The 222,192-nt window shown below is 72.0% G+C and carries 205 protein-coding genes, 1 tRNA gene, 3 rRNA genes and 1 riboswitch (2 of these 210 cut by a window edge); of the genes, 99 read left to right on the plus strand and 110 right to left on the minus strand.

Annotated features, from left to right (window positions below; genetic code table 11):
• Window positions 1-1,432, plus strand: the 3' portion of a protein-coding gene (locus ACSU6M_RS15065) for a CHAT domain-containing protein (protein WP_437070225.1). It extends 2,966 nt beyond the left edge of the window; 1,432 of the gene's 4,398 nt are visible here — the last part of the coding sequence; its start codon lies beyond the left edge, outside the window; it ends in the stop codon at window positions 1,430-1,432.
• Window positions 1,433-1,434: 2 nt separating this feature from the next.
• On the opposite strand, the gene ACSU6M_RS15070 is transcribed toward ACSU6M_RS15065, so the two are convergent.
• Window positions 1,435-2,310, minus strand: coding sequence for an alpha/beta fold hydrolase (locus tag ACSU6M_RS15070; RefSeq protein WP_437070226.1), 876 nt, complete (start codon window positions 2,308-2,310; stop codon window positions 1,435-1,437).
• A 552-nt stretch (window positions 2,311-2,862) separates the two neighbouring features.
• On the minus strand, window positions 2,863-3,555 hold the full coding sequence (locus ACSU6M_RS15075) for a metal-dependent transcriptional regulator (RefSeq protein WP_437070227.1): 693 nt from the start codon (window positions 3,553-3,555) through the stop codon (window positions 2,863-2,865).
• A gap of 268 nt (window positions 3,556-3,823) precedes the next feature.
• On the opposite strand from ACSU6M_RS15075, the gene ACSU6M_RS15080 reads away from it, so the two are divergent.
• A complete protein-coding gene (locus tag ACSU6M_RS15080) occupies window positions 3,824-4,579 on the plus strand; it encodes an SIS domain-containing protein (RefSeq protein WP_437070228.1) in 756 nt (251 codons plus the stop codon).
• A gap of 16 nt (window positions 4,580-4,595) precedes the next feature.
• Here the strand turns inward: ACSU6M_RS15080 and ACSU6M_RS15085 are convergent, their stop codons facing one another.
• Window positions 4,596-5,495: a LysR family transcriptional regulator gene (locus tag ACSU6M_RS15085; protein ID WP_437070229.1), complete on the minus strand. Its 900-nt coding sequence runs from the start codon at window positions 5,493-5,495 to the stop codon at window positions 4,596-4,598.
• Between the two features lie 97 nt (window positions 5,496-5,592).
• Between ACSU6M_RS15085 and ACSU6M_RS15090 the strand changes: the two genes are divergently transcribed.
• The 4 genes from ACSU6M_RS15090 to ACSU6M_RS15105 all read left to right on the plus strand — a co-directional run bounded on the left by ACSU6M_RS15090 (window position 5,593) and on the right by ACSU6M_RS15105 (window position 9,685).
• On the plus strand, window positions 5,593-5,985 hold the full coding sequence (locus ACSU6M_RS15090) for a RidA family protein (RefSeq protein WP_437070230.1): 393 nt from the start codon (window positions 5,593-5,595) through the stop codon (window positions 5,983-5,985).
• A 33-nt stretch (window positions 5,986-6,018) separates the two neighbouring features.
• Window positions 6,019-6,471: a GNAT family N-acetyltransferase gene (locus ACSU6M_RS15095; protein WP_437070231.1), complete on the plus strand. Its 453-nt coding sequence runs from the start codon at window positions 6,019-6,021 to the stop codon at window positions 6,469-6,471.
• 155 nt (window positions 6,472-6,626) lie between these two features.
• A complete protein-coding gene (locus tag ACSU6M_RS15100) occupies window positions 6,627-8,024 on the plus strand; it encodes a PAS domain-containing protein (protein WP_437070232.1) in 1,398 nt (465 codons plus the stop codon).
• Window positions 8,025-8,653: 629 nt separating this feature from the next.
• Window positions 8,654-9,685 (plus strand): isopenicillin N synthase family dioxygenase, encoded by a 1,032-nt coding sequence (locus ACSU6M_RS15105; protein ID WP_437070233.1) that lies wholly within the window; start codon window positions 8,654-8,656, stop codon window positions 9,683-9,685.
• Window positions 9,686-9,765: 80 nt separating this feature from the next.
• Here ACSU6M_RS15105 and ACSU6M_RS15110 read toward each other — a convergent pair whose 3' ends face one another.
• A complete protein-coding gene (locus tag ACSU6M_RS15110) occupies window positions 9,766-10,866 on the minus strand; it encodes a citrate synthase 2 (RefSeq protein ID WP_437070234.1) in 1,101 nt (366 codons plus the stop codon).
• Window positions 10,867-11,088: 222 nt separating this feature from the next.
• On the opposite strand from ACSU6M_RS15110, the gene pdxH reads away from it, so the two are divergent.
• Window positions 11,089-11,793: a pyridoxamine 5'-phosphate oxidase gene (pdxH, locus tag ACSU6M_RS15115; RefSeq protein WP_437070235.1), complete on the plus strand. Its 705-nt coding sequence runs from the start codon at window positions 11,089-11,091 to the stop codon at window positions 11,791-11,793.
• A gap of 130 nt (window positions 11,794-11,923) precedes the next feature.
• Here the strand turns inward: pdxH and ACSU6M_RS15120 are convergent, their stop codons facing one another.
• The 10 genes from ACSU6M_RS15120 to ACSU6M_RS15165 form a co-directional block, all read right to left on the minus strand.
• On the minus strand, window positions 11,924-12,553 hold the full coding sequence (locus ACSU6M_RS15120; protein ID WP_437070236.1) for a TetR/AcrR family transcriptional regulator: 630 nt from the start codon (window positions 12,551-12,553) through the stop codon (window positions 11,924-11,926).
• Window positions 12,541-13,275, minus strand: a complete 735-nt coding sequence (locus ACSU6M_RS15125; RefSeq protein ID WP_437070237.1) for an enoyl-CoA hydratase family protein — start codon at window positions 13,273-13,275, stop codon at window positions 12,541-12,543. Before ACSU6M_RS15125 ends, ACSU6M_RS15120 begins: the two co-directional genes overlap by 13 nt.
• Window positions 13,272-14,849 (minus strand): 4-coumarate--CoA ligase family protein, encoded by a 1,578-nt coding sequence (locus tag ACSU6M_RS15130; protein WP_437070238.1) that lies wholly within the window; start codon window positions 14,847-14,849, stop codon window positions 13,272-13,274. Before ACSU6M_RS15130 ends, ACSU6M_RS15125 begins: the two co-directional genes overlap by 4 nt.
• Window positions 14,850-14,866: 17 nt before the next feature.
• Window positions 14,867-16,006 (minus strand): acyl-CoA dehydrogenase family protein, encoded by a 1,140-nt coding sequence (locus ACSU6M_RS15135; RefSeq protein WP_437070239.1) that lies wholly within the window; start codon window positions 16,004-16,006, stop codon window positions 14,867-14,869.
• Between the two features lie 54 nt (window positions 16,007-16,060).
• Window positions 16,061-17,914 carry an acetyl/propionyl/methylcrotonyl-CoA carboxylase subunit alpha gene (locus ACSU6M_RS15140; RefSeq protein WP_437070240.1) on the minus strand — a complete coding sequence of 618 codons (1,854 nt, stop codon included), beginning with the start codon at window positions 17,912-17,914 and terminating at the stop codon, window positions 16,061-16,063.
• Window positions 17,915-17,925: 11 nt separating this feature from the next.
• A complete protein-coding gene (locus ACSU6M_RS15145) occupies window positions 17,926-19,524 on the minus strand; it encodes an acyl-CoA carboxylase subunit beta (protein WP_437070241.1) in 1,599 nt (532 codons plus the stop codon).
• A 66-nt stretch (window positions 19,525-19,590) separates the two neighbouring features.
• A complete protein-coding gene (locus tag ACSU6M_RS15150) occupies window positions 19,591-21,255 on the minus strand; it encodes an acyclic terpene utilization AtuA family protein (RefSeq protein ID WP_437070242.1) in 1,665 nt (554 codons plus the stop codon).
• Entirely contained in the window at window positions 21,255-22,043 is a 789-nt protein-coding gene (locus tag ACSU6M_RS15155) for a TIGR03084 family metal-binding protein (RefSeq protein ID WP_437070243.1), read from the minus strand. Before ACSU6M_RS15155 ends, ACSU6M_RS15150 begins: the two co-directional genes overlap by 1 nt.
• A gap of 73 nt (window positions 22,044-22,116) precedes the next feature.
• Entirely contained in the window at window positions 22,117-23,058 is a 942-nt protein-coding gene (locus ACSU6M_RS15160; protein WP_437070244.1) for an EamA family transporter, read from the minus strand.
• Window positions 23,059-23,214: 156 nt separating this feature from the next.
• Window positions 23,215-26,088, minus strand: coding sequence for an FAD-binding and (Fe-S)-binding domain-containing protein (locus ACSU6M_RS15165; RefSeq protein ID WP_437070245.1), 2,874 nt, complete (start codon window positions 26,086-26,088; stop codon window positions 23,215-23,217).
• Between the two features lie 81 nt (window positions 26,089-26,169).
• Here ACSU6M_RS15165 and serC point away from each other — a divergent pair, with 81 nt between their 5' ends.
• The gene (gene serC / locus ACSU6M_RS15170; RefSeq protein WP_437070246.1) at window positions 26,170-27,288 is read left to right on the plus strand and encodes a phosphoserine transaminase; all 1,119 of its coding nucleotides are present in this window, start codon (window positions 26,170-26,172) and stop codon (window positions 27,286-27,288) included.
• An 89-nt stretch (window positions 27,289-27,377) separates the two neighbouring features.
• Here serC and ACSU6M_RS15175 read toward each other — a convergent pair whose 3' ends face one another.
• Window positions 27,378-27,740, minus strand: coding sequence for a hypothetical protein (locus ACSU6M_RS15175; protein WP_437070247.1), 363 nt, complete (start codon window positions 27,738-27,740; stop codon window positions 27,378-27,380).
• Window positions 27,741-27,886: 146 nt separating this feature from the next.
• Between ACSU6M_RS15175 and ACSU6M_RS15180 the strand changes: the two genes are divergently transcribed.
• Window positions 27,887-28,639, plus strand: a complete 753-nt coding sequence (locus ACSU6M_RS15180) for a sporulation protein (RefSeq protein ID WP_437070248.1) — start codon at window positions 27,887-27,889, stop codon at window positions 28,637-28,639.
• Between the two features lie 39 nt (window positions 28,640-28,678).
• Here ACSU6M_RS15180 and ACSU6M_RS15185 read toward each other — a convergent pair whose 3' ends face one another.
• Window positions 28,679-29,650 carry a WD40 repeat domain-containing protein gene (locus tag ACSU6M_RS15185; RefSeq protein WP_437070249.1) on the minus strand — a complete coding sequence of 324 codons (972 nt, stop codon included), beginning with the start codon at window positions 29,648-29,650 and terminating at the stop codon, window positions 28,679-28,681.
• Window positions 29,651-29,769: 119 nt separating this feature from the next.
• On the opposite strand from ACSU6M_RS15185, the gene ACSU6M_RS15190 reads away from it, so the two are divergent.
• Both ACSU6M_RS15190 and ACSU6M_RS15195 read left to right on the plus strand, forming a co-directional pair.
• The gene (locus ACSU6M_RS15190) at window positions 29,770-30,447 is read left to right on the plus strand and encodes a GDSL-type esterase/lipase family protein (protein WP_437070250.1); all 678 of its coding nucleotides are present in this window, start codon (window positions 29,770-29,772) and stop codon (window positions 30,445-30,447) included.
• A 101-nt stretch (window positions 30,448-30,548) separates the two neighbouring features.
• A complete protein-coding gene (locus ACSU6M_RS15195) occupies window positions 30,549-31,538 on the plus strand; it encodes an aldo/keto reductase (RefSeq protein WP_437070251.1) in 990 nt (329 codons plus the stop codon).
• A gap of 129 nt (window positions 31,539-31,667) precedes the next feature.
• On the opposite strand, the gene thpR is transcribed toward ACSU6M_RS15195, so the two are convergent.
• From thpR to ACSU6M_RS15210, 3 genes are all read right to left on the minus strand, one after another.
• Window positions 31,668-32,240, minus strand: a complete 573-nt coding sequence (gene thpR, locus ACSU6M_RS15200; RefSeq protein WP_437070252.1) for an RNA 2',3'-cyclic phosphodiesterase — start codon at window positions 32,238-32,240, stop codon at window positions 31,668-31,670.
• 76 nt (window positions 32,241-32,316) lie between these two features.
• Window positions 32,317-33,672, minus strand: coding sequence for an MFS transporter (locus ACSU6M_RS15205; protein WP_437070253.1), 1,356 nt, complete (start codon window positions 33,670-33,672; stop codon window positions 32,317-32,319).
• 26 nt (window positions 33,673-33,698) lie between these two features.
• Window positions 33,699-34,136, minus strand: coding sequence for a MarR family winged helix-turn-helix transcriptional regulator (locus tag ACSU6M_RS15210; RefSeq protein WP_437070254.1), 438 nt, complete (start codon window positions 34,134-34,136; stop codon window positions 33,699-33,701).
• A gap of 154 nt (window positions 34,137-34,290) precedes the next feature.
• Between ACSU6M_RS15210 and ACSU6M_RS15215 the strand changes: the two genes are divergently transcribed.
• A complete protein-coding gene (locus ACSU6M_RS15215) occupies window positions 34,291-34,473 on the plus strand; it encodes a ribbon-helix-helix protein, CopG family (RefSeq protein ID WP_437070255.1) in 183 nt (60 codons plus the stop codon).
• A gap of 10 nt (window positions 34,474-34,483) precedes the next feature.
• On the opposite strand, the gene ACSU6M_RS15220 is transcribed toward ACSU6M_RS15215, so the two are convergent.
• The gene (locus tag ACSU6M_RS15220) at window positions 34,484-35,935 is read right to left on the minus strand and encodes an NCS2 family permease (protein WP_437070256.1); all 1,452 of its coding nucleotides are present in this window, start codon (window positions 35,933-35,935) and stop codon (window positions 34,484-34,486) included.
• Between the two features lie 114 nt (window positions 35,936-36,049).
• Between ACSU6M_RS15220 and ACSU6M_RS15225 the strand changes: the two genes are divergently transcribed.
• Together ACSU6M_RS15225 and ACSU6M_RS15230 are read left to right on the plus strand one after the other, a co-directional pair.
• Complete coding sequence (locus ACSU6M_RS15225; RefSeq protein WP_437070257.1) at window positions 36,050-36,319, plus strand: DUF2530 domain-containing protein; 270 nt, start codon at window positions 36,050-36,052, stop codon at window positions 36,317-36,319.
• Window positions 36,320-36,454: 135 nt separating this feature from the next.
• Window positions 36,455-38,851, plus strand: coding sequence for an HAD-IC family P-type ATPase (locus ACSU6M_RS15230; RefSeq protein ID WP_437070258.1), 2,397 nt, complete (start codon window positions 36,455-36,457; stop codon window positions 38,849-38,851).
• 3 nt (window positions 38,852-38,854) lie between these two features.
• Here the strand turns inward: ACSU6M_RS15230 and ACSU6M_RS15235 are convergent, their stop codons facing one another.
• The 11 genes from ACSU6M_RS15235 to ACSU6M_RS15285 form a co-directional block, all read right to left on the minus strand.
• Window positions 38,855-40,498, minus strand: a complete 1,644-nt coding sequence (locus ACSU6M_RS15235) for a DUF5707 domain-containing protein (RefSeq protein WP_437070259.1) — start codon at window positions 40,496-40,498, stop codon at window positions 38,855-38,857.
• Between the two features lie 17 nt (window positions 40,499-40,515).
• Complete coding sequence (locus ACSU6M_RS15240) at window positions 40,516-41,358, minus strand: hypothetical protein (RefSeq protein WP_437070260.1); 843 nt, start codon at window positions 41,356-41,358, stop codon at window positions 40,516-40,518.
• A gap of 135 nt (window positions 41,359-41,493) precedes the next feature.
• Window positions 41,494-42,360, minus strand: coding sequence for a DUF5707 domain-containing protein (locus ACSU6M_RS15245; RefSeq protein WP_437070261.1), 867 nt, complete (start codon window positions 42,358-42,360; stop codon window positions 41,494-41,496).
• A gap of 107 nt (window positions 42,361-42,467) precedes the next feature.
• Entirely contained in the window at window positions 42,468-43,346 is an 879-nt protein-coding gene (locus tag ACSU6M_RS15250) for a calcium-binding protein (protein WP_437070262.1), read from the minus strand.
• 31 nt (window positions 43,347-43,377) lie between these two features.
• Entirely contained in the window at window positions 43,378-44,157 is a 780-nt protein-coding gene (locus ACSU6M_RS15255) for a calcium-binding protein (RefSeq protein WP_437070263.1), read from the minus strand.
• 108 nt (window positions 44,158-44,265) lie between these two features.
• Entirely contained in the window at window positions 44,266-45,021 is a 756-nt protein-coding gene (locus ACSU6M_RS15260; protein WP_437070264.1) for a calcium-binding protein, read from the minus strand.
• 196 nt (window positions 45,022-45,217) lie between these two features.
• Entirely contained in the window at window positions 45,218-46,015 is a 798-nt protein-coding gene (locus ACSU6M_RS15265) for a calcium-binding protein (RefSeq protein ID WP_437070265.1), read from the minus strand.
• A 45-nt stretch (window positions 46,016-46,060) separates the two neighbouring features.
• Window positions 46,061-46,831, minus strand: a complete 771-nt coding sequence (locus tag ACSU6M_RS15270) for a calcium-binding protein (RefSeq protein WP_437070266.1) — start codon at window positions 46,829-46,831, stop codon at window positions 46,061-46,063.
• A 185-nt stretch (window positions 46,832-47,016) separates the two neighbouring features.
• Window positions 47,017-50,124 (minus strand): sacsin N-terminal ATP-binding-like domain-containing protein, encoded by a 3,108-nt coding sequence (locus tag ACSU6M_RS15275; RefSeq protein WP_437070267.1) that lies wholly within the window; start codon window positions 50,122-50,124, stop codon window positions 47,017-47,019.
• A gap of 60 nt (window positions 50,125-50,184) precedes the next feature.
• On the minus strand, window positions 50,185-50,373 hold the full coding sequence (locus ACSU6M_RS15280; RefSeq protein WP_437070268.1) for a DUF397 domain-containing protein: 189 nt from the start codon (window positions 50,371-50,373) through the stop codon (window positions 50,185-50,187).
• Window positions 50,370-51,245: a helix-turn-helix domain-containing protein gene (locus ACSU6M_RS15285; protein WP_437070269.1), complete on the minus strand. Its 876-nt coding sequence runs from the start codon at window positions 51,243-51,245 to the stop codon at window positions 50,370-50,372. The genes ACSU6M_RS15280 and ACSU6M_RS15285 overlap by 4 nt, the downstream gene beginning before the upstream one ends.
• 145 nt (window positions 51,246-51,390) lie before the next feature.
• Between ACSU6M_RS15285 and ACSU6M_RS15290 the strand changes: the two genes are divergently transcribed.
• The 3 genes from ACSU6M_RS15290 (at window position 51,391) to ACSU6M_RS15300 (ending at window position 53,568) form a co-directional block, all read left to right on the plus strand.
• Entirely contained in the window at window positions 51,391-51,867 is a 477-nt protein-coding gene (locus ACSU6M_RS15290) for an ATP-binding protein (protein WP_437075158.1), read from the plus strand.
• A gap of 200 nt (window positions 51,868-52,067) precedes the next feature.
• Window positions 52,068-52,925 (plus strand): helix-turn-helix domain-containing protein, encoded by an 858-nt coding sequence (locus tag ACSU6M_RS15295; protein ID WP_437070270.1) that lies wholly within the window; start codon window positions 52,068-52,070, stop codon window positions 52,923-52,925.
• Between the two features lie 52 nt (window positions 52,926-52,977).
• On the plus strand, window positions 52,978-53,568 hold the full coding sequence (locus tag ACSU6M_RS15300) for a Uma2 family endonuclease (protein ID WP_437070271.1): 591 nt from the start codon (window positions 52,978-52,980) through the stop codon (window positions 53,566-53,568).
• Here ACSU6M_RS15300 and ACSU6M_RS15305 read toward each other — a convergent pair.
• Window positions 53,559-54,485 carry a DUF3027 domain-containing protein gene (locus ACSU6M_RS15305; protein ID WP_437070272.1) on the minus strand — a complete coding sequence of 309 codons (927 nt, stop codon included), beginning with the start codon at window positions 54,483-54,485 and terminating at the stop codon, window positions 53,559-53,561. The genes ACSU6M_RS15300 and ACSU6M_RS15305 overlap by 10 nt on opposite strands.
• 321 nt (window positions 54,486-54,806) lie before the next feature.
• Here ACSU6M_RS15305 and ACSU6M_RS15310 point away from each other — a divergent pair, with 321 nt between their 5' ends.
• From ACSU6M_RS15310 to ACSU6M_RS15325, 4 genes are all read left to right on the plus strand, one after another.
• Entirely contained in the window at window positions 54,807-56,231 is a 1,425-nt protein-coding gene (locus tag ACSU6M_RS15310) for an MFS transporter (protein WP_437070273.1), read from the plus strand.
• Between the two features lie 62 nt (window positions 56,232-56,293).
• A complete protein-coding gene (locus tag ACSU6M_RS15315; RefSeq protein ID WP_437070274.1) occupies window positions 56,294-56,803 on the plus strand; it encodes a DUF2771 domain-containing protein in 510 nt (169 codons plus the stop codon).
• A gap of 14 nt (window positions 56,804-56,817) precedes the next feature.
• The gene (locus tag ACSU6M_RS15320) at window positions 56,818-57,513 is read left to right on the plus strand and encodes a futalosine hydrolase (RefSeq protein WP_437075160.1); all 696 of its coding nucleotides are present in this window, start codon (window positions 56,818-56,820) and stop codon (window positions 57,511-57,513) included.
• Complete coding sequence (locus tag ACSU6M_RS15325; RefSeq protein WP_437070275.1) at window positions 57,510-58,349, plus strand: 1,4-dihydroxy-6-naphthoate synthase; 840 nt, start codon at window positions 57,510-57,512, stop codon at window positions 58,347-58,349. Before ACSU6M_RS15320 ends, ACSU6M_RS15325 begins: the two co-directional genes overlap by 4 nt.
• A 6-nt stretch (window positions 58,350-58,355) precedes the next feature.
• On the opposite strand, the gene ACSU6M_RS15330 is transcribed toward ACSU6M_RS15325, so the two are convergent.
• On the minus strand, window positions 58,356-58,739 hold the full coding sequence (locus ACSU6M_RS15330; protein WP_437070276.1) for a cold-shock protein: 384 nt from the start codon (window positions 58,737-58,739) through the stop codon (window positions 58,356-58,358).
• 173 nt (window positions 58,740-58,912) lie between these two features.
• Here ACSU6M_RS15330 and ACSU6M_RS15335 point away from each other — a divergent pair, with 173 nt between their 5' ends.
• Window positions 58,913-59,167 (plus strand): hypothetical protein, encoded by a 255-nt coding sequence (locus ACSU6M_RS15335; RefSeq protein ID WP_437070277.1) that lies wholly within the window; start codon window positions 58,913-58,915, stop codon window positions 59,165-59,167.
• Between the two features lie 9 nt (window positions 59,168-59,176).
• On the opposite strand, the gene ACSU6M_RS15340 is transcribed toward ACSU6M_RS15335, so the two are convergent.
• Complete coding sequence (locus ACSU6M_RS15340) at window positions 59,177-59,812, minus strand: HAD family hydrolase (protein ID WP_437070278.1); 636 nt, start codon at window positions 59,810-59,812, stop codon at window positions 59,177-59,179.
• A gap of 794 nt (window positions 59,813-60,606) precedes the next feature.
• Entirely contained in the window at window positions 60,607-61,539 is a 933-nt protein-coding gene (locus tag ACSU6M_RS15345) for a hypothetical protein (RefSeq protein ID WP_437070279.1), read from the minus strand.
• Window positions 61,540-61,696: 157 nt separating this feature from the next.
• On the opposite strand from ACSU6M_RS15345, the gene ACSU6M_RS15350 reads away from it, so the two are divergent.
• Both ACSU6M_RS15350 and ACSU6M_RS15355 read left to right on the plus strand, forming a co-directional pair.
• A complete protein-coding gene (locus ACSU6M_RS15350) occupies window positions 61,697-64,216 on the plus strand; it encodes a helicase-associated domain-containing protein (protein ID WP_437070280.1) in 2,520 nt (839 codons plus the stop codon).
• Between the two features lie 165 nt (window positions 64,217-64,381).
• Window positions 64,382-66,025, plus strand: a complete 1,644-nt coding sequence (locus tag ACSU6M_RS15355) for a DNA repair helicase XPB (RefSeq protein ID WP_437070281.1) — start codon at window positions 64,382-64,384, stop codon at window positions 66,023-66,025.
• A gap of 36 nt (window positions 66,026-66,061) precedes the next feature.
• Here the strand turns inward: ACSU6M_RS15355 and ACSU6M_RS15360 are convergent, their stop codons facing one another.
• The gene (locus ACSU6M_RS15360; protein ID WP_437070282.1) at window positions 66,062-66,241 is read right to left on the minus strand and encodes a hypothetical protein; all 180 of its coding nucleotides are present in this window, start codon (window positions 66,239-66,241) and stop codon (window positions 66,062-66,064) included.
• A 270-nt stretch (window positions 66,242-66,511) separates the two neighbouring features.
• Here ACSU6M_RS15360 and ACSU6M_RS15365 point away from each other — a divergent pair, with 270 nt between their 5' ends.
• Window positions 66,512-68,551, plus strand: a complete 2,040-nt coding sequence (locus ACSU6M_RS15365; protein ID WP_437070283.1) for a HelD family protein — start codon at window positions 66,512-66,514, stop codon at window positions 68,549-68,551.
• Between the two features lie 166 nt (window positions 68,552-68,717).
• On the opposite strand, the gene ACSU6M_RS15370 is transcribed toward ACSU6M_RS15365, so the two are convergent.
• Together ACSU6M_RS15370 and ACSU6M_RS15375 are read right to left on the minus strand one after the other, a co-directional pair.
• A complete protein-coding gene (locus ACSU6M_RS15370; RefSeq protein ID WP_437070284.1) occupies window positions 68,718-69,410 on the minus strand; it encodes a copper homeostasis protein CutC in 693 nt (230 codons plus the stop codon).
• A 150-nt stretch (window positions 69,411-69,560) separates the two neighbouring features.
• A complete protein-coding gene (locus ACSU6M_RS15375) occupies window positions 69,561-70,226 on the minus strand; it encodes a maleylpyruvate isomerase family mycothiol-dependent enzyme (protein WP_437070285.1) in 666 nt (221 codons plus the stop codon).
• Window positions 70,227-70,274: 48 nt separating this feature from the next.
• Here ACSU6M_RS15375 and ACSU6M_RS15380 point away from each other — a divergent pair, with 48 nt between their 5' ends.
• Window positions 70,275-70,919: an HD domain-containing protein gene (locus ACSU6M_RS15380; RefSeq protein WP_437070286.1), complete on the plus strand. Its 645-nt coding sequence runs from the start codon at window positions 70,275-70,277 to the stop codon at window positions 70,917-70,919.
• 26 nt (window positions 70,920-70,945) lie between these two features.
• Entirely contained in the window at window positions 70,946-72,040 is a 1,095-nt protein-coding gene (locus tag ACSU6M_RS15385) for a GNAT family N-acetyltransferase (protein ID WP_437070287.1), read from the plus strand.
• On the opposite strand, the gene ACSU6M_RS15390 is transcribed toward ACSU6M_RS15385, so the two are convergent.
• On the minus strand, window positions 72,022-72,300 hold the full coding sequence (locus tag ACSU6M_RS15390) for a DUF4031 domain-containing protein (RefSeq protein ID WP_437070288.1): 279 nt from the start codon (window positions 72,298-72,300) through the stop codon (window positions 72,022-72,024). The genes ACSU6M_RS15385 and ACSU6M_RS15390 overlap by 19 nt on opposite strands.
• Window positions 72,297-72,677 carry a hypothetical protein gene (locus ACSU6M_RS15395; RefSeq protein WP_437070289.1) on the minus strand — a complete coding sequence of 127 codons (381 nt, stop codon included), beginning with the start codon at window positions 72,675-72,677 and terminating at the stop codon, window positions 72,297-72,299. Before ACSU6M_RS15395 ends, ACSU6M_RS15390 begins: the two co-directional genes overlap by 4 nt.
• 56 nt (window positions 72,678-72,733) lie before the next feature.
• Here ACSU6M_RS15395 and ACSU6M_RS15400 point away from each other — a divergent pair, with 56 nt between their 5' ends.
• The 4 genes from ACSU6M_RS15400 to ACSU6M_RS15415 all read left to right on the plus strand — a co-directional run bounded on the left by ACSU6M_RS15400 (window position 72,734) and on the right by ACSU6M_RS15415 (window position 76,765).
• Window positions 72,734-73,693 carry a MurR/RpiR family transcriptional regulator gene (locus ACSU6M_RS15400; RefSeq protein ID WP_437070290.1) on the plus strand — a complete coding sequence of 320 codons (960 nt, stop codon included), beginning with the start codon at window positions 72,734-72,736 and terminating at the stop codon, window positions 73,691-73,693.
• 112 nt (window positions 73,694-73,805) lie between these two features.
• Complete coding sequence (murQ, locus tag ACSU6M_RS15405) at window positions 73,806-74,717, plus strand: N-acetylmuramic acid 6-phosphate etherase (protein ID WP_437070291.1); 912 nt, start codon at window positions 73,806-73,808, stop codon at window positions 74,715-74,717.
• Between the two features lie 15 nt (window positions 74,718-74,732).
• A complete protein-coding gene (locus tag ACSU6M_RS15410) occupies window positions 74,733-76,199 on the plus strand; it encodes a PTS transporter subunit EIIC (RefSeq protein WP_437070292.1) in 1,467 nt (488 codons plus the stop codon).
• On the plus strand, window positions 76,196-76,765 hold the full coding sequence (locus ACSU6M_RS15415; protein WP_437070293.1) for a hypothetical protein: 570 nt from the start codon (window positions 76,196-76,198) through the stop codon (window positions 76,763-76,765). The genes ACSU6M_RS15410 and ACSU6M_RS15415 overlap by 4 nt, the downstream gene beginning before the upstream one ends.
• A 3-nt stretch (window positions 76,766-76,768) precedes the next feature.
• On the opposite strand, the gene ACSU6M_RS15420 is transcribed toward ACSU6M_RS15415, so the two are convergent.
• From ACSU6M_RS15420 to thrC, 5 genes are all read right to left on the minus strand, one after another.
• Window positions 76,769-77,896, minus strand: a complete 1,128-nt coding sequence (locus ACSU6M_RS15420; RefSeq protein WP_437070294.1) for an NADH:flavin oxidoreductase — start codon at window positions 77,894-77,896, stop codon at window positions 76,769-76,771.
• A 184-nt stretch (window positions 77,897-78,080) separates the two neighbouring features.
• Window positions 78,081-79,703, minus strand: a complete 1,623-nt coding sequence (groL, locus tag ACSU6M_RS15425) for a chaperonin GroEL (protein WP_437070295.1) — start codon at window positions 79,701-79,703, stop codon at window positions 78,081-78,083.
• A gap of 320 nt (window positions 79,704-80,023) precedes the next feature.
• Entirely contained in the window at window positions 80,024-80,227 is a 204-nt protein-coding gene (locus ACSU6M_RS15430; protein WP_004986573.1) for a cold-shock protein, read from the minus strand.
• Between the two features lie 453 nt (window positions 80,228-80,680).
• Window positions 80,681-80,956, minus strand: coding sequence for a MoaD/ThiS family protein (locus tag ACSU6M_RS15435; RefSeq protein WP_437070296.1), 276 nt, complete (start codon window positions 80,954-80,956; stop codon window positions 80,681-80,683).
• Window positions 80,953-82,239, minus strand: a complete 1,287-nt coding sequence (gene thrC, locus ACSU6M_RS15440) for a threonine synthase (protein WP_437070297.1) — start codon at window positions 82,237-82,239, stop codon at window positions 80,953-80,955. The genes ACSU6M_RS15435 and thrC overlap by 4 nt, the downstream gene beginning before the upstream one ends.
• Window positions 82,240-82,257: 18 nt before the next feature.
• Window positions 82,258-82,405: riboswitch (SAM riboswitch) on the minus strand.
• A gap of 169 nt (window positions 82,406-82,574) precedes the next feature.
• Here thrC and ACSU6M_RS15445 point away from each other — a divergent pair.
• A complete protein-coding gene (locus ACSU6M_RS15445) occupies window positions 82,575-83,519 on the plus strand; it encodes a glucosyl-3-phosphoglycerate synthase (RefSeq protein ID WP_437070298.1) in 945 nt (314 codons plus the stop codon).
• Between the two features lie 70 nt (window positions 83,520-83,589).
• Window positions 83,590-84,975, plus strand: coding sequence for an alpha,alpha-trehalose-phosphate synthase (UDP-forming) (locus ACSU6M_RS15450; protein WP_437070299.1), 1,386 nt, complete (start codon window positions 83,590-83,592; stop codon window positions 84,973-84,975).
• Window positions 84,976-85,078: 103 nt separating this feature from the next.
• Here ACSU6M_RS15450 and otsB read toward each other — a convergent pair whose 3' ends face one another.
• The 3 genes from otsB to ACSU6M_RS15465 form a co-directional block, all read right to left on the minus strand.
• Window positions 85,079-85,963, minus strand: coding sequence for a trehalose-phosphatase (gene otsB, locus ACSU6M_RS15455; protein WP_437070300.1), 885 nt, complete (start codon window positions 85,961-85,963; stop codon window positions 85,079-85,081).
• Window positions 85,964-86,052: 89 nt separating this feature from the next.
• Window positions 86,053-86,286, minus strand: a complete 234-nt coding sequence (locus ACSU6M_RS15460; protein ID WP_437070301.1) for a DUF3263 domain-containing protein — start codon at window positions 86,284-86,286, stop codon at window positions 86,053-86,055.
• Between the two features lie 52 nt (window positions 86,287-86,338).
• Window positions 86,339-87,589 carry an extracellular solute-binding protein gene (locus tag ACSU6M_RS15465; RefSeq protein ID WP_437070302.1) on the minus strand — a complete coding sequence of 417 codons (1,251 nt, stop codon included), beginning with the start codon at window positions 87,587-87,589 and terminating at the stop codon, window positions 86,339-86,341.
• 141 nt (window positions 87,590-87,730) lie between these two features.
• Here ACSU6M_RS15465 and ACSU6M_RS15470 point away from each other — a divergent pair, with 141 nt between their 5' ends.
• From ACSU6M_RS15470 to ACSU6M_RS15480, 3 genes are all read left to right on the plus strand, one after another.
• Complete coding sequence (locus ACSU6M_RS15470) at window positions 87,731-88,675, plus strand: ROK family protein (protein ID WP_437070303.1); 945 nt, start codon at window positions 87,731-87,733, stop codon at window positions 88,673-88,675.
• On the plus strand, window positions 88,675-89,913 hold the full coding sequence (gene nagA / locus ACSU6M_RS15475) for an N-acetylglucosamine-6-phosphate deacetylase (protein WP_437070304.1): 1,239 nt from the start codon (window positions 88,675-88,677) through the stop codon (window positions 89,911-89,913). The genes ACSU6M_RS15470 and nagA overlap by 1 nt, the downstream gene beginning before the upstream one ends.
• Window positions 89,914-90,032: 119 nt before the next feature.
• Window positions 90,033-90,962, plus strand: coding sequence for a 1-phosphofructokinase family hexose kinase (locus ACSU6M_RS15480; RefSeq protein ID WP_437070305.1), 930 nt, complete (start codon window positions 90,033-90,035; stop codon window positions 90,960-90,962).
• 7 nt (window positions 90,963-90,969) lie between these two features.
• Here ACSU6M_RS15480 and ACSU6M_RS15485 read toward each other — a convergent pair whose 3' ends face one another.
• Both ACSU6M_RS15485 and cdgB read right to left on the minus strand, forming a co-directional pair.
• The gene (locus ACSU6M_RS15485; RefSeq protein WP_437070306.1) at window positions 90,970-91,932 is read right to left on the minus strand and encodes a carbohydrate-binding protein; all 963 of its coding nucleotides are present in this window, start codon (window positions 91,930-91,932) and stop codon (window positions 90,970-90,972) included.
• Between the two features lie 119 nt (window positions 91,933-92,051).
• Complete coding sequence (cdgB, locus tag ACSU6M_RS15490) at window positions 92,052-93,710, minus strand: diguanylate cyclase CdgB (protein WP_437070307.1); 1,659 nt, start codon at window positions 93,708-93,710, stop codon at window positions 92,052-92,054.
• A 418-nt stretch (window positions 93,711-94,128) separates the two neighbouring features.
• Here cdgB and ACSU6M_RS15495 point away from each other — a divergent pair, with 418 nt between their 5' ends.
• Window positions 94,129-94,620 (plus strand): flavin reductase family protein, encoded by a 492-nt coding sequence (locus tag ACSU6M_RS15495; protein WP_437075162.1) that lies wholly within the window; start codon window positions 94,129-94,131, stop codon window positions 94,618-94,620.
• A gap of 739 nt (window positions 94,621-95,359) precedes the next feature.
• Here the strand turns inward: ACSU6M_RS15495 and arfB are convergent.
• Window positions 95,360-95,797 carry an alternative ribosome rescue aminoacyl-tRNA hydrolase ArfB gene (arfB, locus tag ACSU6M_RS15500; RefSeq protein ID WP_437070308.1) on the minus strand — a complete coding sequence of 146 codons (438 nt, stop codon included), beginning with the start codon at window positions 95,795-95,797 and terminating at the stop codon, window positions 95,360-95,362.
• Window positions 95,798-95,952: 155 nt separating this feature from the next.
• Between arfB and ACSU6M_RS15505 the strand changes: the two genes are divergently transcribed.
• From ACSU6M_RS15505 to ACSU6M_RS15515, 3 genes are all read left to right on the plus strand, one after another.
• Complete coding sequence (locus tag ACSU6M_RS15505; protein WP_437070309.1) at window positions 95,953-96,528, plus strand: TerD family protein; 576 nt, start codon at window positions 95,953-95,955, stop codon at window positions 96,526-96,528.
• A 111-nt stretch (window positions 96,529-96,639) separates the two neighbouring features.
• Complete coding sequence (locus tag ACSU6M_RS15510; RefSeq protein WP_437070310.1) at window positions 96,640-97,593, plus strand: GNAT family N-acetyltransferase; 954 nt, start codon at window positions 96,640-96,642, stop codon at window positions 97,591-97,593.
• 244 nt (window positions 97,594-97,837) lie between these two features.
• The gene (locus ACSU6M_RS15515) at window positions 97,838-99,493 is read left to right on the plus strand and encodes a M4 family metallopeptidase (RefSeq protein ID WP_437070311.1); all 1,656 of its coding nucleotides are present in this window, start codon (window positions 97,838-97,840) and stop codon (window positions 99,491-99,493) included.
• Window positions 99,494-99,532: 39 nt separating this feature from the next.
• On the opposite strand, the gene ACSU6M_RS15520 is transcribed toward ACSU6M_RS15515, so the two are convergent.
• Window positions 99,533-100,981 (minus strand): M1 family metallopeptidase, encoded by a 1,449-nt coding sequence (locus ACSU6M_RS15520; RefSeq protein WP_437070312.1) that lies wholly within the window; start codon window positions 100,979-100,981, stop codon window positions 99,533-99,535.
• Window positions 100,982-101,164: 183 nt separating this feature from the next.
• Here ACSU6M_RS15520 and ACSU6M_RS15525 point away from each other — a divergent pair, with 183 nt between their 5' ends.
• Window positions 101,165-101,665, plus strand: a complete 501-nt coding sequence (locus ACSU6M_RS15525) for a hypothetical protein (RefSeq protein WP_437070313.1) — start codon at window positions 101,165-101,167, stop codon at window positions 101,663-101,665.
• 15 nt (window positions 101,666-101,680) lie between these two features.
• Here the strand turns inward: ACSU6M_RS15525 and ACSU6M_RS15530 are convergent, their stop codons facing one another.
• Window positions 101,681-102,346, minus strand: coding sequence for a pentapeptide repeat-containing protein (locus ACSU6M_RS15530; protein ID WP_437070314.1), 666 nt, complete (start codon window positions 102,344-102,346; stop codon window positions 101,681-101,683).
• 221 nt (window positions 102,347-102,567) lie between these two features.
• Here ACSU6M_RS15530 and ACSU6M_RS15535 point away from each other — a divergent pair, with 221 nt between their 5' ends.
• Both ACSU6M_RS15535 and ACSU6M_RS15540 read left to right on the plus strand, forming a co-directional pair.
• Entirely contained in the window at window positions 102,568-103,728 is a 1,161-nt protein-coding gene (locus ACSU6M_RS15535) for an FAD-dependent oxidoreductase (protein WP_437070315.1), read from the plus strand.
• Window positions 103,729-103,775: 47 nt separating this feature from the next.
• Entirely contained in the window at window positions 103,776-104,756 is a 981-nt protein-coding gene (locus ACSU6M_RS15540) for a zinc-binding dehydrogenase (protein ID WP_437070316.1), read from the plus strand.
• Window positions 104,757-104,840: 84 nt separating this feature from the next.
• Here the strand turns inward: ACSU6M_RS15540 and ACSU6M_RS15545 are convergent, their stop codons facing one another.
• Both ACSU6M_RS15545 and ACSU6M_RS15550 read right to left on the minus strand, forming a co-directional pair.
• A complete protein-coding gene (locus ACSU6M_RS15545; protein ID WP_437070317.1) occupies window positions 104,841-108,077 on the minus strand; it encodes a Tat pathway signal protein in 3,237 nt (1,078 codons plus the stop codon).
• Window positions 108,078-108,474: 397 nt separating this feature from the next.
• Entirely contained in the window at window positions 108,475-109,872 is a 1,398-nt protein-coding gene (locus tag ACSU6M_RS15550; RefSeq protein WP_437070318.1) for an NAD(P)/FAD-dependent oxidoreductase, read from the minus strand.
• 92 nt (window positions 109,873-109,964) lie between these two features.
• Here ACSU6M_RS15550 and ACSU6M_RS15555 point away from each other — a divergent pair, with 92 nt between their 5' ends.
• The gene (locus ACSU6M_RS15555) at window positions 109,965-110,855 is read left to right on the plus strand and encodes an aminoglycoside phosphotransferase family protein (RefSeq protein WP_437070319.1); all 891 of its coding nucleotides are present in this window, start codon (window positions 109,965-109,967) and stop codon (window positions 110,853-110,855) included.
• Window positions 110,852-111,328 carry an N-acetyltransferase family protein gene (locus ACSU6M_RS15560; protein WP_437070320.1) on the plus strand — a complete coding sequence of 159 codons (477 nt, stop codon included), beginning with the start codon at window positions 110,852-110,854 and terminating at the stop codon, window positions 111,326-111,328. Before ACSU6M_RS15555 ends, ACSU6M_RS15560 begins: the two co-directional genes overlap by 4 nt.
• Before the next feature lie 564 nt (window positions 111,329-111,892).
• Here the strand turns inward: ACSU6M_RS15560 and ACSU6M_RS15565 are convergent.
• A complete protein-coding gene (locus tag ACSU6M_RS15565; protein WP_437070321.1) occupies window positions 111,893-112,186 on the minus strand; it encodes a hypothetical protein in 294 nt (97 codons plus the stop codon).
• 1,043 nt (window positions 112,187-113,229) lie between these two features.
• Window positions 113,230-113,303, minus strand: a tRNA-Thr gene (locus ACSU6M_RS15570).
• A 213-nt stretch (window positions 113,304-113,516) separates the two neighbouring features.
• On the opposite strand from ACSU6M_RS15570, the gene ACSU6M_RS15575 reads away from it, so the two are divergent.
• The 3 genes from ACSU6M_RS15575 (at window position 113,517) to ACSU6M_RS15585 (ending at window position 116,170) form a co-directional block, all read left to right on the plus strand.
• Window positions 113,517-114,605, plus strand: coding sequence for an ABC transporter ATP-binding protein (locus tag ACSU6M_RS15575; RefSeq protein ID WP_437070322.1), 1,089 nt, complete (start codon window positions 113,517-113,519; stop codon window positions 114,603-114,605).
• A gap of 209 nt (window positions 114,606-114,814) precedes the next feature.
• The gene (locus ACSU6M_RS15580) at window positions 114,815-115,270 is read left to right on the plus strand and encodes a hypothetical protein (protein WP_437070323.1); all 456 of its coding nucleotides are present in this window, start codon (window positions 114,815-114,817) and stop codon (window positions 115,268-115,270) included.
• Window positions 115,271-115,438: 168 nt separating this feature from the next.
• The gene (locus ACSU6M_RS15585; protein WP_437070324.1) at window positions 115,439-116,170 is read left to right on the plus strand and encodes a nucleotidyltransferase family protein; all 732 of its coding nucleotides are present in this window, start codon (window positions 115,439-115,441) and stop codon (window positions 116,168-116,170) included.
• Between the two features lie 76 nt (window positions 116,171-116,246).
• Here the strand turns inward: ACSU6M_RS15585 and ACSU6M_RS15590 are convergent, their stop codons facing one another.
• From ACSU6M_RS15590 to ACSU6M_RS15615, 6 genes are all read right to left on the minus strand, one after another.
• A complete protein-coding gene (locus ACSU6M_RS15590; protein ID WP_437070325.1) occupies window positions 116,247-117,929 on the minus strand; it encodes a DoxX family protein in 1,683 nt (560 codons plus the stop codon).
• Between the two features lie 117 nt (window positions 117,930-118,046).
• Window positions 118,047-118,988 (minus strand): 23S rRNA (guanosine(2251)-2'-O)-methyltransferase RlmB, encoded by a 942-nt coding sequence (gene rlmB, locus ACSU6M_RS15595; RefSeq protein ID WP_437070326.1) that lies wholly within the window; start codon window positions 118,986-118,988, stop codon window positions 118,047-118,049.
• A gap of 100 nt (window positions 118,989-119,088) precedes the next feature.
• A complete protein-coding gene (gene cysS / locus ACSU6M_RS15600; RefSeq protein ID WP_437070327.1) occupies window positions 119,089-120,489 on the minus strand; it encodes a cysteine--tRNA ligase in 1,401 nt (466 codons plus the stop codon).
• A gap of 136 nt (window positions 120,490-120,625) precedes the next feature.
• Window positions 120,626-121,120, minus strand: a complete 495-nt coding sequence (ispF, locus tag ACSU6M_RS15605) for a 2-C-methyl-D-erythritol 2,4-cyclodiphosphate synthase (protein ID WP_437070328.1) — start codon at window positions 121,118-121,120, stop codon at window positions 120,626-120,628.
• Entirely contained in the window at window positions 121,110-121,883 is a 774-nt protein-coding gene (gene ispD, locus ACSU6M_RS15610) for a 2-C-methyl-D-erythritol 4-phosphate cytidylyltransferase (RefSeq protein WP_437070329.1), read from the minus strand. Before ispD ends, ispF begins: the two co-directional genes overlap by 11 nt.
• A 266-nt stretch (window positions 121,884-122,149) precedes the next feature.
• Window positions 122,150-122,632, minus strand: a complete 483-nt coding sequence (locus tag ACSU6M_RS15615; protein ID WP_003953493.1) for a CarD family transcriptional regulator — start codon at window positions 122,630-122,632, stop codon at window positions 122,150-122,152.
• Window positions 122,633-123,261: 629 nt separating this feature from the next.
• On the opposite strand from ACSU6M_RS15615, the gene ACSU6M_RS15620 reads away from it, so the two are divergent.
• Complete coding sequence (locus ACSU6M_RS15620; RefSeq protein WP_437070330.1) at window positions 123,262-123,975, plus strand: DUF461 domain-containing protein; 714 nt, start codon at window positions 123,262-123,264, stop codon at window positions 123,973-123,975.
• A 123-nt stretch (window positions 123,976-124,098) separates the two neighbouring features.
• Here the strand turns inward: ACSU6M_RS15620 and ACSU6M_RS15625 are convergent, their stop codons facing one another.
• Window positions 124,099-124,779 carry a response regulator transcription factor gene (locus ACSU6M_RS15625; RefSeq protein WP_076087010.1) on the minus strand — a complete coding sequence of 227 codons (681 nt, stop codon included), beginning with the start codon at window positions 124,777-124,779 and terminating at the stop codon, window positions 124,099-124,101.
• Window positions 124,776-126,074, minus strand: a complete 1,299-nt coding sequence (locus ACSU6M_RS15630; RefSeq protein ID WP_437070331.1) for a sensor histidine kinase — start codon at window positions 126,072-126,074, stop codon at window positions 124,776-124,778. Before ACSU6M_RS15630 ends, ACSU6M_RS15625 begins: the two co-directional genes overlap by 4 nt.
• A 237-nt stretch (window positions 126,075-126,311) precedes the next feature.
• Between ACSU6M_RS15630 and phoU the strand changes: the two genes are divergently transcribed.
• The 3 genes from phoU (at window position 126,312) to ACSU6M_RS15645 (ending at window position 127,644) form a co-directional block, all read left to right on the plus strand.
• Window positions 126,312-126,998 carry a phosphate signaling complex protein PhoU gene (gene phoU, locus ACSU6M_RS15635; protein ID WP_437070332.1) on the plus strand — a complete coding sequence of 229 codons (687 nt, stop codon included), beginning with the start codon at window positions 126,312-126,314 and terminating at the stop codon, window positions 126,996-126,998.
• 116 nt (window positions 126,999-127,114) lie between these two features.
• Window positions 127,115-127,279 carry a hypothetical protein gene (locus ACSU6M_RS15640; protein ID WP_437070333.1) on the plus strand — a complete coding sequence of 55 codons (165 nt, stop codon included), beginning with the start codon at window positions 127,115-127,117 and terminating at the stop codon, window positions 127,277-127,279.
• Window positions 127,280-127,395: 116 nt separating this feature from the next.
• Window positions 127,396-127,644, plus strand: coding sequence for an SCO4226 family nickel-binding protein (locus ACSU6M_RS15645; RefSeq protein ID WP_437070334.1), 249 nt, complete (start codon window positions 127,396-127,398; stop codon window positions 127,642-127,644).
• A gap of 81 nt (window positions 127,645-127,725) precedes the next feature.
• Here the strand turns inward: ACSU6M_RS15645 and ACSU6M_RS15650 are convergent, their stop codons facing one another.
• On the minus strand, window positions 127,726-128,274 hold the full coding sequence (locus tag ACSU6M_RS15650) for a GIY-YIG nuclease family protein (RefSeq protein ID WP_437070335.1): 549 nt from the start codon (window positions 128,272-128,274) through the stop codon (window positions 127,726-127,728).
• A 116-nt stretch (window positions 128,275-128,390) separates the two neighbouring features.
• On the opposite strand from ACSU6M_RS15650, the gene ACSU6M_RS15655 reads away from it, so the two are divergent.
• Both ACSU6M_RS15655 and ACSU6M_RS15660 read left to right on the plus strand, forming a co-directional pair.
• Window positions 128,391-128,600, plus strand: a complete 210-nt coding sequence (locus ACSU6M_RS15655) for a hypothetical protein (protein WP_437070336.1) — start codon at window positions 128,391-128,393, stop codon at window positions 128,598-128,600.
• 99 nt (window positions 128,601-128,699) lie between these two features.
• Window positions 128,700-128,861, plus strand: a complete 162-nt coding sequence (locus tag ACSU6M_RS15660; RefSeq protein WP_437070337.1) for a hypothetical protein — start codon at window positions 128,700-128,702, stop codon at window positions 128,859-128,861.
• Window positions 128,862-129,291: 430 nt separating this feature from the next.
• Here the strand turns inward: ACSU6M_RS15660 and ACSU6M_RS15665 are convergent, their stop codons facing one another.
• Complete coding sequence (locus ACSU6M_RS15665; protein ID WP_437070338.1) at window positions 129,292-130,053, minus strand: phosphoglyceromutase; 762 nt, start codon at window positions 130,051-130,053, stop codon at window positions 129,292-129,294.
• A 237-nt stretch (window positions 130,054-130,290) separates the two neighbouring features.
• Here ACSU6M_RS15665 and ACSU6M_RS15670 point away from each other — a divergent pair, with 237 nt between their 5' ends.
• From ACSU6M_RS15670 to ACSU6M_RS15680, 3 genes are all read left to right on the plus strand, one after another.
• A complete protein-coding gene (locus tag ACSU6M_RS15670; RefSeq protein WP_437070339.1) occupies window positions 130,291-131,961 on the plus strand; it encodes a stealth family protein in 1,671 nt (556 codons plus the stop codon).
• A 12-nt stretch (window positions 131,962-131,973) separates the two neighbouring features.
• A complete protein-coding gene (locus tag ACSU6M_RS15675; protein WP_437070340.1) occupies window positions 131,974-133,755 on the plus strand; it encodes a stealth conserved region 3 domain-containing protein in 1,782 nt (593 codons plus the stop codon).
• Window positions 133,756-133,965: 210 nt separating this feature from the next.
• Window positions 133,966-135,243, plus strand: coding sequence for an MDR family MFS transporter (locus ACSU6M_RS15680; protein WP_437070341.1), 1,278 nt, complete (start codon window positions 133,966-133,968; stop codon window positions 135,241-135,243).
• Here ACSU6M_RS15680 and ACSU6M_RS15685 read toward each other — a convergent pair.
• Complete coding sequence (locus ACSU6M_RS15685) at window positions 135,229-135,645, minus strand: hypothetical protein (protein WP_437070342.1); 417 nt, start codon at window positions 135,643-135,645, stop codon at window positions 135,229-135,231. The two genes, ACSU6M_RS15680 and ACSU6M_RS15685, sit on opposite strands and share 15 nt — an antisense overlap.
• A gap of 213 nt (window positions 135,646-135,858) precedes the next feature.
• On the opposite strand from ACSU6M_RS15685, the gene ACSU6M_RS15690 reads away from it, so the two are divergent.
• From ACSU6M_RS15690 to ACSU6M_RS15700, 3 genes are all read left to right on the plus strand, one after another.
• Window positions 135,859-136,293 (plus strand): helix-turn-helix domain-containing protein, encoded by a 435-nt coding sequence (locus tag ACSU6M_RS15690; RefSeq protein WP_437070343.1) that lies wholly within the window; start codon window positions 135,859-135,861, stop codon window positions 136,291-136,293.
• A gap of 77 nt (window positions 136,294-136,370) precedes the next feature.
• The gene (locus ACSU6M_RS15695) at window positions 136,371-137,078 is read left to right on the plus strand and encodes a hypothetical protein (RefSeq protein ID WP_437070344.1); all 708 of its coding nucleotides are present in this window, start codon (window positions 136,371-136,373) and stop codon (window positions 137,076-137,078) included.
• 131 nt (window positions 137,079-137,209) lie between these two features.
• Complete coding sequence (locus ACSU6M_RS15700; protein ID WP_437070345.1) at window positions 137,210-137,536, plus strand: DUF2516 family protein; 327 nt, start codon at window positions 137,210-137,212, stop codon at window positions 137,534-137,536.
• Window positions 137,537-137,570: 34 nt separating this feature from the next.
• On the opposite strand, the gene ACSU6M_RS15705 is transcribed toward ACSU6M_RS15700, so the two are convergent.
• The 3 genes from ACSU6M_RS15705 to ACSU6M_RS15715 all read right to left on the minus strand — a co-directional run bounded on the left by ACSU6M_RS15705 (window position 137,571) and on the right by ACSU6M_RS15715 (window position 141,550).
• Window positions 137,571-138,839, minus strand: a complete 1,269-nt coding sequence (locus ACSU6M_RS15705) for a PP2C family protein-serine/threonine phosphatase (RefSeq protein ID WP_437070346.1) — start codon at window positions 138,837-138,839, stop codon at window positions 137,571-137,573.
• Between the two features lie 370 nt (window positions 138,840-139,209).
• Window positions 139,210-140,304, minus strand: coding sequence for an NlpC/P60 family protein (locus ACSU6M_RS15710; protein WP_437070347.1), 1,095 nt, complete (start codon window positions 140,302-140,304; stop codon window positions 139,210-139,212).
• Between the two features lie 409 nt (window positions 140,305-140,713).
• Complete coding sequence (locus ACSU6M_RS15715; protein ID WP_437070348.1) at window positions 140,714-141,550, minus strand: class I SAM-dependent methyltransferase; 837 nt, start codon at window positions 141,548-141,550, stop codon at window positions 140,714-140,716.
• Between the two features lie 213 nt (window positions 141,551-141,763).
• On the opposite strand from ACSU6M_RS15715, the gene mshA reads away from it, so the two are divergent.
• On the plus strand, window positions 141,764-143,104 hold the full coding sequence (gene mshA / locus ACSU6M_RS15720; protein ID WP_437070349.1) for a D-inositol-3-phosphate glycosyltransferase: 1,341 nt from the start codon (window positions 141,764-141,766) through the stop codon (window positions 143,102-143,104).
• The gene (locus ACSU6M_RS15725) at window positions 143,097-143,597 is read left to right on the plus strand and encodes a YbjN domain-containing protein (RefSeq protein ID WP_437070350.1); all 501 of its coding nucleotides are present in this window, start codon (window positions 143,097-143,099) and stop codon (window positions 143,595-143,597) included. The genes mshA and ACSU6M_RS15725 overlap by 8 nt, the downstream gene beginning before the upstream one ends.
• Before the next feature lie 70 nt (window positions 143,598-143,667).
• Here ACSU6M_RS15725 and ACSU6M_RS15730 read toward each other — a convergent pair whose 3' ends face one another.
• Both ACSU6M_RS15730 and ACSU6M_RS15735 read right to left on the minus strand, forming a co-directional pair.
• Window positions 143,668-144,288, minus strand: coding sequence for a DinB family protein (locus ACSU6M_RS15730; RefSeq protein ID WP_437070351.1), 621 nt, complete (start codon window positions 144,286-144,288; stop codon window positions 143,668-143,670).
• A 94-nt stretch (window positions 144,289-144,382) separates the two neighbouring features.
• Entirely contained in the window at window positions 144,383-144,724 is a 342-nt protein-coding gene (locus tag ACSU6M_RS15735) for a winged helix-turn-helix transcriptional regulator (protein ID WP_437070352.1), read from the minus strand.
• Window positions 144,725-144,794: 70 nt separating this feature from the next.
• On the opposite strand from ACSU6M_RS15735, the gene ACSU6M_RS15740 reads away from it, so the two are divergent.
• Together ACSU6M_RS15740 and ACSU6M_RS15745 are read left to right on the plus strand one after the other, a co-directional pair.
• A complete protein-coding gene (locus ACSU6M_RS15740) occupies window positions 144,795-145,685 on the plus strand; it encodes an NAD(P)-dependent oxidoreductase (protein WP_437070353.1) in 891 nt (296 codons plus the stop codon).
• A gap of 196 nt (window positions 145,686-145,881) precedes the next feature.
• On the plus strand, window positions 145,882-146,709 hold the full coding sequence (locus tag ACSU6M_RS15745) for a nitroreductase/quinone reductase family protein (protein ID WP_437070354.1): 828 nt from the start codon (window positions 145,882-145,884) through the stop codon (window positions 146,707-146,709).
• Between the two features lie 10 nt (window positions 146,710-146,719).
• Here ACSU6M_RS15745 and ACSU6M_RS15750 read toward each other — a convergent pair whose 3' ends face one another.
• On the minus strand, window positions 146,720-148,750 hold the full coding sequence (locus tag ACSU6M_RS15750) for a HelD family protein (protein WP_437070355.1): 2,031 nt from the start codon (window positions 148,748-148,750) through the stop codon (window positions 146,720-146,722).
• Between the two features lie 170 nt (window positions 148,751-148,920).
• Window positions 148,921-149,538 carry a TetR family transcriptional regulator gene (locus ACSU6M_RS15755; RefSeq protein ID WP_437070356.1) on the minus strand — a complete coding sequence of 206 codons (618 nt, stop codon included), beginning with the start codon at window positions 149,536-149,538 and terminating at the stop codon, window positions 148,921-148,923.
• A 90-nt stretch (window positions 149,539-149,628) separates the two neighbouring features.
• Here ACSU6M_RS15755 and ACSU6M_RS15760 point away from each other — a divergent pair, with 90 nt between their 5' ends.
• Window positions 149,629-150,591 carry a zinc-binding dehydrogenase gene (locus tag ACSU6M_RS15760; RefSeq protein ID WP_437070357.1) on the plus strand — a complete coding sequence of 321 codons (963 nt, stop codon included), beginning with the start codon at window positions 149,629-149,631 and terminating at the stop codon, window positions 150,589-150,591.
• Window positions 150,592-150,625: 34 nt separating this feature from the next.
• Here the strand turns inward: ACSU6M_RS15760 and ACSU6M_RS15765 are convergent, their stop codons facing one another.
• The 4 genes from ACSU6M_RS15765 to ACSU6M_RS15780 form a co-directional block, all read right to left on the minus strand.
• Window positions 150,626-152,821, minus strand: a complete 2,196-nt coding sequence (locus ACSU6M_RS15765) for an aminoglycoside phosphotransferase family protein (protein WP_437070358.1) — start codon at window positions 152,819-152,821, stop codon at window positions 150,626-150,628.
• A 147-nt stretch (window positions 152,822-152,968) separates the two neighbouring features.
• Window positions 152,969-153,871 carry a GntR family transcriptional regulator gene (locus ACSU6M_RS15770; protein ID WP_437070359.1) on the minus strand — a complete coding sequence of 301 codons (903 nt, stop codon included), beginning with the start codon at window positions 153,869-153,871 and terminating at the stop codon, window positions 152,969-152,971.
• A gap of 247 nt (window positions 153,872-154,118) precedes the next feature.
• Window positions 154,119-154,838 carry an HAD family hydrolase gene (locus ACSU6M_RS15775; RefSeq protein ID WP_437070360.1) on the minus strand — a complete coding sequence of 240 codons (720 nt, stop codon included), beginning with the start codon at window positions 154,836-154,838 and terminating at the stop codon, window positions 154,119-154,121.
• An 8-nt stretch (window positions 154,839-154,846) separates the two neighbouring features.
• Window positions 154,847-155,731, minus strand: a complete 885-nt coding sequence (locus ACSU6M_RS15780) for a GntR family transcriptional regulator (RefSeq protein WP_437070361.1) — start codon at window positions 155,729-155,731, stop codon at window positions 154,847-154,849.
• Between the two features lie 144 nt (window positions 155,732-155,875).
• On the opposite strand from ACSU6M_RS15780, the gene ACSU6M_RS15785 reads away from it, so the two are divergent.
• Window positions 155,876-156,064: a hypothetical protein gene (locus ACSU6M_RS15785; protein ID WP_437070362.1), complete on the plus strand. Its 189-nt coding sequence runs from the start codon at window positions 155,876-155,878 to the stop codon at window positions 156,062-156,064.
• A 367-nt stretch (window positions 156,065-156,431) separates the two neighbouring features.
• Here ACSU6M_RS15785 and ACSU6M_RS15790 read toward each other — a convergent pair whose 3' ends face one another.
• Together ACSU6M_RS15790 and ACSU6M_RS15795 are read right to left on the minus strand one after the other, a co-directional pair.
• On the minus strand, window positions 156,432-157,685 hold the full coding sequence (locus tag ACSU6M_RS15790) for a GNAT family N-acetyltransferase (protein ID WP_437070363.1): 1,254 nt from the start codon (window positions 157,683-157,685) through the stop codon (window positions 156,432-156,434).
• A gap of 58 nt (window positions 157,686-157,743) precedes the next feature.
• Complete coding sequence (locus tag ACSU6M_RS15795) at window positions 157,744-158,358, minus strand: RsiG family protein (RefSeq protein ID WP_437070364.1); 615 nt, start codon at window positions 158,356-158,358, stop codon at window positions 157,744-157,746.
• A gap of 159 nt (window positions 158,359-158,517) precedes the next feature.
• On the opposite strand from ACSU6M_RS15795, the gene dtd reads away from it, so the two are divergent.
• Window positions 158,518-158,943 (plus strand): D-aminoacyl-tRNA deacylase, encoded by a 426-nt coding sequence (gene dtd, locus ACSU6M_RS15800; protein WP_437070365.1) that lies wholly within the window; start codon window positions 158,518-158,520, stop codon window positions 158,941-158,943.
• 37 nt (window positions 158,944-158,980) lie between these two features.
• Here the strand turns inward: dtd and ygfZ are convergent, their stop codons facing one another.
• The 3 genes from ygfZ to ACSU6M_RS15815 are packed head-to-tail and all read right to left on the minus strand — an operon-like array spanning window position 158,981 to window position 160,985.
• A complete protein-coding gene (gene ygfZ, locus ACSU6M_RS15805; RefSeq protein ID WP_437070366.1) occupies window positions 158,981-159,946 on the minus strand; it encodes a CAF17-like 4Fe-4S cluster assembly/insertion protein YgfZ in 966 nt (321 codons plus the stop codon).
• 10 nt (window positions 159,947-159,956) lie between these two features.
• Window positions 159,957-160,394 (minus strand): Fur family transcriptional regulator, encoded by a 438-nt coding sequence (locus ACSU6M_RS15810; RefSeq protein WP_437070367.1) that lies wholly within the window; start codon window positions 160,392-160,394, stop codon window positions 159,957-159,959.
• A 15-nt stretch (window positions 160,395-160,409) separates the two neighbouring features.
• A complete protein-coding gene (locus ACSU6M_RS15815; protein ID WP_437070368.1) occupies window positions 160,410-160,985 on the minus strand; it encodes an FABP family protein in 576 nt (191 codons plus the stop codon).
• Between the two features lie 340 nt (window positions 160,986-161,325).
• On the opposite strand from ACSU6M_RS15815, the gene ACSU6M_RS15820 reads away from it, so the two are divergent.
• Window positions 161,326-161,688, plus strand: coding sequence for a DsrE family protein (locus tag ACSU6M_RS15820; protein ID WP_437070369.1), 363 nt, complete (start codon window positions 161,326-161,328; stop codon window positions 161,686-161,688).
• A gap of 12 nt (window positions 161,689-161,700) precedes the next feature.
• Here ACSU6M_RS15820 and ACSU6M_RS15825 read toward each other — a convergent pair whose 3' ends face one another.
• The 9 genes from ACSU6M_RS15825 to ACSU6M_RS15865 form a co-directional block, all read right to left on the minus strand.
• Window positions 161,701-162,081, minus strand: coding sequence for a VOC family protein (locus ACSU6M_RS15825; protein WP_437070370.1), 381 nt, complete (start codon window positions 162,079-162,081; stop codon window positions 161,701-161,703).
• A 10-nt stretch (window positions 162,082-162,091) separates the two neighbouring features.
• The gene (locus tag ACSU6M_RS15830; RefSeq protein ID WP_437070371.1) at window positions 162,092-162,352 is read right to left on the minus strand and encodes a DUF3099 domain-containing protein; all 261 of its coding nucleotides are present in this window, start codon (window positions 162,350-162,352) and stop codon (window positions 162,092-162,094) included.
• Between the two features lie 88 nt (window positions 162,353-162,440).
• Window positions 162,441-162,728, minus strand: coding sequence for a DUF1416 domain-containing protein (locus tag ACSU6M_RS15835; protein ID WP_110628959.1), 288 nt, complete (start codon window positions 162,726-162,728; stop codon window positions 162,441-162,443).
• 35 nt (window positions 162,729-162,763) lie between these two features.
• The gene (locus ACSU6M_RS15840) at window positions 162,764-163,609 is read right to left on the minus strand and encodes a sulfurtransferase (protein ID WP_437070372.1); all 846 of its coding nucleotides are present in this window, start codon (window positions 163,607-163,609) and stop codon (window positions 162,764-162,766) included.
• A gap of 139 nt (window positions 163,610-163,748) precedes the next feature.
• Window positions 163,749-163,829, minus strand: a complete 81-nt coding sequence (locus ACSU6M_RS15845; RefSeq protein ID WP_350203226.1) for a putative leader peptide — start codon at window positions 163,827-163,829, stop codon at window positions 163,749-163,751.
• Window positions 163,830-164,282: 453 nt separating this feature from the next.
• Window positions 164,283-165,020 carry an LmeA family phospholipid-binding protein gene (locus ACSU6M_RS15850; RefSeq protein WP_437070373.1) on the minus strand — a complete coding sequence of 246 codons (738 nt, stop codon included), beginning with the start codon at window positions 165,018-165,020 and terminating at the stop codon, window positions 164,283-164,285.
• Between the two features lie 102 nt (window positions 165,021-165,122).
• Window positions 165,123-166,346 carry a hypothetical protein gene (locus tag ACSU6M_RS15855; protein ID WP_437070374.1) on the minus strand — a complete coding sequence of 408 codons (1,224 nt, stop codon included), beginning with the start codon at window positions 166,344-166,346 and terminating at the stop codon, window positions 165,123-165,125.
• Between the two features lie 6 nt (window positions 166,347-166,352).
• Window positions 166,353-166,607 carry a MoaD/ThiS family protein gene (locus ACSU6M_RS15860; protein ID WP_437070375.1) on the minus strand — a complete coding sequence of 85 codons (255 nt, stop codon included), beginning with the start codon at window positions 166,605-166,607 and terminating at the stop codon, window positions 166,353-166,355.
• 40 nt (window positions 166,608-166,647) lie between these two features.
• Window positions 166,648-167,490: an alpha/beta hydrolase gene (locus ACSU6M_RS15865; protein WP_437070376.1), complete on the minus strand. Its 843-nt coding sequence runs from the start codon at window positions 167,488-167,490 to the stop codon at window positions 166,648-166,650.
• A 180-nt stretch (window positions 167,491-167,670) separates the two neighbouring features.
• Between ACSU6M_RS15865 and ACSU6M_RS15870 the strand changes: the two genes are divergently transcribed.
• The 5 genes from ACSU6M_RS15870 to ACSU6M_RS15890 all read left to right on the plus strand — a co-directional run bounded on the left by ACSU6M_RS15870 (window position 167,671) and on the right by ACSU6M_RS15890 (window position 172,817).
• Window positions 167,671-168,450 carry a response regulator transcription factor gene (locus tag ACSU6M_RS15870; RefSeq protein ID WP_437070377.1) on the plus strand — a complete coding sequence of 260 codons (780 nt, stop codon included), beginning with the start codon at window positions 167,671-167,673 and terminating at the stop codon, window positions 168,448-168,450.
• 84 nt (window positions 168,451-168,534) lie between these two features.
• Complete coding sequence (locus tag ACSU6M_RS15875) at window positions 168,535-169,557, plus strand: LacI family DNA-binding transcriptional regulator (RefSeq protein ID WP_437070378.1); 1,023 nt, start codon at window positions 168,535-168,537, stop codon at window positions 169,555-169,557.
• A gap of 99 nt (window positions 169,558-169,656) precedes the next feature.
• Window positions 169,657-170,610: a S1C family serine protease gene (locus tag ACSU6M_RS15880; protein WP_437070379.1), complete on the plus strand. Its 954-nt coding sequence runs from the start codon at window positions 169,657-169,659 to the stop codon at window positions 170,608-170,610.
• Window positions 170,611-170,670: 60 nt separating this feature from the next.
• Window positions 170,671-171,402, plus strand: a complete 732-nt coding sequence (locus ACSU6M_RS15885; RefSeq protein ID WP_437070380.1) for a response regulator transcription factor — start codon at window positions 170,671-170,673, stop codon at window positions 171,400-171,402.
• Window positions 171,399-172,817 (plus strand): sensor histidine kinase, encoded by a 1,419-nt coding sequence (locus ACSU6M_RS15890; RefSeq protein WP_437070381.1) that lies wholly within the window; start codon window positions 171,399-171,401, stop codon window positions 172,815-172,817. Before ACSU6M_RS15885 ends, ACSU6M_RS15890 begins: the two co-directional genes overlap by 4 nt.
• A 141-nt stretch (window positions 172,818-172,958) precedes the next feature.
• Here ACSU6M_RS15890 and ACSU6M_RS15895 read toward each other — a convergent pair whose 3' ends face one another.
• The gene (locus tag ACSU6M_RS15895) at window positions 172,959-174,770 is read right to left on the minus strand and encodes a bifunctional metallophosphatase/5'-nucleotidase (protein ID WP_437070382.1); all 1,812 of its coding nucleotides are present in this window, start codon (window positions 174,768-174,770) and stop codon (window positions 172,959-172,961) included.
• A 145-nt stretch (window positions 174,771-174,915) separates the two neighbouring features.
• Between ACSU6M_RS15895 and mshD the strand changes: the two genes are divergently transcribed.
• The 7 genes from mshD to ACSU6M_RS15930 all read left to right on the plus strand — a co-directional run bounded on the left by mshD (window position 174,916) and on the right by ACSU6M_RS15930 (window position 182,330).
• Complete coding sequence (gene mshD / locus ACSU6M_RS15900; RefSeq protein ID WP_437070383.1) at window positions 174,916-175,842, plus strand: mycothiol synthase; 927 nt, start codon at window positions 174,916-174,918, stop codon at window positions 175,840-175,842.
• Window positions 175,843-175,966: 124 nt separating this feature from the next.
• Window positions 175,967-176,383, plus strand: a complete 417-nt coding sequence (locus tag ACSU6M_RS15905) for a GntR family transcriptional regulator (RefSeq protein WP_437070384.1) — start codon at window positions 175,967-175,969, stop codon at window positions 176,381-176,383.
• On the plus strand, window positions 176,380-177,267 hold the full coding sequence (locus ACSU6M_RS15910; RefSeq protein WP_437070385.1) for an ABC transporter ATP-binding protein: 888 nt from the start codon (window positions 176,380-176,382) through the stop codon (window positions 177,265-177,267). Before ACSU6M_RS15905 ends, ACSU6M_RS15910 begins: the two co-directional genes overlap by 4 nt.
• Window positions 177,264-178,283, plus strand: a complete 1,020-nt coding sequence (locus ACSU6M_RS15915) for an ABC transporter permease (RefSeq protein WP_437070386.1) — start codon at window positions 177,264-177,266, stop codon at window positions 178,281-178,283. Before ACSU6M_RS15910 ends, ACSU6M_RS15915 begins: the two co-directional genes overlap by 4 nt.
• A 281-nt stretch (window positions 178,284-178,564) precedes the next feature.
• Window positions 178,565-180,856 carry an RNA degradosome polyphosphate kinase gene (locus ACSU6M_RS15920; RefSeq protein ID WP_437075164.1) on the plus strand — a complete coding sequence of 764 codons (2,292 nt, stop codon included), beginning with the start codon at window positions 178,565-178,567 and terminating at the stop codon, window positions 180,854-180,856.
• Window positions 180,837-181,889, plus strand: coding sequence for a CHAD domain-containing protein (locus tag ACSU6M_RS15925; protein WP_437070387.1), 1,053 nt, complete (start codon window positions 180,837-180,839; stop codon window positions 181,887-181,889). The genes ACSU6M_RS15920 and ACSU6M_RS15925 overlap by 20 nt, the downstream gene beginning before the upstream one ends.
• An 18-nt stretch (window positions 181,890-181,907) precedes the next feature.
• Window positions 181,908-182,330, plus strand: coding sequence for an NUDIX hydrolase (locus ACSU6M_RS15930; protein ID WP_437070388.1), 423 nt, complete (start codon window positions 181,908-181,910; stop codon window positions 182,328-182,330).
• Here ACSU6M_RS15930 and ACSU6M_RS15935 read toward each other — a convergent pair.
• Window positions 182,324-182,497: a hypothetical protein gene (locus tag ACSU6M_RS15935; RefSeq protein ID WP_437070389.1), complete on the minus strand. Its 174-nt coding sequence runs from the start codon at window positions 182,495-182,497 to the stop codon at window positions 182,324-182,326. The genes ACSU6M_RS15930 and ACSU6M_RS15935 overlap by 7 nt on opposite strands.
• 146 nt (window positions 182,498-182,643) lie before the next feature.
• Here ACSU6M_RS15935 and ACSU6M_RS15940 point away from each other — a divergent pair, with 146 nt between their 5' ends.
• Entirely contained in the window at window positions 182,644-183,468 is an 825-nt protein-coding gene (locus ACSU6M_RS15940; RefSeq protein ID WP_437070390.1) for a hypothetical protein, read from the plus strand.
• 110 nt (window positions 183,469-183,578) lie between these two features.
• Window positions 183,579-183,758 (plus strand): hypothetical protein, encoded by a 180-nt coding sequence (locus ACSU6M_RS15945; RefSeq protein WP_437070391.1) that lies wholly within the window; start codon window positions 183,579-183,581, stop codon window positions 183,756-183,758.
• 31 nt (window positions 183,759-183,789) lie between these two features.
• Here ACSU6M_RS15945 and ACSU6M_RS15950 read toward each other — a convergent pair whose 3' ends face one another.
• The gene (locus tag ACSU6M_RS15950; RefSeq protein WP_437070392.1) at window positions 183,790-184,125 is read right to left on the minus strand and encodes a metal-sensitive transcriptional regulator; all 336 of its coding nucleotides are present in this window, start codon (window positions 184,123-184,125) and stop codon (window positions 183,790-183,792) included.
• 233 nt (window positions 184,126-184,358) lie between these two features.
• Here ACSU6M_RS15950 and ACSU6M_RS15955 point away from each other — a divergent pair, with 233 nt between their 5' ends.
• Both ACSU6M_RS15955 and ACSU6M_RS15960 read left to right on the plus strand, forming a co-directional pair.
• Window positions 184,359-184,979, plus strand: coding sequence for a DUF47 domain-containing protein (locus tag ACSU6M_RS15955; protein WP_399648038.1), 621 nt, complete (start codon window positions 184,359-184,361; stop codon window positions 184,977-184,979).
• Between the two features lie 7 nt (window positions 184,980-184,986).
• Window positions 184,987-185,985 carry an anion permease gene (locus ACSU6M_RS15960; protein WP_437070393.1) on the plus strand — a complete coding sequence of 333 codons (999 nt, stop codon included), beginning with the start codon at window positions 184,987-184,989 and terminating at the stop codon, window positions 185,983-185,985.
• A gap of 630 nt (window positions 185,986-186,615) precedes the next feature.
• Here the strand turns inward: ACSU6M_RS15960 and pstB are convergent.
• The 4 genes from pstB to pstS form a co-directional block, all read right to left on the minus strand.
• Window positions 186,616-187,392: a phosphate ABC transporter ATP-binding protein PstB gene (gene pstB, locus ACSU6M_RS15965; protein ID WP_437070394.1), complete on the minus strand. Its 777-nt coding sequence runs from the start codon at window positions 187,390-187,392 to the stop codon at window positions 186,616-186,618.
• 46 nt (window positions 187,393-187,438) lie between these two features.
• Window positions 187,439-188,497 carry a phosphate ABC transporter permease PstA gene (pstA, locus tag ACSU6M_RS15970; RefSeq protein WP_437070395.1) on the minus strand — a complete coding sequence of 353 codons (1,059 nt, stop codon included), beginning with the start codon at window positions 188,495-188,497 and terminating at the stop codon, window positions 187,439-187,441.
• Entirely contained in the window at window positions 188,494-189,501 is a 1,008-nt protein-coding gene (gene pstC, locus ACSU6M_RS15975) for a phosphate ABC transporter permease subunit PstC (RefSeq protein WP_437070396.1), read from the minus strand. Before pstC ends, pstA begins: the two co-directional genes overlap by 4 nt.
• A gap of 128 nt (window positions 189,502-189,629) precedes the next feature.
• The gene (gene pstS, locus ACSU6M_RS15980; protein WP_437070397.1) at window positions 189,630-190,751 is read right to left on the minus strand and encodes a phosphate ABC transporter substrate-binding protein PstS; all 1,122 of its coding nucleotides are present in this window, start codon (window positions 190,749-190,751) and stop codon (window positions 189,630-189,632) included.
• 402 nt (window positions 190,752-191,153) lie between these two features.
• On the opposite strand from pstS, the gene ACSU6M_RS15985 reads away from it, so the two are divergent.
• On the plus strand, window positions 191,154-192,701 hold the full coding sequence (locus tag ACSU6M_RS15985) for an FAD-binding oxidoreductase (protein WP_437070398.1): 1,548 nt from the start codon (window positions 191,154-191,156) through the stop codon (window positions 192,699-192,701).
• Window positions 192,702-192,745: 44 nt separating this feature from the next.
• On the opposite strand, the gene ACSU6M_RS15990 is transcribed toward ACSU6M_RS15985, so the two are convergent.
• The 3 genes from ACSU6M_RS15990 to ACSU6M_RS16000 all read right to left on the minus strand — a co-directional run bounded on the left by ACSU6M_RS15990 (window position 192,746) and on the right by ACSU6M_RS16000 (window position 195,689).
• On the minus strand, window positions 192,746-193,453 hold the full coding sequence (locus ACSU6M_RS15990; protein WP_437070399.1) for a phosphatase PAP2 family protein: 708 nt from the start codon (window positions 193,451-193,453) through the stop codon (window positions 192,746-192,748).
• A gap of 173 nt (window positions 193,454-193,626) precedes the next feature.
• A complete protein-coding gene (locus ACSU6M_RS15995) occupies window positions 193,627-194,589 on the minus strand; it encodes an NlpC/P60 family protein (RefSeq protein ID WP_437075166.1) in 963 nt (320 codons plus the stop codon).
• Window positions 194,590-194,753: 164 nt separating this feature from the next.
• Window positions 194,754-195,689 carry an oxidoreductase gene (locus ACSU6M_RS16000; protein WP_437070400.1) on the minus strand — a complete coding sequence of 312 codons (936 nt, stop codon included), beginning with the start codon at window positions 195,687-195,689 and terminating at the stop codon, window positions 194,754-194,756.
• Between the two features lie 89 nt (window positions 195,690-195,778).
• Between ACSU6M_RS16000 and ACSU6M_RS16005 the strand changes: the two genes are divergently transcribed.
• The 7 genes from ACSU6M_RS16005 to ACSU6M_RS16035 all read left to right on the plus strand — a co-directional run bounded on the left by ACSU6M_RS16005 (window position 195,779) and on the right by ACSU6M_RS16035 (window position 204,008).
• The gene (locus tag ACSU6M_RS16005; RefSeq protein ID WP_437070401.1) at window positions 195,779-196,387 is read left to right on the plus strand and encodes a TetR/AcrR family transcriptional regulator; all 609 of its coding nucleotides are present in this window, start codon (window positions 195,779-195,781) and stop codon (window positions 196,385-196,387) included.
• Window positions 196,388-196,656: 269 nt separating this feature from the next.
• Entirely contained in the window at window positions 196,657-196,965 is a 309-nt protein-coding gene (locus ACSU6M_RS16010; RefSeq protein ID WP_004000049.1) for a hypothetical protein, read from the plus strand.
• Between the two features lie 185 nt (window positions 196,966-197,150).
• Entirely contained in the window at window positions 197,151-197,978 is an 828-nt protein-coding gene (locus tag ACSU6M_RS16015; protein WP_437070402.1) for a hypothetical protein, read from the plus strand.
• Complete coding sequence (locus ACSU6M_RS16020) at window positions 197,968-199,299, plus strand: hypothetical protein (protein WP_437070403.1); 1,332 nt, start codon at window positions 197,968-197,970, stop codon at window positions 199,297-199,299. The genes ACSU6M_RS16015 and ACSU6M_RS16020 overlap by 11 nt, the downstream gene beginning before the upstream one ends.
• Window positions 199,296-200,852 carry an SCO6880 family protein gene (locus ACSU6M_RS16025; RefSeq protein WP_437070404.1) on the plus strand — a complete coding sequence of 519 codons (1,557 nt, stop codon included), beginning with the start codon at window positions 199,296-199,298 and terminating at the stop codon, window positions 200,850-200,852. The genes ACSU6M_RS16020 and ACSU6M_RS16025 overlap by 4 nt, the downstream gene beginning before the upstream one ends.
• 6 nt (window positions 200,853-200,858) lie before the next feature.
• Window positions 200,859-202,268: an ATP-binding protein gene (locus ACSU6M_RS16030; protein ID WP_437070405.1), complete on the plus strand. Its 1,410-nt coding sequence runs from the start codon at window positions 200,859-200,861 to the stop codon at window positions 202,266-202,268.
• A 219-nt stretch (window positions 202,269-202,487) separates the two neighbouring features.
• A complete protein-coding gene (locus ACSU6M_RS16035) occupies window positions 202,488-204,008 on the plus strand; it encodes a TraM recognition domain-containing protein (RefSeq protein WP_437075168.1) in 1,521 nt (506 codons plus the stop codon).
• A gap of 155 nt (window positions 204,009-204,163) precedes the next feature.
• Here the strand turns inward: ACSU6M_RS16035 and ACSU6M_RS16040 are convergent, their stop codons facing one another.
• Complete coding sequence (locus ACSU6M_RS16040; RefSeq protein WP_437070406.1) at window positions 204,164-204,730, minus strand: GNAT family N-acetyltransferase; 567 nt, start codon at window positions 204,728-204,730, stop codon at window positions 204,164-204,166.
• A gap of 92 nt (window positions 204,731-204,822) precedes the next feature.
• Here ACSU6M_RS16040 and ACSU6M_RS16045 point away from each other — a divergent pair, with 92 nt between their 5' ends.
• The 4 genes from ACSU6M_RS16045 to ACSU6M_RS16060 are packed head-to-tail and all read left to right on the plus strand — an operon-like array spanning window position 204,823 to window position 208,455.
• The gene (locus ACSU6M_RS16045) at window positions 204,823-205,752 is read left to right on the plus strand and encodes an ABC transporter ATP-binding protein (RefSeq protein ID WP_437070407.1); all 930 of its coding nucleotides are present in this window, start codon (window positions 204,823-204,825) and stop codon (window positions 205,750-205,752) included.
• A complete protein-coding gene (locus tag ACSU6M_RS16050) occupies window positions 205,749-206,525 on the plus strand; it encodes an ABC transporter permease (protein WP_437070408.1) in 777 nt (258 codons plus the stop codon). The genes ACSU6M_RS16045 and ACSU6M_RS16050 overlap by 4 nt, the downstream gene beginning before the upstream one ends.
• A gap of 32 nt (window positions 206,526-206,557) precedes the next feature.
• Complete coding sequence (locus ACSU6M_RS16055) at window positions 206,558-207,796, plus strand: sensor histidine kinase (RefSeq protein ID WP_437075170.1); 1,239 nt, start codon at window positions 206,558-206,560, stop codon at window positions 207,794-207,796.
• Entirely contained in the window at window positions 207,793-208,455 is a 663-nt protein-coding gene (locus ACSU6M_RS16060; protein WP_437070409.1) for a response regulator, read from the plus strand. Before ACSU6M_RS16055 ends, ACSU6M_RS16060 begins: the two co-directional genes overlap by 4 nt.
• Before the next feature lie 60 nt (window positions 208,456-208,515).
• On the opposite strand, the gene rrf is transcribed toward ACSU6M_RS16060, so the two are convergent.
• The 4 genes from rrf to ACSU6M_RS16080 form a co-directional block, all read right to left on the minus strand.
• Window positions 208,516-208,632, minus strand: a 5S ribosomal RNA gene (rrf, locus tag ACSU6M_RS16065).
• An 87-nt stretch (window positions 208,633-208,719) separates the two neighbouring features.
• Window positions 208,720-211,842: ribosomal RNA gene (locus ACSU6M_RS16070) — 23S ribosomal RNA — on the minus strand.
• Between the two features lie 308 nt (window positions 211,843-212,150).
• A 16S ribosomal RNA gene (locus ACSU6M_RS16075) occupies window positions 212,151-213,677 on the minus strand.
• The 16S, 23S and 5S rRNA genes sit together here, the layout of an rRNA operon.
• Window positions 213,678-214,327: 650 nt before the next feature.
• Complete coding sequence (locus ACSU6M_RS16080; protein WP_437070410.1) at window positions 214,328-214,876, minus strand: MarR family winged helix-turn-helix transcriptional regulator; 549 nt, start codon at window positions 214,874-214,876, stop codon at window positions 214,328-214,330.
• A 122-nt stretch (window positions 214,877-214,998) separates the two neighbouring features.
• On the opposite strand from ACSU6M_RS16080, the gene ACSU6M_RS16085 reads away from it, so the two are divergent.
• Entirely contained in the window at window positions 214,999-216,279 is a 1,281-nt protein-coding gene (locus ACSU6M_RS16085; RefSeq protein ID WP_437075172.1) for an MFS transporter, read from the plus strand.
• A 108-nt stretch (window positions 216,280-216,387) separates the two neighbouring features.
• Here the strand turns inward: ACSU6M_RS16085 and ACSU6M_RS16090 are convergent, their stop codons facing one another.
• Together ACSU6M_RS16090 and ACSU6M_RS16095 are read right to left on the minus strand one after the other, a co-directional pair.
• Complete coding sequence (locus ACSU6M_RS16090) at window positions 216,388-218,052, minus strand: ATP-binding SpoIIE family protein phosphatase (RefSeq protein ID WP_437070411.1); 1,665 nt, start codon at window positions 218,050-218,052, stop codon at window positions 216,388-216,390.
• A gap of 225 nt (window positions 218,053-218,277) precedes the next feature.
• Window positions 218,278-219,639 carry an NAD(P)/FAD-dependent oxidoreductase gene (locus tag ACSU6M_RS16095; RefSeq protein WP_437070412.1) on the minus strand — a complete coding sequence of 454 codons (1,362 nt, stop codon included), beginning with the start codon at window positions 219,637-219,639 and terminating at the stop codon, window positions 218,278-218,280.
• 373 nt (window positions 219,640-220,012) lie between these two features.
• On the opposite strand from ACSU6M_RS16095, the gene ACSU6M_RS16100 reads away from it, so the two are divergent.
• Both ACSU6M_RS16100 and ACSU6M_RS16105 read left to right on the plus strand, forming a co-directional pair.
• Window positions 220,013-220,750: a TetR/AcrR family transcriptional regulator gene (locus ACSU6M_RS16100; RefSeq protein WP_437070413.1), complete on the plus strand. Its 738-nt coding sequence runs from the start codon at window positions 220,013-220,015 to the stop codon at window positions 220,748-220,750.
• Window positions 220,751-220,993: 243 nt separating this feature from the next.
• Window positions 220,994-222,192, plus strand: the 5' portion of a protein-coding gene (locus ACSU6M_RS16105) for a sigma-70 family RNA polymerase sigma factor (RefSeq protein ID WP_437070414.1). The gene runs 727 nt beyond the window's last position; 1,199 of the gene's 1,926 nt are visible here — the first part of the coding sequence; the start codon lies at window positions 220,994-220,996; its stop codon lies off the right edge, out of view.

A 222,192-nucleotide genomic window follows, 5' to 3' on the forward strand; every position in this document is an offset into this window, starting at 1 on the left:
GCGGCGGGGGCGGGCCGCCCAGGTGCTGGAGGAGGCCGCCGTGCTGCGCCGCCGGATGGACGCGCTGCCGCGCGCGGCGGAGCCGGACTCGGCGGGCGGGACGGTGTGGTGGCAGGTCTGGGAGGAGTTCTGCGACATCGTGCAGCGGGCGGCGATCCAGGCCGAACGCTGGGAGACGGCACTGGAGTCCAACGGCGAGCTGTGCGCCGTGAAGGCCGGCCGGGGCGCGCCGCGGACCGATGTGGCCGAGGCGCGGTTCCCGGCGTACATGCCGCTGCTGCGGCTGGGGCGGACGGGTGAGGCGATCGCGGTGCTGGAGGAGTGCCGGGAGGTGTTCGAGGCCGCCGACGCCACGGCCCTGCTGGGCGAGGTGTTCGGCGCGCTCGCCACCGTCGAGCACGCGCGCGGCCGCGGTCCGCTCGCCCTGGCGCGGGGCCGGGACTGTCTGCGCTACGCCTACCGGGGCGGGCTGCCCTCCTTGATCGCGGTCGCTCACGCCAACTACGGCACGTATCTGCACACCCATGCCCGGGATGCGGCCGGTGCCCTGGCCCACCATCTCGCCGGTGCCCTGCTGGGCCTCCTCACGGGCGGCCGCACCGCCGACGCGCTCTCGGCGGCCGTGGACGACGTGCTGGTCTTCGGTACGGCGGCGGCACGGCTGCCCGCCGGTCCGCAGGAGCTGTGCGCGCGGGCCGGCGAGGTGCCGGGGGTGGCACTGGACCGGCTCCTGGAGCGGCTGGCACCCGAACCGGGCCGGTTGGCGGAGGTGTTCACGGCGGCGCTACGGCAGGTGCGCGGCACGTCGGGGGCGGCGGCGGGCCGGGCGGCGGTCACCGGGCGGGCGGTGTGGCTGCTGATCTGGGAGCCGGTGCTCGGGGCCCTGGTCGCGGCGGAGCGGGGCAACACGGTGGCCGGGGTGAAGCTGCGTCAGCATCTGGACCGCTGGGCCGCGCTGGACGAGCGGTTCGTGCCGTTGACCGGGGTGCTGCGGCGGGTCCTCGACGGGGAGCGCGATCCGGCGGCGGCCGCCGCCCTGGGCCCACTGGACGCCGAGGTCGCGCGGCGCGCGCTGGCCGCTCTGCGCGGCGAGGCGGACGTACGGCCGGAGCTGTGGCCGGTGATGCATCTGGGACCGGCCCTGGGCCATGTCGTGACCGCGGCCACGGGGGGCGGGCCGACCGCCGAGGGCGGGCCCGCCGGAAAAGGGACCGACGGAAAAGGGGCCGACGGGAAAGGGACCGGCGTCGGGGCTCGCGAGGTCCTCGACGGTTTTCGCGCCGACCCCGCGCTCGCCCCGGTCGCCTCCGCCCTGGAGCAGATCGTGGCCGGCTCCCGGCTCCCCGCCCACGCGGTCGGGCTCGAACTGCCCGCGCACCAGGCGATGGTGCTCACGGTGCTGCGGTACGTCGGTGAGATCGAGGGGGCGTGAGGTCAGGTGGCCAGGACGCCGTCCAGGAACGGCTCGATGGCCTCGCGCCATGCCTCGGGCTGGTCGTAGTGGACGAGATGGCCGGCGTCGGCGACCTCCGCGTACTGGCCGTGCGGCAGGACGCGGACCATCTCCTGCGCCTCCGCGCGGCCGAGTTCACCGTCGAGGCCGCGGACCACGAGGGCGGGGCAGCGCACCTGGGCCAGCTCCTCCCAGTGCGCGTCGTACACCCAGGTCTCGCGGGTCCTGAGCATCTGCTCGGGTTCGAAGACGGGCCGCCAGCCGTCGGCGGACTCCTGCATGACCTCGGCGTAGAACGCGCCGCGGGAGGGGTTGGGGCGCTCCACCCAGGGGTCGTCCTCGCCGAACCACTTGCGGACGTCGGCGAGGGTGGCGAAGGGGACGGGCCAGGACCTGAACCAGTCGGCCCACTCGCGCTGCGAGGCCGCGCCGAGGGCGGAGGCCCGCATGTCACAGATGATCAGGGCGCGGACGAGGTCGGGGCGTTTGGCGGCGAGCTGCCAGGCGGTCAGCGCGCCCATGGCGTGGCCGATGAGGACGGCGGGGGCGAGGCCGAGCTGTTCGAGGGCGGCCTCGGCGTCGTCGACGTATGCCTCGCGGGTGTAGGCGGCCTGTGGGGGCTTGTCGCTCTGGCCGTGGCCGCGCTGGTCGAGGGCGACCGCGCGGTGCCGTGCGGAGAGCCAGCGGGCGGTGGACGCCCAGTGCGAGGCGCGGCCCATCAGGCCGTGCAGTAACAGCACGCCCGGTGTGGAGCCGCCCTCCGCGTCGAAGTCGCCGCCCGGCTTGGGCGGGTCGCCGAACTCCCAGGCGGCGAGGCGTACGCCGCCCGCTCCGGTCACATCGATGCGCCGCGCCATTGGTTCCGGCACCCCCCAAGCTCCGCTCGGACCGCCCGCTCAACTCCGCCACTGTGCGGCTGCGGCCGTACCCGTGGCGTACCTGCCTCATCGGTGTGCCGCGGTGTCCCGGAGGGACGGCCGCCGCTTCGCAGACTATCGAACCCCTATTCGAAGATGCGGTCTTCGCGGGCAACACCCCTCATTCGAGTGACACCGCTCAAGGAATGATCGCGGCCGCCGAGGGGAGACCTTCAGCGGGAGGCGGACCGCTCGGGGAAACCGGTCCGAGGGGAACGACCCTGAGAGCTCGGGGCTCCGGGTCGACACAGGGGAGGACAGGCCCCGGCGCCGCACGGCGCCGGGGCCCTCCGCTCGCTCTCGGCACATCCGCCCGCCCCTCCCGGTCATATGCCTTACGCGACAGCCTGGCACGAGCCGGGCCGCGCCGCTGCGATTCGGCGCAGCCGGGCCGGGAATCGACGCGGCGCCGCACCCCGGCACCCGCCTCCGCGGTCCCGGGAGTCACCTCCTGACACCGGGGCACCTGCCGGACCCGCCTGCGGGACGGCGTCAGCGCTTGGCGACGAACACATGGGAGGCCACGTCCGCCTCCAGCTCCGCGGCCTCGCCGCCGCTGCCCACCAGCACACCGCCCGGCGACTCGGTCACGCTCACCACCGAACCCGGCTGCACACCCGCCCGGCGCAGCGTGTACATCAGCTGGGCGTCCGTCTGGATGGGCTCGCCGATCCGGCGCACCACCACCGTCTTGCCGTCCGTGCCCGGGTCGAGCTCGGCCAGCGAGACCATGCTCTCGTCCAGGAACGGGTCGGCGCCGTCCTTCTCCCCCAGCTCCTCAAGGCCCGGGATCGGGTTGCCGTACGGCGACTCGGTGGGGTGGCGCAGCAGCTCCAGCACCCGCCGCTCCACCGCCTCGCTCATCACGTGCTCCCAGCGGCACGCCTCGGCGTGCACCTGCTCCCACTCCAGGCCGATCACGTCGACCAGCAGACACTCGGCGAGCCGGTGCTTGCGCATCACGCGCGTGGCCAGCCGGCGGCCCTCGTCGGTCAGCTCCAGGTGGCGGTCGCTGGCCACGGACACCAGACCGTCGCGCTCCATGCGCGCCACCGTCTGGCTGACCGTCGGCCCGCTCTGGTCGAGCCGCTCGGCGATGCGGGCACGCATGGGGACAACACCTTCCTCCTCCAGCTCAAGGATGGTGCGGAGATACATCTCCGTGGTGTCGATCAGTCCGGACATACGTGCCCCTCGATAGAGATCTGCCGGAGCTCGACGGTCTCCGGCCCGTGCGCTGGCCCTGGCCTTCAATTCTGCCGGATGCCACTGACAACCGTGCCGCGCCGCCGGAATGCGGACCGCGGCGCCCCTCCCGCCCGAGCGGGACCCGACCGTCCCTCCAGCGGGCACGGCCCCGCCCGCGGCCCCGGACCGCCGTATTGACATCCCACTGGTCCAGACCGCACGGTGATCCGCGACACAGGCACCCCGAGGAGCGAAGGGGCTCTGCATGGGCGACAGGAAGCTGGCCGACCAGTACTTCGACGCCGCGATCGGTCTGCTGCGCCGGGTCCGCGACGAAGAGGGGGAGGCCGTCGCGGCCGCGGGCACGCTCCTCGCCGACACCGTCGCCGCGGGCGGCCGCCTGTTCGCCTTCGGCGCCGGGCACTCCTCGCTGGCCGCCCAGGACGTCGTGTACCGGGCGGGCGGGCTCGCGCTGATGAACCTGCTCGCGGTGCCCGGTGTCGTCGGCGTCGACGTCATGCCCGCGCCGCTCGGCTCCGCCCTGGAGCGTGTCGACGGGCTGGCGGGCGCCGTCCTGGACTCCTCCCCCGTCCGCGCGGGCGACGCCCTGGTGATCATCTCCCTGTCCGGGCGCAACGCCCTGCCGGTGGAGATGGCGATGAACGCCCGCGCCCTCGGTGTGAAGGTCATCGGCGTGACCTCGGTCGCCTACGCCACGGAGACGAGATCCCGGCACGCCTCCGGCACCTTCCTCAAGGACCACTGCGACCTCGTCCTCGACTCCAAGATCGCCGTCGGGGACGCCGAGCTCACCCTCGACACCGTCCCCGCCCCCTTCGCCCCCGCCTCCACGGTCGTCACCACCGCCCTCCTCCAGGCCGTCATGGCCACGGCCGCCGGCTCCCTCGCCGAGCGCGGCATCGAGCCCCCGCTGCTGCGCTCGGGCAACGTCGACGGGGGGCACGAGTGGAACGGGCGGGTGATGGAGCAGTACCAGGACCGGATCTTCTACCGGCACTGAGCCCGCACGGCCCCCGTCACGGGCACGTCATCGTCGCCAGCAGGTTGGTCACCAGGGGGTTGGTCCCGTCGCTGCGCCAGGCCGCGGCGACCGTCGTCTGCGGGGCGGGAGGCTGGAGCCGGCGGAAGGCCACGCCCTTGAGGCGGATACGGCGGATGGCGGCGGGGGCGAGGGAGACGCCGAGGCCCGCCTCGACCAGGGCGCAGACGGTCTGCCACTCGACGGCGTGCTGGGCGACGCGGGGGGTGAAGCCGGCGCCGGCGCACGCGGAGGTGATGCGGTCGTGGAGGCCGGGCCCCGCCTCGCGGGGCAGCAGGACGAAGGGCTGGTCGGCCAGGTCCCCGAGGGAGACGACCGTGCGCCGGCGGGTGGCCAGGGGGTGGCCGGACGGCAGGACCGCCACCAGGGGCTCGCCGAGCAGCGTGCGGAAGGCCAGGCCCTCGGCGGCGGCCGGGGGCTCGCGCAGCAGGCCCACGTCGATCGTGCCGTCCCGCAGGGCCGCGAGCTGCGGGGCCGTCGTCATCTCGCGGATGTCCAGCTCGACGCCGGGGAAGCGGTGGCGGTGGGCGCCGAGGAGTCCCGGCAGGACGGTGAGGGCCAGGGACGCGGCGAAGCCGACGCGCAGACGGCCCGTCCTGCCGCTGCCCACCGCGCGCGCCGCCGCGAGGCCCTGGGCGAGGCCGGTGAGGGCCTGGCGGGCGGCGGGGAGGAGTTCGCGGCCCGCGGGGGTCAGGCTCACCCGGCCCGGCGGGCGGGTGAACAGGGTGTGCCCGACCTTCTCCTCCAGGCGCCGGATCTGCTGGCTGAGGGGTGGCTGGGCGATGCCCAGGCGGGTCGCCGCGTGGCCGAAGTGGAGTTCCTCGGCGAGGACGACGAAGGCGTGCAGCTGCGGGAGGGGAAGTTCCGGGCGCTCCATCCGACGGATCATAGGGCCGGGGCATACCGCCCGGCGTATGGAATGTGTCCTCCACGCGTATTCGACGTATGGGATCCGCTCGCCTAGCGTGCCGCCCATGACCGAGCGACGCGCCATTCTCAGCGGTTCCGTGTTCGAGGAGCGGATCGGGTACGCCCGCGCCGTCGTCGACGGGGACTGGGTGCATGTGTCCGGGACGACCGGCTACGACTACGCCACCATGACCATCTCCGACGACGTCGTCGAGCAGGCCGAGCAGTGCCTGCGCAACATCGGGGACGCGCTGGCGGAGGCGGGGTGCGGCTTCGAGGACGTCGTCCGCGTGCGCTATCTGCTGCCCGCGCGGGAGGACTTCGAGCCGTGCTGGCCGGTGCTGCGGGCCCGCTTCGGGCAGGTGCGTCCGGCCGCCACGATGATGGTGTGCGGGCTGGCCGACCCGCGGATGCGGATCGAGATCGAGGTGTACGCGCGGCGGCCGCAAACCCGTTGACGGCCGGACGGGACCGGCTGTTCGCTGCTGTCCGTGACTGATCTTCGTATCGAGGCCGTGGACGGCGAGACCATGCTCCGGCAGTGGCGGCACGTCCACAACGTGATCGTGCCGCCCGCCGCGCTGTCCCTGGACGAGGTCCGCGAGCGGGCCGCACGCCACCGGCTGTGCAACGCCTACGCCGGTGAGGAGCTGGTCGGCTGCTCGACCGTGCGCGCGCCGGAGGGCGAGGAGCGGGTGGTGACCGTCATCGCGCGCGTGCTGCCGGAGTTCCGCGGACGCGGCTTCGGTACGGCGCTGTACGCGGACGGCCTCGCCCACGCGCGCGGGATCGGCGCGGGCGCCGTGGAGACGTGCGTGCTGGCGGCGAACGAGGACGGGCTGCGGTTCGCCCGCGCGCGCGGGTTCGCCGAGACCGAGCGCTACACGCTGGACGGCGAGACGGATGTGTGGGTCGACCTGCGGCTGGCCCCGCGCGAGCCGTAGTGGCCGGATCGTGCCGTGGCCGGATCTCCGCCGCGCAACGATTCGTCGGCAATCTTGCGGGAACCGTATGTGGGCTGCGTCACGTTCCAGTTGAATGAACGCAGTTGAGCGAACCGACGCGCCGTTCGTGCGGACGCAGCCTGCAGGGGGTCCAGGTGAGTGCTTCACGGCGTAGTGGGACGACGGACGAACTGGGGCCGGACGAGCCCGAGCAGCCCGACCGGGACGGCTCGGACCTGCTCGCCGCGCTCCTGGACGGCATGGACGCGGCCCTGTGCGCCTTCGACGCCGACGGGACGGTCACCCACTGGAACCGCGAGGCCGAGCGCATCCTCGGCTGGACGGCGGCCGAGGCGGTCGGCCGGTCCGGGTTCGCCGGCTGGGCCGTGCGCAGCGCGGACGCCGAGGAGGTCCAGGGACGGCTGTTGTCGGCCATGCACGCGCCCGGCCGGCAGGTGCACGAGTTCGCGCTGCTGACCAAGGACGGCGGCCGGGTCCTGGTGCGCACCCAGTCCGCGGCCGTGCGCGGCCCCGACGGCAAGCCCGCCGGCGTGTACTGCGCGTTCAGCGAGGTGCACGCGCAGATCGACCTGGAGCGGTCCATCGCGCTGAGCGAGGCCCTGTTCGAGGACGCGTCCTGGGGCGTGGTCCTCGTCGACGCCGATCTGCGGCCCGCCGTGGTCAACGCGCACGCCGCCCGCGCGCTGGGCACCGGGCGCACCTCCGCGCTCGGCCGCCCGCTGGGCGAGCTGCTGGCCCAGGGCGTGGAGGAGCTGGAGAGCGCGCTCACCCATGTGCTGGCCGAGGGCGCGCCGCCCGCGCCCGCCGAGATCTGGGTGAGCGTGCGCACCCCCGACGGCGAGCGGCGGCGCTGCTGGCGCTGCGGCTTCGTCCGCCTCGCCTCCCCACTGGCGGAGGAACCGGTTCCGCTGGGCGTGGGCTGGCTGTTCCAGGACGTCACCGAGGCCAAGCAGGGCGAGCAGGAGGCATCCCTGCTGCGCTTCCGCACCAACCAGCTGCACCGCGCCGCCCGCGCCGCCGCCGAGTGCGAGGACCCCGCCGAGGCCGCCACCGTCCACCTCGACTTCGCCCTCGCCGGCTTCGCCGACCACGCCTTCGTCGACCGCGTCGCGGGCGGTACGGCGGCGGAGGGCCCCGACGGCACACCGGTACGGCTGGTACGGCTGGCCGCCACCCCCTCCGGCGCCCCCGGCCCCAGCCTGCTCGGGGGTGACGCGGGCCTGCCGGTCCGCTATCCCGAGCAGCACCCGGCGCTCAGCTGCGTCGAGCGCGCCGGCACCGTCCGCGCGAGCGCCGGTGCCGTCCCCGCCGAGCGCGCCCGCGAGTGGGCCCTGTCCCGCCAGTGGCCCGCCGACACCGTCCACGCCCTGTGCGCCGTCCTGCGCAGCCGCGGCCGCACCCTCGGCGTGCTCACCTTCCTGCGCGCCGCCGGCCGCAGCCCCTTCGAGCGCTCGGACGCCGCGTACGCGGAGGACGTGGCGCTGCGGATCGCGTCGGCGCTGGATCTGGCGGGGGTCGTGGGGCGAGAGTGACGCGCCGGGGCGGCACGGCCGCCGGCGCGGGTGAAAAACCCGTTGAAGCCGGGCCGACCGGTTCTTAGGGTGTGCCGTACACGAGAAGGGAGGTGATCGGGTACATGAAGGAAACCCGGACGCGTGAGGTGGCTGCGGGCTAGCGGCTCGCCACCACACCTTGTGCGGTGCCGGACCAGCGCGTGACAGCGACGCGCAGCCGGCCCGAAACCAGAGCAGTCACCCGATCCGCGGGCCGCCGGTACGTCCGACCGGCTCCTCTCCCGAGAGGACGTGGCCCGCGGATCGTCTGCGTTCCCAGCCGGACGATCCAGGGCCGGACGAACCACGGCCGGACCATCCACGGCCGGACCATCCACGGCCGGACGAACCACGGCCGGATGATCTACGGCCGGTGACCTGCGTCACGTACGAATCTGCCGCCGCGCAGTACCCTTGCCGCATGCTTTCGCTCGTTCGACGCCGCCACGTGGACTACGTCCGCGTCACGAGCATGGGCTGTCGACGCTCCCTCTGAGCATTCCGGCCCCGTTCTTCCGCCTCGCCTCCGGCATCCCCCTTTCTCCTGGCACCCGTGCGCCGCCCCACCCTCGGCGGCGCCCGGGACCCCGTACACCCGCGGACGCACCATGACGAACGTCTCGACGAATCCGTCGTCGTACCAGCAACTGCCGATCATCGACCTCTCCGCCGCCGACCGCGGCCCCGAGGCGCGGGCCCTGCTGCATGCGCAGCTGCACAGTGCCGCGCATGACGTGGGGTTCTTCCAGCTCGTCGGGCACGGGATCACCGACGAGGAGACCCGGCGCCTGCTCACCGCCATGCGCCGCTTCTTCGCGCTCCCCGAGGAGCAGCGCCTCGCGATCGACAATGTCCACTCGCCGCACTTCCGCGGCTACACCCGTACCGGCGACGAGCGCACCGGCGGCCGCCAGGACTGGCGCGACCAGCTGGACATCGGCGCCGAGCGCCCGGCCCGTGTCCCGGCGCCCGGCGAGCCCCCGTACTGGTGGCTCCAGGGCCCCAACCAGTGGCCCGCCGCCCTGCCCGAGCTGCGGACGGCCGCCCTCTCCTGGATCGAGCGGCTCAGCGGCGTCGCCGAGCGGCTGCTGCACGAACTGCTCGCCTCCATCGGCGCCGACCCGTCCTTCTACGACCCGGTCTTCGGCGACCACGCCCACCCGCACCTCAAGCTGGTCCGCTACCCGGGCAGCCCCGGAAACGGCGCCGACCAGGGCGTGGGCGCCCACAAGGACTACGGGTTCCTCACCCTGCTCCTCCAGGACCAGGTGGGCGGCCTCCAGGTGCAGCGCGAGGACGGCCTCTTCCACGACGTCCCGCCGATCCCCGGCGCCTTCGTGGTCAACCTGGGCGAGCTGCTGGAGGTGGCCACCAACGGCTACCTCCTCGCCACCAACCACCGGGTCGTCTCCCCGCCCGGCGCCACCGAGCGCTACTCCGTGCCGTTCTTCTACAACCCGCGGCTGGATGCGCGGGTGCAGCCGCTGGTCTTCCCGTACGCCTCCACGGCTCCGGGCATCACCGACGACCCGGCCAACCCGCTCTTCGCCGAGTACGGCTACAACGAGCTCAAGGGCAAGCTCCGAGCCCATCCGCTGGTCGCGGAACGACACCACGCGGCACTCCTGACCCCGGCCTGATCAGACGCCGCCAGGGGCGCGGGAACTGCGCGGCCGGCACCGTCCGGCCCGCAGTCGCCCGCGCTCCTCGGACACCCCCGTCAGCGGGCGATGTCCTCGAACCCCGGAATCTCCCGCGGGCTCCGCGGACCGGGACCCACATACCGCGCGGACGGCCGCACCAGCCGCCCCGTCCGCTTCTGCTCCAGGATGTGCGCCGACCATCCGGCGGTCCGCGCACAGCTGAACATCGACGTGAACATGCTGGCCGGCACCTCGGCGAAGTCGAGGATGATCGCCGCCCAGAACTCCACGTTGGTGGCGAGCACCCGGTCGGGCCGCCGGTTGTGCAGTTCCTCCAGCGCCGCCTTCTCCAGCGCCTCGGCGACCTCGAAGCGCGGGGCGCCCAGCTCACGGGCCGTACGCCGCAGCACGCGCGCGCGGGGGTCCTCGGCGCGGTACACGCGGTGGCCGAAGCCCATCAGCCGCTCGCCTCGGTCCAGGGCGTTCCTGACGTACGCCTCGGCGTCCCCGGTGCGCTCGATCTCCTCGATCATGTGCAGCACACGGGAGGGGGCGCCACCGTGCAGCGGCCCGGACATCGCACCGACCGCACCGGACAGCGCCGCGGCGACATCCGCGCCCGTGGACGCGATGACCCGCGCGGTGAAGGTGGACGCGTTCATGCCGTGCTCGGCGGCGGACGTCCAGTACGCGTCGACGGCCTTGACGTGCTTGGGGTCGGGCTCGCCGCGCCAGCGGATCATGAAGCGTTCGACGACGGACTGCGCCTTGTCGATCTCCCGCTGCGGGACCATCGGCAGGCTCTGGCCGCGGGCGGACTGGGCGACGTAGGACAGGGCCATGACGGCGGCGCGGGCCAGGTCCTCGCGGGCCTGCTCGACGTCGATGTCGAGCAGCGGTTTCAGGCCCCAGACGGGGGCGAGCATGGCGAGCGCGGACTGGACGTCGACGCGGATGTCGCCGGAGTGCACCGGGATGGGGAAGGGCTCGGCGGGCGGCAGGCCGGGGTTGAAGGCGCCGTCGACGAGCAGGCCCCAGACGTTGCCGAAGGAGACGTGACCGACGAGATCCTCGATGTCGACGCCCCGGTACCGGAGTGCGCCGCCCTCCTTGTCCGGTTCGGCGATCTCCGTCTCGAACGCGACGACTCCTTCGAGTCCGGGTACGAAGTCGGACATCATGCGGCTCCTCATGATCAGTGCGAGAGATGACGCCGATGGATCCACGGTCCGTGCGGAGACTGGCGGTCCTGGGCTGTCTCCCCAGTGATGCCCCGTACGGTCGGCGGTCACCCAACCTGGATGGCACCAGCACCATATCCCTGAGTGTCAACTTCGGGGAGTCTTCGCGGCACTGAGTGCCATCCGGGGGGCTCCACGGGGACGGGGGCGTACGGCAAGATGGCCCGCGTGACCGACGCAGACGCCGTGCCGACCCCAGGCCCCGACCCCGTTCCCGTCCCCGACCCCGCCCGGATGCGCAAGCAGTACCGCACCGAGGGGCTCTCCGAGGGAGATCTGGCGCCGACGCCCGTCGAGCAGTTCGCGCGCTGGTTCAAGCAGGCCGCCGTCGAGGGACACCTGTTCGAGCCGAACGCGATGATCGTGTCCACGGCGGACGCGGAGGGCCGGCCGAGCTCGCGCACGGTGCTGCTGAAGCACTTCGACGAGCAGGGCTTCGTCTTCTACACCAACTACGGCTCGCGCAAGGCCCGTGACCTCGGCGAGAACCCGTACGTCTCGCTGCTCTTCCCCTGGCATCCGATGGCCCGGCAGGTCATCGTCACCGGCATCGCCCGGCGCACCGGCCGCGACGAGACCGCCGCGTACTTCCGCAGCCGGCCGCACGGCTCGCAGCTCGGTGCCTGGGCCAGCGAGCAGTCCTCGCCGATCGCCACCCGCGCCGAGCTGGAGGCCGCCTACGCCGAGCTCGCGGCCCGCTATCCGGAGGGCGAGCAGGTGCCCGTACCGCCGCACTGGGGCGGTTTCCGGGTGGCGCCGCAGAGCGTGGAGTTCTGGCAGGGCCGGGAGAACCGGCTCCACGACCGGCTGCGGTACGTGGAGCAGGCGGACGGCAGCTGGCGGGTGGAGCGGCTGAGCCCGTGAGGCCCGGCCTCCCGTGGCCCGGCTGAGCCCGTGAGGCCCGGCCTCCCGAGGCCCGGCTGAGCCCATGACGGCCCGCCCCGGCCTCCCGAGGCCGGCTGAGCCCATGACGGCCCGGCCCCGCCTCCCGAGGCTAGGCCGGGTCCCCGGCGGCTCGGCCCAGCGTCTCCTCCAGCAGTGCCGCCCACTGGGCCACGACCCGTTCCCTGCGGGCCCGGTCGTCGGTGAGGAGGTTGGCGAGGCCGAGTCCGCGGGCCATGTCCAGCAGGCCCTGCACGGTCTCGCGCACGCCCGGCCGGGACTCGTCGGCGGCGAGCAGTTCGACGGCGATGCGATGGGTCTCGCGGCCGACCCGCGCCTCCAGTTCGGTCACCCGTTCCCGCAGCTGCTCCTCGTTGGACGCGGCCACCCACAGCTGGAGGGCGGCGCGGAACAGCGGGCCGGTGTAGAGGTCGACGAGGGCGGCGACGACGGCCCGCCGGTCCCCGGCCGCGCCCTGCGGGAACAGGGCGCGCAGGGCGGTGGAGCGTTCCTCGGCGACGTACTCGACGGCCGCGGTGAACAGGTCCTCGCGGGTGGGGAAGTGGTGCTGGGCCGCGCCGCGGGAGACGCCCGCGCGTTCGGCGACGACGGACACCGTGGAGCCCGCCCAGCCGTGCTCGGCGAGGCAGGCCACGGCGGCTTCCAGGAGCCGCTGCCGGGTGGCCCGGCTGCGGTCCTGCTTGGGGACGCGGTCGTGGGGGACCGTGGTCACAGCGCCCATGGTGGATCCCGTCGTTCGAGGAAGGCCGTCATCCCCTCGCGGGCCGGCGGGGAGGCGAACAGCCGTGCCGAGAGCGCGGTGAGGCGGTCCGCGTCCCGGTCGAATGCCTCCAGCACCCTAGCCGTGAGCAGCCGTTTCGTCTCGGCCAGGGCCTCGGGCGCGGACCGGCGCAGACCGTCGAGGACCGGTTCCAGTACGGCGTCCACGTCCTCGCCCGCGGCCGTGACCAGCCCGATCCGCGCGGCCTCGGCGGCGTCGAACCGCTCCCCGGTGAGGTAGTACCGGGCGAGGGCGCGCGGATCGGCCCGCGGGATCACCGGCATCGAGATGACGGCGGGAGCCACGCCGATCCGCACCTCCGTGAAGGCGAAGCTCGAGGTGTGCGAGGCCGCCGCGATGTCGCACGCGGCCAGCAGACCGAGGCCGCCCGCGCGGACGTGCCCGGTGACGCGGGCGACGACCGGTCTGGGCAGCTCGACGATCTGCCGCAGCAGGGCGACCAGCGCGTCCGGGCGCGGTGGGTCGCGCAGGTCGGCCCCGGCGCAGAAGGTGGTGCCGGTGTGGGTGAGGACGACCGCGCGCACATCGGTGTCCTTGCCGCAGTCGCTGAGCGCGTCGGCGAGTTCGCCGACGAGGGCGGCCGAGAGCGCGTTGCGGGTGTCCGGGGAGTCGAGGGTGAGGGTCTCGATGCCCTGGACGCGCGTACGGCTGATCGAGGTCACGCCGGCTCCCCCGCTTCCCTCAGCTGCCGCCGCAGGATCTTCCCGGAGGCCGCTCGCGGCACGCTGTCTCTGAAGGTGACGCGGCGGACCCGTTTGTACGGGGCGACGCGTTCGGCGACGTACGCCATGACCTCCTCCTCGGTCAGCTCGGCCGCGTGCGGCTGGCGGACGACGTGCGCGTGCGGCACTTCGTTGCCGTCGGCGTCGTACTCGCCGATGACGGCGGCGTCCGCGATGCCGGGGTGGGTGAGCAGCAGCGCCTCCAGTTCGGCGGGGGCCACCTGGAAGCCCTTGTACTTGATGAGTTCCTTGACCCGGTCGACGACGAACAGCCAGCCGTCCTCGTCGACCCGGCCGACGTCCCCGGTGTGCAGCCAGCCGTCGGCGTCGATCATCGCGGCGGTGGCGTCGGGCCGGCCGAGGTAGCCCTTCATCACCTGCGGGCCGCGGATCAGGATCTCGCCGCTCTCGCCGGTGCCGAGGTCCCTGCCGGGGTCGTCGAGGGACACGATCCGCATCTCGGTGCCGGGGATCAGCTTGCCGACCGTGCCGGGCGGGGCGTGCTCCATCGCCTCGAGCGGGACGACATGGGTGCCCGGTGACAGCTCGGTCATGCCGTACGCCTGGCCGACGGGCGGCAGCCCCAGGCGCTTCGAGCAGGCGGCGGCGAGTTCGGCGTCCAGCGGGGCGGCGGCGCTGATCAGGTACTTCAGCGACGACAGGTCGTAGGCGGTGACCGCGGGGTGCTTGGCCAGGGCGAGGACGATGGGCGGGGCGACGTACAGGCCCGTGATGCGGTGGTTCTGGATGGCGGCGAGGAAGGTGTCCAGGTCGAAGCGGGGCAGGACGACGACCGTGGCGCCGCGCCGCAGGGGGGCGTTCATCAGGGCGGTGAGGCCGTAGATGTGGAAGAACGGCAGGACCGCCAGGATGCGGTCGCCGGGCCCGCCGGACATCACCGGCTCCAGCTGGGCGAGGTTGGTGGCGATCTGCCGGTGGGTGAGCATGACGCCCTTGGGGACGCCGGTGGTGCCCGAGGAGTACGGCAGCGCGGCCACGTCCTCGGCCGGGTCGATCGCGACGTCCGGTTCGGGCGCGGTGGAGGCGAGCATGTCGGTCAGGGAGCGGTGCCCCGGCGCGCTGTCGCACACGATGATCTCGCGTACGCCGCCCGCGAGTTCGGCGGCCCTGCGGGCGGTGGGCAGCAGCGGCGCGACGGTGACGATCCAGCGGGCCGCGCAGTCGGCGAGCTGTCTGGCGAACTCCTCCGCCGTCGCGAGCGGGTGCACGGTGGTCACCGAGGCACCCGCGCGCGTGGCGGCGTAGAACGCGGTCGGGAAGGCGATCGTGTTGGGGCTGTGCAGGGCGAGCACATCGCCCTTGCGCACCCCGGCGTCGGCGAGCGCGGCGGCCAGACGCCGGTGGAACCGGTCCAGCTGGTCGTACGTGAGGGTGGTGCCGTCGGTGCCGTCGATCAGCGCGGGAGTGTCGCCGAAGGCGGCGGCCCGGCCCAGGACGGCCTCGTGGATGGGCAGTTCGACGGGCGGGACGTCTGCGTACTCGCTGCGGAACACGGTTCCTCCAGGGCGGGCTAGTACGACTTGGGCAGACCGAGGGTCTGGTGGGAGACGTAGTTGAGGATCATCTCCCGGCTCACCGGCGCGATACGTGCCACGCGCGCGGCCGTGATCAGCTTCGCCAGTCCGAACTCGCGGGTGAGGCCGTTGCCGCCGAGGGTGTGCACGGCCTGGTCGACCGCCTTCACACACGCCTCCCCGGCCGCGTATTTCGCCATGTTCGCGGCCTCTCCGGCGCCCATGTCGTCCCCGGCGTCGTACAGCTGCGCCGCCTTCTGCATCATCAGCCGGGCCAGCTCCAGCTCGATGTGCGCCTGGGCGAGGGGGTGCGCGATGGCCTGGTGGGCGCCGATCGGGGCCTTCCAGACGGTGCGGTCGCGGGCGTACTCGACCGCCTTGCCGAGCGCGTGGCGGCCCATGCCGATCGCGAACGCGGCCGTCATGATCCGCTCGGGATTGAGCCCGGCGAACAGCTGGAGCAGCCCGGCGTCCTCGTCGCCGACCAGGGCGTCCGCGGGCAGCCGCACGTCGTCCAGGGTGAGCTCGAACTGCTTCTCCGCGGCCTGGAGTTCCATGTCGATCTGCCGCCGCTGGAAGCCTTCCGCGTCCCTGGGGACGATGAACAGGCAGGGCTTGAGGTTGCCCGTGCGGGCGTCCTCCGTGCGGCCGACGACGAGGGTCGCGTCGGCGATGTCCACGCCGGAGACGAAGACCTTGCGGCCGGTGAGCAGCCAGTCGCCCGACGCCGGGTCCCTGCGGGCCGTGGTGGTGATGCGGTGGCTGTTGGAGCCGGCGTCGGGTTCGGTGATGCCGAAGGCCATGGTCCTGGTGCCGTCGGCTATGCCGGGCAGCCAGTCGCGCTTCTGTTCTTCCGTGCCGAAGCGGGCGATGACGGTTCCGCAGATCGCCGGGGAGACGATCAGCATGAGGAGGGGGGCGCCTGTTGCGCCCAGTTCTTCGAGGACGATGGAGAGTTCGGTGACGCCACCACCTCCGCCTCCGTACTGCTCGGGGAGGTTGACGCCGAGGTAGCCGAGTTTGCCGGCCTCTCGCCAGAGTTCTTCACGGTTGTAGGTGGGGCCGTGGCGTTTGCCGAGGGCGGAGACTGCGGTGCGGAGGGCTGTGTGCTCTTCCGGTTCGATGTGGGTGGTCACTGGGCTCCTCGGGCTTTCCGTTGTCGGTGGCTGATCGCGCATTTCCCCGCGCCCCTACAGGGCGTCTGCGTCCACTACGGCCAAGAGCGCACCCACCTCCACCTGCTGTCCGGGGGCGGCGTGCAGGGCTGTGAGCGTTCCCGTTGCCGGGGCTGTGATCCGGTGTTGCATCTTCATCGCCTCCAGCCAGATCAAGGGGTCGCCCGCCTTCACCGTGGTCCCCGCCTTCAAGCCGTCCGCGACCCGCACGACCGTTCCCGGCATGGGGGCCAGCAGCGAACCCGGAGCGTGCTGCGACTCGGGCTCCGGGAACCTCGGCAGGGCGCGCAGAGTGGTGTTGTCGACGTGGATCTCGTCGCCGTACCTCGCCACCTCGAACTTCCGGCGTACGCCGTCCACTTCGAGTACGACGAGACGGGCGCCCACGTGCACCACGCGCACGCCGTCCGCCTGGTGGCCCGCGCGGGTGTACGTGTAGCGGGCCTCGTGCTCCTCCCCCGCGACCTCGTAGCGCTTGACCTGCGGCTGTGAGGGCACGTTGCGCCAGGCGCCGCCGAAGCGGGAGCGGCCGTGGGCGTCGGCGAGGGCGGCGGCCAGGGGGGCGTGCGGGTCGGGCGGGGTGTGCAGCGCGGCGAGGTGGCGGTCGTAGAAGCCGGTGTCCATGCGGGCCTCGGTGAACTCCTCGTGCCGCAGGGAGGCGAGGAGGAGGTCGCGGTTGGTGGTGGGGCCGTGCAGGACCGTGCGCTCCAGGGCGCCCGCGAGCTTGCGGACGGCTTCCGCGCGGGTGGGGGCGTGGGCGACGAGCTTGGCGAGCATCGGGTCGTAGTGGACGCCGATGGCGTCGCCGTCGGTGTAGCCGGTGTCCAGGCGGATGCCGTCGGGGACGGCGAGGCGGTGCAGGGTGCCGGTCTGCGGGGCCCAGTCGCGGGCGGGGTCCTCGGCGTAGAGGCGGACCTCGACGGCGTGGCCGCGCGGGCTCGGGGGGTCGGCGGCGAGGGCGGCGCCCTCCGCGATCCTGATCTGCTCGGCGACCAGGTCGAGGCCGAAGATCTCCTCCGTGACCGGGTGTTCGACCTGGAGGCGGGTGTTCATCTCCAGGAAGTGCGCTGTGCCGTCCGCGACGAGGAACTCGACCGTGCCGGCGCCGGCGTAGTCCACGGCCCGCGCGGCGCGTACGGCCAGCGTGCGCAGCTCCTGCGCGAGCTCCTCGGTCAGGCCGGGCGCCGGGGCCTCCTCGATCACCTTCTGGTGCCGGCGCTGGAGGGAGCAGTCGCGGGTGCCGAGCGCCCACACCGTGCCGTGGGTGTCGGCGAGGATCTGCACCTCGACATGGCGGCCGTTCTCGATGTACGGCTCGACGAACACCTCGCCGTCCCCGAAGGCGCTCGCGGCCTCGGCGCGGGCGCCCTCCAGTGCGGCGCTCAGCTCCTCCAGGCGGCGCACGATCCGCATCCCGCGCCCCCCGCCGCCCGCGGCCGCCTTCACCAGCACCGGCAGATCGGCCTCGCCGACCTCGGCCGGGGACAGGGGCGCGAGGCCCAGCAGTTCCTTCGCCCGCGTCTTGGACGCCATGGCCTCGATCGCCTCGGGCGGCGGCCCGATCCACACCAGCCCGGCGTCCCGGACGGCCCGTGCGAAGGCGGCGTTCTCGGAGAGGAAGCCGTAGCCGGGGTGCACGGCGTCCGCGCCGGCGGCGAGCGCGGCCTTCACGATGAGGTCGCCGCGCAGATAGGTGTCGGCGGGGGCGGCCCCCGGCAGCCGTACGGCCGTGTCGGCCACGCGCGTGTGCAGGGCGTTCTCGTCGGGGTCCGAGTGCACGGCGACCGTCCGGATTCCCAACTCACCGCAGGTGCGGAAGACACGGCAGGCGATCTCGCCCCGGTTGGCGACGAGCAGAGTCTTGATCACGTGGGGGTCCCTCACATCCGGAAGACACCGAAGCCGCCGCGCACGCCCTCGAAGGGCGCGGTGTGGACGGCGGACAGGCACAGGCCGAGGACGGTGCGGGTGTCGCGCGGGTCGATGACGCCGTCGTCGTACAGCCGCCCGGACAGGAACATCGGCAGCGACTCGGACTCGATCTGCTGCTCCACCATCGCCCGCAGGGCGGCGTCCGCGTCCTCGTCGTACGGCTGCCCCTTCGCGGCCGCCGACTGCCGGGCCACGATCGACAGGACGCCCGCGAGCTGCTGCGGGCCCATCACGGCCGACTTGGCGCTGGGCCAGGCGAACAGGAACCGCGGGTCGTACGCCCGCCCGCACATGCCGTAGTGCCCGGCGCCGTAGGAGGCGCCCATGAGGACCGACAGATGCGGCACCTTCGAGTTCGCGACCGCGTTGATCATCATCGAGCCGTGCTTGACGATGCCGCCCTGCTCGTACTCCCGGCCCACCATGTAGCCGGTGGTGTTGTGCAGGAACAGCAGCGGGATGTCCCGCTGGTTGGCGAGCTGGATGAACTGCGCGGCCTTCTGCGACTCCTCGCTGAACAGCACACCCTGGGCATTGGCCAGGATGCCCACCGGGTAGCCGTGCAGACGCGCCCACCCGGTCGCCAGGCTGCTGCCGTACAGCGGCTTGAACTCGTCGAAGTCGGAGCCGTCGACGATCCTCGCGATCACCTCGCGCGGGTCGAAGGGGACCTTCAGATCGCCGGGGACGATGCCCAGCAGCTCCTCCGGGTCGTACTCGGGCGGCTCCGCGGGCCCCGGATCGCCGTACGCCTTGCGGTGGTTGAGCCGGGCGACCACGCGCCGGGCCTGCCGCAGCGCGTCGTGCTCGTCGACGGCGAAGTAGTCGGCGAGACCCGACACGCGCGCGTGCATGTCGGCGCCGCCCAGCGACTCGTCGTCGCTCTCCTCGCCGGTGGCCATCTTCACCAGCGGCGGGCCGCCGAGGAACACCTTGGCCCGCTCCTTGACCATGATCACGTGGTCGGACATGCCGGGGATGTAGGCCCCGCCGGCGGTGGAGTTGCCGAAGACGACCGCCACGGTCGGGATCCCGGCGGCGGACAGCCGCGTGATGTCCCGGAAGATGGCACCGCCGGGGATGAAGATCTCCTTCTGCGAGGGCAGATCGGCCCCGCCGGACTCCACCAGGCTGATGCAGGGCAGCCGGTTGGCGAGCGCGATGTCGTTGGCGCGCAGGGCCTTCTTCAGCGACCACGGGTTGGACGCCCCGCCCCGCACGGTCGGGTCGTTGGCGGTGATCAGGCACTCCACGCCCTCGACGACCCCGATCCCGGTGACGAGCGAGCCGCCCACGGCGTACTCGCTGCCCCACGCGGCCAGCGGCGACAGCTCCAGGAACGGCGTGTCGGGGTCGAGCAGCAGCTCGATGCGCTCGCGCGCCAGCAGCTTGCCCCTCTTGCGGTGCCGGGCGAGGTACTTCTCGCCGCCGCCCGCCAGCGCCTTCGCGTGCTCGGCGTCCAGTTCGGCGAGCTTGGCGAGCATGGCCTCACGGTTGGCCCGGTAGTCGGGGCTCGCGGTGTCGAGAGCCGTGGGCAGAACGGTCACAGCGGGGCCTCCGGCGGTTCGGGGACGGCGGTCACAGCAGGGCCTCGGGTGGATCCGGGACGGCGGTCACAGCAGGGCCTGCGGGATGTCCAGGTGGCGGGAGCGCAGCCATTCGCCGAGCGCCTTGGCCTGCGGGTCGAAGCGGTGCCGGGCGGCGACGCCCTGGCCGAGGATGCCTTCGACGACGAAGTTCAGGGCGCGGAGGTTGGGCAGGACGTGCCGGGTGACCTTCAGCGGGGCGCTCTCGGGGATCAGCTCCTGGAACCGCCGGACGGTCAGCTCATGGGCCAGCCACCGCCACGCGGACTCCGAGCGCGCCCACACCCCGACGTTCGCGTCGCCGCCCTTGTCCCCGCTGCGGGCCCCGGCGACCAGCCCCAGCGGCGCACGCCGCACCGGCCCGGCGGGCAGCGGCTCGGGCAGCGGAGGCTCCGGCAGCTCCTGGAGTACGAGGGTGTCGGCGGGCAGCGCGACGGGGATGCACCGTCCGTCGTCCAGTACGGCGGTGTGGGCGACGGCGTCCTGCGGGACGTACACCGCGTCGAACACACCGTAGGGCGTGCCCCTGCCGGGCAGGTCGGCGACATGGAAGCCGGGGTAGCCGGCGAGGGCCAGCTCCACGGCGGCCCCGCTGAGCGCCTTGCCGACGGCGGCCTGGTCGGGGTCGCGCACGACGAGCCGCAGCAGTGCGCCGGCCGCCTCCTGCGTCCCGGCGTCCGTGTGCTCGGTGCGGGCCAGCTCCCAGCGGGCCTCGGCGACCTTGGCGAGCGCGGGTTCCAGCTGCCGCCGCACCAGCTCGGCCTTGGCCTCGATGTCGAGGCCGGTGAGCACGAAGACGACCTCGTTGCGCCAGCCGCCGAGGGTGTTGCGGCCGACCTTGAGGGTGGGCGGAGGGGCCTCGCCGCGCACGCCCTCGACCCGCACCCGGTCGGGGCCCTCCTGGGTGAGCCGTACGGTGTCCAGCCGCGCGGTGACATCGGGGCCGGCGTAGCGGGCGCCCTGTGTCTCGTACAGCAGCTGGGCGGTGACCGTGCCGACGTCGACGAAGCCGCCGGTGCCGGGGTGCTTGGTGATGACGGCGCTGCCGTCCTCGTGCAGTTCGGCGAGCGGGAAGCCGGGCCGGGTGACGTCCCCGTCGGTGAAGAAGGCGTAGTTCCCGCCGGTCACCTGGGGCCCGCACTCCAGCAGATGCCCGGTGACGACCGCTCCCGCGAGCCGGTCCAGATCGCCGGGCCCCCAGCCGAAGTGGGCGGCGGCGGGCCCGGTGACGAGCGCGGCGTCGGTGACCCGCCCGGTGACGACGACCTGCGCACCGGCCGTCAGACACGCGGCGATCCCGAACCCCCCGAGATAGGCGTGCGCGGCGAGGCTGCCGGGGTGGGAGGCGGTGAGGTCGTCCCCCTCGACATGCGCGACCCGCACGGACAGCCCGAGCCGGCCGGCCAGCTCCCGGACCTTGTCGGCGAGTCCCCGTGGGTTGAGCCCCCCGGCGTTGGCGACGATCCGCACCCCGCGCTCCTGCGCGAGCCCCAGGCACTCCTCCAGCTGGGCCAGAAAGGTGCGGGCGTACCCGGCGCCGGGGTCCTTCAGCCGGTCCCGGCCGAGGATGAGCATGGTGAGTTCGGCGAGGTAGTCGCCGGTGAGGACGTCGAGTTCGCCGCCGGTGAGCATCTCGCGCATGGCGTCGAAGCGGTCGCCGTAGAAGCCGGAGGCGTTGCCGATGCGCAGCATCAGGCCCCCTTGGGCGTACGACCGGCTCCGGGCGGCCCGGCGAATGCCTGGGCGATGTCCAGCCAGCGGTCGGCGTCCGGCCCCTCGGCCCGCACGGCGAGGTCGGCGCGGTGGGCGCGCCGGGTGACGAGGAGGCAGAAGTCGAGGGCGGGCCCGGTGACGCGCTGGGCGGCGTCTTCGGGTCCGTAGCCCCACAGGTCCCCGCCGGGGCCGACGAGTTCGACACGGAACTCCTCGGCCGGAGGGGTGAGCCCGTGCGCCCCGAAGGCGAAGTCCCGCGCCCGCACGCCGATCCGGGCGACATGCCGGAGCCGGTCCGTGGCCGGCCGTGTCACCCCCAACGCGTCGGCCACGTCCTGCCCGTGCGCCCAGGTCTCCATGAGCCGTCCGGTGGCCATGGAGGCGGCCGACATCGGCGGCCCGTACCAGGGGAACCGCGCCCCGGCCGGAGCGGCGCGCAGGGCCCGGTCGAGGGCCCGCCGGCCCTCGCGCCAGCGCGCGAGCAGTTCGCCGGGTGGGAGCAGCGCGCCTTCGTCGGCACCGTCGTCCACGAAGGACTCCGGCGTCTTGAGGGCCTGCTCCACCAGCTCCCGGAAGGCCCCGGCATCGGTCACGGCCAGCAGGGCCGAGCGGTCGGTCCAGGCGAGGTGTGCGATCTGATGCGCGATGCTCCAGCGCGGCGAAGGCGTGGGCAGCCTCCACCGCTCGGGTTCCAACTCGGCCACCAACCGGTCGAGTTCGTCACTTTCGGCACGCAGGTCGTCGAAGACGGGCGTCGGGTCGGCCATGGGGCGAGGATGGCAGCGGCCCCAGAAACAATCAAGCGTGCTTGCATGAATTTTAGGGCGTCGGGGCCGGCGCTCAGGCCGCCTTCGTCCGCCCCACCTGGGTGCGCACCGCGCCGATGCTGGCCGCGATCACCAGGGCGATGGCGGCGGACTGGGCGGGGGTGAGGGCCTGGTCGAGGATGAGGTAGCCGGCGGTGGCGGCGATCGCGGGTTCGAGGCTCATGAGGACGGCGAAGGTGGAGGCGGGGAGGCGGCGCAGGGCCAGCAGTTCCAGGGTGTAGGGCAGGACCGAGGAGAGCAGGGCGACGGCCGCGCCCAGGGCGATCGTCACCGGGTCGAGCAGCCTGGTGCCCGCCTCCGCGACGCCGAGGGGCAGGAACAGCAGGGCCGCGACCGCCATCGCCAGGGCGAGGCCGTCGGCCTGGGGGAAGCGGCGGCCGGTGCGGGCGCTGAAGACGATGTACGCCGCCCACATCGCGCCCGCCCCCAGGGCGAGGGCCGCACCCACCGGATCGAGGTCGCCGAAGCCTCCGCCGCCGAGCAGGAAGACACCGGCGAGGGCGAGTCCGGCCCACAGCAGGTTGACCAGGCGGCGGGAGGCGATGACGGAGAGGGCCAGCGGGCCCAGGACCTCCAGGGTGACGGCGGGACCGAGCGGGATGCGGTCGACGGCCGCGTAGAACAGGCCGTTCATCGCGCCCATGGTGATGCCGAAGACGACGACCGTGCCCCAGTCGGCCCGCGAGTGCCCGCGCAGCCGGGGCCGGCAGACCAGCAGCAGCACGATCGCGGCGGCCAGCAGCCGCAGGGTCACCACGCCCAGCGCCCCGGCTCGGGGCATCAGCGTGACGGCGAGCGCCCCGCCGAACTGCACCGAGATCCCGCCGGCCAGGACGAGGCCGACGGGCCCGAGCGCACCGCCTCGGCGTCGGCCCGCGCCGGTCCCGGTCGGGGGCGCGGAGGCCGCGGCCGTCGACGGGGCGGAGGCGGGCGGGGTGGTGCTCGGAGTGCTCACGGGGCTTCCTGGGGGCTGAGAGGCCGGGGCGTCCGCCCATCACGTCTCCCCTGCGCCGTGGCACAGGGGGCGTTCATCGTGATGGACTACGCAGTCCACAGTAATGGACCCGGTCAGGTGTGTACACCTCTTACGTCCCTGACTCCGCTTCCGCTCCTACGTCCCTGACTCCGCACCCGCGTCCAGCGCCTCCGCCAGGACCTCCGCCAGATGCCGCCCCCGCACCCCGCCCAGCTGCTCCAGCTGGGTCCGGCAGGAGAAGCCGTCCGCCAGGACCACCGCCCCCTCCGGGGCCGAGCGCACCGCCGGGAGCAGCTGCTCCTCCGCGCAGGCGGCCGAGACCTCGTAGTGGCCGCGCTCGAAGCCGAAGTTGCCCGCGAGCCCGCAGCAGCCTCCCGAGAGGTCGCCCGCGAGGCCCGCGGCCGCCCGCAGCCGGCGGTCGGCCGTGTCGCCGAGGACCGCGTGCTGGTGGCAGTGGGTCTGGCCGGTCACCGGGCGGTCCAGCCGCGGGGGCCGCCAGTGCGGGGCGTGGCGTTCCAGCGCCTCGGCGAAGGTCAGCACCCGGCCCGCCAGCCGGGCCGCCCTCGGGTCCTCCGGCAGCAGGTCCGGCAGGTCGGCGCGCAGGGCCGCCGCGCAGCTCGGTTCCAGGACCACGACCGGCGCGCCGGACTCCAGCACCGGCTCCATCAGGTCCAGCGTGCGGCGCAGCACCGTACGGGCCCGGTCCAGCTGGCCGGTGGAGACGTACGTCAGACCGCAGCAGACCCGGCCCCGGCGGGCCGTCAGCAGGCCGGCCGCCGTCCGTGAGCGTCCGTCGGCCAGCCGCGCGCGGCCCGTGCGCAGGACCGGCGGCAGGGCCACCCGCAGCCCGGCCGCCTCCAGGACGCGTACGGCCGCCCGGCCCACGGACGGGGACAGATGCTCGGTGAAGGTGTCCGGCCACAGCACCACCAGCCGCCCCGGACCGCCCTTCGCAGGCCGACGGCGGAACCAGCGGCTGAACGGCTCCCGCGCGAGCCGGGGCAGCTCCCGTTCGGCCGCGATGCCGCCCAGGCGCTTGCCGAGGCCCGCCAGCGGCCGTACCGCCGCCAGCGCGTTGACCGGCGCCGCCGCCCGGAGCAGGGACACCGCCCGCAGCCACAGCGGCAGCCGGCCCATCGAGTAGTGCGCGGCGGGCCTGCGCCGCCCGGCGTAGTGGTGGTGCAGGAACTCCGCCTTGTAGGTCGCCATGTCCACCCCGACCGGGCAGTCCGAGCGGCAGCCCTTGCAGGCCAGGCACAGGTCCAGCGCGTCCCGGACCTCCTCGGACCGCCAGCCGTCGGTCACCACCTCGCCCGCGAGCATCTCGTGCAGCAGCCGGGCGCGGCCGCGCGTGGAGTGCTTCTCCTCGCCGGTGACGCGGAAGGACGGGCACATCACGGAGGGGCCGGCCGCCGTCGTCGTACGGCATTTCGCCACTCCCACGCAGCGGCGCACGGCGGCCGAGAAGTCGCCGCCGTCGGACGGGTAGCCGAAGGCCACGTCGACCGGCTCGCGGGGCAGGGCCGCGAAACGCAGGTTCGCGTCCAGGGGGGCGGGGCGGACCAGGATGCCCGGATTGAGGAGGTCGTCCGGGTCCCACAGCGCCTTGGCGCGCTCGAACAGGGCCACCGTCTCCTGCCCGTACATCACCGGCAGCAGCTCCGCCCGTGCCTGTCCGTCCCCGTGCTCGCCGGAGAGGGAGCCGCCGTGGGCGACGACCAGAGCCGCCAGCTCCTGCGAGAAGCGGCGGAAGCGGGCCACGCCCTGTGCGGTCACCAGGTCGAAGTCGATCCGGACGTGGATGCAGCCGTCGCCGAAGTGGCCGTACGGCGTGCCGCGCAGGCCGTGGGCGGTGAGCAGGGCGCGGAAGTCGCGGAGGTAGGCACCGAGCCGGGCGGGCGGCACCGCGCAGTCCTCCCAGCCGGGCCATGCCTCGGTCCCGTCCTTCATCCGGGTCGCCGTGCCGGCCGCGTCCTCGCGGATGCGCCACAGGGCCCGCCGGCCGGACGGGTCCGTGACCACCAGGGTGTCCAGGGCGTCGGCGGCGCGGGCGATCGTCTCGGCACGCGCGCGTGCCTCGGCCGGGGTCCGTCCGCCCGTCTCCACGAACAGCCATGCCGTGCCGCGCGGCAGCCCGGCCGTCGCCGGCACCAGGTCGGCGGCCATGCCCTCCACCGTCAGGGGCGCGTACGGCAGCATCGCCGGTGCCGCCTCGGCCGCCGCGCTCTCGTCGGCGTAGCCCAGGACCACCAGGGCCAGCGCGCGGGGCGCCTCCACCAGGCCCACGACCGCTTCCGTCAGCACGCCCAGCGTGCCCTCCGAGCCGCAGAAGGAGCGGGCGACGTCGGCGCCCCGCTCGGGGAGCAGGGCGTCCAGCGCGTAGCCGGAGATGCGGCGGGGCAGGTCGGGGAAGCCGGTGCGCAGGCGGGCGAGGTCGCCGAGGACCAGGTCGCGCAGCCCCTCGGGCGCCCCGGCCCAGTCCCGCCCGAGGCGCAGGCGCTCGCCGCGCGCGGTGCGCACGTCCAGCTCGCGCACCTGGTCGGCGGTCGTGCCCCAGGCCACCGAGTGGGAGCCGCAGGAGTTGTTGCCGATCATCCCGCCGAGGGTGCAGCGGCTGTGGGTGGAGGGGTCGGGGCCGAAGCGCAGGCCGTGCGGGGCGGCAGCCTCCTGGAGCCGGTCGAGGACGAGGCCGGGCTGCACGGTGGCGGTGCGGGCCTCGGGGTCGAGGGCGAGCAGCCGGTTCATATGGCGGGTGAAGTCCAGGACGACGCCCGCGCCGGTGGCCTGCCCGGCGATGGAGGTGCCGCCGCCGCGCGGCACGACCGGTACGCCGTGCGTGCGGCACACCTCCAGGACGGCCGCCACGTCGTCGGCGTCGCGCGGGGCGACCACGCCGAGCGGTACCCGCCGGTAGTTGGAGGCGTCCATGGTGGTCAGCGCGCGGGAGGTGACGTCGAACCCCACCTCGCCCCGTACGGCCCGGCGCAGCTCGGCCTCGATATCCGTCATGGGTCCAGGAAATCAAAGGCGCCGTCTCACGCGACGGACGATGTTTCACCGAGCCGACCCCCACCGGATACCCTCGCCCTCGTGGCTGAGATCCGGATTCCTGCTGACATCAAGCCCGCCGACGGTCGTTTCGGCGCTGGCCCCTCCAAGGTGCGGGTGGAGGCGCTCGACGCGCTGGCCGCCACCGGTACGTCCCTGCTCGGTACCTCTCACCGCCAGGCCCCGGTCAAGAACCTGGTGGGCAAGGTCCGCGAGGGCATCTCCGAGCTGTTCCAGCTTCCCGAGGGCTACGAGGTCGTCCTCGGCAACGGCGGGTCCACCGCGTTCTGGGACATCGCGACGCACGGTCTGATCGAGAACAAGTCGCAGCACCTGAACTTCGGCGAGTTCAGCTCCAAGTTCGCCAAGGCCGCCAAGCTCGCCCCGTGGCTCGCCGAGCCGACGGTCATCGCGAGCGAGCCGGGCACGCACCCGGAGCCGCAGGCCGAGGCGGGCGTGGACGTGTACGCGTTCACCCACAACGAGACCTCCACCGGTGTCGCCATGCCGATCCGGCGCGTGGCCGGTGCCGACGAGGGCTCCCTGGTCCTCGTGGACGCCACCTCCGGCGCCGGCGGCCTGCCCGTCGACATCGCCGAGACGGACGTCTACTACTTCGCGCCGCAGAAGTCCTTCGCCGCCGACGGCGGCCTGTGGATCGCCGTGTTCTCCCCGGCCGCGATCGAGCGCGCCGAGCGGATCCACGCCTCCGGCCGCCACGTCCCGGAGTTCTTCAGCCTGCCGACGGCGATCGACAACTCCCGCAAGAACCAGACGTACAACACCCCGGCGCTCGCCACCCTCTTCCTGCTGAACCAGCAACTGGAGTGGATCAACGGCCAGGGCGGTCTGGACTGGGCGGTCCGCCGCACCCACACCTCCGCGCGCACCCTGTACGGCTGGGCGGAGGACGTGAAGTACGCCAACCCGTTCGTCGCCGACCCGGCCAAGCGCTCCGCGGTCATCGGCACGATCGACTTCACCGACGACGTGGACGCCGCCGCCGTCGCCAAGGTGCTGCGCGCCAACGGCATCGTGGACACCGAGCCCTACCGCAAGCTCGGCCGCAACCAGCTGCGCATCGCGATGTTCCCGGCGGTCGACCCGGCGGACATCGAGGCGCTGACCAAGTGCGTGGACTACGTGATCGAGCAGCTCTGAGGCACAGCTCGCAGGTACGGCCCCGGGGGGCGGCTTGTCACCCCCGGGGCCGTACGTGTGCCGGCCCCCGGCAAACCGGGCGCCGCGGGTCAGCCCGCCGCCTGCGCCAGGTGCGCGATGACCTCGCGGAACTCCGCCGTCGGCGAGAACTCGACCAGCTCGCTGTCCTCCAGCGGCTCGGGGACGTGGCCGGGCGCCCAGTAGTATGCCTGGCCGGCCCGGAAGGTCTGCTCGCCGTCCTTGCTGCGCATCCTGATGCTGCCGCGCAGCACATAGCCGTAGTGCGGGCACGGGCACATGTCGTCCGGCATGCCCTTGAGCGCCGACGCCAGGTCCGCGCCCTTGGGGAGGCGGAGGAAGCCGACGGTCATGTCGCCCACCTCCGTCATCCGTACCTCCAGGCCGTCGCCCTCCATGGCGACGGGGACGTCGTCGCGGGTGAGTCCGATCATGATTCCTCCCGGCCGGTCCGGCCCCCGTCTCCAGTGTCCGGCCGGGGCGGGCCGGGCGCGAGGCCGGGCGCACGTGATCGTCTGCGCGTAGGGTTCCTCCCGGCGGCCGGGGACCGGCCCGCCGTCCCAGGGAGGGGAACCCGCACATGGCACTTCGTACGTTCCTGAGCACGCTCGGCTCCAAGGCGCCGTCCGTCGACACGGTCGTCGACACCGCCCGCATCCTGCCCGGCGCTCCGCTCGACCTCACCGTCCGGCTGCGCGGCGGCGGTGCCGACCTCGACGTGGAGCGGCTGCGCGTCGAGCTAGTCGTCCGCGCCGAGGACCGCGAGGCGGACGGCTCCACCGCCTGGAACAACCCCTATGTCGTCACCGCCGTCACCACGCAGCCCTTCCGCCTTCCCGAAGGCGCCGACCTGACCCGCCAGGTCTCCATCGACGTGCCGTGGACCATGCCGTTCACCCACGCCCGCGGCACCCGGCTGAAGGGCAGCCGGGTCGCCGTGCGCACCGAGCTCGCCGTCGCCGGGGCCGTGGACCGGGGCGACTTCGACGAGATCGAGGTGCACGCGCTGCCCGCGCAGGACCTGCTCTTCGACATCTACGAGGACCTGGGGTTCCGGTTCCACGAGTCGGAGGTGAAGGTGTTCGCCCAGGCGTGGCCGGAGCGGTACAAGTCCCGTCGCTCCACCGAGTACTGGCAGGAGCTGGACTTCCACTTCCCCGAGTCCTGGGACTACCGGGGCTGGGAGCTGGAGACGGTCCTCATCACCTTCCCGGACGAGATGGACGTCCACCCCGGCGGCAACCCGCCCGTCACGCTCGCCTTCAAGGACATGGACCGCGAGACCTGGACCCGCGCCGTGGAGCGGCACGTGCGGCAGCACTGGAACAGGTGAGGCCGCACCGGGACAGGTGAGGCCGCACCGGGACGCCCCCTAGGAGCGGCGCCTGCGTCGGGCCAGGGCGAACAGGCCCGCGCAGACAGCGGCGACGACGACGTACTCGACCTTCAGCCCCGGACCGCCGTCGTCGCCGGAGGCGCCCGAACCTCCGTTGCGGGACGGGGAGGTGGAGCCGCCCCCGGTGGAGCCGCCGGGGGCGTCCTGGGCCTCCACGGGGCTGCCGGCGCCCTCCATGCCCAGCATCAGCCTGGTCCCGTCGGCGGAGTAGGACACCGACTCCCCCTGCCCGAGCGGCACATCGATGCGGCCCAGCCGCTCGGGCTCGCCGCCGTTCCAGTCGTAGGCGATCCCGCCCAGGTACCCGCGGACGACGAACTGCCCGCCGTCCGGGGAGAATGCGGCGTCGGTGGCCCACAGGTCGATGGCGGGGCCGGGCTCGAAGACGTTGGTGCCGGAGGCGGACAGGGGGTGGGGGCCGGTGTAGAGGTGTCCGCCGTCCTCGTTCTTGTCGATGATGTAGACGCGGCCGGTCTTCGGGTGGACCAGCAGCGACTCGGCGTCGCGGGAGCCGTCGGCGTACTTCACGACGTACTGGGTGGCGCGCACCGACTGGTCCTTGAGCTGGGCGGGTTCGGGCAGCCGGTAGATCCAGACGTGGTCCCAGGCGACGCCGTCGTTGTCGCCGATGTCGCCGACGTAGAGCTGGTCGTCCGGTCCCATCGAGATGGCCTCGATGTCCCGCGGGGTGCCGACGCCGGTGAGGGTGACGGTCGCGACCGTCTCGCCGGTGCGGCTGTCGACGGCGTACAGATAGGCACCCTCGTCCTGGTCGTTGTGCGTCCAGTAGATGCCCGGGTGCTGCCGGGAGGCGGTGAGGCCGCTGGACTCGGTGATGCGCGGGTCCTTGATCGTGAAGCTCTCGTCGCCGTCGGCGGCGGCTGCGGGGAGGGCGAGGCCGGCCGTGAGGAGGGCGGCTCCGGTGAGGAGAGCGAAGGTTCGGCGCATGGTGCCAAGACTGCCATCCCCGGCGGTGCCGGCCGGAAGGCCGCCCCCGGCGGAACGGGTGGCGGTCCTCACAGGCCCCTGCGATCCCAGGGACCCCACGCATCGGCCATGATGAGCGGATGCTCAGGTTCATGCCCGTAGGCGACTCCATGACGATAGGCAGCGCGGGCGAACACACATGGCGTTACCGGCTGTGGCAGCACCTGCGCGACACCTACGACGGGCCGTTCGCCCTCGTGGGCCCCCGCGAGACGCTCTACGACAAGGCGGCCGACGCCCCCACGTCCCTCGACTACGCCGACCCCGGCTTCCCGCGCGCCCATCTCGCCGGCTGGGGCGAGGGCTGGCTGCACATGGCCCCGCTGATCGCCGACGCGGTACGCGGCTGCCGTGCCGACGTCCTCCTGGTCTCCCTCGGCCTGATCGACCTCGGCTTCTACACCAACGCCGAGCAGACCGCGCAGAACGTGCGGGCCTTCGTCGCGCGGGCGCGGTCGGCCAACCCGCAGGTGCGGATGGTGCTGCTGCCGGTCATCCCCAACGTGCGCGCGCAGGCGGACCCGGACTTCGCCGCGCAGGTCTCGGCGTTCAACGAGCTGCTGGGCAAGGCGGTGGCCGACCTCGACGACCCGGCCTCGCCGCTGCTGCTCGCCTCGGTGCCGGACTCCTACGCCCTCCACCACGACACCTACGACGGCACCCACCCCAACGCCGCCGGCGAGCACAAGCTGGCGGCGGCCTTCGCGGAGGCGATGTGGCAGGCGTGGGGGCTGGGGGCGCCGTACCGGGGCGCGTGAGACACAGGTCCGCGGGCCACTGCACGACGCCGGTCCGGCCCAACTGCCCCGTGCGGGCAACCCGCTTGCCTGGAGCGCACTCCAAGCCGTTGGCTTGGGCCATGGAGTACACGCAGCTCGGACGCACCGGACTCAAGGTCAGCCGACTGGTCCTCGGCACGATGAACTTCGGACCGCAGACCGACGAGGCGGACAGCCACGCGATCATGGACGCGGCGCTGGACGCGGGGATCAACTTCTTCGACACCGCCAATGTGTACGGCTGGGGCGAGAACAAGGGCCGTACCGAGACGATCATCGGCAACTGGTTCGCCAAGAGCGCCGGCAACCGGGACAAGGTCGTCATCGCCACCAAGGTCTACGGGAACATGGGCGTGGACGGGCAGCCCTGGCCCAACCACGACAAGCTGTCGGCGGTGAACATCCGGCGGGCCGTGGACGCCTCGCTCAAGCGGCTGCGGACCGACCACATCGACCTCTACCAGTTCCACCACATCGACCGGGACACGCCGTTCGAGGAGATCTGGCAGGCGATCGACACCCTCGTCGCCCAGGGCAAGATCCTCTACGCCGGGTCCAGCAACTTCCCCGGCTACAAGATCGCCCAGGCCAACGAGACGGCCGCCAGGCGCGGCTCGTACGGCCTGGTCAGCGAGCAGTGCCTGTACAACCTCTACGAGCGGCGGGCCGAGATGGAGGTCATCCCGGCCGCCCAGGAGTACGGCCTCGGCGTCATCCCGTGGTCGCCGCTGCACGGCGGGCTGCTCGGCGGGGTGGTGAAGAAGGAGGTCGAGGGGAGGCGCCGGACCAGCGGGCGCACCGCCGACGCGCTCGCCGATCCGGCGGTGCGGCAGAAGGTGGGGGCCTACGAGGAGCTGCTCGACAAGCACGGGCTGGAGCCCGGCGAGGTCGCGCTGGCATGGCTGCTGACGCGGCCGGGGGTGACCGGGCCGATCGTCGGGCCGCGCACGGCCGAGCAGCTGGCGTCGGCGCTGCGGGCCGTGGAGCTGGAGCTGTCGCCGGAGCTGCTGGAGCGGCTGGACGAGATCTTCCCCGGTCCTGGGCCCTCCCCCGAGGCGTTCGCCTGGTAGCGGGAGGGCACTGCCTGTGCGGCGGTCCGGCTACTTGCCCATGGCCGCCGCCACCGCCACGACGACGAACATCAGCACGAGCGCACCGGCCATGATCCGGTTCCGGGTCTTCGGGTCCACCCCATGAGCCTAACCGGCCGCGCCGAGTGGCCAGCGGGCGACCGCCTCGTAGCGGGGCTGCTCCCCCGGTACGCCGGAGGTGGGCAGGTGGCTGCGCAGCAGCACCAGTTCCTCGACCGTCCAGGTGCGGCTGGTGAAGGCGCCGAGCGCGTCGAGGTGGGCGCGCACGTCGACCGCCTCCCGGCTGCGGGCCAGGGTCAGGTGGGCCGTGTAGCGGCGGTGGTCGCCCAGGTCGAGGCCCGCCTTGCGGGCGGCGGCCTCGCTGCGGCTCGCCAGCAAACGCAGGGTGGCCAGATCGCCGTCGGCGCCGGTCCACAGGGCGCGGCCGTGGCCGAAGTGGCCGCCGCCGCGCAGGGCCAGCGGGAAGGGCGCGGTGCGCCGGGCGGCGCGTTCCAGCCGGTCGGTGAGGCCGGGTACGAGGGTGTCGTCGACCTCGCCGTAGAAGGCGAGGGTGAAGTGCCAGCCGGGGCGGTGGGTCCAGCGCAGCCGGTCCGCGCCGGGCAGCGCGCGCAGGGCGGCGACCTCGGCGGCGAGTTCGCTGACGATCTCGGCCGGTGGCAGGACCGCGGCGAAGAGTCTCATGCCCCTCAGCCTGCCACCGGCGTCATGGGGGCGTCTCGCCGGTCGGGCCGGCCTTCTCGGCGGGACGCCCCTGGGCTCATGCCGCCGCGGTGAGTTCCTTCTGCCGCTGCCGGGGCACGAACCGCACGATCGGGTGGCCGTGGTTCCAGCCGACGGACAGGCGCAGTCCGCCGGTGCGGGCGAGGATCAGGGCGATCACGCCGGCCGCGAGGGCCGCGACCGCGCCGCCCGCGGCGAGGCCGACGCGGGGGCCGTAGGTGTCGGTGATCCAGCCGACGACGGGCGCGCCGACCGGGGAGCCGCCGAGGAAGACCATCATGTACAGGGACATCACCCGGCCGCGCATGGCCGGGTCGGTGGCCATCTGGATGCCGGTGTTGGCGGTGACGTTGATGGTCATGCCGAACAGGCCCAGCGGGATCATCAGCAGGGCGAACATCCACAGGGTGGGGGCGGTCGCCGCGACGATCTCGATCAGGCCGAAGGCCAGCGCGGCCGCGCTCATCACCCGCAGCCGGGCCGTGCCGCGGCGGGCGGCGAGCAGGGCGCCGGCGACGGAGCCGACGGCCATGAAGGTGTTGAAGAGGCTGTAGGAGCCGGCCCCGGCGTGGAAGACGTCGTCGGTGAACGCGGAGAGGTAGACGGGGAAGTTGAAGGCGAACGTGCCGACGAACCCGACCAGGACGATCGGCCAGATCAGTTCGGGGCGGCCGGAGACATAGCGCAGGCCCTCACGGAGCTGGCCCTTGCCGCGGGGGGCGCGTTCGACCACGTGCAGTTCGCGCGAGCGCATGAGCAGCAGTCCGGCGATGGGCGCGACGAAGGACAGGCCGTTGAGGAGGAACGCCCAGCCGGTGCCCACGCCGGTGATCAGCAGACCGGCCACGGCCGGGCCGACGAGGCGTGCGGACTGGAAGTTCGCGGAGTTCAGGCTGACCGCGTTGTGCAGCTGGGCGGGGCCGACCATCTCGGTGACGAAGGACTGGCGGGCCGGGTTGTCGACGACCGTGGCGAGGCCGACGGCGAGGGCGGCGACGTAGACGTGCCAGACCTGGACGTGTCCGGTGAGGGTGAGCAGGGCCAGCGCGATGCCGGTGAGGGCCATGGCGGCCTGGGTGACCAGCAGGGTGGGGCGCTTGGGCAGGCGGTCGACGAGGACGCCGCCGTAGAGGCCGAGCAGCAGCATCGGCAGGAACTGCAGGGCGGTGGTGACGCCGACGGCGGTGGCCGAGCCGGTGAGGCTGAGGACCAGCCAGTCCTGCGCGATGCGCTGCATCCAGGTGCCGACGTTCGAGACGGCCTGGCCGACGAAGAACAGACGGTAGTTGCGGATCTTCAGCGAGCTGAACATCGAGGACCGGCGGCGGTCCTGCGGGTCGGTCGGATGGGTGGTCGGTGCGGGTGCGGAGTCTGCTCCGTTTCCCGTACTCAACGGCGTCGCCTCCTCAGGCGGTGCGGTCACAGATGTGCGAGCTTCTCCAGTACGGGGGCGGCGGCGCGGAGTTTCGCCCACTCGTCCTCGTCGAGGTCCTCGACCAGCGCGGCCAGGAACGCGTTGCGCTTGCGGCGGCTCTCCTCGAGCATCGCCTCGGCCTGTTCGGTCTGGGTGACGACCTTCTGGCGCCGGTCCTCGGGGTGCGGCTCCAGCCGCACCAGGCCCTTGGCCTCCAGCAGCGCGACGATGCGGGTCATCGACGGCGGCTGGACGTGCTCCTTGCGGGCGAGCTCGCCCGGAGTGGCCCGGCCGCACCGGGCGAGGGTGCCCAGCACCGACATCTCGGTGGGGCTCAGCGACTCGTCGACCCGCTGGTGCTTGAGTCGGCGGGAGAGCCGCATCACGGCGGATCGCAGGGAGTTCACGGCGGCAGCGTCGTCGCCATGGGTGAGGTCCGGCATGTCTTTAGCGTAACTCATTACTCTCGCTAAGGACCACTCGGAACACGCCTGATTCCCGTGACCCTGGCCACTGAAACACCGAGGTCACCCATATGAGTGAGGCGATTCCGGAAAGTGACGCGTCGGCCACCCCTGTGCGGCGACCCTCGTGTCCATGGGGACCAGCGTGCTCAGCCTGCGGATAGACGGGGAGCTGCTCGAACGGCTCCGGCACCATGCGGCGAGAAGAGGAATGAGCGTCCAGGACTATGTCGTCCGGACGCTCATCCGTGATGACTTCGACGAGCGGTTCCAGGCCGCCGTCGAGGAGACCGAGAAGTTCTACGGCCTCACCTGAGGGCCGCCGGTCAGGTCAGACCCAGGGCCGGCATCAGGTAGTAGAAGGCGAAGACCGCCGAGACGACGTACATCGCCACCGGGATCTCCCTGGCCCGGCCGGCCGCGAGGCGCATCGCCACGAAGGTGATGAAGCCCATGCCGATGCCGTTGGTGATCGAGTAGGTGAACGGCATCATCACCATCGTCACGAAGGCCGGGATCGCGATCGTGTGGTCGGCCCAGTCGATCTCCCTGACCGAGCCGGCCAGGATCAGGAAGCCCACCGCGAGCAGGGCCGGGGTGGCCGCCTGGGACGGGACCATGGTGGCGACCGGAGTGAGGAACAGCGCGACGGCGAAGAGGCCGCCCGTGACGACGTTCGCGAAGCCGGTGCGGGCGCCCTCGCCGACCCCGGCCGTGGACTCCACGAAGGCGGTGGTGGCCGAGGCGGAGCTGGCACCGCCCGCGGCGACCGCGACACCGTCGACGAACAGCACCTTGTTGATGCCCGGCATCTGCCCCTGGGCGTCGGTCAGCTTCGCCTCGTCGCTGACGCCCATGATCGTGCCCATGGCGTCGAAGAAGCAGGACAGCAGGACCGTGAAGACGAACAGCACGCCGGTCAGCACGCCGACCTTCTCGAAGCCGCCGAACAGGCTGAACTCGCCGATCAGCCCGAGGTCGGGCGTGGCGACCGGGTTGCCCGGCCACTTCGGCGCCGTCAGACCCCAGGACGGGACCTTCGCGACGGCCTCGATGATCACCGCCAGGACCGTCATGGCGACGATCGAGATCAGGATCGCGCCCGGCACCTTGCGCACGATCAGGGCGAGGGTCAGCAGCGCGCCCAGGATGAACACCAGCACCGGCCAGCCGTTGAGGTGACCGTCACCGCCCAGCTGGAGCGGAACGGTGGTGTGCGCGGCGTCCGGGATGCGGGAGACGAACCCGGCGTCCACCAGGCCGATCAGCATGATGAACAGGCCGATGCCGATGGAGATGGCCTTGCGCAGCCCGAAGGGCACCGCGTTCATCACGCGCTCGCGCAGACCCGTGGCGACCAGCAGCATCACCACGAAGCCGGCCAGCACCACCATGCCCATGGCGTCCGGCCACGACATGCGCGGGGCGAGCTGGAGGGCGACGACGGAGTTCACGCCGAGACCGGCGGCCAGCGCGATCGGGACGTTGCCGATGACACCCATGAGCAGGGTGGTGAACGCCGCCGTCAGCGCGGTGGCGGTGACCAGCTGGCCGTTGTCGAGCTGATGGCCGTACATGTCCTTCGCGCTGCCCAGGATGATCGGGTTCAGCACGATGATGTAGGCCATCGCGAAGAAGGTGGCGAAACCACCGCGGACCTCGCGCGAGAGGGTGCTGCCGCGCTCGGAGATCTTGAAGAAGCGGTCGAGGGCGCCGTAGGCGGGCGTGCCGCCCGGCTGCTCCGGGGCGGGGACCTTGGCGGGGGCCGAGGTGGACATTTGTTGGTTCCTACGAACAGAAGTGGACAGGCATAAACGGTTTCAGTATGAACATATGAGGTCGGGGATGGCCATCTCCGCGCGTAGACCCCGCCACCTCGTAGACTCCCGTGCATGGCGAAGTGGACCCCCAAGCACGAGGCGCCGGAGCCCCTGGAGGGCCCGGTCGTTCCGACGATCGTCGGCGGCACGATCCTCTGGTTCGTCCTCTTCCTGGCCCAGCTGCCCTTCTACGGCTGGTTCGACGACCGCGGGCACGCCTGGTGGGTGTGGACCTGCCTGGCCGGCGGCGGCCTCGGACTGATCGGCGTCTGGTACGTCCGCAGGCGCGACGCCGCCATCAAGCGGGCCGCCGCCGCCCGCGACGAGGTCCCGGCGCCGTAACCGCCGCCGCCGTAACCCCTGGGGACCGCGGCCCCTGTACTCCGTACGACCACGGCATGACGGCCGTCCTCCCGTGGTCGGAACTTGACGGTACTCGGCGGGTGAACCCCCAGATCCGCACGTAACGTCGAAGGCATGACGCACATCGACGCGAGCACCGAACTCGATCCTGTGCATCCCCCCTCCCCGCCGTCCGCGCCGGCCGGCGGCCTGACCGCCGCCGAGGTCGCCGAGCGGGTCGCCGCCGGCCAGGTCAACGACGTGCCGGTGCGCAGCAGCCGGTCCCTGCTCGACATCGTCCGGGCCAATGTCTTCACCCGGTTCAACGCGATCATCGGCGTGCTGTGGCTGATCATGCTGGTCGTGGCGCCGATCCAGGACAGCCTGTTCGGCTTCGTGATCCTCGCCAACACCGGCATCGGCATCGTCCAGGAGTGGCGGGCGAAGAAGACCCTCGACTCGCTCGCGCTGATCGGCGAGGTCCGCCCCACCGTGCGCCGGGACGGGACCGCCGTCGAGGTCGGCACGTCGGAGATCGTGCTGGACGACGTCATCGAGATCGGGCCCGGCGACAAGATCGTCGTCGACGGGGTGTGCGTCGAGACCGACGGCCTGGAGGTCGACGAGTCGCTGCTGACCGGCGAGGCCGACCCGGTCGTCAAACAGCCCGGCGACCCCGTGATGTCCGGCAGCTTCGTCGTCGCGGGCGGCGGCGCCTTCCGTGCCACCAAGGTCGGCCGCGAGGCGTACGCCGCGCAGCTCGCCGAGGAGGCGTCCCGCTTCACCCTGGTCCACTCCGAGCTGCGCTCGGGCATCTCCACGATCCTGAAGTACGTGACGTGGATGATGGTCCCGGCCGCGATCGGCCTGATCATCACCCAGCTGGTCGTGGAGCGGCGCGACCTGGACGACTCCCTCGCCCGCACCGTCGGCGGCATCGTGCCGATGGTCCCCGAGGGCCTGGTCCTGCTCACCTCGGTCGCCTTCGCGATCGGCGTCATCCGCCTCGGCCGCAAGCAGTGCCTGGTGCAGGAGCTCCCGGCGATCGAGGGCCTGGCCCGCGTCGACACCGTCTGCCTGGACAAGACCGGCACCCTCACCGAGGGCGGCATGGACGTCACCGGCCTGCACCTCCTCGACGGCCACGACGAGGACTACGTCCGCCAGGTGCTCGGCGCGCTCGGCGAGTCCGACCCGCGGCCCAACGCCTCCCTGAAGGCGATCATCGACGCCTACCCCGACAACGAGGAGTGGCGCTGCACCGAGTCCCTGCCCTTCTCCTCCGCCCGCAAGTACAGCGGCGCCTCCTTCAGCGAGGGCAACGGCGAGTCCAGCACCTGGCTGCTGGGCGCCCCCGATGTGCTGCTCGCCGACGACGACCCGGCCCTCGCCGAGACCGAGCGGCTCAACGAGGAGGGGCTGCGGGTGCTGCTGCTGGCCCGTGTCTCGCGCGAGCTGGACGACCCACGGGTCGCCGAGGGGGCGAAGCCGGCCGCGCTGGTGGTGCTGGAGCAGCGGCTGCGGCCCGACGCCGCCGACACCCTGCGCTACTTCGCCGAGCAGAACGTCCGCGCCAAGGTCATCTCCGGCGACAACGCGGTCTCGGTGGGCGCGGTCGCGACCAAGCTGGGCCTCGCGGGCACGGTGGTCGACGCCCGCCGGATACCGGCCGAGCGGGAGGGCATGGCCGACGCCCTGGACGAGGGCACGGTGTTCGGGCGGGTCACCCCGCAGCAGAAGCGGGACATGGTCGGCGCCCTCCAGTCCCGCGGCCACACGGTCGCCATGACCGGCGACGGCGTCAACGACGTGCTGGCGCTGAAGGACGCCGACATCGGCGTCGCGATGGGCTCGGGCTCCGAGGCGACGCGGGCGGTCGCCCAGATCGTGCTCCTGAACAACAGCTTCGCCACCCTGCCGTCCGTGGTCGCCGAGGGCCGCCGGGTCATCGGCAACATCACGCGCGTGGCGACCCTGTTCCTGGTCAAGACGGTCTACTCGGTGCTGCTCGCGGTCCTGGTGGTGTGCACGCAGGTGGAGTACCCGTTCCTGCCCCGCCATCTGACCCTGCTGTCGACGCTCACCATCGGCGTCCCCGCCTTCTTCCTCGCCCTCGCGCCCAACAAGGAGCGCGCGAAACCGCACTTCGTACGGCGGGTCATGCGGTACGCCGTGCCGGGCGGGGCGGTGGCGGCGGCGGCCACCTTCACCACGTACCTGCTCGCCGGACGCCACTACTCCGGCGAGGGCGCCCTGGACGCCGAGACCAGCGCCGCGACCCTGACGCTGTTCCTGGTGTCGATGTGGGTGCTGGCGATCATCGCCCGCCCCTACACCTGGTGGCGCCTGCTGCTGGTCGCGGCGATGGGCGGCGCGTTCCTGGTGGTCCTGGTCGTGCCCTGGCTGCAGGAGTTCTTCGCGCTGCGGCTGGTCGGCGTGACGATGCCGTGGATCGCGGTCGGCATCGCGGCGGGGGCGGCGGCCGCCCTGGAGTTCATGTGGAGGTGGGTGGACCGCCGGTTCCCCGCCTGACCGTCACTGCACGTCGACGGCGTCCTCACGGGAGACGGACGGGCCGTTGGTGTTGATGTTGTAGCCGCCGCCCTCGTAGACGAAGCGGTAGGAGCCGTCCACCGTGGCGGTCGTGGTCTCGCGCAGCACGCCCGTGGAGCTGGACCTGGTCTGCGCGACCAGCGTCCACTCGGTCGCGCCCTTCTTGCGGAACTCCAGGTTCACCCACTGGCCCGCGAGGGTGCCGTAGGTGCCCGTCTCCCAGTCGGCGCGGGTCAGCTTGCCCGTGACGGTGAGGGTGCGGCCCTTGCGGACCGGCTCCGGCGAGGCGTTGACCGTCAGCGCGGTGTTGCGCTGGATCTTGACGCCCTTGTACGACGTGTCCGAGGTGACGCTGCTGTCCTTGGCCTTGACCTGGACGGCCACCCGCCAGCTGCCGGCGAGGTAGTTGGCGAACAGGTCGCCCACGCCCTCGGGGTCGTTCAGACCGGGACGGGCGGTGACGGTCAGCTTGCACGTCGAGGTGGTGTCGGACGTGGCCGTGCAGGTGGCCGCCTTCTCGTTCTGCGGCAGCAGACCCTCGACGTCGGTCACGGAGTTCGAGCCGCGCCACAGGTACACGCTCGCGTCGGCGATGCCGCTCGGGTGACTGGCCGTCACGGACACGGAGAACGTCTTGGCGCTCCCGCTGCCGACCAGGACGCTCTTGCCGCCGTGGACCGTGACGTCGGAGACGACCGGTCCGTTCTCGGGCGCGGCGTCGCCGAACCGCGGCCCGGCGACGACCGGCGCGACCGAACCGCCCGGGACGGCCTGCGTGGTCACATCGACGTGGTCGGCGGGGGAGACGGCACCGGTGGTGGTCGTGGCACCGGCGTAGGAGTAGCGGTAGTAGCCGTCGTACGTGGCGGTGGTGGTCGCCTTCAGGGCGCCCGTGGCGCTGGACCTGACGGTCTTCAGCGTCGTCCAGCCGGTCGTGCCCTGCTTCTTGTACTGGAGCTTGACGTACTGGCCGGCGACACCGCCGTAGTAGTGGGTGTCCCAGTTGGCGCGGGTCAGCTTGCCGATGACCGTGATGGTCCGGCCCTTGGTGACCGGCTCGGGGGTGGCGTTGGCGGCCAGCTTCGCCAGGCGCTGGTACTTGACGGTGCCCAGGCCGTCCTGCCGGGACATGCCGACCTTGTCCCAGTCGATGGGCTGGGGCTCCTCCAGGTCGTCGTTGGCCGGGTCGTTCTGTCCGTTCCAGTCGTAGGACACGGCACTGATGTCGTAGGTCGTGGCGGCCGCGTTCTGCAGCTCCTGGCCCGGACGGTAGTGGATGGTGCCCCCGCAGGTGGCGGAGGTGGCCGTGACCGGCTCGCAGTTGGCCCAGAAGTTCCTGACGCCCCGGTCGTCGGGGGCCGCGCCGACGGGCGTGAACGTGAGGAAGTGGTCCTTGTCCTGCAGACCGACGCCGGCGGGGTGCGTGAGCGTGTAGCTGAACGACGCGCTCACCGAGCCGGCGGTGCCCGCGACGATGGGCTTGCCGTTGTTGACCTTGACGTTGGAGTACCTGAAGTTCAGCGGGTACGGCTTGCCGTCGTCGTCGTTCGCCTGCGCGGCCGGGACGGCCAACGCGGTCAGGGCGAGGGCGCCGGAGACGGCGGCCCCCAGGGTGCGGATGCGCATGGGAGTCCTTCCTGCGGTCACTGCACGTCGACGAAGTCGGCGTTGGAGAGGGCGGCCGACGTGGTCGTGGCGCCCGCGTAGGAGAAGCGGTAGTAACCGTCGTACGTGGCGGTGGTGGTGGTGCTCAGGGCGCCCGTGGACGAGGACTTGGTCGTCTTCAGCGTCACCCAGCTCGTGGCGCCCGCCTTCTTGTACAGGAGCTTCACGTACTGGTTCGCGACGCCGGTGGAGGAGTCGGTGTCCCAGTTGACGCGGGTCAGCTTGCCCGTGACGGTGATCGTCCTGCCCTTGCGGACCGGCTCCGGGGCGGCGTTGGCCGTCAGCCTCGCCACGCGCTGGATCTTGGCCGTGCCCAGGCCGGGCTGCTCGGCGACCCCGACCTTCTCCCACGGGACGGGCAGCTCCGGGTCCGAGTGGCCGTTGTAGTCGATGGCGTAGCCGCTGACGCTCCAGGTGGTGGCGTCGGCGTTGGAGAGCTGGGCCGTCGGGACGATGGGGATGACGCCCGTGCAGTCGGCGGTGGTGGCCGAGGTCTCCGTGCACGTCGACACGGTCATGTCGCCCGGCAGCCAGTCGGCCGTGCCGTCGGAGGTCGTGGCGGTGCGCCGCAGATCGATCCGGTGATACAGATCCGGGTCGTCCAGGTCGACGTCCGCGCCGTGGGTGAGCGTGTAGCTGACCCTCACATGCCTGGTGACGTTGTGGTCGACGGCGATCGGCAGACCGCTGTTGACCGTGACGCGGGAGAAGGAGATGTCGAGCGGGTACGGCTTGCCCTCGCCGGCCTGGGCGGCCGGGACGGCGAGCGCGGACAGGGCGAGGGCGCCGGAGACGGCGGCCACGGTGACACGAGTACGCATGGAAACCTTCCTGTGCGTGGAGAGGTCAGGGCAGGTCGGCGCGACCGGCGGCCCGGCAGGGCGTCGGTGGGGCTCGACTCGGGGTGCGCCCGCCCCCACGGCGCGGGGACGGGGGTTGCGCGGGACGCGGAGTGCCTACTGCACGTCGACGACGTCCTCGCGGGAGACGATCGGCGCGGTGGTGGTGGCGCCCGCGTAGGAGTAGCGGTACGAGCCGTCGTAGGTGGCGGTCGTGGTGGTGCTCAGGGTGCCGGTGGACGAGGACTTGATCGTCTTCAGCGTCGTCCAGCTCGTGGCGCCCGCCTTCTTGTACTGGAGCTTGACGTACTGGCCGGCGAGGTTGACGTAGGTGCCGCCGGCCCAGTCCGCGCGGGTCAGCTTGCCGGTGACGGTGAGGGTGCGGCCCTTGCGGATCGGCTCCGGGGAGGCGTTCACGGTCAGCTTGGAGGTGCGCAGGATCTTGTGCGTGGAGAAGTAGTCGTCCCAGGCGACGCTGTCGTCCGCGGCCTTGGCGCCGGCGGCCACGTGCCAGGTGCCGGCCAGCCTGTTGGCGTACAGGTCGTTGAGGCTGTCGTCGCCGTGCAGACCCGGGCGCGCGGTGATCGTCAGCGTGCAGGTCGAGGTGGTCGCGGAGACGGCCGTGCAGGACGCCGCGTCCTCGTTGGGGACCAGGATCCCGTCGACGTCCGACTCGGCATGCGTGCCGTGCCACAGCCAGACCATCGCGTCCACGACACCGCTCGGGTGCGAGGCGGTCAGCGACACGGTGAACGTCCTGGCGGTCTGGCTGCCCACGACGACCGGCAGACCGTCGTTGATGCGGACCTCGGAGATGACCGGGGCCTGCGCCACGGCGTCCGACGCGGAGACCTCGAAGCGCTCGGCGGCGCTCGGGCGGTCGACGCCCGCCTCGTCGCCGGAGACGGCCTGCGCGGCGGGGACGGCGAGCGCGGACAGGACGAGGGCGCCGGAGACGGCGGCCACGGTGACACGAGTACGCATGGGGATTCCTCAGAAGTGACGCAGGTTTTCTCCGCCGACGGCCGGCCGGGACCCCGGCCCCGGCAGTTGCCGGGGCCGGGCGGAGCGAGGTGTGGCGATCAGTGCGCTCAGCGCACGTCGACGTAGTCGCCCGGGGACACGGTCAGCGGGGACGTCGTGGTGGAGGCGCCGGAGAAGTAGAAGCGCCAGGTGCCGTCGTAGGTGGCGCGGTGGCTGGTGCTGATCGCGCCGTAGCTGTTCGACTTGGCCGTCTTCACCTTGGTCCAGGTGCTGCTGCCGGCCTTCTTGAACTGGAGCTGCAGGTACTGGTTGGTGTACTTGCTGTAGGTGCCCGTCTCCCAGTTGGCGCGGGTGAACGTGCCCTTGATGGAGAGGGTGCGGCCCTTGACGATCGGCTCCGGGGAGGCGTTGATCGTCAGGACGGCCTTCCGCTGGACCCGGTGGGTCTTGTAGTAGTCGTTGGCGTACTCGCTGCCGTCGTTGGCGAGCGCCCCGACGCCGACCTTCCAGGTGCCGGCCAGGGCGTTGGCGTACAGGTCGCCGACCCCCTGCTCGTCGTTCAGACCCGGGCGGGCCGTGATCGTCATCTTGCAGGTGGCCGACGTGGCGGTCAGCTCCGTGCAGGTGACGCCCTCGTTCGGCGGCAGCCAGCCGTCGGCGTCGGTGGGGTCGGTGCCGTGCCAGAGGTCGATGTACACACCCTGGATGCCGCTCGGGTGCGAGGCCGTCAGGGACACGGTGAAGGTCTTGGCGGTGCCGCTGCCGACGACCACGGCCCGACCGTTGTTGATCTTCACGTTGGAGACCGTCGGGGCCTCCGCCGCGGTGACGGACCGCGACGTGGCCGCCGAGCCGCCGAGCTGCTCGGCGACGCTCGGGCGGTCGATGCCCGCCTCGTCGCCGGAGACGGCCTGCGCGGCCGGGACGGCGAGCGCGGACAGGGCGAGGGCGCCGGAGACGGCGGCCACGGTGAGACGCGTGCGCATGCGACTCCTTCAGGAGGTGGGTGCGAGGTGCTTACTGCACGTCGACGAAGTCGGCCGTGGAGTTGACCGCCGCGGAGGACGAGATGCCGGCGTAGACGAAGCGGTAGTAGCCGTCGTACGTGGCGGTCGTGGTGGTGCTCAGGGCGCCCGTGGACGACGACTTGATCGTCTTCAGCGTGGTGTAGCTGGTCGCGCCCTTCTTCTTGTACTGGAGCTTGACGTACTGGCTGCCGAACGCGCCGTAGTTGCCGTAGTTCCAGTTGGCGCGGGTCAGCTTGCCGGTGACGGTGATCGTCTTGCCCTTGCGGACCGGCTCCGGGGAGGCGTTGACGGTCAGCGCGGTGGCGCGCTTGACGTAGAACGCCTTGACGTTGTCCTTCTGGACGTAGTCGTAGTCCTTGCCGGCGGCGATCGCCCAGGTCTTCCAGGTGCCGGCGACCGCGTTGATCGCGTTGTAGCCGGGCTTGAAGTCGTACGTCGCCTTGCAGGTGGACGTCGTGGCGCTCACGGCGGTGCAGACGGAGTAGCCGTCGCTGGTGTTGGCCGTCGCGCCGCTGTCGAGGTGGTCGAAGTCCGTGCCGTGCCACAGGACGCCCATGGCCCGGTCGACGCCCGAGTCGTCGCGGACGGTGAAGGAGACGGTGATCCGCTTGGTGGTGCCCGCGCCCACGACGACCGGCTTGCCGCCGTTGACGACGACGTTCGAGATCGTCGTGTCACCCTGGACCTCGTCCGCCTGGGCGGCCGGGACGGCGAGAGCGGACAGGGCGAGGGCGCCGGAGACGGTGGCGACGATGGTGCGGGTACGCATGGGGGTGTCCTTGAAAGTCGGTTCGTGAGATGGCCGGTGGGCCTGGTGGGATGCCCGCCCCGGCCGGCTGCCGGGGCGGACGGGCGGGTCGGGGTGACCCTGGGGCGCCTACTGGACGTCGATGTAGTCCGCGGCGGAGTTGACGGGCGCGCTGGCGCCGTTGCCGACGTAGCTGAAGCGGTAGTAGCCGTCGTACGTGGCGGTGGTGTACGCCTTCAGGGCGCCGGTGGAGGCGGCCTTGACCGTCTTCAGCGTGGTGTAGCTGGTCGCGCCCTTCTTCTTGTACTGGAGCTTCACGTACTGGTAGCCGTAGCCGTTGTAGACGTAGGTCTCCCAGTTGGCGCGGGTCAGCTTGCCGGTGACGGTGACCGTCTTGCCCTTGCGGACCGGCTCCGGGGCCGCGTTGGTGCTCAGCGCGGTCTTGCGCAGCAGCTTGAAGGAGCCGGCGTTCTCCTTGTAGATGTAGTCCTCGTCCTTGGCGTTGATCCACACGTCGACGGTCCAGGTGCCGGCGTTGTTGTTGAACACGTCGGCGGCACGCGGGTCGGCGGTGACCCAGCCGACGCACGTGGAGGTCGTGGCGCTGACCGCCGTGCAGGTCGGCTTGCTGGTGGTGAGGAGACCGTAGTTCGGGCCGTACAGGTCGAACTCCTCGGCGTCGAGGATGCCCGAGTCGTCGGTGGCGGTGACGGCGACCTTGAACTTCACCGCGGAGGTACCGACGTACACCTTGTTCACCGTGTTCACGGCGACCTTGGTGATCGTGGTGTCGCCCTCCGACACGTCCGCCTGAGCCGCCGGCACGGCGACGGCGGACAGGGCCAGGGCACCGGTGACGACACCGAGGGTGGCACGCATGCGCATGTCTGTTCCCCACGTGGAGACGGGACCTCGTTGCCCTTCGTGGCGCACGGCTCGTGAGCGCGGCGAGGCCCAAGTGATCGAGGAGTCTGTTGACTCGCATGATCAGATCCGCGAGCCACGGGAATGGTTGTACGGCGGGTGGAGAATTTGTGCGAGGTTTTTCGGGGCCCGGCGCTCTCGCCGGGGCTGGGGCCGCCTACCGCACGTCGACGTGGTCGGCGACGGAGACGGCCGGCGCGTTGCGGTGGTCACCGGGGTAGCTGAAGCGGTAGTACCCGTCGTAGGTGGCGGTCGTGGTGGTGCGCAGAGCGCCGTCCCGGTTGGACTTGACGGTCTTCAGCGTGGCCCAGGTGGACGTGCCCGCCTTCTTGAACTGCAGCGTGACGTTCTGGGCGGCCACCGGGACATAGCCGTAGCTGTAGGGGTAGCCGGCGGTGGTGAGCTTGCCCCTGACGGTGATGGTCCCGCCCTTGCGGACCGGCTCCGGGGAGGCGTCGAGCCGCACGATGCTGTGGCGCTTGTACGTGAAGGACTTGACGTTCACGTTCTGGTACGTGCCGCCGTTCTTGTCGGTGACGGTCACGAAGGTGTCGAAGCCGCCGCCCTCCCAGCGCTGCGGGCGCAGGACGAACGTCGCCCCGCAGGTGGCAGTGGTGGCGTTCACCTCGGTGCAGTCGAGCAGCCCGTCGGGGGTCCGGGCCTCGGCCATGTCGGGCCAGTTCAGGCCGTCGAGGTCGTCGGGCGAGGGGGGCATGACGCCGCCGGTCCACAGCGTGGCGTCGGCTTCCTCGACGCCCGCGGCCGCGGTGACGGTCATGGTGACGGTGACCCGCTTGTAGCCGGTCCCGTTCATGACGATCGGCTTGCCGTCGTTGGCGACGACGTTCGTGACCGTGATGTCGGCCGGCTCCTCGTCGGCCTGGGCGGCCGGCAGGGCGAGGGCGGAGAGGGCCAGCGCGCCGGAGACCGCGGCGAGGGTGACACGAGTACGCATGAGTTCCTTCTCGGGGTTCGCGGAGATGTCGGGGACCGGGCGCGCTCAGCGCACGTCTACGGCGTCGGCCGCGGAGGTGGCGGCGGCACCGGCGGGGCTGCCGGCGTAGACGAAGCGGTACTCGCCGTCGTAGCCGGCCGTGGTGGTGGCGCTCACGGAGCCCGAGGACGTCGACTTGACGGTCTTCAGCGTCCTGAAGGCGGTCGTGCCCTTCTTGCGGTACTGGAGCTTCACGTACTGGCCGCCGTAGCCGCCGTAGGTGAGCGTCTCCCAGCTGACGCGGGTCAGCCGGCCCGTGACCGTGATGGTGCGGCCCTTGCGGACCGGCTCCGGGGAGGCGTTGACGGTCAGCCGGGTGTGGCGCTGGAGCTCGAAGGTCCCGGCGGACTCCTTCCAGACCCAGTCCTTGTCCGAGGCGTTGATCCACGCGTCGACCCGGTAGGTGCCGGCGTTGTCGTCGTTGAGGCGGTCCGGGTAGTCGGTCCTGGGGTTGACCACGAACCCGCCGGCGCAGGTCGCGGTGGTGTCGTCGACGCGCCGGCAGCTCGTGTGGTCCGCGTGGAACCAGCCGGAGTCCGGGCCGTACAGGTCGAGCGCCTCCATGTCCCCGGAGTCGAACCCGGAGTCGTCGGTCACCGTGACGCTGACCGTGAACCTCTTCTCGCCGGTGCCGACGACGACCTTGTTGTCGCCGTCGACGACGACCTTGGTGATCCTGGTGTCGCCGTAGCCGCCGTCGGCCTGCGCGGCCGGGACGGCGAGCGTGGACAGTGCCAGGGCGCCGGTGAGGACGCCGAGGGTGGCACGCTTGCGCATATCTGGTTTCCCCCCACGGGAAGTGGCCTCGCCGCTCTGCGACGCACGCACGGCTCGTGAGCGTGGTGAGGCCGACTGATCGAATCCTGGAGTCGTCCGACTCGGTTGATCAGATCCGTGAGGGGCGAAAAGGGTTGTACGGCCGATGAACGGACGCTGTCCACCGGCCGCACACCCCGTGGCACTCAGTCGAACCAGCGGTCCCGCGCCAGCTCGGCCGTCCGCGACGGGTCCTCCAGCAGCGCGGCCACCTCGAACCGCCGCGGCCACTGCCCCGCCGCCCAGGCGAGCCCTGCGGCGACCCCCTCCAGGGTGGCGGCGTGCAGCACCCCGTCGTCGGTGAGCCGCCAGTCGATCTCCACGCCGTCGACCACCAGCTCCTCGTGCTCGACGTACGACGCGGGCGTCCGCGGGCCCAGCAGCACCCGCACCGACTCCGGTACGTCGTGCTCGGCGCCCTCGGAGTCGACCGTCCCGGACACCGACTCGCTCAGCCGCCGCACCTGGAACAGCTCCGCCAGCTCGGCCGCCCGCACCGGCCGCACCGGCAGCAGCGGCACGCCCTCGGTGAAGGGCAGCAGATCCGGTGAGTCCACGACCACCGCGTCGGCGGCGTCCACCACGACCGTGCGCCCGTCCACCACCGCCCGCAGCTCGTCCGGCAGCGTGACCTGCTCGGGGTCCAGGTCGGCCAGCGCCCCGTAGAGCCCGTGCAGTTGGGCGGGCGTCACCTCGCGGTCCGGGTCGGCGAGCCGGTCCAGCAGCTCGGCCGCGCCGCCCGGCTCGTCGAGCAGCGCGGCGACCGAGGTGCGCACCCCGAGCGCCCGCAGCACCTGCTCGTCGTCGAACCCGGTCGCGTCGGCCTCCTCGTACAGCCCGCGCAGCAGCGGGTCCCCGCCGGCCGCCAGCAGCCCGGCGGGCCTGCGGCCGTCGAGCACGGGGTGCCCGCGCAGCCACCACGCCGTGTACGGCCGTACGGTCTCATGGGTGCCGTCGGGCAGCAGGATCCGCACCGGCTGGGTGAGGGCGTCCCTGAGCGGCGGCTGGGCGAGCAGGGCGAGGGCCTGCGGCCAGCGGTCGTCGTCGACGAGGTCCAGGTCGCGCACGGCGATCAGCTCGGTGGCGACCGGCGGGACGGGCGAGTCGGGGAAGCGGTCGAGGATGTCCTCGCACCACACGTCCACCGCGTCCAGCAGCCCCGCGTCGTCCGGTTCGGCGAAGTCCCCCTCGCGGGGCTCCAGTTCGTCGGGGTCCAGGACGACGTCGGTGGCGCGCACGAGGGCGAAGTTCGCCAGCACACCGCAGGCGGCCAGCGGACCCTCGCCCCACTTCCCGGCCAACTCGGCGTCGACGAGCGCCAGTTCGCCCTCCCTCATGACCCGGTGGAAGGCACTGCCGGGAAACACCAGCTCACCGGCGGGCGCGAGTTCCCCGTCCTCGTCGGGCAGCGCGAGCGCGCCCAGCCAGGGTTCCTCACCGGGCTCAAGACCGGCGTCCCGCACCAGCGCGAGGACGGTGTCGGCCAGCTCCTCCGCGTCCGGGGCGTCCGCCTCCCAGTCCAGCGCTCCCCCGTCGTCCAGGGACGCGGCGACGGCGGCCCGTACCTGCGGAGTGGTGAGCACGGCCCGCGGCGTCGCGGGCAGCGCGCCCAGCTTCTCCAGCAGCGGGTGCGCGGCGTCCGCGTGCGCGACCTTCAGCCCCAGCCGGGTCAGCACCTCCGGGTCGACGGGGGCGGCGTCCGGGGTGGGCAGCAGCACCTGCCGGGGCCCGATGGTCGTCCGCCCGTCGGCGAGCGGCACGGGCAGCCCGGTCAGCCGGTCCGGATCCACCCCGGCCAGGCTCTCGTACAGCCGCCACCACCAGCCGGGGTCCTTCTCCAGCCCTGCCAGCCGGTCGATCGCGTCGGTCAGCGGCACCCGCGCCACGCCCAGCGTGCGCAGCTCGACCCGGCGCTCCAGCCCGGCGGGCAGCAGGGTGGGCAGCACCTCGGCGAGCACCCGCACGGTCTCCGCCCCGGCGCCCTCGACGACCTCCGCCTCGCGCGGGCGCAGCGACTCGGGCAGATCCTCGCCGGGCCCGGCGGCGGGCGGCAGGAAGGAGGTGCGCGGCAGCCGCTCCAGGATGGCCTGCCGCAGCGCCCCGTCCAGCTCCCCCTTGCCGAGCGGTCCGGGCACGAGGTCGATGATCCCGGCGGTCACCGGGCGCCAGCCGGCGAGCAGGTCGGCGTAGGCGTCGGCGGCGCGCTGCACCAGGAAGTCGGTCAGCGGTCCGGGCGCGGCGTGCCGCCGGGTGGTGTCCAGCGGGAAGGACGCGATGAGCAGCGCGGGCACGCCGAGGGGTTCGTCGCTGGGGGTGGGGGCGTGCACCACGGGGCTGGTCCGCGGCCGCTCGGGGGCGCCCTCGGCGTCGACGGGCACCGCCCAGGTGACCGACCAGTACGGCCGCAGCCGCTCCTCGACCGGCCGGTCGGCCAGCAGCTCGGCGGCCAGCGGCCCGTGCGCGGCGACGGTACGCCAGCGGGTGGCCCCGTCCCGCGAGTCCTCCACGACGGTCAGGTCGCCGTCGCTGCGGCGGCGCAGCGTGCGCGTCTCGTCCTGCGCCTCGATGACGACCTCGTCGAGGCCGGGCAGCGCGAGCAGCAGGGCGTCGTCGACGGCGGTGAGCAGCCGTTCCGCCAGGTCGGTGGCGGCGGCGTCGCGCAGCGGCAGGATGACGGCGGTGTCGTAGGGCGCGGGCGGGCTGCCCTCGGCGGCGAACGGCAGCCGCAGCAGGGGTACGTGTCCGTCGCGCCGCCGGATCTCGTCCCCGAGGCCGGGGCTGTGCCGGGCGGTGTCGGCGGCGAGGTCCCGCGCCTCGGGGAGCGACCACCGGACACCCCCGTGCCGCCCGACGACGGCGGGCTCGTCGGTGACGGCGAGCACGGCCGCGAAGCCGACGCCGAACCGTCCGACGGCGGCGCTGTCCCGCTTGGCCGACGCCCGCAGGGTCGCCAGCGACTCGACCCCGGCCGCGTCGAGCGGCGCCCCGGTGTTGGCGGCGACGAGCACCCCGTCCCGCAGGGTGAGCCGCAGCCGCCCCGGCACGCCGGCGCGGGCGGCGGCGTCGGCGGCGTTCTGCGCGAGCTCGACGACGAGCCGGTCCCGGTACCCGCCGAGAACAAGGTCTTCCTCGGCGTTGGCGTCCTCCCGGAACCTGGCCGGGCTGGTCGCCCAGGCGTCCAGGACACCTCGCCTGAGACGAGCGGTCCCGAAGGGATCGGCACCTTCGGCTGCGGGCCGCACGAACTTGCTCACGTCGACACTCTCCTCATCGGGGTGACCACGAAGGTACCCGCCCCTGAGTCGAGTGTGCGCTCAGCCCTGCGCCGCGTGCCTGACGAAGTCGGACCAGGCGGAGGGGGTGAGGGTGAGCAGGGGGCCGTCGGTGTGCTTGGAGTCGCGGATGTGGATGGTGGCGGGGGTGGCGGCGACGGCGACTTCGACGCAGGACTCGATGTCGCTGCTGCTGCTGTAGCTGCTCTTGAACCAGTTCAGGTCGGTCACGTGTCCCCCAGGAGTTGCTCGATGAAGGCCAGCGACTCTCTGGGTGGGAGAGCCTGGGCCCGGATGATGCCATACCGCAGTTCGAGGACGTGGAGCTGCCTCGGTTCGGAAACCGGACGGCCATTGGCGATGCCCGGGGAGCGCCCGACCGCCGACCCGTCCGCGAACTTCAACACCTCGATACCGCCCTCTGTTCCAGCATGCTCCTCGCGGTACATCGGCATCACCTGGATTTCGACATGCCGCAGCTGCCCGACCTCCAGGATGTGCTGGAGCTGTTGCCGTAGCAACGCTCTCCCACCGAGCGGGCGTCGAAGCACCCACTCCTCCTGCACAAAGCTGAGTTCGGGCAGTGGCTCTCGCTCGAACACAGATTTACGAGCCATCCGCGCCGCCACGCCACGCTCCACGTCATCCTCCGAGAAGGCAGGGCGCCACATCCTGAACAACGCCCGTGCGTACTCCGGCGTCTGCAACAGCCCATGGACGTTGAGCGGGTCGTACAGCTGAAGCTCGACCGCCTTGGCCTCCAACTTGGCCAGGTCCCGCACCTTCTTGGGATACCGGACCTTGGCCACGTCCTCCTTCATCGCCGCGAGGAGCCCGCCCGCGTCCAGCACCTCGTCGGCTCTGTCCAGATACTCGGGTCGGGGAATCCGCTTCCCGCCCTCGATCTTGTAGACGAGGTCCTCCCCGTACCCCACGGCCTTCCCGAAGTCGGCCGCCCGCATCCCCACCGCCTCCCGCCGCAGCTTCAACTGCCGCCCCACGGTGGCGATGACCGCGACGCCCCACTCGTCGTCGGGATCGACCTCCCACCCCGGCTCGTCCGCCTCGGTCCGGAGCCGTCCCGCGTCCGCTTCCGCCGTCATCCCGCACCCCTCCGTCGCACGAAACCTCCAGCGACGCCGTACCCGTACGCCCCACCCCGACAGCCCGGACACCACCGGACAGCCTCCGGACAGTCACCCTACGCAACGGCATCGTCACTGTTCACGGTAGGCGCACGCGGCCACGCTGAGTGACGTGATTCGAGAAACCGCCACCCCCGTCCGCAACTTGAGCCTGCGCCTGTCCCCCACGCCCCGCGGAGCCCGCCTCGCGCGGCTGCTCGCCGTGGAGCAACTCCGCGCCTGGGACCTCCCGTCGGACCACGCGGCGCAGATCGTGGCGGAGCTGGCCGCGAACGCCGTCACCCACGGACGGGTCACGGGCCGCGACTTTCAGCTCACCCTCTACGTCGTCGGCCGGACGCTCCGCATCGAGGTGACGGACACGCGCGGTGACTGTCTGCCCCGCCCCCAAAGCCCCGCCGTGGAGGCCGAGTCGGGCAGGGGACTGCTCCTCGTCGCCGCCCTGTCCGACCGCTGGGGAGTCGCCGAGGGACCGCCCCCGCGCAAGACCGTCTGGGCCGAAGTCACCATGCCCGCACCGGAACACAGGGCGTCGTGCTGCGGCGGCACGGGCGGTCTCCCCCAAGGAACAGATGGGTGAAAGAACCCGACCGAGCCCCACCCCTCCCGCCCACGCCCGCGCGCTCCCTCGGGAGGGTGAACATCGCCAACCGGGCTGGATTTCAGGTGGGTTGTCTGCCTTACGCTCAGCGCGACACAACCCCAGACATGCGACGGCCCTCGCAGGGACTGCCATCCCATTGCGAGGGCCTGACCACCGAGGAAGGTAAGAGCTTCCCGATGGACACCCAGAACCCTAGCGCGCCCGCGTGCGCCCAGTCCGGAACTGTCCGGAACAACCACCCGATCCGGCGGTCCTCCTCCCCCCACGGCGGCCTGGTCCACGACAACACCCGCCACACGAGCCGCTTCACGGTCGTCGGCAACCACCTGGCCCAGCACCAGGAGCTGTCGCTGCTGGCGATCGGACTCGCGGTCCACATCCAGTCGCTGCCGAAGCACGCCCAGGTGGACATCAAGAGCCTGGCGGCCCGCTTCCCGGAGGGAACGACGCGGATCGCCTCGGCCCTGCGCGAGCTGGAGACCCACGGCTACCTGCGCCGGGAGCGCAAGCGGATCGCCGGGGGCCGGATCGTCACCCGTACGGTGTCCTGCAACCAGCCGGGCAGTCGGCAGACGGAACGGCAGCAGAGGCCGGCGCCCCCGAAGAAGCGGACGCCCCGCAAGGCGCTCCCGGCGGTCCCGAAGCCCGCGTACCCGGCCCCGGCGCTCCTCCGCCAGGCCACAGACCTGTTGGCGGACCTGCGCCGCCACGACCCCCGTCTGCTCCTGTCCGCCCTGGACACGGCCCACCTGGCCCCCGGCGTCGCCGCCTGGCTGGAACGGGACGTCACCCCCACAGCCGTACGCCACGCGTTGACGGCGAGCCTCCCCGAGGACGGCGTACGCCGCCCGGCCGCCCTCCTGGCCCACCGCCTGACAGCCCAACTGCCCCCGGCACCCCCCTTCCGCGCCCCCGCCCCGCCCCGCAGGGCCCCGCACCCCTGGCAGGACTGCGAAGGCTGCGACCGCCCTTTCCGCTCACCCGCACCAGGCCGCTGCCGCGACTGCCGATCCGATGCCTCGGAGGCCGCCTAGCATGAAAGCGACGATCCTTTCCCCTGGGCACAGACGACGAGGAGCGAGCGCCATGACCATCGCCCCGGACGACGCGCGGCAGGGCGCCTCCCACCTCTACCGGACCATGCGGGACTTCGTGCATTCCACGGACGACAGCCTTCCCGGCAAGTTCGAGATCACCAAGGAGGGGATCGTCCTCGACCTGATGTCGCCCGTCCGGCCGCACGAACTCACGGCGCTCCGTCTCCGAAAGCGTCTGGAGAAGGTCATGCCGGAAGAGATCGTGGCCCACACGGGCGAGCCGGATGTCGAGTTCGAGCCGGAAGGCATCATGCGCCGGCCCGACATCATGGTGATCGCCGAGGCCGACATGGAGGGGGACGGAGCCTTCGACCCGCGTACCGTCGTCGCGGCGGTCGAGATCGTCTCGCGGTCCAACCCGGACAACGACTGGGTCACCAAGATGCGGGACTACCCGCTGATCGGCGTCCCCGTCTACGCCGTCTTCGACCCCCGCACCGGAACCGGCGCCGTCCTCACCGACATCCACGCCACCCCTGACGGGCCGCGCTATGCGACCCGTAAGGATTTCGTCTACGGCGAGGACGTCACCATCGGTGAGTGGACGATCCCGACGGACGGGCTGCCCCGCTACGAGTGACCCAGCTCCGCCGACTCCTCGTCCGTGACCTCCGGGACCGAGCCGGAGTCGCGGGACGGGCGGAGCGGGAAGGCGTCGACGCGGGTCTCGTCGAGGACCGGTGGGGCCGGCCGGGGCGGCTTGGGCATGACCGCCGCCTCGGAGTGGCCGCCGCAGCCGTACGCGAGGGACACCACGCGGCCGTCCGCCGGGGAGAACTCGTTGGCGCAGACACCGAACGCCTGCCCCAGGGAGCCGCCGATCGGCTGGAGGAAGCCGCAGCTGACGCAGGTGGCGGGGGCCGCCTGAGCCATGGGGGTCTTCGCGCCGAACGCCTCCTCCCAGCGGTCGGCGGCGATGTGAAGCCCGTAGCGGGACAGGACACGGGCGCGGCGCAGGCCCAGTTCCTCGGCGACGGCCGCGATCGAGCCGCGCCTCGGGGCCACCGGGAGGCTCGCCGGGGCACCCGCCGTCACCTCGGCGTCCTCGGCCTCGACCAGCTCGGCCATGTCCTCGGAGACGATGGAGTTGGGGGCCGGCTCGTCCTCGCCGGTCCAGCCGGGCTCCAGGCGGAGATCCTCCGCGTCCGTGGGGAGAAGATCGCCGGGGCCCATGTCGCCGGGGCGCAGCCGCTCGCTCCAGGGCACCCATTCGGGGGCCAGCAGGGCGTCGGGGCCGGGGAGGAGGACCACCTCGTCGAGGGTGACGACCTTCGCCCGCGAGGCACGGGCCACCGTGACGGCCCAGCGCCAGCCGCGGTAGCCGAGCTCCTTGCACTCGAAGAAGTGCGTGACGACCCGGTCCCCCTCGGAGACCAGCCCGGAGTGCTCGCCGACGACACCGGGCGCGGCCGCCTCCTCGGCTGCGGCGCGGGCGAGGTCGACCGCCTCGGCGCACAGGCGGTCGGGGGTGCGGCTTCGCGTGCTCGCTGCGCTCACAGGTATCGCTTCTCTCCTACGCCGTCTCTCAGGAGGTGCCTCCTGGGCGGCGGAACGGACGGAGCGGACCTGGGGGCCGCGTCGACGTCCGCGTCCGATCGCGCTCGGGCGCACCTGTGCCATCCATTGTGCGGGATGGCTGAGATACGCACGCTACCTGTTCGCGGGCGCTCGGCCTACACCGACGTGGTTTATCGGGCGATCGGAGTGATCTTCCCAGCCCTCCGGCAGGGCGCCGGACGCCGTGTCCCACCACGAAAGTGCGGGGCCATACGCGCGGTAACCGCACTACAAGGCCCCGGATCGGGGCACTATGGCGTCGTGGCAGCCGCGAGGTCGCCCCAGGGGACCGCCGGGATCGGCGGGACCAGGGGAAGCAGCCGGGGTGGCGGTTCGGGCCGGGTCCGCGGCTCCGTCCGCCGGCTGGGCCGTGCGCTGCACCTGCCGGTGACGGGCCCGGCGCGCGGCATCCGCAAGGCCACGCACGCCCAGGGCGCGGGCGAGTCGGGGCTCGGCAAGCTGATCGAGCTGCACGGCGTGAACGGCGCCGGCGACATGATGATCACGGTCGCGCTGGCCTCCACCGTCTTCTTCTCCGTACCGACCGACGAGGCCCGCGGCCGGGTCGCGCTCTACCTCGCCATCACCATGGCCCCCTTCACGCTGCTCGCCCCGGTGATCGGCCCGCTCCTGGACCGTGTCCCGCACGGCCGCCGCGCCGCGATGGCGACGGCGATGCTGGCGCGGGCCCTGCTCGCGCTGGTGCTCTCCGGCGCGGTGGTCAGCGGCAGCCTCCAGCTGTATCCGGCCGCGCTCGGCGTGCTGGTGGCGTCCAAGGCGTACGGCGTGGTGCGCAGCGCGGTGGTGCCCCGGCTGCTGCCGCCGATGTTCTCGCTGGTGAAGGCGAACTCACGGGTCACCCTCGGCGGCCTGCTGGCCACCGGCATCGCCGCGCCGGTCGGGGCCGGGCTCCAGGCGATCGGCCCGCGCTGGCCGCTGTACGGGGCGTTCGTGCTGTTCATGGCGGGCACGTTCCTGTCGTTCACGCTGCCGCACAAGGTGGACTCGGCGCGCGGGGAGGACCGGGCGCTGCTCGCGGCGGACGCCGAGCATCTGCACGGCCCGCACCGCAAACCGGTCAAGCGGCCCGGCCTGCGCACGGTCGGCATCGCGGTGACCCACGCCCTGGGCGCGAACTGCGCGCTGCGCTGTCTGTCCGGGTTCCTGATCTTCTTCCTGGCGTTCCTGCTGCGCGAGCACCCGCTCGCCGGGCAGAGCGCGGCCGTCTCGCTGGGCATGGTGGCCGTGTCGGCGGGCGTCGGCAACGCCTGCGGTACGGCGGTCGGGGCGTGGCTGCGCTCGCGGGCGCCGGAGATCATCATCGTGACGGTGGTGGCGCTGGTGGCGACGGCGGCGATCTCCGCGGCCCTGTTCTTCGGGGCGCCCCTGGTGGCCTGCCTGGGCGCGGTCGCGGGTTTCGCGCAGGCGCTGGCCAAGCTGTCCCTGGACGCGCTGATCCAGCGGGACGTGCCCGAGCACGTGCGCACGTCGGCGTTCGCGCGCTCCGAGACGCTGCTGCAGATGTCGTGGGTGTTCGGCGGCGCGGTCGGCATCGCGATGCCGCTGAACGGGACGCTGGGGCTGTCGGTGGGCGCGGCGATCGTGGCGCTGGGCTGGCTGACCACCGTACGGGGGCTGCTGAGCTCGGCCCGGCACGGCGGGGTGCACCGGACGCGAGTGGCGTAACCCACGCCGTGCCCGTGCCCCCAGGTGGGAGCGCGGACCGGGAGGCCCGATAGCCTTCGGCCATGACCACGCTGCAATCCGTTGTGCGACGCCGCCGCGCCGTCGCCGCCGCCGGCGCCGTTTCCGCCGGACTGCTCGTCCTCACGGCCTGCGACAAGCCGACGCCCGTCGCGACGATCACCGTCGGTTCGGACTCGATCAGTGACGAGGCCCTCTGCTACAACGACGGCGACAAGCTCGACGAGAAGTCGCTGGCGAAGTGCGCCAAGAACACCGACGACGTCGAGTCCATCGAGGTGGACCAGGACCAGTACGTCCGCTTCGGCGTCGACCCGGAGATCGCGGAGCACGGCTGGGTGGTGCTGGTGAACGGCCGCCCGTTCACCGAGGCCACCAAGAAGACGTACACCACCCTGCCCTTCAACGCGTTCTTCAACGCCCAGTACGGCAGTGAGGGCGACACCAACACGGTCTCCATCCAGGAGGGCACGAAGGGTGTCCGAGGCGTGTGGACGTTCAAGGTGAAGCAGTCCGAGGACTGGAAGGACGCGCGCAAGGACAGCCTCTCCTGACGCCTGTGCCGCGTGTGCTGATCGCCACCGCCGTCCCGGCCGAACGGGACGCGGTGGCGCGGGCGTTCCCCGGCCCGGTGCAGGAGGTGCACCGTCCCGGCGTGAGCCTGCTGCGGACGAGCGCCGGAGTCGATCTGGTGGCGGCCGGTGTCGGCCCCGCCGCGGCCGCCGCGTCCACCGCCTGCGCGCTCGCCGCGGCCGCCCTCGACGACGCCCCGTACGGGCTCGTCGTGTGCGCTGGCATCGGCGGGGGCTTCCAGCCCGAGGCGCCGGTCGGCTCGCTCGTCGTCGCCCGGACGATCACCGTGGCGGACCTGGGCGCCGAGACCGCCGACGGCTTCCTGCCGGTCACCGAGCTCGGCTTCGGCGTCGTCTCGCACCTGCCGCCGAGATCGCTCGTACGGCAGGCCGCGGCCGCCACCGGCGCGGCCACGGGCACCGTCCTCACCGTCTCGACCGTCACCGGCACCGCCGCCCGCGCGGCCGGACTGCGCGCCCGGCACCCGGACGCCCTCGCCGAGGGCATGGAGGGCTTCGGCGTGGCCGAGGCGGCCGACGCGCAGGGGCGGCCCGTCCTGGAGATCCGCGCGATCTCCAACCCCGTGGGCCCGCGCGACCGCGCCGCCTGGCGCATCGGCGAGGCGCTGGACGCGCTCACCGAGGGCTTCGGGAAGCTCGCACCCGTTCTGGACGGTTGGATGACGGCATGAGCCTGCAGATCGCCTACTCCCCCTGCCCCAACGACACGTTCGTCTTCGACGCGCTCGCCCACGGCCGCGTCCCCGGCGCACCCGCACTGGACGTCACCTTCGCGGACATCGACCTCACCAACGGCATGGCCGAGCGCGGCGAGTTCGACGTGCTGAAGGTGTCCTACGCGGTGCTGCCGTACGTCCTCGACCAGTACGCCCTGCTGCCCTGCGGCGGCGCGCTGGGCCGCGGGTGCGGGCCGCTGGTGCTGACGCGGGAGGCGGGGGCCGACCTGACGGGCCGCACGGTGGCCGTGCCGAGCCGGACGTCGACGGCGTATCTCCTCTTCCGCCTGTGGGCGGCGGACACGGTCCCCGACGGGGTCGGCGAGATCGTGGTGATGCCGTTCCACGAGATCATGCCGGCGGTACGGGACGGGAAGGTCGACGCGGGCCTGGTGATCCACGAGGCGCGCTTCACGTACCGGACCTACGGGCTGCACCAGCTCGCCGACATGGGCGAGCACTGGGAGAACACCACCGGGCTGCCCATCCCGTTGGGCGCGATCATCGCCAAGCGCTCCCTGGGCGAGGTGACGCTGCGGCTGCTCGCCGACTCCATCCGCGCCTCCGTGCGGGCCGCCTGGGACGACCCCGAGGTCTCCCGCCCGTACGTCATGGCGCACGCCCAGGAGATGGACCCGGCCGTCGCCGACCAGCACATCGGGCTCTACGTCAACGAGTTCACCGCCGACCTCGGCGAGGACGGCTACGCGGCCGTGCGCGGGCTGCTCACGCGCGCCGCGGCCGAGGGGCTGCTGCCGCCCCTCGGACCGGACGCGCTGGACTTCCCCTGACGGGTGCTACACGTCGAGCTGGTCGGCGACCGCGCGCAGCAGGCCGGCGACCTTCTTGCCGGCGACCTTGTCGGGGTAGCGGCCGCGCTCCAGGGTCTGGGTGACGTTCTCCAGGAGCGTCGTCAGGTCCTGCACGATGGAGGCCAGCTCGTCCGGCTTCTTGCGCTGGGCGGCCGCGACCGACGGGGTGGGCTCCAGGAGCGTCACCGACAGGGCCTGGTCGCCGCGCTGACCGGCGACCACGCCGAACTCCACGCGCTGCCCCGGCTTGAGCGTCTCGACTCCGGCGGGGAGAACGGAGGAATGGACGAAGACGTCACCGCCGTCGTCGCGGGAGAGAAAGCCGAAGCCCTTCTCGCTGTTGAACCACTTGACCTTGCCGGTAGGCACGTCCGTCCTCGTCCTCGTACTCGTCGGAAAATTGCTTGTGACTGCGCGGGTTACTGCTTATAACGCCATGCGGCGGGTCGTCCCTGACCCGCCGGTACCAAGGCTAATGGTCCCGGGGCGGCTGACAAGACGTCGCCCGGTTGTTCCTTCGCGCTGGGAACTACCCTGGTCGGGTGCGTGACAAAACCCAAACGAATTCCGCCGCGCCCGGCGACCGACTGATCCGGGCCGGAGCCGTCGTGTTCTTCGTCGGTGCGGTGGCCACTCTCGTCACCGTGGCCCCGATGCTGCTGGGCACGACGCCCTTTCCGACGTACATGTTCGGGCTGAGCATGCTGATGGGCGTCGGCTTCCTCATCGCGGGCGCGGGTGTGATGCGCTCGGTCGCCGCGGGGCGGCGCCAGGCGCGGGAGTCCGCCTCCCGGTGACGGGCGCCGTCAGCCGCCGGCCGGTGCCAGGTGGCCGCTCAGCCATGCCGGGAACTCGGTGAGGTCGGCGAGGACCACGTCCGCGCCCGCCGCGCGCAGTTCCTCGGCGCCGAAGGGGCCCGTCGCCACGGTCACCGACAACGCGTCCGCCGCGCGGGCGCCGCGTATGTCGCCCTCGTGGTCGCCGACGTACACGCCCGCGCCGTGCTCGCGCAGCGCCAGCGCCTTGCCCTCGGCCCACAGGTCCCCGACCACGGCGTCCGGTTCGATGCCCAGGTGCTCCAGGTGCAGCTTGGCGTGCGGCTCGTTCTTCGCGGTGACGACGATCGCCCGTCCGCCCGCCCGCTGCACGGCCGCGATCGCCTCACGGGCGCCGGGCAGCGCGTGCGAGGCGTGGATGGCGTACCGCGGGTACAGCTCCCGGTAGCGGCCGACCATCACGTCTATCTCCTCGGCCGGGAACCAGTACGCCAACTCGTGCGCCAGCGGCGGCCCCAGCCGGCTCACCGCGAGATCGGCGTCGATGAACGTCCCCGTCCGCTCGGCCAGCGCCGTGTAGCAGGCGTGGATGCCCGGCCGGGAGTCGATCAGGGTCATGTCCAGGTCGAACCCGACGGTGAGCGGGGGCGCGGTGGTGTAGGCCATGGGGGCCATTGTGCCGGGGCCGGCCCGGCGGGACCGGGGCGTCTCACATCGCGCGCATCCACCAGGGGCGGATGCGCCGGGGGCGGATGCGCTGCGCCGGATTCGCCGCGGGCGGATCCACCGCGGCGGGTCCGCGTCCGGCCAGTCGCGTCAGGCGGGTCCGCGTCGGGCGGGTCCGCGTCCGACGAGCTCGCTGCCGCCCGGTCCGCTGCCGGCCGGTCCGCTGCCGCCCGGTCCGCTGCCAGCCGGACCGCTGCCGGCCGGTCCGCTGCCGCCCGGTCCGCTACTGGCCGGTTCGCTGCCAGCCGGACCGCTGCCGGCCGGACCGCTGCCGCCCGGTCCGCTACTGGCCGGTTCGCTGCCAGCCGGACCGCTGCCGGCCGGACCGCTGCCGCCCGGTCCGCTACTGGCCGGTTCGCTGCCAGCCGGACCGCTGCCGGCCGGACCGCTGCCGCCCGGTCCGCTACTGGCCGGACCGCTGCCAGCCGGACCGCTGCCGCCCGGACCGCTGCCGCCCGGACCGCTGCCAGCCGGACCGCTGCCGCCCGGACCGCTGCCGCCCGGACCGCTGCCGCCCGGACCGCTGCCAGCCGGACCGCTGCCGCCCGGACCGCTGCCGCCCGGACCGCTGCCGCCCGGACCGCTGCCAGCCGGACCGCTGCCGCCCGGACCGCTGCCAGCCGGACCGCTGCCGCCCGGACCGCTGCCGCCCGGACCGCTGCCAGCCGGACCGCTGCCGGCCGGTTCGCTGCGGGGGGTTCCTCGCGGCCGGTTCGCTTCGTGTGGCGGTCGGCTCATTTCTGGCGCTGGGAGCGCCACACCAGGAACAGGGCGGAGGCGACGGCCGCGCCGCGCAGGACCCAGGGCCAGGTCTCGGCGATGGCGTCGCTGGTCCGGCCCTGGACGATGGGGTCGCCCCAGCGGCCGGTGCCCCGGCCCCACAGCCACAGCACACCGGCGGCGACGGCGAGGCCCGGCAGCACGATCACCGCGGCCTTGATCTCGGCCTTGGACAGCCGCCGGGAGGCCCAGGCGATCAGCCAGCCGGCGGCGAGCGCGACCAGGTTGCCGAGCACCGCGCCGGCGACCAGCAGCGCGGCGGCGCACAGCAGCAGGGGGTTGTTCCAGCGGCGTACCGCGGACAGCCGGAGGCGGCGTGGGCGGGCCTCCGTCTCCTCCTGCGCCTCCTCGGCGTCCTCCGCCTCGCCCTCGGCGTCCTCGGCGGTCTCGGCGGCCTTCTTCTTCGGCGGGCGCTTGAGGAGATCCGGGATCAGTACGCCGCCGACGAAGCCCGGCACCTCGTCGCCGCCGGTGCCGCCGGTGTCCGACCGCCACCAGTCGGGCTGCTCCGCGCTGTCGCCGAGTTCGTCCGCGCCGGCCCGGTGCGGGGGCGCGGCGCCCTCGGAGCGGGGGCGCGGTACGGCCGGTCTCGGCCCGCTCTCGCGCTGCACGGGCACGGCGGCGCCCGGTGCCGCCTCCGCGGTGCGCGCGGTACCGGTGCCGGTGCCGGCCGCCTCGACGACCTCGTCCGGGGTGCCGATCCGCTCCAGGATGCGGCGGACGGCGGTCGGGGAGTCCACGACCGCCTTCGCCCGTCGGCGGTCGATCTCGTCCCTCAGCGCCGCGACGAGGCGCATGCGGTCCGCCGAGGGCAGCTGGCGCTGGTGCGCCACGTCCCCGACTCGGCTCAGGTATTCGTAGACCACCTGGTCGCTCTCGATCCCCACGCGGATGAAGGTACCGCGCGGATTGTCCGGTGTGGTCGAGGTCCGGTGCGGGACTGCGGGTCGCCCCGGCCGCGGGCAGCCGCAGGCCGTCCCCGCCGCCGCGCAACCCGCCCCGGTCCGCACCCCGCCGTCGTACCCACCCGCTACCGTGAGTCAGATGAGCACCGAGGCCAACGCCCCCCGGTCCCTCGCGGAGGCGCTTCGCGGCAGGGACGACTCCTCATTGGCCGCGCTCCTGCGCAGCCGTCCGGATCTCATCACGCCCGTTCCCACGGATCTGACGCAGCTGGCGACGCGGGCGGGCACGCGGGCGTCGGTGGTGCGGGCGCTGGAGCGGCTGGACCGGTTCGCGCTGCAGACGGCGGAGGCGCTGGCGGTGGCGGGCGATCCGGCGACGTACGAGGAACTGCTCGGGCTGATGGGCGGGGACGAGGGCGATCCGCCGGTGACGGCGGCGCTGCCGCGGGCGCTCGGGGTCCTGCGGGAGCAGGCGCTGGTGTGGGGCGGCGACGACCGGCTGCGGCTGGTGCGCACGGCACGGGAACTGCTCGCGCCCTCGCCGCAGCATCCGTCGCCGACGGGGCTCGGGCCGACCGTGCGGGAGGCGACGGCCGGGATGTCGCCGGGGCGGATCCAGGAGATCGTGACGGCGGCCGGGCTGCCGTCCACCCATGACCCGGTGTCCGCCGCCGACGCGCTGACGGAGCTGTTCCGGGACCGGCGGCGGCTGTCGGCGCTGCTCGACGAGGCGCCCAGCGACTCCGTGGAGGTGCTGGAGCGCCTGGTGTGGGGGCCGCCGTACGGGCAGGTCACCGCCGATCCGGCGCCCCGGCTGCGCTGGCTGCTGGACCGGGGTCTGCTGCTGCCGACCGCGCCGGGCACGGTGGTGCTGCCGCGCGAGGTCGCCCTGCATCTGCGCGCCGGGCGCGCGCACCGCGCGCCGGAGCCGGTGCCGCCCGCCGTGGTGGCCGCCGCCGCGCACGGGACGAAGGTGGTGGACGCCACCGCGGCCGGGCAGGCGTTCACCGCGCTGGCGACGGTCGAGGAACTGCTGAAGGAGTGGGACGAGGGCGGCCCGGCGGTGCTGCGGGCCGGCGGGCTGAGCGTGCGCGATCTGAAGCGGACGGCCGTCGCGCTGGACGTGTCCGAGCCGGTCGCCGCGTTCTGGGTGGAACTGGCGTACACGGCCGGGCTGATCGCCTCCGACGGGGAGGCCGACGAGCGGTACGCGGCCACGCCCGCCTACGACGAGTGGCTGGAGCGTCCGCCCGCCGAGCGCTGGGCCCACCTCGCCGAGACCTGGCTGCACGCGACGCGGACACCGGGAGTCGTCGGCGGACGGGACGCCAAGGAGCGCACCCTGTCGGCGCTCGGCCCCGGCCTGGACCGGTCGGCCGCGCCCGAGGTGCGGCACCGGGTGCTGACCCTGCTGGCCGCGCTGCCGGAGGGCGCCGCGCCCGACGCCGAGTCCCTGCTGGCCCGGCTCCACTGGGAGCGGCCGCTGCGCGGCGGCCGGCGCGGCGAGGACGACCTGCGCACCCGGCTGGCCCGCTGGACGCTGTCGGAGGCGGAGCTGCTCGGCGTGACGGGTCGCGGCGCCCTGTCCTCGCACGGACGCGCGCTGCTCGCCCTCCCGGCGGCCGCGGAGCACAAGGACGAGGGGCCCGGCGACAGGCTGCCCGCCCCGCACCGCCCGGTGCCCGCCGCCGAGCCGCTGTCCCCCGCCGAGCAGGCCGTCGCCTCCGCGGCCGCCGCCCGGCTGCTCGCCCCGCTGCTGCCCGAGCCCCTCGACCATGTGCTGCTCCAGGCGGACCTGACGGCGGTGGCGCCCGGCCCGCTGCGGCGGCCGCTGGCCGAGACGCTGGACGTGCTGGCGGACGTGGAGTCCAAGGGCGGCGCGACCGTGTACCGGTTCACGCCCGCCTCGGTACGCCGGGCCCTGGACGCCGGTCGTACGGCCGCCGACCTGCACGCGTTCCTGGCCGCGCACTCGCGCACGCCGGTGCCGCAGCCGCTGGCGTATCTCATCGACGACGTGGCCCGCAGGCACGGGCATCTGCGGGTGGGCGCGGCCTCGTCGTACGTGCGCTGCGACGACGAGGGCGTGCTGAACGAGATCCTGGCCGACAAGCGGGCCGAGGGTCTGCGGCTGCGGCGCCTGGCGCCGACCGTGCTGGCCGCGCAGGCGGATCCGGCGGGCCTGCTGGAGGGGCTGCGCGCGATGGGGTTCGCGCCGGCCGCGGAGTCGGCGGAGGGCGATGTGCTGATCACCCGCGCCCACGCCCACCGCACCCCGCCGCGCACGGCCCCCGAGCCGGTCCCGGAGGGCCCGCCGACGCCGGACGCCACCCTCCTCGCCGCGGCGATCCGCGCCATCCGGGCGGGCGACGTGGCCTCCACCGCCCCGCGCAAGCCGGTCGACGACGCCCCGCTCGCCCCGGGCGAGCTGCCCCGCACCTCCGCCGCCGAGACCCTGGCCACCATGCAGGCCGCCGTCCTGACCGGGCAGGCCCTGTGGATCGGCTACGTCAACGCCGAGGGCGCCGCCAGCCAGCGCGTCATCGCCCCGGTCCGCGTCGAGGGCGGCTTCGTCACGGCGTACGACCACACGGCCGACGAGGTCCGCACCTACCCACTGCACCGCGTCACGGGCGTGGCAGAGCTGGCGGACGAGTAGGCCCAGCCGCGGTTCCCCGCCGGAGGCGCCGGACCTGCCAGTCCGAGGTGACCGCCAGGATGTGCGTGGCCATCGCCCGCGCAGGCACCACCGCGGGCACGCCCGCCGAGTTCGCCGGCCGATGGGGCACACTGGACGTTTGGCCCGTGCGGAAGGATGGCGTACGTGAACGGTCCTCTCATCGTCCAGTCCGACAAGACCCTGCTGCTGGAAGTCGACCACGAGCAGGCGGACGCCTGCCGCCGGGCCATCGCGCCGTTCGCGGAGCTGGAGCGGGCCCCCGAGCACATCCACACCTACCGGCTCACCCCGCTGGGCCTGTGGAACGCGCGCGCCGCCGGGCACGACGCCGAGCAGGTCGTGGACGCGCTGGTGCAGTACAGCCGCTACCCCGTGCCGCACGCGCTGCTGGTCGACATCGCCGAGACGATGGACCGCTACGGCCGCCTCACCCTCTCCAAGCACCCCGCGCACGGGCTGGTGCTGACCACCACCGACCGCCCGGTGCTGGAGGAGGTGCTGCGCTCCAAGCGGATCGCCCCGCTGGTCGGCGCCCGGATCGACCCCGACACCGTCGCCGTGCACCCCTCCGAGCGCGGCCAGATCAAGCAGACCCTGCTCAAGCTGGGCTGGCCCGCCGAGGACCTCGCCGGATACGTCGACGGCGAGGCGCACCCGATCGACCTCGCCGAGGACGGCTGGGCGCTGCGGCCCTACCAGAAGCAGGCCGTGGAGAACTTCTGGCACGGCGGCTCCGGTGTCGTCGTCCTGCCCTGCGGCGCCGGAAAGACGCTGGTCGGAGCGGGGGCGATGGCGCGGGCCAGGTCGACGACCCTGATCCTCGTCACCAACACCGTCTCCGCCCGGCAGTGGAAGCACGAGCTGGTGAAGCGGACGAGCCTGACCGAGGACGAGATCGGCGAGTACAGCGGGACGAAGAAGGAGATCCGCCCGGTCACCATCGCCACGTACCAGGTGCTGACGACCCGGCGCAAGGGCGTCTACCCGCACCTGGAGCTGTTCGACTCCCGCGACTGGGGCCTGATCGTCTACGACGAGGTGCACCTGCTGCCCGCGCCCGTCTTCAAGTTCACCGCCGACCTCCAGGCCCGCCGCCGTCTCGGCCTGACCGCGACCCTGGTGCGGGAGGACGGCCGCGAGTCCGACGTCTTCTCCCTCATCGGCCCGAAGCGGTTCGACGCGCCGTGGAAGGAGATCGAGGCGCAGGGCTACATCGCGCCCGCGGACTGCGTGGAGGTCCGAGTCAACCTCACCGACTCCGAGCGGCTGGCGTACGCGACGGCCGAGGCGGAGGAGAAGTACCGGTTCTGCGCGACGACGGACACCAAGCGGAAGGTCACCGAGGCGATCGTCCGGCGCTTCGCGGGCCAGCAGATCCTCGTCATCGGCCAGTACATCGACCAGCTCGACGAACTGGGCGAGCACCTCGGCGCGCCGGTGATCAAGGGCGAGACGTCGAACGCCCAGCGCGAGAAGCTGTTCGACGCCTTCCGGGAGGGCGAGATCAGCGTCCTGGTCGTCTCGAAGGTGGCGAACTTCTCCATCGACCTGCCGGAGGCCACCGTCGCCATCCAGGTGTCCGGCACCTTCGGCTCCCGCCAGGAGGAGGCCCAGCGCCTCGGCCGGGTCCTGCGCCCCAAGGCCGACGGCCACCAGGCCCACTTCTACTCGGTCGTCGCCCGCGACACCCTCGACCAGGACTTCGCCGCGCACCGCCAGCGCTTCCTGGCCGAGCAGGGCTACGCGTACCGGATCATGGACGCGGACGAGCTGCTGGCGGAGAGCTGACCGATCGGCTCCCGCCGCGGGTGACCGGCGCCCCGCTCATCTGCGGCGGACGCCCGCCTCCTCGCCGTACTCGCCGAGGATGACCACGTCGAAGGCGGCGCCCGCGTAGACCTTGATCGCGCGCAGGACGTCGCCGAGGCGGTGGCGGTGCCCGGCGACCAGGGCGCTGGCGCCGGAGGGGCGGATCGGGGCCGGGTTGATGGTTGCTGCGCTCATGTCTCCATAGTGCGATTACGGACATAAGTACGACATCGGTCCGGGGGCTGAACCCGGCTTCGGCCCCGTCCGACCTCCGGGGGAGCCGCCCCTGCGGGGGTGCGGCCGGCGTCCCCTAGGGGTCGAGAAAACCGTTGGCCCCCGTCCCGGCCGCTCCCCTAGAATCTCCGCTCTTGCCCGCCTCCCCTCGACGGAGCGCCGCCGCCCGGACGGAAACCGGTCGGCATCCGCAGCCACCACCAGCCCAGCAGGTCCTCCGGAGGCACCCCCTTGTCCACGCCCGCCGTCGACCCCCTCTCCCGAGAGCGCTCCCACCTGGCCGCGTCCCGCGCCGCCCTGCGCGCGATGCGCGAGGACGTGGAGTCGCTGGACATCAGCGACGTCACCGCGAACTGGGTCAACGCCCAGATCCTGGAGCGCCAGATCGAGGAGCGCATCAAGGCCCTGGCCGACCTCAGCGACACCCCGCTGTTCTTCGGCCGCCTCGACTACCTGCACGCGCCGGGCGCCGAGAAGGCCGAGGGAGCCGAGGGGGAACGCTTCTACGTCGGGCGGCGCCACGTCCACGACGCCGACGGCGACCCCATGGTCATCGACTGGCGCGCCCCGGTGTCCCAGGCGTTCTACCGGGCGTCCAAGAAGGACCCCATGGACATCGCGCTGCGCCGCCGCTTCGGCTACACCGGCGGCGAGCTCACCGCGTACGAGGACGAGCACCTGTCCGACCCGGAGGAGACCGCCAAGGCCAGCAAGCTGCTCCAGCAGGAGATCGAGCGTCCGCGCGTCGGCCCCATGCGGGACATCGTGGCGACGATCCAGCCGGAGCAGGACGAGATCGTCCGGTCCGGACTGGGCGGGACCGTGTGTGTGCAGGGCGGGCCGGGGACCGGGAAGACGGCGGTCGGTCTGCACCGGGTCGCGTATCTGCTGTACGCCCACCGTGAGCGGCTGGCCCGCACCGGCACGCTCGTCATCGGGCCGAACCGGTCCTTCCTGCACTACATCGAGCAAGTCCTCCCCGCTCTGGGCGAGTTGACGGTCCGGCAGGCCACGGTGGACGACCTCGTGGCGCATGTCGAGGTGCGCGGCACGGACGACGCGGCCGCCGCGGTCGTCAAGGGTGACGCGCGGATGGCGGAGGTGCTGCGCCGGGCGGTGTACGCGCACGTGACGATGCCGACCGAGCCGGTCGTCGTGGTGCGCGGATCACGGCGGTGGCGTGTCCCGGCGTACGAACTGGAGGAGACGGTCCGGGAGCTGCTGGACCGGGGCCTGCGCTACGGCGCCGGCCGCGAGGCCCTGCCGCAGCGGATCGCGCACGCCGTGCTGGTGCAGATGGAACGGTCCGGCGAGGCGCCCGACGACCGGGTGCAGGACGCGGTCGCCCGCAGCAGCGCGGTGAAGGCCGCCGTCAAGGCGATCTGGCCGGCCGTCGACCCGGCGAAACTCGTGCTGCGCCTGCTCACGGACGCCGAGTTCCTCGCCGTGCACGCCGACGGTGTGCTGTCGCGGGAGGAGCAGAAGACGATCCTGTGGGCCCGGCCGGTGCGGTCGGTGAAGTCGGCGAAGTGGTCGGCGGCCGACGCGGTGCTGATCGACGAGGCCGCGGATCTCGTCGAGCGCACGCCGTCCCTCGGGCATGTGGTCCTGGACGAGGCGCAGGACCTGTCGCCGATGCAGTACCGGGCGGTGGGGCGCCGCTGCACGACCGGTTCCGCGACCGTGCTGGGCGACCTGGCGCAGGGCACGACTCCGTGGGCCACCCGCAGCTGGGAGGAGGCGCTCGCGCATCTCGGGAAGTCCGACGCGGTGATCGAGGAGCTGACGGCCGGTTTCCGTGTCCCGACGGATGTCATCGCCTACGCGTCCCGGCTGCTGCCGCACATCGCGCCCGGACTGACCCCTGTGGCGTCGGTCCGGGAGAACCCCGGATCCTTCGAGGTGCGGGCGGTCGACGGGGACGACGACGTGGTGGCGGCGGTGCGGGATTCCCTCCTGCGGGAGGGGTCCATCGGGCTCATCGCCGCGGATGCGCGGGTCGCCGGCCTGGCGGGGGCGTTGGCCGAGGCGGGGATCGGGTTTCTGGACCCCGGTCAGGAGACCACTCCCGACACACGGCTCACGCTCGTCCCGGCTTCCCTCGCCAAGGGTCTGGAGTACGACCACGTGGTGCTGGACGAGCCGCAGGCGGTGGTGGACGGGGAGCCGGACGAGCGGACGGGGTTGCGGCGGTTGTATGTCGCGCTGACCCGTGCGGTGTCGGGGCTGATCGTGACGCATCGGGCGCCGCTGCCGGTTCAGTTGGGTTGAGTACCGGGTTCGTTCGGGGTGGTGACCTGTCGTCGCCGGGCTGCGGGTGGTGTGTGGCTGGTCGCGCAGTTCCCCGCGCCCCTTGGGGTACGTCCGGTGGACGTAGGCCAGGGGCGCGAGCCACCCACGACCACCCGCAGCCGCAGACGAACCGCAGCGCGCCCCCTCAGACCGCGTCCACAGCCCTCCGCCACTCGGCCACGGCCTCCACCGAAACCGGGCCTTCCCAGCCCGCAGGGCGTGCCGCGCCGCCGATGTGGAAGGCGTCGATGCCCGCCTCCAGCAGCCCCGGCACATGATCGAGCCGCAGCCCGCCCCCCACCAGGATCTGCGGCTCGTACCCCGGCTCGCCCCTGCGCGCCGCCTCGGCGGCCAGCGTCGGCAGGCCCTCGTCGACACCGGACGCCGCCCCTGCCGTCAGGTAGGTGTCCAGCCCCGGCAGACCGTCCAGCTGCTTGCGCAGGGCGTCCCGGTCGGCGGCGCGGTCGATCGCGCGGTGGAAGGTCCAGGGACAGCCGCCCAGCTCGGCGACGACCCGCTCGACGGCGTACAGGTCGACGCCGCCGTGGACGTCGAGGAAGCCGAGGACGAACTCGCTCGCCCCGGCCCCCCGCATCGTGTGGACCGCGTCGACCAGCCGGTCCACGGATCCCGCGGCGAAACCGTCCGCGAGCCGCAGCATCACGCGCAGCGGGATGTCGACGGCGGCGCGGATCGCGGCGACGGTGGCGGGCCGCGGTGTCAGCCCGTCCGCCGCCATGTCGGTGACCAGCTCCAGCCGGTCCGCGCCTCCGGCCTGGGCGGCGACCGCGTCCTCGGCGTCGAGGGCGATCACCTCCAGGACTGCACGCGTGCTCATAGGACCCCTTCCGTCGGTGTTCCCTGGAGCGAGTACAGGTCTAGTCCAATCTCAGGGTACGTCGGGAAGGGACCGGCCCGCGAGATCGCGAACACGACAAGCCCGCGGGCCTCGGCCGAGAGGCTGCCGCGGGCCTCGGCCGGGGGACGGTCAGCCGAAGATGTTCAGCTCCCTCGCCTCCACCCCGGCCAGTTCGTACGACGCGCCCGTGAGCGGGCGTCCGGAGTACAGCCGGATGAGCGTGGGCCCGTCGCCGATGTAGCGCGCGGGCGGACGCTCCCCGCTCATCTCGCCGAGCCTCAGCTGCTCGTCGAAGCCGTCGACGTCGGCGAGCAGCGGGACATGCGCCTGCCGGCCGGTCACCCAGGCCAGCAGCGACAGGGCGATCGGCAGACTCTCCCCGCCGTAGGCGCCCGGCTCCCCCAGCGCCTCACGGACGTCACCGGCGTGCACCCACTCGCCCAGCGGAAGGACGTCCAGCCGTCCGCGCGTCTTGGCGATGATGGGCCCCACCTCGGTCATCCCGCGCTCCAGCTCGTCGACGACCTGCGCGTTCGTCCAGTCGGCCCGCTCGGCGATGTCCCGGTCGTTCATCTCGGGGGAGAACACGCCCTCCTCGTAGCGCCGCTCGACCACCCGCATCAGCGCCGAGGAGCAGTGCGCCAGCACATCGCGCACGGTCCATCCAGGACAGGCGGCCGTGGGGATCGCGAAGTCCTCGTCGGGGCGCGCCCGCAGCAGGGGGATCAGCGCGTCCCGCTCGGCGGTGAGCAGTCGTCCGGGCAGTTCGGGGTCACGTACCTGTGCATCCGTCATGCGGCCACGCTAGGTCGGCCTGCCTGCCTCGCGCGGGAGAATGGCCGCATGGCCGATCTCGACGTCCTGCGCGCCCGTTTCGCCCGTGCCCTGGAGGGCGCCCGCGGTGCCGGCGGCGGCCCCGACCCGGTGCCGTACGCCGACAACCTGCTCGCCCGCTGGCAGGAGCCGCAGCGGCACTACCACACGCTCGCCCATCTGGTGGCGGTGCTGGATCACGTCGACACGCTGGAGCGGTACGCGGCGGACCCGGACCTCGTACGGCTGGCGGCCTGGTTCCACGACGCCGTGTATCTGCCGGAGCGGTCGGAGAACGAGGAGCGCTCGGCGCGGCTCGCCGAGCGGGCGCTGCCCGAGGCGGGGGTGCCGGAGCACAGGAGCGCCGAGGTGGCGCGGCTGGTGCGGCTGACCGTCACCCACGATCCCGGCGAGGACGACTTCGACGGGCAGGTGCTGTGCGACGCCGATCTCGCGGTGCTGGCCTCGCCGCCGCACGCGTACGCCGCGTACACCGCCGCCGTGCGCGAGGAGTACCACTTCGTGCCGAACGACGCCTTCCGCGCCGGGCGTTGCGATGTCCTGCGCCAACTCCTCGCCCTGCCACGGCTGTTCCACACACCCTTCGGACACAGGCACTGGGAGGCCACCGCCCGCTACAACCTGCGCGGCGAGCTGGAAATGCTGTCGACCTGAGGGCGGGGGCCGCCTAGCCTGCCCGCATGCGATTCATGGGTGCGGAACGGGTGGAAGAGGCCGCGGCGAGCTGCGCGGAGCTGCTGCGGCAGGTGGTCGACGAGGACTGGGAGAACACGAAGGCCGGCGGTCTGGAGTGGAGCGTCCGCTTCACGGTCACCCACATCGCGAGCGACTTCATCGGGTACGCGAGCAATCTGGCCTCGCGGGCGCAGTCGTCGTACGTGCCCTTCGACATCACCGTCGACGGCGACGAGAACGGGAACTACCGGGCCGACAACGCGGGCCAGATCGACGTCGTCACCGCCATGGGCGCCCTGTTCGCCGCGACCCTGCGCACCGCGCCGCGCGAGGCGCGCGCCTTCCACCCGTACCCCTTCCGCAGCGCCGACCGCGACGGGTTCGCCGCGATGGGCGTCGCCGAGGCGCTGCTGCACACCCATGACATCGCCGGCGCCTTCGGTCTGCCCTACGAGCCGCCCGCCGAGCTCGCCGAGTACGTGCTGACCACGATCTTCCCGGAGGTCCGGCCCGGCCCCGCCCCCTGGCCGACCCTGCTGTGGGCCACCGGCCGCGGCGAGCTGCCGGGCCGCGCCCGGCTCACCGCGTGGAAGTGGACGAACAACCACGTCATCGACGCCGGGCGCATCACCCTGCAGGGCGTCACCCCGGCGGCCGCGGCCGACCTGAGCTCGGGCGGCGACGGCGGTTTCGCCTGGGTCGAGGACGGTCCCTACGACGGCACCCGCGACGCGGCCGGGATGCTGCTGAAGGCGTACGAAGCGGGCGTGCACCGACCCGAGTTCGGGGTGTACGTGCTGGTCCGCCGCGAGGACGGACGCGCGGTCGGCGGCATGGGCTTCCACGGCTCGCCCGACGACGCCGGCCGCGTGGAGGTCGGCTACGACCTCGCCGCGTCCGCCCGCGGCCACGGCTACGCTGCCGAGGCCCTAAAGGCGCTGGCCTCCTGGGCGCTGGCGCGGGAGGACGTGTCGGTGCTGGTCGCCACGGTCGAGCGGGACAACCTGCCCTCCCGGGCCGTGCTCACCCGCAGCGGGTTCGTCCAGGTGGGTGAGAAGGGGGACGCCGGGGAACTGCTGGCCTACGAGCGGGGTCGGTGAACCGAGCCCTTGCGGCGGCGCAGGCCGGCCTCGTGCAGCAGCCGTACCACCTCGCGGCTGCTGACCTCCACGGCGCCGGCGCGCACCGCGTCCGGGTAGCGGTGGGCGGGGAGGTCGTAGTGGTCGCGTTCGAAGGCGCGGCGCGGCACGCCCAACGCCTCGGCGAAGGCGTGCAGTTCGTCGTAGGAGACATCGCTGACCAGGTGGGACCACATACGGCCGTGGCCCGGCCAGCGCGGCGGGTCGATGTAGACGGTCACGAGGACGAGGTCCCGCCGGCGGCGCCCAGCGCTCCGACGGCCGCCACCTTCACGCCCGCCTTGTGGCACACCCAGTGCGGATCGGGCCCCAGCTCGGGCTCGACGTCCAGCGCATGCGGGTCACCGGTGCCGCACACCGGGCACAACGGCCAGCGCCCGTACCGCTCCAGGAGCGCGTCCTGCACGTCCTGGGCCACCAGCCCCGCCACATAGGTGACGCCGTCCGGCCACTGCTCCACCCACCAGCGCCGCTGCGTGACGGACTCCTCGACCAGCGAGACCACGTCCGCCTCGGCGACCCGGCCCGCCACGAGGTCGGCGAGCACCAGGGCGCGCGCGGCGTGCAGAGCCTGTTCCAGCGGACCGATGCCTTCCATGGGTCCCATTGTGCGCACTCTTGACCAGGACACCGAGCCGAAAATATCTTTCACATGTGACCCGGAACGTGAAGGAAACTTTCGCAGCCTCTGGTGCGGCGCCCGGCGGCGCCCCCGGTGCGCACCCGGCCGTCGCCGGCGAGTCACCGCCCGCCCCGGCCGCCCTCGCCGCCAAGGTCCGTACCCTCGCCCCCTCGATGACCCGCTCCATGCAGCGCGTCGCCGAGGCCGTCGCGGGCGACCCGGCCGGCTGCGCCGCCCTCACCGTCACCGGCCTCGCCGAACTCACCGGCACCAGCGAGGCCACCGTCGTGCGCACCGCCCGCCTCCTCGGCTACCCCGGCTACCGCGACCTGCGCCTCGCCCTGGCCGGCCTCGCCGCCCAGCAGCAGTCCGGCCGCGCCCCCTCCATCACCACCGACATCGCGGTGGACGACCCCATCGCGGACGTGGTGGCCAAACTGGCCTACGACGAGCAGCAGACCCTCGCCGACACCGCCGCCGCCCTCGACACCGTCCAGCTCGGCGCCGCGGTCACGGCCGCCGCCTCCGCCCGCCGCATCGACGTCTACGGCATAGGCGCCTCGGGGCTGGTCGCCCAGGACCTCACCCAGAAGCTGCTGCGCATAGGGCTCATAGCCCACGCCCACAGCGACCCCCACCTCGCCGTCACCAACGCCGTGCAGCTGCGGTCCGGGGACGTGGCGATCGCGATCACCCACTCGGGCTCCACCGGAGACGTCATCGAACCGCTCCGGGTCGCCTTCGACCACGGCGCGACCACGGTCGCCATCACCGGCCGCCCGGACTCCCCGGTCACGCAGTACGCGGACCACGTCCTGACCACGTCCACGGCGCGGGAGACCGAGCTGAGACCGGCCGCCATGTCGTCCAGGACGAGCCAACTGCTGGTCGTGGACTGCCTGTTCGTGGGCGTGATGCAGCGGACGTACGAGACGGCGGCCCCCGCACTGGCGGCGTCGTACGAGGCACTGGCACATAGACATCGCCGGTGAAGTGGATGCCGGTCAGGGGCGCGGGGAACTGCGCGACCAGCCACAGACAACCCGCACGAACCCACGACGAACAAGCCCTACGGTCTTCTGAAAGCCGGAGAGAGCCGCCTCCATGAACCCCCAGGACCTCAACGCCCTGTCCACCGAAGCCTTCCGGCAGGACCTCGCGGACATCGACCAGCTCCCCACCCTCGAGATCGCCCAGCTGATGAACGCGGGGGACGCGACCGTCCCCACCGCCGTCGCCGAGCGTCTCCCCGAGATCGCCGCCGCCATCGACGCCGTGAGCCGCCGGATGGCGAACGGCGGACGCCTGATCTACGCCGGCGCCGGAACCGCCGGCCGCCTCGGCATCCTGGACGCCTCCGAGTGCCCGCCCACCTTCAACACCGACCCCTCCCAGGTGATCGGCCTGATCGCGGGCGGCCCGCAGGCGATGGTGACGTCGATCGAGGGCGCGGAGGACTCCGAGGAACTGGCGAGGGCCGACCTGGACGCCCTCAAACCCGCCCCCGAGGACACGGTGGTCGGCATCTCCGCGTCCGGCCGCACCCCGTACGCGGTGGCGGCCGTGACCCACGCGCGAGCGCACGGCGCCCTCACCGTGGGCCTGTCCTGCAACGCCGGTTCCCCGCTGGCCGCCGCGGCGGAGCACGGCATCGAGATCGTCACCGGCCCGGAGCTGATCACCGGCTCGACCCGTCTGAAGGCGGGCACCGCGCAGAAGCTGGTCCTCAACATGATCTCGACGATCACGATGATCCGGCTGGGCAAGACCTACGGGAACCTGATGGTCGACGTCCGCGCCTCCAACGACAAGCTGCGCGCCCGCTCCCGCCGTATCGTCGCCCTCGCCACCGGCGCCACCGACGAGGAGGTCGAGGCCGCGCTGGCCGCCACCGACGGCGAGGTGAAGGACGCGATCCTGACGATCCTGGCGGGGGTGGACGGCCCGACGGCCGCCCGCCTTCTGGAGGAGTCCGGCGGCAGGCTGCGTGCCGCGCTGGCCACGGCGGCGGGCTGACCGCACGCTCGGGGCATGCCCCTGAGCCCGGACGACCCCCACGCCACAGCGGCCGCGATCCTCCCCCTGGTCGGCGGCCCCGCCAACGTCACCTCCGTCGCCCACTGCATGACCCGGCTGCGCCTCGGCCTGGCCGACCCCGCGCTCGTCGACGAACAGGCCCTGCGGGCGCTGCCGGCCGTGCTGGGCGTCGTCGCCGACGGCACCTGCCAGGTGGTGCTGGGGCCGGGGGCGGTCGGCCGGGTGACATCGGCGTTCGAGGAGCTGCTGGAGGAGCGCGGAGCGGCGGCGGAACTCGCGGCGCGGGGACAGGCGTTGAAGCAGGAGCAGCGGCGCCGCAACGCCACCCCGCTGAAGCTGGCGCTGCGCCGCGTGGCGAACATCTTCGTGCCGCTGATCCCCGCCCTCATCGGCTGCGGCATCCTCGCGGGCCTGAGCGGACTGCTGGCGAACACCGGCCTGCTGCCCGGCCTCACCCCCGCCCTGTCGGCGATCGCCTCCGCGTTCATGGCACTCATCGCGGTGTTCGTCGGCCACAACACGGCCAAGGAGTTCGGCGGCACACCGGTGCTGGGCGGCGCGATCGCGGCGGTGGTCGTCTATCCGGGCGTGGCGAAGGTGACCGCGTTCGGCCTCACCCTCGCCCCCGGCCAGGGAGGCGTCCTGGGCGCCCTGGCGGCGGCCCTGCTGGGCACCGGTGTGGAGAAGTGGTGCCACCGCCATGTCCCGGCCGCGCTGGACGTGCTCCTCACCCCCGCCCTGACGGTCCTGATCGCGGGCCTGACGACGCTCTACGGCCTCATGTACGTGGCCGGCGAGGTCTCCACGGCCATCGGGGAGGCGGCGACCTGGCTGCTGACGACCACGGGCGTGGTGGCGGGCCTGGTCCTGGGCGGCCTGTTCCTGCCGCTGGTGATGCTGGGCCTGCACCAGGCCCTGATCCCCCTGCACACCACCCTCATCGAGCAGCAGACCTACACCGTCCTGCTCCCCGTGCTGGCCATGGCCGGCGCGGGCCAGGTGGGCGCGGCCGCGGCGGTCTACCTCCGCCTGCGCCACGACGCCTCACTGCGCAGAACGATCCGCTCGGCCCTGCCGGCCGGCCTGCTGGGCGTGGGCGAACCCCTGATCTACGGCGTCTCTCTCCCCCTCGGCCGCCCCTTCCTCACCGCCTGCGCGGGCGGCGCGGCGGGCGGCGCCTTCCTCGGCCTCTTCGCCATGCTCGGCGACAAGGTCGGCGCCACCGCCATCGGTCCCTCGGGCTGGGCACTCTTCCCGCTGCTGGCCGGGAACAGAGGGCTGCTCCCGACCGCGGCGATCTACGCCGGGGGCCTGCTGACGGGCTACGTGGTGGGGTTCGCGGTGACGTACGCGGTGGGGCTGCGCGGGCTCGGGGAGACGGCCTCGGGCACCGAGCCCTGCGCCCCGGCCCACGGCGAGGGGCCGGACCGCGGCCGCACCTCTTACCCTGGGACACCATGAACCACGCCCAGCTCACCGCTCTCGGCCGCGCCCTGCGTCTTCTCGGCGAGCACGGGGAGGCGCTGACGGCCGACACTCCCGACGCCAAGCTGCACGAGGTGAAGGGGGATCTGCGGCGCGCCCTGGACCTGCTGGAGGAGAGCGTGGCGACGGCGGCTCCGGCCACGCGGTGCGCCGAGCACCCGCACGGGCCCGTGGACAGCGCCGCCCCGGACCTGTGCCTGCTGTGCGAGACGCGGCGCAGGGCGGCCCGGCGGGCGGAGATCAACGGGCCCGCCGCCCGGCGGCCGCCGGAGAGCGCGCCCTCGCGGTACGGGGTGCGCGGGGACCGGCCGCAGCCCCAGCAGCGGTATCTGCCGGAGCTGTGGAACGGGCAGGAGTGGCAGCTGTGCGGCACGCCCCGGCGGGACCGGCGCGAGGCGGAGCTGTATCTGGCCGCCCAGCGGCGCGGCCCGCGGGCGGCGATGGCCTACCGGCTCGTGCACGAGTTCACCGACTACGAGGTGCTGCGGGTGTGGGGCACCCCGGTGCGCGTCGACATCGAGCCGCTGAACGGCAGTCTGTGACCGTCAGCTGAGGGTCTTCACCGACGCCGCGTCGTAGGGCCTGAGCTCGTCCACGCGGCCGGCGAGCACCTTGACCGCCCACTCGGGGTCCTGGAGCAGCGCGCGGCCGACGGCGACCATGTCGAACTCGTCGGCCTCCAGCCGGTCCAGGAGGTTGTCCAGGCTGCCGAGCGGCGCGCCCTCGCCCTGGAAGGCGTTCAGGAAGTCGCCGTCGAGGCCGACCGAGCCGACGGAGATGACCTGCTTGCCGGTGAGCTTCTTCGTCCAGCCGGCCAGGTTGAGGTCGGAGCCGTCGAACTCGGGGAGCCAGTAGCGCCGGGTGGAGGCGTGGAAGACGTCGACGCCGGCCGCGGCGAGCGGGGTCAGGATCGCCTCCAGTTCCTCGGGCGTCTCGGCGAGGCGGGCGGTGTAGTCCTGCTGCTTCCACTGGGAGTAGCGGAAGAGGACGGGGAACGACGGCGAGACCGCCTCCCGCACGGCCGCCACGATCTCGGCCGCGAACCGGGTGCGGGCCACCGCGTCGCCGCCGTAGGCGTCGGTACGACGGTTGGTGCCGGCCCACAGGAACTGGTCGATGAGGTAGCCGTGGGCGCCGTGGAGCTCCACGCCGTCGAAGCCGATGCGCTCGGCGTCCGCGGCGGCCCGCGCGAACGCGGCGATCACGTCGTCCAGGTCCTGCTGGGTCATGGCCTTGCCCGTGGGTTCGGCGCCCGCGGCGACCAGACCGGAGGGGCCCATGGCGGGGGCGTCCGGGAAGGGGCCGTCGCCCTGCTTGCGGACCATGCCGATGTGCCACAGCTGCGGGACGATGGTGCCGCCGGCCGCGTGGACGTCCTCGGCGACCTTCGCCCAGCCCGCCAGCTGCTCCTCGCCGTGGAAGCGGGGGACGCGGCGGCTGTTGCCGGCCGACTCGTGGCCGACGTACGTGCCCTCGGTGACGATCAGGCCCACACCGGCCGCGGCGCGGCGGGCGTAGTAGGACCGGACGTCCTCGCCGGGGATGCCGCCGGGGGAGAACATACGGGTCATGGGCGCCATCACGATCCGGTTGGGGACGGTGAGGCCGTTCAGCGTGATCGGCCGGGACAGCACCGCGGCGGCGCGGGAGGCGGGGGACTCGGTGACGCTCACGTAGGGGCTCCTCAGGTCGTCCGACGGGTGAAACCGCTCGGTATGTGAGTGTGCATTGTTGCAGGTTCTTAAGTACCTGCCTACGGGCCCCGTGCATGACCCTGGACACGCCGAAGGGCGGCACCCCCTGTCACGGACAGGGGATGCCGCCCTCGCGAAGGACAGGCGATCAGCCGGAGGCCGATCAGAAGTCCATGTCACCGCCCGGCATGCCGCCGCCGGCCGGGGCCGCGGCCTTCTCCGGCTTGTCGGCGATGACGGCCTCGGTGGTGAGGAACAGCGCGGCGATGGAGGCGGCGTTCTGCAGCGCGGAACGGGTCACCTTCGCCGGGTCGATGATGCCCTCGGCGATCATGTCGACGTACTCACCGGTCGCGGCGTTCAGACCGTGGCCGACGGGCAGGTTGCGCACCTTCTCCACGATGACGCCGCCCTCGAGGCCGGCGTTCACGGAGATCTGCTTCAGCGGGGCCTCCAGCGCCAGCTTGACGGCGGCGGCACCGGTGGCCTCGTCGCCCTCCAGCTCCAGCTTCTCGAAGACCTCGGACGCCTGCAGCAGGGCCACGCCACCACCGGCGACGATGCCCTCCTCGACGGCCGCCTTCGCGTTGCGGACGGCGTCCTCGATGCGGTGCTTGCGCTCCTTGAGCTCCACCTCGGTGGCGGCACCGGCCTTGATGACCGCGACGCCGCCGGCGAGCTTGGCCAGACGCTCCTGCAGCTTCTCGCGGTCGTAGTCGGAGTCGCTGTTCTCGATCTCGGCGCGGATCTGGTTGACGCGGCCGTTGACCTGCTCCGAGGAGCCGGCACCGTCGACGATGGTGGTCTCGTCCTTGGTGATGACGACCTTGCGGGCGCGGCCCAGGAGGTCCAGGGTCGCGTTCTCCAGCTTGAGGCCGACCTCCTCGGAGATGACCTCGCCGCCCGTGAGGATGGCGATGTCGCCGAGCATGGCCTTGCGGCGGTCGCCGAAGCCCGGGGCCTTGACGGCGACGGACTTGAAGGTGCCGCGGATCTTGTTGACGACCAGGGTCGACAGGGCCTCGCCCTCGACGTCCTCGGCGATGATCAGCAGCGGCTTGCCCGACTGCATGACCTTCTCCAGGAGCGGGAGCAGGTCCTTGACCGAGGAGATCTTGGAGTTGGCGATGAGGATGTACGGGTCCTCGAGCACCGCCTCCATGCGCTCCATGTCGGTCGCGAAGTAGGCGGAGATGTAGCCCTTGTCGAAGCGCATGCCCTCGGTGAGCTCGAGCTCCAGACCGAAGGTCTGCGACTCCTCGACGGTGATGACGCCTTCCTTGCCGACCTTGTCCATGGCCTCGGCGATGAGCTCGCCGATCTGGGTGTCGGCGGCGGAGATGGAGGCGGTGGAGGCGATCTGCTCCTTGGTCTCGACCTCCTTGGCCTGGTCGAGCAGCGCACCGGAGACGGCCTCGACGGCCTTCTCGATACCGCGCTTCAGGGCCATCGGGTTGGCACCGGCGGCGACGTTGCGCAGACCCTCGCGGACGAGCGCCTGGGCGAGAACGGTGGCCGTGGTCGTACCGTCACCGGCGACGTCGTCCGTCTTCTTGGCGACTTCCTTGACCAGCTCGGCGCCGATCTTCTCGTACGGGTCCTCGAGCTCGATCTCCTTGGCGATGGAGACACCATCGTTGGTGATCGTGGGGGCGCCCCACTTCTTCTCGAGGACGACGTTGCGACCCTTGGGGCCGAGCGTCACCTTGACGGCGTCCGCGAGCTGGTTCATGCCGCGCTCGAGGCCGCGCCGCGCCTCCTCGTCGAACGCGATGATCTTGGCCATGTGAAGTGGTCCCTCCAGGACTGGGGGTGATTCCTTCGGACCGCGCCCGCGCCCGCGACGGACGGCTCGCCGGCCTCGTGGTTCCTTGCCCCACCCGGCCCGCGGGCCTCACCGACCCGGTCCTTCGCTGTCACTCTCACCTTCAGAGTGCTAACGCCAATGATTAGCACTCGCCCCTGTCGAGTGCAAGCGCCTCTCAGGGTCCGGCCCCTGCTACCGGCGGGGATCAGCCCCGGGCGAACAGGGGCGCGGGACGACCCCGCGAGCAGACGAAGGGCCCGCACCCTGTGCGGGTGCGGGCCCTTCGTCGAAAGAATCGTTCAGGCGGTGACGCGAACCATGTCGGCCTGCGGACCCTTCTGGCCCTGCGAGATCTCGAACTCGACCCGCTGGCCCTCTTCCAGGGTGCGGTAACCGTCCATCTGAATCGCGCTGTAGTGGACGAAGACGTCCGCACCACCGTCGACCGCGATGAAGCCGTACCCCTTCTCCGCGTTGAACCACTTGACGGTGCCCTGAGCCATGCCTAACTCCCCTATTACTGGCCCTTGCACAGATCCACACTTCGCGGACCCGGGTCAGACCTCACCCCCCATTGGTCGGGGGCGTGCGCCGGAACGCGTCGACCGCGGCTGAATGTATCTGTCCAACTGCCGTCTGCAACAGGTCAATCGGACGAGAATTCAGGACGCGACCGGTCGGGAATTTACCGAGAATTCACCCGAATCCAGGGCAAGTCGGGCCACGCAAAGAGGGGCGAAAGGCGTAAATCCGCCACCCACTTTGGCTGCTTCTCGACGGTTCTCCACGGATCCCCGAGCGAAACTCATATGCGCCCGGCATGCGGGGTGGCGGCTGCTTCCCCAACTCTACCGCGCTCAACCATGCAGAATTGCCCCCTCCGTTTCTCTCACGGAGGGGGCAATTCGTTGAACTCTCGGTGACCGCCCTTACCGAGGGTAATGAGCGGGCGGGTCTCAGCCGCCGGCGACCGCCGGAATGATCGAGACGCCGGCGCCGTCCGGGGTGGCCGTCTCCAGGCCCTGCTCGAAGCGCACGTCGTCGTCGTTGACGTACACGTTCACGAACCGGCGCAGCTTGCCCTGGTCGTCCAGGACACGGGCGGCGATCCCCGTGTGGTTCTTCTCCAGATCGGCGATGACCTCGGCGAGGGTCGCGCCCTCGGCGGGGACCTCGGCCTGACCGCCGGTGTAGGTACGCAGGATGGTGGGGATGCGGACGGTCACGCTCATGCGAGGCCAGCCTCTCGGAAGGAGTCCAGGTTGGGACGGATGGTGGCGGTGAGGCCGGTGCCGGCCACCGCGTCGAGGGTCTTGAGGCCGTCGCCGGTGTTGAGGACGACGGTGGTCTTGGCGGGGTCGAGCAGACCGTTCTCGATCAGCTTGCGCGTGACGCCCACCGTCACGCCGCCCGCCGTCTCGGCGAAGATCCCCTCGGTCCGGGCGAGCAGCTTGATCGCGTGGACGACCTGCTCGTCGGTCACGTCCTCCACGGCGCCGCCCGTGCGGCGGGCGATGTCCAGGACGTAGGGGCCGTCGGCCGGGTTGCCGATGGCCAGCGACTTGGCGATGGTGTTCGGCTTCTGCGGGCGGACCACGTCGTGGCCGGCCTTGAAGGCCGTGGACACCGGCGAGCAGCCCTCGGCCTGCGCGCCGAAGATCTTGTACGGCCTGTCCTCGACGAGCCCGAGCTTGATCAGCTCCTGCAGCCCCTTGTCGATCTTCGTCAGCTGCGAGCCGGACGCGATCGGCACGACGATCTGGTCGGGCAGCTTCCAGCCGAGCTGCTCGCAGATCTCGTACGCCAGGGTCTTGGACCCCTCCGCGTAGTACGGCCGCAGGTTGACGTTGACGAAGCCCCAGCCCTCGCCCGCCGGGTCGCCGATGAGCTCGGAGCAGAAACGGTTGACATCGTCGTAGTTGCCCTCGATGCCGACGAGTTCGCCGCCGTAGACCGCGGCCATGACGACCTTGCCCTGCTCCAGGTCGTGCGGGATGAACACGCAGGAGCGGAAGCCGGCGCGGGCGGCGGCGGCGCCGACGGCACCGGCGAGGTTGCCGGTGGAGGAGCAGGACAGGGTGGTGAAGCCGAAGGCGCGCGCGGCCTCCAGGGCCTGGGCGACCACGCGGTCCTTGAAGGAGTGGGTGGGGTTGCCCGAGTCGTCCTTGACGAAGAGCTTGCCGGCCTCGACACCCAGCTCGGCCGCCAGGTGGTCGGCCTGGACGAGCTTGGTCCAGCCGGGGTTCAGGTTCGGCTTGCCGGCCACGTCCGCGGGGACGGGCAGCAGCGGCGCGTACCGCCAGATGTTCGCGGGACCGGCCTCGATGCGCTTGCGGAGCTCTTCGGCGTCGTAGGAGGAGAAGTCGTAGGCGATCTCCAGCGGCCCGAAACACTCCTCGCAGGCGAAGACGGGCCCGAGGGGTACCCGGTGTCCGCACTCGCGGCAGCTCAGGGCGGCGGCGGGGCCGAGGTCGACGGCGGAATCGGTGGAGCTTGCAACAGTCTGCACAGCCATGTGAGGCGAGGCCCTTTCTCCTCATCTTCCTCACGACGCATCTCGCCGTGAGACGGATTTGGCACCTTCCCTAGCCGGGAGCCTCGCTGCACGAATGTCAGGAGAACCGACTGGAGGGTTGCCGGGGCTTCATCGGGCCGTATCCCTCTGCCCCTCTGGATGAGCGGTATGGAGTTGTCCACGCATACGACCCCCGACATGCGATGGTCATCAGCGTTGTTCAAGACTGTAACCGAAGGCCAGGACAGTTGAGATAGCCGTCCGAACCGCGAGATGGATCACAGAATCCCCTGAGACCCCACCCTCGCCGAGAGAACGCAGAGGAGCCCCAGGCTGTGCTGGAAGAAGTCGAGCGCTGGCTGACCACCCGCTCCTGGTCCGCCGCCGACCGCCCGCTGCACCAGATCCTGGCCGCCAAGCGCGCGAGCGGGCAGACGGTCTCCGTCGTGCTCCCCGCGCTCAACGAGGAGGAGACGGTCGGTGACATCGTCTCCGTCATCCGCCACGACCTCATGCACCAGGCGCCCCTGGTCGACGAGATAGTCGTCGTCGACTCCGGCTCGACCGACCGCACCTCCGAGGTGGCCGCCGCGGCGGGCGCCAAGGTCGTGCACCGCGACACGATCCTGCCCCGCATCCCGGCCGTCCCCGGCAAGGGGGAGGTGCTGTGGCGCTCCCTGCTCGTCACCACCGGGGACATCGTCTGCTTCGTCGACGCCGACCTGAAGGAGTTCTCCTCCGACTTCGTCTCCGGCATCGTCGGCCCGCTGCTCACCGACCCGGACGTGGACCTGGTCAAGGGCATGTACGACCGCCCGCTGGCCGGCGCCGCGGGCCAGGGCGGCCGGGTCACCGAACTGATGGCCCGCCCGCTGCTCAACATGCACTGGCCGCAGCTGGCCGGGTTCGTCCAGCCGCTGGGCGGCGAGTACGCAGCCCGGCGCACCCTCCTCGAACAGCTGCCGTTCCCCGTCGGCTACGGCGTCGAGCTCGGCATGCTGGTCGACTCCCTGCATCTCGTCGGCCTCGACGCCCTCGCCCAGGTGGACGTAGGGGTGCGCAAGCACCGCCACCAGGACGGCCAGGCCCTCGGCCGCATGGCGGCGGCGATCTACCGCACGGCCCAGCTCCGCCTCGCCCGCGGGCATCTGATCCGGCCCGCGCTCACCCAGTTCGAGCGGGGCGAGGACGGGTTCGAGGCGCGCACGTACTCCGTCGACACGGAGGAGCGCCCGCCGATGGTGGAGATCGCCGAGTACGCCGCGCGCAAGGTGGCGTGACGCGCCAGGGCGGCCGCACCTGGCCGATCCGCACGTTTGAGCGTTTCCGGGCCGGGCTAGGTTGAGGCGTATGGCTTCCACGCACGGTGCACAGGTGCTGCTCGCGTCCAACCGCGGCCCGGTCTCCTACGAACTGCGCGAGGACGGCTCGCTGCACGCCAAGCGGGGCGGCGGCGGGCTCGTCTCCGGACTCTCGGCGATCGGCCCGGACGCGGGCGCCGTCTGGGTCTGCGCGGCGCTGAGCGACGCCGACCGGGAGGCGGTGCGCCGCGGGGAGGGGCAGCAGGGCGTACGGATGCTGGACATTCCGGCCGACGTCCACGCGGACGCCTACAACGGCATCGCCAACTCGGTCCTGTGGTTCGTCCACCACATGCTCTACCAGACGCCTCTGGAGCCGGTCTTCGACCTGGAGTTCCGGCGGCAGTGGGCGTCGTACGAGGCGTACAACCGCGCCTTCGCCGAGGCGCTGGCCCAGGAGGCGGCCGAGGGCGCGGCGGTGATGGTGCAGGACTACCACCTCGCGCTGGCGCCCGGCATGCTCCGCGAGCTGCGCCCCGATCTGCGCATCGGCCACTTCTCGCACACGCCCTGGGCGCCGCCGGAGTACTTCCGCATGCTGCCGGACGACATCGCCGCCCGGCTGCTGCGCGGCATGCTCGGCGCGGACCGGCTCGGCTTCCTCACCCGGCGCTGGGCGGACGCCTTCACCGCGTGCTGCGAGCGGTTCGCGGGCGGCCTCGGGGAGACCCGGATCGGCGTGCACGGGCTGGGCGCCGACGCGGACTTCCTGCGCCGGCGCGCGCACGAGGACGACGTCGACGAGCGGATCGCCGGGCTGCGGGAGGAGATCGGCGCGGGCCGCAGGGCGATCGTGCGGGTCGACCGTACGGAGCTGTCCAAGAACATCGTGCGGGGCCTGCTCGCCTACCGGCACCTGCTGGAGGCCCACCCCGAGTGGCGCGAGCGGGTGGTGCACGTGGCCTTCGCCTACCCCTCCCGCCAGGACCTCGCGGTGTACCGCGACTACACGGCCGAGGTGCAGCGCGTCGCCGAGGACATCAACCTCCGCTACGGCACCCCTGACTGGACGCCGGTCGTCCTCCACGTCAAGGACGACTTCGCCCGCTCCCTGGCCGCCTACCGCCTCGCCGACGTCGCCCTCGTCAACCCCATCCGCGACGGCATGAACCTCGTCGCCAAGGAGGTCCCCGTCGTCTCGGACAGCGGCTGCGCGCTGGTGCTCTCACGCGAGGCGGGGGCGTACGAGGAGCTGGGCGAGGACGCGGTGGGCGTCAACCCGTACGACGTCGTCGGCACGGCGGAGGCGCTGCACGCGGCCCTGACCATGCCTTCGGAGGAGCGGGCGGAGCGCACGAAACGCCTGGCCGCCGCGGCCACCGCCCTGCCGCCGGCCCAGTGGTTCATGGACCAGCTGAACGCGCTGACGCACTGACCCGGCGCAGGTGCGGGCCGGGGGTGGGTGACGCTCCCCCGCGCCGGCTGGGTGCCGCGTCGCCCACGGCGAGACCGGGCAACGGCGAGAAGGCGCCCCGCCCTCACCCCAGCCGCGCCGCCACGGCCGACAGCAGCCGCACCACGCCCTGCGGGCCGTCGACCACCACGTCCGCCCGTTCCCGCAGCTCGGCCACCTCGTCGCTGCCGCTGCACACCAGCAGGCCCGGCACGCCCTCGGAGCGGAGCTTCTCGACCGCGGCGAACGCGGGCAGGTCACCCAGGTCGTCACCGGCGTAGAGGACACACCCGGCGCCCACCTCACGGACGTACTCCGCGAAGGCCACGCCCTTGTCCATGCCCGGTGGGCGCAGTTCGAGGACCAGACGCCCCGGCTCCACGATCAGCCCGTGCCGCGCGGCCAGCGCGCCCAGCGGTTCCCGCAGCGCCTCGAACGCGGCCTGCGGATCACGCGCCCGGCGTGTGTGGACGGCGAGCGCGCGCCCCTTCTCCTCGACCCATGTCCCCTGCCACTCCCCGACGGAGTCGAGGACCCCCGGCAGTTCGGCGCGGACGGCCGCGACACCGGGATGCGGCGCAGGCGCGCTCACGCGACCGGTCGCCGCGTCCCAGCGCTCGGCCCCGTAGTGCCCGAGCACGACCAGGTGCTCCAGCCCGGCGACCCCGGCGAACCCCCCGTACCGCACGGCGACCCCCGGCGGCCGCCCGGTGATCACCGCGACGGACGCCACCCTCGGCGCGAGCCGGGCCAGCGCGGGGACGGCGTCGGCGTGGGCGCGTGCCTGGTCGGGGTCCGGCACGATCGGCGCGAGCGTGCCGTCGAAGTCGAGGGCGATCACCGCCCGGTCCGGCCCGGCCAGAAGCGCGTCGAGCCCGTCGCGGCCGGCCGGGGTGACGGGGACCGGCAGAGCGGCGCCGTCCGTACCCGCGCCCGTACGTTCGTTGGAAGCGTGCTCATGGCTGCCCATACCGCGACCCTATCCACGCTCCCCCCGCCCCACGCACGGCTCACCGACGCGGGACGAGAGTCACACCGCCCCCGGCCGGCGAGAGCAGGTCAGCGCTCGGCCCGCCGTGCCTCCCGCACCCGGCGCAGCCGGTTGACCGTCACCGGGTCGTGGGCCAGCGCCCGGGGATCGTCGAGCAGGGCGTTCAGCAGCTGGTAGTAGCGCACCGGCGCCAGCCCCAGCTGCTCCCGTATCGCCCGCTCCTTCGCGCCGGGTCCGGCGAAACCGCGCCGCTCCAGCGCGAGGATGTCCCGCTCCCGCTGTCCGAGCCCTTCCACGTCCATGCCCGCACAGTAACCCCGGCCACTGACAGCGGCCCCGAGCTGCCCGGCGGCCTCAGTCCGCCGACTCCGCGTCCGCCTGCGTCGCCTTGGCCTCCAGGGAGCTCAGGACGGCCGACGGGCTGCCCTCGGGCGCGACCGCCTTCCCGATCTCGGCCTTGACCGCCGCGCTGACCGCGGCCCAGGACGTCTTGCCGACCGGGTAGAACTCGGCGAGCCCCAGCTCGTCGAGGAACGGCTTGAGATGCCGGTCCCCGGCGTCCGCGCTCATCACCGCCGAGGCGGAGTTGGTGACGGGCAGCAGGTCGTACTCGCGGGAGAAGTCGAGCACGTTCTTCTCGCTGTAGACGAAGTCCAGGAACTCCCCGACCTGGTCGCGGTGCCCGTCCTTCTTGAACGCCAGCATCCAGTCGGCGACCCCCATCGTCGACTTGCTCTCGCCGTTGACGCCGGGCATCGGCACCATGCCGAACTTCACGCCCTTCTTCCCGGCGATCTTCATCAGCGAGGGGTGTCCGTTGAGCATGCCGACCTTGCCGTCGGCGAACGCGGCGAACGCGTCGGCGCGGTTCAGCTCGCCCGGCGCGACCGGCCCGGTCAGGCCCTTGCCGACCAGCTGGTCGCGCAGCCAGGTGAAGGTGTCGACGTTCTGCGCGGAGTCGATGCCGTACGTGCCGAGCGTGTCGGTGTACCCGCCACCGCCGCTGAGCAGCCACTGCATGGTCTCGGCCTGCGCCTCCTCGGGCCCGAGCGGCAGGGCGTACGGGTAGGTCACGCCCTCCTCCTTCAGCGCCTCGGCGGCCTCGGCCAGCTCGGCCCAGGTGGTGGGCGGGGTGAGCCCGGCCTCGGCGAAGAGCTCCTTGTTGTAGAACAGCAGCCGCGTGGACGCGGCGAACGGCATGCCGTACTGCCGTCCGTCGATCTTGCCGGCGTCGGCGAGCTGCCCGGCGAAGTCGGCCTGGGTGGTGATGGAGAGCAGTTCGTCGGCGGTGTGGAGCAGATCGTCGGCGGCGTAGTCGGCGTACGCACCGATCTGGGCCATGTCGGGGGCGTCGCCCGCCTCGACCATCTCCTTGACCTTGCGGTCGACGTCGTTCCAGGAGTAGACGGAGACGTCGATCTGCACGCCGGGGTGCTCGGCCTCGTAGGCGGTGACCAGCTTGTCCCAGTACTTCTTGGAGCTGTTGGCCGCGCTGTCGCCGTAGTCGGCGGCGACCAGCTTCAGGGTGACGTCCTCGGAGCCGTCGCCGATCCCGCAGCCGCCGAGCACCGCCGTCATCCCCAGCGCGGAGACCACCGCGACCATTGCCGTCCTACGCCGCTGCACTACCGAGCCCCTGCCCTGAGTTCCGTGGGACGCTCCCCTGAGCGTCCGCTATCCGAAGTATGGTCTACACCACGTAAGTGGACTAGACCTCTTGCGGGTCCTCGGTCCACACTGTCCCCCGTGAGACATGTCATCGCCCTCGATGTGGGCGGCACCGGGATGAAGGCCGCCCTGGCCGGGGCGAACGGCGAGCTGCTGCACCAGGCACGCCGGGCCACCGGGCGCGAGCGCGGCCCGGACGCGGTCGTCGACGGCATCCTCGACTTCGCCGCCGAGCTCCAGGCATACGGCGAGCAGCACTTCGGCGAACCGGCGAGCGCGGCCGGGGTCGCGGTCCCCGGCATCGTCGACGAGGCACTCGGCGTCGCCGCCTACGCCGCCAACCTCGGCTGGCGCGACGTACCCCTGCGCGAACTGATGGCCAAGCGGCTCGGCGGCATACCGGTCGCCCTCGGCCACGACGTGCGCACCGGCGGTCTCGCCGAGGGCCGCGTCGGGGCGGGCCGCGGCGCCGACCGCTTCCTGTTCGTGCCGCTGGGCACCGGCATCGCCGGCGCGATCGGTCTGGACGGCCGGGTGGAGGCGGGCGCCCACGGCTTCGCGGGCGAGATCGGCCACATCGTCGTACGGCACGGGGGCACCCCCTGCCCGTGCGGTCAGCGCGGCTGCCTGGAGCGGTACGCGTCCGCGTCCGCGGTCAGCGAGGCATGGGCTGGCGCCTGCGGCGATCCCGCGGCGGACGCCGCCGACTGTGCGCGGGCCGTCGTGTCCGGCGACCCGAACGCCGTACGGGTCTGGGGCGAGGCCGTCGACGCGCTCGCCGACGGCCTGGTCACCGCCCTCACCCTGCTGGACCCCCGCACGCTGATCATCGGTGGCGGTCTCGCCGAGGCGGGGGAAACCTTGTTCTCACCGCTGCGCGACGCGGTGAGGGAGCGCGTCACCTTCCAGAAGCTGCCGAGCATCGTCCCGGCGGCCCTGGGCGACACGGCCGGCTGCCTGGGCGCGGGCCTCCTGGCCTGGGATCTCCTGGACAACAACGACGGCAAGGAGGAAACGCCCTAATGGCAACCCCCTCAGGGGCGCGGGGCCCTATGGAATGTGCGGCTGCCGCCGCGCGGGCGCGAGCAACCACGGACCACCCGCACCCCGCAACGGCGAAGACCCCCCTGGTGCTCACCGGCGCGACGGTCGTCCTCCCCACAGGACCCGTCGAGAACGGCCAGCTGATCGTCGACGGCACCCGCATCGCGCGCACCTCCCCGGAGAACGCCCAGGTCATCGACGTAACCGGCCACTACCTGGTCCCAGGATTCGTCGACATCCACAACCACGGCGGCGGTGGCGCCTCGTTCACCTCGGGCACGGCGGACGACGTGGTCAAGGGCATCCACACCCACCGCCTGCACGGCACCACCACCCTCGTCGCCTCCACCGTCACCGGCGACATGGACTTCCTCACCCACCGCGCCGGCCTCCTCTCCGAACTCGCCGAACAGGGCGACATCGCCGGCATCCACTTCGAGGGCCCGTTCATCTCCCCCTGCCGCAAGGGCGCGCACTCCGAGGAGCTGCTGCGCGACCCGGACCCGGCGGAGGTGCGCAAGCTGATCGACGCGGCGCGCGGGCACGCCAAGATGGTCACCCTCGCCACCGAGCTGCCGGGCGGCATCGACTCCGTACGCCTGCTCGCCGAGCACGGCGTGATCGCGGCGGTCGGCCACACGGACGCCACCTACGAGCAGACGGTCGAGGCGATCGAGGCGGGCGCGACGGTCGCCACCCACCTGTTCAACGCGATGCCGGCGCTCGGCCACCGCGCGCCCGGCCCGATCGCCGCCCTGCTGGAGGACGAGCGGGTCACCGTCGAGCTGATCAACGACGGGACGCATCTGCACCCGGCCGCCCTGGAGCTGGCGTTCCGTCACGCGGGCGCGGACCGGGTCGCGTTCATCACCGACGCGATGGACGCGGCCGGTTTCGGCGACGGCCGCTACATGCTGGGCCCGCTGGAGGTCGAGGTCGCGGACGGGGTGGCGCGGCTGGTGGAGGGCGGTTCGATCGCCGGGTCCACGCTGACGCTGGACCGCGCGTTCAAGCGGGCGGTGACGATCGACCGGCTGCCGGTCGCCGACGTGGTCGCCGCGCTGTCCGCCAACCCGGCGCGGCTGCTGGGCCTGTGGGACTCCGTGGGCTCCCTGGAGCCCGGCAAGTACGCCGACCTGGTGGTGCTGGACGCCGGCTTCGACGTCAAGGGCGTCATGCGGCGGGGGGAATGGGTGGTCGATCCCCGACTGGGCTGAATCCGCCATCGGCGGGGAGACGGTGGCCGGTCCTGGGCTGGGCCGGTCGCCGTCTCTTTGGCATGATCGGGACCCTCGGACAGTCAGTCAGCCAGCGTTCTCGGGGGAGGTCGGGCCAGGTGATCCTCACGGTCACACTGAACACCGCTCTCGACATCACCTACCGCGTGCGGTCCCTGCGGCCGCACTCCTCCCACCGGGTCTCCGAGGTCGTGGAGCGGCCCGGCGGCAAGGGGATCAACGTGGCACGGGTGCTCGCCGCGCTCGGCCACCGGGTGACGGTCACCGGCTTCGCGGGCGGCGGCACGGGCCGTGCGCTCCGGGAGCGGCTCGGGGCGACGCCGGGGGTGGTCGACGCGCTGGTGCCGGTCGGCGGGGCGACCCGCCGCACGATCGCCGTCGTCGACGAGACCACCGGCGACACCACCCAGCTCAACGAACCCGGCCCGCCGGTGACCCCGGCCGAGTGGGCCGCCTTCCAGGACGCCTACGGACGTCTGCTCGCGTCGGCGTCGGTGGTGGCGCTGTGCGGCAGCCTGCCGCCGGGGGTCCCGGTGGGGGCGTACGCGGGACTGGTGCGGACCGCGCGGGCGGCGGGTGTGCCGGTGCTGCTGGACACCAGCGGAGAGGCGCTGCGCCGGGGCGTGGCCGCCCGCCCGGACCTGATCAAGCCGAACGCCGACGAACTGGCCGAGCTGACCGGCTCCCACGAGCCGCTGCGGGCCACCCAGGACGCCCGCCGGCGCGGGGCGCGGGCGGTGGTCGCCTCGCTGGGCGCGCGGGGCCTGCTCGCCGTCACCTCCGAGGGCCACTGGAGGGCCGCCCCGCCCGCCCATGTCCGCGGCAACCCGACGGGCGCCGGCGACTCGGCGGTCGCGGGCCTGCTGTCGGGCCTGGTGGAAAACCTCCCCTGGCCGGACCGCCTGGCCCGCGCGGCCGCCCTGTCCGCGGCGACGGTCCTCGCGCCGACGGCGGGCGAGTTCGACCCCACGGCCTACGAGGAACTGCTGGCCCGCGTCGCGGTGACGACGGAGGCCAGCGCGGCCTAGGCCCTGCCTACTCCTTGACCTGGCCTTCCTTGATCCTCAGCCGGTCCAGCAGGACGTTGCACTTGTCGCCGTCCCCGCAGGAGACGGTGAGGGTGTTGGTGCCCTTGGTCAGCGTCGGATAGGCGTAGGTGTAGGTCCAGCCCTTGGCGAAGTCGCCGTCGGCGGCATGGGCGTAGTTCTTCATGCTCAGCTTGGTGCCGAAGGGCTTGCCGTTGACGGTGAGCGTCATCGACTGGTCCTCGCCGGCCGTGCTGTAGTCCGCGAAGAGGGTGTAGACGCCTTCCTTCGGGATGCCGTCGACCGTCCAGGTCACGGACGCGCCCGGCTGGTTCAGGCCGGTGACGTACACGCCGCCGTCGGACTGGGCGCCGGGGACGTCGGTGGCCAGGCCCACGCCCGGGGACAGCCGCAGCGCCTTGGCGTCGATCTCCTTGGCCTCCATCGGCTCCTCGGCGCTGGAGCTGGCCGTCGGGCTCGGGTCCTTGCTCTCCGTGGCCGTGGGGGCGGGGCCGGCCTGGTTCTGCGTCTTGTCGCCCTTGTCGTCCTCGCCGCTGACGATGGCGACGCCGATGCCGATGACGACGGCGGCGACGACGGCGAGGGCGCCGATCAGGAGGCCCTTGGTGTTGGGGCCGCGGCCCCGGCCGCCGCCGCTGGCGTACGACTGCTGCGGGGCCGTCGGGGCGCCGCCGCCGGGCAGCGTCTCGGGTGCCGCGTAGTGCGGGTTCGGGCGGCCGTAGGCGGCCTGCTGCTGACCGTAGGCGGCCTGCTGCGGGATCTGCTGGCCGTAGGTGGCGCCCGGCTGCTGGCCGTACTGGCGTTCACCGACCGTCCGCACCCGGCTCACGGAGTTCGGGTAGCCGTAGCCGCCGGAGGGCGGCTGGGCGCCGTTGGCCTGACCGTCGGCGTACAGATAGCCGAACGGGTCGTCGTCCTCGGGCGTGCTCGCGCCGTTGTTGCCGGGCGTCATCCCTTGGTCTCCTCAACAGGTGCGGGGCAGATGCGGTACGGGTTTCAGAGAGGCGAGCCTACCCGCTTCCACGCCCCCAAACGGGTGACTCAGGCCGCATCAACCCTCTGACCTGCGGTTCATCCCGCACGTCTGTGCTGTTTGGGACGAGATCGTTTCTCGACGTACATCCGCTCGTCCGCGGACTTGAGCACTTCGTCCGCGGTCATCCCGCAGTGCGCCCAGCCGATGCCGAAGCTGGCGCCCACGCGGACGGCCCGCCCCTCGGCGCGGATCGGCTGGATGATCTCGTTGCGCAGCCGGACGGCGAGGTCCTGGGCGTCGGCCCGGCCGAGGCCGTCGGCGAGGATCACGAACTCGTCGCCGCCGAGCCGGGCCACGGTGTCACCGTCGCGCACCCCGCCCGACAGGCGCCGGGCGACCTCGATGAGCACCGCGTCGCCCGCGTTGTGCCCGAACCGGTCGTTGATCGACTTGAAGCCGTCGAGGTCGCAGAAGAGCACCGCGAGCCCCTTGGTGCCGTCGTCGTGCTCGCCGACGGGGGCGACGGTGTGCACATGGTGGTCGTAGGCGTCGTACGGGTCGGCGCCCGGCCGGAAGTCGAAGCCGTGGCTGCCGGTGTCGTAGACGGCGTGCCCGTAGGCGGCGTCGACCGACTCCAGCTCGCCGGGGTGGCCGGACTGCGGGCGCTGGCAGAGCCGCGCGGACAGGCGGGCGCGCAGTTCGGCGGAGTTCGGCAGGCCGGTGAGGGAGTCGTGGGAGGCGCGGTGGGCGAGCTGGAGCTCGCGGCGCTTGCGCTCCTCTATGTCCTCGACGTGGGTGAGCAGGAAGCGGGGGCCGTCGGCGGCGTCGGCGACGACGCTGTTGCGCAGGCTCACCCAGACGTACGTACCGTCGCGGCGGCCCAGTCTGAGTTCCGCGCGGCCGCCCTCGGCGGAGGTCCTGAGCAGGGTGCCTATGTCCTCGGGGTGGACCAGGTCGGAGAAGGAGTAGCGGCGCATCGCGGCGGCGGGGCGGCCCAGCAGCCGGCACAGGGCGTCGTTGGTGCGCAGGATGCGGCCGTGCTGGTCGCCGCCCATCTCGGCGATGGCCATGCCGGAGGGGGCGTACTCGAATGCCTGCCGGAAGGATTCCTCGCTTGCCCGCAGGGCCTGCTGCTCGCGTTCGAGGCGGACCAGGGCGCGCTGCATGTTGGACCTGAGGCGGGCGTTGCTGATCGCGATGGCGGCCTGGAACGCGTACATCTGCAGGGCCTCGCGGCCCCAGGCGCCGGGGCGGCGGCCGTTGCGCGGGCGGTCCACGGACAGCACGCCGAGCAGTTCGCCGTGCGGGCCGCCCTGGCCGCCGGGCGCGTACATCGGCGCGAAGAGGCGGTCGGCGGGGTGCCACTCGTCCTCGAAGCGGGGGGCGGGGCCCTCGGTGAACCACTGGGGGACGTCGTCGTCGTCGAGGATCCAGCCCTCGGTGTGCGGTATGAAGATCAGGTCGCCCCACGCCTCGCCCATGTTCAGCCGGCGCTCCCAGGACTCGCGGGAGCCGACCCGGCCGGTGATCAGGGCCTCGGCGGCCGGGTTGCCGGAGAAGGCGGCGACGACGAGGTCGCCGTCGGGGCGGACCAGGTTGACGCAGGCGAGTTCGTAGCCGAGGGCGGTGACGACGCCGTCGGCGACGGTCTGCAGGGTGTCGGCGAGGCTGCGGGCGGTGTTCATGTCGGCCATGACCTGGTGCAGCTGCCGCAGGGACGCCAGACGGACGTAGGGCTCCGACTCGGTTTCCATGCTCGCCCTCCCCCCGAGACCTCGCAGCGAATCAAGGGTTGTCCTCGGCGCCATTTCAGGGTGGTGCCCATTGCATCTTCCACGCCACTGAATCACAGCGCGCTGCCCACTCGGTACACAGGGTCAACAATTAGTCGCCCTTGTGACTCAAGTCACAGGCTAACGTGAACAATTGAGTGAGGTTTCCGCGTTTTCCCTGTCTGTTCCCCCGACGCGAATCGGGTCGAGACACCCGAGAGGCGTCGGACTCCGCCGGGAGTCCTAGGTCCGCGCTCGGACCGACGGCCGATGCGGATGCCGTGTCGCGCAGACTAGCGTTTCTCGTGTGCTGAACCATCCTCCCGTCACGCTGCCCGCCCAGTCCGTGCCCGCCGCCGGGCATCCTGTGGGGGTGAGCAACGACGAGTTCCGCGCCGCCATGTCGCGGCTGGCCGCGGGCGTGGTCCTGGTGACCGCCACGGAGCCGCCGCTGGATCCGGACGATCCGGCGGCGCCGGCGGGCGAGGACGTCGGCATGACGGCCACCGCGTTCATGTCGGTGTCGCTGGATCCGCCGCTGGTGCTGGTCAGTCTGCGCGAGGGGTCCCGTATGGACGATCTGCTCGCCGAGCAGCCGTTGTGGGCGGTGTCGGTGCTCTCCGAGAGCCAGCGGCACATCGCCGGGCGGTTCGCGATGAAGGGGCGGGTGAGTGACCGGCTGCTGTTCGCCGACATTCCCTACACGCGCGGGGAGGCGACCGGTGCGCCGCTGGTCGGGGGTGCCCTTGCCACCCTGGAGTGCCGCACCGAGCAGCGGGTGAGCGCGGGGGACCACACGCTGGTCGTGGGGCGGGTGCTGACCGCGCGCGTGCCGAGTGCGGACGGGGGGCCGCTGACGTACTTCCGGGGGCGGTACCGGCAGCTGGGGTGACCGTTGCGCCTCCGGCGGGGGCCGTGCGCCGGGGCCGTGCGCCGGGGCCGGTGGGTGGGTCGGGGGCGTGGGGGTGCGGTGAGCCCGGCGCGGGTCCGGGGCTCGGCAGGTCGGTGCGTTGCTGTCTGCTGGTGACTGCGTAAGCGCCGGGCTGCACCGCACCCCCACGCCCCACTCCCGCCGTCGGGCGGCTTTCGGTGGGGGGTGGCAGGGGCCCGCGGGTGGGACGGCGGAAAGCCGCCAACGGCGAGCAACCGGAGAAGGAGACCCCAGCCTCCTGGCCGACTGGAAACGGGTGGCGCGTGGGCGGGGAAACACCCCCGAACGGCGGGAAAGCCGCCAACGGCGAACAGCCACAGAAGGAGACCCCAGCCTCCTGGCCGACTGGAAACGGGTGGCGCGTGGGCGGGGAAACACCCCCGAACGGCGGGAAAGCCGCCAACGGCGAACAGCCACAGAAGGAGACCCCAGCCTCCTGGCCCACTGGAAACGGGCGGCGCGTGGGCGGGGAAACACCCCCGAACGGCGGGAAAGCCGCCAACGGCGAACAACCACAGAAGGAGACCCCAGCCTCCTGGCCCACTGGAAACGGGCGGCGCGTGGGTGGGAAAACGCCCCCGAAACGGCGGGAAAGCCGCCAACGGCGAACGACCGGAGAGGGTGAGCCCAGCCTCTTGGCCGACCGGAGACGGGTGGCGGAGGGGAGCCCAGGGGGCAGCCGGCGAGAGGGGCGCCGCCGTTACTGCCAGCCCCGCGCGGAGCGCCCCCGTTTGGTCTCGGCGCGAGCCTTCTTCTCGCGAAGGCGCCGCTCGTTGATGCCGCGCGGAATCCGGGTGGGCCGGCGAGGTTTCGGCGGCGGTGCGGTCGCCTCGGCCAGCAGCGCGGCGAGCCGCACGGCCGCGGCCTCGCGGTTGCGCCACTGGGACCGGTGCTCGGAGGCCCGTACGGTGACGACCCCGTCGACGAGCCGCCCGGCGAGCCGTTCCAGTGCCCGCTGCTTCCACACCTCCGGCAGCGCTGTGCTGGCGGCGATGTCGAACCGGAGTTCCACCTGGGAGTCGGTGGTGTTGACGTGTTGCCCGCCCGGGCCCGAGGAGCGCGAGAAACGCCACATGAGCTCGGCCTCGGGCAGCGAGACGGAGCCGCGGATGACATGGGGACCGGACATGCCGACCATGTTCCCGTTTCCGCCGCGTTCACGTCACTCGAATATCTCCGGGGGCGGGGTCCGGTAAAGAAAGTAAAGACACCTGGAACCTATGGCACCTCCCTCGACGTTCATTGGGGTAGCTGTAGGTTCGTCGTACGCAACGAGGGAAGGGACTCCCAACAATGGCTGTAAGCCTGTCCAAGGGCGGCAACGTCTCGCTCACCAAGGAAGCTCCGGGCCTGACCGCCGTCACCGTGGGCCTCGGCTGGGACGTCCGCACCACCACCGGCACGGACTTCGACCTCGACGCCTCGGCGATCGCGGTCAACCCGCAGGGCAAGGTCTACTCCGACGCCCACTTCGTCTTCTTCAACAACAAGCAGACCCCGGACAACACCATCGTCCACACCGGTGACAACCGCACCGGCGAGGGCGCGGGCGACGACGAGGCGATCAACGTCAACCTGGCCGCCCTCCCGGCCGACGTCGACAAGATCGTCTTCCCGGTCTCCATCTACGACGCGGAGTCCCGCTCGCAGAACTTCGGCCAGGTCCGCAACGCCTACATCCGCATCATCAACCAGGCCGGCGGCGCCGAGATCGCGCGCTACGACCTGTCGGAGGACGCGGCCACGGAGACGGCCATGGTCTTCGGCGAGCTGTACCGCAACGGCGCCGAGTGGAAGTTCCGCGCCGTCGGCCAGGGTTACGCCTCGGGCCTGGCGGGCATCGCGCAGGACTTCGGCGTGAACGTCTGACGGACCTCGCGCAGGGCAGTCGTACGGAACCCCCGGTCCCGACCGGGGGTTCTCCCTATGGGTGGCCGGTGTCGCCGGATGCGGTGGCCCCCGAGGGGTAACGTGCCCGGCATGATCATCGAGCGGCTGGACGTTCCGCCCGGTCAGGACATCCCCGGGCCCCTGCTGACCGAACTCACCGCCCTGTACGCCTCGCAGCGCGACTTCCACGCCCTCACCGGTGACTTCCCCGACCCGGACGGCATCCGCCCCGAGCAGGTGGCCGCCGCGCTCGCCGGCGAACTGGCCCAGCCGGGCGCCGAGGTGCTGCTGGCGCGCGCTCAGGGGCGCCTCGTGGGCGTCGCGATCACCCTGGCGCACCACCCGGACCCGGCGGACCCGGACCCGTGGATCGGGCTGCTGATGGTCGACGCGGGCCTGAGCCGGCAGGGTTACGGCAGCCGGTTCGCCGCCCTCGTCGAGGACCGCTTCCGCGCGGCCGGGCGCAGCGCCGTGAAGCTCGCCGTCCTGGAGAACAACCCGCGGGGCCTCGCCTTCTGGACCGCCCTCGGCTACGAGGTGATCGACCACCGCGAGGACCGGCAAGGGGGCCGCCCCTGCGCGGTGCTGCGCAAGCCTCTGCGCCTCCCCCGCCGTGCGGCCCGCGTCGCGGTGCTGGACCCGGAGGGCGCGGTGTTCCTGTTCCGGTACGACAACGTGGAGGTGGGCGTCCACTGGGCGTGTCCGGGAGGCGGACTTGAGCCCGGTGAGTCGCCGCGCGAGGGTGCCCTGCGCGAGCTGCGCGAGGAGACCGGCTGGACCGATCTGGTGCCGGGTGCGCTGCTGACCACGTGGGAGCACGACTTCACGCACGCGGTCGGCCCGGTCCGCCAGCACGAGCACATCTACGTCGCCCGCGGCCCCCGCCGGGAGCCCACCGGGCCGCACCTGGCGGCGGCCCACGCCGAGGACGGGATCCTCACCTGGCGCTGGTGGTCCCGCGCCGAACTCGCCGAGGAGGCCGAACCGGTGTGGCCGCCGGAACTGGCCCGGCTGCTGGACGACTTGGACCGGACCAACGGCTAGCGCTGCCTCAAGTGCCGCCGACTGTAGGCGGATCGGGAGATTCCGTATGTCCGCATAGCGGAGTTTCGGCCACGGGTTTCGGATACGAACACGTAAAGTCTTGACGGCGGTCTGTCAAACAGGGGCCTCTCGGTGCCACCCTCTCCTCACTCGCCGCAATCTGTGCCCCACCTGTGCCTCACCCCAAGAGGCGCAGTCCACAGTCCTGTGCCTCGCCCCAGAGGCCGGTGATCAAGGAGACCGAGTGACATCGCAGTCCCGCACTCCCCGTACGACCGTCCTGCGCGCCGCCGCCCTGATCGGCTCGGCCGCGATGGTCGTACTCGCGACGCAGGGCGCAGCCGCCACCGCGGCCGCCCCCGAGCCCGCGCCCGGCGCCGCGGCCGTCAAGCTGAGCCCCTCCGCGCGCGCCGCCGCCATCGCCTCCGCCCAGGACGCGGCCCCGGCCACCGCCCGTGAACTCGGGCTCGGCGCCCAGGAGAAGCTCGTCGTCCGCGATGTCGTCAAGGACGCCGACGGCACGGTCCACACCCGCTACGAGCGCACCTACGCCGGTCTGCCCGTCCTCGGCGGCGACCTGATCACGCACGAGACGAAGGGCGGCGCCCTCAAGGGTGTCACCAAGGCCACCAAGGCCCGGATAGCCGTGGCGTCCACCGACGCCGCGATACCGGCCGCCGCGGTGAAGAAGTCGGCGCTCGCCGCCGCCGAGGCAGCGCACGCCGGGCACGAGCACGCCGAGTCCGCCAAGCCCACCGCCGCCGCCCCGCGCAAGGTCGTCTGGGCCGCCGGCACCAAGCCCGTCCTCGCCTACGAGACCGTCGTCAAGGGCCTCCAGCACGACGGCACCCCGAGCGAGCTGCACATCATCACCGACGCCGCCACCGGCAAGCGGCTGCACTCCTTCGAGGCCATCGAGACCGGCACCGGAACCGGCCAGTACAGCGGCTCCGTCACCCTCGGCACCACCGCCGCCTCCGGCGGCTACACCCTCACCGACGCGGCCCGCGGCGGCCACCGGACGTACGACCTGAACGGCGGCACCTCCGGCACCGGCACCCTCTTCCAGGACGCCGACGACGTCTGGGGCGACGGCACCCCCGGCAACCGCCAGACCGCCGCCGTCGACGCCGCCTACGGCGCCCAGATGACCTGGGACTTCTACAAGAGCGCCTTCAACCGCAACGGCATCCGCAACGACGGCGTCGCCGCCTACTCCCGCGTCCACTACGGCAACGCCTACGTCAACGCCTTCTGGTCCGACCAGTGCTTCTGCATGACGTACGGCGACGGCGCGAACAACCTCAAGCCGCTCACCTCCCTCGACGTGGCCGGCCACGAGATGACCCACGGTCTGACCTCCGCCACGGCCGGCCTGCGCTACAGCCGTGAGTCCGGCGGGCTGAACGAGGCCACCTCCGACATCCTGGGCACCTCGGTGGAGTTCTTCGCGAACAACTCCTCCGACGCCGGCGACTACCTCATCGGCGAGAAGATCGACATCCGCGGCAACGGCACCCCGCTGCGCTACATGGACAAGCCCAGCCGCGACGGCCGTTCCGCCGACTACTGGTCCCGCGACCTCGGCCGCCTGGACGTGCACTACTCCTCCGGCCCGGCCAACCACTTCTTCTTCCTGCTGTCCGAGGGCAGCGGCGCCAGGACCGTCAACGGCGTCAGCTACAACTCCCCCACCTACGACGGCTCCACGGTCACCGGCATCGGCCGCGACAAGGCATACCAGATCTGGTACAAGGCCCTGACCACCTACTTCACCTCCTCCACCGACTACGCGGGCGCCCGCACCGGCACCCTGAACGCGGCCCGTGACCTGTACGGCGCGAACAGCGCCGAGTACAACGCGGTCGCGGCGGCCTGGAAGGCCGTCAACGTCAACTGATCTGTCTCAGCGGGGATGTGAGGCCGGGTCGTTCGTCTCCTACGGGCGGCCCGGCCTTCCGTCTCCGTACAGCCACACCTCCCAGACGTCCCCCAGGTCCGCCTTCGGCGCCAGCCGCTCCACGTACGCCGTGAAGTCCGCCGTGTCCGCGTTGCCGTGCCGGTGGGCGGCGGCCCAGCCGCGCAGCAGCGCCCCGAAGGTGTCGTCGCCGAGCCGCTGCCGCAGCTTGTGCAGGACCATCGCACCGCGCTGGTAGACCGGGGTGCCGGAGATGGTGGCCGCGCTGTCCGGGCGCGCCGGCGGGAAGGCCCACAGGTCGGGGTAGAGGGCCTCGCCCCGCGCGTACAGCCGCTCGAACCTGTGCTGCGCGCTCTCGCCGCCGTGATCCTCCGCCCACAGCCACTCCGCGTATGTCGCGAAGCCCTCGTTCAGCCACATGTCCCGCCAGGTCCGCGGGCTCACGGAGTTCCCGTACCACTGGTGCGCGAGCTCGTGGACCAGCAGCGGGACGCTCGGCGCGCCGGGGAAGACCGGCCGGTTCTGCGTCTCCAGGGCATAGCCGGCATCCCCGTCCCGCTCGACGATCGCCCCGGTCGAGGAGAACGGGTACGGCCCGAACCTCTTCTCGGCCCAGGCCATCACCTCGGGCAGCCGCGCGAGCACCGACCGGCTGGCCGCCGCCACGACCGGGTCCACAGCCGTGTACACCGGCAGCCCGTCCGTCGTCCGGGTCCGGCTGATGTCGTAGCGGCCGATCGCGACGGTGGCGAGATAGCTCGCCATCGGCTCGGCGCAGCGCCACACATACGTCGTACGGTCCCCCCGCACCTGTTCCCGCACCAGCTCGCCGTTGGACACGGCCGTCAGGCCGCGCGGCACGGTGACCGTGATCGTGTAGGACGCCTTGTCCGAGGGGTGGTGGTTGCCCGGGAACCACGCCGCCGACCCCACCGGCTGGCCCAGCGCGAGCGCGCCGTCCGCGGTGGGCAGCCAGCCCTCCCGTGAGCCGTCCGGGTCGGTGACGGTCTCGGGCCGGCCGGCGTAGCGGACGGTGACCTCGAAGGTGCCGCCGACGGGCAGCTCCTGGCGCGGGCGGACGGTCAGCTCCTGTCCCGCGCGGTTGAAGCGGGCCGGTTCGCCGTCGACGGTGACCTCGTGGACCCTCAGCCCCATCAGATCCAGGTCGAACGCCGACAGGTCCCGCGTGGCGCGGGCGGAGACCACCGTCGTGCCGGTGAGTCGGCGGCGCCCGGGGTCGTAGGCGAGGTCCAGGGCGTAGCGGGTGACGTCGTAGCCGCCGTTGCCCGCCTTCGGGAAGTACGGGTCGCGCACCCCCGATCCGCCCGGCGTGCCCCGCACCCCGCCCCCGCACGCGGCGAGCCCCAGCACGAGGGACGCGGTGACGGTCACGGCGGCGACGGCGGGGAAGGCACGGAAGGCGGAGGAGGCCGGGAAGGGGACAACAGGCGCGAATCGGGACACGTCCATGATCCTAAGGCGGTCCGCACCACCCGGCCCGCGGACCACCGCCGCCCTACCCCATGACGCCCGGCCCGCGGACCACCGCCGCCCTGCCCCCCCTGACGCCCGCCCCCGGACCGTCGCCGCCCTGCCCCCTGACGCCCGGCCCGCGGACGGCCGCCCCCTGCTGCCCGTGACACCATCACCTACGTGCTCGACATCGGCTACGCCCTCTCCAACCGCTTCCCGGACCCGCCGCAGACGGACTACCGGCGCGCGGACACCTACGCCCTGCGCCACGACCTGTTCTGCGGCGACGTCTACCTCGCCGACACCGAGGCGGACCGGGAGCTGTCCACAGCCTGGGGATGGGTGCCGGTGCTCGACTTCGCGTGGGCCCTGTGCGACATCGTCGAGCGGCTCGACCAGGACCCCGCCGGATCCCGCGCCTCCCGGCCCCAGTACGCGGAGCTGGACTTCACCGAGTCGACCGACCGGATGCTCTTCGAGCGACGGTTCGGCTGGGTGGACATCGAGGCCGACTGGATGCCGGCCGAGGAGGCGCCGCTGACCTTCTCCCACACCGAGCTGCGCCGTGAGGCACGGGACTTCCTGCACGACCTGATCGCCGACCTGGTCGACCTGCACGAGGACCTGGCCGAGAACCCGGCGATCTGGACCCTGCAGGCACGCTTCCCCCGCGTCTCCTGAACTCCGGGCCTGCCCTCACCCCTCCACCCGCACCCCCAGCTCCGCCGCCAGCACCGGGGCCAGGTCCAGCAGCTGCCCGGTGCTGATCACCGCCCCCGCCAGCCGGTCCGCCCCTCGGGCGATCTCCAGCGGAGCGGCCCCGCGCAGATCCACGTCCCGCAGGGTCGCCGAGGTCAGGTCGGCCTCCTTCAGGGCGCAGTCGACGAACTCCACGCGCTCCAGCCGGGCCCCGCCGAAGTCCGGCTCGACCAGGACGCAGCCGTCGAAGACGACGTCTGTGAGCCGTGCCGCGCGGAAGTTGAGGACATCGAGCTTGCCGCCGCGCACCACGACCCGCTCCAGGACCGCCCCGTGCAGCTGCGCACCCCCCAGCCGGGCGCCCACCAGCTCGACGTCCCGCAGCGTCGCCTCCGCCAGGTCGGTGCCGACACCCCGCACCTCGGTGAGGACCGAGTCCAGGAAGCGGGCGTGGTGCAGCCGCGTCCCGTCCAGCACGCACCCCGTCAGCGCGCAGTCCATGAAGCGGGCGCCCGCCCCGTCCTGGCCCGACAGCTCCACCTCCCGCAGCTCCAGCCCGTCGTAGTCCCCGTCGGGCTCCAGCGCGCCGCCCGGCCACCGCTCCAGCGCGGGCAACCGCAGCTCCGGCCGCCGCGCCGCCTTCACCCCGGTGCTCCTCCGCATGCCCGAACCCCCCTTCGCCCCGGTGCTCCCCCGCACACCCGCACCCCCCTTCGCCCCGACGCCCGCGTGCCGTCCGCTCGCCATGACCCCATCGTGCACCCCACCACTGACAATCGCCCCGACCTGCGAGAACGCCCTCGCCGACGGCCCGTTGTCACATTTCGGGTGCCTCGTCCCGTCGTAACGGTGTCGGCCGAACCGAGCAGAGGAGCCCCCCAGCCATGCATCGCATCACCGTCGTCGGCGGAGGTTTCGCCGGACTCACCGCCGCCATCACCGCCGCCGAGGCGGGCGCCAGGGTCACCCTGTACGAGGCGCACCACACCCTCGGCGGACGGGCCCGCACGGCCGAGGGCCCCTACCGCACCAACGAGGGTCCGCACGCCCTGTACAGCGGCGGCCCGCACTGGTCCTGGCTGCGCCGGCGCGATCTGATCGGACCGCTCGCGCCCCTGCCGCCGCTGGAGGCGGCCCGGCTGCGGCTGCGCCACCACGGAGTGCTGCGCCGCACCCCGCCGTTCGCCATGCTCAAGCTGCTGCGCCGCAGCGCCGCACGGGCGCCCGTGGACCTGGACTTCCTGACCTGGGCGACCCGTGAGGCGGGCGAGGAGGCCGCGCGGGCCGCCGCCCACTACTCGGCCGTGGCCCTGTTCCACCACGACCCCGGCTCGCTGTCGGCCGCGTTCGTGCAGGAACGGCTGCGCCGGGCCACCAAGCTGCCGCCGGAGGCGCACTACCCGCGCGGCGGCTGGGCCGGCGTCATCGACCGCATGGCCGCCCGCGCCTGGAACCTGGGCGTGCGGATGGAGACCCTGTCCCGCGTCGACATCCTGCCCACCGACACACCGGTCGTCGTGGCGACCTCCCTGGACTCCGCGCGGCAGTTGCTCCGCGACGACTCGCTGACCTGGCCGAGCGGCCGCACCGCGCTGATCGACCTCGCGGTACGCACCCGGCGCGGAGACGCCTTCGCCGTGTCCGACCTGGACGCGCCGGGCTGGATCGAGCGGTTCACGGCACAGGACCGCACCCTCGCCCCGGCCGGCGAACAGCTGATCCAGGGCCAGATCCCCCTCGCACCCGGCGCCCCGCGCGCCGACGGCGTGGCCCGCGCCGAGGAACTGCTCGACCTCGGCTTCCCCGGCTGGCGCGAGCGCGTGACCTGGCGGCGCGAGGCGATGGCGCAGGGCCGTACCGGCGCCGTCGACCTGCCCGGCACCAGCTGGCGGGACCGGCCCGCGGTGGACCGGGGCGACGGCGTGTACCTCGTCGGCGACCAGGTGGCCGCGCCCGGTGTGCTGTCCGAGGTGTCCTTCAACAGCGCCCTGACCGCGGTGTCGCTGCTGCTGGGCCGGAACTCCCTTGACCTCAAGCACGCTTGAGGATGAATCGTGGGCCGTGACGAACGGACACCACCTCTGGGGGACCCATGCACGCCATCCGCCTGCACGCCTTCGGCCCGGCCGAGAACCTGACCTACGAGGAGGTCGAGGACCCGCACCCCGGCCCCGGCCAGGTCCGTATCCGCGTCCGGGCCGCCGGCGTCCACCTGCTGGACACCACCCTGCGCCAGGGGCTGCAGGGCCCGGCCCCCGCCCCCACCGAGCTGCCCACGATCCCCGGCCGCGAGGTGGCGGGCGAGGTCGACTCGCTCGGCGAGGGCGTCGCGGACCTGTGGCGGGGCAAGCGCGTGGTCGCCCACCTGGGCTTCGTGCCCGGAGGGTACGCCGAGCTGGCCGTCACCGACGTCGAACGCCTCCACGAGATCCCGGCCGGCCTCGACTTCGCCGAGGCCGTCGCCCTGATCGGCACCGGCCGCACCGCGATGGGCATCCTGCAGTTCGCCGACCTCGGGCCCGGCTCGGTGGTCGTCGTACCGGCGGCGGCCGGCGGCATCGGCACCCTGCTCGTGCAGTACGCCGTCCACGCGGGCGCCACCGTGATCGGCCTGGCCGGCGGCCCGGAGAAGGCCGCCCAAGTACGGGACAACGGCGCCGCCCTCGCCGTCGACTACACGGACCCCGACTGGCCCGGCAAGGTCCGCGCCTGGCTCGGCGGCCGCACCGCGACCCTCGTCCTCGACGGCGTCGGCGGCGACGTGGCCCGCGAGACCGTCGCCCTGCTCGGCCCCGGCGGCAAGCACCTCGTCTTCGGCTGGTCCGCCGAGGGCACCGGCGAGGGCGAGCCCCACCTCGTCGACGGGGTCTCCCAGCAGGTCCTCGGCGCGGTGATGCTCGACCGGGTCGGCGGCCCCCACCCCGTCCGCACCCTCGAACTGCGCGCCCTCGCCGAAGCCGCCGCCGGCCGCCTCCGCCCGGCCGTCCACCGCTTCCCCCTCGCCCAGGCCGCCGCCGCCCACCGCGCCCTGGAGAACCGCGGCACGATCGGAAAGGTCGTCCTGGAGCCGTGAGGCACGGTGACGACAGCGGGCCGAGGGAAGGAAAGAGGGCGGCACCGGGACCCCGGGCCACCCTCTTCCGTCAGCCGTGACGGCTCACCTCACGACAGCCGTCGCCCTGCTCAGCGCCGACCCGTCCTTGTGCCCCGTACGGCGGGCGATCACCTTCACGGTGATGGTCTTGCCCCGCTGGGCCGACGTCAGCACCAGCGAGGACCTCGTGGCCCCGCTGATCGCCCTGCCGCTCGCGTACCACTGGTACGCGTACGACGTCGGCGCCGGGCTCCATGTGCCCTTCGACGCCCGCAGGGTCTGCCCCACCTTCGGCGTCCCGGTGATCACCGGCAGTGTGGTCGCCCTGGGGGCGTCCCCCTTGGCCACGGTCACCGCGGCCGAGGTCGCCGTGCCGCTCTGCCAGCCGCTCTTGACCGCGGTGACGGTCACGCTGAGCTTCTTCCCGAGCAGTCCCGCCGGGACGGCGTACGTCTTCGCCGTCGCCCCGGCTATCGCCCGGCCGTCCGCCTTCCACTGGTACGTGTACGACGTCGGGGTCGCCGACCAGCTGCCCGGCGCCGCCGTCACCCGGGCGCCCACCTCGACCGTGCCGGTCACCTTGGGAGCCACCGTGTTCCGCAGCTGGGGCTCGGTGACGGTGAAGGTGCCCCGCGAGAACTCGCAGCAGCCCGCGAACACGCTCACGCTCCAGGCCCCGACCTCGGCGCCCGTCAGGTCCAGGGTCGCGGTGAGCGTACGGCGGTCCGCCGACACGGAGTCCGCCGTGGCGGTCACGGTTCTGCCGCCGCGGTACAGCCGCACCCTGGCGTCCGAGGGCAGCGCGGTGCCGGTCACCGTGACCTTGACCTTGTTGCCGGAGGCGCCCGTGGTGGGGCTGAGGCCGGTGACGTTCACGTTGTCCGGGCCGCACGGGGCGGACGTACAGACCAGTTCGGCGCGGTAGGCGGTACGGGACGCCTTCTCCGGCAGCCCCAGCACGAACAGCGAGGAAGCCGGGCCGGACGCCGAACACCGGTAACCGCTCGGGATGTACAGCGCACAACCGTCGTTCCACGAGCTGGAGTACAGCGCGGGCACCGCCGTGGCCGTCGCCCCCGTGGTGTCGGTGATCCTCGCCTCGAAGGAGTCGTAGGCGGCCGTCGGCAGCACCGCGCACACCGCGGTCCGCGACTCGTCGAGCGTGCCCGTGACCGGGCCGTACCCGTAGGCGACGGACGGCACCCGTGTGCACTCCGGCGCCGGACCGCTCGCGGTCGCGACGCGCAGCGCGTCCAGGCGGTACGCGGGCGCGGCCGACAGCCGGGCCGGCGTCTGCACCAGCACCTGGTGGGTGGTGGAACCGGTGGCCGCGCAGGAGCGGTTGCGGAACGAGCACTCCACGGTGCCGTCACCGCCCAACACCATGCTGTTCGCGGTGCCCAGCGGGTCCCGGACATCGATGTGCAGGACATCGTCGGCCGCCGCGGTGGTGACCTGGTGGCAGTTCAGGGTGCCGGGCGCGCCGTAGGAGCCGGCCACGGACGGGCCGCCCACCTTGGCCGCCGTGGTCCTGGCGCAGCCCGCCGAGGCGGCGCTCGCGGTCACGTCACGCCGGGCCAGGGTGTACGTGGCGGGCGCGTCCCGGCCGGTGAACAGCACGGTGTGGGCCTTGCCCGGCGTCAGCCGGCACAGCGTCCAGCCGTGCGTCGTGGGATAGACCTCGCACACCTTCGTGCCGTCGGTGTCCAGCACCGAGAACTGCGCCGACACCCCTCCGGCGGTGGCGATCAGCTGGAGGACCTCGGCGTCCGTGTGCGCGCCGGCCGGGATGCTCAGGCAGTGCGAGAAGACACCGTCGCCGGTGGTCAGCGTGGCCTTCGCGCCGTCGGCGGCGAAGGAGCCGGCCGGCAGCACCGGGCAGTCCTGCGCCACGTCGGTGCGGTGGAAGGCGATCGCGTACGGGCCCGTCGCGCCCCGCCCGTCGCTGTCGGCGTGCACCAGCGCTCGGTAGGGGGCCGTGCCCGTCAGCGCGCAGTCACCGCCCGCGAGCCGCGAGGCGTCGCACTGCGGGGTGCCCGCACGGTCCAGGACCTCCACGTCGGCGTCCGCGCCGGAGGAGGACAGCGGGATGAGCGCGGCGATCCGGGCGCCCTGCGGCGCGTCCAGGGTCAGGCAGTCGTACTGGCCGACCGTGCGCAGCTCGCCCCGGTGCACGCCCGCCCCGGCGGGAACACAGCCCGCGTCGGAGGCGCGGTCCAGAACGACCAGGTCGTCGGCGCCGGTACGGAACGGGTAGGTGCCCTCAAGGATCGCCGTGTATGTGCCGGCGGCCGTCAGACGGCAGGGGTCGACCTCCCGGCAGGCGATCTTCCCGGCCGCGTCGAACACCCGGACGGGGTGAGCGGATTCCTCCCCGACGGCGTGCACGAGATGAGCGCCCGCGCTGCCGACGGTGAAGGTGAAGCAGGGGTTGTCCCGGAAGTCCAGCCCCTGGAGCGGCCCGTACGGACGCACGGCGGCGGTGCGGCAGCCCTGCGGGTCGGTCAGCGGGCGCACCTTGACGGCGTATTCGGCGGGGAAGCCGTTCTCGGCGTACCGCACCTGGGACAGCACCCGGTAGGGGCCCTCGCCGGGCAGGACGCAGCTGAAGGTGTCCTCGTCGTCCGCCGCGCGCGGGCAGATCCAGGCGCCGCTCGCGTCGGTGATCCAGGCGAGCGTCTCGCCGTAGACCCGTGTGCCCTCGCCGAGCAGGACCCGCCGGCCCGGCTCGGCGTCGAACGCCTGGCAGCCGACCGCCAGCGGACTCACCGACGTCCGGCTCACCGTCGGCTGGTCCCAGCGGGTGCCGACCGCCTCATGGCATCCCGGCGTGGCCGAGCCGAGCGGGACGACGGTGACCCGAACCTGCGCCGGGTCCACCCAGTCGTCGTTGACGAGGGAGAGGGTGTAGGAGCCCGCCTCGGGCACCTGGCACCAGCCGCTCTGGCCGGACCTCTCGTCGTGGCAGTCCAGCTGGGTGCCGTCCGCGGCGTACAGGTACGGGTAGGTGTTGTGCCGGCTGTCCGTCAGCGACACCAGGTACAGGCCCGGCTGAGGTGCCGTCACCGTGAAGCAGGCGCTGTCCCGCGCCGGGACGGTCACCTCGCCCACGGCGTCCCCCGGATCGCCGAACGGCGCGAGGGCGAGCGGCGCGCACTCGGCCGCCTCCGCCGCGACGGCTGGGCGCGCGCCGGTGAGGGCCAGCAGTGAAGCGAGCAAAGAGACGACAGCGGCGAACGCGGCCGGGAACACGACCGCCCGTCTGCGTCTCGGCGCCGGACACAGGTCGGCGTCGGACACGGGATCCCCCCTGGATCAGTGGTGAATGAGGTGATCGTCGCACACGGGTCCGACAGCACGCTCAGGAGATTCGGGGGCTGTGGACCACCCAGGGCTTGTGGAAAACCGTGCCCCCCACACGTGCCCTCGGCCGACCCGCGTCCTTCAGCCCGCCCCGCGCCCCTCAGCGGGCCTCGCGCCCCTCAGCGGGCCTCGCGCCCCTCAGCCGACCCGCGCCCCTCAGCCCACGGCCCCCAACCCACAGCCCCTCATCCCGCCCCGCGCCCCTCAGCCCGACCCCCGCCCCTCAGCCCACGGCCCCCAACCCACATCCCCTCATCCCGCCCCGCGCCTCTCAGCCGACCCGCGCCCCCAGCCCACGGCCCCTCAACCCACGGCCCCTCAGCCCGCCCCCTCCTCAATGCCGCCCCGAGATCCGGTCCGCCACCCGCGCCCACCGGGACGAGCCCGTGCTGTGGGTCGCGGTCTCCCGCCGGTCCGCCGTGCGGTACGCGGCGTACAGGCCCTGCACCCCGAGCCAGCGCAACGGCTCCGGCTCCCACTTGCGCACCTTGTGCCCGACCCACGGCAGATCGGTCAGCTCGGTGCGCCCGCCCTGCCCGGAGTCCTGCTGCACCAGGTCCCGCAGGGTCCGCGCCGCGAGGTTCGCGGTGGCGACACCGGAACCCACGTAGCCGCCCGCCCAGCCGAGCCCCGTCGACCGGTCCAGGGTCACCGTCGCGCACCAGTCGCGCGGCACACCGAGCACACCCGACCAGGCGTGCGCGATCCGCACCCCGGCGAGGGAGGGGAAGAAGCGCACCAGGATCTCCCGCAGCGCCTCCACGGTCGCCTCCTGGGTACGGCCGTCGTTGTCGGTCCGCGATCCGAAGCGGTACGGCACTCCGCGCCCGCCCAGCGCGATCCGCCCGTCGGCGGTGCGCTGTGCGTACATATAGGCGTGCGCCATGTCGCCGAGGGTCTCGCGGCCCGCCCAGCCCACGGACTCCCACTGCTCCTCGGTCAGCGGTTCGGTGACCACCATCGAGGAGTTCATCGGCAGCCAGGTCCGCCGCTGGCCCTTCAGGGACGCGGTGAACCCCTCCGTGCAGCGCAGGACATAGGGCGCGCGGACGGTGCCGTACGGCGTCACCGCGTGCTTGGGCCGGATCTCCGTCACCGGCGTCGCCTCGTGGATCGTCACCCCGAGCGCCTCCACCAGCGCCGCCAGCCCCTTGACCAGCTTCACCGGATGCACCCGCGCCCCGTGCGGGGTCCACGTCGAGCCGACCGCGCCCGCCACCCGGATCCGCTCGGCGGTCTCGCGGGCGCCGTACAGCTCGCGGTCCTTCTCCCCGTACGACAGCTCGTGCTCGTGGAACGCCTTCAACCGTGCCAACTGGGCGGGAGTGCAGGCCACTTCGAGGACGCCGCCCTGGTGCACATCGGCGTCCACGCCCTCCGCGGCCAGCACCGAGACGACCTCGCCGACGGTGGCGTTCATGGCCCGCTGCAGCCGCTGGGCCGCCTCCTTGCCGTGCAGCTTCGCGTACCGGTCGAGGCCGGCGATGCCGTTGTACAGCCAGCCGCCGTTGCGCCCGGAGGCGCCGTAGCCGCAGAACCGCTGCTCCAGCACCATGACCCGCAGGAACGGCGCCGCCTTCTTCAGGTAGTACGCCGTCCACAGCCCCGTGTACCCGCCGCCGACGATCACCACATCGGCCGACGCGTCCCCGGCGAGCGGCTCCCGCACCGCCGGAAAGCCCTCGTCCGCGTACCAGAAGGAGACACCACCGTTGACCACACCGCTGCTCATGGCAGCGGACGTTAACCCGACCCGGCGGCCGGTGTCTCCTTCGGATTCCGCACTCTTGCCCGCCCGCTGAGCGGCACGGGTAGCCTCGCCCCGTGATCGACGTCCCCGAGGAACTGGCCGAGACGCAGGCGCTGTACAACGGGGAGGCGGGCCGCGCCTTCGTCGCCCGGCTTCCCCGGCTGGCCGCGGACTTCCTGGACCGCTGGGACCTCAGCCCCGACGGCCCGTCGAGGTACGGCGTCTGCGCCCTGGTCCTGCCCGTCACACGCGGCGACGGCACCCGTGCCGTCCTCAAGCTCCAGCTCCCCGACGAGGAGACCGCCGGTGAGCCGCTCGCCCTGCGCACCTGGTCCGGCGACGGCGCCGTACGCCTCCTCGCACACGACCCGGCCACCGGCACGATGCTGCTGGAACGCCTGGACGCCGCCCGCCCCCTCTCCACCCACCCCGACACCCGTGAGGCGGCCCGCGTGATCGCCGCGCTGCTGGCCCGCCTCACCGCCGCGCAGGCGCCCCCCGGCCTGCGCGGCCTCGGCGAGGTGACCCGCACCCTGCTGGACCGCACCCCGCCCGCCGTGGCCCGTATCCCCTACGAGCCCGTCCGCCGCCTCCTGACCGACTGCGCGGCCGCCGTACGCGAGGTCGCCGGCGAGCCCGGCGACCGCCTCCTGCACTGGGACCTGCACTACGACAACGTCCTCGCCGCCGACCGCGCCCCCTGGCTGGCCATCGACCCCAAGCCGCTGGCCGGCGACCCCGGCTTCGAACTGCTCCCGGCCCTGGTCAACCGCTTCGACGCCGACGAGATCCTGCCCCGCTTCGACACCATGACCAGCGAGATGGGCCTCGACCGCGCCCGCGCCGGGGCCTGGACCCTGGGCAGGGTCCTGCAGAACGCCGTCTGGGACACGGAGGAGGGCCGCCCGCCGGCCCCGGAAAATCTGGAGATCGCCCACCGTCTGCGGGCTACCCTCCGCCCATGATCCGTACCGCGACCCCCGCCGACGTCCCCGTCATCCACACCCTGATCCGCGAACTCGCCGAGTACGAGAGGGCCCCGCACGAGGCCAGGGCGACCGAGGCCCAGCTCCACGCGGCCCTCTTCGGCGACCACCCCGCCGCCCACGCCCACATCGCCGTCGACGACGAGACCGGCGAGCCGGCCGGCTTCGCCCTGTGGTTCCTGAACTTCTCCACCTGGCGCGGCACCCACGGCATCTACCTGGAAGACCTCTACGTCCGCCCCACCGCCCGCGGCGCCGGCCACGGCAAGGCCCTCCTCACCGAACTGGCCCGCCTGTGCGTCGAGCGCGGCTACCAGCGCCTGGAGTGGTCCGTCCTGAACTGGAACGAGCCCGCGATCGGCTTCTACCAGTCCCTGGGCGCCGTCCCGCAGGACGAGTGGACGGTGTACCGCCTGACCGACGAGGCACTGGCAGACCTCGGCAAGCACTGAGCAAAACCCGGCCCGAACCCGCCCGACCTGGCCCACGCCCGCGTCAGTGGTCGATGCCGCCCAGCAGCACAGGCAAGAGAGCAAGGAGACTCGCGGCGGCATCGAGGACGAGTGCTGCGAGGACGACGAGCAACAGGACCACGCTGAGCGTCCACCCGAAGCGGCCAGCGACCTCGCGAAGCCGACCCCGCCCCGATCCCCGCCCCCTGGGACCCTGCCCACCCGGCGGCCCGACAAAGGACGATCACCGTCAAGCACCACGGACAACGCCCCCGTGATCACGAATCACGGGGGCGTCGCAGCAGGTCACCCACGCGGCTGCTGTGCGTCAGCGCCGTCCGGTGCCGTTGATGTCAGGCATGGGACGTCCGCGGATCAGCTCCGGCACCGGCCATGTCTCGAAGGACTCGTCCGGCCGGTCGACCCACTTCCACCAGAGTCGCCCACCAGTGCACCTCCACAGCGACCGGCACGCCCGTTGGCCGTCGTCCTCCCGCCGTGAGAGCACAAGGCCGTCAGGCTTCATGGGCCGGCTGCACTCGGAACAGGTCACGGCACGGCTGGTCATGCGGGGCCCATGACGCCCATCGCACCGAGCACGAGACACACCGTGCCGAAGAGAAAGAAGCAGCCCACGGCAATCATGACGGACCCGAGCCTGACGACGCCGGCACTCTTGTGCTCTTGCGCCACCAGTGAGCCTGAGATCTTTTGTCCGAGATCCAAAGGGCCTGGTAGCCGCCCGTCCCGTCGGAGCATCCGTCCGACGCTGATGAGCGCTACGCCAAAGATCAGGGTGAGCGCGCTCGTCTGGAGCTGGTAGACCGGGTCGTAGGCGTGCGAAGCCGCGATGATCAATGAAACCCCCCAAGGCGCCTGGCAGAGTCACTGCCCGGCGGCAAGAAATACCTCATCTTGCCCGACCGCCACCCCTGGAGGGAAACGCGTATGGCCGAGGCGCTGACCTGGGGTTTCGTTGCTGGCGGATGTAGGTCGACTGTCGCTGTCGGTCGTCGTTGGCCGGCCTCGGGGGCTCGGACCGCCCAGGAGGAAGCTGCTGTGCAGAAGCACGCTAGGCAACTCCGTAGCCGAAGCGGTCAAGGCGGTGTTCAGGGACTCACGGGCGATCTCCATCTGCTTGGGTCCGCAGGCTCGTCCGCCAGTGTTCGTCGGCGTTGAGCAGCGATGGGTCGGGCGGCTGTGTGGGGACCGGTGGCGTCGCCTGTGGTCGCGGGGGTTGCTGTACTTTCCTGCTGTACGGGAGCCGCAGGATCGGGGGAGCCATAGCAGCGCTGGGGTTCTTCATCATGCTGCCGTGCCTCGCCATCGTCAGCTTCACTTGCTTTGCCGCATGTCGAGCCCAGAGGCACCATGCCTTCAAGTTTCTGGCCTACGTATGCCTGTGCGTCGGCCTTGTATGCGGTCTCACTCCCATCGGGATGGTCGTCTGGGCGTCTTCCCTGTAGGTGCCGTCTGCCGGCCCCGTGTTGTCGGGCTCCCGGTACGTGGCGAAAGCACCAGCTGGGGAGATCGCGTATGCGGATGTCGGCCGACCCGGGGGGACGTTGACCTGCGGGTCAATGGTGCGCTTGCCGTCGTTCTTGCTCCCCGCTGCTCGCCCTTCGGGCGGGCGCATGGAGGGCAAGGGCTCTGATCTACGGACCTTCGTCGCCGAGGTGTCGCGCCGGACCTTCCCCGGCCACGGCCGAAGAGGCGCACCGCGTGCTCAGGACCTGCCGTGAGCAGCTGGTGACGCGGAACGCCGCCTCGCTCGCGGAGGCCCCGAAGGTGCCCCGCCGCGAGCTGTCCGATCGCGAGTGACCGCCCCGGTTGATGGACCCCCGGATGTCGAACGCCCCGGACCGATCTCCGGCCGGGGCGTTCGCGCTGTTCAGCGTCGGAGCCCCCTGTCGGATTCGAACCGACGACCTTCGCTTTACAAGAGCGGCGCTCTAACCAGCTGAGCTAAGGAGGCATGCGCGCTTCACCGGCGCGCCCGTGCAGTGTACCCAGCCCGCGGTGCGGGCCTGTCGAAAATTTCCGCGAAGTTCACAGAGGTCCGGGTACTGACAGACGAGGTGAACCCCAGGTACCGTCCTGAATCGGTTCACTGGCGTGGACCGATTCACCACCTTCCTACAACGGATCGTCCGGCACGTTCCTGCCGGTAGAAGGGGGCCCATTCACCATGGCCACTGTCACGTTCGACAAGGCGACCCGGATCTACCCGGGTTCCGACAAGCCCGCCGTCGACGCCCTGGACATCGAGATCGCGGACGGCGAGTTCCTCGTCCTGGTCGGTCCGTCCGGCTGCGGCAAGTCCACCTCTCTGCGGATGCTCGCCGGTCTGGAGGACGTCAACGGCGGCGCCATCCGCATCGGTGACCGCGATGTCACCCACCTGCCGCCGAAGGACCGGGACATCGCCATGGTGTTCCAGAACTACGCGCTCTACCCGCACATGACCGTCGCCGACAACATGGGCTTCGCGCTCAAGATCGCCGGCGTGCCGAAGGCGGAGATCCGGCAGAAGGTCGAGGAGGCCGCGAAGATCCTCGACCTCACCCAGTACCTGGACCGCAAGCCGAAGGCGCTCTCCGGCGGTCAGCGCCAGCGTGTGGCGATGGGCCGCGCGATCGTGCGTGAGCCGCAGGTGTTCCTCATGGACGAGCCGCTGTCCAACCTGGACGCCAAGCTGCGTGTGTCCACGCGTACGCAGATCGCCTCGCTGCAGCGCCGCCTCGGCATCACCACCGTCTACGTCACCCACGACCAGGTCGAGGCCCTCACCATGGGCGACCGGGTCGCGGTCCTCAAGGACGGTCTGCTCCAGCAGGTCGACACCCCGCGCAACATGTACGACAAGCCCGCCAACCTCTTCGTCGCCGGCTTCATCGGCTCCCCGGCCATGAACCTGGTCGAGGTCCCGATCACCGACGGCGGCGTGAAGTTCGGCAACTCGGTCGTCCCGGTGCAGCGCGACGCGCTCTCCGCCACCAGCGACAAGACCGTCACGGTCGGCGTGCGCCCCGAGCACTTTGACGTGGCCGGCCCGGACTCCGACCTCGGTGTCGCGGTCACCGTCAACGTCGTGGAGGAGCTCGGCTCCGACGCGTTCGTCTACGGCACCGCCACCGTCGGCGGCGAGTCCAAGGACCTCGTCGTCCGCGTCGGCGGCCGTGACGTCCCGGAGAAGGGCAGCACGCTGCACGTTGTCCCGCGGGCCGGCGAGACGCACGTCTTCTCCACGTCGACCGGCGCGCGCCTGTCCGACTGAACGCCACAACCCCGGGTAATTCACCCAGGTTGACGAAGAGGGCCCCGCACACCGCTGCGGGGCCCTTCTCGTTGTCGACAAATACCCCGACAGATCCACCCATTTCGACCAGCGTGCGTCAACCCGCTACCCCGAAAACGGCACCTTCTCATCCCCCGAACCGGTGACTAAATGTCGCCAAATCATTACCGGGCGCTACCCTCACTCGCGTGAAGCACTCCACCACCACCCAGACGCGACGCGGCCGGGGCCCCGCCCGCCGGATCGGCCGCAGCCTCGCCCTCGTCCTGCCCGTCGTCCTGGTGTTCTCCGGGACCCTCGCGGTCACCCGGGTCAACTGGTCGGGCGACCCGTCGACCTCGGTGCTCACCGCCGCGGACACCGCCGTGTCCGACGACGCCAAGCCGGCCGCCCCCCGCGCCCCGCACGAGCGCCTGCGCGACCAGCTCCTGACCGAGCTCCAGGAAAGGGACCCCGGCATCGCCCTCACCCACCTCCAGCAGGCCATCGACGAGCGGCCCTCCCTCGCCGCCCACTGCACCTCGATCGCCCGCGCCCTCGGCCGCGCCGCCGTCGCCGTCTACGGCCCCAAGCGAGCCCAGTCCTTCGCCCGCCCGGTCTGCGACACGGCCTACGCGTCGGGGGTGCTTGCCGCCCACGGCTGAGACCAACGCCCTGAGGGGCGACGTCCTGAGGGGCGCGGGGAACTGCGCGAGCACCCACGAACAACCCGCAGCCGCCGCCGCACGGAACCTCCGCCCCGGCAGGCGCGCGGAACCCCCGCCCCCGCAGGCGCACGAAACCCTACTCACCCGTACGCGTAAAGTGCGGGCATGACCGACCCGCAAGCCTCAGCACGCCCCACCCAGGCCGTCATCCTGGCCGGAGGCCAGGGATCACGGCTGCGCCCGTACACCGACGACCGCCCCAAGCCCATGGTGGAGATCCCCGGCACGGGCACCCCGATCATCGGCCACCAGCTCGCCTGGCTCGCCGAGGAGGGCGTCACCGACGTCGTCGTCAGCTGCGGCCACCTCGCCGACGTGCTCAAGAACTGGCTCGACACCGCGGACCTCCCGCTGAACGTCACCACCGTCGTGGAGACCGAGCCCCTCGGCCGCGGCGGCGGCCTGAAGTTCGCCGCCGCGCACCTGCCCCACCCCGACCGGCCCTGGTACGCCACCAACGGCGACATCTGGACCCGCTTCTCGCTGCGGGACATGGCCGACTTCCACACCGAGCGCGACGCCATAGCGACCCTCGCCCTGGCCCGCCCGCGCATCCCCTGGGGCGCCGTCCAGACGGACGGCTTCGGCCACATCACCGACTTCATCGAGGCCCCGCCGTCGACCTTCGAGATCAACGCGGGCGTCTACGTCTTCTCCCCCGAGTTCGCCGGCCTGCTCCCCGAGCGCGGCGACCACGAGCGCACCACGTTCCCGCACCTGGCCCGCGAGAGCCGCCTGTTCGGCTTCCCGCTCCCCCAGGGCGCCTACTGGCGGGCCATCGACACCGCCAAGGACCTCACGGAGGCCGCGAAGGAACTGGCCGCGCTGGGCCGCTGAAAGGCCCCTGAGGGCATACGACGACGGGGTCCCGCATCTCATGGATGCGGGACCCCGTTCCCGTACGGCGGCGGTGTCAGCCCAGGAGGCCGCCCACCAGGCCGGGCTCCTCCGTGGTCGGCTCGTCGGGACCGGCACCCGCGCCGCCGGACGACGTGGCACCGCCACTGGTGGGCCCGGAGCTGGTGCTCGGCGGCTGCTCCTCGGTCGGCGAGGACTGCTGCGGCGGGGCCTCCCCGACCGTGCCCTGCGTCTCGCTGGGAGCGCTGCCCGCCGTGGAGGTGTCCTGGGGGGCGTCCGGGGTGGTCGCGGTGCCCGCGGTGGGAGCGGCCGAGGTGGCGGCCTCCTCGGTGGGCGTCGTGGCGGCCGAGGGGCTGCCGCTCTCCTTCCTCTTCTCGCGCTTCTGCGGCTCCTGCGGCAGCGGCGAACCGGGCAGCTCGTTGCGCGGGGCGTCGCCGGGTCCCGGGACCACGATGCGGTCGGCGTCGCGGACCGCACCGCCGAGCAGGGAGCCCAGCAGCAGGGTGAGGCCGGTGACGATGGCGGTGACCAGGGCGCCGCGGCGCAGCACATAGCGGCGCAGCTCCCAGATGTCGGAGCGGGGGCCGAGGCGCCGCCAGGCCATGCCGGCGAGGCGGCCGTCGATGGAGTAGACGGGTGCGCCGGCGATGATCAGGGGCGACCAGGCGGCGAGGTAGATGATGTCGGGGGCGTCGTAGGCCGGGACGCTCTTCCAGCTGACGGTGACCAGCAGCGCGGCCGACAGCAGCGCGCCGATGACCGCGGCGACCCGCTGCCAGCAGCCCAGCACCGTCAGGACGCCGACGATGACCTGGAAGAAGGCGATGACGAGTCCGGAGCCGACGGGGTGCTCCAGGGCGAACTGGCGCAGCGGCTCGGCGACCTCCCAGGGGTGCAGGGTGTTGAGCCACTTGACCATGGAGCCGCGCTTGCCGCCGTCGAAGTAGACGGGGTCGCACAGCTTGCCCATGCCGGCGTAGATGGAGATGAAGCCGAGGAAGATGCGCAGCGGGAGCAGGACGACGCCGAGGTTCATGCGGCGGCCGGGGTAGTAGGCGTGCCGCGCGGGGTCGTCGCCGTGCCGTCCGCCGCGGCGGCCCGCGGAGCCGCTGTCGGTGCCGGTGTCGGTGTCGGTGTCGTCGTAGGTGTCGTACCGCTCGCCGGTGTAGCCGGGTTCGTCGTAGGCGCTGCCGACGGTGCGCATGGCGGGCAGGAGGCGGGTGCCGGCGCCGTCGGGGCCGCGCTGGGCGCCGACGACGGGGTTCTCCACGGTCTGGTCGAGCTCGTCGTAGAGCTCGTCGTAGCCGGGGCCGGTGACATCGACGTCGACGCGCGGGATGACCTGGGTGGCGCCGGCGTCGGCCGCTTCCTCGGCGGGGCGGACGCCCGCCGTGCGCACGGCCTGGAGCAGGCGGTGGGCGCCGGTGTCGTCGGGGGCCGAGCGGCCGCTCCAGACGACGGGGCGGCGGCGCGCGCCACCGGGGCGGGCGGCCGCGCCGACCAGGGGCATGCGGGCGGTGTCCTCGGTGGCGCTCAGGTGCCGTGCGACCCGCGCCGACTGGGCGCGCCCGGAGGAGGCGCCCAGCTGCACGCGGAAGCTCGCATGGTTGACGATGATCTGCGCCGGATCGCTCGGCACCTTCACCATGCTCAGCGCGGGAGCGTCATCGAGCCCGGAAGCGAATCCCGACGAGCGGTCCCCCGTGGGTGTGCGGGGTGTTCTGGTGTCCACACTCATCTAACCGAGTGACGTGTGGTTAGGACACTGCTTTGACCTGCCGGATCTGTCCGGACCCCGTCAAGCTCGCCCTTGACGCCAGGATTGCCCCGTACGGGTGATCCTGTGGACGTATGTTCAGTCGCGTCGGCGCGCCGCCTCGTACAGCACGATGCCCGCGGCCACACCGGCGTTGAGCGATTCGGCGCCGCCCGGCATCGGGATGCGGACCCGGAAGTCGCACGTCTCGCCGACCAGTCGGGACAGGCCCTTGCCCTCGCTGCCCACGACGATGGCGACGGGGCCGTGCAGGGCGTCCAGCTCGCCGATCTCGTGCTCGCCGTCGGCGGCCAGGCCGACCACCACGACACCGGCCTTCTTGTACTGCTCCAGGGCGCGCGTCAGGTTGGTGGCGCGGGCGACGGGCGTACGGGCGGCCGTACCGGCGGACGTCTTCCAGGCACCGGCGGTCATACCGGCCGCGCGGCGCTCGGGGACGACCACGCCGTGGCCGCCGAAGGCGGAGACGGAGCGGACGACGGCACCGAGGTTGCGCGGGTCGGTGACACCGTCGAGCGCGACGATCAGCGGGTCCTCACCCTCGTCGGCGGCGGCGTCGAGCAGGTCCTCGGGGTGCGCGTACTCGTACGGCGGGACCTGGAGGACCAGGCCCTGGTGGTTGAGGCCGTTGGTCATCCGGTCCAGCTCGGGACGCGGGGCCTCCATGAGGTTGATGCCGCCGCGCTCGGCCGCGAGCTGGAGCGCCTCGCGCACCCGCTCGTCGTTGTCGATGAACTGCTGGACGTACAGCGTGGTGGCGGGCACGCCCTCGCGCAGCGCCTCGACGACCGGGTTGCGGCCGACGACCAGCTCGGAGGTGCCCTTGCCGCCGCGGCCGCGGGAGGTCTGACGGCGCTGGGCCTGCTTGGCCTTGGCGGTGGCGAGGCGGTTCTTCTTGTGCCCCTTGCGCATCTCGGCGGGCGGCGTGGGGCCCTTGCCTTCGAGGCCCCGGCGTCGCTGGCCGCCACTGCCGACCTGCGCGCCCTTCTTGCCGGACATGCGGCGGTTGTTCGCGGCCATGACCTACCTGTCTGTGTAGAGGGGTGGAAACCCCGGAAGGGGTCGTACGTCTATGCAGTGTGCCGCCCGGAGGGCCGGGCGGCACAATCGATCACCGGGCTCAGCGCGGGCCGAGGCTCCAGCGCGGTCCGTGCGGGCTGTCCTCGATCACCAGTCCGGACTGCCCCAGCCGGTCCCGGATGGCGTCCGCGGTGGCCCAGTCCTTACGGGCCCGCGCCGCCTCGCGCTGGTCGAGCACCAGGCGTACGAGGCTGTCGACCACGCCGTTCAGGTCCTCGCCCCGGTCGCTCTCGCCCGCCCAGTGCGGGTCCAGCGGGTCCAGGCCCAGGACGCCGAGCATGGCGCGCACCTCGGCGAGGCGGGCCACGGCGGCTTCCTTGTCGTCGGCGGCGAGGGCGGAGTTGCCCTGCCGGACGGTGGTGTGCACGACGGCGAGCGCCTGCGGGACGCCCAGGTCGTCGTCCATCGCCTCGGCGAAGGCGGTGGGCACCTCGGCGGCCGGTTCGACCGGGTGGCCGGCCAACTCCACCGCGCGCTGCACGAAGCCCTCGATCCGGCCGAACGCCGACTCGGCCTCGCGCAGGGCCTCCTCGCTGTACTCGATCATCGAGCGGTAGTGCGGGGTGCCCAGGTAGTAGCGCAGGACGATGGGCCGCCACTGCTTGACCATCTCGGAGACGAGCACGCTGTTGCCGAGCGACTTCGACATCTTCTCGCCGCTCATGGTGACCCAGGCGTTGTGCACCCAGTACCGGGCGAACTCGTCGCCGTACGCCTTGGCCTGGGCGATCTCGTTCTCGTGGTGCGGGAAGATCAGGTCCAGGCCGCCGCCGTGGATGTCGAAGGCGGAGCCCAGGTACTTGTGGGCCATCGCCGAGCACTCCAGGTGCCAGCCGGGGCGGCCGCGTCCCCACGGGGTCTCCCAGCTGGGCTCGCCCGGCTTGGCCGCCTTCCACATCGCGAAGTCGCGCGGGTCGCGCTTGCCGGTCTCGCCCTCGCCGGAGGGCTGCAGCAGGTTCTCCAGCTCCTGGTTGGACAGGCGCAGATAGCCGGGGAAGGACTTCACGTCGAAGTAGACGTTGCCGTCGGCCTCGTAGGCGTGGCCGCGCTCGATCAGGCCGCGCATCATCTCGATCATCTCGGTGATGTGGCCGGTGGCGCGGGGCTCGTAGCTGGGGGGCAGGCAGCCGAGGGCGTGGTAGCCGTCGTTGAAGGCCCGCTCGTTCTCGTAGCCGATCGACCACCAGGGGCGGCCCTGGTCGGCCGACTTCGCGATGATCTTGTCGTCGATGTCGGTGACGTTGCGGATGAACGTGACGTCGTAGCCGCGGTAGGCGAACCAGCGGCGCATGATGTCGAAGTTCAGGCCGGAGCGGATGTGGCCGATGTGCGGGGCCGCCTGCACGGTGGCGCCACACAGGTAGATCGAGACACAGCCCGGGACGAGCGGGGTGAAGTCACGGATCTGCCGGGCGCTGGTGTCGTACAGGCGAATAGTCACGACGCCTAGGGTAGTGGGCCGAGAGGGGTGCGTGGAGCAGTTGCTCGTGGGGCGGTTGCGGGCCGGTGGCCGCTTCTCGCGCCCGCGCGGCGCAGCCGCGTGCCGCACACGGCCCCGCGCCCCTCGTGGGGGCCCGTCAGCCTTCCCGGATCACCAGCGCCGTGGCCACCGCCATCAGGCCCTCGCCCCGGCCCGGGAAGCCGAGGCCGTCCGTGGTCGCCCCCGACACCGACACGGGTGCGCCGGCCGCCTCCGACAGAATCTTCTGGGCCTCTTCCCGGCGTCTGCCGATCTTCGGCCTCGGCCCCACCACCTGTACGGCGACATTGCCGATCCGGAAGCCCGCCTCGCGGACGATCCTCGCCGCCTCCGTCAGCAGCGTCACCCCCGACGCGCCCGACCACTCGGGGCGGCCGGTGCCGAAGTGCTGCCCCAGGTCGCCGAGCCCGGCGGCGGAGAACAGCGCGTTGCAGGCGGCGTGGGCGACGACGTCCGCGTCGGAGTGACCGGCCAGGCCCGTGCCCTCGCCCTCCCACTTCAGGCCCGCGCACCACAGCTCGCGGCCCTCCTCGAAGGCGTGGATGTCGGTGCCGATGCCGACCTGGGGCAGCAGGGGTGCCTCAGAAGCCATCGTTGAGCCTCCTGCGGGCCAGGACCGCCTCGGCGAGGACCAGGTCCAGGGGGCGGGTGACCTTGAACGCCTCCTCGTGGCCGGGGACGGTCACGACCGGGACGCCGAGCTGCTCGATCATGCTCGCGTCGTCGGTGACGTCGCCGGTGACCGTCTCGTGGGCGCGGACCAGGGTGGCGCGGTCGAAGCCCTGGGGGGTCTGCACCGCGCGGAGGCGGGCGCGTTCGGGGGTGGCCACGACCGGCTCCGGTGCGCCGGGGGTCTCGGCGGGCTCGACCTCCTTGACCGTGTCGGCGAGCGGGAGGGCGGGCACCACGGCGGGGGCGCCGTCGCGGACGGCCTCGATCACCGCGTCCACGGTGTCGACGGGCACCAGGGGGCGGGCGGCGTCGTGCACCAGCACGATGTCGTAGCCGGGCGGCAGGGCGTCGAGGCCGAGCCTGACGGACTCCTGGCGGGAGGCGCCGCCGGGCACGACGAGGAAGTCGGTCCGCTCGGGCAGCGCGTGCACGTCGAGCAGGGACTTGACCTCGGCGGCGCCGTCGGGCGGGGCCACGACGACCACGAGGGAGACCGCGCGGGAGGCGGCCATGGCGCGTACGGCGTGGATCAGCATCGGCGTGCCGTTCAGCGCGCGCAGCGCCTTGGGGGCGCCGGGGCCGAGGCGTACGCCCCGGCCGGCGGCCGGGATGACGGCGGCAGTACGTGCCGGAGCGCCCTCGGAGCTGGTCCGCGAGGGCGAAGGACGCGAAACGTCAGACATCGGATCCTGTCAGGTTTGTGTGCTCGGCCTTGTTGGGTATGGCCTCACCGTGCCTGGTGGCACGTGGCCCCGACCGGCCCCTTCCGTGACTCCGGTCGAGCCAGGTGACCCGGGCCCGACACGCACAGTACCGGGGGATGTCTCCGGCGTACGGCTCAGGCTTACGGCATCCGCGTGCGAACATGCCGCAGCGCCCGGCGACAGGAGTCATGTCATCGGGCACCGCGGCATCTCGATGTGCTGGGCTGACCGGCTCGCGCCCTGTGTCAGGAGGCGAGCACCTCGTCGAGCAGAGCCTCGGCCTTGTCCTCGTTGGTGTTCTCCGCGAGGGCGAGCTCGCTCACCAGGATCTGGCGGGCCTTGGCGAGCATGCGCTTCTCACCGGCGGACAGTCCGCGCTCGCGCTCGCGACGCCACAGGTCACGGACGACTTCCGCGACCTTGATGACATCGCCGGAGGCGAGCTTCTCCAGGTTTGCCTTGTAGCGACGGGACCAGTTGGTGGGCTCCTCGGCGTACGGCGCGCGCAGCACCTCGAAGACCCGGTCCAGCCCGTCCTGGCCGACCACATCACGCACGCCGACGAACTCCGCATTGTCCGCTGGCACACGCACCGTCAGGTCACCCTGGGCGACCTTCAGCACCAAGTAGGTCTTGTCCACGCCTTTGATCTGGCGAGTTTCGATGGCCTCGATCAGCGCGGCCCCGTGATGGGGATAGACCACGGTGTCGCCAACCTTGAACGTCATGTGACAGGTACCCCTTCCGTGGCTATCCAGGGTAACACGGATACGGCGTCTTCTGAATGGCGTTTTCGCAGGTCAGGGCATATCTCGGGGCTTGACAACAGCAACAGGAGCGTGCTTCGACGGGGCGGCGGAACAAGGTATTCGCAGGTCGGAGCGGCTTCTCGGGCGGGGCGAAACGTGTCCGTTACGCCCCGTCGGCGGGTCCTCCGGGCGGTCGAACATCCCGATATGTCCCCTTCCAAGTGATCGACTTCCGCTACTCCGTTCGGTGTGACGAGACAGGTACGAGACGATTCCGGAATTGATCCGCGGGGGTCCCGGCACCCGTCGCCGGTGATCAATTTCCGGTACCCCGGTGCATTCCTTCACGGAAAATCCCGGAGCGGATCCGCGCGCTTTGCGCGGGGGGATTGTGTGAATGCCGGACGAGCCCCCGCCGAAGTGACCGGTGAGTCACCTTCGGGTGCGCGCGGCGCGGTGCCGTACCCCCTGCTGAGCGACGCGGCGGTCCTGGGGGAGGGTCGGGTGCGGCGGCGCGGGAACGGCTCGGTAACCTGGGGCCGCTGACAGACACTTAGAGCGGCTTTATTCAGGAGAGCCGCCCCTGCGTTCAAGGAGTTGCCGCCGCCGTGAGCAGCAGCCTTCGACGCGGCGCCCTCGCCGCCTCCGTCATCGCGTTCTCCGTCGCCACTCTCGCCGCCTGCGGTGCCGGCAACGACGCCCAGACCCTCGGGATCAAGCCGGACAACGCGGCCACCACGGTGGGTGACATCAAGATCCAGAACGCGGTGGTGATCACCCAGCCCGACCCCGAGGCCGAGGGCCCGGCCGCGATCACCGCGACCCTGTTCAACAACGGCGACTCGGCCCAGACGCTGGACGCCATCACGGTGGACGGCGCCGGTGCCGCCGAGATCAAGCCCGCCAAGGGCAGCCGCCTGACCATCCCGGCCGGCGGCTCGGTCGTCATCGGCGGCGACACCAACGCCGCCGCCACCGCCACGCTCAAGGACGGCACCGCGCTGACCGACGGCGACGCGCAGAAGGTCACCTTCGCCTTCAGCGAGACCGGCGACGTGAGCCTGAGCGCCTTCGTCGTCCCGTCCGACGGCTACTTCAGCTCCTGGGGTCCGAGCGTGGCGCCGGGCGCCTCCAAGTCGCCCGAGGCGAGCCCGTCGGAGACGGCGGGCGAGGGCCACGGGGCCGAGGGGCACGAGGCCGGGGCCGAGGGGCACGAGGAGGGCGGCCACGCGGACGCCTCCGGCTCGCCGGCCGCGACCGGTTCCGCGTCCGCGTCCGCCTCGGCGGAGGGCGAGGAGACCGGGGAGTCCGCCGGTCACTGACCGTCGTACGCCGAAGGGCGGGGCCCCTCCACGGGGGTCCCGCCCTTCGTCTGTCCGTCGTCCGGTCCGTTGTCGGCCGTCCGTTTCGGTACCGCTCTTCACGGCCCGGACCCGTACCGCTCTTTACGGCTCGAACTTGTAGCCGAGGCCGCGGACCGTCACCAGGTAGCGCGGCGCGCCCGGGTCGGGCTCGATCTTGGCGCGCAGGCGCTTGACGTGGACGTCGAGGGTCTTGGTGTCACCGACGTAGTCGGCGCCCCAGACGCGGTCGATGAGCTGCATCCGGGTCAGGACGCGGCCCGCGTTGCGCAGCAGCATCTCCAGCAGGTCGAACTCCTTCAGCGGGAGGTCCACCTTGGAGCCGGAGACCGTGACCACATGGCGGTCGACGTCCATCCGGACCGGACCGGCCTCCAGGGCGGCCGGGGCCACCTCCTCCGGCTCGCCGCGCCGGCGCAGCACCGCGCGGATGCGGGCGACCAGCTCGCGCGAGGAGAACGGCTTGGTGACGTAGTCGTCGGCTCCTATCTCCAGGCCGACCACCTTGTCGATCTCGCTGTCCTTGGCGGTGACCATGATCACGGGGACGTTGGAGCGGCCGCGCAGCTGACGGCACACCTCGGTGCCGGGCAGACCCGGCAGCATCAGGTCGAGGAGGACGAGGTCGGCGCCGTTGCGCTCGAACTCGTCGAGGCCGTCGGGCCCGGTGGCCGCCACGGCGACCTCGAAGCCCTCCTTGCGGAGCATGTACGACAGGGCGTCGGAGAAGGACTCCTCGTCCTCGACGACGAGCACTCGGGTCACGGAAGGACCTCCGGGGCGGAAAGCGTCTGGTACGCGGTCGAATCAGGGGGCAAGGAAGACGTGGGGCGGGAACTGCCGGCCGGGCCGGAGGCTCCCTGCCCGCTCTCTTCGTCGAGGGCGGGGTGCTGCTGGGCGCGGTCGCGGGAGGCGCCGGCCTCCGGCAGCCGCAGGGTGAACGTGGAGCCCTGTCCCTCCGAGCTCCACACCGTGACCTCCCCGCCGTGCGAGGCGGCCACGTGCTTGACGATCGCCAGTCCCAGGCCCGTACCGCCGGTGGCGCGGGAGCGGGCCGGGTCGACGCGGTAGAAGCGCTCGAAGATGCGCTCCTTGTCCTTGTCGGAGATGCCTATGCCCTGGTCGGTGACGGCGATCTCGATGAGGTCGCCGCCGGGGGCGGTCACCCGGCGGGCCGCTATGCCGACGCGGGTGCGGGCGGGCGAGTAGTTGACGGCGTTCTCGACGAGGTTGCCGAGGGCGGCGGCGAGCTGGCCGCGATGGCCCCACACATGCAGGTCGGCGGTGCCGCCGGCGGCCATGGTGATCTGCTTGGTGCCGGCCTGGTGGCGGCAGCGGTCGATGGCCTCGGCGACCAGTTCGTCGACCCGGACCGGTTCGGCGTCCTCCAGCGGGTCGTCGTTCTGCACCCGCGAGAGGTCGATCAGCTCCTGGACCAGGTTGGTCAGCCGGGTCGCCTCGATCTGCATCCGGCCCGCGAAGCGCTGTACGGCCTCGGGGTCGTCGGAGGCGTCCATGACGGCCTCGGACAGCAGGGAGAGGGCACCGACCGGGGTCTTCAGCTCATGGCTGACGTTCGCGACGAAGTCCCGGCGTACCGCCTCTATCCGCCGGGCCTCGGTGAGGTCCTCGACCAGCAGCAGCACCAGGCGGGAGCCGAGCGGGGCGACGCGGGCGGAGACCGCGAGGGCCTCGCCGCGGCCGCCGCCGCGCCTCGGGAGGTCCAGTTCGACCTGGCGTATCTCACCGTCGCGCCGGGTGTCGCGGGCCATCTGCAGCATCGGCTCGACGGCGAGCCTGCCGCCGCGCACGAGGCCGAGGGCGTAGGCCGCGGAGCTGGCCTTGACCACGGCGTCGGCCTCGTCCAGGACGACGGCCGAGGAGCGCAGCACCGACAGCACGGTGTCCACGCCGGGCGGGAGGACCGCCTCGGTGTGCAGGGAGGTGCGGGTGGGCCGGTTCAGGTCGCGTTCGCTCCAGCGGAACGCCAGCATGGCGATGACGCCGGTGAGCACTCCGGCGATCGCTGCCGCTGCGGCGACCGCCGCGTTCACGTCCATGCCTCCAGGTTAGGCATGGCATACGGCGTGGCCACAGCCATGGATGCGCGACCTCGAACACTCGTCGCCCAGAGTTCACCTTGGAGCCAGTACTGATTCATTTGGGGTGGCGGAATCGGACGCGTACAGGGCCGACCGTGGGACCGTGGGGTGCGGAACCCCCTGAAACGCGGGGCGCGGGCCCCGGCACGACCGTAGGGGCTGGACCCCCGGAAACACGCACGAGAGGGAACCCTGATGCGGGACGCGTACCACGAGGAACTGGACTCGATCGGCGACGGTCTGGTGGAGATGGCCCGGCTGGTCGGATCGGCGATCGGGCGCGCCACGACGGCGATCCTCGACGCCGACCTGAAGCTGGCCGAGCATGTGATCGAGGCCGACAAGAAGGTCGACGAGCTGCAGCACGACCTGGAGGCGCGGGCGATCGCGCTGCTGGCGCGGCAGCAGCCGGTCGCGACGGACCTGCGCATAGTCGTGACGTCGCTGCGGATGTCCGCCGACCTGGAGCGCTCCGGCGACCTCGCCCAGCACGTGGCGAAGCTGGCGCGGCTGCGCTTCCCGGAGCGGGCGGTCCCGCAGGACCTGCACGCCACGGTGCTGGAGATGGGGCAGCTGGCGCAGCGCCTGATGGCGAAGGCGGCGGAGGTCATCGTCACCAAGGACGTCGATCTGGCGATGCAGCTGGAGCAGGACGACGACGCGATGGACCTGCTGCACCGCACCCTGTTCCAGCACCTGATGGACGACCGCTGGAAGCACGGCATCGAGACGGCCGTCGACGTCACGCTGCTCGGCCGCTACTACGAGCGGTTCGCCGACCACGCTGTGTCGGTGGCCAAGCGCGTGGTGTTCCTGGTGACGGGCGAGCACGCCGACGACCTCCAGGCGGCCGACAGCCAGCCGGCCGTGGACGGTGTCTGAGTCGTCCCGAGCCTCCGTGCGCCGTTGATGCGCCTTGCCGAGCGGGCATGGAATAGGGGCAGGCACCAGCCCTGGGTAGCCCTGGGAAGGGCACCAGCCTCTAGGTAGGAGGGACCATGGCCGAATCCCCCGGCACACCCGGCAGCACGCCCGACCCCACGCAGGAACGTCCGTCCGAGCAGCCCGCCGAGATCAGGAACCTGATGCTGATCGGCGCGTGCGGCTGCGGTTCCGGCTGCGGCTGCGGGTGCCAGTCGGGCAACCCCTGCCAGTGCGGCTGACGACGCGTCGCGAAGCCCCCGGTACGGCTGTGCCGGGGGCTTCGTCGTGTCGCCGGTACGCGGGCGGGGGCGCAGCATGGAGGAAACGGCACTCGCGGGAAAGAAGGTGCGAGGGCATGCCCCAGTACATGGACGTCCACTACGGGATGAAGGGCATCACGGCCGACCAGCTCAGGGAGGCCCACCAGGCGGATCTCGCCATAGAGAAGGACGAGTCCGTCCACTTCGAACGCGCCTGGGCCGACCCCGACTCCGGCGTCGTCTACTGCCTCTCCGAGGCCCCCTCCGCGGACGCGGTCCAACGCATCCACGAACGCGCCGGCCACAAGGCGGACGAGGTCCACGCGGTCCCCCTGTCGATCTGACCGCCCGCCTACGAAACGCCCCCGACCGCCGACCGGACCGCAGGCCGGGGGCGTGACCGTCCTGAGAAGCCCGCCCCGTCCTTACACGCCGACGGGCAACTCCCGCGCCCGCCGACGCGCCTGCGCCCGCAGATCCTTCAGCCGGCTGTGGAAGGGGTTGTGGCGGTTCCGGTCGAGGTTCAGCGGGAGGTCGAGCCGGGAGATCAGCTCCGCCTCCGCGATCCACGGCCGGCTCGTCTCGATCCAGCACACGCGCGCGTTGTCCGCCATCCACTGGGTGAGCGCGGCTTCGCCCGCCTTGCCGTACGTCGTCTTCGTGCCGCTGCCCACGCGACGCAGCTCAAGCCCGAGCAGGCAGCCGAGGCTGAGCCGCAGGGTCGAGCCGGCGGCGTTGCCCCGGTAATGGGTGCGCACCCGCCTGCGCAGATTCTGGGTACTCGGCCGGTTCGGCATCTGCCTCGGGGCGATCCCGACGTAGAGCAGTCGCCCGGCGTCCAGCTCCGGGTGAGGCGCCTCCTCGAAGTGCCACCCGTAGATCCCCGCCACCGCCGGCACAGGGCTCGGGCGCGCCAGCACCTCCTCCGCCGTCCACAGCCGCTCGGGCCTGAGCAGAGCCGTAGCGTCGATCACGAAGACTCCAGGGAAGAAGAGGAAAGGACGAAGGGGACGAGCGATAGCAGTCGAGTCTTCCCCACACAGCAGCGATGCTGTGGTCAACCGGCGCGGGTTGTGGTCGACTCGCCGGCGTGGACACCGTCTTGGCCAGCGTAGTGGCCGTCGCCGGCACGCTGATCGGCTCGCTGAGCACGTATCTGTTCCAGCGGAGAACCACCGAGCACGCAGATGCCGTGGCACGGCAAGAGCGTTTGCGGCAGGAGCGTCTGGCCGCCTACAGCGGATACGCCAGTGCCGTCACGGAGCTCAAGCGTGGGGTCATCACGCTGTGGTTCCGCTGAAGGGCCTCCCCCCGCGACCAGGACGCCTATCTGGCCGCGCAGTTGGAGAGCGACAGGCTGGGGGCTGCGGCTGAGGCCGCCGCCTTCCCTCTCCATCTGGTGGCGGACGACCCGGCACTCCGGGAGCTGATGGACGCCGTATCCGCCAAGATCGGTGCGATCGGCGAGGCGGAGGACCGGCAGCTGCTCGTCAGGGTCGAAAGCGAGTTCGAGCATGCGGTGCGCGCGTTCCTGGAAGCGGCTGCCCAGCGGATCCGCTGACCGCCGGGCCCGATGTGCTTCGCGCGCGCCCCTTCCCTGCTGCCGGCGCCTTCCGCCTGAGCCTTCCCTGAGGATGAAGGGCTGGCTACAACAAGTCCATGGCAGCTGGATTCGTGGTGATGGCAGTGATAGCCGTCATCGCTGTTGCGATCTACGCGAACACTCGGCCTCTTCCCCCAGGGACTTGCACCTCGTGCCGAGGCAGGGGCGTCACGTCCACGCCGGAGACCAGATGGAAGAGCGAAATCACGTACTCGGGCGGCAGGCGTACGTACGTGCAGCGGCCGTCGCAGACGTGGCGGCAGGTCCGGTGCAGTCACTGTCGAGGGACCGGAAGGGTCCCCTGAGAGCGCTGCATAAGAAGGGCCCAGATCATGGAAATGCCTTCCACCCACGCCGTAGGCGCAGGTGGAAGGCATGATCGCAAAACCTACTTCTTCTTGCCCTGGTTCTTGACCGCCTCGATCGCCGCCGCGGCCGCCTCGGGGTCGAGGTACTTGCCGCCGGGGGTGACCGGCTTGAAGTCGGCGTCGAGCTCGTAGTAGAGGGGGATGCCCGTGGGGATGTTCAGGCCCGCGATGTCGGCGTCGGAGATGCCGTCGAGGTGCTTGACGAGGGCGCGCAGGGAGTTGCCGTGGGCGGCGACGAGGACCGTGCGGCCGGTCAGGAGGTCGGGGACGATGCCGTCGTACCAGTAGGGGAGCATGCGGACGACGACGTCCTTCAGGCACTCCGTGCGGGGGCGCAGCTCCGGCGGGATCGTCGCGTAGCGGGCGTCGTCCGACTGGGAGAACTCCGCGCCGTCCTCGAGCGGGGGCGGCGGGGTGTCGTAGGACCGGCGCCACAGCATGAACTGCTCCTCGCCGAACTCGGCGAGGGTCTGGGCCTTGTCCTTGCCCTGGAGGGCGCCGTAGTGGCGCTCGTTCAGGCGCCAGGAGCGGTGGACGGGGATCCAGTGGCGGTCGGCGGCCTCCAGCGCGAGCTGGGCGGTGCGGATCGCGCGCTTCTGGAGGGACGTGTGGACCACGTCGGGCAGCAGGCCGGCGTCCTTGAGCAGCTCACCGCCGCGGACCGCCTCCTTCTCGCCCTTCTCGTTGAGGTTGACGTCCACCCAGCCGGTGAACAGGTTCTTCGCGTTCCACTCGCTCTCGCCGTGGCGGAGGAGGATCAGCTTGTACGGTGCGTCGGCCATGGCCTTTAGCCTACCTAAGCGCTCTGGGGACGGCGGGTGTGTGCTCACTGTGTGGAATGGTGTGGGCTTGGCCCCATCGGGCCGTCCGAGGGGGATCTGACAGCCGATGGCGTCGCCCTCTAAATTAAGGTGAACTCTTCCACAACCTATTGCCACGTCCACCTGTCTCGTTGACGCAGGTGTAGCGGTTCAGATGAGGAGCACAGAAACGTGACCGTGCGTTCCTTTGCGCGGCGGATGCGACCGCGAGTCGAGCGGAAGGCCGCCGAGCGGGTCTGGCAGCTGCGAACCATGCGACGACGCCGCAGGGCCGCGGACACGGACCCCGGCCTGCGTCCCGTGACGGTGCGCGGCCAGCAGCTGTACGGGCGGGTTGTGACGGAGTTCACCGCCGCCGGCGCCGCGGCCGCCAACCTCGATCTCGTCGTCGCCGCGCTGGAGCGGGAGAACATCTCCTACTTCCTGGTGCCGACCGCCCGCACCCGGCACATCGTCGGAGTGAACGCCGTCGACCGGGAGCGCTTCATCTCCTCCTTGGAGAAGATGTACGACGGCAAGGCCGTCTTCATCGGCCGCCCGCTGCCCGGCGGCCAGCTCAAGCACCCCGCGCTGTTCCTCGACGGCATCCTGCCGGCCCAGCTGCGCACCTCCCCGGTGCTGCGCATCGGCGAGAACCACCTCGGCCCCGACGGCCAGCTGCTGGCCGGCCCCGAGCTGGCCTGCGACGTGGAGTTCTGGGAGGACGGCGCCGCCCTCCTCGCCACCGAGGACGGCCCGCGCCGCCTGGCCAAGGTGCAGCCGCAGGCGTCCGAGGACATATTCGCCGAGTCGCTGATCGCGCCCCGCAACAACGGCATCACCGACGTCCTGCCGGCCTCCGAGCAGAAGCCGGTGACGGTGAGGGTCGGCGAGCGCGAGCTGCCGAGCTTCGCGCCCCTGACCCTGGCGCCCGTGAACCGCGTCACCTTCCCCGTGGACATCGTCTACACGTGGGTGGACGGCGAGGAGCCCGCGATGCGGGCCAAGCGGGCCCAGTACCAGGAGAAGGGCACCGCCGAGATCCTGGACAAGGAGATCAACGAGTCCCGGTACACCAGCCACGACGAGCTGAAGTACTCGCTGCGCTCGCTGGCGATGTACGCCGACTTCGTGCGGCACATCTACATCGTCACCGACGGCCAGAAGCCGCACTGGCTGGACGACAGCGTGGACGGCATCACGGTCGTCGACCACCGCGACATCTTCCCCGAGGGTGTCCTGCCGGTGTTCAACTCGCACGCGATCGAGACCCGCCTGCACCACATTCCGGGCATCTCGGACCACTACCTGTACTTCAACGACGACGTCTTCTGCGGCCGCCGCGTCACCGCCGAGCACTTCTTCCACGGCAGCGGCCTGATGAAGATCCCGGTGTCCCCGCTGAAGATCGGTGTCGGCAAGCCGCACGCCGAGGAGACGGCCACCAACTCCGCCAGCAAGAACGTGCGCGCGCTGCTGCTGGAGAAGTTCGGCAAGATGACCACGAACAACTTCATGCACACCCCGCTGCCGCAGCACCGCAGCACGCTGGAGGAGCTCGAGAAGCTGTTCCCCGAGGACATCGAGCGCACCACGGCCTCCCGCTTCCGTTCCCCGACGGACATCGCCGTGACCGCGCCGCTGCTGTACAACTACTCGCTGATGACGGGCCGCGGTGTGCCGGGCAAGTTCAGCTTCCGGTACGTCAACATCAGCCGCCCGGACGCCGACAAGCGCCTGACCGACCTGCGCCGCAACCGCCGCTTCGACTTCTTCTGCCTGAACGACGTCGACGTGCCGCCGGAGGAGCGCGAGCAGGTCCAGGTCCGCATGGCCGAGTTCCTGGAGAACTACTTCCCGTTCCCCAGCCCCTTCGAGAAGCGCGACTGACGGATCGAGGCCATGGAGATACGTCACCGCCTGCCGGCGCCCGCGGGCATGCGGGCTGTGCGTGACCTGATGGTGCGCGTCCGGCTCTGGATGGCGGCCCGGCTGTGGGCGCTGCGCGCGGCCCCGCGCCGGCGCCGTCTGCGGCGCACGGTCCCCGGGCTGCGCAAGGTCGCCTTCGGCCCCGTGCGGCTGTACGGGGCCACGGTCGCCGGTTACACCGCCGCTCAGGCCGCCGAGGCCGACCTGGAGCGGGTGTCCTCCCTGCTGGAGGCGGCCGGGGTGCCGTACTTCCTGGTGCCGTCCGAGCAGGGCGTGGTGCTCGGCGTCGCCGCCGAGCACCGGGGCACGGTGCTGGCCCAGGCCCGGCGGCGGCTCGCGGGCACGGCCGCCTTCGTGGGCGCCGTCGACGCCGACGGGAGCGTGTCGCGGGCCGTGCTGTGGGCCGACGGCAAGCTGCCGAAGGCGCTGCGCCGGGCCGCCGTGCTGCGTACCGGCGAGGTCCGGCTGGGTCCCGTCGGGCAGGTGCTCAGCGGCCTGGAGGCGGGCTGTGACATCGAGTTCTGGCGGCACGGCCGCGAGCTGCCCGGCGAGCCCGCGCATCTGACGGTGCCGGGCGAGAAGCTGGAGGACGTCTACGGCACGGCGCTCGTCGCCCCCCGCCGCAACCCCGTGTCGGAGGTGGTCCCGGGGGCGGCGCAGGAGCCGGCCAAGGCGGAGGGCCACCGCCGGCCGGTGCCGACGTTCGCCGCGTTCGCCGAGCCCGGCATCGACGAGGTGCTGTTCCCCATCGACGCCGTCTACACCTGGGTCGACGGCAACGACCCGGCGATGGCGGCCAAGCGCCGCGCGCACCAGGAGCGGTCCGCCAATGTGATCGCCCCGCGCGAGACCGGCGACTCCCGCTACACCAGCCATGACGAGCTGAAGTACGCGCTGCGCTCGCTGGAGATGTACGCCGGTTTCGTGCGGCACGTCTATCTGGTGACCGACGCGCAGGTGCCGTCCTGGCTGGACCCGGAGGCGGAGGGGATCACGGTCGTCGACCACCGGGACATCCTCCCGGCGGACGCGCTGCCGGTGTTCAACTCGCACGCGATCGAGAGCCGGCTGCACCACATACCGGGACTGTCGGACCACTACCTCTACTTCAACGACGACGTCTTCATCAACCGTCCGGTGCGGCCCGAGCACTTCTTCCACGGCAACGGCATCGCACGGATCCCGTTCTCGCCGCTGAAGCTCGGTGTGGGCGCACCGCATCCGCAGGAGCCGGCGCCGAACTCGGCGGGCAAGAACACCCGTGAGGTGATCAAGCGGTTCCACGGCCGGCAGATCACCCACAAGTCGTTGCACACGCCGCATCCGCAACTGCTGTCGGTGATGCGGGAGATGGAGGGCCTCGGCATCGAGGAGCTGGAGCGCACCGCGTACTCGCGGTTCCGCTCCACCTCGGACGTGGCGCCCGCCTCCACGCTGCACCACCACTGGGCGATCGCGACGGGCCGTGCCGTACCGGCGGAGTACCTCTTCCGCTACGTCCAGCTGGGCTCGCCGGACATGCGGCAGCGGCTGGCGCGGCTGGCGGCCGGTGAGGACATCGACTTCTTCTGCCTGAACGACGTGGACACGCCTCCGGCGGCCAGGGCGGCGGCGCAGAAGGCGATCGGTGCGTTCCTGGAGCGCAAGTACCCCTTCCCGAGCCGCTTCGAGCGCAGGGCGGCGGCGCCCGCCGCGCGGCCGGTGGCGGCGCGGACGAAGCGGGTGCGGACGCGGACGCCGCAGCCGCTGGACTGAGGCGCGCGGGCTCGCCGATTCCGGCGCAGGCGCGCGGCCTCGGTGACGCGCACCGAGGCGTGCGGGGCCTCGCCGACACTCTCTGAGCTGTCCGGGGCCGCGCCGACGCGCGTCGATTGACGCTCCCCGTCAATTGAGTGGCGTACGCGGCAGCCGCATCCGTAAGTTGTGGCTGCCGCTTGAGACGCTTACAGCCGTGGGGGATGCGCGATGTCACCAGCCTCGATGAGACGTGCCGTGCGGGAGACCGTCTCCGGTCTCCCGCGGGAGTTCTGGTGGCTGTGGACCAGCACGCTGGTGAACCGGCTGGGCGCGTTCGTCGCCACGTTCATGGCGCTGTATCTGACCCTGGACCGCGGCTACTCCGCCTCCTACGCCGGTCTGGTCGCCGCCCTGCACGGTCTCGGCGGGGTCATCTCCTCGCTCGGCGCAGGCGTGATGACCGACCGGCTGGGCCGGCGCCCCACGCTGCTGATCGCCCAGTCCTCGACGGCCGTCTCCGTCGCCCTGCTGGGCTTCGTGCACCACCCGGTGGCCATCGCGGCGGTCGCCTTCCTGGTCGGCATGGCGTCCAACGCCTCGCGGCCGGCCGTGCAGGCGATGATGGCGGACATCGTGCGCCCCGAGGACCGGGTGCGGGCGTTCTCCCTCAACTACTGGGCGATCAACCTCGGTTTCGCGGTGTCCTCGATGGGCGCGGGTTTCATCGCCGAGGTCAGCTATCTCGCCGGGTTCCTGATCGAGGCGGGGATGACGATGACCTGCGCGATCCTGATCTTCGTGAAGCTGCCGGAGTCCCGGCCCGTCCGCACGGCGGCGGAGCAGGCCGAGGGAGACGAGGTGGGCCTCGGGACGGTGCTGCGCGACGGCCGGTTCATGGGTGTCGTCGGGCTGTCCTTCCTGATCGCGCTGATCTTCCAGCAGGGCTCGGTCGGGCTGCCCGTCGCCATGGGCGAGGCCGGGTTCACGCCCGCGGACTACGGTCTGGCGATCGCCGTGAACGGTGTCCTGATCGTCGCCCTGCAGATCCCGGTCACCCGGTTCATCGAGCACCGCGATCCGCAGCGGCTGCTGGTGATCTCCTCCCTGCTGGCCGGGTACGGCTTCGCGCTCACCGCCTTCGCGGGCTCGGTCGCCGCGTTCGCGCTGACGGTGTGCGTGTGGACGCTGGCGGAGATCGTCAACGCACCCACCCAGACCGGCATCGTCGTCCGCCTCTCCCCCGTCCACGGCCGCGGCCGCTACCAGGGCATGTACACCATGTCCTGGTCGGTGGCCGCGCTGGTCGCCCCCCTCATGTCCGGCGTCTTCCTGGACCACTGGGGCGCGGAGTGGCTGTGGGGCGCCTGCGCGGTGATCGGCACGGTCGCGGCGGCCGGCTACTGGCTCCTGATGCGCACCCTGCCCCCGGAGCCGTCCCCGGCGGACGCCCGCCCGGCGACCGCACGCCCCCTGCCGGAGGGCCGGTCGGAGTCACTCGCGAGCTGACGCCGGCAGACCGAGCCCGACCGCGTAACCGACGAGGCTGTCCTCGGGCCCGTTGCGGAACCGTTTGATCACCCGCTGGACGGGCCGTACGACCGCCCCGCCGGGCAGCCGGAGAGCGAGGTTCACCTCGCCGTACGGGTCCTCGTCGTCGGCCTCCCAGACTCCGCCGAGGCCGCGCCGCACGGTCTCGCCCAGATAGGCGCCGAGGGCGAACAGGCGGGGCCCCGCCTCCGTCGCGAGCAGCCCGCCGGGCACCGCGGCCCCGTGGGCGCTGTGCTCGGTGAGGAAGCGCTCGACGTCCGTCAGGCTCTCGGGGGTGAAGTCCGCCCGGTACCCGGAGGCGCCGAGGGCGCGGGCGATCCAGGCCGCGCTCGTGTGCACGTCGTCGAGGAGCGAGCCCATGGCCGGGTCACCTGCTCCTCGCGCCGCCGCGGGCGCACGCCGTCTCCCGGAGGACTCCGGCGAGGCCGGGGAAGGCCTCCTCGCACCAGGCGGGGTCGGTGGCAGTCGCCGTCATGCCCCGGATCCTCGCCCATGCCACTGACAACAGGGTGGGTGTAACTCTTGCAAGCGGGGTGCTTGCAATTGTTAGCGGGTTGGGTGCACAGTGGAGGCATGGCATCGCTCAATGTCGGCAACCTCGGGGAGTACCTGCGTGAGCAGCGGCGCAGTGCGCAGCTGTCGCTCAGGCAGCTCGCGGAGGCTGCCGGGGTGTCGAATCCGTATCTGAGCCAGATCGAGCGCGGGCTGCGCAAGCCGAGCGCGGAGGTGCTCCAGCAGGTCGCGAAGGCGCTGCGGATCTCCGCGGAGACGCTGTACGTCCGCGCCGGGATCCTGGACGCCGAGCGGCCCCGCGACGAGGTGGAGACGCGGGCCGTGATCCTCGCCGACCCCACGCTCGACGAGCGGCAGAAGCAGGTACTGCTCCAGATCTACGAGTCGTTCCGCAAGGAGAACGGCCACGGGACCGGGAGCGATCGTCCGTCCACCGCCGACACCCCCGCCGACACCAGCGGCGCCGACGGCGATCCGCAGCAGACGGCCGGTTGACCGGACCAGGGGACCGGCCGCCGTACCGCGGATCCACCGAACCCTCAGCCGAACGCGAATCCGGGAGGACCCTCACCATGGCCATCACCGACGACCTGCGCAAGACCTTCAGCGACCCGACCCCGCTCTACTTCGCCGCCGGCACCGCCGACCTGGCGATCCAGCAGGCGAAGAAGGTGCCCGGCCTGGTCGAGCAGCTGCGCGCCGAGGCCCCGAACCGGATCGAGGCGGTCCGCAACACCGACCCGAAGGTCGTCCAGGAGCGCGCCACCGCCCGTGCCCGGGAGGCGCAGGCGAAGGCCCGTGAGGCGCAGGAGACCATCCAGGCGAAGGTCACCGAGTTCTTCGGCGCCCTCGACGGCGACCTGAAGAAGCTCGGCAGCACGCTCGACGCCGACCTGAAGAAGCTCGGCGAGTCCGCCCAGGACCTCGCGCTGCGCGGGGTGGGCGTGGCCGCGGAGTACGCCGTCAAGGCCCGTGAGACCTACGAGAAGGTCGCCGAGCACGGTGAGCAGGCCGTGCGGGCCTGGCGCGGCGAGGCGGCGGAGCAGATCGAGGACATCGCGGTCGCCGTCGAGCCGAGCGGCGAGCCGAAGTCCGAGACCAAGCCCGAGAACAAGGCCGGGACCACGTCCGAGCCGAAGTCCGACGCCGCGTCCGGGGCCGTCGCGGTCGAGGGCGAGTCCGCCGAGGCCAAGCCGGCCGCCGCGGCGAAGAAGGCCCCGGCCAAGAAGGCGCCGGCGCGCAGGACCGCCGCGAAGAAGGCGACGCCGCCGGCCGAGTGAGGGACGGTCCGGCGGATGTGCGGGCCGGGCACTTCCCGGGTGCTCGGCCCGTTGTCCGGGTAGCGGGGCCGCGCTTGCGGGTACGGTGACCGGGTAGGTTCTAGCCGAGTCGGGTGGTGGACGTTGTGCTGATGCAGGGCTTCGCAAACTTCATGTGGCTGCTGAGCATGGCCCTGATTCTCTTCAGCGGGTTCGCGCTGGTCGACGCGGCGATCCGCCGTGAGGACGCGTATCGTGCCGCCGACAAGCAGACCAAGCCGTTCTGGCTGATCATTCTCGGGCTCGCCTTCGTGGTGAACCTGATCTTCAACATCCTGTCGTTCCTGCCGATCATCGGCCTCATCGCCACGATCGTGTACATGGTCGACGTCCGTCCCGCCGTCCGTCAGATCTCCGGGCCCCGCCGGGGCGGCAGCAGCAGCGACGGCCCCTACGGCCCCTGGAACGGCGGCCGGTAAGGGCGGCCGCACGCCCCCCGACACGGGGGGCGTCCTACGGCACCCGGTCCAGCAGCAGTACCGCCACGTCGTCCGTCAGCTCGCCGCCGTTCAGCTCGCGGACCTCGTGGACCGCGGCACGCAGCAGTTCCTCGCCGCGCAGGCCCTCGGCGAGCTGCCGGCTGACCATCTCCACCATGCCGTCCTGCCCCAGCCGCTCCCGGCCGGCGCCGACGCGTCCCTCGATGAGGCCGTCGGTGTAGAGCATCAGGCTCCACTCACGGCCGAGTTCCACCTGCATCCGGGGCCAGCGGGCGCCGGGCAGCAGGCCGAGGGCGGGGCCGTTGTTGTCGTAGGGCAGCAGTCGCGGCGCCCGCCCCGGGCCGGCGATCAGCGGCGCCGGGTGCCCGGCCAGGCACAGGCCCGCCCGGCGCCCGTCGGGCGCGATGTCCACCGTGCACAGGGTCGCGAAGATCTCGTCGTCGGACCGCTCGTGCTCCAGGACCTCCTGGAGCGTGCCCAGCAGCCGGTCGCCGCACAGCCCGGCCAGCGTCAGCGCCCGCCAGGCGATGCGCAGCTCGACGCCGAGCGCCGCCTCGTCCGGCCCGTGGCCGCAGACGTCACCGATCATGGCGTGCACGGTGCCGTCGGGCGTGCGGACGACGTCGTAGAAGTCACCGCCGAGCAGCGCGCGCGAGCGGCCGGGGCGGTAGCGGGCGGCGAAGCGCAGCGGGGAGCCCTCCAGCAGCGGCGTGGGCAGCAGCCCGCGCTCCAGCCGCCGGTTCTCCTGCGCGCGCAGCCGGCCCTCGGCGAGCCGCCGCTCGGCCGTGTCGGAGCGCTTGCGCTCCACGGCGTAGCGGATGGCACGGCTCAGCAGCCGGCCGTCCAGCTCGTCCCGGAAGAGATAGTCCTGGGCGCCGACTCGCACGGCCCGGGCACCGCGCTCGGCGTCGCCGGAGGCGGTCAGCGCGAGCACGGCGTGCCGGGGCGCGAGCTCCAGCACATGCCTGAGCACGGCGAGCTCGTCGTCCTGCTCCACGTGGCCCGGCGCGGTCAGCGCCAGGTCCAGCAGGATGCAGTGGACGTCGTCGGTGAGCAGCCGCTCGGCCTCGGTCAGGTTGCGGGCCGTGCGGACGCGGATCGGCTGGCCGGCCGAGTCGAGCAGGTCGGGCACGATCGCCGAACCGCCCGGGTCGTCCTCGATCAGCAGCAGCGTCAGGGGGGCGGTGGTGTCCTCCTTGATGGGGCCTGCGGTGGACGCGGCCGGCGCCTGACCACTCTCCACGGCCGGGATCGCTCTCTGCCGCGGTACGGGTACGGGCATTGTCCTGTGTTCCTTCCCTCCCCCCGAGGGCATGGCGGGGCGAGGGACCTCGACCCACCGTCGGGACCATAGCGGTTGTCGCCGCCGCAGCGGAATGGCGTACGGCACGCCGGCCGGCGTCAGGTCGCCGTCATATGCCGCGTTCCGTACCGCAGTTGGGCGAGGTGCCCCTCCTGCGGGGATGACGAAGGTCACGTCCTGGCGGAGTTCGAGGGCGACTTGAGGTGCCCCAGGTCACGTGTCGGGCGTCACGGGCCCTGGCTCCCCCGAGGTCCGCCTCACGTGGGCGCCGTCACGCGGCCTCCGTCACACGCCCCTGCGCCTACGGCCCCTTCCCGCCGCCGAGGTCCGGGTCACCTCCCGCCCCGCCTCACGCGTCCGGCCGTACCACCCCGAGTATCGGCATCGAGCCCGCGCCCGCCACGGTCACCGTGCGCCCCGGACGCGGGGCGTGGACCATCTGGCCGTCGCCGATGTACATGGCCACATGGCTGGCGTCGGGGAAGTAGATGATCAGGTCGCCGGGCCGCATGTCCTCGACGTCGACGCGGGTGAGCTGGTCCCACTGGGCCTGCGAGGTGCGCGGGATGACACGCCCGGCGCTCGCCCATGCCTGGGAGGTCAGCCCGGAGCAGTCGTAGGAGCCGGGGCCCTCGGCGCCCCAGACGTACGGCTTGCCCTGCTGTGCGGTGGCGAACCGCACCGCGCGGGCGCCCTGTTCGGACGCGCCCGCGGTGTTGCCGGAGAGGGCGCCGGAGCCGAGCCAGGCGGTCTGGGCCCTCTGGGCGGCCTGCCGCTCCAGACGGGCCAGGCGCTCCTTCTCCTCCTTCTGGAGCCGCTTCTGGAGCTCCTCGGCCTCCGCGATCCGCTTCTTGATCTTCTGCCGCGCGGCGGCCTTGGCCTTGCGGTTGGCCTCCAGCCTCTTCCACTGCGCGGAGGCGTCCTTGGCGTACTGCACCAAGTCCGCCTGGGTCCGGGTCATTTCCCCCAGCATGGCCTTGGCGGCGCGCTCGCCCTGGAGGATGCGCCCGGCGCCGTCGAGGAACGCGGCCGGGTCGTCGCTGAGCGCCAGCTGGGCCTCGGGCGGCAGTCCGCCGGTGCGGTACTGGGCGGCCGCGGCGGCGCCCGCGCGCCGCTTCAGCTCGGCCAGCCGCTCCCGGCCGGCGACGATCTTCTTGGCCAGGGAGACGATCTCGGCGGACTGCTGCTCGGCCTTCTCCTCGGCGGCGTTGTACGCGTCGGTGGCGACGGCCGCGTCGTGGTAGAGCTCCTCCAGCCGCTGGCGTACGGCCTCCAGTTCCGCGTTCGTCGCGGGAGCCGTGCGGGTCACCGAGGCCACGGGCGGCGGTGTGGGCGAGGGAGTGGGGGCCGGGGCGGCGAACGCCGTGCCCGGTGCCGCCAGTACGGTGACCGCGCACACGACGGCCACGGCCGCCGTGATCAGACCGCGCTTCCCCGTTCCCATACCTCAGCCCCCAAACTGATTAACCGTCAGTAACTTATGGACGTCTGACGGATCGTGCCATGCCGCCGCGCAAAACGACAGAGGCCGTACCCGAGTGGGACGACAACTGCCTTCCCCCTGCGGTTGCACGGACATGTCGGTCTCCCCGCCCATGTGACGAACGGCTCACCGGCTTCGTTCCCGCAGCTCACCCGTGTGAGTGACGTGCCGGAAACACTCCCCGGCGGCGCCCCGCGCAACGAACCGGCGCCCCGCGCCTCGCACAACGAACCGGCGCCCGCGCCCGGCGCACCCGACCGGCACCGCGCCCCGCCGACCCGCACCGCGCCCCGCGCACCCGACCCGCGCAGCGCCGCGCCCCGCGCCCCCGACCCTCGCCCCGCCCACCCCGACCCGCACCGCGCCCCGCTCAGCCGACCGGCGCCAACGCCCCCCACCGCACGGTCACTTCGCCCTGCCGCCACCGCGCCGGCCCGTCCGTCACCGGCCAGTCGGCGCTCAGGTCCCGCACCGCCCGCATCCAGCGCTGGCGGGCGCCGTAGGAGGCGTAGGGCGCGGCGGCGGCCCAGGCGCGGTCGAAGTCGCGCAGGAAGGCGTGCACCGGCTCGCCCGGGACATTGCGGTGGATCAGCGCCTTCGGCAGCCGCTCGGCGAGGTCCGAGGGCCGGTCGAGCGAGCCGAGCCGGGTGGCGAAGGTGACCGTGCGCGGCCCCTCGGGTCCGAGGGCGACCCAGACGTGCCGCCGCCCGATCTCGTCGCAGGTGCCCTCCACCAGCAGCCCGCCGCGCGAGGGGCCCGCGGCCGGGGCGAGCCGGGCGCACAGCCCCGCCCAGACGTCGGCGACCTGCTCCTCGTCGTACTGCCGCAGCACGTTGGCCGCGCGGATCAGCAGCGGGCGCTGGGGGATCGGGATCTCGAAGCCGCCGTGCCGGAAGACCAGGCCGTCCCGCTCGTAGGGCCGGGCCGCCCGGACCCGCTCGGGTTCGATCTCGATGCCGACCACGCGCGCGCGGGGCGCGACGGCACGCAGCCGGCCGAGCAGTTCGACGGCCGTCCAGGGGGCGGCGCCGTAGCCGAGGTCGACCGCCACGGGGTCGGCGGCGCGGCGCAGTTCGTGGCCGTGGGTGGCGGCGATCCAGCGGTCCATCCGGCGCAGCCGGTTGGGGTTCGTCGTCCCGCGCGTGACCGTGCCCACGACCCCGCTCGGACGGGGCCGAGAGGGGGCGGGGGTGGCGCGGGACGTCATGCCTACGAGGGTATGCGGAAGGCGGCGGGCCCCAGGACGCCGTGGCGGGACGCCTCACATAATCGAACGGTTGAGCGACACTCCGTAATGATTCGGCAAAGAAGGTCCCCCGGTGACCGCCCGGGAAATGGAACCAGCACCTCCGGCGTTGCATCCCCTGGAGGGCGCGCCAGGTCCTCCTGACGGCATGCCCGCAGCAAGGAGGAACGCCACGTGAGCCACTACGTCGGCAGGCTCGGGCGTCGCTCCCCGGCGGCCCCCTCACGGCTCCGGCTCGGGCACCGCCGCCCCCGCCGCGTCGCCATGCTCTCGGTGCACACCTCCCCCCTGCACCAGCCCGGCACCGGCGACGCGGGCGGCATGAACGTCTACATCGTGGAGCTCGCCCAGCGGCTCGCCGCGATCAACATCGAGGTCGAGATCTTCACCCGGTCCACCGCGGCCGCGCTGCCGCCCACCGTGGAGATCGTCCCCGGCGTCACCGTCCGGCACGTCGACGCGGGCCCCTACGAGGGCCTGGCCAAGGAGGACCTCCCGGCCCAGCTGTGCGCCTTCACGCACGGCGTGATGCAGGCATGGGCCGGTCACCGCCCCGGCCACTACGACCTCGTCCACTCCCACTACTGGCTCTCCGGCCACGTCGGCTGGCTCGCCGCCCAGCGCTGGGGCGTGCCCCTGGTGCACGCCATGCACACCATGGCCAAGGTCAAGAACGCCAACCTCGCCGACGGCGACACCCCCGAGCCCGCCGCCCGTGTCATCGGCGAGACCCAGATCGTCAACGCCGCCGACCGGCTCATCGCCAACACCGCCGAGGAGGCCGACGAGCTCGTCCGGCACTACGCCGCCGACCCCGCGAAGGTCGCGGTCGTCCACCCCGGCGTCAACCTCGACCGCTTCCGCCCCGCCGACGGCCGCGCCGCCGCCCGCGCCCGCCTCGGCCTGCCCCAGGACGCCCTGATCCCCCTCTTCGCGGGCCGCATCCAGCCCCTGAAGGCCCCCGACGTGCTGCTGCGCGCGGTGGCCGTCCTGCTGGACCAGCGCCCCGAGCTGCGCTCCCGCCTGGTCGTCCCCGTGGTCGGCGGCCCCAGCGGCAGCGGCCTCGCCAAGCCCGAGGGCCTGCAGAAGCTGGCCTCCCGGCTCGGCATCGCGGACGTCGTGCGGTTCCGGCCGCCCGTCGGGCAGGAGCAGCTCGCCGACTGGTTCCGTGCCGCGTCCGTGCTGGTCATGCCGTCGTACAGCGAGTCCTTCGGGCTGGTCGCCATAGAGGCGCAGGCGGCCGGTACGCCGGTGCTCGCGGCCTCCGTCGGCGGGCTGCCGGTGGCCGTGCGGAACGGCGAGACCGGCTTCCTGGTCCAGGGGCACGATCCGGCCGCGTACGCGCGCGTGCTGCGCGATTTCGCCGACGCCCCGCAGCTGACCGCCACCATGGGCGCGGCCGCCGCCCGGCACGCCCGCTCCTTCGGCTGGGACACCGCGGCCGCCGCGACCGCCGAGGTCTACACGGCCGCCCTGCACGCCCACCGCCGTCACGTACGCTCCCACCATGGGTGATGTCGAGAAGGCCAGGCGGATCGTCGAGGACGTCCTGAAGGACGCCGAGCTGGAGTGGGAGAGCCCGGAGGCCGGCCACTACGTCGTCACGCTCCCGGGCGTCCGCAAACTGTCGACCACCGTCTCGCTCAGGGTCGGCCGCCACTCGCTGTCCCTGAACGCGTTCGTCATCCGCCGTCCCGACGAGAACGAGTCCGGCGTCCACCGCTGGCTTTTGGAGCGCAACCTCAAGCTCTACGGCGTCGGGTACGCCGTGGACCCGCTCGGCGACATCTACGTCACCGGCAAGCTCCCCCTCGCCGCCGTGACCCCCGACGAGCTCGACCGCCTCCTCGGCCAGGTCCTGGAAGCAGCCGACGGCAGCTTCAACACCCTGCTCGAACTCGGCTTCGCCACCGCCATCCGCCGCGAGTACGCCTGGCGGACCTCCCGCGGCGAGTCCACCCGCAACCTGGACGCCTTCGCCCATCTGCTGCAGCGCCCGGAGAACTGACACCGGCCGCTCCCCGCCGGCTCTCCGAGCGGCTGCCTCCGGCCTGCCGCGCGCCGGAGCCTCCGGTGCGTCAGCCGCCCGCCTCCTGGCGGGCCTGGGCCTCCTTCGCCGCGGTCTCCAGGCGGGCCCGGTACTCCGACCACCAGGCGGGGTCCGTGGACGGGAGGCTGGTGTTGGTCTCGTTCACGCCGATGGTGCCGTCCAGGAGCTCGCGGAGGATGTCGGCGTGGCCCGCGTGGCGGTGGGTGTCGGCGATGACACGGACGACGGCGTGGTGCAGGGTGACCTCGTCCTTGCCGTCGGGCCACCACGGGACCTTGCCGACGGCGTCCAGCGGGAGCGCCTCGATCGTCGCGTCCGCGTGCGCCCACGCGCGGCGGTACAGCCCGACGAGGTCCTCCCGCGTCTCGTCGGCCGTGGCCCACATGTCGCCGTTGTCCTCGGCGGCGGCCTCCAGCCACGGCAGCGCCTCGCCGTGCGGCCGACCGAAGGTGTCGCCGAGGTAGCCCAGCTCCACGGTCGCCGCATGCTTGACCAGGCCCAGCAGATTGGTGCCGGTCGGCGTCATCGGGCGGCGGACGTCGTACTCGGTGAGGCCGTCCAGCTTCCACAGCAGCGCGTCGCGGGCGCTCTGGAGGTAGTGGCCGAGGGCGGCCTTGGGATCGGGGTCGGCGGGATTCACGAGGCTCATGAGGCCAGTGTGCCGTGCGGCGGCCGGCCTTCTACCCACTTTTTTGTGGGTACTTGGCAGCCGCCGCCCGCCGCGCGAGGCTGGACGCAGGTGATCAGGAAGCCGCCACCAGCCGCTCCAGGCGGCGGTGGCCCCAGTCGGAGAGGGGGGCGAGGGCCTCGGAGAGTTCACGGCCGAAGTCGGTCAGCGAGTACACCGTCTTCAGCGGCAGGACGTCGTACACCTCCCGGTGCACCAGACCGTCCTCCACCATCTCGCGCAGCGCCTGAGTCAGCACCTTCTCGGTGAGACCCGGCAGCCGCCGGCGCAGTTCGCCCGGCCGGTGCGGGCCGGACTCCAGCAGCCACAGCAGCGCGGTCTTCCACTTGCCGTCGATCACGGAGATCGCGGCGGTCACTCCACAGACGTTCGGGTCCTGGGCACGGCTGCGGGTCATTCTCGCCCCGTTTCTTGTGAGTTGTTCGTCTGTCCTGTCAATTGTGCTTGTTTTCGTCAGGGGTTGAAGCATGTCTGTCTACGAGGATCAGTCTGCCGTCACCGTCATCGGTCTGGGCCCGATGGGGCGCGCCCTGGCCGGGGCCTTCCTGGACGCCGGGCTGCGGACCACCGTCTGGAACCGCACCGCCGGGCGGGACACCGAGCTGGTGGCCCGCGGGGCGCTGCGCGCGGCTTCGGCGCGGGAGGCGGTCGCGGCGAGTCCGCTGACCGTGGTGTGCGTGGTGAACTACGACGCCGCGGACGCGGTGCTGCGGCAGGACGAGGTCGCCGCCGAGCTGAAGGGGCGCACGGTGGTGCAGCTCAGCGCCGACACCGCCGCTCGCGCCCGTGACCTCGGGGAATGGGCCGATCGGCACGGGATCCGGTATCTCGACGGGGCGATCATGACGGCCGCGCCGAGCATCGGCACCGACTCGGCGGTCTTCCTGTACTCCGGGCCGCTCGGGCTCTACGAGGAGGTGCGGGGCGTGCTGGACGCGCTCGGCGGGACGCACACGCACCTCGGTGAGGACATCGGGCGGGCCGCGGCGTACGACCTCGCGCTGCTCGACATCTTCTGGACGTCGATGTCCGGGTACGCGCACGCGCTCGCCCTGGCACAGGCCGAGGGCGTGACGCCGCGGGAGCTGGCGCGCTTCGCGCAGGGCATCGCGGCGATCCTGCCGCCGCTGTTCGAGGAGTTCGCGGCAGACGTGGAGGACGGGACGTACTCGGGGGAGATCAACCCGGTCACGTCCGCCGTCTCGACCATGTCCCACATCGTCCACGCCTCCGAGGCCCACGGGATCGACGCGAGCGTGATGCGGGCCACGGAGGGCCTGGCACGGCGGGTGATCGGGCTGGGGCACGGCCAGGACGGGTTCATGCGGGTGACGGAGCTGCTCGGTCGGCGGGGCTGAGGGCCGGCGAAAAGCCCTTGTCCGCCCGCGCCGCCCCCGGCTAGGTTCGGCGCATGACTGCCGGGTCGGCCGTGTGCCGCGAGCGAGTTGGGTGTTGCCCGGCCTCTGAGTGAGGCCGGTGCGGGCCAGGGGCCCGCCGTCTCCGTCTCTCCTCCGTGTCCCTGAGAAACGAAGCGAGCGACAGAGAAAGCGACGTATGCCCAACGATTTCAATCAGCGTGTCATCGACGAGTTCCGGGCCCGCCACGGCCGGGTCGGCGGACCCTTCGAGGGCGGCCGGCTGCTGCTGCTGACCACCACGGGCGCCCGCAGCGGGCGCCCGCACACCACACCGGTCGGCTATCTGCCCGACGGAGGCGAGCGGGTCCTGGTGATCGCCTCCGCCGGGGGCGCCCCGCACCACCCGGACTGGTACCACAACCTGCTCGCCCATCCCGAAGTGACCGTCGAGACCGGCACGTTCACCTACCGGGCGCGGGCAGTGCCGCTCACCGGCGCGGAGCGGGACCGGGCCTTCGCGCGGGCCGTGGAGGCGGAGCCGGGCTGGGCGGAGTACCAGGAGAAGGCCGGCCGTACGATCCCGGTGGTCGCCCTGCACGAGATCGCCGGGGACGGGCCGCCGGAGATCAACGCGGAGTCCTTCGCGGACGCGGTCAAGGTCGTCCATGACGCCTTCCGGCAGGAACTGGCCCTGCTCCGCAAGGAGATGAGCCAGGCGGGGCCGGGCCTGGGCGCTCAGCTGCGGGTCAACTGCCTCACCTTCTGCCACGGCCTGCACAACCACCACACGGGCGAGGACCTCGGTCTCTTCCCGTTCATCGCGGACCGCCATCCGCAGGCCGCGGCGGCCCTGGAACGGCTCCGCGCGGAGCACGAGCGGATCGCCGCGCTCGTGGAGGAGCTGCGGGCGGCGGTCGACGGCGGGGACACGGCGACGGCCCGCGCCGAGGTCGAGCGGCTGACCCTGGAGCTGGAGGCCCATCTGACGTACGAGGAGGAGCAGTTGATCCCCTTGCTGGCCTAGGGGGTGTCGGCTAGAAGGGGAGCGGCCGGGCGTGGATCACGTCCAGGCTCGACACCGCGCGGGTCAGGACGACGTAGAGGCGGTGCCGGCCGCGTTCCCCGGACTCGGCGATCGTGGCCGGTTCCACGACGACGACATGGTCGTACTCCAGGCCCTTGACGAGGTCGGCGGGGACGAGGGTCAGGCGGGCGCCCGGTTCGTCCGGGCCGGAGGGCTCCAGCCCGGCCGCGGTCAGGGCCGTGCGCAGGCGGGGCACATCGGTGGCGTCGGCCACCACGCCGACCGAGCCCTCGCGGGTGAGGGCCTCGCGCACGGCCCCGACCACCTCGGCGGACAGGCCCGCGGCCGGGGCCGGGCTCAGCCGCAGCCGGCCGTCGGGGCGCAGCGAGCGGGCCGGGGGGACGTCGACGTCCAGGTGGGGCAGGAGGCGGTTGGCCAGCTCCACGACCTGCGCGGGCACCCGGAAGCCGGTGGTGAGGGGGACCACGACGGCGTCCGGCCTGCCCAGGTGGGCCAGTTGCGCGCGCCAGTCGCGGGCGGCCCACGCCGTGGTGCCCTGGGCCAGGTCGCCCAGGACGGTGAGGGAGCCGAACCGGGCCCGGCGGGCGATGGCGCGGCACTCCATCGGGGAGAGGTCCTGGGCCTCGTCGACGACGATGTGGCCGTAGGACTCGGGGTGGGCCAGGAGTCCGGACAGCTCGTCCAGCAGGACCAGGTCCGCGGCCGACCAGCGGGCCGACTTCCAGGACCGCGGGGGCCGCGGCCACAGCAGGGTCCGCTGTTCGCCGGGCGTGAGCAGGCCGTCGGCCGCGCGGGCGAGGGTGCCGGGGTCGGTGAGGAGGGCGGTCAGGACCTCCTCCGGGCGGACCCGGGGCCACAGGGCGTCCAGGTGGGGGCGGGCGGCTCGTTCCACCCGGCGGGTCCAGGCGGCCGGGCGAGGGCCCGAGCGGCGTTCGGCCCGGTCCTGCAGGGCGCGTACGACACGGGCCAGGACGCGTTCCCGGCCGGTGTCGTAGGGCAGGTTCTCGGCGCGGACGCCGGTCACGATCTCCCGCAGGTCGTCCGCGTCCAGATGCAGGCGGCCCGCGTCCTCACGGATGGTCAGGGCACTCGCCGCGGCCGGGGTCACCCGCGCGTACAGGGCCCGGCGCAGCACCTCGGCCATGCGCGGGTCGTGCTTGAGCCGGGCCGTGGCGTCCTCGTCGCCGCCGGTCGCCGGGTGGCGGGCGATCTCCTCCAGGAGCGTGCACTGGCGTACGCCGGTCTCGCCGAGGGAGGGCAGCACCTCGGCGATGTAGGTGAGGAAGGTGCGGTGGGGGCCGAGGATCAGCAGGCCGCCCCGCTGGACCCGCCGCGGGTGGGTGTAGAGGAGGTAGGCCGCCCGGTGCAGGCCCACCGCGGTCTTGCCGGTGCCGGGGGCGCCCTGCACGCAGAGGGAGACGGTGAGGCCGGCGCGCACCAGGTCGTCCTGCTCGGGCTGGATGGTGGCGGCGATGTCCCGCATCGGGCCGACGCGGGGGCGTTCGATCTCGCGGGCCACGATCGCGCTGGTGCGGTCCTCGCCGGCCGCCAGGTGCTCGTCCTCCAGGCCGGTCAGGTCGGCGCTGTCGCCGCGGCTGCCGGGGGCCCAGCCGAAGCGGCGGCGGACCGCCACGCCCTGCGGGTCGCGGGCGCTCGCCTGGTAGAAGGCGCGGGAGACGGGGGCGCGCCAGTCCACCACGAGGGGCGGGGCCGCCGGGTCCTCGCTGATCCGCAGCCGGCCCACGTGGTAGCGCTGGCCGGTGTGGTCGCCGGCGTCCGCGCCGAAGTCGAGGCGGCCGAAGAACAGCGGGCCCTCGGGCAGTTCGCGCAGCGCCTTCGCCTGGCTGCGCAGCCGGAAGCCGAGCACTTCCGCGTCGGCGCCGGAGGCGGAGACGTTCTCGCCGACGACGACCTGGTCGTCGGCGTCCTCGGCCATCGCGGCCAGCGCGGCCCGGCAGGCGTCGTGGTGGGCGCGCTCGAGGGACAGGGCACGGGTGAGGGCGGGGTCGGCCGTGGTCATGCGGACCAGCGTACCCACTTTTCGTTACTCGGTTAAATTTTTTACTCGGTCACGTCCAGATCTCCGCCCGGCCGCGGCTCCTTCGCTCCCGCCCGCCCGGCCGCGGCTCCGTCACTCCCGCCCGCCCGGGCCGCGGCTCCGTCACCCCCGTCCGCCCGGCCGCGGCTCCGTCACCCCCCTCCACCCAGCTCCGGCAACCCCCGCTCCAGCCGCCCGAACGCCCGCTCGGCCGCCGCCACCGCCCGCGGCAGCAGGTCCGCCGCCTTCTCCCCCGCCGCGATCCGCCGCCAGTTGTCCATGGCCAGCACCCGCTGTACGGCGGCGATCTGCCCGGCCGCCAGACGGGCGTCCAGGTCCCCGCCGAGCGCCTCGGCGAGCCGGGCCTCGGCGCGCTCCTGGTGGCCGTGGGCGCGGGCGACCAGGGAGGGGGTGCCGTAGAGCAGGCGGTGGAAGGCGAGCACCTCCGGGTCGTCGTTCAGACCGGTGACCGGGTCGAAGCGGGCGAGCCCGTCCAGGAAGTTCCGGCGCAGCGCGGCCAGCGGGGCCTCGGGGTGCCCGGCGGCGATCCGCGCGGCCTCTTCCTCGTGGTCGGCGATGCGGTGCAGGACGAGGTCCTCCTTCGCCGGGAAGTAGCGGAACAGCGTCGGCTTGGAGATCTGCGCGGCGGCGGCCACCTCCGCCACGGACACCGCGTCGAAGCCCTTCTCCAGGAACAGCCGCACCGCGATGTCCGAGACCTCGCGGTACATCCGCTGCCTCTTGCGCTCGCGCAGCCCCATCTCACCCATGCGCAGAGCCTACGGCGGCCCTTGACCTCAAGTGCGCTTGAGGACGAAGACTGCCGGTGACAGCAGAAACGATCTTGTCCTGGGGGAGTCATGCGCGCGGTGCAGGTGACGGAGTTCGGCGGTCCGGAGGTCCTGGTGCCGGTGGAGGTGGCGGATCCGGAGCCGGGGGCGGGTGAGGTGCTGATCGACGTCGCGTACGCCGACACGATCTTCCTGGAGACGCAGCTGCGGGCGGGCTGGGGGCAGGAGTACTTCCCCGTGCGGCCGCCCTACGTTCCCGGAGGCGGTGTCGTCGGGGTGGTGCGGGCGCTGGGCGCGGGGGTCGCGCAGGAGTGGCGGGGGCGTCGGGTCGCCGCGTTCGTCACCGGCAGCTATGCCGAACGGGCGGTGGCGCCGGTGGACGCCCTGTCCGTCGTACCGGACGCGCTGGAGCCCCGCCTCGCGGCCGCCCTGGTCCACGACGGGGTGACCGCCTCCGGGGTCGTCGAACAGGTCGGTGTGGCCGCCGGTGACCGGGTGCTGATCCTCGGCGCGTCCGGCGGCATGGGCACCCTGCTGGTCCAGCTGGCCCGCGCCCGAGGGGCCCATGTCGTGGCGCCGGCGCGGGGCGAGGCCAAGCGGGCGCTGGTGCGGGAGCTCGGCGCGCACGAGAGCGTCGAGCTCGCCGCCACCGACTGGCCGCAGCGGGCCCGCGCCGCGCTCGGCGGTGCCGCGGACGTCGTCCTGGACGGTGTCGGCGGCACCCTCGGCGCCACCGCCTTCGCCCTCACCGCCGACGGCGGCCGCTTCTCCGCCCACGGCGCGCCCAGCGGCGGCTTCGCCCCGGTCGACGCGGAGGAGGCCCAGCGCCGCGGTATCCGGCTGTCCGGCATCCAGGACTACCAGTACGGCCCCGCCGAGGTGCGCCGGCTGACCGCCGCCGCCTTCGCGGAGGCGGCCGCGGGGCGGTTGCGGCCGGTGATCGGCGGGGTGTTCCCGCTGGACCGGGCGGCCGACGCCCATACGGCGATCGAGGGGCGGGGGCTGCTGGGGAAGGTCGTGCTGAAGGTGTGAGCCCGGCCGGCAGACGCCAGCCGCCGGACGGGGCTTAGGCCAGCGCGCGGACCAGATGGCGGTTGGCGGCCCGGCCCAGCGGCAGGCCGAGCGCGGCGATCGCGGCGGCCATGGTCATACCGTACGAGTCCACCGCGCGGCGCACGTTGGGGGCGTCCAGGCCGGCTCCCGTGACCAGCCGGTCGAGGTCGATGTACGCCGAGCGCACGATCTCGATCCGGCGGTAGACCTGCCAGTCCCGCCGCCAGTCGACCGTGTACGCGGCGGGCAGCGCGCGCTCCCAGCGGCGCAGCATCCGGTCGCGGATCTCCGGGCGGGTCGGGGTCAGGTGCATGTGCCGCACCAGGTCGTAGAGGGGGTCGCCGACCACGGCCAGCTCCCAGTCGATGAGGGTGAGCGCCAGCCGGTCGTCGCGGCGGACCAGGTTCCACGGGTTCAGGTCGCCGTGCAGCAGGGCGGGCCGGCGGTGGCTCACCCGGTGGCGGCCGAGCATCTGCGCCAGCCGGTCGGCGTCGGGCAGCCCGAGGAAGCGGGCCAGCTGCTGCGACTCCTTGGGCAGCTCGGCGACCAGCTCGACCAGCTGGCCGCTCAGCCAGGTGGAGAAGCGGCCCTCACCGGCCGCCGGGTCCACCTGGTGGTAGTCCACCCTCGTCAGCGCGCACAGCTGGTCGACGAGCCGGTCGGCCTCGCGCGGCAGCAGGCCGTGCACCGGGTGGACGGGGGGCTGGTCGATGTCGTCGGGCCCCTCGTAGGTGTGGATGGCGAACGCGTCCGTGCCGTTGCTGCGGCCCAGCGCCAGCACTCGGGGCGCCGCCACCTCCACCCCCGCGGACTCGATCGCCCGCAGCACGGCGTGCTCGCTGAGGAAGCTGCGCTCGCGGCGCAGCACATGGGCCGCCTTGCGCCGCACCACCACGGGGAAGCCGACGCCGGCCACCCGGACGACGGAGTTCAGGTGGGCGGTGCCCTTGAACACCCGGCCGGCCGGGGCGGCGCCCTCGGCGACCAGCGCCCGGTGCACCGCGGACGGCGGGAAGTCGGGGCGCTGGGGCACCCGCCGGTCCATGGACCACGGGATGTGCCGGGCGCCCAGGGCCCAGCCGCGCCCGGTGCCGTCGCCACGGGAGGCACGCCACCGGGAGAGGATCCGGGCGGTCTCGTCCTGGTCCGGCACATTCCTGAGCCCGAGGGGCGCCTCGGCCGCCGCCAGGGCCCGGCACACCCGTTCCGTCGCCCGGTCCAGGCTCCGCTGGTCGAAGGACTCCTCCAGCGACTTCGCGGCCCGCATCACATCCGGGTACACCGACTGGGCCCGCTCGAAGGCGATGTAGTGCTCCAGGTCCTTGCCCAGGCCGTTGACCGCCGCCGGGCGCAGCTCGCGCATGGCGTCCGCCCACAGGTCGATCACCCGCGGCCACTGTGCGGCGGGGTAGTGCATCCGGACCAGATGGGTGGCGAGGTCGTGCAGCGGGTCGCCGTAGGTCGCCAGTTCCCAGTCGATGCAGATGACGGGTGGATCGCCCTCGTAGGACATGATCAGGTTGTCGCGGTGCAGATCGCCGTGGAGGAGGCTGTAGGGGCGGCGGGCCATGGACGGGATCCGCTCGCCGAGGCGCAGCAGGGCGTCCTCGGGGATGCCGAGCGCCTTGAAGAGCCCTCCGAAGGCGGGCCAGTTGGCCTGCCGGATCTGGCGGTCCGCGGTGTGCGCCAGCGCCTGGAGGAACGCCCGGCTGTCGGTGTAGTTGCCCGGCCAGCCCGGCGGCAGCGGGGGCAGGGCGGAGCGGCGCACCTGGGTCAGCCGGGCGAGCAGTTCGGCCAGCGTCTTCATCAGCCGGGGCGCGACGGGCTTGCCGTTGCCGCAGAGGCTGGACAGCGGGACGCCCTCCACATAGCTGTGGACGGCGTAGCCGTCGCCGGTCACCAGGCACTGGGGCACATTGGGCAGCACGGCCCGTACGGCGGTCAGGATCCGCGCCTCATCGCGCCAGGTCCTGATCACCACGGGCAGGGTCTCGGCGCGCGGCACGCGCACGGTGACGGTGGTGCCGGGCGCCCGGCCCAGCAGGCGGGCCGTCCGTTCCGTCAGCGGCACGGCGTAGTTGTGGTTGTGGTGCCCGCTGCTGGCGTGTCCCCGGGCCGCGGCGTCGGCGACGAACGCGCCGAAGACGTCCTGGCCGTCGGCGGCGGGGCGGCCCCGCAGCGGAAGCACGGGAACGGGGGGTGCGCCCACTTGGCCACTCCGGGGGACTCGCAGGACGACGGACGGGATCTGCGGCGGAGCCGCAGCCGATACTGCGAACGACCGGGGGCGTGGTCGAGTAAGCCGGGCGGAGTGTCTGCCACTCTTCCGCCTGAAGCCGTTCGAGGTCCGGGCAGGCTAGCGCACGGCGCGCTCCTCCTCCGGGTCCTCCTCGGAGAGCAGCCGCCACACCGAGTCGAACCAGGACTGCATGCTGGCCACGAACACCGACCCCGGCGAGTCGGGGTCGCCGTCCTTGACGTGGTGGGTGAGGGTCGCGCCGAGCCCGAGGACGTCGAGGGCAGTGACCACGCCCTCGTCCAGGGCGAGGGGCCGTTCCACCACCTCGTAGGGGCCGTGCAGCACCTCGTCGCCGTTGAACAGGTAGAGCTTGAAGGCGGGGGCGAGCGGGGCGTGGCGGACCCGGACGTCGACCTCCGGCACCAGCTGTTCGGTGCCGAGCTCCAGCAGCGCGCCGCGCAGCGACTCCGTGTGGCGGGCGGTGATCCGGTGCAGCCGCTCCAGCAGCCGGGTGTCGCGGCGGTCGTCCTTGACCCGGGGGTAGGGCAGCGGGATCTCCGGCGAGGGCAGCAGCATGCGCAGGGCGATGCGCTGCGGGGCGATGTAGCCGCGGCGGATGCGCTCCACCTGCAGGCGCAGATGCGGGTCGAGGGTCTCCGAGGTGAGGGTGTAAACGTCCAGCGTCACCTCGGGCTTCTCGAACGCCTCGCTGATCAGCGGGCCGAGGGTGACGCCGCGGCGGGAGCGGGTGGCGCGGGCCGTCGAGGACTGGATGCGCTGGGTCCTGATCACCCGTGAGCCGCTGCCGCGGCGGGACTTGATCCAGCCCTCGTCGGACAGATCGCGCAGGGCCCGCTGGACGGTGTCCCGCGAGACACCGAACTCCTCGGCGAGATCACGCTGGGACGGCAGGAACGACCGGATGGGATAGGTCCCGTCGGTGATCCGCGACCGCAGCTCGTCGGAGACGCGCTGGAACTCCCGGCCGCCGCCGTCTCCGCCGCCCTGCTGGTCGCCCACCCCCCGACCGTACCGCTTCCGGTCCACCGGCACACCGGTACCGGTCAACCTCCGGCCACCTGACCGCAGTTGGCCGGGTTTCGGCCGCCCGGCCCTGATTAGGGATCAGTCACCGCGGGGACACCACCTTCAATCAACCCGTCCAATTGGACGGCTACTTGACCGCTTCACGGGGAGTGGAAGGGATGTGGGGGACATGCGGGTACGGCGGTCACCGGCGTCAGGCGGGCGAGCGCGTTCACCGTCGTCAGGCGGGCGAGCGCAGTGCCGTCAGGACGGGCTCCAGGGAGCTGACGACCGTGGTGGCGCCGGCGTCCCGCAGCAGCTTCTCCTTGCGCGGGTTGCGCGCGTAGCCGAGGAACGGGACGCCCGCCCGCCGGGCGGCGAGGAGATCGGTGGCGGCGTCGCCGATCATCAGGGCGTCCCCGGGTGCCGCGCCCGTGGCGTTCAGCGCCCGGTGCAGACAGTGCGGGTGGGGCTTGAGGAGGTGGAGGTCGGTGGTGCGGCCGTAGATGTGCGGGGTGAAGCAGCGGGCGAGGCCGCGGTCCTCCAGGTAGGAGCGGACCACGCCGGGCGAGTTGTTGGTGGTGACGGCCAGCCGGACGCCGACGGCCGTCCAGGTGCGTATCAGCGGGTCCGCGTAGGCGGTGGGCATCGCCGTCGGCGCGGCACGCAGCTCGTGCTGGGTGAGGCGTTCCTCCAGCTCCACGACGAGGTCGCTGCCCGGGCGTCTGCGGTCCACGGCCCGCAGCACGACGACCGGGTCCAGTGAGTCCCGTTCGGTGGCGGTCAGGAGCTCCCGCAGCCCCTGCCCCTCCAGCCACTCCACCAGGTCCCCGGCCACCTTCTCCGCCGAGTGCCCGGCGAACAGGCCGCAGATCGGCCCGTCGAAGTCCCAGAGCACCACCCGCGCACGTCCGACCGTCTCCCGCAGCCGTCGGAGGTCGCTCTCAGTCCGCGTCGTCAAGGAAGTCACTAGGAGAGTGTCAGGTCCGTGGTGATGGTTTCCCAGAGGGCGTCGAACCACAGCTGCGACTGTTCGACGAATGCCTGGTCCTGATGTCCGCGGCGCTTCTCGAAGCAGAACAACAGCGATTCGGTGCCGAGCACGTCGTACATGTCGAGGGTCTCGCCGTCCGTGGTCTCCTCGCGGCGGGCCACCATGTAGTACGCGAACAGGGCCTCGGTGCCGTTGAGGACGTACAGCTTGGACGGCGGGGTGAAGGGCAGCGCGCGGAAGGTGACACGCACGTCGATGCCGTGGGTGGCGCGCAGGGCCTGGAGGTTGTGGCGCAGCACGTGTCCCTGGGCGTTGCGCTGGGCGAGCCAGCGCTCGTGCACCGGGTCCTCGTCGTCGCCGCTGCGGGTGTCGACCGGGACCGGGAAGGCGAGGTTGATCTTCCGGGAGGGCAGCAGGATGCGGACGTCGATGGACTCGGGGCGGACGCGGCCCTCGTGGATGCGGCGCAGGGGTTCGCCGAGGGCCAGCATCAGCGTCTCGGCGGTGAGACAGGCGGCGTCGATGCGGACCTGGCGGGCGGAGAACGCCTCGATCAGGCGCGGGGCGAGGGCGACCATGGTCGGCTGCGGCTCGGCCTGCGCACGGGCGGGCTCGGCGATGCGCGGGGGGCTGCCCTTGCTCACATTGCTGAGCAGGCCGTCCTCCTGGAGGGCACGCAGCGCCTGGCGGACCGTGCCGCGCTCCACGCCGAACTCCTCGGCCAGCTCGGCCTGGGTCTTCAGGCGGTCGCCCGCCTTGAGTTCGCCGGTCCGGATCCGCTCGCGCAGAGTGTCGGCTATCTCCTGGGGCGTGAGCCTTCTGCTGCCGTTCACTGCCACGTTCTCCTGAGTCACGACCAAACGCTACAACTCTGATCCATCTATGGGGAGTTACCGGGAAGTTGTTTATGAGTATCGACCAAGTGGGGACAACTTATTCAGAGTTGGTCACCAACTTGGCCAAGTTGGCGGAAGCTTTGCCTCCTGCCCGAAGGGGGAACCACCGTGCCCGTCCTCGCACTCTTCTCCGCGGTGTTCGTCATCGCCCTTGAGCAGCTCGTCCAGTCCAGGTACGGCACCACCGGCATCATCGGGCTGCTCCTGCTCACCATCGGCCTGAAGGCCAGGAACCCCGCCGTCAGCTCCGTCGGCGCGGCGGTTCTCGCCCTGAGAGTGAACAGCCCCGCGGTCTGATCGCGGGGCACAACTTCCGGCCATCTCCACGCACTTCACAACGGGTGGTTAGGGATCTCCCCAAGTGGAGATAAGCGTAATGAAGTTGGTCGCCAACTCAGGCAACCTGGTCACACTTCACGGGGGTTGGTCCCCGCCGGCGCTCTCCTCCGGAGGGGAGCCGGGAGCCCGGCGGACGGCCACACCGAACGGCACAGCCACAACTGAACAGCTCGCCCGCCCGGGGCGAGCGGCACCGCCACAACCGAACAGTCCGCCCCAGGGGCGGACGGCACAGCCACAACCGAACAGCGCGCTACGGATGAGCGGCACAGCCACAACCGAATACCTCAGCGGCCCCGTCCCCGACCGGAAGGAGAGGCACCCCTCAGAACACGTCCGGGCACCAAGGCCGCCGGGACGTACGCAGCAGGGCGTCGGCCAGCCGGGCGGCGCCCGCTCGCTGTTCCCCGACCCGCCCCAGCGCCGCCAGCCGCACCGCGGACTCGTCGCCCAGCCACAGCGCCCCCAGCTCACCGACGCCCAGCACCAGATCCGCCTGACGCCCGGTCCCCGCGCAGGACGCCCCCTCGGCCGACGCCCGCAGCAGATACCGCCCCGCGCTCAGCCCGTCGGGGTCGGTCACCTCCAGCACCAGCTCGCCCTCCGCCTCGTACGTCCGCGCCTCCAGCGCCCGTACGACGTCCAGGATCCGCACCCACAGCCAGTCCGCCTGCGTGGTGATCCGGGCGGCCCGCGGATCGGGCAGCAGCAGCGGCAGCAGATCGTCCGGCGCCCGCCACCCGGACTTCACCTCGGTGATCCAGTCGATCGAACACAGGTAGTGCCACAGCGCCCGCTGCGCGGCCGGGCTCGACGCCACCAGCCAGCTCACCCGCGCGGTGTTGTGCGGCTGCTTGGCCTGCCAGTTGTCGTCCGACCGGTACGACACCAGCCCCTCGACCTCACCCGCCGCCGACCGGTACACGGCGAAGAACGGCTCGGTCCACGCGGCGCGCTCCGGGCGCACCGCCCCGGTGGTCACCTGCCACCACCGCTCATTGCGGTCGACCGCACCCGGCTGCGCCGACCGCACCCGCTCGTACAGCTCGGGCCCCAGCTTCCGCACGTCCTCGGGCTCGACGAGGTCGATGCGCCCACCGTCCTCGGGCCCCGCCCAGCGCGGGTCCAGCCCGGCCCGCTTCACGTCCACGGTCCACTCGGCCGCCCAGGTCGCCGGGCCGAACCCGAACCGCCCGTAGATCGGGTACTCGGCCGCGATCAGCGTCGCGACGACGTCCCCGCGCTCCTTCGCCGCCGCCAGATCGCGCTCCATCATCCGGCTGAGCAGCCCCCGCCGCCGGTGCGTGGGCGAGACGGTCACATTGGTGATGGCGTCCGCCGCGACCACGCCCCCGCCCACCGCCGTCAGCTCCTGCGCGAACGACCGGAACGTGGCCACGCACCGCCCGCTCTCGAACGCCCCGAGCGTCCGCCCGGGATCGATGTACGACCCCCGGTCGGCGACCTCGTCCGCCGACACGCTCGGGGTGCGCAGAAACCCGGTGTTCAGCGCCCGGGACCAGTCGGCCGTGTCGGCGTCGGTGAGGGAACGTACGGCGATGTCGGTGTGCCCAGTCATGGGCCCACGGTAGGCATCTCCCCCCCGCCTGTCGCCCGCATTTCCCGGCGCCGAGGCGTCACACCAGCAGGTCGTCCACCTGGGCCTCGCCCTCCCGGTAGCGCCGCGCGATCTCCGCGCTGCACGCGTCGGTCGTGGCCTGCAGGCCCGCCCGCCGCCGGGACACCTCCTGCTCGTAGCGCACGAGCCGCACCATCGCCGCGGTCAGCTCGACGTCCGTCCGCGCCCCCAGGTCCGACAGCGACACCTCGGACAGCATCTCGGAGGCCAGCCGCCGGTACTCCTCCCCGTGCGGCGTCCCCAGCGTGACGTGCCGGGCGGAGGACCGGTGCCGGGCCGGGGCGTCGGTGAGGATCTCCGGCAGCCGCTCGACGACCGACACCTCCCCCGGCTGCGGCGGCACGGTGGGCCCCCGCCGGACCAGCTCCGCGCGCAGGATGTCGATCCGCCCCTGCAGCAGCCGCCGCACATAGCTGAGGTCGGCCTCGTCCCGCTGCGCGTCCCGCCGCAGCGCCCGCAGCTCGGGCAGGCTCAGCCGCCCCAGCTCCGGCGCGCCCCGCTCCACGGGAAGACCCGCGACCGCCTTGCCCGCCGTACCCGTCGGGCTGTCCGTGCGCTGCACGGGCGTGCGCTGGGTGGTCGTGCCCAGCCGCCCGGTGCTCGGTGTGCTCATACGCCTCTACCGTCCCCTCGACCGGCGTGTGGACAGCATCGTGCCACCCCAAGTGGCCGCAATGTGACCGAGTGCCCCCGAACGGCCCCAGATGGGCTCTTAAGGAGCGAAAAGAAGCCCCTGTGCACGGCTCCCGGACCCCACGGCATGATGGTCCGCATGCGTGCAGTGGTACAGAGGGTGGACGGCGCGAGTGTCGTCGTGGACGGCGAGACCGTCGGGGAGATCACCGGTGAGGGACTGTGCGTCCTGGTCGGCGTCACCCATGAGGACACCAAGGAGAAGGCCGCCCAACTGGCCCGCAAGCTCTGGTCGATCCGCATGCTGAACGACGAGAAGTCGTGCAGCGACATCGACGCCCCGCTCCTCGTGATCAGCCAGTTCACGCTCTACGGCGACGCCCGCAAGGGCCGCCGCCCCACCTGGAACGCCGCCGCCCCGGGCGATGTCGCCGAGCCCCTCGTGGACGAGGTCGTGGCCCAGCTGCGCGCCCTGGGCGCGACGGTGGCGACGGGCCGGTTCGGCGCGAAGATGCGCGTGGGACTGACGAACGACGGCCCGTTCACCGTGCTGCTGGAGATCTGAGCCCCTGGAGGACTCGGCGGGATCGGCGAGGCAGCCCCTAGGGCTCCACGACGACCTCCTGGGCGGCGGCCGTGTCGCCGGCGACCAGCCGGGCGTCCACCGGCACGTTCCGCTTGACCAGGGCCAGCGCCACCGGACCCAGCTCGTGGTGGCGCACAGAGGACGTCACGAAGCCGATCCTGCGCCCCTCGGGGCCCTCGTCGGCGAGCCGGATCTCGGTGCCCGGCGCCGGCAGGTGCACCTCGCTGCCGTCGAGGTGCAGGAAGACCAGGCGCCGCGGCGGCTTGCCCAGGTTCTGGACGCGGGCGACGGTCTCCTGGCCCCGGTAGCAGCCCTTCTGGAGGTGCACGGCCGTGCCGATCCAGCCCAGCTCGTGCGGGATGGTCCGGTGGTCGGTCTCGAAGCCGAGCCGCGGCCGGTGCTGCTCGACGCGCAGCGCCTCGTGGGCGAGGATCCCGGCGGGGGGCCCGGCCTGCCCGGCGTACGCCTCCAGGTCCGCGCGCGGCAGGAACAGATCACGCCCGTACGGCGTCTCGCGTACGACGACACCCGCGGGGACCTCGGCGATGGAGCCGGCGGGCAGGTGCACGACGGCGAAGTCGGCGGTGCGGTCGGCGACCTCCACCCGGTAGAAGAACTTCATCGACTCCAGGTAGGCGATCAGCGCCTCCTGGGTGCCCGGCTCGACGTGCGCCCAGACGGTCGTGCCGTCGTCGACGAGATACAGCGCGTGCTCGATATGGCCGTGCGCGGAGAGGATCAGCGCCTCCGTGGCCTCGCCGGCCGGCAGCTCGCTGACGTGCTGGGTGAGCAGCAGGTGCAGCCAGCTCAGCCGGTCCTCGCCGGAGACGGTGACGACACCGCGGTGGGAGAGGTCCACGAAGCCGGCGCCCTCGGAGAGGGAACGCTGCTCGCGGAACAGGTCGCCGTAGTGGGCGGCGACGCCTTCGTCCACGCCCTCGGCGGGGACGGCGCCGGGCAGGGACAGCAGGGGGCTCTTCATGAGCCCAAGCCTACGACTCGGTACTTGAACCCTTCAGGGAACAGTCCTTGCAACGGCCGAAGATCGCGAAGTGCTTCATGTCGGTGTCGAACCCGAACTCCTGCCGCAGCTTGGCGGTGAAGTCGGCGGCCACGGACACATCGGCCTCGATCACGTTGGTGCAGTCCCGGCAGACCAGGTGGATGTGGTGGTGCCGGTCGGCGAGGTGGTACGTCGGCGCGCCGTGCCCGAGGTGGGCATGGCTGACCAGCCCGAGCTCCTCCAGCAGCTCCAGGGTCCGGTACACCGTCGAAATATTGACCCCCGACGCCGTCTTCCTCACTTCCGCGAGGATGTCGTCGGGGGTCGCGTGCTCCAGGGTGTCCACGGCTTCGAGGACAAGCTGGCGCTGCGGCGTCAGCCGGTAGCCGCGCTGCCTGAGGTCGCTCTTCCAGTCGGTGCTCACCACACGACGAGTCTAGAACTACTTGAAGAAGGCGATCCCGTCGTCCGGCAGGTCCTGCGGCAGGGCCTTGGCCCAGCGCTCGACCTCCTCGGGGGTGACGACCTTCTTCAGCTGCGCCGACATGTAGGGGCGCAGCGCGACCTCGGGGGTCTGCTTCTCGCCGACCCACATCAGGTCGCTCTTGACGTAGCCGTACAGCCGCTTGCCACCGCTGTACGGCCGGGAGGCCGCGGTGCGCGCGACGGCGTCGGTGACCAGGTCGATCTGCGGCTTCTTGTCGGCGAGCTCGCCGTACCAGATCTCGATGACACCGTCGTCGCGGGTCATCGTGACCTCGACCTGGCGCTTGTCGTCGATACGCCAGTAGCCGGTCTCGGACTCCAGCGGGCGGACCTTGTTGCCGTCGTTGTCCAGCACCCAGGTGTGGGAGCGGTACTCCAGGAAGTCACGTCCGTCGTGGGTGAAGGAGACCTCCTGGCCGAAGTTGCACTTCTCGGAGCCGGGGAAGTCGTGCACGCCCGCCCCGGCCCACTTGCCGAGCAGGAACGCGAGGGGCACGAGGTCCTTGTGGAGGTCGGACGGGATCTCGATCATGTCTGGCAGCTTTTCCTAGAGGGGGGTCAGCGCTGGCCCTGGTACAGCTTCTTCACGGCCAGGCCGGCGAAGGCGATGACGCCGACGACGACCAGGACCAGCAGGATCTCGAAGAAGAGGATCACGGGGTGCTCCTTGGTGAGCGGAGGGTTTCGGTGCACACGGCCGGGCCCCAGCTTACGCGGCCGGAGCCCGTCGTTCTTTGTGAGGTAGGCCCTCCGGGCCCCGGCCCGGCGGCGGTAGGGAGTGTTCCGGAGCGGGCTGCTCACGGTGATCGGCGTCGGGAGCGTCCCCCTCGCCGCAGGGCCGCGCCTGCTGCCCCAGCGGCTACGCTGCCCGCATGGCGAAGAAGCTGGTGATCAAGGTGACGGCCGGGGCGGACGCCCCCGAGCGGTGCTCGCAGGCGTTCACCGTCGCGGCGGTGGCCGTGGCGAGCGGCGTGGACGTCTCGCTGTGGCTGACCGGGGAGTCGTCGTGGTTCGCGCTGCCGGGACGGGCGGCCGAGTTCGAGCTGCCGCACGCCGCGCCGCTGCCGGATCTCATCGACTCGCTGCTCGCCGGCGGCCGGATCACCCTGTGCACGCAGTGCGCGGCCCGCCGGGAGATCACGGAGAAGGACGTCATCGAGGGCGTCCGGATCGCCGGCGCGCAGGTCTTCGTGCAGGAGGCACTGGCGGAGGACACACAGGCGCTCGTCTACTGATCGTGCACTGACCTAGCCGGACACCCACAGGCAGAACGGGTGTCCGGACGGGTCCAGCAGCACCCGTACGTCGTCCTGGGGCTGGTGGTCCGCGAGCACCGCGCCCTCGGCCACCGCCCGCGCGGTCTCGGCCTCCAGGTCGTCGACCTCGATGTCCAGGTGGAGCATCATCTGCTGGTCACCGGGGTTCCGGGTGGGCCAGACCGGGCGGACGTACTCCCGCTCGGTCTCGAAGGCCAGCGCCGTGCCCTCCGTGCCGGGCGGCGGGCCGATGAGCACCCAGTGGGGTTCCTCGGCGCGCACCTCGTAGCCCAGCAGGCGGACGTAGAACGCGGCCAGTTCCTGCGCGTCGTGGGCGTCGAGCACCACCGTGGAGAGCCTCGCGGTCGCCATGCCCGTCTTCCTACCGCGGGCGCTTCCTGCCGTCCAGCTCGTCCCACCACTCGTCGGACAGCGGGTCCCCGGAGGGGTCGTCCCACCAGCGGTCGTCCGGCCCCCGCCGGTTGGCGATCATCGCGGCGACCGGCGGGATGACCATGGCCACCACGCACATCGCGACGGCGGCCTCGGTGGAGAACAGTCGCACGACCGCCCACGCCAGGACGAACAGCACCAGGCAGGTGCCCATCATGGCGAAGTAGACATGACGTCGCCGCGCGTACATACGTCCAGCGTAGGTCCGCGGCATGCCGAAGGGCCGCACCCCAGGCGTCCAACCCGTGGGATGCGGCCCTACGACGTACCAGGTGCCGTCAGACGGCGATCGCGACCTCGGCGAGGCCGCCCTGCTGGGCGACGACCGTGCGGTCGGCGGTGCCGCCGGGGACCAGCGCGCGGACGGTCCAGGTGCCCTCGGCCGCGTAGAAGCGGAACTGGCCCGTGGCGGAGGTGGGGACCTCCGCGGTGAACTCGCCGGTCGAGTCGAGCAGGCGCACATAGCCCTGCACCGGCTCGCCGTCGCGGGTCACCTGGCCCTGGATCGTGGTCTCACCGGGCTTGATCGTCGAGGCGTCGGGGCCGCCGGCCTTCGCTCCGCACATGTTGCACTCCTTGAGGGGTAAAGGTCGGGGAGGTCTTACTTGTTGGCGCCGAGCTCGATCGGCACGCCGACGAGGGAGCCGTACTCGGTCCAGGAGCCGTCGTAGTTCTTGACGTTCTCCACGCCCAGCAGCTCGTGCAGCACGAACCAGGTCAGGGCCGAGCGCTCACCGATGCGGCAGTAGGCGATCGTGTCCTTGGCGAGGTCCACCTGCTCCTCGGCGTAGAGCTCCTTGAGCTCCTCGTCCGACTTGAAGGTGCCGTCGTCGTTGGCGTTCTTCGACCACGGGATGTTGCGGGCGGTGGGCACGTGGCCCGGACGCTGCGACTGCTCCTGCGGCAGGTGGGCCGGGGCGAGCAGCTTGCCGGAGAACTCGTCGGGCGAGCGGACGTCGACCAGGTTCTGCGTGCCGATCGCCTTGACGACGTCGTCGCGGAACGCGCGGATGGAGGTGTCCTGCGGCTTGGCCTTGTAGTCCGTCTTCGGACGCTCGGGGACCTCGTCGCCGGCGACCAGCTCGCGGGCGTCCAGCTCCCACTTCTTGCGGCCGCCGTCGAGCAGCTTGACGTTCTCGTGGCCGTAGAGCTTGAAGTACCAGTAGGCGTACGAGGCGAACCAGTTGTTGTTGCCGCCGTAGAGGACCACCGTGTGGTCGTTGGCGATGCCCTTCTCCGACAGGAGCTTCTCGAAGCCCTCCTGGTCGACGAAGTCACGGCGGACCGGGTCCTGGAGGTCCTTGGTCCAGTCGATCCGGATGGCGTTCTTGATGTGGTTCTTCTCGTAGGCGGAGGTGTCCTCGTCGACCTCGACGATGGCGATCGTCGGGTCGTCCAGGTGCTCCTGCAGCCAGTCGGCGTCGACCAGGACGTCGCTGCGGCTCATGCTTCTTCTCCTCCGGGGCAGTTGCGGCGGGGGCTGTGCGTGAAGGGGTGGGTGCGTGGCCGGGCATGCGGCGGCGCACACGGATGCCCTGGGGCAGGGCGGCTGGGGAATGCGGTCGGTGGCCCGGGGGCCCGGCCGCTCAGACGGTGCGACAGAGCATGGCGGCGACGCGGCACAGGTCTACTGCCCGCCGCTTCGTGAGATCCGCCTGTCGCTTCATGCCGTCGATCGTAGGGACGGACAGCGGGGCGTGTCACCGGTGTGTCGTATGTTGAGACGCGATCGTCCGCATCGCGGGACCGGAAGGGGCTCGGGCCCGGTGCCGCACGGCCCGCGGGGCGGGGTTCCGGCCCGGACATCTGCGGGGCGGACTGGGCCGTCTCGCCTTTCGGACACGGGCCCCGCCGGTACCTCACGGGGACACGCCCCCGCCGGTCACCTCACGGGGATACGCGGCCTGCCGGTCACCTCACGGGGATACACGGCCCGCTGGTCACCTCGGGGGACACGCCCCGGCCGGGCACCTCCCCGGACCACCCGGCCCGCCGGACACCTCACCGGACCACCCGGCACGCCGGGCACCTCCCCGGACAAATTTGGCCACCCGGTCCCCTCACCGGACGACGGCCACCCAGTCCCCTCACCCGGCCGACCGGCCGGGCACCTCCCCGGACTACCCGGCCAGCCGGACGTCCGAACCCTTCACGGAGATCTCGACCCCGTCCTCCGCAGCCTCCACCTTGTCCAGCTCGATCCCGCCCGGCAGCTGCTCGATCACCTGGTCGAAGTCGGTGATCTCCCGCACCCGGTCCTCCGCGATGCTCACCCCGCCGAACTCGGGCAGCGCGTCCGCCTTCACCCGCACGGCGTCGCCCTGGACGGTGACCGTGCTCAGGACGCTGACGGGGCGGGGCAGCGGGACACCGAGGACGGTCGCCTCGATCTCGACCGCGATCTTGCCGTTGCCGCCGTCGGAGAGGCCGACGACGCGGGCGGTCACGCCGGGGGCGACCTCGGTGGGCTCGGACTTCGCGGTCTTGAGCAGTTCGTCGTAGGACACGGTCGCCGTGCCGGTGGCGCTGGCCGCGGTGGCGGAGCTGTAGTCGCCGGAGAAGCGGACGCCCTTCATGCTCGCCCTGAGGTCGGCGATCCGGATCGTCTCCGCGCCGTCGCCGGTGGCCGCCTCGTAGTCCTCCATGCCGACCTCGACGTCGTCCAGTTCACCGCCGGCGAGCTGGGTGAGGAACGGGAAGCCCTTTATCGACACGTCCGGGGTGCTGGCGAGTCCCTCGGTGGTGCGGAGCCTGTCGGCGGCCTCGCCCTCGGCGAAGTTCACGGCGAGGCGGTCGGCGAGGACGAAGACACCGGCCAGCACCGCGGTGATGATCAGGACTATTCGCAGTGCTCGCATGTTTCCCCACCCCGGCGGTCGTTCGGTCGTCAGTCACCGTAACCCTGCGGGGCGGCTCCGCCGCGCGTTTGTCGATCAGCTGTGACGGAAGTCGGCCGGAAGTTACAGGCCCCTTCCCAGCACCCAGAGGATCGGGGCCGCCGCCGCCAGGGGCAGTGCCACACCCGCCGTGAAGTGGACGAACCTTGACGGGTAGTCATAGCTGGCCACCCGGTGGCCGATCAGCGCGCACACCGCCGCGCCCGCGCCGATCAGCGCCCCCTGGGTGCCCGCGTCGGTCATCCCGCCGACGGCGATGCCCGCGCCCGCCGCGGCGAGGAGGGAGACGACCACGGAGGCGGGGGTCGGCAGGGGCAGGGCGCGGGCGAGGACGGCGACCGCGACCGCCGCCGCGCCGACGGTGACCGCGTCCGGCTCGGCCGCGAGCATGCCCGTGGCCAGGATCGCGAGGGCCGCCGAGGCGACGGTGGCCATCAGGCCGTACATCCGCTCGTCCGGGTCGGCGTGCGAGCGCAGCTGGAGGACGAGGGTGAGCAGCACCCAGACGCCGAGCGTGCCGAGGATGGCCGCGGGGCCGTTGTCCCGCCCCGCGGCGAGCAGCGCCGCGTCCGCGGTGAGCGCACCGGCGAAGGCGAGGGCGATGCCCTGCCGGGCGGGCCACATGCCGTTCAGCCGGAACCAGCCCGCGGCGGTGACCGCCTGCAGGACGACGAGCGGGACGAGCAGGGCGTACGACCCGACCGCCGCCGTGCCCGACAGCAGCAGACCCAGCAGCGCGGTGAGCGCCGCGGGCTGCATGCCGGGCTCGATGATCGGCGACCGGCCCTCCAGGCGGGCCCGCTGGGCGTCGGTGATCCGGGCGTTCCCGGCGAGGGTGGCGGGCCCGTAGGCGGGGCCGGAGGTCCCGGAGGTCGCGGCCGGGGTGTCCCCGACGGGAGCCTCCGGGCGCTGCGGCCGCGGGCCGGGCTGCTGCCCCTGGCCGACGAGCTGCCCCTGGGCCGGCTGCTGCCACCCCTGGAGCTCGGGCGGCGGCGCGTCGTACTGCTGCGGCGGCAGATAGGCCGTCTCCGTCGTGCTCGCCGCCGTCACCGGGGCCTGCATCTGGGTCTCCCAGGTCTGCCCCTGCCACTGCTGCGTGTACTGGGCGTCCTCAGAGGACTGCGGGTAGACCTGCTGCTGCGCGTACGCGTCGTACGCGCCCTGCTGCCCGTAGGGCGCCTGCTCCTCGTACGGCCTCTGTCCCTCGTACGACCCCTGCCCGTCGTACGACCCCTGGTACGGCTGCCCCGGATACGGCTGATACGGCTGGTACGGCTGCTCGGTCATCGATGGTCACCCTCCTGCGAACGGCGGGAGCACCTCGACCGTGCCGCCCTCGGCCAGCCGTACCGCGTCGTGAGCGCGGGTCCCGACGGGGTCGCCGTCGACGAGGAACGAGCAGCGCAGCAGGACGCGCGTGAGTTCACCGGGGTGGCGTTCGCGCACGGCGTCGAGCGCCTCGGCGAGCGTCCCGGCCTCGTAGGGCTCCTCGGCGACGCCGGCCGCGGACTTGGCGGCGGCCCAGTAGCGGACCGTGACCTGTGCCATCTCGTCCCTCAAGTCGGTTCGGCAGTGAACAGGGTTCAGGCTAGCCCGCCCGGGACACCGCCCAGTCCCCGATCCTGGCCAGCAGGGCCTCGTCGGTGGCGTGCTCGGCGTGGCCCATGCCGCCTTCCAGCCACAGCTCGCCGTGCTCGCCGGCCGCCGCGGCCAGCATGCGGGGGTGGTCGAGGGGGAAGTAGCCGTCGCGGTCGCCGTGGACGACCAGGAGCGGGGTCGGGGCGATGCGCGGGACCGCCTCGACGGGGGACAGCGGGACGGGGTCCCATGCCTCGTGGTGGATACGGGTGCGCAGGCCGTAGCGGCCGACCAGGCGGCCCTCCGGCCGGGTGACCAGCCAGTGCAGCCGGCGCATGGGGGCGGTGCCCCGGTAGTACCAGCGCGCGGGCGCGCTGACCGAGACCACCGCGTCGACCGCGCCCGGGTGCAGCGCCGCGTGCCGCAGCACCACCGAGCCGCCCATGGAGAAGCCGACGGTCACCACGCGCGCGTGCCCGAGCGAGCGGGCCCGGCCGACCGCCGCCCCGAGGTCCAGGACCTCCCGGTCGCCCACCGTCGAGCGCCCGCCGGAGCGGCCGTGGCCGCGGAAGGAGAAGGTGGCGACGGCCCCGTACCGGGTGAGCGCCCGCGCGATCCGGCGCACATGCGGCTTGTCCACGTCGCCCGTGAAGCCGTGCGCGATCACGAACACGAGGTCCCGTGCGGGTGATCCGGGTGACCCGTCGTATACGGCGGGCGGCGGATCGTATACGAAATCGATCGCGATCCCGTCGTCCGTGCGCAGATACGTCCGCAATGGTGTGCGTCTGCTCGTCTCGCCATACGGACGAATGGTGGATCGCGCCACATCACCTGCCGGACCGTCGCTCATGTCGGCTATTCTGCTGGGCAGAGGACTCGGGCAGCGTAGCCCCCGGGTCCTTTTGTGCTTTCGGAGGCGTTGTACACGGAGCGGTGAACCTTTGGGGAACGCTTGTGTACGGGGCACCGGGATCGCAGCGCAGTTCCGCACCGCACACGTCCTCGCAGGGACCGAGGAGGAACCAGACGTATGAGTTCTCTGCTGCTCCTGACCAACGCCCTCCAGCCGTCGACGGAGGTGCTCCCCGCCCTCGGCCTGCTGCTGCACAACGTGCGGGTCGCCCCCGCGGAGGGCCCCGCCCTCGTCGACACCCCCGGTGCCGATGTGATCCTCATCGACGGCCGCCGCGACCTGCCGCAGGTCCGCAGCCTGTGCCAGCTGCTGCGCTCCACCGGCCCCGGCTGTCCCCTGCTCCTCGTCGTCACCGAGGGCGGCCTGGCCGCCGTCACCGCCGACTGGGGCATCGACGACGTCCTGCTGGACACCGCGGGCCCCGCCGAGGTCGAGGCCCGGCTGCGGCTCGCCATGGGCCGCCAGCAGATCGTCAACGACGACTCCCCCATGGAGATCCGCAACGGCGACCTCTCGGTCGACGAGGCGACCTACTCCGCCAAGCTCAAGGGCCGGGTCCTGGACCTGACCTTCAAGGAGTTCGAGCTGCTGAAGTACCTCGCGCAGCACCCGGGCCGCGTCTTCACCCGCGCCCAGCTGCTGCAGGAGGTCTGGGGCTACGACTACTTCGGCGGCACCCGGACGGTGGACGTGCACGTACGGCGGCTGCGGGCGAAGCTCGGGCCCGAGCACGAGGCGCTGATCGGAACCGTCCGGAACGTCGGTTATCGATTCGTTACGCCCGAAAAAGTCGAGCGCGCCGCCGACGAGGCGAAGGCCAAGGCCGCCCGGCCAAAGCCGGAAGATGGGGACAACCCGGCCGCCGGCGCCGCCGCGGAGGTCACGGCCGATGCCTGACAAGGGCGCGCGGGGGGCGTCACCTGCGTTTTCGGCCCCCGTCACGCCCTGCCCAGCGGCGGTCCATCCGCGTAGACTCCGCGCGTGGCCAAGGTGACTCGGGATGATGTGGCACGACTGGCGGGTACCTCGACCGCCGTCGTCAGCTACGTCATCAACAACGGACCCCGGCCGGTCGCCCCGGCCACGCGCGAGCGTGTCCTCGCCGCCATCAAGGAGCTGGGCTACCGGCCCGACCGGGTGGCCCAGGCGATGGCGTCGCGGCGCACCGACCTCATAGGTCTGATCATCCCCGACGCCCGTCAGCCGTTCTTCGGCGAGATGGCGCACGCGGTCGAGCAGGCCGCCTCCGAGCGCGGAAAGATGGTCCTGGTCGGCAACACCGACTACGTGGGCGAGCGCGAGGTCCACTATCTGCGGGCGTTCCTCGGGATGCGGGTCTCCGGCCTGATCCTGGTCTCCCACGCGCTGAACGACCTGGCCGCCGCCGAGATCGAGGCGTGGGACGCGCGCGTGGTGCTGCTGCACGAGCGGCCCGAGTCCATCGACGACGTCGCCGTCGTCACCGACGACCTGGGCGGCGCCCAGCTCGCGGTGCGCCACCTGCTGGAGCACGGCCACGACTACGTCGCCTGTATGGGCGGCACCGCCGAGACCCCGGCGGTCGGCGACCCGGTCTCCGACCACGTCGAGGGCTGGAAGCGCGCAATGTCCGAGGCGGGCCTGTCCACCGAGGGCCGGCTGTTCGAGGCGCCGTACAACCGCTACGACGCCTACCAGGTCGCCCTGCAGATCCTCTCCGGCCCGGACCGCCCGCCCGCGATCTTCTGCTCCACCGACGACCAGGCGATAGGCCTGCTGCGCGCGGCGCGCGAACTGCGGATCGACGTTCCCGGCGAGCTGGCGGTGGCCGGCTTCGACGACATCAAGGAAGCGGACCTGGCCGACCCGCCGCTGACCACCGTCGCCTCCGACCGCTCGGCGATGGCCCGCGCGGCGGTCGACCTCGTCCTCGACGACGGCCTGCGGGTGGCGGGCTCCCGCCGCGAGCGGCTGAAGGTGTTCCCGTCGCGGCTGGTGGTACGGCAGTCCTGCGGCTGCTCGTAGCCGTACGGCCCGCGGCTTTATATCGGGCATACGAGGTTCTGCCGGGCTTCTCAGACAGCACTCAGGGAGCTCTCATCCTCGGGCGTGAAGCTCATGGACATGACCGAGAGCAACGTGAACCCCGAGTGGCCGCCCCCGCCCGCGTACGCCCCCACCGCGCTCCTGACCGAGCCCGTGTCCCGGCGGCGCGCCAGGAGGCGCGGGCCCGTGGCCCTGCTCACCGCCGTGGCGATCGTGGCCGCGGCCGTCGGCGGCGGAACGGCGTACGGCATCCAGGAACTGACCGGCGGCTCCTCCGCCGTGGCCGCCGGCTCGGCCGGCACCGAGGTGGTCCCGGTGAGCCAGAAGGGCACGGTCGCCGGGGTCGCCGAGGCGGTCGGCCCGAGCATCGTGGAGATCAACGCCACGGGCGGCTCCGGCTCCTCCACCGGCTCCGGCGTGATCATCACCGACGACGGCGAGATCATCACCAACAACCATGTCGTCTCCGGCGCCTCCCAGATCACCGTGCGCACCAGCGACGGCAAGGAGTACAGCGCCGAGATCGTCGGCACCGACAGCGGCAAGGACCTCGCCCTGATCAAGCTGTCCGGGGCGTCCGGCCTCAAGGCGGCCACCCTCGGCGACTCCGACCGTGTCAAGGTCGGCGACCAGGTCGTCGCGATCGGCTCCCCCGAGGGCCTGACCGGCACCGTGACCAGCGGGATCGTCTCCGCCCTCGACCGCGATGTCACCGTCCCCACCGACGAGGGGCGGCAGCAGCCGGAGGGCGGCTGGCCGTTCGAGTTCGGCGGCCGGGAGTTCAACGGCGACACCGGCTCGTCCACGACGACGTACAAGGCGATCCAGACCGACGCCTCCCTCAACCCGGGCAACTCCGGTGGCGCGCTGATCGACATGAACGGCCACATCATCGGGATCAACTCGGCCATGTACGCCCCCAGTTCCGGCGCGTCCTCGGCGGACGCGGGCAGCGTGGGCCTCGGCTTCGCGATCCCGATCGACACGGTGAAGGCGGACCTGGCCAAGCTGCGGGCGGGGAGCACGTCGTAGGGCCCGCACATGCGAGGCTGAGTACGAGCGCCCCTCAGGAACCAGAGGACCAGGAAACCCATGAGCCCCGCCGATGCCGACCGTGACCCCCAGCGCATCCTCGTCGTCGACGACGAACCGGCCGTACGCGAGGCGCTACAGCGCAGCCTCGCCTTCGAGGGCTACGACACCCAGGTCGCCGTCGACGGTCTGGACGCGCTGGAGAAGGCCGCCGCCTACCGCCCCGACCTGGTGGTCCTCGACATCCAGATGCCCCGCATGGACGGCCTGACCGCCGCCCGCCGCATCCGCGGGGCGGGCGACACCACCCCGATCCTCATGCTCACCGCCCGTGACACGGTCGGCGACCGGGTCACGGGCCTGGACGCGGGCGCGGACGACTACCTCGTCAAGCCCTTCGAGCTCGACGAGCTCTTCGCCCGTATCCGCGCACTGCTGCGCCGCAGCTCCTACGCCTCCTCCTCCGGCGCTGCCCCCGAGGACGAGGCCCTCACCTTCGCCGACCTCCGCATGGACCTGGCGACCCGCGAGGTCACGCGGGGCGGGCGGCCGGTGGAACTGACCCGCACGGAGTTCACGCTCCTGGAGATGTTCATGGCCCACCCCCGCCAGGTCCTCACCCGCGAGCAGATCCTGAAGGCGGTGTGGGGCTTCGACTTCGAGCCGTCGTCGAACTCCCTCGACGTCTACGTCATGTATCTGCGCCGCAAGACGGAGGCGGGCGGCGAGCCGCGCCTGGTCCACACCGTGCGGGGCGTCGGCTACGTACTGCGCCAGGGCGGCGGCGAGTGAGACGGCTGAGGAGCCTTCCGCTGCGCTCCCGCCTGGCGCTGCTGGTGGCGGCGGCGGTGGCGTTCGCGGTGGCTGCGGTGTCGGTGACGTGCTGGCTGCTGGTGCGGGACCGGCTGTACAACCAGATGGACGAGCAGTTGCGCAGCGAGCAGGTCTCGTCCGGGCTGCTCCAGGTGATGCTGGACAACTGCCGGCTGGCCGAGCCCCGGCAGCTGCCGCTGGCCCCCAGCTCCCCCATCGTCACGATCCTCTACTCCGACGGCTCCACCTGCGCCAACCCCGGGTTCAAGGACGTCAGGGTGCAGGACGCCGATCTGGCGGTCGCCGACGGCGAGGCGGACACGGCCCTGCACTCCGGGCGGACCACCGACGGCACGGCCGTACGCGTGTACACCCGCCCGGTCGTCGACCGGGACACCCGTCAGGTGCAGCCCGGTGTCGCCGTCTCCGTGGCCAAGCCGCTCGGGGACGTGGACAAGCCGCTGTCGTCGCTGGCCTGGGTGCTGCTGATCGTCTCCGGCATCGGGGTCGTCGGCGCGGGAGCCGCAGGGCTCGCGGTGGCCCGCGCGGGGCTGCGGCCCGTGGACGAGCTCACCGCGGCCGTGGAGCATGTGGCCCGCACCGAGGACCTGGCCGTCCGCATCCCGGTCGAGGCCGGCGACGAGGACGAGATCGCCCGGCTGTCCCGCTCCTTCAACTCCATGACCACCTCCCTGGCCAGCTCCCGCGACCTCCAGCAGCAGCTGATCGCGGACGCCGGCCACGAGCTCCGCACCCCGCTGACCTCCCTGCGCACCAACATCGAACTCCTCACCCGCAGCGAGGAGACCGGCCGCCCGCTGCCCGAGGCGGACCGCAGGGCCCTGCTGGCGTCGGTGAAGGCACAGATGACGGAACTGGCCGCGCTGATCGGCGACCTGCAGGAGCTGTCCCGCTCCGAGGGCCAGCGCGGGGAACGCCTCCAGGTGGTCTCCCTGACGGACACGGTGGAGTCGGCGCTGCGCCGGGCCCGGCTGCGCGGCCCCGAGCTGACGATCACGGCGGACCTCGGGGACTGGTACGTCCGCGCGGAGCCGGCCGCCCTGGAGCGCGCGGTGGTCAACATCCTCGACAACGCGGTGAAGTTCAGCCCCGAGGGCGGCGCGATCGAGGTGACCCTCACGGACGGCACCCTGCGCATCCGCGACCACGGCCCCGGCATCCCCGCCGAGGAACTCCCCTACGTCTTCGACCGCTTCTGGCGCTCCCCGAGCGCACGATCCCTGCCGGGCTCCGGTCTGGGCCTGTCGATCGTGGCCCGCACCGTCCAGCAGGCGGGCGGCGAGGTGAGGCTGACCCCGGCGGAGGGCGGCGGCACGCTGGTGACGGTCCGGCTGCCGGGGGCGGCCACTCCTCCGCCTGCGGAGACGCCGTAGGCCGCTCGGGTACGCCGTAGCCCCTCGGGTACGCCGTCGCCCCTCGGCGGCGGACGTGAGGCGGGAGCCTCGGGCTCCTGGACGCCGGAAGGGGGAGGAGCGCCGGGCTCCTCCCCCTTCCTCACCGCTTCAGCGGCCGGTTCACTTCACGATCGTGATCCGGTTCGCCGCCGGCGGGGCCAGCGGGCTGGTGGCCGAGGAGTTGGCCAGCAGGTACTTCTCCAGGGCGGTCAGGTCGTCGGAGCCGACGAGGTCGTTGGTGCCCTGGCCGAGGGTCGGGAAGCCGTCGCCGCCACCGGCGAGGAAGCTGTTGGCCGCGACCCGGTAGGTGGCCGCCGGGTTGATCGGCTCGCCGTTCAGCTTGATGGAGTCCGTGACGACACGGTCCGCGCCGGTCCTGGTCAGGTCCAGGGTGTAGGTGAGGCCGGAGGAGATCTGGAGGATCTTCGGGGAGGCCGCGTTGGAGCCGCTGACCTGCTCCTTGAGGATCTGGATCAGCTGGGCGCCGGTGAAGTCCTGGAGGTTGACCGTGTTGGCGAACGGCTGGACGGCGAAGCCCTCGGCGTAGGTGACGACGCCGTCGCCCTCGGAGCCCTTGGCCGCGTAGGTCAGGGGCATGCGGATGCCGCCGGGGTTCATCAGGGCCAGGTCGGTCTCCGGGTCCAGCTCCTTGCCGTGGGCGAGCTGGGCGTCGGCGATGAGGTCGCCGAGCGGGGACTCGGTGCCGGAGCTGGTGATGTCGGCGGAGATGTAGCCGATGGCCCGGTTGCCGATGGGCGCGGCCAGCTCGTTCCACTTGCGGATCAGGTCCGACATGTCGGTCGCCTTGGGGACGTCCCGCGTGACCACGTGGTTGGCCGACTTCACCGACGTACGGGCGATGTCACCCGTCCAGCGGTCGTAGGTGAGGGTGGTGTCGGTGTAGAGGCGGCCGAAGGACGCGGCCGAGGTGACCATGCGGGGCTTGCCCGAGGGGTCCGGGATCGTGCAGACGTAGGCCGCGTGGGTGTGGCCGGTGACCAGCGCGTCGACCTTGGGCGTGAGGTTCTTGGCGATGTCGACGATCGGGCCGGAGATGCCGTCGCCGGGGCCCGGGGCGTCGCAGTTGTAGTTGTACGCGCCCGAGGCCGGGGCCCCGCCCTCGTGGATCAGGGCGACGATCGACTTCACGCCCTGCTTCTGGAGCACGTTGGCGTACTTGTTGATCGTCTCGACCTCGTCCTTGAACTTGAGGCCCTTGACGCCCTCGGCGGTGACGACACCCGGGGTGTCCTCGAGGGTCACGCCGATGAAGCCGATCTTGACGCCGTTCTTCCGCCAGACGGTGTACGGCTGGAGGATCGGGCGGCCGGTCTTCTCGTCCAGGACGTTCGCGGCGAGGTAGGGGAAGTCGGCGCCCTCGAACTCCTCGTCCGTGTAGCAGCCGTCGACGGGGTGGCAGCCGCCGTTCTGCAGGCGGGCCAGTTCGCGCGCGCCCTCGTCGAACTCATGGTTGCCGACGGAGGTGACGTCGAGCTCCAGCTGGTTGAGCGCCTCGATGGTGGGCTCGTCGTGGAACAGGCCGGAGATCAGCGGGGAGGCCCCGACCATGTCGCCGCCCGCCGCGGTGATGGAGTACGCCTTGCCCTCGCGCGCCTTGCGCAGATGCGTGGCCAGGTACTCGACGCCGCCGACGCCCTCGATGGTCTTCACGGTGCCGTCGGGCTGCACCTCGGTGAGGCGGCCGGCGGAGCCCGCCGGGGGCTCGAGGTTGCCGTGCAGGTCGTTGAAGGACAGCAGCTGCACGTCCTGGTAGCGGCCCGGGTGCTTGCCCGAGCGCTCGGCGGCCTCGTCGGCGGTCGCGGTGCCGGGCAGCGCGGCGGCGAGGGCGCCGACCGTCGCGAGTCCGGCGGCGGCCGCGAGCAGCCGGTGCGTACGGCGTCTGCGGTGATGCGGCTGAGGTGTGGCAGGCATGCGCCCCCCTGTGGTGCAGATAAGAGGTATGGCTGGTCCGGGCGCAGCCTAGAGTCAACGCGCGTAGCGCGACAGGGGTTTCCTGGTTACATCTGGGTTTCCCTTTGCCGCACCCCGACGGCGGCGGCCCTTTACCCTCGTAGGCATGACCAGCGACGACTTGTCACGGCCCGGCCGATCCCGCTCCATCGAGACCTTCGCCGCGCTCGACGCGGAGCAGGTCGAGGCGGTGCTCGCCCTGCTCTCCGAGGCCGCCCGCACCGACGGCCAGCAGGCGGTGTCCGAACAGGGCAGGCTCCAGCTGCGCGGCGGTGAGCGCGAGGGCGTGTCCCATCTGCTGCTCACCCTCGACGGCGAACTCGTGGGCTATGCCCAGCTGGAGGACACCGACCCGGTGGAGGCGCCGGCCGGCGAGCTGGTCGTCCACCCCGCGCACCGGGGCCACGGGCACGGCCGCGCGCTCGGTTCGGCACTGCTCGCCGCCTCCGGCAAGCGGCTGCGGGTGTGGGCGCACGGCGGGCATCCGGCGGCCCGTCACCTGGCCCAGGTGCTGGGACTCACCCTGTTCCGCGAACTGCGCCAGATGCGCCGCTCCTTGGAGGACATGGAGCTCCCCGAGCCCGTTCTGCCCGAGAACGTGACGGTACGTACCTTCGTTCCGGGCGAGGACGACGCCGCCTGGCTCCGGGTGAACGCGGCCGCCTTCGCACACCACCCCGAGCAGGGCTCCCTCACCCAGCGCGACCTCGACGACCGCAAGGCCGAGCCCTGGTTCGACCCGGCCGGCTTCTTCCTCGCCTTCCACGGCGACCGGCTGGCCGGCTTCCACTGGACGAAGGTGCACGCCGAGGAGCAGCTCGGCGAGGTCTACGTCGTGGGGGTCGCGCCGGACGCGCAGGGCGGCGGCCTCGGCAAGGCGCTCACCACGATCGGGCTGAACCATCTGCGGGCCCAGGGGCTGCCCACGGCCATGCTCTACGTCGACGCGGACAACAAGGCGGCGGTGGCGGTGTACGAGGGGCTGGGGTTCACCACGCACGAGGTGGATCTGATGTACCGCTCGGAGACGTGATACGTCGCGAGGGGACTTGAGGGTTCACCCGAAAGGGGGCGGCGACGATCTTGACGCCGCCCCCTCTCTTGCATCACCCTTTCACTAATCAAGTAGTGAAAGGGTGATACGAAGTGGCCGACCGTTGATCGAGTACCGCATCGACCGACGCAGCGGTGTCGCCACGTACGTCCAGATCGTCCAGCAGACCAAACAGGCATTGCGCCTCGGCCTGCTGGAGCCCGGCGACAAGCTCCCCACGGCGCGCGAGGTGGTGGAGGCGACGGCGATCAACCCGAACACCGTGCTCAAGGCATACCGCGAACTCGAGCGCGAGGGACTGGTGGAGGCCCGGCGCGGCCTCGGCACCTTCGTCCGGCGCACCCTGGGCACCGCCCCCGCCGACTCCCCGCTCCGCGGCGAGCTGGAGGACTGGGCCCGGCGGGCGCGCGCGGCGGGGCTGGAGCGGGAGGACGTGGCCGCCCTCTTCACATCCGTACTGGAACAGCACTTCAAGGGGGGAGCAGAAATGAGCACGGGAACCGAGGGGGACCAGACATGACCGACACCGCCGTGCAGGCGGCCGCGCTGGGCAAGCGCTTCGGACGGCACGGCCGACGGGCGCTGGAGGACTGCTCCTTCCGCCTCCCCGCCGGACGCGTGTGCGCCCTGGTCGGCCCCAACGGCGCCGGCAAGTCCACCCTGCTCGCCCTCGCCGCGGGGCTGCTCGCCCCGACCGAGGGCACCGTCACCGTCCTCGGCACCACCCCGGCGGCCGCCCGTGAACGGCTCGCCTACGTCGCCCAGGACAAGCCGCTGCCCCCGCAGCTCACCGTCGCCGACACCCTGCGCCTGGGCCGCGAGCTCAACCCGCGCCGCTGGGACACGGCCGTGGCCGAGCGGATCGTCGCCGAGGGCGACCTGGACCCCGGCGCCACCATCCGCTCCCTGTCCGGCGGCCAGCGCACCCGCGTCGCCCTCGCCCTGGCCCTCGGCAAGCGGCCCGAGCTGCTGCTGCTCGACGAGCCGATGGCCGACCTCGACCCGCTGGCCCGCCACCAGCTGATGGGCGCCCTCATGGCCGACGCCGCCGAACACGGCACGACGGTCGTGATGTCCTCCCACGTCGTCGCCGAGCTGGAGGGCTCCTGCGACCACCTGCTGCTGATCGGCGCCGGCCGCGTCCGCCTCGCCGGCTCCCTGGAGGAGCTGCTGGCCGCCCACCGCCTGGTCACCGGCCGCACCGGCGACCTCGCCCCGCACACCGTCGTCGAGTCCCGCACCACCGGCCGCGGGACCACCGCCCTGATCCGCCCGCAGGGGCAGATCGCCGACGCCTGGGACGCCACCGAGCCGACCCTGGAGGAGCTGGTCCTGGCCCATCTGCGGGCGCCGGGGGCGCCGGTGCTGCTGCTCGACGACGAGATGCGGGAGGTGGCCGTATGACCGCCATGGTCACCGCCGAGGCGCCGGCCGTCTCCGGCACCCCTTCACGCGGGCCGCGCGGCCTGGTCTGGGCGATGCTGCGGCTGCACAGCTGGGCCCTGCGCTTCTGGGTGCTGCTGGTGGCCGTCGCCGCCGGGCTGCTGCTGTGGGCCTACGGGCCCGGCGGCGAGGCGACCCGGCACGAATTCGCCGAACTGGACTGCGGCGGCGGCAACGGCTCCGCGGTGACGGGCATGGGCTGCGACTACCTGGGCGGCTCCGCCTTCTACTCCTACGAGCTGGCCATCTCCCTGGCCGCCGGCCTGCTCGCCGTCCTGCCCTCGATCGTCGCCGGCTGGGCGGGCGGCGCGCTGACCGGCCGCGAGCTGGAGAACGGCACCGCTCAGCTGGCCTGGGTCCAGTCCGTCTCCCCCACCCGCTGGCTGGCCGCCAAGCTCGCCGTGCCCGCCGCCCTGCTGATCCCGGGCACCCTGCTGATCACCCTGCTGCACCGCGGGGTCTGGGCCAAGGACGCGGAGATCCTGCGGATCTACGGCTGGTACGAGTGGCACGACACCGGCGTCTTCACGGCCAACGGCCTCCTCGCCACCGTCCACGTCCTGCTCGGCCTCGCCGTCGGCGTCCTCACCGGCCTGCTCACCCGCCGTGCCGTGCCCGCGCTGGGCAGCGCGGTCTGCGTCCAGTTCTCCCTGATGTTCGCCCTGGACCAGCTGCGCCCCCGCCTGTGGCCGGCCAGGACCCTGGTCACGACCGAGGAGTACCCCTCGTACGACGGCATGCCGGTCGACGTGGGCTCCCTCGCCGCCGACGGCACCCGCATCACGGACCCCAACTGCTACGACAGCGCCCGGTGCAAGGCGGAGCACGACATCGTCGCCTACTACGCCGACTACCACCCGGCCTCCCACTTCTGGCCCCTCCAGCTCATGGAGACCGCCATCGTCCTCGCCCTCACCGCCCTCGCGGTACTGGCCGCGTTCCGGGTGCTGCGCCGCCGCACGGGAGCCGCCGTCTGACCACTCCGACCGTCCCCACCGCACCCGCCCCGGCCACCGGGGCGGCGCCCGCCCTCCGGGCCCGCACGGCCTGACCTGTCACCGTGCCGCGGCCGCACCGGGCCGCCGCCCCGGCCCCCGGCCGACCACCCGCGCCCGGCAGCAGCCCGTCCCCCTCGATCCTCCCCCCGCTATCCCGCACGCCATGTCTCCGTAACCATCGGTTCAGACACCCTTGCGACGCTCGGCCAATGAACCCCGCCGTGCCCGAGCCTTTGCCGCCCCCCGAGGGGGCCGCCGCCATGCTCCCGCTCGCGACGTCCGACGCGCCTGTCTCCCTGCCGGCGCGGAAGAATGGGTCCATGAGCCAGCAGAACACCCAGGCCGAGGTCCAGCACGCGCAGCCCTCCGTGGGCTCCATCGCCGCGCACCGCCCGCACACCGTGGCGGCCGTGGTCTCCGATCTCGAACCCGACCTCGACGCCGACCTCGACACGTACGAGGAGAGCCAGGAGGACGGGGTCCAGCTGCCGCAGGGCCGCTTCCTGGACCGGGAGCGCAGCTGGCTCGCGTTCAACGAGCGCGTCCTGGAGCTCGCCGAGGATCCGAACACCCCGCTGCTGGAGCGGGCGAACTTCCTGGCGATCTTCGCGAGCAACCTGGACGAGTTCTTCATGGTCCGGGTGGCCGGTCTCAAGCGCCGGATCGCCACCGGTGTCGCCACCCGCTCCGCCTCCGGCCTCCAGCCCAGCCAGGTGCTGGAGATGATCTGGGCCCGCTCACGCGAGCTGATGGCCCGGCACGCGGCCTGCTTCCACGAGGACGTCGCCCCGGCCCTCGCGGAGGAGGGCATCCACCTGGTGCGGTGGAGCGAGCTGACGGAGAAGGAGCAGGCACGGCTGTTCACGCTGTTCCGGCACCAGATCTTCCCCGTCCTCACGCCCCTCGCGGTCGACCCGGCGCACCCCTTCCCGTACATCTCCGGCCTCTCCCTGAACCTGGCCGTCGTCGTGCGCAACCCGGTCAGCGGCCACCGGCACTTCGCCCGCGTGAAGGTGCCGCCGCTGCTGTCCCGCTTCCTGGAGTCCAGCCCCGGCCGGTACGTGCCCATCGAGGACGTCATCGCCGCGCACCTGGAAGAGCTGTTCCCGGGCATGGAGGTGCTGGAGCACCACGCGTTCCGCATCACCCGCAACGAGGACCTGGAGGTCGAGGAGGACGACGCCGAGAACCTGCTCCAGGCGCTGGAGAAGGAGCTCATGCGGCGCCGCTTCGGGCCGCCGGTGCGCCTGGAGGTCGAGGAGTCCATCGACCGCGAGGTGCTGGACCTGCTGGTGCGCGAGCTGAAGATCACCGAGGCCGAGGTCTACCCGCTGCCGGGCCCCCTGGACCTCACCGGCCTCTTCCGCATCGCCTCCCTGGACCGACCCGAGCTGAAGTACCCGAAGTTCGTCGCCGGCACCCACCGCGACCTCGCCGAAGTGGAGTCGGCCTCCCCGCCGGACATCTTCGCCGCGCTGCGCAGCCGGGACGTGCTGCTGCACCACCCGTACGACTCGTTCTCCACGTCGGTGCAGGCGTTCCTGGAGCAGGCGGCCGAGGACCCGGACGTGCTGGCGATCAAGCAGACGCTGTACCGCACCTCCGGCGACTCCCCCATAGTCAACGCGCTCATCGACGCGGCCGAGGCCGGCAAGCAGGTCCTGGTGCTGGTGGAGATCAAGGCCCGCTTCGACGAGCACGCCAACATCAAGTGGGCGCGCAAGCTGGAGGAGGCCGGCTGCCATGTCGTCTACGGCCTGGTCGGCCTGAAGACCCACTGCAAGCTGTCGCTGGTGGTCCGTCAGGAGGGCGACACCCTCCGCCGCTACAGCCACGTCGGCACCGGCAACTACCACCCCAAGACGGCCCGCCTGTACGAGGACCTCGGCCTGCTGACGGCCGACCCGCAGGTCGGCGCCGACCTCTCGGACCTCTTCAACCGGCTGTCCGGCTACTCCCGCCGGGAGACCTACCGCCGTCTGCTGGTCGCCCCCAAGTCGCTGCGCGACGGCCTGGTGTCGCGGATCAACAAGGAGGTCCAGCACCACCGGGCCGGACGCCCCGCGTACGTCCGGATCAAGGTCAACTCGATGGTCGACGAGGCCGTCATCGACGCCTGCTACCGGGCGTCCCAGGCGGGCGTGCCGGTCGACGTGTGGGTGCGCGGCATCTGCGCGCTGCGCCCGGGCGTGGCCGGGCTGTCGGAGAACATCCGGGTCCGCTCGGTGCTCGGCCGCTTCCTGGAGCACTCGCGGGTCTTCGCCTTCGGCAACGGCGGCGAGCCCGAGGTGTGGATCGGCAGCGCCGACATGATGCACCGCAACCTCGACCGCCGGATAGAGGCTCTGGTCAGGGTGGTCGATCCGGGCCACCGCGCCGCGCTCAACCGGCTCCTGGAGACCGGTATGTCGGACGGCACCGCCTCCTGGCACCTGGGGGCGGACGGCGAGTGGACCCGGCACGCGACGGACGCGGACGGCCAGCCCCTGAGGAACGTGCAGGAGATGCTCATAGACGCCCGGAGGCGCCGGCGTGGCACAGCAACACCTTGAACCGACGGACCCCCTGGCCCGCCCGGTGACCGGAGAGGCCCTCGCCGGCTATCTCCGGTCCCAGGCCACGGAGTTCCTGCGCGCCCTGCGCCAGCACCGGGAGACCGGTGCCGCGGCCGGCGGCTCGCAGGAGTCCGTCGCGGCGGCGCGCGCCCTGCGCCGCTCGGCCCGCCGGATCAGCGGCAGCCTGCACACCTACCGTCCGCTGCTGGACGCCGACTGGTCGGAGGGGATGCGGCCCGAACTCGCCTGGCTGTCCGGCACCCTGGCGATGGAGCACGCCCACGCCGCCCGGCTGGAGCGCCTGCTGGCCGCCCTGCACCGCCTGTCGGGCTCGGCGGCCCTGCCCGCCCAGACCCCGGGCACCACGCCCCCCGCCCCCGGCGGCGCCCCGCCCGCACCCGAGCGCGGCAACCTCACCGTGGGCGCGGCCAAGGCGGGCGCCCTCCTGGACCGCCAGCTCACCCTCGCCCGCACCCGGGCGCACTCCACCGCCCTCCAGGCCCTGGGCAGCAGCCGCTTCCACGCGGTCGCCGACAAGGTGGCCGTACTCGCCAGCGAGGTACCGCTGACCGCGGCCGCCGCCACCACGGACCTCGGCCCGCTCGCGGCCGCCGCCGAGGAGCGCCTGCGGGACGCGGTCGCCGCGCTGCCGCTGGTCACCGCGGGCAGCCCGTACAACGCGGAGGCCCTGGTCCACGGCCTGTCCCCGGACCCCGCCCCGCACCCCCAGGACGCCCCCTGGCACCAGGTGCGCCTCCTGCTGCGCCTGCACCGCTACGCCCGCGAGGTGCTGTACGGCCCCGACGGCCCGGTCGATGTCCGGCTGCTGGCGGCCGGTCAGGCCCTCGACCGCCACCGCGACGCCTCCGAGGCGGCGGCCGCCGCCGCCCAGGCCGCGCGCACCCCGCGGATCGCGCCGGCGACGGCGTACGCCCTCGGGGTGCTGCACGCCGACCAGCGGCACGAGGTGGAGGCGGCCCGGTTCGCGTTCCAGCAGTCCTGGCAGAAGCAGACGGTGGCCACGGCCTGAAGAGGTGAGCCAGCGGTGATGTCCTCCCCGTCCCCGGCCGGCGCCCCGGTCCTGGCGGCCGGCTGCGTGCTGTGGCGCCGCTCCCCGGCCGGGCTGGAGATCTGCCTGGTGCACCGCCCCAAGTACGACGACTGGTCGCACCCCAAGGGCAAGCTCAAGCGCGGCGAGGAGGCGCTGGCGGCCGCGCTGCGCGAGGTGGTGGAGGAGACGGGCTGCACCGCCCGCCCCGGCGAGGAGCTGCCCACCCTCCGCTACCTGGCGAACGGCCGCCCCAAGGAGGTCCGTTACTGGGCGGCCGAGGCCACGGGCGGCGGTTTCGTCCCCACCGCCGAGGTCGACCGCGTCCTGTGGCTCCCCCCGGCCACGGCCCGCCGGCGCCTCACCCAGCCGCGCGACCGGGACCTGGTGACCGCCCTGCTGGACACCCTCGGCGGTCACTGACCGGCCGCGTGCCCCTCCGCGTCCGTACGGGCCAGGCTGCGGGCGCGCCGGGCGGGGCCACGCCAGCCGCAGCTGCACCGGGCCACACAGAACGGCCCCTGTTCGACGGTGGTCGTACGGTGCTCGACATGCTCCTGAGTGGGCGCGCAGCGCTCCTGCTGTGTCACACGGACCACGTTACCCAGCGCGGGTGAAGAGCAGGTTGCGCGTGCCCCCGGCCGACGCCCCGGACCGCGTGACGGCACCCCCTACCCGTCGTTAACCGTCACAGCGGGGGCCCTTGACGGACGTACGGCTGGGGGTAGGGCAGGCGATGGCGCAGCGGCAGCACGGCAGAGCGGGCGGAACGGTCGTGGCGGCGGGGCTCGTGGCCTGTGCCTGTCTCGGCGCCTCCGGATGCGGCAGCAGCGGGTCCGCCGCCGAGGACCCGGTGCACACTCTGCGCGAGGCGTCCGACGCGCTGCTGCGGGCGAAGAGCTCCCGGGCGCGTACGTCGATGGAGATGGCGACCGGCGGCACGCGGGTCACCATCCGCGGCGAGGGCGTCTACGACTACACCCGCCAGCTGGGCCGGCTGAAGGTGATGCTGCCGCAGGACCCGACCGGCCGCACCGCCCACCGCCCGATCACCGAACTCCTCGCGCCGGGCGCGCTGTTCATGAAGAACCGGGGCGCCGGGGTGCCCGCCGACAAATGGGTCCGCGTGGAGACGGCCGGCCTGTCCGACGGCAACCTCGTCACGGGCGGCGCCACCGACCCGTTCGCGGCGGCCGAGGTGCTGCGCGGCACCCGCTCGGCGACGCTCGTCGGCACGACCCACCTCGCGGGCACCGAGGTGTGGCACTACCGGGGCACCGCCGATCTGTCGGCGGCCGCGCGCACCGCTTCGCCGGGCGCCCGGGACTCCCTCGGGGCGGCGGCGAAAGGGTTCGCCACGGCCGTGGTGCCGTTCGACGTGTATCTGGACGACGAGGGCCGCATCCGCAAGATCAGGCACCGCTTCAGCTTCGTCAACGGCCGCCAGAAGGCCACTGTGGCGGTGGCCTCGACGGCCCTCCTGTACGACTTCGGCGCCCCCGTCGACGTACGCCTGCCGCCCGAGGGGGACATCTACGCGGGCCGGATCGCCGAGGAGTGAGCCGGACCGGGCAGACCATCGGACCGGTATGAGAACTAGCCCGTCCGTGCCATGCGCGGTCCGTGGGCCGCTCCCTACTCTAGGAAGCCGGTGATGGCGGAGAAGAGGTGATGCGCGTGGCTCCGGTCGGCGGTACGGCGGTACAGGACCACGTGGCCCTCGCCGAGATCGAACTGTGCGGAGAGCTGATCATCGCGGCCTCGGCGGCGGACGTGGACCGCCTCAGCCTGGAGAGCATCGACGAGGTGCTGCGGGTGGCCGAGGAGCGCGGGACGACGACGGACGGCTGAAAACAACCGCCCGCCCCCCTGCCGGCCCCGCTCAGGTGCGCAGCATCCGCCCGATCGCCTTGGTGGCCTCCTCGACCTTGGCGTCGATCTCGTCGCCGCCCTTGAGGGCCGCGTCCGCGACGCAGTGCCGCAGGTGCTCGTCGAGCAGTTGCAGCGCGAAGGACTGCAGCGCCTTCGTCGAGGCGGAGACCTGCGTGAGTATGTCGATGCAGTAGACGTCCTCGTCGACCATCCGCTGCAGGCCGCGGATCTGCCCCTCGATCCGCCGCAGGCGCTTGAGGTGCTCGTCCTTCTGCTTGTGGTACCCGTGCACACCGTGGTCGTGGTCGCTCACCACGGCCTCGGCACCGGTCTCGGTGGTCGTCATAGCGGCCTCCCATTCAAGACGAGCCCATCCCCATATACCCCCACTGGGTATATGGTACCGAATTTCGCGGGTATGAGGGGCCTGTGGCCGACACCACCCTGTGCATGGCTTGCCCCGCCCGCCTGCCGATAACTCTGCCTGATGGGCGACACTGGGGGACGGCCCGTTAGCCGTGGCCGAATGTTGCGCCTAGCATCAGCCTGACCGACACCGAAGCACCCCGAGGACCCCACGTGCGCTTTCGTCTGACCCCCAGGGAGACGAGCTTCTACGACATGTTCGCCGCCTCCGCGGACAACATCGTCACGGGCTCGAAGCTCCTGATGGAACTGCTCGGGGCGGACACCTCCGCCCGGGCCGAGATCGCGGAGCGTATGCGGGCAGCGGAACACGCCGGTGACGACGCCACGCACGCGATCTTCCACCAGCTGAACTCCTCGTTCATCACGCCCTTCGACCGCGAGGACATCTACTCCCTCGCGTCCTCCCTCGACGACATCATGGACTTCATGGAGGAGGCCGTCGACCTGGTCGTCCTCTACAACGTCGAGGAACTGCCCAAGGGCGTCGAGCAGCAGATCGAGGTCCTGTCCCGCGCGGCCGAGCTCACGGCCGAGGCCATGCCCAACCTCCGCACGATGGACAACCTGACCGAGTACTGGATCGAGGTCAACCGCCTGGAGAACCAGGCCGACCAGATCCACCGCAAGCTGCTCGCCCACCTCTTCAACGGCAAGTACGACGCCATCGAGGTGCTGAAGCTCAAGCAGATCGTGGACGTCCTCGAAGAGGCGGCCGACGCGTTCGAGCACGTGGCGAACACGGTGGAGACCATCGCGGTCAAGGAGTCCTGAGGCGTCGATGGACACCTTCGCTCTGGTCGTGACCATCGGGGTCGCGCTCTTCTTCACGTACACCAACGGCTTCCACGACTCGGCGAACGCGATCGCGACGTCGGTCTCCACCAGGGCCCTCACCCCGCGTGCGGCGCTCGCCATGGCGGCCGTGATGAACCTCGTCGGCGCCTTCCTGGGCTCCGGCGTCGCCAAGACGGTCTCCGAGGGCATCATCCAGACACCCGAGGGCTCCACCGGCATGGGCATCCTCTTCGCGGCCCTCACCGGCGCGATCGTCTGGAACCTCATCACCTGGTACTTCGGCCTGCCCTCGTCCTCCTCGCACGCCCTGTTCGGCGGCATGGTCGGCGCGGCCCTGGCCGGCGGCACCCAGGTCTACTGGCACGGCGTCCTGGAGAAGATCGTCATCCCGATGTTCATCTCCCCGGTGGTGGGCCTCCTGGCCGGCTACCTGGTCATGACGGCCATCATGTGGATCTTCCGCCGCACCAACCCCCACAAGGCCAAGCGCGGCTTCCGCATCGCCCAGACCGTCTCCGCGGCCGGCATGGCCCTCGGCCACGGCCTCCAGGACGCCCAGAAGACCATGGGCATCGTCGTCATGGCCCTCGTCATCGCCGACGTCGAGGACTACGGCGACCCCATCCCCGTCTGGGTCAAGGTCGCCTGCGCCGTCATGCTCTCCCTCGGCACGTACGCCGGCGGCTGGCGCATCATGCGCACGCTGGGCCGCAAGATCATCGAACTGGACCCGCCGCAGGGCTTCGCCGCGGAGACCACCGGCGCGTCGATCATGTTCACCACGGCCTTCCTCTTCAAGGCCCCGATCTCCACGACCCACGTCATCACGTCCGCCATCATGGGCGTCGGCGCGACGAAACGTGTCAACGCCGTCCGCTGGGGCGTCGCCAAGAACATCGTCCTCGGCTGGTTCATCACGATGCCGGCGGCTGCCGCCGTAGCCGCGTGCGCGTTCGGCGTGGTCCACCTGGCCTTCCTGTAGGACGCGCCCACCGTTCGAGGCTGGTTTCTCGCCGTGGGCGACTGCGGGCCGTCCGTGGCTGGTCGCGCAGTTCCCCGCGCCCCTGACTACGTACACCTGCCCGGCGCCATGAAGGGACCGCCCGCACCCACCCACGACGAAAAGCCCCCACGTCCGCGGCCGGTCGGAAAGCCGCGGACGACGGGAAGCCACCACGCACCGTGGGCGTCGGTCAGCCGCCGACGGCGGGAAGGCACCACACACCGTGGGCCGAAAAGCCGCGTACGGCGAGAAGGCACCACCCACCGTGGGCGTCGGTCGGCCGCCGACGGCGGGAAGGGGACGTGCCGGGGGGTGTCCGCCCGCAGCGGCCGGCGTCCGTCGGGCAGCCACCCTAAGTCCCAAGAGAACCGCCGGACCGAGGACGGACACCCCCCGGCGCGGCCCCGACCCACAACCCACCGGCATGCGCTACGCACGCCCCCACCGGACACCAGCGGGCCGCCGCAGGCATCCCCCCACCCACCCGCACCCGAACACGAAGCCCGCACCCGAACACACGAACAGGCCCGCCTCCCGGGAGCCAGGAGGCGGGCCCTCTTCGACCTCGCGGTGGCACCGCCATGCAGCACCGCGAGGGGTCGGGAAGGATCAGCCGAAGCGACCGGAGATGTAGTCCTCCGTAGCCTGCACCGACGGGTTGGAGAAGATCCGCTCCGTGTCGTCGATCTCGATCAGCCTGCCCGGCTGCCCCACGGCCGCCAGGTTGAAGAACGCCGTACGGTCCGAGACCCGCGCCGCCTGCTGCATGTTGTGCGTCACGATGACGATCGTGAACCGCTCCTTCAGCTCACCGATCAGATCCTCGATCGCCAGCGTGGAGATCGGGTCCAGCGCCGAGCACGGCTCGTCCATCAGCAGCACGTTCGGCTCGACGGCGATCGCCCGCGCGATGCACAGCCGCTGCTGCTGACCACCCGAGAGCCCCGACCCCGGCTTGTTCAGCCGGTCCTTGACCTCGTTCCAGAGATTCGCGCCCTTGAGCGACTTCTCGACGATGTCGTCCAGCTGGCTCTTCTTGTACTTCCCGTTCAGCCGCAGCCCCGCCGCGACATTGTCGTAGATCGACATCGTCGGGAACGGGTTCGGCCGCTGGAACACCATGCCGACCTCACGCCGCACCGACACCGGGTCGATCCCGGCCCCGTACAGGTCCTCGTCGTCGAGCATCACCTTGCCCTCGACCCGCCCGCCCGGCGTCACCTCGTGCATCCGGTTCAGCGTGCGCAGAAACGTGGACTTGCCGCAGCCGGACGGCCCGATGAACGCCGTCACAGAACGCGGCTCGACGGTCATCGAGATGTCCTCGATCGCCTTGTGGGAGCCGTAATACGCGGTCAGTCCGCTTACGTCGATTCGCTTGGCCATGTCTACTTCACTTCCGTAAGTCTTGCTCAGTCGCCGATTGGCCGCGTCAGCGACCGGTCTTCGGGGCCTTCCAGCGGGCGATGCCGCGGGCCGCGAGGTTCAGGATCATCACGAAGGCGATCAGCGTCAGGGACGCCGCCCAGGCGCGGTCGTAGGCCGCTTCCGAGCCCGCGCTCTGCGCGTACTGCTGGTAGATGTACAGCGGCAGCGACGCCTGCGCACCCTCGAACGGGTTGTTGTTGATGAACGGGTTGCCGAACACCAGCAGCAGCACGGGCGCGGTCTCACCGGCGATACGGGCGACCGCGAGCATGATGCCCGTCGTGATGCCGCCGATCGCGGTCGGCAGGACCACCTTCAGGATGGTCCGCCACTTGGGCACGCCCAGCGCGAGGGACGCCTCCCGCAGCTCGTTGGGCACGAGCTTGAGCATCTCCTCCGTGGACCGCACCACCACCGGCATCATCAGGATCGCCAGAGCCAGCGAGCCCGCGAAGCCGAACGGCTGCATGTCCCACATCAGCATGAGGCTGAGGATGAACAGACCGGCGACGATCGACGGGATACCCGTCATCACGTCGACGAAGAACGTGATCGACTGGGCCAGCCTGCCCCGCCCGTACTCCACGAGGTAGATCGCGGTGAGCACACCGATCGGCGCGGCGATGAGCGTGGCGAGACCGACCTGCTCCAGGGTGCCGATGATGGCGTGGTAGATACCGCCGCCGGGCTCGCTGTCGGCGACGACACCCATGGAGTGGGTCAGGAAGTAGACGTCGAGGACCTTGGTGCCGCGCTCGACCGTCTCCCAGACCAGGGAGGCGAGCGGCACCACGGCGAGGAGGAACGCGACCCAGACCAGCGAGGTCGCGACCCGGTCCTTGGCCTGCCGCGTGCCTTCGACGCGGGCGGCGATGACATACGTACCGAGGACGAACAGCACCGCGGCGATCAGGCCCCACTGGACACTGCTCTCCAGACCGGCGGCGAAGCTGATGCCCACACCGGCGGCGACGGAGCCCGCGGCGATGGCCCAGGGACCCCACTTGGGCAGCCGGGCGCCGTGCAGGGAGCCGGCGGGCTTGGTGACGACGGCGTGGCTCATGCGTTGGCCCCCGAGTACTCCTTGCGGCGGGCGATGATCGCGCGGGCCGCGCCGTTGACCAGCAGGGTGATGATGAACAGCACCAGACCGGAGGCGATGAGCGCGTCCCGGCCGAAGGGCGTGGCCTCGTTGAACTTGCTGGCGATGTTCTGGGCGAAGGTGCCGCCGCCCGCGTTGAGCAGGCTGGCCTCGATGAGGAAGTTCGGGGAGAGCACGGTGGCGACGGCCATGGTCTCGCCGAGCGCGCGGCCGAGGCCGAGCATCGAGGCGGAGATCACGCCGGAGCGGCCGAAGGGCAGGACGGCCATGCGGATGACTTCCCAGCGCGTGGCGCCGAGGGCCAGGGCCGCCTCCTCGTGCATCTGCGGGACCTGCTTGAAGACCTCGCGGCTCACATTGGTGATGATCGGCAGGATCATGATCGCCAGCAGGATGCCGACGGTGAGCATGGAGCGGGGAGGCCCGCCGTCCCAGTCGAAGACGCCGGTCCAGCCGAGGTAGTCGTCCAGCCAGCCGAACAGGCCGTTCATGTGCGGTACGAGGACCAGGGCGCCCCACAGGCCGTAGACGATGGACGGCACGGCGGCGAGCAGGTCGATGACGTAGGCGATCGGACCGCTCAGCCGGCGCGGGGCGTAGTGGGTGAGGAACAGGGCGATGGCGACCGCGACCGGCACCGCGATGATCATCGCGATGATCGAGGAGACGATCGTGCCGAAGGCCAGGACGGCGATGCCGAAGACCGGCTCCTCGGTGCCCGTGTTCCACTCGAAGGTGGTGAGGAAGTTGCCCTCGTCCTTGCTGATGGCGAGGACGGAGCGGTAGGTGAGGAAGGCCGCGATGGCGGCCATGATCACCAGCAGGAAGATGCCCGAGCCGCGGGAGAGGCCGAGGAAGATCTTGTCTCCGGGCCGGGTGGCGCCGCGCGCGTTGCGCTTCTGCTCGGCGGGGCCGGGCTGCTGGACGGGTGGAGGTGCTGAGGTGTTCTTGGTGGTTATGTCCATCGAGGTCTCCGGTCTGCGGAGCCGTCCGTGACGGGCGGCTCGGTGGAGCCGGACTCACGTGCGGCTCCTGGCGGCGGTGCACCGGACGGTGCGGTCCGGACCCGGGTGGGCCCGGACCGCACGCGGGGTCAGCTCATCTCTTCGATGGTCGTGCGGACCTTGGCGATGATGTCGGCCGGGATCGGCGCGTAGTCGTTCTGGGCGAGGACGCTCTGGCCGTCCTCGCTGGCGATGTAGCGCAGGAATGCCTTGGTGGCGGGCAGGGTGTCCGCCTTGTTGCCCTTGTCGCAGACGATCTCGTAGGTGACCAGGGTGATCGGGTAGGCGCCCTCGGCCTTGGTCTTGTAGTTGATCTCCAGCGCCAGGTCCTTGCCCGTGCCGACGACCTTGGCGTCCGCGATGGCCTTGGTGGCACCGTCGGAGGATGCCTTGACCGGGGCGGCGGCGCCCGTGTCGATGGCGACGACGCCCATGCCCTTGGCGTAGGAGAGCTCCATGTAGCCGATGGCGCCGGAGGTCTGCTTGACCTGCTGGGCGACACCGGAGGAGCCGGAGGCCGCCTGGCCGCCCTTGGCCTGCCACGCCTTGCCGCCCTCGTACTTCCAGTTCTCCGGGGTGGCGGCGATCAGGTACTTGGTGAAGTTGTCCGTCGTACCCGACTCGTCGGAGCGGTGGAACGCCTGGATCTTGAGGTCGGGAAGCTTCGCCTCGGGGTTCAGCTTCTTGATCGCCGGGTCGTTCCAGTTGGTGATCTTGCTGTCGAAGATCTTGGCCAGGGTCGGCGCGTCCAGGACCAGGTCCTCGACACCGGGGACGTTGAAGGCCACGGCGATCGGGCCGCCGACCATCGGCAGGTCGATGCCCTGGCCGCCGGAGCAGACCTTCTTGGAGGCGGCGATCTCCTCCGGGTCCAGCGCGGAGTCGGAGCCGGCGAAGGCCACCTGGCCCTGGGTGAACGCGGTGACACCGGCGCCGGAGCCGCCGCCCTTGTAGTTGATCTGCACACCGCACGCGGCGGAGAACTGCTTGACCCAGGCGTCGATCGCGTTCTTCTGCGCCGACGAGCCGTCGGCCAGCAGCTGGCCCTTGGCGTCGTCGCACTTGATGTCACCGGCGGCCTGGGTGGACGCGTTGCCGTTGCCCGTCTTCTCACCCGTGTCGTCGGAGCCGCACGCCGTGAGGGCCAGGGCGCCGGAGACGGCGAGAGCACCGAGGGTGAGGGCCCGCCGGTTCATGCGCTGAAGCTTCACTTTCGGGAGTTCCTTCCAGGAGCCGCCGTCCTGAATCCGGCGGCGTGCGAGGTTGGTCGGCTCGGGCGCATCTCTAGGCGCGCTCCGCTCCGGGTAAGGCCGAAATTAGGCAGAACAGGTGAAGCCGCCTATGGCCGGAAGTGAACGGGGGGTGAACCCCTGCGGTCGGTGCGGTTAGGTCACGGAATGCTTACGGGGAGGGCACGTGGAGGTTCCGGAACAACTCGGTCCGCCAGTGGCGGCGACCCCGCCGATACGGACAAAAGAGACACTCGTCCATGACGCTACACCACAGGTGACAGGGCGTGGGAAGAACGACTGGGAACCGCCCGAACGAGGTGGAACCCGGCAGCCCGGACACCCGTCTCGTTGCACAGGGACAGGCGCGAAGCGGAGGCGGACATGGAGCGGCGTACCTTCATCGGCGGCGGAGTCGCCGCCCTCGCGGCGGCCGCGTCGGTCGCCTGCACCGGCGGCACCGGAACCGCCCGCGACCGGCGCTCCTCTCCCGCCCTCCTCACGAGCACGCCGATGAGCGCCGCCGCGGCCGACTGGGCCGCCCTGGCCCGCGACCTCGACGGCCCGCTGATCCGCCCCGGCGACGCGGCCTGGGCGACGGCCCGGCAGCTGTACAACACCCGCTTCGACTCGCTGAGGCCCGCGGCGGTCGCCTACGTCTCCCACACCGCCGACATCCGCACCGTCCTGTCGTACGCCAAGACCCATGACGTGCGGGTGGCGATCCGCAACGGCGGCCACTCCTACGCGGGCTGGTCCTCCGGCGACGGACGGCTGATCATCGACGTCTCCCGGCTGAGCCGGGTCCGGGCGAGCGGCCGGGAGGCGGTCGTCGGCGCGGGCGCCAAGCTGATCGACGTCTACCGGGCGCTCGCCGCGCGCGGGGTGACGATCCCCGCGGGCTCCTGCCCGACGGTCGGCGTCTCGGGGCTGGTCCTCGGCGGCGGGCACGGCGTGGTGTCGCGGGCGTACGGGCTGACCTGCGACAGCCTCACCCGGGCGACCCTGGTCACGGCCGACGGCCGGCAGCTCGTCGCCGACGCCCGCGAGAACAAGGACCTCTTCTGGGCGCTGCGCGGCGCGGGCAACGGCAACTTCGGCGTCGTCACCGAGCTGCGCTTCCGCACCCACCCGGCCCCGCAGGCGGTGTCCGCCTATATGAGCTGGCCGTGGTCGAAGGCGGCGGCGGTGGTGAAGGCGTGGCAGGAGTGGGGACCGGCCCAGCCCGACGAGATCTGGTCGTCCCTGCACCTGGCGAACGCGGCGGGAGGCACCCCGACCGTCTCCGTCGCCGCGTTCTCGCTGGGCACCTACGGCGAGCTGCAGAACGCGGTGGACCGGCTGGCCGACCGTATCGGGGCGTCGGCGACGAGCGTGTCACTGCGGAGAAGGAGCTACGAGGAGGCGATGGAGGTGTACGCGGGCTGCTCGTCCTTCGCCACCGACGCGCAGTGCCATCTGCCGGGGTCCACGCCGGGCCGCTCCCCGCAGGGCGCGCTGGGCCGCGAGACGTACGCGGCCCGCTCCGACTTCTTCGACCGCTCCCTGTCCGCGGCCGGCATCCGCACCCTGCTGACGCAGATCCGCTCGGTGCGCGGCGGCGCCGGCTCGATCGCGCTGACCGCGCTGGGCGGCGCGATCAACCGGGTCTCCCCGACCGCCACGGCCTTCGTGCACCGCCGCTCGCGCATGCTCGCCCAGTACATCGGCGCCTGGCGGGCCGGCACCTCCGGCGCCACCGCCCAGTCCTGGCTCACCGAGGCCCACCACGCGATGCGCCCCTACGCCTCCGGCGCGGCCTACCAGAACTACACCGACCCGACGCTCAGCAACTGGCGCCAGGCGTACTACGGCGACGCGGCCCCGCGGCTGGCCCGCTTGAAGAAGCAGTACGACCCGGACCGGGTGTTCACCTACCCCCAGGCGCTGTGACCCGCAGCCGCCGGGGCGGCAGGGGCCGGGCGCTCCAGGTACGCCTAGGCCGCGAGGTCCCGCTCGGTGTCCTGGGACTTCTCGCTGCGGGCGCCCGGGATCACCGTGTCCCCGGCGCCCTCCGGTGAGCGCCGCCGGATCAGCCACCCGGCCCGCGGCGAGCGCTCGATGGCGCGGGTCAGCGGGGTGAGCAGCGCCATGGCGAGCGGCGACAGCAGCAGGGCCACGGCCGTGCCGAGGGCGAAGCCGCCGACGACGTCGGTCGGGTAGTGCACGCCCATGTAGACCCGGCAGAAGCCTTCCAGCAGGGCCAGCCCTATGCCTACGAGCCCGAAGCGGCGGTTGGCGACGAACAGGGCGACGGCCATCGCCATGGTGATCGTCGCGTGGTCGCTGACGAAGGAGTAGTCGGTCTTGCCGGAGACCAGGACCTCCAGGCCCTGGTGGTCGAGGAACGGTCGCGGCCGCTCCACGAAGCCTCGTATCGGCACGTTGACCAGGACGGCGACGCCGGCCGCGAGCGGCGCCCACACCAGCGCGGCCGCCGAGGAGGCCGCCTCCTCGGGGTCGGCGCGCCGGCGCCCGGTCCACCAGCACCACAGCACCAGCAGCACCATGGCGAGCAGCAGCCCGTACTCACCGACGTACTCCATGACCTTGTCGAACCAGTGCGGCGCGTCCTTGGCCAGGCCATTGATGTCGTAGAGCAGCTCGACGTCGGGGTTCGACCCGGATTGCGCGAGTCCAGCCATGGTGCAGCGGCCCCTTCGTCGTACTGGCGTATGGATCCGGGGGTGGATCCGTCAACAGGAACGCACGGCCCCCATCGGTTCGTTCCACACTCCATCGAATGATCACGCAGACGTTATCGAAGAGAGACCCATCACCGCAGTTCAGGGGGTGGATTCACGCTCCGTACACCTTTTCAGACACCTGTCGGCAGCGCTTTCGCGCCATCCTCGGTGACGCGGGTCGCGCCGAAGTATTTCCGGGTGTCGATCGGGTCGAACCGGATCACGGCACCGGTGTACGGCGCGTCGATCATGTAGCCGCCGCCGACGTAGATCCCCACATGGTCGATGGCCCGCGAGTTGTTCGGATCGGGCGAGAAGAACACCAGGTCACCAGGGAGCAGCTCGTCCCGCGAGGGATGCGGCCCCGCGTTGTACTGATCGTTCGCCACCCGCGGCAACTCGATCCCCACACTCGCGTACGCCGCCTTCGTCAGCCCCGAACAGTCGAACCGCCCACCCTGCTCCGGCGTACCGTTCCCACCCCACAGATACGGAGTCCCCAGCTTCTGCTGCGCGTAGTGGATGGCCCCCGCGGCCTGCCGGGAGGGATCGACCCGACGGACGGGCGCGGCGAAGCTCGTCTGCAGGGTCGTGATGGTCTTCACGTAGTTCTGGGTCTCCTTGTACGGCGGTACGCCCCCGTACTTGATGACCGCGTACGCCCCCGCGTTGTAGGCGGCCAGCATGTTCTTGGTGGGGTCGCCCGGCACGTCCTTGACGTACTTGGCGAGCGTGCAGTCGTAGGACGCCGCCGAGGGGATCGCGTCGTTCGGGTCCCAGACGTCCCGGTCGCCGTCACCGTCCCCGTCGAGACCGTGAGTGGCCCAGGTGCCCGGAATGAACTGCGCTATCCCCTGCGCGGCGGCCGGACTCTGGGCGTTCGGATTGAACCCGCTCTCCTGGTAGAGCTGCGCGGCGAGCAGAGCGGGGCTGATGGCGGGGCAGAGGTTCCCCCACCGCTGCACCAGACTCCGGTACGCCGCCGGCACCGCCCCCTTGGCCAGCGCCCGGCCACCGCCTCCGACCCCGTTGACGAGGTTCCCGGCGACGACGTACACCCCGATCACGAGCAGCATGACGAAGCTCAGGCCCATCCCGAGCGCCACGCCGCCGAACACCCAGACTCTGCGCACGGCTCAACCCTCCCCCATCGCGGGCCCGTTCATGACGACTTCGGCGGCGTGGCCGCCGAGTGCGCCATTATTTCGGCCCATTGGGCCCGAGCGAAGGGGGCATACGGCCAGGGGGAGCCGCCGGGTCAGGCGGCGCCGACGCCCAGGGGGAAGCGAGTCCCGGTCAGTTCCTCGGAGGCGTCCCACAGTTGCCGCGCCGCGCGCGGATCGCTGGCCGCGCGGGAGCGGCCGACCAGGGTGGGGGTGCCGCGGAGTTCGCCGGGGCCGTCGGGGCCGATGTAGCTGGCGCCGGGGAGGTCCTCCACGGCCGCGTAGAGGGTGGGCAGGGCGCCGGCCCGGTCGTCCTGGGCGAGCAGTTTGTTGCCGGCCAGCATGACGGCACGGGCGAGGGGGCTCGGGTGGTGGCTCTGGAGGTTGGTGGCGGACCAGCCGGGGTGTGCGGCGAGCGCGCGGACCGGGGAGCCGGCCTCGCTCAGGCGGCGCTGGAGCTCCAGGGTGAACAGGAGGTTGGCCAGCTTGGACTGGGCGTAGGCGGCCTGCGGGGTGTAGCCCGTGCTCCAGTTCAGGTCCTCGAAGCGGATGCGGTTCTTCGCGCCGCCCCAGCGGTGGGCGCCGGAGGAGACGGTGACCACGCGGTCGGTGATGTGCGGCAGGAGCAGGTTGGTGAGCGCGAAGTGGCCGAGGTGGTTGGTGCCGAACTGCATCTCGAAGCCGTCCCGCGTCTCCAGCTTCGGCAGCATCATGACGCCCGCGTTGTTGATCAGCAGGTCCAGCGGGCGCTCACCCCACTCCTCGGCGAAGGCGCGGACCGAGGAGAGGTCGGCGAGGTCGAGCCGGCGCACCTCGGTGCTCCCGCCCATGGCGGCGGCCGCGCTCCGGCCCCGTTCGGGATCGCGTACGGCGAGCACCACCCGCGCCCCGGCGCGGGCCAGCGCCGCGGCGGCCGTGCGGCCGATGCCGCTGTTCGCGCCCGTTATCACCGCGGTGCGGCCGGACAGGTCGGGGATGCGGGAGGCGTTCCACTTGGCCGGCCGGGACACCGGTGCAGACGTAGACGACATGGCGTCAATGTAGGCAGCGACAACAATGCTGTCAATGACAACACCGTGCCCCTCCGCGGCGATGCTGTCAGTGACTACATAGAGCTACGATGCTGACCATGCCGGAGCACCGCCCCTACCACCACGGAGACCTCCGCGCCGCCCTGCTCGCCGGCGCCGAGGAGACCCTGCGGGACAAGGGCGTCACCGCGCTGTCGCTGCGCGAACTCGCCCGCACCACCGGCGTCAGCCACGCCGCGCCCACCCGGCACTTCAAGGACAAGCAGGCCCTGCTCGACGCGCTCGCGCTGACCGGCTTCCAGCGCATGACGCAGGCCGTGCACGGCGCCGACGACCCCTCCCTCCCCCTGGAGACCCGCCTCACGGCCCTGGCCCGCGCCTACCTCCGGTTCGCCGTCGACAACGCGGCCCTGCTGGAGCTGATGTACGCGCGCAAGCACGACCCGGACATCTCCGAGCAGCTCGCCGCGGCGGTGGCGGCCGCGATGACCCCGTTCCTCGACCTGATCACCGGCGCCCAGGCCCGCGGCGAGATCGTTCCGGGCGACCCCGAGCGCATCACCCTCCTGGCGGGCGCCGCCCTGCACGGCGTCGCCGCCTTCGTCGCGGGCGGCCACCTCCCGGCCGAGTCCGCGCTCGACTCCGTCGGCGAGCTGGTCCACCACCTGCTGCACGGCCTCACCCCCCGCCGGGGTTAGCCTTCACCCCGACGGACCGTCAAAAAGGTCCGTCCGACGGGGAAACAGGGGTAAGAGAGGACAACGACGGAACCGCCGACAGGTTCCGCTCAGGCCTCATTGCCCGGCGTGACCTGCCGTGATACACAGAGTGACCAAGGTATGCGTACGAAACCCGCCAAGCAATGACGCCAAGTCGACATACGTCGGCGCCATTGTCGGCGAGAATGGGCCTGACCTCTGCACACCGCAGGGGATAGCGGAACTACCCACCAGGGGCGGTGACTTACATGCTCTTTGCGGCCGACAAGGGAGACATCAACACCATCATCGGCGGGATCGCTCCGGACTGGGGCCCCTTCGGCAGCCTGGGCAACGAGGCCAAGGTCATGATCGAGGTGGTGATGGCCGTGGCCATCCTGATCTGCCTCGGCATCGCCATCTGGGGCGCGGCGAAGCAACGTATCGGCGCGACCGCCCTGCGGGACACCTTCAGCGCGGAACAGGGCAAGGGCCTGATCATCGCCGGGCTGACGGGGGTCTTCATCATCGGGTCGCTCGGCACGCTGTTCACGATCGTCTACGGCATGGCGGTATAGCACCTCGCGCCTCCGGGCACGCCCGGCCCGCCCTCGTCCCCCACACCCCACCCATCCGTCGTGCCCACCGGCTGAGGTTGCGTCTCCCTGATGTCGAGTCACCACACCGCGCCCGCGCGGGAACCAGTACGGCTACCGTCGTATGTCCACGCGTTCCGGTACGACGTCGAGGGGGCGTGCGCCGCATGAGCCAGGGAGACGAGCAGGGGGCTGGTGCCTCCGGCGGTTACGCCCGGCCTCGCCTGCGCCTGCCCGACGGCGACCCCTACGCCGACGGGCCCGCCACCCGGCGACGCCCCCGCAGCCTCATCACCGTCGTCACCGTCGTCGTCCTCCTCATCGCCGCGATCGCCTTCGCCAACCGCGGAGGAGACGATTCGTCATCCGACGGCAACCCGACGGGGGGCTCCGCCCCGGAGACGGCACCTACGGCACCGACGGGCACGCGCCCGGTGCAGAGGGGGGCGGCGGGCATCCCGTCGGGCTTCTCCCATGACCAACAGGGGGCGGAGAGCGCGGCGACGAACTACTCGGTGGCCCTGGGCTCGGCCGAGATGTTCGACGCTGCCCGGCGTCGCGAGATCGTGAACCATGTCTACGCTCCCGACGTCGCCGCTGCGCGCCAGTCGGACCTGGACAGGGCCTATTCGGACGAGAAGTTCCTGACCAACATCGGTCTCACCAAGGACGGCCGGGCACCCCGAGGCCAGACCTTCGTCTCCAGGGTCATCCCCGTGGGCACCAAGGTCATCGCGCACAGCGCCGACGAGTCGACGGTCGAGGTCTGGTACACGTCCCTCTTCGGCCTGTCCGGCGAGACCTCGACCAACCCCGTGGCCGAGAGTTGGTACACCACCACATACCAGCTGAGGTGGATCGGCAACGACTGGAAGATCACCGACTTCCAGCAGAAGGACGGGCCCGTCCCGGTCGGGCGCGATCAAAAGGCCTCCACTGCCGACGACATGACGAAGGCCGTCGAGGAGTACGGAGGGTTCACCTATGCGCGCTAGCCACCCCGTCCTCAAGCTGACGGGCGTCATCGCCGCGGCACAGAGCGTCAGCGTGCTGCTCGCTTCCCACGCCTTCGCCGCACCTACGCCCACACCCACACCCACACCCAGCAACAACCCCTGCGACCTCATCCGAGGCCCGGCCAAGGACTACTGCGAAAACGGCCAACGCGGTGCCGAGAACACCCCCTCCGTAGACCCCAACTCCACCCTCGACCCCCTCTCCTCCCTGGCCAAGGGATGCGCGGACGCGGCGGCGTGGACGATCGACAAGCTCAGTGAGGCCGTGAAGGACACGGCGGACGTGGACTTCACGAACCCGACGTTCCTGCAGCAGTACGCGGTGGTGTTCGCGGCGTCGACGATCCTGACGCTGCTGCTGTGGCTGCTGGCGGTCGCGAAGCGGGCCGTCAGGGGCGTGCCGGTGACCACCGCCATCTCCGAGGCCATCGGCTTCCTGTGGCTCACCGTGCTCGCGTCCGCCTTCACCCCCCTCGTCCTGTACACCGTCGTCTCCGCGACCGACGGCGTCAGCGAGGTGCTGGCGAACACCACGGGCGACCAGACGGACGTGTTCTTCGGCAACTTCTCCGGCGCCCTGGAGAAGGGCGAGGACATCGGCGGCGGCCCGATCATGCTGATCGTCGTCTCCCTGGTCTCCATCCTCGCCGCCGGCGTCCTGTGGCTGGAACTCGTCATCCGCGCCGCCCTGCTCTACGTAGGCGCCCTCCTCGGCACCGTCGTCTACGCCGGCCTCGTCGACAAGAACCTGTGGAGCCACGTCCGCCGCTGGGCCGGCATCATGATCGCCGTCATCCTGGTGAAGCCGGTGATCGTCATCGTGCTCGGCCTCGCCGGCGCCCTGTCCGCCGACGACGGCCCCGACGCCTTCTCCGCCGTCGTCTCCGGCCTCGCGATCATCCTGCTCGCCATCTTCGCGTCGGCGATGATCTACCGCTTCGTCCCCGGCTTCGGCGACGAGATCGCACACTCCCGCAACAACCGCATCATGCAGGGCGCCGAAGGAAAGGCCGCCGCCGTCATCAGCTCCCCCGCGACCCTCGTCGCCCAGGGCATCAAGACCCACAGCACCCGCGCCGACAGCAACGGCGGCCAGCAGAGCGGCGGCGGCAGCAGCGCCCCCCGCCCGGCCAACACCGCCGCCGGAGGCGTCGCCGCGCACAGCTCGCGCGGTGCGAGCGGCGGCGGATCCGTCCCCTCCGCCGCCCCCTCGCCCCGCTCCGGCAGCCCCGTCAACACCCCCCACGCCAGCAACACCCGCAACAGCAGTAGCAACCGCACAGGAGGTGACGGGCGTTGACGACCGAGTCCCATCTGTCCCATCCGGTCACGCCCCGCCGTACATATCTGATCGGCCGCGCCCGGCCGAACGCGATCGTCGGCCGGAATCGTGAATCCGGTGAGATCGCGCTGATCATCGGCGGCGCGTTCCTCGGCATGATGTGCGGTCTCCTCGTCCCGGTGCTCACCCTGCGCATCGTGCTGCTGATGGGCTTCCCGCTGGTCGCCCTCGCGGCGGTCTACGTGCCCTACCGCGGGCGGACGTTCTACAAGTGGTTCGAGATCAACCGCAGTTACAAGAGGACGCTCCGCCGGGGCACCGTCTACCGCTCCGGCGCCATGGAGGCCGGCACCCGGCTCGACGGCAGCGAGGTCGAGATCCTCCCGCCGCCCGGCATCGGCCGCATCACCTGGCTGGCCGCCCCCTTCGGCCCCGACGAGATCGCCGTCCTGCTGCACGCGGACCGCCGCACGGTCACCGCCGTCATCGAGATCGAGGGCCCCGGCGTCGGCCTGCGCGACAGCGAGGACCAGGAAGCCCTCGTCGACCGCTTCGGCACCCTGCTCAAGCACGTGGCCAACGGCGACGGTTTCGTCACCCGCCTCCAGATGCTCGCCCGCACCCTGCCCGCCGACCCCGACGCCCACGCCAAGGACGTCGCCGTACGCGGCGACGAGAAGGCACCGGCCTGGCTGCAGCAGTCGTACGAGCAGCTCCAGTCGATGGTGTCCACCAGCAGCGAGCAGCACCGCGCCTATCTCGTCGCCTGCATGCACTACACGCGCGAGCTCGCGGCCGAGGCCAACGCCATGGCGCGCGCCGCCCGCCCGCACGGCGGCAAGACGGACCGCGACTCCGGGCTCGCCGTCGTCATGGCCCGCGAGCTGACCGACATCTGCTCCCGCCTCCAGGAGGCCGACATCCGCGTACGGCAGCCACTGGGGCAGGGGCGGCTGGCCAGCCTCATCCACTCCATGTACGACCCGGACCACCCGATCGACCACATCCAGGCGATGACGAAACGTAATGCCTGGCCGGCCGAGCTCGACGCCATGGAGCCCACCTACCTCCAGGCCAAGACCCGCGAGTCCTCCACCCGCGCGCCCTGGTGCCACGCCACGGCCTGGGTGAAGGAGTGGCCGATGACCCCCGTCGGCGTCAACTTCCTCGCCCCGCTGCTCGTCCACACCCCGGACGTCATCCGCACCGTCGCCGTCACGATGGACCTCGAACCCACCGAGATCGCCATCGAGCGCATGCTGACCGAGAAGACCAACGACGAGGCCGAGGCGTCCCGCGCCGCCAAGATGAACCGCACCGTCGACCCGCGGGACGTGGCCGCCCACTCCCGCCTCGACCAGCGCGGCGAGGACCTCGCCAGCGGCGCCGCCGGAGTGAACCTGGTCGGCTACATCACCGTCTCCGCACGCTCCCCGGAGGCGCTGGCCCGCGACAAGCGCACGATAAGGGCCTCGGCCGGAAAGTCGTACCTGAAGCTGGAGTGGTGCGACCGCGAGCACCACCGCGCCTTCGTCAACACACTGCCCTTCGCCACCGGCATCCGGAGGTAGGACCTGATGCGGGATCCGCTGTCCGTCCTCACCGACGCCTTCACGTCCTTCCTCTTCGGGAAGGTCGAGACGACCCGCCTGCCCGTGCGCACGTCCACCGGGCAGGCCCAGGCCGTCTATCTGCCGACGGCCGCGCCCGGCCTCGGCGACTCGGGCGTGATCATCGGGCGCGAGGTGTACTCCGGCAAGGGCTACATCTACGACCCCTTCCAGCTCTACGGCCAGCAGCTCCCCGCGCCCCACTGGCTGGTCCTCGGCGAGTCCGGCAACGGCAAGTCGGCGCTGGAGAAGACGTACGTCCTGCGCCAGCTGCGCTTCCGCGACCGCCAGGTCGTCGTCCTGGACGCCCAGGGCGAGGACGGCGTGGGCGAGTGGAACCTGATCGCGCAGGAGCTGGGGATAACGCCGATCCGGCTGGACCCGATGGCGGCCCTGGACCACGGCATCCGGCTCAACCCTCTGGACCCGGCGATCACGACCACCGGCCAGCTCGCCCTGCTGCGCACCATCATCGAGGTGGCCATGGGCCACGGCCTCGACGAGCGCTCCGGCTTCGCGCTGAAGGTCGCGCACGCCTACGTCAACGAGACCATCGTCGAACGCCAGCCCGTCCTGTCCGACATCGTCGAGCAGCTACGGCATCCCGAGCCGGAGTCGGCCGAGGCGATGAACGTCGACATAGACGACGTACGGGCGTGGGGCCTGGACGTGGCGCTGGTCCTGGACCGGCTGGTCGACGGTGACCTGCGCGGCATGTTCGACGGCCCGACCACGGTCGGCATCGATCTGGACGCCCCGCTGATCGTCTTCGACCTCTCCCACATCGACCGCAACTCCATCGCCATGCCCATCCTCATGGCGATCGTCGGCGTGTGGCTGGAGCACACCTGGATCCGCCCCGACCGCAAGAAGCGCATCTTCCTGGTGGAAGAGGCGTGGCACATCATCAACAGCCCGTTCGTGGCCCAGCTGTTCCAGCGGCTGCTGAAGTTCGGCCGGCGGCTCGGTCTGTCCTTCGTGGCCGTCGTCCACCATCTGTCCGACGTGGTGGACGGGGCAGCGGCGAAGGAGGCCGCGGCGATCCTGAAGATGGCCTCGACCCGGACGATCTACGCCCAGAAGGCCGACGAGGCGAGAGCGACGGGCCGCGTCCTGGGCCTGCCGCGCTGGGCGGTGGAGATCATCCCGACGCTGACGCCCGGCATCGCCGTCTGGGACGTCAACGGCAATGTCCAGGTCGTCAAACACCTGGTCACCGAGACCGAACGCCCGCTCGTCTTCACCGACCGCGCCATGACCGAGTCCTCCGCCGACCTCGCCGACGAGGCGCTTCTCGCCGCCGAGTTGGAGGCCGAGGAGCGCGCCGCGGCCTTCGTCGAGCAGCACCTCGGCGACTCCGAGTCGACGGTGGCGTAGGGGCACGGGCATGGAGGGCTCGGGCATGGTGAGGGAGGCCGGGCGCCCGGAACGCTCGGGCGCGGAGACGGCGGCCGGGCGCCGGAAGGGGCCGGACTCGGAGGCGGAGGCCCGGCGTCGGAAGGGGGCGGCGGCGTGACGGCGCAGAAGCAGCAGCGGGAGGTCCAGGGCGGCATCCCGGACGGCCTGCTGGTCGGCATACTCGCGTTCCTGGTCGGCATGACCCTGCTGGTCTGGACGGCCACCGGGCTCGCCGCGTGGTTCGCCCACGGCACCTGGCCGGGGACGGTGACCTTCGGCCGCACCCCCCTGGCCATGCGCCATCTCATCGCCCACCCGCACGACCTGCCCGGCGCCTGGCCCGACACCCCCGCCGCCGCCCTCTCGGGCTACGGCCTGTTCTGGGGCCTGCTCATCGGCCAGCTGATGATCCTCGTGGTCCTCACCGTCTTCGTCCTGGGCACGGTGGCCCGCTGGAGGGCGGTACGCGCGGGACGCAGACGGGCGAGGCGGGAGAAGGCCGAGGAGGGGTCGTACGAGGTCCCGGAGCCGAGGAGGGAACGGCAGCCGACCCTCCGTACCCCGGAACCCCACGGCCCCCGAACCCCGGAACCGCACACCGTCCGGGCCCCGGAGCCCCACACCGTCCCGGCCCCGGAACCTCATCAGGTCGCCGAAGCTCCCGCTCCCCAGGCCCCCGCACCGCACCGGCCGCCGGCCCCCGACTCCGAGCCTGCGCTCTCCGCCACCGCGCAGGAGCCCCCGCTCTCCGCCACCGCGCAGGACCCCGCGGGCATCGCCGGATGGACGGGCGGCTGGGACAGGGTCCTGGTCGCCGACCGCGACACCCGCCGGGCCACCGCCACCCAGGCCGTCCAGGACGCGGACGGCCCGGTCCTCCTGGTCACCTCGGACCCCACCCTCTGGCAGACCACGAAGGACGGCCGCGCGAAGCTCGGCCCCACCCTCCTCTACGACCCCACCCACCGCTGCGACACCCCGGCCCGCCTGCACTGGTCCCCGACGGAGGGCTGCCAGACCAAGGAGACGGCGGTCCGCAGAGCCACCGCCCTGCTCACCCCGGTCCGCCCCACCTCACGGCTCGACCAGGCCGTCAGCGACACCGCCGAAACGCTCCTGCGCAGCTACCTCCACGCCGCCGCCCTGGAGAACCGCACCATCCGCCACGTCCACCGCTGGTCCCAGGGCACCCAGCTCCAGGAAGCGGTCCGCACCCTGCGTACCCACCCCAAGGCCGCCCCCGGTTCCGCCGGGGAGCTGGAGGCCACCCTCACCGCGCACCCCGAACGCCGGGACGTGGCGCAGGAGCTGATCGGCCGGGCCCTCGCCGCGCTGTTCACGGTGAACATCCGCGAGGCTTGCACTCCGAACCGAAGCGATGCCCTGGCCTTGGATTCCTTCCTCCAGGAAGGGGGAACGCTTTATGTGGTCGGCGAATCCATCGAGGACCCCCGCACGAACCCCGGCGCGATGCCCCTGCTGACGGCCCTCGTCGCAAGCGTGGTCGAGCGCGGCCGGCGCATGGCCGAACGGTCATCCTCCGGTCGGCTCGACCCACCACTCACGCTCGTCCTGGACGACATCGCCGCCGTCGCCCCGCTCCCCCAGCTCCCGGACCTGCTCACCACCGGAGCCGACCGCGGCCTGCGCACCCTGGCCCTGCTCCGCTCCCGGGAACAGGCCCGCTCCCGCTGGCCGCACGACGAACTGCCGGTCTAGGCCCTGCCGTCGGCCCCTGCCGACGCCGCCACCGGACCGGCAGCCGCCTCCCCGACGACCGGGCAGCCACCTCCCCGACGACCTGACAGCCCCGCCGGACCGGCAGCCGCCTCCCCCCTCTCCCCCGACGACCCGGCAGCCGCCTCCCCCACGACCTACCGGCCGCCTTCCAGCACGAACTCCAGCTCCGTCTCCCCCGGCGCCTGCTCCAACGGCACCGTCACCCCGCTCGGCACGAACCCGGCCCGCCGATAGAAGCTCTGCGCGCGCCCGTTGTCCTCGTGGACGATCAGCCGCACCCGTTCGAGCCCCGTCCGCCAGGCCCACGCCACGGCCGCGTCCAGCAACGCCGCGCTCACACCGGTGCCGCGCCAGTCCTGCCGTACGAACACGGCGACGACATGCCCCTGCCGCCGCTCCACCGGGAACCCCGCCCAGTCCGTCGACCCGGCCTCCTCGACGAGCACGGTGAGCGTCCCCACCCACTCCCCGTCGGCCGCCACGGCCACGAACTGCCGCGCGCCGGCGCTGCCTTCGGCGGCACCGGCCGTGCGCTCCTGCCAGAAGGAGTCGGGCCGCGCCAGAGCCGTCTCGTAGGTCTCCAGAAACGCGATCGGCGCGACCGGGTCCCGCAGCGCCAGCAGCCGCAGCGCCCTGGCCTGCCGCCACTCCTCCGCCTCGACGGTCCGTACGACGTACTTCCGCTCGTCCTCATCGCTCATGCGGGCCACCGTAGTACCGGGGTACCACGGCCTCATCCGAAATACGGCCGCCGTCCGACGCCCGCCGCCCCCGCGCGGACGAACATCGAGGCATGATCACGGCGCAGCACCTGACGAAACGCTACGGCGGCAGGAACGGCAAGACCGCCGTCACCGACCTCTCCTTCACCGTCCGCCCCGGCACCGTCACCGGCTTCCTCGGCCCGAACGGCGCCGGCAAATCCACCACCATGCGGATGATCCTCGGCCTGGACGCCCCGACCTCGGGCCGCGTCACCGTCGACGGCACGGCGTACGCCGCCCAGCCCGCACCGCTGACCCGGGTCGGCGCCCTGCTGGAGGCCCGCTCGGTGCATCCGGGCCGCACGGCCTTCCACCACCTGATGGCCCTCGCCCACACCCACGGCATCCCGCGCCGGCGCGTCGAGGAGGTCCTGGAGCTGGCCGGCCTCACCGAGGTCGCCCACCGCAGGGTCAAGGGCTTCTCACTCGGCATGGGCCAACGCCTGGGCATCGCCGCCGCGTTGCTCGGCGACCCGGCCACCCTCGTCCTCGACGAGCCGGTCAACGGCCTCGACCCCGAGGGCGTGCTGTGGATCCGCACCCTCCTGAAGTCCCTGGCCGCGCAAGGCCGTACGGTCCTCGTCTCCTCCCACCTGATGAGCGAGACGGCCCTCACCGCCGACCACCTGGTCGTCATCGGCCGCGGCCGCCTCCTGGCGGACACCACGGTCGCCGACTTCGTACGGGACTCGGGGGCGGGCTCGGTCCGCGTGGTCACCCCCGACGCCCGGACCCTCACCGGCCTGCTGCGGGCCCCCGAGGTGACCGTCACCGCCGCCGCCCCGGACACCCTCGACGTGCACGGCACCAGCGCGGAGCACATCGGCCGCACCGCCGCCGCCCACGGCATCCCCCTCTTCGAACTCACCCCCAACAGCGCTTCCCTGGAGGAGGCGTTCATGGCCCTCACCCACGACGCGGTCGAATACCCGGCCACCCTGGAAGGAACCCGCGCATGAGCACCGCCCTCCACGCCGTCACCCCGGCGCGCGTCCTGCGCGCCGAATGGCACAAGCTGCGCACGCTCCGCTCCACCTGGGTCGGCCTCGGCCTCACCGTCGTCCTCACCCTCGGCACCGGCCTGACCATCGCCGCGAGCTACGAGAGCGGAGGCGGCGACGACGACATCGACACCGTCCTGCTGGTCCTGCTCGGCATGCAGTTCACCCAGGTCGTCCTGGGCACCCTCGGCGTCCTCACCACCGCCGGCGAACACTCCACGGGCCAGATCCGGGCCACCATGGCCGCCGTACCGCGCCGGCTGCCCGTGCTGTGGTCCAAGGCCGCCGTCCTGGGCACGATCGGCTTCCTCACCGTCCTGGCCACCAACTTCCTCACCTTCCCCCTCGCCCAGACCTTCCTCGCCGGCACCGACCACACGGCCTCCCTCACCGACTCCGGCGTGGCCCGCGCCCTGGTCACCAACGCCGTCGGCCTCGCCCTCCTCGGCGTCCTCGCCCTCAGCCTCGGCTCCGTGCTCCGCTCGGTCCCGGCGGGCATCGGCGCGCTGATCGGCCTGGTGATGATCCTGTCGGAGGTCCTCGCGCTGCTGCCCTACGCCATCGTCGACGACGCCGCCCGCTACTTCCCCGGCAAGGCCCTGGAAGCCCTCACCCACGCCGACCCCCGGCCCGACCTGGCCTCCCCCGGCGCCGCCCTGCTCGCCATGGCCCTGTGGACCGCGGGCAGCCTCGCGCTGGCCGCCCTGCTCCTCAAGCGACGGGACGTATGACCGCCTTCCCCGCGAGCGGCCCGCCCCGCACCATGGACGGCGTGCCGGAGCCTCAGTCAGCAGAGCCGATCACCCAGCATCTCCAGCGGGCCGTGCAGCGGGTGCGCGCCTTCGACGGGCGCCACCCGCTCGTCTGGGACCTGCATCTCACCGCCTTCTGGACGATCGCCGCCCTGATCGACTTCCACGGCGGCGGCTGGACCCGCATCGCCCGCAGCACCGACGTACCCGAGCACCTAGTCCTCGCCCTCAGCCTGGCCCTCTCCGTGCCCCTGCTGTGGCGCCGCGCCCATCCCCGCACGGTGCTGCTGCTGATGGCCCCGGCCCTGCTGGTCAACGCCTGGACGGGGGCTCTGCTCCAGGCCGCCCTGCTCCAGCTGCTCGTCGTCTTCCACATCACCCTGCGCCGCCCGCTGCGCTCCCTGTGGTGGGCGGCGGCGGTCTCGACGGCCCCGGTCGTGGTGACCGTCCTGCGCCACCCGCGGGGACCGGCCGACGAGGATCTCGTGCCGCACGCGATGTCCCTGCTCGTCGCGGCGGCGATCGGCATCACGGTCCGCACCCGCCACGACCACACCGAGGCCCTGAAGGACCGCGCCCGCCGCCTGGAGATCGAACGCGACCAGCAGGCCCGCCTCGCCGCGGCCGCCGAACGCACCCGGATCGCCCGCGAGATGCACGACATCATCGGCCACAACCTCTCCGTCATCACCGGCCTCGCCGACGGCGGCCGCTACGCCGCCGCCAAGTCCCCCGAGCGCGCCGCCCAGGCCCTCGACGCCATCTCCGGCACCAGCCGCCAGGCCCTCGCCGAACTCCGCCGCCTCCTGGACGTCCTGCGCGACGACGAGCCCGCCCCGGCCGACCTCACCCCCCAGCCCGCCCTCACCGACCTCGACCGCCTCCTCGACGGCGTCCGCAAGGCGGGCCTCCCGGTCCGGGCGACCATCGAGGGCGAGCCGACGGTCTCCCCCGGCCGCCAGCTCACCCTCTACCGCGTCATCCAGGAAGCCCTCACCAACACCCTCAAACACGCCGGACCCGGCGCCACCTCCTCCATCGCCCTCTCCTACGCCGCCTCCGGTGCCGTCACGGTCACGGTCACCGACACCGGCCGCGGCGGTACGCCGGGAGTGAACGGCGGCCGCGGACTGACCGGAATGCGCGAACGCACGGCCCTGTACGGCGGCACCCTGGAAGCCGGCCCGCGGCCGCACCCGGAGCGCGGCTGGCGTGTCCATCTGCATCTCCCGGAGGAAGCCGCACCGTGACCACCGTCCTCATCGCCGACGACCAGCCCCTGCAACGCTTCGGCTTCCGCATGCTGCTGGAGAGCCAGGACGACATGACGGTCCTGGACGAGGCCGCCAACGGCACGGAGGCGATCCGCAAGGCGGCGCGCCTCCAGCCCGACGTGGTCCTGATGGACGTCCGTATGCCCGGCCTGGACGGCATAGAGGCCACCCGCCGCATCACCGCCTCCGGCGACCGGACCCGCGTCCTCATCCTCACCACGTTCGACCTCGACGAGTACGCCTACGCCGGCCTGCGCGCCGGAGCCTCCGGTTTCCTGGTCAAGGACGCCCAGCCGGAAGACCTCCTGTCCGGCATACGCGCGGTCGCCTCCGGAGACGCCGTCGTGGCCCCCAGCCTCACCCGCCGGCTCCTGGACGCGTACGTCCACCATCTTCCCGTGGGCACCACCGGAACCCAGGCACCCGATCCCCGCCTGGCCGCGCTGACGGACCGCGAACGCGAAATCCTGACGGTCATCGGCAAGGGCTGGACGAACACGGAGATCGCCACCCGTCTGCACCTGGCGGAATCGACGGTGAAGACGCACGTGGGCCGCATCCTGGCGAAGACGGGCTCCCGCGACCGCGTCCAGGCGGTGATCTTCGCGTATGAAACGGGACTGGTGGAGCCGTGAATCCGGCCCTGAAACGCAGAAAACCCCGCACCGAAAGGTGCGGGGTTTTCTCCAAAAATTGTTCGGCGGCGTCCTACTCTCCCACAGGGTCCCCCCTGCAGTACCATCGGCGCTGTAAGGCTTAGCTTCCGGGTTCGGAATGTAACCGGGCGTTTCCCCTACGCTATGACCACCGAAACACTATGAAACTGTCAACCGGAGCCGTAGCCATGACTACAACGGTTGTTCGTGGTTTCAGAACCAACACAGTGGACGCGAGCAACTGAGGACAAGCCCTCGGCCTATTAGTACCGGTCAACTCCACACGTTACCGTGCTTCCATATCCGGCCTATCAACCCAGTCGTCTACTGGGAGCCTTACCCCATCAAGTGGGTGGGAGTCCTCATCTCGAAGCAGGCTTCCCGCTTAGATGCTTTCAGCGGTTATCCCTCCCGAACGTAGCCAACCAGCCATGCCCTTGGCAGAACAACTGGCACACCAGAGGTTCGTCCGTCCCGGTCCTCTCGTACTAGGGACAGCCCTTCTCAAGACTCCTACGCGCACAGCGGATAGGGACCGAACTGTCTCACGACGTTCTAAACCCAGCTCGCGTACCGCTTTAATGGGCGAACAGCCCAACCCTTGGGACCGACTCCAGCCCCAGGATGCGACGAGCCGACATCGAGGTGCCAAACCATCCCGTCGATATGGACTCTTGGGGAAGATCAGCCTGTTATCCCCGGGGTACCTTTTATCCGTTGAGCGACGGCGCTTCCACAAGCCACCGCCGGATCACTAGTCCCGACTTTCGTCCCTGCTCGACCCGTCGGTCTCACAGTCAAGCTCCCTTGTGCACTTACACTCAACACCTGATTGCCAACCAGGCTGAGGGAACCTTTGGGCGCCTCCGTTACCCTTTGGGAGGCAACCGCCCCAGTTAAACTACCCATCAGACACTGTCCCTGATCCGGATCACGGACCCAGGTTAGACATCCAGCACGACCAGACTGGTATTTCAACGACGACTCCACCTGAACTGGCGTCCAAGCTTCACAGTCTCCCAGCTATCCTACACAAGCCGAACCGAACACCAATATCAAACTGTAGTAAAGGTCCCGGGGTCTTTCCGTCCTGCTGCGCGAAACGAGCATCTTTACTCGTAGTGCAATTTCACCGGGCCTATGGTTGAGACAGTCGAGAAGTCGTTACGCCATTCGTGCAGGTCGGAACTTACCCGACAAGGAATTTCGCTACCTTAGGATGGTTATAGTTACCACCGCCGTTTACTGGCGCTTAAGTTCTCAGCTTCGCCTGGACGAATCCAAGCTAACCGGTCCCCTTAACGTTCCAGCACCGGGCAGGCGTCAGTCCGTATACATCGCCTTACGGCTTCGCACGGACCTGTGTTTTTAGTAAACAGTCGCTTCTCGCTGGTCTCTGCGGCCACCCCCAGCTCACGGAGTAAATCCGATCACCAGGAATGGCCCCCCTTCTCCCGAAGTTACGGGGGCATTTTGCCGAGTTCCTTAACCATAGTTCACCCGAACGCCTCGGTATTCTCTACCTGACCACCTGAGTCGGTTTAGGGTACGGGCCGCCATGAAACTCGCTAGAGGCTTTTCTCGACAGCATAGGATCATCCACTTCACCACAATCGGCTCGGCATCAGGTCTCAGACTGTATGCAAGGCGGATTTGCCTACCTTGCGTCCTACACCCTTACCCCGGGACAACCACCGCCCGGGATGGACTACCTTCCTGCGTCACCCCATCACTCACCTACTACCAGCTCGGGTCACCGGCTCCACCACTCCCCTTCACCCGAAGGATCCGGGGCGGCTTCACGGGCTTAGCATCACTGGATTCGATGTTTGACGCTTCACAGCGGGTACCGGAATATCAACCGGTTATCCATCGACTACGCCTGTCGGCCTCGCCTTAGGTCCCGACTTACCCTGGGCAGATCAGCTTGACCCAGGAACCCTTAGTCAATCGGCGCAAACGTTTCTCACGTTTGTATCGCTACTCATGCCTGCATTCTCACTCGTCAACCGTCCACGACTACCTTTCGGTGCCGCTTCACCCGGCAGACGACGCTCCCCTACCCATCAACACACCCGTTGGGGCTATATGTGTCAATGACACGACTTCGGCGGTACGCTTGAGCCCCGCTACATTGTCGGCGCGGAATCACTAGACCAGTGAGCTATTACGCACTCTTTCAAGGGTGGCTGCTTCTAAGCCAACCTCCTGGTTGTCTGTGCGACTCCACATCCTTTCCCACTTAGCGTACGCTTAGGGGCCTTAGTCGATGCTCTGGGCTGTTTCCCTCTCGACCATGGAGCTTATCCCCCACAGTCTCACTGCCGCGCTCTCACTTACCGGCATTCGGAGTTTGGCTAAGGTCAGTAACCCGGTAGGGCCCATCGCCTATCCAGTGCTCTACCTCCGGCAAGAAACACACGACGCTGCACCTAAATGCATTTCGGGGAGAACCAGCTATCACGGAGTTTGATTGGCCTTTCACCCCTAACCACAGGTCATCCCCCAGGTTTTCAACCCTGGTGGGTTCGGTCCTCCACGAAGTCTTACCTCCGCTTCAACCTGCCCATGGCTAGATCACTCCGCTTCGGGTCTTGAGCGTGCTACTAAAAACGCCCTATTCGGACTCGCTTTCGCTACGGCTTCCCCACCCGGGTTAACCTCGCAACACACCGCAAACTCGCAGGCTCATTCTTCAAAAGGCACGCAGTCACGAGAATGGAGCAAGCTCCATTCCGACGCTCCCACGGCTTGTAGGCACACGGTTTCAGGTACTATTTCACTCCCCTCCCGGGGTACTTTTCACCATTCCCTCACGGTACTATCCGCTATCGGTCACCAGGGAATATTTAGGCTTAGCGGGTGGTCCCGCCAGATTCACACGGGATTTCTCGGGCCCCGTGCTACTTGGGTGTCTCTCAAACGAGCCGCTGACGTTTCGACTACGGGGGTCTTACCCTCTACGCCGGACCTTTCGCATGTCCTTCGCCTACATCAACGGTTTCTGACTCGTCCTGTCGCCGGCAGACGACAGAAGAGAGATCCCACAACCCCCACGACGCAACCCCTGCCGGGTCTCACACGTCGTAGGTTTGGCCTCATCCGGTTTCGCTCGCCACTACTCCCGGAATCACGGTTGTTTTCTCTTCCTGAGGGTACTGAGATGTTTCACTTCCCCTCGTTCCCTCCACACTGCCTATGTGTTCAGCAGTGGGTGACAGCCCATGACGACTGCCGGGTTTCCCCATTCGGAAACCCCCGGATCAAAGCCTGGTTGACGACTCCCCGGGGACTATCGCGGCCTCCCACGTCCTTCATCGGTTCCTGGTGCCAAGGCATCCACCGTGCGCCCTTAAAAACTTGGCCACAGATGCTCGCGTCCACTGTGCAGTTCTCAAACAACGACCAACCACCCGTCACAACCCACCGAAGCAGATTTTTACCGGGGCCGGCATCACGAGGGGGTTCATTCCCTCAGATACCCAACAGCGTGCCCGACCAGCCTCTGTCCGGAGATCGTGCGTTCCACGCTCCGAAGAGCAGTACTAGCAGCCTCCGACCCAGAACCAGGCCGAGTAGTCAACGTTCCACCCATGAGCAACCAGTGCGAGACGTTCGCTCGCATGCTGGCCTCTGACCTCGTCCCGAAGGACTCGGTGAGAAGTGCTCCTTAGAAAGGAGGTGATCCAGCCGCACCTTCCGGTACGGCTACCTTGTTACGACTTCGTCCCAATCGCCAGTCCCACCTTCGACAGCTCCCTCCCACAAGGGGTTGGGCCACCGGCTTCGGGTGTTACCGACTTTCGTGACGTGACGGGCGGTGTGTACAAGGCCCGGGAACGTATTCACCGCAGCAATGCTGATCTGCGATTACTAGCGACTCCGACTTCATGGGGTCGAGTTGCAGACCCCAATCCGAACTGAGACCGGCTTTTTGAGATTCGCTCCACCTCGCGGTATCGCAGCTCTTTGTACCGGCCATTGTAGCACGTGTGCAGCCCAAGACATAAGGGGCATGATGACTTGACGTCGTCCCCACCTTCCTCCGAGTTGACCCCGGCGGTCTCCCGTGAGTCCCCAGCACCACAAGGGCCTGCTGGCAACACGGGACAAGGGTTGCGCTCGTTGCGGGACTTAACCCAACATCTCACGACACGAGCTGACGACAGCCATGCACCACCTGTACACCGACCACAAGGGGGCACCTATCTCTAGGTGTTTCCGGTGTATGTCAAGCCTTGGTAAGGTTCTTCGCGTTGCGTCGAATTAAGCCACATGCTCCGCCGCTTGTGCGGGCCCCCGTCAATTCCTTTGAGTTTTAGCCTTGCGGCCGTACTCCCCAGGCGGGGCACTTAATGCGTTAGCTGCGGCACGGACAACGTGGAATGTTGCCCACACCTAGTGCCCACCGTTTACGGCGTGGACTACCAGGGTATCTAATCCTGTTCGCTCCCCACGCTTTCGCTCCTCAGCGTCAGTATCGGCCCAGAGATCCGCCTTCGCCACCGGTGTTCCTCCTGATATCTGCGCATTTCACCGCTACACCAGGAATTCCGATCTCCCCTACCGAACTCTAGCCTGCCCGTATCGAATGCAGACCCGGGGTTAAGCCCCGGGCTTTCACATCCGACGCGACAAGCCGCCTACGAGCTCTTTACGCCCAATAATTCCGGACAACGCTTGCGCCCTACGTATTACCGCGGCTGCTGGCACGTAGTTAGCCGGCGCTTCTTCTGCAGGTACCGTCACTTTCGCTTCTTCCCTGCTGAAAGAGGTTTACAACCCGAAGGCCGTCATCCCTCACGCGGCGTCGCTGCATCAGGCTTGCGCCCATTGTGCAATATTCCCCACTGCTGCCTCCCGTAGGAGTCTGGGCCGTGTCTCAGTCCCAGTGTGGCCGGTCGCCCTCTCAGGCCGGCTACCCGTCGTCGCCTTGGTGAGCCGTTACCTCACCAACAAGCTGATAGGCCGCGGGCTCATCCTGCACCGCCGGAGCTTTCCAGAATCACAGATGCCTGTGAAACTCGTATCCGGTATTAGACCCCGTTTCCAGGGCTTGTCCCAGAGTGCAGGGCAGATTGCCCACGTGTTACTCACCCGTTCGCCACTAATCCCCTCCCGAAGGAGGTTCATCGTTCGACTTGCATGTGTTAAGCACGCCGCCAGCGTTCGTCCTGAGCCAGGATCAAACTCTCCGTGAATGTTTACCGGTGATCCGGTGCAACACCACGAGAGCGGTGCGAGAGGAGGAATAATCCTCTCGCACACAGCGTCCTCGCTGTGTTTTTTCAAAGGAACCTCGTCCCAGCTGATGCTGGAGACGGGGTATCAACATATCTGGCGTTGACTTTTGGCACGCTGTTGAGTTCTCAAGGAACGGACGCTTCCTTTGTACTCACCCTCTCGGGCTTTCCTCCGGGCGCTTCCCTTCGGTCTTGCGTTTCCGACTCTATCAGATCTTTTCTCGATCCGATTTCCTCGGTGCTTTCCAGGTTCCCGCTTCCGCGTTTCCCTTTCCGGCGGTTCTGACTCTATCAGATCCTTTCGGCGTCTGACTCCCTGTCAGGAGGGTTTGTCTTCCCGGCCGCTGGGCCGTTCCGACGTCTCAAACCTTAGCGGATCCCCTCCGTGATTCCCAATCGAGTGGACCGGGATCACGGAACTCCTATCGGAATTGAATTCGGGCAAGCCGAAATCGACCCCGTCGGGAGATCTTGCTGAGTGGTTTGTGTGCCGCTCGGGGCGGCGGAAGTGCTGTCGCAGAACCGTTACGGCTCCCCGACAACCCGAAGAACTTTACGGATCCGGGAGAGGGATGTCAAGTGCCCTCCCCGAGGCGCCTCCGACCTGGTCAGTCGAGGTCGGTGAGGCGTCCACCGGCGTCCGGCTGGGCGTCCTCCACCCGGCGCAGCAGGCGGGCCAGCACCTCGCCGAGGACCGTGCGCTCGGCGGGGGTGAGGTCCTGGAGGAGGCCCTCCTCGAAGACCGACGCCAGGCGCATGGCCTCCAGCCACTTCTCGCGGCCCTCGGGTGTCAGCTCGACGATCACGCGGACCCGGTTGGACTCGTCGCGCTCGCGGGTGACCAGTCCCTCGGCGACCATCCGGTCGATCCGGTGGGTCATCGCGGCGGGAGTGAGGCCGAGCCGCTTGGCCAGGTCGCTGGGGCCCATGCGGTAGGGGGCGCCGGACAGGACGAGGGCCTTGAGGACCTCCCACTCGGCGTTGCTGATGCCGAGGGCGGCGGTCTGGCGGCCGTAGGCGACGTTCATCCGCCGGTTCAGGCGGGACAGCGCCGAGACGATCTTCTCGACCTGGGGATCGAGGTCCTGGAACTCGCGCTGGTAGGCGGCGATCTGTTCTTCGAGTGTCGGCTCGCTGACGCCGGGGGTGTCGCCCATGCCCGAAGTATCGCACGGAGCGGCTTGGCGTTGAAGTCCTTGGAGGTGTACTGTTTAGCTTCGAAGTTTAGATTCGAAGTCTTCACTCCTAACTAGTGAGAGAGGTGAACGTGACCAGGGCGATGGGCGCAGCGATGCGCCGGATCCACGTGGGCAACGCACTCAGCGCGTTCGGGCTCGGCTTCACCGTCCCCTACCTGTACGTCTATGTGGCGCAGGTGCGGGGTCTGGGTGCCGCGACGGCGGGGTTCGTCCTCGCCGTCTTCGCCGTGGCCGCGCTGGTGGTGCTGCCGTTCGCCGGCCGGGCGATCGTGCGGCGCGGACCTCTTCCGGTGCTGCTCACCGCCCTGGTCACGGCCGCGCTGGGCGCCCTGAGCCTGGGGCTGGCGGGCAGCGCGGCGGCGGTCCTGATGTCGGCGGCGGCGCTGGGTGCCGGTCAGGCCGTGATGCAGCCCGCGCTGGCCACGATGATCGTGGACTGCTCGTCCGCGGACACCCGGTCGCGGGCGTTCGCCATGCAGTTCTTCCTGCAGAACCTGGGTCTGGGCGTCGGCGGCCTGATAGGCGGCCACCTCGTCGACACCACGCGCGTGTCGTCGTTCACGCTGCTGTTCGCGATCGAGGCGGCGATGTTCCTGCTGCTGGTCGTGGTGATGTCGACCGTCCGGATGCCGCACTCTCCCCGTATAGGGGACAGCCCGGCCGTGTCGGCCAAGGGCGGCTGGAAGCAGCTGCTCGGCAATCGCGCCATGGTGCAGCTGTGCGTCCTGGGCTTCGTGCTCTTCTTCGCCTGCTACGGACAGTTCGAGTCGGGTCTGAGCGCCTACGGGGTCGAGGCGGCCGGTATATCGACCTCCACGCTGGGGACGGCCCTGGCCGCCAACACCGCGGTGATCGTCGTCGCGCAGTTCGCCGTGCTGCGTTTCGTCGAGCGGCGTCGGCGTTCGCGGGTCATCGCCGCCGTGGGTCTGATCTGGGCCGTGGCGTGGGCAGCCGCCGGTTTCGCGGGGCTGGGCGAGACCAGCCAGGCGATGGCGACGGCCGCGTTCGTCTCGACGTACGCCCTGTTCGGGCTCGGTGAGGCCATGCTGTCCCCGACCGTGGCCCCTCTGGTCGCGGATCTGGCGCCGGCGGGCCTGGCCGGTCAGTACAACTCGGCCTTCGCCCTGGTGAAGCAGCTGGCCCTGGCCGTCGGCCCGGCGGTGGGCGGCCCGATGGGCGCGAGCCTGCACGCCCCGTACATCGTCACGTTCCTGCTCTTCTCCCTCGGCATCACCGCCTTGGCCCTCCGCCTGGGCCGAGGTCTCACGCAGGCGCAGGACCACCCGTGGCGAGCCCGTACCCACCGAGTGGTGGCGAGGAGCGGGGGCGCCACGACGGAGACGGTGCCCGCGGAGGCGTAGACGGGGTGAAGGGGTGCGGGGTGCTGCGCGAAGCGGTCCCTCGCGCCCCGCACCCCGTCGTGCCCCCGTCGACCCGCCCCTCAGGGGCCGTCGCTCAGCGGCCCTCGCTCATCCCTTCGGCAGCGCGAACTCGCACCACACCGCCTTGCCGCCACCGGGCGTGCGTCTGCACCCCCAGTTGGAGGCGATGGTGGCCACGATGGCGATCCCCCGCCCCGACTCGTCCCCCGGTTCGGCTCGCCGTCTGCGCGGCAGGTGATCGTCCCCGTCGGTGACCTCGACGATCAGCCGTCGGTCCGTGCGGCGCAGCCGCAGCCGCATGGGCGGTGTGCCGTGCTGCAACGAGTTGGCGACCAGCTCGCTCGCGGCCAGCACTCCCAGGTCGTGCAGCTCTGTCGGGAACCGCCAGCTGGTCAGCACGCCGGAGGCGAACGCCCGGGCGCGTGGGGCCGCCTCCACGCCGCCGATGAGTTCCAGTGCGGCGTTGCGGAAGAGGTCGCCGTCCGCGCCGGTGCGGGCGGGCTGCTGGAGGACGAGGACGGCCACGTCGTCGTCGTGGTCGGCGGCGACCCCGGCGGAGCGCAGCAGGCGGTCGCAGATGACCTGGGGGCTGCCGGTGGCGCCGGAGAGGGCGCGTTCGAGGGCGGCGATGCCTTCGTCGAGGTCTTCGTCGCGGCGTTCGACGAGCCCGTCGGTGTAGAGGACGGCGGTGGCGCCGGGGCCGAGGGGGACGGAGCCGGAGGCGTGGATCCAGCCGCCGGTGCCCAGCGGGGGGCCGGTGGGTTCGTCGGCGCGCAGCACGGTGCCGCTCTCGTCGCGGACGAGGATGGGCAGGTGGCCGGCCGAGGCGTAGACGAGCCGTCCCTCGTTGGGGTCGTGGATGGCGTAGACGCAGGTGGCGATCTGGTTGGCGTCGATCTCGGTGGCGAGGCCGTCGAGGAGCTGGAGGACCTCGTGCGGGGGCAGGTCGAGGCGGGCGTAGGCGCGGACGGCGGTGCGCAGCTGGCCCATGACGGCCGCGGCGCGGACGCCTCTGCCCATGACGTCGCCGATGACGAGTGCGGTGCGGCCGCCGCCGAGGGTGATGACGTCGTACCAGTCGCCGCCGACGGCGGCCTCGGTGCCGCCGGGCTGGTAGGTGGCGGCGATGCGCAGGTCGTCGGGCTGTTCGAGTTCCTGCGGGAGCAGGGAGCGCTGGAGGGTGACGGCGGTCTCGCGCTGGCGGCGCTCGCTGGCGCGCAGGCGTTCGGCGGCCTCGGCGTGGTCGGTGACGTCGGTGGCGAAGACCAGTACGCCGGGGACGCCGCCGGAGGGGCCGGACTCGGTGACGGGCGTGCAGGTGAAGGTGTAGGAGCGGCCGTCGCAGGCCCGGCGGGACTTGACGGTGCGGGGCTTGCCGCTGCGCAGGACCTGGTCGAGCAGGGGGAGCAGGCCGAGTTCGACGAGTTCGGGCAGGGCGTCGGCGGCCGGTTCGCCGGGCGGGCGGGCGCCGAAGGCCGCGGTGTAGGCGTCGTTGACGTAGCCGAGGCGGTGGTCGGGGCCGTGGACGAGCGCGACGAGGGCGGGGACGCGGTCGAGGACCTCGCGGACCGGCAGGTCGTCGAGGGCGGGTACGGCGGACGGTTCGCCGGTCGGCTGTTCGGCGCGGGCCGCGGGCACGGAGCCCTCTCCCCGTCCGTCCCCGCGGCGGTCGGGGGCGACCGTGGGTTCGGTCCGCGCTGCGGCGCGGCGCTGCGTTCCGGGGAGCCGGGCGCTCCAGCGCGTGAAGTTCACGAATCCTTGCCTCGTGTAGTCGTCGTCGGCCGGCTCCGGACCCGGCCGGGGCCCCCGGGTGCGGGCGGTGGGTACCGTCCCCGGGAATGCAGCATTTGGGAAAAGCCTCGTCGGGTGGCAGGGCGGGCGGTGGCCCGTCCTGACGCGTGGACCAGTCTGGCAGTGTGGCGGATCGGGCCGACATCCGTCAGACGCCGGGCCGGTTCCTGGAGTTCCTCGGTTCGGTCATGAAGACCCCTTCGGGTCCCCTGGAGGCATTCCCCCGGCCGCGAGTTCGAACTCCGCTCGCGGGTGTTCGAGTGAACCGAGGGAGACGATCTCCCGTTTGAACAGGCCGGCGAGGGTCCATTCGGCGAGCACGCGGGCCTTGCGGTTGACGGTGGGCACGCGGCTGAGGTGGTAGGCGCGGTGCATGAACCAGGCGGGGTAGCCCTTCAGCTCCCGTCCGTAGACGTGGGCGACGCCCTTGTGCAGGCCGAGGGAGGCGACGGAGCCGGCGTACTTGTGGGCGTAGGTCTCCAGGGGCTCGCCGCGCAGGGCGTGGGCGATGTTGTCGCCGAGGGTGCGGGCCTGGCGCAGGGCGTGCTGGGCGTTGGGGGCGCAGTGGCGGTCCTCGCCCGCGGTGACGTCGGGGACGGCGGCGGCGTCGCCCGCGGCCCAGGCGTGCTCGACTCCGTCGACGGTGAGCTGGGCGGTGCAGCGCAGCCGGCCGTGCTCGGTGAGGGGCAGGCCGGTGGCGGCGAGCAGGGGGTGCGGTTTGACACCGGCGGTCCAGACGACCGTACGCGTCGGGAAACGTTGTCCGTCGCTGAGGACGGCGACGCGGTCGGCGCAGGACTCCAGGCGGGTGCCGAGGACGACCTGGATGTTGCGGCGGCGCAGTGCGGCGACGGTGTAGCGGCCGAGGTCGGGGCCGACCTCGGGCAGGATGCGGTCGGACGCCTCGACGAGGATCCACTTCATGTCCTCGGGCCGCACGTTGTGGTAGTGCCGGGCGGCGTAGCGGGCCATGTCCTCCAGTTCGCCGAGTGCCTCGACCCCGGCGTAGCCGCCGCCGACGAAGACGAAGGTGAGGGCGGCGTCGCGGATCGCGGGGTCGCGGGTGGAGGAGGCGATGTCCATCTGCTCGATGACGTGGTTGCGCAGGCCGATGGCCTCCTCGACGGTCCGGAAGCCGATGCCGTGCTCGGCGAGGCCGGGGACGGGCAGGGTGCGCGAGACGGAGCCGGGGGCGAGGACGAGTTCGTCGTAGGGGAGGTGTTCGGGTCCGGTGCCCTCCTGGCCGGCGAGGGTGGTGAGGGTGGCGGTGCGCCGGGCGTGGTCGACGGCCGTGACCTCGCCGACGACCACCCGGCAGTGCGGCAGGACGCGGCGCAGGGGGACGACGACATGGCGCGGTGAGATGGAGCCGGCGGCCGCCTCGGGCAGGAACGGCTGATACGTCATGTAGGGGTCGGGCGTGACGACGATGATCTCCGCGTCACCGCGCCTGAGTTCCGCTCTGAGCTTCCGCGTCAGGCGCAGGGCCGTGTACATCCCGACGTAGCCGCCGCCGACAACGAGAATGCGCGCACGTTCCTTCACCATCCCATGACGCACCCAGCGCTTGAGTTTGTCCACAGCCCCGGCAGTTTGTGTGACCGGACGCCGTCGGCGCGCCGCGCGGGGCGAATTGCCGGAGTTCGGGAAAGGCTCGCAGGTCAGCGGGGGTATACCCGAGGTAGCAAGCGGGTGCAACCGGGACGTATGCGGTGCGTACTCCGATCGGGGGGCGCTCTGTGCGGAACCTCCCCCTTCTGAATTGACTGTCTCTCAACTATGTTCGTATGTCGACGGGGTGTAGGGGGATGCGCTCTTCGGGTCGCTGCGGGCGGTCCGCGCCGGCTCTCTTCCGCACGCTCCGGCATCCAAATGGCGGGGAGAGTCTCCGGGGGGAGACGTCATTACCGGGGGAATTCGTATGCATATTCAGGACTCGCATTGGGTCTCCGCGTCCGCCGTCGCTCCTGGTGGGGCGGTGGGCAACGGACGCGGGGACGGCGCCCGCTCGACGCCGCTGCGCGTGGACGCGCAGCGCAACCTCGAGCATGTGCTGCGCGCCGCGCGCGAGGTCTTCGGCGAGCTGGGGTACGGCGCGCCGATGGAGGACGTGGCCCGGCGGGCCCGGGTGGGTGTCGGCACGGTGTACCGGCGCTTCCCGAGCAAGGACGTGCTGGTGCGCCGGATAGCCGAGGAGGAGACCTCCCGGCTGACGGAGCAGGCGCGGGCGGCACTGGGGCAGGAGGACGAGCCCTGGTCGGCGCTGTCGCGCTTCCTGCGCACCTCGGTGGCCTCGGGTGCGGGGCGGCTGCTGCCGCCGCAGGTGCTGCGGGTCGGTGTCACCGACGACGCGGAGGCGGGCGCCTTCGACGAGACGCGGGTGCCGCAGCAGCGGAGCCAGCCGGCCTCGGGCGAGCTGCGCCTGGTGCCGGACGCCGGGGTGGACGACGCGGGGGCGGCGGCGCTGCTGGAGGTCGTGGGCCAGCTGGTGGACCGGGCGCGCGCGGCCGGTGAGCTGCGGCCGGACGTGTCGGTGGCGGACGTGCTGCTGGTGATCGCCACGGCGGCGCCCTCGCTGCCGGACGCGGCGCAGCAGGCGGCGGCCTCGGCCCGGCTGCTGGACATCCTGCTGGAGGGGCTGCGCTCGCGTCCCGCGTGAGGCGGTGACCCGCGAAGGTGACCAAGAGGGAGGTGTCGGACATGTCGTCCGGCACCTTTCTCAACTCTCCTGCACTGCCGGACCGTTACTGCTTCCCCGAAAGAGTGAAGTTCCGTACGCGTCGGCGCGGGATCCCCTCGGACGAGTGGACGATCCTCACTCGCGGGTCCCGTCCGGAAATCCCATGTGGCAGTCTGGCCCGGTGGTCGGTACGGATCGGGCTGGCGGCGGGGGCTTTCCGCGATGAGTGTTGACGGGCGGGACGAGTCACTCGACGAGGGTGACGCGGAGACCGGGGGCCGTACCGCACCTCAGGTGCCGAGCCAGGGCGGGCGAGCCGACCTGCCGGCCGGAGGAAGCGTTCCGGCACAGCGCGACCGGCGGGAGGACGGCTGGCGCGAGGACAGTGTCCTGCCACCGCCGATCGAGCTGCCGCCGTCGGACGCCGAGCTGATCGAGCGGATGCGGTCCGGCGACGACACGGCCTACGAGGAGCTGTACCGCCGCCACGCCGACGCCGTACGCCGGTACGCGCGCACCTGCTGCCGTGACGCCCACACCGCCGACGACCTCACCGCCGAGGTCTTCGCGCGCATGCTCCAGGCGGTGCGCGGCGGCTCCGGACCCGAGCACGCGGTCCGCGCCTATCTGCTCACCAGCGTCCGGCGCGTCGCCGCCAACTGGACGAACTCCGCGAAGCGGGAGCAACTGGTCGACGACTTCGCTGTGTTCGCGGCCCAGGCCGCGCGCGCCTCGGAGGCATCCGACACCGACACGCTCGATCTGCACCTGGGCGCCGACGTCCTCGCGATGCACGAGGCCGAGCAGTCCATGGCGATGCAGGCATTCCGCTCGCTGCCCGAGCGCTGGCAGGCCGTGCTGTGGCACACCGAGGTGGAGGACGAGTCGCCGAGCGACGTCGCCACCCTCTTCGGGCTCGACGCCAACGGCACGCGGGTGCTCGCCAGCCGGGCCCGCGAGGGCCTGAAGCAGGCATACCTCCAGGCCCATGTCAGCGCCTCCCTGGTCGACGACGAGGAGTGCGCCCGCTACGCCGACCAGCTCGGCACCTACGCCCGCCGCAAGCTGCGCACCCGTGCCGAGCGGGGGCTGCGCAAGCATCTGGAGGAGTGCGCCAAGTGCCGCCTCGCGGCCAGCCAGATCGAGGAGGTCGCCAGCAGCATCCCCGCGGTCGTGCCGGTGGCCGTCATCGGCTGGTTCGGTGCCGCCGGGTACGCCAAGGCCGCCGCGCTCATCGCCGGCGGCGGTGGGGCGGGGGCCGCGGGCGCGGCGGGTGCGGCAGCGGCGGCGAGCGGGTCGTCGGGGTCCAGCGCGGGGGGTGGCGCGGCCGCCTCCGAGGGGCTCGGCGCGCCGGTGAAGGCCGGTATCGCGGCCGGGGTGGTGGCCGTGGCGGCCGCCGCGATCGCGCTCGCCCTGGTCGG

Source organism: Streptomyces sp. enrichment culture, assembly GCF_964272895.1.
GTDB lineage: Bacteria > Actinomycetota > Actinomycetes > Streptomycetales > Streptomycetaceae > Streptomyces.

What these genes read in the sequence shown, in the direction of transcription:
- ACSU6M_RS15645 (WP_437070334.1), top strand. Translation starts at nt 127,396, where the DNA reads ATGCCCCAGTACATGGACGTCCACTACGGGATGAAGGGCATCACGGCC.
- ACSU6M_RS15950 (WP_437070392.1), bottom strand. Translation starts at nt 184,125, where the DNA reads ATGACGACCACCGAGACCGGTGCCGAGGCCGTGGTGAGCGACCACGAC.
- ACSU6M_RS15910 (WP_437070385.1), top strand. Translation starts at nt 176,380, where the DNA reads ATGACCGACACCGCCGTGCAGGCGGCCGCGCTGGGCAAGCGCTTCGGA.
- ACSU6M_RS15815 (WP_437070368.1), bottom strand. Translation starts at nt 160,985, where the DNA reads ATGATCGAGATCCCGTCCGACCTCCACAAGGACCTCGTGCCCCTCGCG.
- rlmB (WP_437070326.1), bottom strand. Translation starts at nt 118,988, where the DNA reads ATGGCCGCGAACAACCGCCGCATGTCCGGCAAGAAGGGCGCGCAGGTC.
- ACSU6M_RS15730 (WP_437070351.1), bottom strand. Translation starts at nt 144,288, where the DNA reads ATGAGCCTCGTGAATCCCGCCGACCCCGATCCCAAGGCCGCCCTCGGC.
- ACSU6M_RS15450 (WP_437070299.1), top strand. Translation starts at nt 83,590, where the DNA reads ATGGCTTCCACGCACGGTGCACAGGTGCTGCTCGCGTCCAACCGCGGC.
- ACSU6M_RS15820 (WP_437070369.1), top strand. Translation starts at nt 161,326, where the DNA reads ATGGCGAAGAAGCTGGTGATCAAGGTGACGGCCGGGGCGGACGCCCCC.
- ACSU6M_RS15895 (WP_437070382.1), bottom strand. Translation starts at nt 174,770, where the DNA reads ATGCCTGCCACACCTCAGCCGCATCACCGCAGACGCCGTACGCACCGG.
- cdgB (WP_437070307.1), bottom strand. Translation starts at nt 93,710, where the DNA reads ATGGAAACCGAGTCGGAGCCCTACGTCCGTCTGGCGTCCCTGCGGCAG.
- ACSU6M_RS16045 (WP_437070407.1), top strand. Translation starts at nt 204,823, where the DNA reads ATGATCACGGCGCAGCACCTGACGAAACGCTACGGCGGCAGGAACGGC.
- ACSU6M_RS15755 (WP_437070356.1), bottom strand. Translation starts at nt 149,538, where the DNA reads ATGGGTGAGATGGGGCTGCGCGAGCGCAAGAGGCAGCGGATGTACCGC.
- ACSU6M_RS15535 (WP_437070315.1), top strand. Translation starts at nt 102,568, where the DNA reads ATGCATCGCATCACCGTCGTCGGCGGAGGTTTCGCCGGACTCACCGCC.
- ACSU6M_RS15340 (WP_437070278.1), bottom strand. Translation starts at nt 59,812, where the DNA reads ATGGCCTACACCACCGCGCCCCCGCTCACCGTCGGGTTCGACCTGGAC.
- ACSU6M_RS15715 (WP_437070348.1), bottom strand. Translation starts at nt 141,550, where the DNA reads ATGACGTCCCGCGCCACCCCCGCCCCCTCTCGGCCCCGTCCGAGCGGG.
- ACSU6M_RS15385 (WP_437070287.1), top strand. Translation starts at nt 70,946, where the DNA reads ATGCGATTCATGGGTGCGGAACGGGTGGAAGAGGCCGCGGCGAGCTGC.
- ACSU6M_RS15185 (WP_437070249.1), bottom strand. Translation starts at nt 29,650, where the DNA reads ATGCGCCGAACCTTCGCTCTCCTCACCGGAGCCGCCCTCCTCACGGCC.
- dtd (WP_437070365.1), top strand. Translation starts at nt 158,518, where the DNA reads ATGCGTGCAGTGGTACAGAGGGTGGACGGCGCGAGTGTCGTCGTGGAC.
- pdxH (WP_437070235.1), top strand. Translation starts at nt 11,089, where the DNA reads ATGGCCCGCGTGACCGACGCAGACGCCGTGCCGACCCCAGGCCCCGAC.
- ACSU6M_RS15740 (WP_437070353.1), top strand. Translation starts at nt 144,795, where the DNA reads ATGTCTGTCTACGAGGATCAGTCTGCCGTCACCGTCATCGGTCTGGGC.
- ACSU6M_RS15090 (WP_437070230.1), top strand. Translation starts at nt 5,593, where the DNA reads ATGACCGAGCGACGCGCCATTCTCAGCGGTTCCGTGTTCGAGGAGCGG.
- nagA (WP_437070304.1), top strand. Translation starts at nt 88,675, where the DNA reads ATGGCAACCCCCTCAGGGGCGCGGGGCCCTATGGAATGTGCGGCTGCC.
- ACSU6M_RS15840 (WP_437070372.1), bottom strand. Translation starts at nt 163,609, where the DNA reads ATGAGCCGCAGCGACGTCCTGGTCGACGCCGACTGGCTGCAGGAGCAC.
- ACSU6M_RS16080 (WP_437070410.1), bottom strand. Translation starts at nt 214,876, where the DNA reads ATGGGCGACACCCCCGGCGTCAGCGAGCCGACACTCGAAGAACAGATC.
- pstA (WP_437070395.1), bottom strand. Translation starts at nt 188,497, where the DNA reads ATGAGCCACGCCGTCGTCACCAAGCCCGCCGGCTCCCTGCACGGCGCC.
- ACSU6M_RS16100 (WP_437070413.1), top strand. Translation starts at nt 220,013, where the DNA reads ATGCATATTCAGGACTCGCATTGGGTCTCCGCGTCCGCCGTCGCTCCT.
- ACSU6M_RS16050 (WP_437070408.1), top strand. Translation starts at nt 205,749, where the DNA reads ATGAGCACCGCCCTCCACGCCGTCACCCCGGCGCGCGTCCTGCGCGCC.
- ACSU6M_RS15685 (WP_437070342.1), bottom strand. Translation starts at nt 135,645, where the DNA reads ATGGGCTCGCTCCTCGACGACGTGCACACGAGCGCGGCCTGGATCGCC.
- ACSU6M_RS15940 (WP_437070390.1), top strand. Translation starts at nt 182,644, where the DNA reads ATGGCGCAGCGGCAGCACGGCAGAGCGGGCGGAACGGTCGTGGCGGCG.
- ACSU6M_RS15680 (WP_437070341.1), top strand. Translation starts at nt 133,966, where the DNA reads ATGTCACCAGCCTCGATGAGACGTGCCGTGCGGGAGACCGTCTCCGGT.
- mshD (WP_437070383.1), top strand. Translation starts at nt 174,916, where the DNA reads ATGACCAGCGACGACTTGTCACGGCCCGGCCGATCCCGCTCCATCGAG.
- groL (WP_437070295.1), bottom strand. Translation starts at nt 79,703, where the DNA reads ATGGCCAAGATCATCGCGTTCGACGAGGAGGCGCGGCGCGGCCTCGAG.
- ACSU6M_RS15995 (WP_437075166.1), bottom strand. Translation starts at nt 194,589, where the DNA reads ATGGGCCTGAGCTTCGTCATGCTGCTCGTGATCGGGGTGTACGTCGTC.
- ACSU6M_RS15240 (WP_437070260.1), bottom strand. Translation starts at nt 41,358, where the DNA reads ATGCGTACTCGTGTCACCGTGGCCGCCGTCTCCGGCGCCCTCGCCCTG.
- ACSU6M_RS15915 (WP_437070386.1), top strand. Translation starts at nt 177,264, where the DNA reads ATGACCGCCATGGTCACCGCCGAGGCGCCGGCCGTCTCCGGCACCCCT.
- ACSU6M_RS15105 (WP_437070233.1), top strand. Translation starts at nt 8,654, where the DNA reads ATGACGAACGTCTCGACGAATCCGTCGTCGTACCAGCAACTGCCGATC.
- ACSU6M_RS16005 (WP_437070401.1), top strand. Translation starts at nt 195,779, where the DNA reads ATGCTGACCATGCCGGAGCACCGCCCCTACCACCACGGAGACCTCCGC.
- ACSU6M_RS15510 (WP_437070310.1), top strand. Translation starts at nt 96,640, where the DNA reads ATGATCATCGAGCGGCTGGACGTTCCGCCCGGTCAGGACATCCCCGGG.
- ACSU6M_RS15675 (WP_437070340.1), top strand. Translation starts at nt 131,974, where the DNA reads ATGGAGATACGTCACCGCCTGCCGGCGCCCGCGGGCATGCGGGCTGTG.
- ACSU6M_RS15220 (WP_437070256.1), bottom strand. Translation starts at nt 35,935, where the DNA reads ATGTCCACCTCGGCCCCCGCCAAGGTCCCCGCCCCGGAGCAGCCGGGC.
- ACSU6M_RS15080 (WP_437070228.1), top strand. Translation starts at nt 3,824, where the DNA reads ATGGGCGACAGGAAGCTGGCCGACCAGTACTTCGACGCCGCGATCGGT.
- ACSU6M_RS15295 (WP_437070270.1), top strand. Translation starts at nt 52,068, where the DNA reads ATGGACACCCAGAACCCTAGCGCGCCCGCGTGCGCCCAGTCCGGAACT.
- ACSU6M_RS15245 (WP_437070261.1), bottom strand. Translation starts at nt 42,360, where the DNA reads ATGCGTACTCGTGTCACCGTGGCCGCCGTCTCCGGCGCCCTCGTCCTG.
- ACSU6M_RS15255 (WP_437070263.1), bottom strand. Translation starts at nt 44,157, where the DNA reads ATGCGTACCCGCACCATCGTCGCCACCGTCTCCGGCGCCCTCGCCCTG.
- ACSU6M_RS15865 (WP_437070376.1), bottom strand. Translation starts at nt 167,490, where the DNA reads ATGAGCGACGGTCCGGCAGGTGATGTGGCGCGATCCACCATTCGTCCG.
- ACSU6M_RS15260 (WP_437070264.1), bottom strand. Translation starts at nt 45,021, where the DNA reads ATGCGCATGCGTGCCACCCTCGGTGTCGTCACCGGTGCCCTGGCCCTG.
- ACSU6M_RS15435 (WP_437070296.1), bottom strand. Translation starts at nt 80,956, where the DNA reads ATGAGCGTGACCGTCCGCATCCCCACCATCCTGCGTACCTACACCGGC.
- ACSU6M_RS15410 (WP_437070292.1), top strand. Translation starts at nt 74,733, where the DNA reads ATGCCCCTGAGCCCGGACGACCCCCACGCCACAGCGGCCGCGATCCTC.
- ACSU6M_RS15270 (WP_437070266.1), bottom strand. Translation starts at nt 46,831, where the DNA reads ATGCGCAAGCGTGCCACCCTCGGCGTCCTCACCGGCGCCCTGGCACTG.
- ACSU6M_RS16095 (WP_437070412.1), bottom strand. Translation starts at nt 219,639, where the DNA reads ATGGTGAAGGAACGTGCGCGCATTCTCGTTGTCGGCGGCGGCTACGTC.
- ACSU6M_RS15460 (WP_437070301.1), bottom strand. Translation starts at nt 86,286, where the DNA reads ATGGACGTGGAAGGGCTCGGACAGCGGGAGCGGGACATCCTCGCGCTG.
- ACSU6M_RS15235 (WP_437070259.1), bottom strand. Translation starts at nt 40,498, where the DNA reads ATGCGCATCCGCACCCTGGGGGCCGCCGTCTCCGGCGCCCTCGCCCTG.
- pstC (WP_437070396.1), bottom strand. Translation starts at nt 189,501, where the DNA reads ATGGACATAACCACCAAGAACACCTCAGCACCTCCACCCGTCCAGCAG.
- ACSU6M_RS15990 (WP_437070399.1), bottom strand. Translation starts at nt 193,453, where the DNA reads ATGGCTGGACTCGCGCAATCCGGGTCGAACCCCGACGTCGAGCTGCTC.
- ACSU6M_RS15960 (WP_437070393.1), top strand. Translation starts at nt 184,987, where the DNA reads ATGGACACCTTCGCTCTGGTCGTGACCATCGGGGTCGCGCTCTTCTTC.
- ACSU6M_RS16030 (WP_437070405.1), top strand. Translation starts at nt 200,859, where the DNA reads ATGCGGGATCCGCTGTCCGTCCTCACCGACGCCTTCACGTCCTTCCTC.
- ACSU6M_RS15070 (WP_437070226.1), bottom strand. Translation starts at nt 2,310, where the DNA reads ATGGCGCGGCGCATCGATGTGACCGGAGCGGGCGGCGTACGCCTCGCC.
- ACSU6M_RS15180 (WP_437070248.1), top strand. Translation starts at nt 27,887, where the DNA reads ATGGCACTTCGTACGTTCCTGAGCACGCTCGGCTCCAAGGCGCCGTCC.
- ACSU6M_RS15225 (WP_437070257.1), top strand. Translation starts at nt 36,050, where the DNA reads ATGGCGAAGTGGACCCCCAAGCACGAGGCGCCGGAGCCCCTGGAGGGC.
- ACSU6M_RS15845 (WP_350203226.1), bottom strand. Translation starts at nt 163,829, where the DNA reads ATGAAGCGACAGGCGGATCTCACGAAGCGGCGGGCAGTAGACCTGTGC.
- ACSU6M_RS15590 (WP_437070325.1), bottom strand. Translation starts at nt 117,929, where the DNA reads ATGAGTGTGGACACCAGAACACCCCGCACACCCACGGGGGACCGCTCG.
- ACSU6M_RS15860 (WP_437070375.1), bottom strand. Translation starts at nt 166,607, where the DNA reads ATGGCACAGGTCACGGTCCGCTACTGGGCCGCCGCCAAGTCCGCGGCC.
- ACSU6M_RS16015 (WP_437070402.1), top strand. Translation starts at nt 197,151, where the DNA reads ATGAGCCAGGGAGACGAGCAGGGGGCTGGTGCCTCCGGCGGTTACGCC.
- ACSU6M_RS15350 (WP_437070280.1), top strand. Translation starts at nt 61,697, where the DNA reads ATGAGCACCGAGGCCAACGCCCCCCGGTCCCTCGCGGAGGCGCTTCGC.
- ACSU6M_RS15250 (WP_437070262.1), bottom strand. Translation starts at nt 43,346, where the DNA reads ATGCGCACGCGTCTCACCGTGGCCGCCGTCTCCGGCGCCCTCGCCCTG.
- ACSU6M_RS15190 (WP_437070250.1), top strand. Translation starts at nt 29,770, where the DNA reads ATGCTCAGGTTCATGCCCGTAGGCGACTCCATGACGATAGGCAGCGCG.
- ACSU6M_RS15175 (WP_437070247.1), bottom strand. Translation starts at nt 27,740, where the DNA reads ATGATCGGACTCACCCGCGACGACGTCCCCGTCGCCATGGAGGGCGAC.
- ACSU6M_RS15360 (WP_437070282.1), bottom strand. Translation starts at nt 66,241, where the DNA reads ATGAGCGCAGCAACCATCAACCCGGCCCCGATCCGCCCCTCCGGCGCC.
- ACSU6M_RS15210 (WP_437070254.1), bottom strand. Translation starts at nt 34,136, where the DNA reads ATGCCGGACCTCACCCATGGCGACGACGCTGCCGCCGTGAACTCCCTG.
- ACSU6M_RS16020 (WP_437070403.1), top strand. Translation starts at nt 197,968, where the DNA reads ATGCGCGCTAGCCACCCCGTCCTCAAGCTGACGGGCGTCATCGCCGCG.
- ACSU6M_RS15585 (WP_437070324.1), top strand. Translation starts at nt 115,439, where the DNA reads ATGACCGACCCGCAAGCCTCAGCACGCCCCACCCAGGCCGTCATCCTG.
- ACSU6M_RS16055 (WP_437075170.1), top strand. Translation starts at nt 206,558, where the DNA reads ATGGACGGCGTGCCGGAGCCTCAGTCAGCAGAGCCGATCACCCAGCAT.
- ACSU6M_RS15215 (WP_437070255.1), top strand. Translation starts at nt 34,291, where the DNA reads ATGGGGACCAGCGTGCTCAGCCTGCGGATAGACGGGGAGCTGCTCGAA.
- phoU (WP_437070332.1), top strand. Translation starts at nt 126,312, where the DNA reads ATGCGGGACGCGTACCACGAGGAACTGGACTCGATCGGCGACGGTCTG.
- ACSU6M_RS15415 (WP_437070293.1), top strand. Translation starts at nt 76,196, where the DNA reads ATGAACCACGCCCAGCTCACCGCTCTCGGCCGCGCCCTGCGTCTTCTC.
- ACSU6M_RS15920 (WP_437075164.1), top strand. Translation starts at nt 178,565, where the DNA reads ATGCTCCCGCTCGCGACGTCCGACGCGCCTGTCTCCCTGCCGGCGCGG.
- ACSU6M_RS15150 (WP_437070242.1), bottom strand. Translation starts at nt 21,255, where the DNA reads ATGCTGCGCATCGGCAACGCCTCCGGCTTCTACGGCGACCGCTTCGAC.
- ACSU6M_RS15850 (WP_437070373.1), bottom strand. Translation starts at nt 165,020, where the DNA reads ATGCGAGCACTGCGAATAGTCCTGATCATCACCGCGGTGCTGGCCGGT.
- ACSU6M_RS15825 (WP_437070370.1), bottom strand. Translation starts at nt 162,081, where the DNA reads ATGGCGACCGCGAGGCTCTCCACGGTGGTGCTCGACGCCCACGACGCG.
- ACSU6M_RS15485 (WP_437070306.1), bottom strand. Translation starts at nt 91,932, where the DNA reads ATGACGCCCGGCAACAACGGCGCGAGCACGCCCGAGGACGACGACCCG.
- ACSU6M_RS15725 (WP_437070350.1), top strand. Translation starts at nt 143,097, where the DNA reads ATGGGTGATGTCGAGAAGGCCAGGCGGATCGTCGAGGACGTCCTGAAG.
- murQ (WP_437070291.1), top strand. Translation starts at nt 73,806, where the DNA reads ATGAACCCCCAGGACCTCAACGCCCTGTCCACCGAAGCCTTCCGGCAG.
- ACSU6M_RS15380 (WP_437070286.1), top strand. Translation starts at nt 70,275, where the DNA reads ATGGCCGATCTCGACGTCCTGCGCGCCCGTTTCGCCCGTGCCCTGGAG.
- ACSU6M_RS16010 (WP_004000049.1), top strand. Translation starts at nt 196,657, where the DNA reads ATGCTCTTTGCGGCCGACAAGGGAGACATCAACACCATCATCGGCGGG.
- ACSU6M_RS16085 (WP_437075172.1), top strand. Translation starts at nt 214,999, where the DNA reads ATGGGCGCAGCGATGCGCCGGATCCACGTGGGCAACGCACTCAGCGCG.
- ACSU6M_RS15735 (WP_437070352.1), bottom strand. Translation starts at nt 144,724, where the DNA reads ATGACCCGCAGCCGTGCCCAGGACCCGAACGTCTGTGGAGTGACCGCC.
- ACSU6M_RS16035 (WP_437075168.1), top strand. Translation starts at nt 202,488, where the DNA reads ATGACCCTGCTGGTCTGGACGGCCACCGGGCTCGCCGCGTGGTTCGCC.
- ACSU6M_RS15120 (WP_437070236.1), bottom strand. Translation starts at nt 12,553, where the DNA reads ATGGGCGCTGTGACCACGGTCCCCCACGACCGCGTCCCCAAGCAGGAC.
- ACSU6M_RS15325 (WP_437070275.1), top strand. Translation starts at nt 57,510, where the DNA reads ATGAGCCTGCAGATCGCCTACTCCCCCTGCCCCAACGACACGTTCGTC.
- otsB (WP_437070300.1), bottom strand. Translation starts at nt 85,963, where the DNA reads ATGGGCAGCCATGAGCACGCTTCCAACGAACGTACGGGCGCGGGTACG.
- ACSU6M_RS15870 (WP_437070377.1), top strand. Translation starts at nt 167,671, where the DNA reads ATGAGTTCTCTGCTGCTCCTGACCAACGCCCTCCAGCCGTCGACGGAG.
- ACSU6M_RS15630 (WP_437070331.1), bottom strand. Translation starts at nt 126,074, where the DNA reads ATGGACGTGAACGCGGCGGTCGCCGCAGCGGCAGCGATCGCCGGAGTG.
- ACSU6M_RS15750 (WP_437070355.1), bottom strand. Translation starts at nt 148,750, where the DNA reads ATGACCACGGCCGACCCCGCCCTCACCCGTGCCCTGTCCCTCGAGCGC.
- arfB (WP_437070308.1), bottom strand. Translation starts at nt 95,797, where the DNA reads ATGGTCGGCATGTCCGGTCCCCATGTCATCCGCGGCTCCGTCTCGCTG.
- ACSU6M_RS16000 (WP_437070400.1), bottom strand. Translation starts at nt 195,689, where the DNA reads ATGTCGTCTACGTCTGCACCGGTGTCCCGGCCGGCCAAGTGGAACGCC.
- ACSU6M_RS15930 (WP_437070388.1), top strand. Translation starts at nt 181,908, where the DNA reads ATGTCCTCCCCGTCCCCGGCCGGCGCCCCGGTCCTGGCGGCCGGCTGC.
- ACSU6M_RS15560 (WP_437070320.1), top strand. Translation starts at nt 110,852, where the DNA reads ATGATCCGTACCGCGACCCCCGCCGACGTCCCCGTCATCCACACCCTG.
- ispF (WP_437070328.1), bottom strand. Translation starts at nt 121,120, where the DNA reads ATGGCTTCTGAGGCACCCCTGCTGCCCCAGGTCGGCATCGGCACCGAC.
- ACSU6M_RS15550 (WP_437070318.1), bottom strand. Translation starts at nt 109,872, where the DNA reads ATGAGCAGCGGTGTGGTCAACGGTGGTGTCTCCTTCTGGTACGCGGAC.
- ACSU6M_RS15880 (WP_437070379.1), top strand. Translation starts at nt 169,657, where the DNA reads ATGACCGAGAGCAACGTGAACCCCGAGTGGCCGCCCCCGCCCGCGTAC.
- ACSU6M_RS15265 (WP_437070265.1), bottom strand. Translation starts at nt 46,015, where the DNA reads ATGCGTACTCGTGTCACCCTCGCCGCGGTCTCCGGCGCGCTGGCCCTC.
- thpR (WP_437070252.1), bottom strand. Translation starts at nt 32,240, where the DNA reads ATGAGACTCTTCGCCGCGGTCCTGCCACCGGCCGAGATCGTCAGCGAA.
- ACSU6M_RS16040 (WP_437070406.1), bottom strand. Translation starts at nt 204,730, where the DNA reads ATGAGCGATGAGGACGAGCGGAAGTACGTCGTACGGACCGTCGAGGCG.
- ACSU6M_RS15795 (WP_437070364.1), bottom strand. Translation starts at nt 158,358, where the DNA reads ATGAGCACACCGAGCACCGGGCGGCTGGGCACGACCACCCAGCGCACG.
- ACSU6M_RS15835 (WP_110628959.1), bottom strand. Translation starts at nt 162,728, where the DNA reads ATGTGCGGAGCGAAGGCCGGCGGCCCCGACGCCTCGACGATCAAGCCC.
- ACSU6M_RS15665 (WP_437070338.1), bottom strand. Translation starts at nt 130,053, where the DNA reads ATGGCCGACGCACCGTACAAGCTGATCCTCCTCCGCCACGGCGAGAGC.
- ACSU6M_RS15540 (WP_437070316.1), top strand. Translation starts at nt 103,776, where the DNA reads ATGCACGCCATCCGCCTGCACGCCTTCGGCCCGGCCGAGAACCTGACC.
- ACSU6M_RS15165 (WP_437070245.1), bottom strand. Translation starts at nt 26,088, where the DNA reads ATGACGGATATCGAGGCCGAGCTGCGCCGGGCCGTACGGGGCGAGGTG.
- ACSU6M_RS15830 (WP_437070371.1), bottom strand. Translation starts at nt 162,352, where the DNA reads ATGTACGCGCGGCGACGTCATGTCTACTTCGCCATGATGGGCACCTGC.
- ACSU6M_RS15760 (WP_437070357.1), top strand. Translation starts at nt 149,629, where the DNA reads ATGCGCGCGGTGCAGGTGACGGAGTTCGGCGGTCCGGAGGTCCTGGTG.
- ACSU6M_RS15300 (WP_437070271.1), top strand. Translation starts at nt 52,978, where the DNA reads ATGACCATCGCCCCGGACGACGCGCGGCAGGGCGCCTCCCACCTCTAC.
- ACSU6M_RS15375 (WP_437070285.1), bottom strand. Translation starts at nt 70,226, where the DNA reads ATGACGGATGCACAGGTACGTGACCCCGAACTGCCCGGACGACTGCTC.
- ACSU6M_RS15885 (WP_437070380.1), top strand. Translation starts at nt 170,671, where the DNA reads ATGAGCCCCGCCGATGCCGACCGTGACCCCCAGCGCATCCTCGTCGTC.
- ACSU6M_RS15705 (WP_437070346.1), bottom strand. Translation starts at nt 138,839, where the DNA reads ATGCCCGTACCCGTACCGCGGCAGAGAGCGATCCCGGCCGTGGAGAGT.
- ACSU6M_RS15505 (WP_437070309.1), top strand. Translation starts at nt 95,953, where the DNA reads ATGGCTGTAAGCCTGTCCAAGGGCGGCAACGTCTCGCTCACCAAGGAA.
- ACSU6M_RS15575 (WP_437070322.1), top strand. Translation starts at nt 113,517, where the DNA reads ATGGCCACTGTCACGTTCGACAAGGCGACCCGGATCTACCCGGGTTCC.
- ACSU6M_RS15075 (WP_437070227.1), bottom strand. Translation starts at nt 3,555, where the DNA reads ATGTCCGGACTGATCGACACCACGGAGATGTATCTCCGCACCATCCTT.
- ACSU6M_RS15790 (WP_437070363.1), bottom strand. Translation starts at nt 157,685, where the DNA reads ATGACTGGGCACACCGACATCGCCGTACGTTCCCTCACCGACGCCGAC.
- ACSU6M_RS15855 (WP_437070374.1), bottom strand. Translation starts at nt 166,346, where the DNA reads ATGACCGAGCAGCCGTACCAGCCGTATCAGCCGTATCCGGGGCAGCCG.
- ACSU6M_RS15945 (WP_437070391.1), top strand. Translation starts at nt 183,579, where the DNA reads ATGCGCGTGGCTCCGGTCGGCGGTACGGCGGTACAGGACCACGTGGCC.
- thrC (WP_437070297.1), bottom strand. Translation starts at nt 82,239, where the DNA reads ATGGCTGTGCAGACTGTTGCAAGCTCCACCGATTCCGCCGTCGACCTC.
- ACSU6M_RS15530 (WP_437070314.1), bottom strand. Translation starts at nt 102,346, where the DNA reads ATGCGGAGGAGCACCGGGGTGAAGGCGGCGCGGCGGCCGGAGCTGCGG.
- pstB (WP_437070394.1), bottom strand. Translation starts at nt 187,392, where the DNA reads ATGGCCAAGCGAATCGACGTAAGCGGACTGACCGCGTATTACGGCTCC.
- ACSU6M_RS15465 (WP_437070302.1), bottom strand. Translation starts at nt 87,589, where the DNA reads ATGGTCGCGGTGGTCTCCGCGCTGGGGATGACGGCGGTGCTCGGCGGC.
- ACSU6M_RS15315 (WP_437070274.1), top strand. Translation starts at nt 56,294, where the DNA reads ATGACCACGCTGCAATCCGTTGTGCGACGCCGCCGCGCCGTCGCCGCC.
- ACSU6M_RS15285 (WP_437070269.1), bottom strand. Translation starts at nt 51,245, where the DNA reads ATGACGGCGGAAGCGGACGCGGGACGGCTCCGGACCGAGGCGGACGAG.
- ACSU6M_RS15230 (WP_437070258.1), top strand. Translation starts at nt 36,455, where the DNA reads ATGACGCACATCGACGCGAGCACCGAACTCGATCCTGTGCATCCCCCC.
- ACSU6M_RS15430 (WP_004986573.1), bottom strand. Translation starts at nt 80,227, where the DNA reads ATGGCTCAGGGCACCGTCAAGTGGTTCAACGCGGAGAAGGGGTACGGC.
- ACSU6M_RS15495 (WP_437075162.1), top strand. Translation starts at nt 94,129, where the DNA reads ATGTCGCGGCTGGCCGCGGGCGTGGTCCTGGTGACCGCCACGGAGCCG.
- ACSU6M_RS15520 (WP_437070312.1), bottom strand. Translation starts at nt 100,981, where the DNA reads ATGGACGTGTCCCGATTCGCGCCTGTTGTCCCCTTCCCGGCCTCCTCC.
- ACSU6M_RS15710 (WP_437070347.1), bottom strand. Translation starts at nt 140,304, where the DNA reads ATGGGAACGGGGAAGCGCGGTCTGATCACGGCGGCCGTGGCCGTCGTG.
- ACSU6M_RS15640 (WP_437070333.1), top strand. Translation starts at nt 127,115, where the DNA reads ATGGCCGAATCCCCCGGCACACCCGGCAGCACGCCCGACCCCACGCAG.
- ACSU6M_RS15110 (WP_437070234.1), bottom strand. Translation starts at nt 10,866, where the DNA reads ATGTCCGACTTCGTACCCGGACTCGAAGGAGTCGTCGCGTTCGAGACG.
- ACSU6M_RS15985 (WP_437070398.1), top strand. Translation starts at nt 191,154, where the DNA reads ATGGAGCGGCGTACCTTCATCGGCGGCGGAGTCGCCGCCCTCGCGGCG.
- ACSU6M_RS15690 (WP_437070343.1), top strand. Translation starts at nt 135,859, where the DNA reads ATGGCATCGCTCAATGTCGGCAACCTCGGGGAGTACCTGCGTGAGCAG.
- ACSU6M_RS15670 (WP_437070339.1), top strand. Translation starts at nt 130,291, where the DNA reads ATGCGACCGCGAGTCGAGCGGAAGGCCGCCGAGCGGGTCTGGCAGCTG.
- ACSU6M_RS15700 (WP_437070345.1), top strand. Translation starts at nt 137,210, where the DNA reads ATGCAGGGCTTCGCAAACTTCATGTGGCTGCTGAGCATGGCCCTGATT.
- ygfZ (WP_437070366.1), bottom strand. Translation starts at nt 159,946, where the DNA reads ATGAAGAGCCCCCTGCTGTCCCTGCCCGGCGCCGTCCCCGCCGAGGGC.
- ACSU6M_RS15745 (WP_437070354.1), top strand. Translation starts at nt 145,882, where the DNA reads ATGCCCAACGATTTCAATCAGCGTGTCATCGACGAGTTCCGGGCCCGC.
- ACSU6M_RS15370 (WP_437070284.1), bottom strand. Translation starts at nt 69,410, where the DNA reads ATGAGCACGCGTGCAGTCCTGGAGGTGATCGCCCTCGACGCCGAGGAC.
- ACSU6M_RS15195 (WP_437070251.1), top strand. Translation starts at nt 30,549, where the DNA reads ATGGAGTACACGCAGCTCGGACGCACCGGACTCAAGGTCAGCCGACTG.
- ACSU6M_RS15615 (WP_003953493.1), bottom strand. Translation starts at nt 122,632, where the DNA reads ATGACGTTCAAGGTTGGCGACACCGTGGTCTATCCCCATCACGGGGCC.
- ispD (WP_437070329.1), bottom strand. Translation starts at nt 121,883, where the DNA reads ATGTCTGACGTTTCGCGTCCTTCGCCCTCGCGGACCAGCTCCGAGGGC.
- ACSU6M_RS15695 (WP_437070344.1), top strand. Translation starts at nt 136,371, where the DNA reads ATGGCCATCACCGACGACCTGCGCAAGACCTTCAGCGACCCGACCCCG.
- ACSU6M_RS15395 (WP_437070289.1), bottom strand. Translation starts at nt 72,677, where the DNA reads ATGGAAGGCATCGGTCCGCTGGAACAGGCTCTGCACGCCGCGCGCGCC.
- ACSU6M_RS15085 (WP_437070229.1), bottom strand. Translation starts at nt 5,495, where the DNA reads ATGGAGCGCCCGGAACTTCCCCTCCCGCAGCTGCACGCCTTCGTCGTC.
- ACSU6M_RS15155 (WP_437070243.1), bottom strand. Translation starts at nt 22,043, where the DNA reads ATGGCCGACCCGACGCCCGTCTTCGACGACCTGCGTGCCGAAAGTGAC.